Source organism: Streptosporangium sp. NBC_01469, from assembly GCF_036227305.1.
In the GTDB taxonomy this organism is placed as follows: Bacteria; Actinomycetota; Actinomycetes; order Streptosporangiales; family Streptosporangiaceae; genus Streptosporangium.
In genome coordinates, this window is record NZ_CP109465.1 from 5,916,369 (window position 1) to 6,142,364 (window position 225,996).

Consider the following 225,996-nt stretch of genomic DNA (forward strand, 5'->3'; position numbering starts at 1 on the left):
GGCTCTCGGCGAACAGGCGCCCGTAGAAGTACGCCGCGGCCTTGTCCGCGACGGGCTCGACGACGGCGAAGCTTTCCTTGACGAGACGCGGATTCAAAGACATTTAACGAACCCACCCTAATTGACCGGATCAAAGTCCGATCACACAGATCCACCTCCCTGACGGCTCCGGGTGACGAGCGACCGGGAGCCCCGGCTCACCTGGTCCCTCGAATTTGAGTCTTCCATCACCATGTAGACGTCACAACCGTTTCTCAGCAATATGGTGGGAAATCTAACTATCCGTAATTGGAAAGTTATTTTGTGTGACCAACTAATTGATGGTGATCGGGATAGGCGAATAATAATCACGTTCTCTTTGAATGGAAAATTTACTGGTCGTAAGATTTTCGGTCATGTCGGAGTCCCAGGTCGTGGGCGAGGGGAACTCCCCAGGAGGTGAGGGTTGCGGACTCCTGGCGAGACGACACTGATACCTCAGATGTGTGACATGACCGAAATGGAGTGCGTCATGATAGAGGAGCTGTTGGAGATGGGATCGGTGCTGTCCGAAACAGGTGGCGCCACCTCGCGCACGCCCCCCTGGAGAACGCATGTCCCGACCCTTGATCGGTATCACCGCCTACCTTGAGGCCGCCCGCTGGGGCGACTGGGTCAGGGAGGCCGTCCTGTCGCCCCCCTCCTACGCGCGGGCCGTCGAGAAGGCGGGCGGCGCCCCGGTGCTGCTGCCGCCGCTCAACCTCGGCGGGATCGACGACTATGTCCACGGTCTGTCCGGCGTGATCCTCGCCGGCGGGGGCGAGCTCGACCCCTCCCTGTACGGGGCCGCCCGCGAGGAGCGCGTCAGGGACCCCCAGCCGCACCGCGACCGCTTCGAGCTGGCGCTGGCCCGCGCCGCCGTCGAGGCCGACCTGCCGCTGCTCGCCTCGGGGCGGGGCATGCACGTCCTGAACGTCGCCCAGGGCGGGACCCTGATCCCCTGGCTTCCCGAGGTGGTCGACCACGACCGCCACGCCGCCTCCCAGGCGCACCGCATCCAGATCAGCGTCTCCAGCAAGCTTGGCAAGGCGTTGGGCGACACGGCCGAGGTGACCGCGCCCCATCACCAGGCCGTCAAGCGGCTGGGCACCGGCCTGCTCGCCGTGGCCTGGGCCGACGACCAGATCGTCGAGGGCGTCGAGCTGCAGGGGCATCGGTTCGGCGTCGGCGTGCAGTGGAACCCCGCGCGCGCCGGGGACAACCGGCTCGTCGAGGCCCTGGTCGAGGCCGCTCGCCGCTGACGTCCGGCACTGACGTCCGGCACTGGCACCCGGCACTGACGCCCCGCCTGCTGACATCCGGTGTTGACGTCCGGTGCCGACCCGCGTTCCCCGGTCACCGCCGTCCGCCGTTTGCCGTCCGTCTGCGGTCCGTCCGCGTCATCCGCCCGCAGTCCGTCCGCGTCATCTGGCCGCCGTCTGGCCGCCGTCTGGCCGCCGTGGCCCGCTCGCGGCCCGGCCGCGACGCCGTTGCGCGGGGGGCGTCGCACGGGGTCCCGCCGTGCCGGGGATCCGGCGGGTAAAGTGCCGATCATGTCGTTGCACCCGCAGGCCGAGGCCTACCTGAAGCTCTTCCAGACGGACCTCGGTGCCCCTCTCTCCACGCTCACACACGAGATGATCGCCGAGCTGCGGACCCTCGACGGTTTCGCCGAGCAGCGCGGTCCGCTCGTTCCCCTCCCGCTGGTCAGGGACGACGTCGCCGCGGGCGTGCCGGTCCGCGTCTACCGGCCGGAGGAGGGCGACCGCCCTCTCCCCGCGATCGTCTACTTCCACGGCGGAGGCTGGGTCTTCGGAAGCGTCGAGCGCAACGACGCCCTCGGCCGCGACCTCGCGGTGCGCAACGGGGCGGTCGTGATCTCGGTCGACTACCGGCTCGCGCCCCACCACCCCTTCCCCGCGGCGGCCGACGACGCGTGGAGCGTCGTCCAGGACCTCTTCGCCCGTCCCGGCGCCTACGGGGCCGACCCGGAGCGCATCGCGGTCTGCGGCGACAGCGCCGGGGGCAACGTCGCGGCCGTGGCCGCCTGGCGGGCCAGGGACGCCGGGCTCAGGTTGGCACACCAGCTGCTCGTCTACCCGGTGGCAGACGTGGCGATGGACACCGAGAGCTACCGCACCTACGCCACCGGCTTCGGGCTCGGTGCCGATGAGATGGCCTGGTTCGTCGCGCAGTACGGCGGTGACCCGGCCGACCCCCGGCTGGCCCCGGCCCGGCTCGCCGACAAGTCCGGCCTGGCCCCGGCGACGGTGATCGTCGCCGAGTGCGACCCGCTCTGCGACGAGGGCGAGGAGTACGCCGCCCAGCTCGCCGCGGCCGGGGTACCGGTCGAGGTGAGGAGGTACGACGGGGCCATCCACGGCTTCTTCGGACTGCCGGGCTTCTTCGACCAGGCGATCGAGGCGCGCGAGTACGCCGCGACCCGTCTCGCGGAGGCCTTCAAGTAGGGGGTCTTTCCGGCGGGGCGGGACCCGTACGGCATGGTCGTCCCGGATGGCGGCGCCCGGTCAGAAGCGCCTGTGCAGGGAGGCCAGGCCGGGCGCGAAGACCTGGCCGACGACGAACTCCTCCATCTTCGCCACGTCGTCGGCCTCGAAGGTGGCCGACCACTCGACGAACGCCCTCCCGCTGTCGGTGACGGGGGCGACGCGGTAGAAGGCCCGGTGGTCACGGACCGGCAGCGGGCTCTCCAGGATCCCGTACGTCGCCGAACGCGAGGCGTCGTCGAGGGTGAGCAGCCGCTCCCTGAAGGTTCCGCCGGGGCCCTCCAGCCTGCGCACCGCGCCCGGCCGGGAGTCCCCGCCGTCCTCGATCTCGCAGCCGGTGATCCCCGGCAGCCACTCCGCCAGGTTGCCGAAATCCCTGAGGTACTCCCACACCTCGTCGGCGGAGGCGTTGATCACCGTGCTGGCGTACGCGGACATCGGCCACTCCTCGTGCTGGTCTCGTCACCGAGGGTCTGCCCGTGCGTGCCGCGCGGCAATCCGGTCAGAAGCTCCTGGGCAGCCCGAGCACCTGGGTGGCCAGGTAGTTGAGCAGGAGTTCCTCGGTGACGGGGGCGACCTTGCCGATGCGGGCGTCGGCCAGCAGGCGGGCCACCGGGTACTCCAGCGAGTAGGCCATGCCGCCGTGCGTCTGGAAGGCGTGGTCCGCCGCCTCCCACGCGGCCTGCGAGGCGGTCAGCTTGGCGATGTTGGCCTCGGTGCCGCAGGGCTGCTGCCCGTCGAACAGCCACGCGGCCTTGTAGAGCATCAGCCTGGCCAGCTCGATCTTGGCCTTGACCTGGGCGAGGGGGAAGGCGATGGCCTGGTTGGCGCCGATCGGGCGGCCGAAGACCTCCCGCTCCTTGGCGTACTGCACGGCCACCCGCAGCGCCACCTCGGCGCCGCCGAGCGCGGAGGCGGCCAGCAGGACGCGCTCGGGGTTGAGGATGTCCCACAGCACCATCGCGCCCTGGTCGACCTCGCCGACGACGTTCCTCTCCGGGACCCGCAGGTCGTCGATGAAGACCATGTTGGACGGGGTGGTGTTGGCGCCCATCTTCGGGATCGGCTGGAAGGACAGCTGCCCGGCGGCGACCGCCTCGGGGACGTTCACCAGCAGGACGGTCAGGCCGTTGGAGCGGGGCTTGGCCTCGGCGGCCGGGATGGTCCGGGTGACCAGGAGCATCCAGGTGGCGCGCTGCACGCCGGTGATCCAGATCTTCTGGCCCTTGACGACGAACTCCGCGCCGTCGCGGCGGGCGAAGGTGGAGATGCCCAGGGCGTTGGACCCGGCGTCGGGCTCGGTCAGCGCGAAGCAGGTCTCCAGCTCGCCGGTGGCCAGCCTGGGCAGCAGTTCGTCGCGCTGCCACCGGCTGCCGTGCCTGGACAGGGTCATGGCGCCGAACCCGGGGGTGAGCACGTAGGTGAACGCCGAGCCGCCGGCCGAACCGGAGGCCGACAGGGTCTCCGTGGCCACGGCCAGCTCCAGCAGGCCCTGCCCGCCGCCCCCGTACTCCTCGGGCACGGCCAGGCCGAGCCAGCCGCCCTTGGCCAGGTCCTGCCAGACCTCCTCCGGCCAGCGTTTCTCGCTCTCGCACCGCTGCCAGTAGTCCAGGTCGTAGCGCGCGCAGATGTCGCCGATGCCGCGCTGCACGGCGAGGGCGCTCTCGGGGAGGGTGAAGTCCATGTTGATCAACTCCGTTCTAGCTGCGTGCGCAATCGTAGAACGTAATTCGGTATCTCCGGGGCCCGAGGTCAGGCTTCCCGGGCGGGATCCAGCCGGGGCCTGCGCGCGTGGTAGACGAAGGCCGGCGGCACGTTCCCCCACACCGTCCGGCCCACGACGACCTCCTCGAAGGTGTCGACCAGGCGCTTCTTGAAGCGCCGCGCGGGGGGAAGGTGCTTGGCGAAGCTGTACGCGAAGGTGGTGAAGGCCGTGTGCGGGCCCATGATCGCGGTGACCGCGTCCAGCAGGCGTCCCTGTGTCTCCGCGGAGAACGCGGCCCAGGGGAGCCCGCTCACGATCGCGTCGGCCCTGGACAGGCCGCGCTCCTGGAGCAGCTGCGGCAGCCGTGCCGCGTCGTCGACCACGACGTCCACCCCCGGGTTTCCGGCGGCGAGGAACTCGGCGAGCTTCGGGTTGATCTCGACGGCGAGGTGGTGCCCCCGGCCGCCCAGCCGGCGCTGGATCTCCGCCGTGAAAGCGCCCGTGCCGGGGCCGAGCTCGACGATCACCGGATCTCCCCGGAGAGGGACCGGCGAGGCCACCGCCTCGGCGAGCCGCCGAGAGCTCGGCGCCACCGCTCCAACGGTGCCCGGCGAGCGGATCCACTGCCCCAGGAAGAGCGCGGTGTCATTGGTCATGGTTTGAAGGGTAGAGGGTGCGAGGGGCCCGGAAGTACACCATCTGGAGGATCTCGACGGTCGTCCTGAGGCGGGATCTCCTCCCCACAGGGCTGCCCGCCCGGACCGGGTGCGGGCCCGTGGGGCGCGGGAGGACGGCGCGAAGGCGGTGCCCCCTGGCACCCCTTCGGACGACGTCCCTCCCGCGCCCCACAGGGTCTCAGATACCCTCCACGGGCAGATAGACCCGGCCGCCCTCGCGGGAGAACTCCTCCGACTTCTCCCGCATCCCGGCCTCCAGGGCCTCGACGCCGGTCAGGCCGCGTTCCTCGGCGAACCTGCGCACATCGTGGCTGATCTTCATCGAGCAGAACTTCGGGCCGCACATCGAGCAGAAGTGCGCGGTCTTGGCCGGGGCGGCGGGCAGCGTCTCGTCGTGGAAGGACCGGGCGGTCGCGGGGTCCAGGGAGAGGTCGAACTGGTCCTCCCAGCGGAACTCGAACCGCGCGTCGGACAGGGCGTCGTCCCAGGCCTGCGCGCCCGGGTGGCCCTTGGCGAGGTCGGCCGCGTGCGCCGCGATCTTGTAGGTGATCACGCCGGTCTTCACGTCGTCCCTGTCGGGCAGGCCCAGGTGTTCCTTGGGCGTGACGTAGCAGAGCATGGCCGTGCCGTACCAGCCGATCATCGCCGCGCCGATGGCCGAGGTGATGTGGTCGTAGCCGGGCGCGATGTCGGTCGTCAGCGGGCCGAGGGTGTAGAACGGGGCGTCGTCGCAGAGCTCGCGCTGCAGGTCGACGTTCTCCTTGATCTTGTGCATGGGGACGTGGCCCGGCCCCTCGATCATCACCTGGACGTCGTGCGCGTGAGCGATCCTCGTGAGCTCGCCCAGCGTTCTGAGCTCGGCGAACTGGGCCTCGTCGTTGGCGTCGGAGATCGATCCCGGACGCAGCCCGTCGCCCAGCGAGAACGCCACGTCGTACCGGGCCAGGATCTCGCAGATGTCGGCGAAGTGCTCGTAGAGGAAGCTCTCGCGGTGGTGCGCCAGGCACCAGGCCGCCATGATCGAGCCGCCCCGGGAGACGATCCCGGTCCTGCGCCGCGCGGTCAGCGGCACATGGGCCAGGCGCACTCCCGCGTGGACGGTGAAGTAGTCCACGCCCTGCTCGCACTGCTCGATCAGGGTGTCGCGGTAGATCTCCCACGACAGGCCGGCCGCGTCGCCGCCCGCCTTCTCCAGCGCCTGGTAGAGCGGGACGGTCCCGATCGGCACCGGGGAGTTGCGGATGATCCACTCGCGGGTGGTGTGGATGTTGCGCCCGGTGGACAGGTCCATCACCGTGTCGGCGCCCCACCGGATCGCCCACGTCATCTTGTCCACCTCCTCCTCGATGGTGGAGGCGACGGCCGAGTTGCCGATGTTGGCGTTGATCTTCACGAGGAAGTTGCGGCCGATGATCATCGGCTCGCTCTCCGGGTGGTTGACGTTGACCGGGATGATCGCCCGCCCGGCGGCCACCTCGGCGCGGACGAACTCCGGCGTCACGCCCTCGCGGACCGCGACGAACTCCATCTCCCGGGTGACCAGGCCGCGCCGGGCGTAGGCGAGCTGGGTCACCGGCGCCCCCACCGCGCGCAGCGGCCGGGCGGCGTGGCCGGTGAAGACCGCGTCGAGGGAGCGGAGGTCGCGGGCCCAGGCGTCGCGGTCGCGGTAGCCGTCGTCGCCGGGAGCGCCGGGGCGGCCGCCGTACCGGACCGTGTCGCCCCGGTCCAGGATCCACTCCTCGCGCATCCGTGGCAGGCCGCGGGTGATGTCGGTGGTCACGGACGGGTCCGTGTAGGGGCCCGAGGTGTCGTACAGCGTGACCGCGTTCCCGTCGGTCAGGCGCACCTCGCGCATGGGGACGCGCAGGTCGCCCTGGTAGGTCTTGAAGCTGGAAATACGCGCGTCGCTCATCGCGCAAACTCCCTTCGCCGGCATTATCCGGAGCAGGTTCTGGCGGTCGGCGGCTGTCTCAGCCGTCCTCTCAGCCCGGTTCCCCGGGCTCCCGCGTTGGTTGAGCGGAACGATAGCGCGTCTCCCCCGCGCCCACCATCCACTTGGCCGCACTGGACGCAGTAGTGTCACCATCAGGTACGGGGAGGGAGACCATCCGGTGAGTCCGGAAGCATCGGGAGCCGAAGATCGAATTTGGACGGTTCCCAACGCGCTGAGCCTGGCCAGGCTCCTGGGGGTGCCGGTTTTCCTCTGGTTGGTGCTGGGGCCGAAGGCCGACGGCTGGGCCGTCGCCCTGCTGATGCTGGCCGGGTTCTCCGACTGGCTCGACGGCAAGATCGCCCGTGCGTGGAACCAGACCAGCAGGCTCGGCCGCCTGCTCGACCCGCTGGCCGACCGGCTCTACATCCTGGCCACCCTGTTCGGCCTCGCCATGCGCGAGATCATCCCCTGGTGGCTGGCGCTGGCCATCCCGCTGCGCGACGTGATGCTGCTGGGCATCCCGATCATCCTGCGCCGCCTCGGGTACGGTCCCGCGCTGCCCGTGCACTTCCTCGGCAAGGCCGCCACCGCCAACCTGCTCTACGCCTTCCCCCTGCTCTTCCTGGCCCACCATCCCTCCTGGTACGCCGAGGCGGCCGGGATCGTCGGCTGGTCCCTGGCCATCTGGGGCACAGGCCTGTACTGGTGGTCCGGAGTGCTGTATTGGGTACAGGTGCGTCAGCTGACAAGCGAGGCCAAACGCCTTAAGAGGTGATCTGTGAAGGCCGTCGTCATGGCGGGCGGGGAGGGGACACGGCTCCGGCCGATGACCGCGAACCAGCCCAAGCCCCTCCTACCCGTGATCAATCGGCCGATCATGGAGCATGTGCTTCGCCTCCTGAAACGGCACGGCTTCACCGAGACGGTGGTCACCGTACAGTTCCTGGCCGCCCTGGTCCGCAACTACTTCGGCGACGGCGACGAGCTCGGCATGAGCCTGTACTACGCCACCGAGGACACCCCGCTCGGCACCGCGGGCAGCGTCAAGAACGCCGCCGACCGGCTCCGCGACGACCGCTTCCTGGTCATCTCCGGCGACGCGCTGACCGACATCGACCTGACCGACATGATCCGCTTCCACCGCGAGAACGGCGCGATGGTCACGATCGGGCTCAAGCGCGTCCCCAACCCGCTGGAGTTCGGCATCGTCATCGTCGACGACCAGGGCAGGGTGGAGCGTTTCCTGGAGAAGCCGACCTGGGGCCAGGTCTTCTCCGACACCGCCAACACCGGCATCTACGTGATGGAGCCCGAGGTCCTCGACGAGATCGCGGCGGGGGAGTCCGTCGACTGGTCGGGCGACGTGTTCCCGAGGCTGCTGGAGCGCGGCGCCCCGCTGTACGGCTACGTGGCCGACGGCTACTGGGAGGACGTCGGCACCCACGAGAGCTACCTCAAGGCCCAGGCCGACGTCCTGTCCGGCCGGGTCAAGGTCGACATCGACGCCTTCGAGGTCTCGCCGGGCATCTGGGTGGCGGAGGGGGCCTCGGTCGACGCCGACGCCATCCTCAAGGGCCCCCTCTACGTCGGCGACTACGCCAAGGTCGAGGCGGGGGCCGAGCTGCGCGAGTACACCGTGCTGGGCAGCAACGCGGTGGTGAGGGAGGGGGCCTTCCTGCACCGCGCGGTCGTCCACGACAACGTCTACGTCGGGCCCAGCGCCCACCTGCGCGGCTGTGTGATCGGCAAGAACACCGACCTGATGACCGCCGCCAGGGTCGAGGAGGGCGCCGTCGTCGGGGACGAGTGCATCATCGAGGCCGAGGCGTACATCTCCTCCGGGGTCAAGATCTACCCGTTCAAGACCATCGAGGCGGGGGCGGTGATCAACAACAGCGTCATCTGGGAGCCGCGCGCCCAGCGCAACCTGTTCGGCCCCCGAGGGGTCTCCGGGCTGGTCAACGTGGAGATCACCCCAGAGCTGTGCGTACGGCTGGCCAGCGCCTACGCCACCACCCTGAAGAAGGGCGCCTCGGTCATCACCTCCCGCGACTCCTCCCGCGCCGCGCGGGCGCTGAAGCGGGCCGTGATCAGCGCCCTGAACGCCAGCGCGATCAACGTGCTCGACCTGGAGGCGTCCCCGCTCCCGGTGGCCCGCTTCCACACCGCCAGGGAGAACGCCGTCGGCGGCATCGCGCTGCGCACCACCCCCGGCGACCCGCAGAGCGTCGACATCGTCTTCATGGACGAGCACGGCGCGGACCTGTCGCCGGCGGCCCAGCGCAAGCTGGACCGGGTCTTCTCCCGGCAGGAGTTCCGCCGCGCCTTCCCCGGGGAGATCGCCGAGCTGAGCTTCCCCGCCAGGGCGGTGGAGGACTACACGCACGAGCTGCTGCGCCTGGTGGACATCAGCGGGGTGCGCGACGCCGACATGAAGGTCGTGGTCGACTGCGCCGGAGGCACCTCCTCCCTGGTGCTGCCCAGCCTGCTGGGCCGGGTCGGGGTGGACGTGCTGACCGTCAACAACCGGCTGGACGACGCCTCGCCCACCGAGACCCTCGCCGAGCGACGCCGCGACCTGCAGCGCCTGTCGGAGCTCGTCAGCTCCTCCAGGGCGGCCTTCGGGGTCCGCTTCGACCCGGTGGGGGAGCGGGTCGCCCTGGTGGACGAGATGGGCCAGCTGATCAGCGAGGAGCGCGCCCTGCTGGTGGTGCTGGACCTGGTCGCCGCCGAGCGGCGCGGCGGCAGGGTGGCGCTGCCGGTCACCACCACCCGGGTGGCCGAGCAGGTCTGCCGCTTCCACGGCGTCCAGGCCGAGTGGACCTCCACCGCGATCGACGCGCTCACCGCCGCCGCCAGGGGACCAGAGATGATCTTCGCGGCCGACGGGCGCGGCGGTTTCATCGTGCCCGAGTTCGGGCCCACGGTGGACGGCCTGGCGGTGTTCCTGCGCCTGCTGGGCCTGGTCGCCAGGACCCGCCTCTCGCTCAGCCAGATCGACGCCAGGATCCCCGAGGCCAAGCTGCTGCGCCGGACCGTGCCGACCCCGTGGGCGGCCAAGGGCGCCGTGATGCGCTCGGTCATCGAGGCCGCCGAGCACTACCGCATCGACACCACCGACGGGGTCCGGGTCGTCGCCGAGGACGGCAGCTGGACCCTGGTGCTGCCCGACCCGACGGAGGCGGTCACCCACCTGTGGGCCGAGGGGTTCGACGTCGACTCCGCGCAGACCCTGATCGAGCACTGGGCGCGGGTGGTCGAGGAGGCCGCGGGTGGCTGACGGGCCGGTTGGGACCGGCTGGTCGAGGGGGCCGTGGGCGGCTGGCGGGCCGGTTGGGGCCGGGCCCGGCGGCCGGGGCCGGGAAAGGGCGTGGGCGAGGGTTCCAGGCCGCGCGGAGAGGCGCCGGGAGGGAGGTTCCGGAGGGCGCGGAGAAGCACCGGGATGAGACTCCGGGCCGGGTGGGAAGGCGCAGGGAGGGAGGCTCCGGGCCGAGCGGTTGCGACAAACACAGCGCGGCGCCATGGACCGGAGACAGTACCCCACTGTAACTTTGTCACCGACCGTACCCGCGGTTCAGCGTCAACCTTGACCTTCGCGCCTCATCACTGTATGTTGCGGCATTCGCAGTCCGAGAAAACACTTGAGAAGCGAAGAAGCGAGGCGCGCATCACTGAGCACCGTTGCCGCGTCTTCGCGGTAGGAGGCCGAGCCGATCGATGCCGAGCGTCTACTGCACGCAGTGCGGTCATGCCAATCCTGAGGATGCCCGTTTCTGTTCACGATGCGGGTCGCCGCTTACCAAAGCCGAGACCCCCGGAGACAGCACATCGACGATCTCCCTCTCCGGGATCGAGGCCTACGAGGCGGAGACAGGTGAGACGCTTCTCGCCGAACGGCAGGCCGTCGAGCAGTTGCCCCCGGGCACCGCGCTGCTGGTGGCGATGCGCGGTCCCAACGCCGGCAGCCGTTTCCTGCTCGACAGTGATCTCACCACCGTGGGCCGCCACCCCGAGAGTGACATCTTCCTCGACGACATCACGGTCTCGCGCCGTCACGTGGAGTTCTACCGGCGCGGCGGCGGGGTCTTCACCGTCCGTGACGTCGGCAGCCTGAACGGCACGTACGTGAACCGCGAGCGCATAGAGGAGGTCCCGCTGTACGGCGGGGACGAGGTGCAGATCGGCAAGTTCCGCCTCGTCTTCCTCACCCGCGGTGCCGCTGGAGGATGATGAGCTCGCAGGCCGCTCGTGCGCACATGAGCATCGGGGAGGTGCTCGCTCTCCTGCAGGGCGAGTTCCCCGACGTCAGCATCTCCAAGATTCGTTTCCTGGAGGGCGAGGGGTTGATCGAGCCGGAGCGCAGTCCCTCCGGCTATCGCAAGTTCACCTACGCCGACGTCGAGCGGCTCCGCTACATCCTCAGCGAGCAGCGTGACCGCTACCTGCCGCTGCGAGTGATCAAGGACCACCTGGAGGCGGCCGACCGCGAGGAGCGCCCGGCCGCCCGGCCGCGCGCCGTCCCCGACGACGCGCCTCCCGAGATCCGGCTCACCCGCGAGGAGCTGATCGCCGCCGCCGAGCTCGACGAGGAGACTCTCGCCGAGCTGGAGGACTACGGTCTGCTCGCCGCCGTGGCCCGCTACTACGACGCCGAGGCGCTGGCCGTGGCCCGCAGTGTCGGAGCGCTGGCCGCCTTCGGCCTGCGCGCCCGCCACCTGCGGGCGGTCAAGGCCGCGGCCGAGCGCGAGGCGGGCCTGGTGGAGCAGGCCGTCGCCCCGCTGCTGCGCCGCCGCGGGCCGGGCGCGATCGACCAGGCCGACGAGACGGCGAGGGAGATTTCCGGCCTGCTGCTGGAATTGCACGCCTCGCTGCTGCGTTCCGGCGTTCGTGGGGCCCTGGGCCGGTGAGAACCTGACCAGGCACTCGTACCCCCACGAGTGTTACGTTGAACAAACCGGTCGGAATCCAGCGAAGACGGAGCAGCCCGTGTTGCAGATGGAGGTCGTGGGCGTTCGAGTTGAGATGCCCTCCAACCAGCCGATCGTCTTGCTGAAAGAGACGCATGGGGAGCGTTACCTACCTATTTGGATCGGCATGACGGAGGCCACGGCGATCGCCATGGCCCAGGCCGAGGAACCACCACCTCGGCCGCTCACCCATGACCTGTTCCGCGACGTGCTCGAAGGGCTCGGAGTCCGGCTGAGCACGGTCAACATCGTCGCCCTGCGCGACGGCATCTTCTTCGCCGATCTCGTGTTCTCCAACGGGGTGGAGGTGAGCGCGCGTCCCTCGGACTCGATCGCCTTGGCACTTCGCACCGGCGCACGTATCTTCGCGAGTGAGGACGTGGTCAGGGAGGCGGGGGTGATCATCCCCGACGACCAGGAGGACGAGGTGGAGAAGTTCAGGGAGTTCCTTGACACGATCACGCCCGAGGACTTCGGTCGCGCGGGGTAGGAATTTCGGTGCATTTACGCTTCACGACGCGCCGGGTGGGGTCGTTGACTGGACTTGGCCCCAGTCCTACGGTGCAAGTGAAACCCGCGGTCGTGCGTAAACCCCCAGATCAGGCCGTGGGATGAGAGAAAGCCGGAGGTCCGCGTGGCGGTCAGCAGCGGCGAGGGTAGAAACGCCGATCAGGATGACCCGGAACGGCGCCAGTCGGCACGTCAGCGCGCGGGTGAAGAGGGTCTGCTGTTCGACGGGCAACCGGTGAAAGTGCCCGCCGACATCGGCTACCGGGGCCCGACGGCCTGTTCGGCGGCCGGCATCACCTACCGGCAACTCGACTACTGGGCGCGCACCGGCCTGGTCGAGCCCACCGTGCGAGCCGCTCACGGCTCCGGCTCCCAGCGGCTGTACGGTTTTCGCGACATCCTGGTCCTCAAGGTCGTCAAGCGGCTCCTCGACACCGGCGTCTCCCTCCAGCAGATCCGCATCGCCGTGCAGCACCTGCGCGACCGGGGCGTCAACGACCTGGCCGGGATCACCCTGATGAGCGACGGGGTGAGCGTCTACGAGTGCACCTCCCCCGACGAGGTCATCGACCTCCTCCAGGGCGGTCAGGGAGTCTTCGGCATAGCACTGGGACGGGTGTGGCAGGAGGTGGAGGGCTCCCTCGCGGATCTGCCCGGCGAACGTGCGGAGTCGGGCGAGGGCCCTTTAGGCGATCATCAGGCCGATGAACTGGCCCGCCGTCGCAGAGCACGACGAACCGGGTAAACTCGGACTTGCCACTGACCCTGTGCGGGAGAGACCCCGACCGCGATCGGGGCGCCGAAGGAGCAACCTCCCCGGAATCTCTCAGGCACCCGGTACCGCACGGACGAGGCAACTCTGGAAAGAAGGCGCGCTCGCCAGGCGCGACTCACCGACGGTGCAAGCCTCCCGTCAAGGGCAGGTGAAGCTCTCAGGTCACGACCCGTGAACGACGGTCGTGATGACAGAGGGGGAGACCAGGCATACGCCCGCGCCCAGCGCCGGTCTCCACCCCCGTCCCGGGAGGCTTCACCAATGACCGACCTGTCATCGCTCAGCGAGCTCAGCTCCCCGCCGTTCGCGACCCGCCACATAGGGCCGGACGACGCCGGCCAGACCCGCATGCTGGAGGCGGTCGGATTCGCCTCCGTCGCCGACCTGGTCGCGGTGGCCGTACCCGAGGCGATCCGCTCCTCGGGGCGCCTCAGCCTGCCCCCGGCGGCCGGGGAGTCCGAGGCCCTCGCGGAGCTGCGGGTCCTCGCCGGGCGCAACACCGTGCTCACCTCGATGATCGGCCTGGGCTACCACGACACGATCACCCCGGGCGTCATCCGCCGCAACCTCCTGGAGAACCCGGGCTGGTACACCGCGTACACGCCCTACCAGCCGGAGATCTCCCAGGGCCGCCTGGAGGCCCTGATCAACTTCCAGACCGTCGTCTCCGACCTGACCGCCCTCGACGTCGCCGGGGCGTCCCTGCTGGACGAGGCCACCGCCGCCGCCGAGGCGATGACCCTGGCCCGCCGCGCGGGCCGCAGCCCCTCGAAGGTGTTCGTGGTCGACGCCGACGCGCTGCCGCAGACCAAGGCGGTGCTGCGCACCCGCGCCGAGCCGCTCGGCATCGAGCTGGTCGAGAGCGACTTCACCGCCGAGCTTCCCGAGTGCTTCGGGGTGCTCGTGCAGTACCCCGGCGCCAGCGGCAGGGTCCGCGACTTCCGAGCCATCGCCGACGCCGCCCACGCGCGCGGCGCCCAGGTGGTCGCCGCCGCCGACCTGCTGGCCCTCACCCTGCTGGCCGCGCCCGGCGAGCTCGGCGCCGACATCGCGGTCGGCTCCTCGCAGCGGTTCGGCGTCCCGCTGGGCTTCGGCGGCCCCCACGCCGCCTACATGGCGGTCCGCGACGGCCTTCAGCGCCAGCTGCCGGGCCGCCTGGTGGGCGTCTCCCAGGACGCCGACAGGCGCCCCGCGTACCGGCTCGCGCTCCAGACCCGCGAGCAGCACATCCGCCGCGAGAAGGCCACCAGCAACATCTGCACCGCGCAGGTGCTGCTCGCCGTGATCGCCGGCATGTACGCCGTCTACCACGGCCCCGAGGGCCTGCGCAGGATCGGCCGGCGTACCCACCGGCACGCCGTCGTGCTCGCCGAGGGCCTGCGCCAGGGCGGCGTCGAGATCGTGCACGACACCTTCTTCGACACCGTGCTCGCCAGGGTGCCCGGCCGCGCCGCGGGGGTCGTCGCCGCGGCCCGCGAGAACGGCGTCAACCTGCGCCTGGTCGACGCCGACCACGTGGGCGTCACCTGCGACGAGAAGACCGAGCTCCTGCACCTGGAGCAGGTCCTGGCCGCCTTCGAGGTCAGCGGCACCGTGCTGGCCGACCTGGACGCCGCCGCGCACGACGCGCTGCCCGCCGCGCTGGCGCGCGTCAGCGACTACCTGACCCACCCGGTCTTCCACAGCCACCGCTCCGAGACGGCCATGCTGCGCTACCTGCGCAGGCTCCAGGACAAGGACATCGCGCTCGACCGGTCGATGATCCCGCTGGGCTCCTGCACCATGAAGCTCAACGCGACCACCGAGATGGAGCCGATCACCTGGCCGGAGTTCGCCGGGCTGCACCCCTACGCGCCCGAGGACCAGGCCGCGGGCTACATCGAGCTGATCGGGGAACTGGAGCGCTGGCTGGCCGAGGTCACCGGCTACGACGCCGTGTCGCTGCAGCCGAACGCCGGCTCCCAGGGCGAGTTCGCCGGGCTCCTGGCGATCCGCGCCTACCACACCGCGCGCGGCGAGTCGGGCCGCGACGTCTGCCTGATCCCCTCGTCCGCGCACGGCACCAACGCCGCGAGCGCCGTCATGGCGGGCATGCGCGTGGCCGTGGTCGCCTGCGACGACCAGGGCAACGTGGACCTCGACGACCTCGTCGCGAAGATCGACAAGCACCGTGAGCAGCTTGCCGCGATCATGGTGACCTACCCGTCCACGCACGGCGTGTACGAGGAGACGATCGTCCGGATCTGCGAGCTGGTGCACGAGGCAGGCGGGCAGGTCTACGTCGACGGCGCCAACCTCAACGCGCTGGTCGGCCTGGCCAGGCCGGGGGAGTTCGGGGCGGACGTCTCCCACCTCAACCTGCACAAGACCTTCTGCATCCCGCACGGCGGCGGCGGCCCCGGCGTCGGCCCGGTCGCGGTCCGCGCCCACCTGGCCGACTACCTGCCCGGCCACCCGCTGCGCGAGGGCACGGCCGTGGGCCCGGTCTCGGCCGCGCCGTACGGCTCGGCGGGCATCCTGCCCATCTCCTGGGCCTACATCCGGATGATGGGCGCCGACGGCCTGAAAGCGGCCACCGAGCAGGCCATCCTGTCGGCCAACTACCTGGCCCGCAGGCTCAGCCCCCACTACCCGGTCCTCTACACCGGCCGCGGTGGCCTCGTCGCCCACGAGTGCATCGTCGACCTGCGCCAGATCACCAAGGAGACCGGGGTGACGGTCGACGACGTGGCCAAGCGCCTCGTCGACTACGGCTTCCACGCCCCGACCATGTCCTTCCCCGTGGCGGGCACGCTGATGATCGAGCCGACCGAGAGCGAGGACCTGGCCGAGCTCGACCGGTTCTGCGAGGCGATGATCGCGATCCGTGAGGAGATCGCGAAGGTCGCCGCCGGCACGTACGACAAGACCGACAACCCGCTGCGCAACGCCCCGCACACGGCCGACAGCCTCGTCGCCGACGAGTGGGGCCACCCCTACACTCGCACCGAGGCGGCCTACCCGCTGCCGTCGGTGCGCGAGGGCAAGTACTGGTCGCCGGTCCGCCGCATCGACCAGGCCTACGGCGACCGCAACCTGGTCTGCTCCTGCCCTCCCCTGGAGGCGTACGAGGACTGATCCCCGCCAAAGCCCGGCGGGGCCGAAAGCCCGCGCGAACCGCGATATCCGAGGGGAATGCGGGAGGACGGACGGCGCCCCGAGTCGTTAGGCTCGGGGCGTCTCCGTATCCGGAAGGATCCTGCATGCCTGAGGTGGACACCCGTCCCTTGGACGCCGCGCGAAGACTGGCCGAGTCGGGCGATCTCGACGGCGCCGCCACGATCTTCGCCGAGCTGGTCGCCGACCCCGACGAGCCCGACCGGGCCCAGGCGGCGGTGGGTCTCGCGGTGGTGCTGGAGGAGAGCGGAGACGTGCCGGGCTCCCGCGCGGCCGCGCGCACCGCGCTGGCGACCGGGCACCCGGAGTTCGCCGCCCAGGCCGCCTGCCTGCTCGCCGGGAGCTTCGAACGGGAGGGCCTGGCCGACCAGGCCCGCGCCGCCTGGCAGGCCGCGCTGGGTGTCGGCCACCCCGCCTACGTCCCGCCGGCGCACATGGCCCTCGCCAGGCTCGCCACGGGCGAGGAGGAGGCCGAGCGGTCGCTGCGCGACGCGCTGGCCACCGGCGACCCGGAGATCGCTCCCCGTGCCGCCCAGCGGCTGGCGGAGGCGCTCCTCGAGGAGGGCGAGCCGGGGGAGGCCGCCCAGGTGCTCCTGGAGGCGCTCTCGGTGCCCGACGTGGCCGAGGTGCCGAGACTGCGGGTGATGCTCGGCATCGCTCATCTGGAGCTGGCCTGCGCCGAGTTCTCCGGTGCGATCGAGGAGGGCGGAGACGTCGAGACCGGCGCGCTGGCCATCGAGCTCCTGGCCCGCACACTTCCGCTCAGGGGACGTGACGAGGACGCCGAGCGCGTGTGGCGCTACGGTCTGGACAGCGCCGACGAGGATCTCGCCGGCGAGGTCCGCCTGCGCCTCGACCGGGATCTCTGAGGCCCTGGCACCTCTGCGGCCGAGGCGCGGTGCGCCGGGTGGGCCCGGCGGGTGTCAGTCGCGCTCCCGCCAGCGGCTCAGGGCGTGGGCGAAGTTGATCGCGACGATCCCGCCCCAGGCCAGCAGCAGTCCGGCGGTGCCGGAGGTCTGCGCCGCGATGGCGGTCAGCGGGATCCCGATGCCCATCGAACCGAGGGCGATCGGGATCGAGGAGTTCGTGTTCTTGCGCGGCTTGACCTTCGGTGCCCCGGCTGCGTGCATCTCGGCGCGTACCCGGTGGGCGATGGTCGCGTCGAGGCGTGACACGAACGACTCGATGAGCGCGGTCTCGTACTCCGGGCCGAGGTCGCGCCGGGCCTCGACGGTGGCGCGCATGTCCTGGCGGATATCTTGATAGTCCTGCACGCTTCGATTGTTCCTTCCACCCGCCCGCCGGGCATCAGTCGTTAGGACGATATCCGTGTCCACCTCCGAGCCCACCTCTCTCGCGCCGGCGTCCGCCCCGGGGACCGGGCCGGGGTCCCGGCACCCGGCGGGCGCGGTCCAGCCCGTGGAGATCGCGACCCCGCACGGCCCGGCCCTGGTGGAGATCGACGAGGTGGCCGCCCCGCGCTTCCTGCTGGTACTCACCCACGGCTCGGCCGGGGGAGTGGACGCCCCCGACCTGCTGGCCGTGCGGGACGCCGTGACGGCGATCGGCGGGACGGTCGCACGGGTGCTCCAGCCGTTCCGCGTGCGCGGGGCCCGCGCGCCGGGGTCGGCGGTCAAGCAGGACGAGGCGTGGGAGACGCTGGTGGCCGGGTTGCGCGGGCGCTATCCGGGGCTGCCGCTGGCGCAGGGCGGGCGGAGCAACGGGGCCAGGGTCGCGTGCCGTACGGCCGGGAGGGTCGAGGCCGTCGCGGTCGTCGCGCTGGCGTTCCCGCTGCACCCGCCGAGGAAGCCGGAGCGGTCACGCGCCGACGAGCTGCGCTCGGCGGGCGTGGACGTGCTGGTGGTGAACGGAGACCGTGACCCGTTCGGCGTGCCCGAGGCGGCGGACGCCGCGCGCCTGGTGGTGCTGCCGGGGGAGGGTCACGACCTCGGGAGAAATCCCGCCAGGGTGGGCGAGGTGGTCGCCGAGTGGCTCGGCGCGAGGATGCGGCCGGGCTCGGTGAACTCGCTCAGCGTGACCGGTCGGGGGTGACGGGCCTCAGACGACGCCGGCCAGTGGCCGGTGCGGCTCGATGACGGCACCGTCCGGGAGGAGCTCGCCGGTGTCGTCGAACAGCACCACACCGTTGCAGAGCAGGCTCCAGCCCTGCTCGGGGTGGGCCGCCATGGTGCGGGCGGCTTCGCGGTCCAGCGCGTCGGCGGACGGACAGGACGGCTCGTGCGGGCACATCGGCGTGCCTCCGGATCTCTCGTGTCGGCTCGCCCGGGTCATGCCGGGCACGGGTGGGTATCGGACATCCGGCGGCACCGTCACCGATGGGTCTCCGTTCCCACGTATGACGGGGACGAGCATCTGAATGTTGATATATGGCCATGCGACCCCCGTAACAGAACGAGGAGCGCACATCAAGCAGATCAAGTGTGCGATCAATCGCACCTCGGCGACATAGCCCGTTAGGACTGTTTAAGAACTGGTAGAGGGTCAGTCCGGCAGGGCTTTATCAGGGGATGTGACCTATAACACAGCATGCCTCATATAAGGATATTCGACCAAGTGCGACACGCCGCCCGGCGGGTAAACGATCGGTTACAAGTTTCTGACGTGCGCCGATACGGGCTTTCCCAACCCCTGGCCGCCCCTTACCGACACTGTGTGCTCACTGTGTGCTCACTGCGCGCTCACCGTGCGCCCAGGCCGGCCAGGAGCGCGTCCAGCCCGTGCTCGAAGTCGGTGTCCGCCCCCGGGCTGCCGCCGCCCCTCGACGGGGGGCGCCAGGGCTCGTCCTCGTCGCCCGGGTCGCCCTGGGGCTCTGCCCAGCCCGACTGCTGCACCTCCACCGCCACCGCGCCGAAGACGTAGGCCCGCAGGGCGCGTACCGCCCCCGCCGGGTCGGCCAGGCCCGCGTCGGCCAGCTGGTCGGTCTGCTCCCTGATCGCGATCGCCGCCCTGCCCCTGGGGGGCTTGGTCAGGGCCAGGGCCAGCACCCCGGGATGCTCCCTCAGCGCCGCCCGGCTCGCCCGGCACCAGGCCCTCGCGCTCTCCTGCCAGCTCTCGCCGGGCTCGGCGTGGACGGTGGTGACGTGCTCGGCCAGCGCGTCCATGAGGGCGTCCTTGCCGCGCGGCAGGTGGTGGTAGATGGCCATCGCCTCCACCTGGAGCGCGTCACCCAGCCGCCGCATCGTCAGGCGCCGGAGCCCCTGTCCGTCTGCGATGTGGAGGGCGGCGTCGATGATGCGCTCCCTGGAGAGCGGGACGGGCGGTCGCTTGGCAGGCATGGGAGGCATCCTGCCACCGCGCACCTTACTGCGTAAAGGACGGCGCGCCGGACGGAACGGACCTCTCCCGGCGACGCCGCCGCCCGGCGAGCCGGGCCGCTCCGGGAGAGGTCCGGTCCCTGAGTGTGTGGGGTGGGGGCGGAGCGCGTAGGCTACGAGCGGTGATCTGCCGGAGGAGACCCGGCGACCGGCGAGAGAGGGAAGAAGATGGCGTTTTTCCGACCGCGCGTGAGCCGGGAGGCGGAGGTTCGTCACCACGCTGACCAGGAGGTCGGGAAGAGCTTCCCCGAGTTCCTGGAGAAGGCGCGCCAGGCCGAGGCCGAGGTGCGCCGGGCCCAGGCCGCCGCGGCCCCCGTGCAGGAGCTGCGCGCCGCCGGGCTGGCCTTCGACGGGGCGCTCACCGAGGCCCTGCGCGCGGCCGAGGCCAACCAGCGCGCGACGTTCGGGATCAAGTCGTACGACGACCGGATCCGCCGCCGCAAGGGCAGGGCCACCCCCAAGGGCGCCGAGTGGACCGCCGAGGTCAACCGCCTGCGCACCCTTCGCGAGCAGAACCGGCTGACCGGCATCCCCCGGGTTCCGCGCCCGGTCACCGCCTCCGCCCGCTGATCCCCACCCCTGATCCTCACCCGCGGGGCCTCTCCCCGCGGGTCTTCGGGTTACGGGCTCAGCGGGTGGCGTGCGCGGCCGAGGAGGCGAGCAGCCGCCGGACGCGGGCGGCGGGCAGGACCGCCGCGCACCGCTCGGCCGCATAGGTCTGGGCCATCCGGTGGTGCTCGGCGGAGAAGTCGGCCACCCCGTCGGCCACGAAGAACACCTCCACATCGCCCATGAAGGCGTCGCAGGCCGTCATCAGGCAGCCGATGTGGGCGTAGATGCCGGTGACGATGAGCTGGTCGCGGCCCTGTTCGGCGAGCAGGGTGCGCAGCGGGGTGCGGTGGAAGGCGCTGTAGCGCCACTTGGTCAGCCGGATGTCGTCCGGGCCGGGGGTGAGCGCCGCGACGATCTCCTGGGCGCTCGGGTCGGTGCCGACCCCGGCTCCCCAGAAGTCCTCCAGCAGGCCGCGCTGGGCCGAGGTCTGTCCGCCGGGCTGGGCCGAGTACACCACCGGGACGCCGAGCTCCCAGGCCGTCTCGCGGAGATCCGTGATCGCCGAGACCAGTTCCACGATCGGCGAGGTTCCCGGCGCGAACGCGTTCACGAAGTGGTTCTGCATGTCGTGGACGAGCAGCACCGCCCGGCGGGCGTCCGGTGTCCAGGAGACGCGGTTGACGGGCATCTCGTCCTCGCGGGGCATCGGATAGGGGGTGATTGCGGGTATGGCCACGACTGCCTCTCCTTCTGCTTTCTCTCGGCGTCTCGACGTGCTGGGGGTCACACCTGTCCTCTCCCGGGCTTCTCCCCGGTGACGGCGACGGCCTCCATGCCGGAGACCGTGTCCGCGTCCAGGTCCAGGTCCACATCGAGGTCCGGGGCCAGGCCGAGGGCCTGCAGGAGGGTCCGGAACTTCGCGGAGGTCTCGGCCAGCTCCTCCTCGGGGACCGAGCCCGTGACGATCCCGCCACCGGCGAACAGCCGGATGCCGCCGCCGGTCACCTCGGCGCAGCGGATCGCCACCGCCCACTCGCCGTCCCCCGAGGCGTCGCACCAGCCGACCATGCCGGTGTAGAAGCCCCGGTCGAAGGGTTCGATGCCGGCGATCGCGGCGCGCGCCGCGAGGGTGGGCGTCCCGCAGACCGCGGGGGTCGGGTGCAGGGCGACGGCGAGGTCGAGCGCGGTGGTGCGCGGGTCGGCGAGCCGCCCGGTGATCCTGCTGGACAGGTGCCACATGGTCGAGGTGCAGATCAGCGACGGCTCGGCCGGGACGCTCAGCGCCCGGCAGTGCGGGGCGAGCGCGGCGGCCACGGCCTGGACCACGACCGCGTGCTCGTGCTGCTCCTTGGCCGAGCAGAGCAGCGCCGCCGCGCGGCGGCGGTCCTCCACGGGGTCGGCGCTGCGCGCGGCGGAGCCGGCCAGCGGGTTGGCGACGACGGCGGGCCCGTCCCTGGAGACCAGCAGTTCGGGGCTGGCGCCCACCAGGGTCCGCCCGCCGGGCAGGTCGACGGCGAAGACGTGGCCGTGCGGGTCGCGGACCGCCAGGCGCCGGACCATCGCGGCGACGTCGACCGGCTCAGGCCTCGTCAGCTCCAGTGACCTGGCCAGCACCACCTTCTCCACCGCGCCCGTGCCGAGCAGTTCCAGGACACGTCGTACGCCCTCCAGATGGCCCGAGGGGGTGGGGACGGGGGTGATCCGCCACGGCGGTCGCGCGCCCTCGCGGGGTGGCGGCTCGCCGGGGACGAAAGGGTCGGCCCAGCGGGCGCGCACCGGGGTGATCAGCCGTGCCGCGGCGGGGTCGTCGAACGGGATCGCGCCGAGGACCAGGTCGCGGTGCTCGCGCACGCGCTCGGCCAGCTCCCGCATGGTCCAGGCGGGCGCCACCACGTCGGCGACGCCCCCGGCGAGAAGGGTGTGCCGGGGAGAGGAGAAGATCGATGAGGAACCCGGCCGGTACTCATCGAGAAGTTCGGTGGCGCTGACCGCCTCGTATGCGATAGTCAAGGCTGACCTTTCGGGGGATCTCAGGCCCTGAGCGTGGCGCCGCCGTCCACGTACAGGTCTTGCATGGTGATGTGCCGGGAACGGTCCGAGGCCAGGAAGATCACGGCTTCGGCGACGTCCTGGGGGTCGGCCAGCCGGCCCAGCGGGATGCCCACGCGGTAGGAGGAGAGGTCTCCCATGAGCGCCGCGTGGGGATCGAGCCCCGCCTGCATGGCGGTGTCGGTCGATCCTGGCGAGACCACGTTGCAGCGGATGCCGTGGCGGGCGAGCTCCAGCCCGGCACACCGGGTGAACATGACCGCGGCGGCCTTGGACGCCGCGTACGCCGCCATGCCGACGCGTGGCACGCCCGCGGCGTTGGAGGCCACCGTGACGATCGTCCCGCCGCCGCGGGGGATCATGCGGCGGGCGACGGCGCGGACGGTGTGGAAGACCCCGCCGGCGTTCACCGCGAACACGTGGGCCCAGTCGTCGGTGCCCGTCTCGGTCACCGCGCCGGTGCGCAGCACGCCCGCGACGTTGACCAGGACCCCGATCGGTCCCAGCTCGTCCTCGATCCTTCCGACGACCGCGTCCACCTGTTCGGGGTCCGTGACGTCGGTGTGGTGTCGGGTCACCGGTTCCCCGTGGTCCTCCCAGGGCCCGTCGCGCACGTCGACCCCGGCCACGACCGCCCCGGCGCGGGCGAGGGTCGCCGCGACGGCGGCCCCGATGCCTCCGGCGGCGCCCGTGACGAGAGCCACCGTCCCGGAAAGCCCGGGATGGTCTTGCCTATCGATCACACGCACCTCACTGATAAATTTAGGTTAGCCTTGCCTCACTTACCCCGACTGTCGAGAGTGCGGCGGATAGGAGTCAAGGTGATCTAGCTCCTGATGATTAGGCATCTTGACATTGTCGTCAATGGGGTGGATCTTAGGTTAGGCTTCCCTAATAAGACACTCCGCCCCAGTGGCCTCTCAGGCCACTCGCCCAACGCCGTGACCAGGCACTTCACCGAGGTGCACGCAGTTATGCCATTTTCGTCTGCCTTATTCCCGCGCCCGGGGACTCCTCGCATCCGGTGGGGAAGCGGCGGTCGCCGACCCCCGGGCGCGCCGGTGGAACACCCCCGCGCCGCCCGTACGGAGGACCCGCGTTGACCGTCACCGTCGGCGCCGGGCGAATCCACCGATCCGGGTCCGCCACCCGGTACACCCATGCTGGAGGTAACCGATGACCAACCCCTTCGACGATGAGGACGCGTCCTTCCTGGTGCTGGTGAACGCCGAGGGGCAGCACTCGCTGTGGCCCGCGTTCGCCGACGTCCCCGCGGGCTGGGAGATCGCCCACGGCGAGGACTCCCGCGCCGGTTGCCTGGCCTACGTCGAGAGCTCCTGGACCGACATGCGCCCCCGAAGCCTCGTCGCCGAGATGGGTGGCTGACTCCTCTCAGACCTTCGAGGGCCGGTACGGGGACCGTCGCCCCGGTCCCGTACCCGGCCCTCGGGGAGGGGCGCTCCGCGCTCCCGCAGGTCCCTTCGGGGGGCTCTCCCCGCAGGGGCCGGACACGGCGAAGGGCGCCACCGCGGACCGGGAGGTCTCGCGGTGGCGCCCTTCGCGACGGGCCGGACGGGGCCGGGCGGCGCAGTGCCGGTCGGCTGCCGGTCGGCTGCCGGTCAGAGCTGCCGGTCAGCTGGCCCAGTCGAGCAGCGGACGGGTGTTGCTGGGGTGGCGGAGCTTGGAGAGCGACTCCTTCTCCAGCTGGCGGATGCGCTCGCGCGTCAGGCCGAGGTGCTTGCCGATCTCGTCGAGGGTGTGGGGCTTGCCGTCGACGAGGCCGAAGCGCAGGGCCATGATCTTGGCCTCCCTGGGGGAGAGGTTGCCCAGCACCCCGCGCAGCTGCTCGCCCAGCAGCTGGCGGTCGACGACCTCCGATGCCTCGGGCGAGTCGACGTCCTCGATGAGATCGCCGATGGTCGTCTCGCCGTCCTCGCCGATGGTGGCATTGAGGCTGATCGGCTGGCGGCTGGTGCGCAGCAGCTCCTCGATCTGGTCGGGGGTCTTGTCCAGCTCGACGCCCAGCTCCTCCGGCGTGGGCTCGCGGCCCAGGCGCTGGTGCATGTCGCGCTCGACGCGCGACAGCTTGGAGAGCATCTCCAGCACGTGCACCGGCAGCCTGATGGTGCGGGCCGAGTCGGCGAAGCCGCGCTGGATGGCCTGGCGGATCCACCACATCGCGTAGGTGGAGAACTTGTAGCCCTTGGTGTAGTCGAACTTCTCCACCGCGCGGATCAGGCCCAGGTTGCCCTCCTGGACCACGTCGAGCAGGGCCATGCCCCGGTCGGTGTACTTCTTCGCCACGGAGACGACCAGGCGGAGGTTCGCCTCCAGCATGTGGTCCTTGGCCCGGCGGCCGTCCTCGGCGATCCACTCCAGGTCGTCACGCGCGACCGCGGACAGGCCCGGGTCGGCCTCCAGCTTGGACTCGGCGTACAGGCCGGCCTCGATGCGCTTGGCCAGCTCGACCTCCTGCGCGGCGGTGAGCAGGGTACGACGGCCGATCGACTTCAGGTAGGTGTGCACCGAGTCGCCCATGACGGAGGACTGGTCGTCGAGGTCGAGGGTCGGCTCGGCCTCCACCTCGGTCTCCTCCGGCGGGTTCCACTCGTCGTCGAGCTCCGCCGCGGCGTCCTTCGCGGTCGCCTTGGTGGTCTTGGTGGCCCTGGGGTCGCCCGGGGGCTCCGCCCTGGTCCCGGCGGCACCCGCCGCGGGCTCGGTCTTCGCCGCGGTCTTCCTCGCGGGGGCGGCCTTCGCCTTGCGGGCGGGGGTCTTGCGGGCGCTCTTGGCGGCGGACGTGGAGAGCGCGGGCTCGTTCTCGGCCGCCAGGCTGACGCCCGCCTCGGTGAGCTCGCGCAGGATCGACCTGCCCTCGGCGGGGCTGATGCCCGCCTCGGCGAAGGCGTGGCGCAGCTCCGCGAGTGAAAGGTGGCCCTGGACTCGCCCTCGGTCAAGGAGCTGGTCGAGGGTCGTCGGGGCCTCAGATGAGGTCGCCACGGCGGTTGGGGGCATGAGGACACCTCCTCCATCACGGAGTCGTCTGAATTTACGATCTGATGGTCTTGGGGTGGGGCGGTCTGGGGGCCGCTCGGCGCACCAGTACCAATAACCCCAGTCAAGAACTTTCTGTTCCCGACTTGACTCGGAAAATATGATGGGTGGACCGCCGTCCCGGCGATCCACCCGCGTATGGGCGCCCGAGAGGGCCTATTCGAGCACTTCCACGGGGCCCTCTTCCGCCGAGCCCGAGGACCCCTCCAGCACGGGGTCGTCGACCATGGGCATCGGGAAGGGCTCCGCCTCCTCCAGCCGGTTCTCGCTCCAGTACTCGACGACCTTCCCGGGGTCGGGGTTGACGTCCCTGGAGACCACGTACTCCTCCGCGGGGGGAGCGGACGCGGTCGGCGACGGCTCCTGCGAGGATCGTCCGGGCTCGTGCGGGGCCACCGGCACCGGCTCTCCCGACGGTTTCTCCGCCCTCCCGATCCCGCCCGACGCGGCGGCGGCCGTGACGGAGATGCCGCCGGCGAGGACCAGGCTCACGATTCCAGCCGAGACCCATGTCTTCCGGGTGACGTTCATCGGGCTTGTCCCTCCTGCTTCGGCTATCTCATTGGACGTATGAGAACGCCTTCACGGTTCCCGATCACGACCATAACGGAGAGCTTCGAGATCCGGCTTGCCATTGGCCAAAAGCGGTATTTCGGTCACGACGATCAGGTCGGCGGGGGCCGCGTAGGCGGGCAGCCGCTCCTTGACGAAGGCGCGCAGCTCGGCCAGGGACGGCGGGGAGGGCGAGACGACGACGGCCACCACCCGCTCGCCCCACTCGGGGTCGGGACGGCCGACCACGGCGACGTCGACGATCGCGGGATGCTCGGCCACCGCCGCGGCCACCGCCGCGGCGACGACCTTCTCGCCCCCGGTGTTGACGACGTCGTCGGCCCGCCCGAGCACGCGCAGCCGCCCTCCCTCCAGGGCGCCCAGGTCCGAGGTGAGGAACCAGTCGCCGTCGCGGACCGCCTCGGTGAGGTCGGGGCGGAGCCGGTAGCCGGAGAACAGCACGGGCCCGCTCAGGCGGATCCGGCCGTCGTCGCCGACGGCGAGCCCCACCCCGTCGAGGGGCTCGCCGTCGTAGACGCACCCGCCGCAGGTCTCGCTCATGCCGTACGTGGTGACCACCCGGGCCCCGGCCGCGCGGGCCGCGTCGAGCAGGCCGGGGGGAGCGGCGGCGCCGCCGAGCAGGATCGTCCCGAACGTTGATAGGCGCGGCAAACGCGTCGAATTCACCTGGAGCAGCCGGCGCAGCTGGGTCGGCACCAGCGAGACGTGGTCCGCGCCGCTGGAGAGCACTGCCTCGGGGGAGAACCCGTCGTGCACGATCGGCTCGGTCCCGCCCAGCAGCGACCTCACCAGGACCTGCAGGCCGGACACGTGGGAGGGCGGCAGGCAGCACAGCCAGCGCTCGCCCGCCCCGGCGTCCAGGCGCCGCAGCGAGGCCGACGCGGAGGCGCGCAGCGCCTCGGCCGACAGCTGCGCGCCCTTCGGGACGCCGGTCGAGCCGCTGGTGGCGATGACCACCGCCACGTCGGCGGGCACGCCGACGCCGCCCTCGCGGCGTACCCCGTTCACGTGGGTCGGGCGCAGCGCGTCGAGCGTCGCCCGCAGCGCGGGGGCGGGCAGGGCGGGGGAGAGGGGCAGCACGGCGGGACCGCTGCCGTCCAGTGCCGCGCCCACGGCCCGGAACAGCTCCGGGCCCGCCGGCGACACCACGGCGTGCAATTCCCGTTGCACGGAAAGCCATACCTCGTGCACAGGAATGGTCATCACAGTCGTAAGGTTAGTGCCGGAAGCCGGACAACGGCCGGGGTGGTCCCGGCGCAGCGGAGAGGGTGAAGCCATCGTGGGCACGGAGCGGGTCGAGCCGGGCGTGGACGAGCGGGTGGCGGCGGAGACGGCCCCCGAGCGTGACGGCGCGGTCGACTGGAAGAGGTCCGGGCAGTACGAGGACATCATCTACGAGACCGGCGAGGGCATCGCCAAGATCACGATCAACCGGCCGGAGCGGCACAACGCGTTCCGCCCGACGACGCTCTTCGAGCTCAAGGACGCCTTCAACGCCGCCCAGGAGGACGCCGGGGTCGGTGTGATCATCTTCACCGGCGCGGGCGACAGGGCCTTCTGCTCCGGCGGCGACCAGAAGATCCGCGGCGACGACGGCTACGTCGACAAGTCCACCCCGCACGTCGGCCGACTCAACGTGCTCGACCTGCAGGTCCAGATCCGCCGCTGCCCCAAGCCGGTCATCGCGATGATCGCCGGTTACGCCATCGGCGGCGGCCATGTGCTGCACGTGTGCTGCGACCTGTCCATCGCCGCCGACAACGCGGTCTTCGGCCAGACCGGCCCCAAGGTCGGCTCCTTCGACGGCGGCTACGGCTCCTGGCTGCTGGCCGAGACCGTCGGCCTGAAGCGGGCCCGCGAGATCTGGTATCTCTGCCGCCAGTACGACGCGCAGACCGCCCTCGGCTGGGGCCTGGTCAACGCGGTCGTACCGCTCGCCGAGCTCGAGACCGAAACGGTCAAATGGGCCAGGGAGATGCTGGAGAAGTCGCCGCTGGCCCTGCGTATGCTCAAGGGCGCGCTGAACGCGGTGACCGACGGCGCCGCGGGGATGCAGCAGTTCGCCGGTGACGCCACCCTGCTCTACTACATGAGCGAGGAGGCGCAGGAGGGCCGCGACGCGTTCAAGGAGAAGCGCGCCCCCGACTTCGGCAGGTTCCCGCGCCGTCCCTAGGGGCGGCGGAAGGCTGGTTCCGGCGCGGCCCCGGGCGGCGAGGACGGGTTCCCCCGCCGCTCCCAGGGGCAGCGAGGATCCGAACGGGTTCGGTCCCGAGGCGCGCCGTCCCACGTAGGCGAGGTCGCTTTCGCGTGCCTCAAGACGGACTCACCCCCGGGTGCGGAGTTAAGGAGGCGGTGCGGTGAATCCCGCGACCGCGCTCGCGACGGTGCTGGTCGACGAGCTCGCCCGCTGCGGTCTCACGGACGTGGTGCTCGCACCCGGGTCGCGCTCGGCGCCGCTCGCCCTGGCCGTGCACGCCGACAGCCGCATCCGGCTGCACGTGCGGGTGGACGAGCGCTCGGCCTCCTTCCTGGCGGTGGGCCTCGCCCGCCGCAGCGGCCGTCCGGTCGTCCTGATCTGCACCTCCGGCACCGCGGCGGCCAACTTCCACCCGGCCGTCATCGAGGCGCACGAGTCGGGGGTGCCGCTGCTGGTGCTCACCGCCGACCGCCCGCCCGAGCTGCGCGACACCGGCGCGAGCCAGACCGTCGACCAGGTCAAGCTGTACGGCACGGCCGTCCGCTGGTTCAGCGAGGTCGGCGTGCCCGAGGACCGCCCCGGCCAGGTCGCCTACTGGCGGTCGACGGTCTGCCGCGCCTACCAGCGCGCGCTGGGCCCGTACGACCCGGGACCGGTCCACCTCAACGTGGCCTTCCGCGAGCCGCTGGTCCCGGACGGTGACCCGTCCTGGTGCGAGTCCCTGGAGGGTGACGCCGGAGGCCCGTGGGTCCGCGCCAGGGTGGCCTCCCCGCCGGTGGCGCTGCACCTGCCGCCGACCCGGCGGGGCGTGCTGGTCGTCGGCGACGGCGCGACCAACACGCGCAGATACGTGGCGGCGGCGGGCATGGCCGGGTGGCCGGTCCTGTCGGAGCCCAACGGCGGCGCCCGCTACGGCGACCACGCGATGTCGGCCTACCACTTCCTCCTCGGCACCCCGGAGTTCGCCGACCGGCACCGCCCCGACGTCGTGGTCACCCTGGGCCGCCCCGGCCTGTCCCGGCCGCTGCTCAACTGGCTGAGGCACGCGGACGAGCACATCGTGGTCGCCGCCGACATGACCCGCTGGCCCGACCCGACCCGCTCGGCCACCCAGGTCGCCCAGGTGGTGGAGATCCCGGTCGCGGCGGGCGACGACGCGTGGCTGCACTCCTGGCGCCGCGCCGAGACGGCGGCCAGGACCGCGATCGACGAGGTGCTGGACGGGACGACGGGGCTCAACGAGCCGCGCCTGGCCCGCGACCTGGTGGAGGCGCTGCCCAACGGGTCGCTGCTGTTCTCCGGCTCCTCGATGCCGATCCGCGACCTCGACCAGGCGATGCGTCCCCGGCGGGGCCTGCGGATCCTGGCCAACCGGGGGGCGGCGGGGATCGACGGCGTGGTGTCGTCCGCGATGGGCGCCGCCCTCGCCCACAACGGCCCCTCCTACGCCCTGATGGGCGACCTGACCTTCCTGCACGACCAGAACGGGCTGCTGCTCGGCTCCCGCGAGCCCCGCCCCGACCTCTGCCTGGTCGTGGTGAACAACGACGGCGGCGGGATCTTCTCGCTGCTCCCCCAGGCCGCGCTGCGCGACCCCTTCGAGCGGGTCTTCGGCACCTCGCACGGGGTTGACCTGGGCTACGTGGCCGCCGCCACCGGCACGCCGTACACCTTCGTGGACGAGCCGGGCCAGCTGGTCAAGGCGCTGCGCGGCGACGGGCTGCGCATGGTCGAGGTGCGGACCGACCGGGAGTCCAACGCGGTGCTGCACTCCATGATGCGCGACGCGGCCCACGCCGCCGTCCGCGACGTCATGGTGTGACGCGCCCCCCGGGCGCCCGCCGTGACGCGTGCCCCCGGGATCACGCCGCGTCGAGCCCCACGCCGCCGTCCGCGACGTCATGGCGTGACGCGCGCCCCGGGGGATCACGCCGCGCCGCGGTCCGCACCGCCGTCCGCGTGCGGTGACGCGTGCCCCGGGATCACACCGTGTCTTGCCCCGACGTGGCCCGTGCCGTCGTACGGCGAGGTCACGTGACGTCGCGGCGGAGCGTCAGCAGGCGGGCGGCGAGCACGGTCACCACGACGTAGCCGGCGAACAGCAGCCCGCCGGCCCAGACGGGCAGCAGTTCCGCGTCCTGCAGGTGCATGCCGCCCAGGGCGCGGGCCGCCCCGGTCGGCAGCCAGCGGCCCAGCCCCGGCAGGAGCATGGTGAGCAGGTAGTCGGCGTACATGAACCAGGCCAGCGCCACCGCCACCGCCGCGACCTGGTTGCGGATCAGGGCGCCGAGGCCCACCCCGAGCAGGCCGTACACGGCGACGCTGAACACCGAGCCGAGCAGGACCAGCGGCACCTGGGGAGTCCAGGCGGGATGACCGGCCAGGCCGAGCATGGCCAGGCCCGCCAGCAGCGTGACCAGCGCCGACAGGAGGCCGACGAGCAGCCCGACGATCCCGTACGCGGCCAGCTTGGCCGTGATCACCCGGCTCCGCACCGGGGTGACCAGGAACTGCCAGGTGATCGTCTGGTGGCGGTACTCCCCGGCCACGCCGAGGACGCCGAGGACCAGGGCGAAGACGTAGGACTGCTGCGCCATGTTGTAGACGTTCTCGATCTGCGGCCCCGTCGCGCCGGCCGGCTCCGCCAGGGCGACCATCAGCCCCGCCCAGAGCACGCACAGCGGGGGCGCCAGGCCGACGAGGATCCAGGTGACGCGGCTCGCGCGGATCTTGAACAACTCGGCGCGGATCAGGCGGTTCACCCGGTCACCTTCATGTAGAGCTCCTCAAGGTCGGTCTCCGAGGTGAGCGGGCCCTGCCAGGCGAGGCGCCCCGCCCCGACGATGATCACGTGGTCGGCGATCTGCTGGATCTCGGCGAGCACGTGGGTGGACACCAGGACCGTGCGGCCCTCGTGGGTGTAGGCCCGCAGGAAGCCCCGCAGCCAGCGAATGCCCGCCGGGTCCAGGCCGTTGGCGGGTTCGTCGAGGATGAGGATCTCCGGGTCTCCCAGGAGGGCGGAGGCCAGGGCGAGCCGCTGGCGCATGCCCAGGGAGAATCCCCCCACCTTGCGGCCGGCCGCGTCGGCGAGGTCGACCTGTTCCAGGACGTACGCCACGCGTGCGGGGTCGAGCCCCGCGGCGAGGCGGAGCGCCTCCAGGTGCGCGCGGGCGCTCAGCCCGGGGTGGAAGGCCGTCGCCTCCAGTACGGCGCCGACGGTGGTGACGGGCCGCTCCAGGTCGCGGTAGAGCGTGCCGTCGATCGTCGCGGTGCCCTCGCTGGGCGCGACCAGGCCGAGGATCATGCGCAGGGTGGTGGTCTTGCCCGCCCCGTTGGGGCCCAGGAAGGCCGTGAGTGTTCCCCGCTCCACCGTGAACGACAGGTCCTCGACGGCGCGTACCCCGCCGAACGACTTGCCGAGGTGGGTGACGCTGATTGCTGACATGGCCTCGACGATGGCCCCGAGGCGGGTGGGAGCGCACGGTCCCGGGGGTGGAACCCGCGAGATCCACCCGGGGGGAGAGATCGGCGGCCGGGGGTGGAGACGATCTCCACCCCCGCGACCATGGCCCGCCGCCGTGGGCGTGGATAGCTTGGCGTCGTGACATTCCTCCGCCGACCCCCGGTACGCCGGTTCCTCACCGTCGTGCTGGCGGGCTACATACTTTCCGGCCCGGTGATCGGCGCGGTCGGGACGGGCTGGCCCGGGCTGCTCGGGATGGTCCCGTTCGCTGCCGTCACCTGCGGCTGCTGCCTGTGGGTGCTGCTGGGCCGGGACACGCGGCGCGCCGCCCCGCTGCTCGCGGTCACCCTGGCCGGAGGGCTCGCCCTGCACGGGATCAGCCCCTACAGCGGCATGGGGTTCCTGTACATTGTGATCTTCGTCGCGCCGTTCAAAACCCGCCTGTGGCCGGCGGTGGTCCTGGTCACGGCGGACGTCGCCGCTACGACGGCCGTGTCCTTCCTGCTCGGGCTGCCGAGCGGGGAGGTGCTGGGCAACGCCTTCGGCCTCACCTACGTCGCCGTCTTCGCCTTCCTGATACGGCAGATGAAGGCGATCAGGGAGCAGGCCGCGGCGCTCGCCGAGGCGCGGGCGGGCGAGGCCGTGCTGGCCGAGCGGGCGCGGCTGGCCAGGGAGGTCCACGACATCCTGGCGCACTCGCAGTCGGCGCAGATCGTCCACCTGGAGGGTGCGCGGCTGCTGCTCGAACGGGGGGAGGACCCGGCGGCGGCCCTCGACCGGGTCAACCGCGCCGTGCGGCTGGCGCGCGCAGGGCTGGAGGAGACCCGCCGGGCGCTCGACGCGCTGCGCGGGGAGGAGCTTCCGCTGGCCGAGCGGCTGGAGCGGCTGGCGGTGGAGTTCCGGTCGGTGACCGGCCTGCCCTGCGCGGTCTCGGTCGAGGGGAACCTCGACTCGCTGGAGGCGGGGGCCAGGCTGGCGGTGGCCAGGACCGCCCAGGAGGCACTGACGAACGTGCGCAAGCACGCGCCGGGCGCCGCGGTGTCGGTGGCGCTGCGCCGCGTCGGCACCTGGTGCGAGCTGGAGGTGCGCGACACGGGCGGGCCGCCGGGCCCGCCGGCGTCGGGAGGGGGATACGGGCTGGTGGGGATGCGCGAGCGGGCCGAGCTGATCGGCGGTTCGCTGGCCGTGCGGCCGGGCGCGGAGGGCTTCGAGATCCTCCTGCGGGTCCCGGCGTGAGCCGCCCGCGGCGCGGCGCCGCTTCGGGGGTGGGCGCCGCGCCGCGGACGGTTCACGCCGGTGCCGTACGGTACAGCCACGCGGGAAGCGGGCGGGGGCGGGAGCGCCACCGGCGCACGCGGGCGGGTTCGAGGGACGCGGGGGGGCCGAGGTGACCGTGCGGGTGCTGGTGGTCGACGACCAGACGGTGGTGCGTGAGGGGCTGGTGCTGCTGCTGGGACTGCTGCCCGGCATCGAGGTGGTGGGGGCGGCGGCCGACGGGCGGGAGGCGGTCGGGCTCGCCGGCTCCCTTCGGCCCGACGTGGTCCTGATGGACCTGCGGATGCCCCGCATGGACGGGGTGGAGGCGACCCGCAGGATCAGGGCGGCCCACCCGGAGATCCACGTGGTGGTCCTGACAACGTACTCCGACGATGAGTCGGTCTTCGCCGCGCTGGCCGCGGGGGCGCGGGGCTACCTGACCAAGGACACCGACGCCGAGTCCCTGGCCTCGGCCATCGCCACCGTGGTCGAGGGCGAGGCCCAGTTCGACCCCGGTGTCCAGCGGCGGCTGGCCGAGGCGGTGACCGGGGGCCGCCGCGCGCCGGAGCCGCCCGACGGGCTCACCCGCCGCGAGAGCGAGGTGCTGCGGCTGATAGCGGCGGGCCGCTCCAACACGGAGATCGCCGGGGAGCTGTTCATCTCCGAGGCGACGGTCAAGACGCACATCAACAACCTCTTCGCCAAGGCGGGACTGCGCGACCGGGCCCAGGCGGTGACGTACGCCTTCCGGCACGGCCTGGTCCCCGACTGACCGGGACGGCGTGCGGCACCGGGGTGGCGGGGGCACGGCGCGGCGGGGACGACCGGGCGGCGACGACGGTGATGTGACGGTGATGACTGTCAGGTCTGGGGATGTGGGGACGCCGTCACGGGGTGAGGGTGAATCGAGTACGGATTCACCTCGCGGGTGCCCTCGAAGGGAAGTGCCATGCGACCTGACGTCAGTTTGACCGGCCACGAGACGGTGGCGGGTTTCGGCAACTACGCCGAGGCCCAGCGCGCCGTGGACCACCTGTCGGACCAGAAGTTCCCGGTCGAGCACACGATGATCGTCGGAGTCGGTCTCCGGCTCGTCGAACAGGTGCTCGGGCGGCTGACCTATCTTCGCGCCGCGGGGATGGGCGCGGCGACCGGAGCCTGGTTCGGACTGCTGATCGGCCTGTTCTTCGCGATCTTCACTCCCGGACGCTTCCCCTTCATCCTGGTCCTGTGGGGCCTGATCTGGGGCGCCATAGCCGGAGCGATCTTCGGACTGGTCGGCCACGCGCTCACCGGGGGCAAGCGTGACTTCCTCTCGTCGAGCGCGATCGTCGCCGACCGCTACGAGGTACTGGTCGCGGCCCCGCACGCCGCCGAGGCGCGCAGGCTGCTCAACGTGGGCACGTCCCAGCAGATGCACCAACAGATCTGACCGGCGCTCCCCGGGACGGAGCCCGCACTGGCGGCGGCGCGGGCGGCATCGCCCGCGCCGCCGTCCCGTATCCGCCGCCGGGCCGCCCGCCCGTCCGGGGCCGGCCGGGTCCACCGGGCCTGCTTCGGGACGCGGATCCACCGGGCCGGGGGACGCCGGGACGTCGCGGGCGGGGCGGTGCAGTGCGGCGGGTGCCGGTGTCACAGCGCATAGGAGGCCAGCATGGCTAAAGCAGTCGGAATCGACCTGGGCACCACCAACTCGGTGATCGCCACGATGGAGGGCGACAAGGCCACGGTGATCCCCAACTCCGAGGGCGCGCGGACGACGCCGTCGGTCGTGGCGTTCACCGAGAACGGTGAGCGCCTGGTCGGGCAACTGGCCCGCCGCCAGGCGATCCTGAATCCCAAGGGGACGATCTACTCGGCCAAGCGCTTCATCGGCCGCCGCCACGACGAGGTCTCCAGCGAGCTGACCGCCGTGTCGTTCGACGTCGTCCCCGGCCCCGACGGGGCCGTCCGTTTCAAGATCAACGAGAAGCTGTACGCGCCCGAGGAGATCGCCGCGGCGATCCTGCGCAAGCTCGTGGACGACGCCTCGAAGTTCCTGGGGGAGAAGGTCACCGAGGCGGTCATCACCGTGCCCGCGTACTTCAACGACTCCCAGCGCCAGGCCACCAAGGACGCCGGGAAGATCGCCGGTCTGGAGGTCCTGCGGATCATCAACGAGCCGACCGCGGCGGCCCTCGCCTACGGCCTCGACCGCGAGGAGAGCGAGACCGTGCTCGTCTTCGACCTGGGCGGCGGCACCTTCGACGTCAGCATCCTCGCCATCGGGGACGGCGTCGTGGAGGTACGGTCGACCGCGGGCGACACCCATCTGGGCGGCGACGACTTCGACCGGCGCATCGTCGACCACCTCGCCGACGAGTTCCAGCGGGACAACGGCATCGACCTGCGCCAGGACCCGCAGGCCCTGCAGCGGCTGTTCGAGGCCGCGGAGAAGGCCAAGGTCGAGCTGTCGTCGGTCACCCAGACGCAGATCAGCCTGCCCTTCATCACCGCGGACGCCTCGGGCCCCAAGCACCTGAACACCACGCTCAGGCGTTCGACCTTCGAGGAGATCACCGCCGACCTGCTCGAACGGTGCAGGGGCCCCGTCCAGCAGGCGATGGCCGACGCCAAGCTCACCGCCGACGACATCGACGAGGTGATCCTGGTGGGCGGCTCGACCAGGATGCCCGCCGTGCAGAACCTGGTACGCCGCATGACGGGTGGCAAGGAACCGAACATGACGGTCAACCCGGACGAGGTCGTGGCACTGGGCGCCGCGATCCAGGCCGCCGTCATCAAGGGCGAGCTGAAGGACGTCGTACTGCTCGACGTGACTCCGCTCTCCCTCGGCATCGAGACGCTCGGCGGGGTCATGACGAAGGTCATCGAGCGGAACACCACCATCCCGGCCCGCCGTTCGGAGACGTTCAGCACCGCCGAGGACAACCAGAGCGCCGTGGACGTCGTCGTGCTGCAGGGCGAGCGCGAGCGCGCCGCCGACAACCGTCCCCTGGGCCGGTTCCGGCTGGAGAACATCCGGCCCGCGCCGCGCGGCGTGCCGCAGGTCGACGTGACCTTCGACGTCGACGCCAACGGGATCCTGAACGTCTCGGCCAAGGACAAGGACACCGGGGCCGAGCAGCGCATCACGATCAGCGAGAGCTCGAACCTGGACAAGAGCGAGGTCGAGCGGATGGTCGCCGACTCCGAGCGGCACCGTGAGGAGGACCGGCGGATGCGGCAGGTCGTGGACGCGCGCAACGAGCTCGACTCGGTCGCCTACCAGGTGGAGCGCCGCCTGGCGGAGCTGGGCGACTCGGTACCCGTCCACGAGAAGGCGAGGGCCGAGATGCTGGTGCACGACGCCCGCGACGCGATCAAGCAGGAGGCCCCGCTCGACCGGGTCCGCTCGCTCACCCCCGAGCTCCAGCAGGTCTACCAGAGCCTCGGCGCGGCGGGCTCCGGCACGGCGGGGGCTGCGGGGGCTGCGGGGGCCACGGGCGGTCCGGGGGCCGCCGGAGCGTCCGGCTCCCCGGGCGGCCGGGACGACGACGTCATCGACGCGGAGTTCACGACCGATGAATGAGGCATCCGGGCGCGGCCGGCACGTCCCGCGCCCCGACCGGGATCCGCGCGGCGGGTACGGCCCGTCAGGTCAGGAGCGGCAGGACCGGGAGCCGTACGACCAGGGGGAGGAAGCGGGCAGGGAGGCGCGAGCCCGAAACCGGCCTCACGACCGAGCCCACGACCAACCTCACGACCGGTCCCGCGACCGAGCCGAGGACCGGCCCCGCGCCCAAGACCACGACCGGTCCCACGACCAAACCCACGGCCGAGCCGAGGACCGAGCCGAGGACCGGCCCCGCGACCGGCACGGGCCTCGGGGGGCGGAGACCCGGCGCGGTGGTCAGGGGGCGGGTGACCGGGAGCCCGAGGTCCCGGAAGGGGCCGGGCCCGCCCCGGACGGTCTCCAGGACCGCGTCGTGGAGCTCCAGGCCCTGGTGACCGATCTCCAGGACCGCTGGCGGCGCGCCCTCGCCGACCTCGACAACCTGCGCAAGCGCGTCAGCAGGGACGCCGTGCGGACACAGTCCGAGGAGCGGGCCCGTGCCGCCGCGGAGTGGCTGCCCGTGCTGGACAACCTGGACCGCGCGCTGGAGCACGCGGAGACCGATCCGGCCTCCATCGCCGACGGGATGCGGGCGATCCGCGACCAGGCGCAGGAGGTGCTCTCCCGCCTCGGCTACGCGCGCCGCGACGACACCGGGACCGTGTTCGACCCGGCCAGGCACGAGGCGGTGGGCGTGCTCTCGCGGGAGGGCGTGCCCGACGGCACGGTCGTGCGGGTCGTGCGGCCCGGCTACGGGGACGGCGAACAGCAGCTGCGGCCCGCGCTGGTCGTGGTGGCCAAGGGGGCATGATGCCCCCCGACCGGGACTTCTACGAGATCCTCGGCGTGCGGAGGGGCGCGAGCCAGGAGGACGTCCAGCGCGCCTACCGCAAGCTGGCGCGGGCCAACCACCCCGATGTCAACAAGGACCCGTCCGCCGAGGACCGCTTCAAGGAGGTCTCCGAGGCCTACAGCGTGCTGTCCGACCCCGAGACCCGGCGCCGCTACGACGCGTTCGGGCCGAACTTCCGCCAGGTGCCCGAGGACGTGGACCCCGAGACGTGGGCGCGCGCCAGGAGCCGAGGGGCGGGTGCGGGCCGGGCCGGTCCCCGTGGCGGAGGCGGAGGCGGTGGCTTCGGCGGCTTCGAGGAGGGGGTCGACCTCGACGACCTCTTCGGAGGGCTGTTCTCCGGCAGAAGGGGCCGGTCCGGCGCGAGCTGGGGGCCGATCCCCGGCGCCGACCAGGAGGCCGAGATCGTCCTCACCCTCGAGGAGGCCTACCGGGGCGGGCGCCGCTCCATCACCGTCGGTTCGCGCGGGCTGCAGGTCGACATCCCGCCGGGCGTCACCGACGGGCAGCGCGTCAGGCTGGCCGGACAGGGGGGCCGGGGCGGCGACGGGGCCCCCGCGGGCGACCTCTACCTGATCGTCAGGATCGCCCCGCACCCCCGCTACCGGGTCGAGGGGCGCGACATCCACGTCCTGCTCCCGGTCACCCCGTGGGAGGCGGCGCTCGGCGCCGCCGTCGCGGTCGACACCCCCGAGGGGGAGGCCAAGGTCAAGGTGCCGCCGGGAACGTCCAGCGGCAGGCGACTGCGGCTGCGCGGCCGGGGGATGCCCAGCCGCCGCGACAGGCCGGGCGACCTGTACGCCGAGGTGCGGATCATGGTCCCGGAGCGGCTGACGGAGGAGGAGCGGCGGCTGTTCGAGCAGCTCGCCGCGGTCTCCGCGTTCGACCCGAGGAGGCGGTGATGACCCACCCGTTCCCCGAGCGCGGGCCATCCGGCCAGGGGCCGAGTCCCGCCCGTCCTGGGGCGGAGGCGGGGCGTGCCGGGCCCGCCCCGGACGGAGGCGCGGTCTCCCGGCCGCCGGAGACGGGGAGGACCTACCAGCTGGCCAGGCCCGCGCGGCTGGATCTGGAGACGTTCGCCAGGGCGACGGGAACCCACCCCGAGCTGGTGCGGCGCCTCGTCGCGCTGGGTGTGCTCGACGCCTGGACCGACGCCGCCGGGCACCTGTGGTTCCCGCCCTCCCAGCTGCTCACCATGGCGCGCGTCCGGCGGCTGCGGGCCGGATTCTCGATCAACTACGCGGCGCTCGGCCTCGTCATGGACCTGCTGGACCGCATCGCCGACCTGGAGGCCGCCCAGCGCGGTCGTTCCCGACCCACCGGAGGCCCGCCGTGGACATGAACCAGCTGACGCAGAAGTCACAGGAGGCGTTGCACGACGCGCAGACCAAGGCCCTGCGCTTCGGGCACACCGAGGTGGACGGCGAGCACCTGCTGCTGGCGCTGCTCGACCAGCCGGAGGGGCTGATCCCTCGCCTGCTCTCGTACGCGAACGTCGACACCGACCGGCTCAGGACCGAGCTGGAGGCCGAGCTGAACCGCCGCCCCCGGGTGAGCGGCCCCGGTGCCTCGCCCGGCCAGGTCTACGTGACGCAGCGGCTCTCCCGCCTGCTGGACACGGCCAAGCGGGAGGCCGACCGGCTCAGGGACGAGTACGTGTCGGTGGAGCACCTGCTCGTCGCCCTGCTGGAGGAGGGCAGCTCGACCTCCTCCGGGCGGCTGCTGCACGAGCAGGGGCTGACCAGGGACGGCTTCCTCAAGGCGCTCACCGCGATCCGCGGCAACCAGCGGGTGACGTCCGCGATGCCCGAGGTGGCGTACGAGGCGCTGGAGAAATATGGGCGCGACCTGGTGGCGGACGCCGTGTCGGGCAGGCTCGACCCGGTCGTCGGGCGCGACGCCGAGATCCGCCGCGTCATCCAGATCCTGTCCCGCAAGACGAAGAACAACCCCGTCCTGGTCGGTGACCCCGGCGTGGGCAAGACCGCCATCGTGGAGGGACTCGCCCTGCGGATCAGCCACGGGGACGTGCCGGAGGGGCTCAAGGGCAAGACGGTCTTCAGCCTCGACATGGGCTCGCTGGTGGCCGGGGCCAAGTACCGGGGCGAGTTCGAGGAGCGGCTCAAGGCGGTGCTCAACGAGATCAAGGCCGCCGAGGGGCGCATCCTGCTCTTCGTCGACGAGATGCACACCGTGGTGGGAGCGGGAGCCGCCGAGGGCGCGATGGACGCGGGCAACATGCTCAAGCCCATGCTGGCCCGCGGCGAGCTGCACATGATCGGGGCGACGACCCTGGTCGAGTACCGCAAGCACGTCGAGAAGGACGCCGCCCTGGAGCGCCGGTTCCAGCCGGTGATGGTCGACGAGCCCTCGGTCGAGGACGCCGTGTCCATCCTGCGCGGCCTGCGCGAGCGCCTGGAGATCTTCCACGGGGTGAAGATCCAGGACAGCGCGCTGGTGGCGGCCGTCGTGCTGAGCCACCGCTACATCTCCGACCGCTTCCTGCCGGACAAGGCCATCGACCTGGTGGACGAGGCGTGCGCGATGCTGCGTACGGAGATCGACTCGATGCCCGCCGAGCTCGACGAGCTCACCCGCAGGGTGATGCGCCTGGAGATCGAGGAGGCCGCGCTCGCCAAGGAGGAGGACTCCGCGAGCGGGAGCAGGCTGGAGGAGCTGCGCAGGGAGCTCGCCGACCTGCGCGCCCAGGCCGACGCCATGCGGGCGCAGTGGGAGGCCGAGCGGCACGCCCTGCGCGCCGTCCAGGCCCTGCGCGCGGAGATCGAGCAGGTACGCGCGGAGGCCGAGCGGGCCGAGCGCGACTACGACCTCAACCGCGCCGCGGAGCTGCGGCACGGCAGGCTGCCCGACCTGCTGCGGCGGCTGGAGGCCGAGGAGGAGCGACTGTGCTCCAAGCAGGGGACGTCGCGCCTGCTGCGCGAGGTCGTCACCGATGAGGAGATCTCGATGATCGTCTCGCGGTGGACGGGCATCCCGGTGAGCCGGCTGCGCGAGGGCGAGCGCGAGAAGCTCCTGCGGCTCGACCAGATCCTGCACGAGCGGGTGATCGGCCAGGACGAGGCGGTGCGGCTGGTGGCCGACGCCGTCATCCGGGCCCGCTCCGGCATCAAGGACCCGCGCCGCCCGATCGGGTCGTTCATTTTCCTGGGGCCGACGGGCGTCGGCAAGACGGAGCTGGCCAAGGCGCTCGCGGAGGCGCTCTTCGACACCGAGGACAACATGATCCGCATCGACATGAGCGAGTACCAGGAGCGGCACACGGTCAGCCGCCTCGTCGGCGCGCCCCCCGGCTACGTCGGGTACGAGGAGGGCGGCCAGCTGACCGAGGCCGTGCGGCGCAAGCCGTACTCCGTGGTGCTCTTCGACGAGGTGGAGAAGGCGCACGCCGACGTCTTCAACACGCTGCTGCAGGTGCTCGACGACGGGCGGCTCACCGACGCGCAGGGCAGGACCGTCGACTTCCGCAACACCGTCCTGATCATGACCTCCAACCTCGGCTCCATGTATCTCCTCGAGGGCGTCACGTCGACCGGGGAGATCAAGCCCGACGCGAAGCAGCAGGTCATGGCCGAGCTGCGCTCCCACTTCCGCCCCGAGTTCCTCAACCGCGTCGACGACATCGTGATCTTCAAGCCGCTCACCCCCGAGGAGATCGAGCGCATCGTCGGCCTGATGTTCGTCGAGCTGCGAAACCGCCTCGACCAGCGGGGCATCCGGCTGGAGGTCACCGAGGCGGCGCTCGGGTACATCGCCGAGCGGGGGTACGACCCCGTGTACGGCGCCCGCCCGCTGCGCCGGTTCATCGCCAGGGAGGTCGAGACGCGCATCGGCCGCGCGCTCCTGTCGGGAGAGGCGGACGAGGGAGCGGTGGTCCGGGTGGACCTCGCCGATGACGAGCTCGCCGTCACCTATGGATGAGCCGTCATCTAAGGATGAGCCATCACCTACGGATGAGGAGAACCATTCATATCCCCAAATATCCGGCAATGCCGGAACTGCGGGTCAGCTGGAGCGCCGGTGGCCGCTCTCCTGCGCCGCGAGCCTGGCCAGCTCGACCCGCGAGTGGATGCCCAGCTTGCGGAAGACCTGCCGGAGGTGGAAGGCGACGGTGTGCTCGCTGATGAACATCTGCTCGGCGGCGTGCCTGTTCGTCAGCCCCTGGGAGACCAGGTCGCAGACGGCCTGCTCGGTGCCGGTCAGGCTGGCCCACCCCGACACGGGATGGTCGGTCCTGACCCAGTGGCGGCACCGCTCGCCCAGCAGCCGCAGCCTGCCCCGCACCCGCGCCGCGTCCCGGGCGGCCTCCACGGCCCCGTAGCAGGCCAGCGCGGTCTTCAGGCTCTCCACCGCCAGATCCCTGCGGCCGTCGCCCGCGCCGAGCAGCACGCCGAGATCCTCCGCCGCCGATCCCCTGGCCCAGGGGTCGGTGTGCCCGGCGACCGCGCGGCCCAGCGCCTCGGCGTCGCCCTCCCGCAGCCCCCGCGCGTGGTCGGCGGACACCGACGGGTCGGACAGGCGGGGATTGCGCCGGGCGACGTCCTCGGCCGCGTCGATCACGGCGTCGGCCCTGCGCCGGTCGTCCACCGCCAGCGCCACCCGCACCAGCCACGCCGCGCCGGTGGGCTCGCCGGCCAGGACCCCGATGTGCCGGGGCAGCGCGTCGTAGACCCCGCCGAGCGAGCTCATGCCGCCCGCCGCGCCGTCGCGCGCCTCGCTGATCCGCCCGGCCGCCAGCTCCGACCGCAGCCGCGCGTACGGCGGCGTGCCGGGTGCCGACCTGGCCAGGTCCCTCTCCATGTACCTGATGGCCCCCGGCAGGTCGCCCGCCCGCAGCGACGCGGTGCCGAGCACCGACAGGGCCGAGGAGGCCAGGAGCGGGGCGTCCAGGGTCCCGGCGGCGGTCAGGCCGGTCTCCGCGTGCTCGATGGCGCTGCCGAGCCGTCCCGCGGCCAGGGCCAGCCGGGCGCGCAGGACGGGGATCTCGGCGGCCCACGCGGGCTCCCCCTCGGCGTCGGCCTCCTCGGCGGCGCTCTCCGTCGACAGTTCCGCCTCGTCCAGCAGCCAGAGGTCGATGAGCATCGAGGCCAGTACCGCGCGCGGCTGCCGGTGCCGGCCGTGGGCCGGCCGCTCCACGGCCTCGCGCGCCAGGTCCAGCCCGCGCGCGAGCCCGCCCTCGTCCCACGCGAGCAGGGCCAGGTCCACGAGCCTCCCGGCCCCGTCGCCGCCCCGGGGCACGAGGGCCAGGCGGGTTCCGGCGGAGCGCTCGACCTGCTCCCGCAGTGCCCGCCGCACCGGTGCGGGCACCCCGTCGACGATCGACCGCCACACCAGTTCGTGACGGAACGTCAGCTCGTCGCCGGTGGCCACGAGCACACCGGCCGCCAGGGCCTCCTCCAGCGGGGGAAGCAGCGCGGCCGGGGTCTCGCCGAGCGTCTCGGCCACGTACGCCGGTGTGACCGAGCGTCCGAGCACCGCGATGGCCTCCAGCAGGTAGCGGGTCCTGGTGCCGAGCTCGTCCAGGCGCCGCCGGACGGCGGCGTGCAGGCGCGGGGGCAGCACCGCCCCGGCGGGTGTGAGCCCGGCCGGCCGGGCGACGCCGTCCTCGACCAGGACGGCGCCCTCCTCGCGCAACCCGGTGAGAAGCTCGGAGAGCAGGAGCGGGTTGCCGCCGGCCTGGGCGGCCAGCGCCGCCAGGTCCTCCCCGGGGACCGCGCCCAGGATGTCGGCGGAGATCTCGGCCACCGCGTCCTCGTCGAGGGGGCGCAGGACGATCCGGGTGGCCCCCTCCTCCTCCAGCAGGTCGAACAGCCGTCCCACGTCGCCGCCCGCCGGGGCGTCGCGGCAGGCCAGCAGCCACGCCACCGGACACGAGGCCAGCCGCGAGGGCATCGTCCGCAGGGCCATGAGCGTGGCGGGGTCGGCCCACTGGAGATCGTCGAGCGTCACCAGCAGCGGCCCCGAGGCCAGCCTTCTCTCCAGCGAGGTGCGGACCTGCTCGGCCAGCCACAGCAGCAGCCCAGGCGCGTCGGGGAAGGCGTTCCTGAACATGGGCATCGGGGCCGTCGACGCCGGCGACTCCTCGAGCGCGGACAGCAGCGGCCCCAGCGGGGTGAGCCGTCCCAGCTCGTCGGCCCGGCCGCTCGCCGCCGGCGTCCCTCGCGCGCTCGCCGCGCTCGCGGCCTCGGCGAGCAGCAGTGACCTGCCCGCTCCCGGTTCGCCCTCGACGAGCATGACGTTCCCGGTCGTGGACGTGACGCCGTCCAGCAGGGCGAGGACCGCCGCCCACTCATCTCTCCGGCCGCGCATAGTCCTGTCTCGGATCTGGGGTCATACGGCGGGCTTCCTCCGCGGTGATTACGCATATGACATCCCCAGGGGACGAATCATCACGCGTCGGGCACCGCCGCGCGCCGGTGGTTTGGCGCAGATTTGACCTTTTTTGACCGTACGGACCCCGTCGCCCGGTCAGCGCTCGATGAGCGTGACCTCCAGGGAGTAGTGCGAGGCCCGGTAGATGTGGGAGCCGTGCTCGACGGCCCTGCCCTGGTCGTCGTAGGTGGTGCGGGTCATCGTGAGCAGCGGCGCCCCGCGCCGCTCGCCGAGCAGCCTGGCCTCGGCCGCCGTGGCCGCTCGCGCCCCCATCCGCTGGTTCGCCACGCGCATCCGCACCCCGGAGGCGCGGAGCGTCTCGTACAGCCCGCGCTCCTGGAGGCCCTCGGCGGTCAGCGGGGCGAGACCGGAGGGCAGCCAGTTGTGCAGCAGGGCCAGCGGCTCCCCGGCGGCGTAGCGGATCCGCTCCAGGCGGAGCATCTCGGTGCCGGGCGCGACGCCGAGGACCGCGGCGACCTCCTCCTCCACCGGCGCCGGGCCCAGGAGCAGCACCCTGGTGGCCGGCTCCTGGCCGGACCTGCGAAGGTCGTCGTAGAGGCTGGTCAGCTCGACGGAGCGCTTGACCTGGCCGTGCACCACCTGGGTGCCGACGCCCCGCTTGCGCACCAGCAGGCCCTTGTCGACCAGATACTGGATCGCCTGGCGGACGGTCGGCCGTGACAGGCCCAGCCGGTCGGCGAGCAGGATCTCGTTGTCGAGCCGCGACCCCGGGGGCAGGTCGCCGCGGCGGATGGCCTCGGAGATCTGCTCGGCCACCTGGAAGTAGAGCGGGACCGGGCTGGACCGGTCGAGATCGATGGCGAACTGCGCCGTCATTCGCCCTCCCGGTTGACACGCCGCGCCGTCAGGCTAGCGGACATCAGAATGTCTTGACAAAAACCGGCCAGGGCCGACGGAGGCGCCCGGCGCGCGCGTACGGGGCCGGTGTCCTCGTACAGGATGGGGGGCGGGGCGCGCGGTGGCGGCGGGCCGGGAGAGGTGTCCCGGGAACGTTCCGGCCCGCCGCCCGGACGTCGCCGGCGACCGGCGCGGCCGGTTCGCGCCACCGGGTCGCGCCACGGGAGGAAGCATGGACCAGAGCACCGCAACAGATCTCTCCGCCGTCGCGGTCGAGGCCGCCCGCGCGGTGGGCGACCGGCTCCGCGAGGCGTTCAGGTCGCGTCCCGAGGTCGAGACCAAGAGGGACTTCCACGACCCGGTGACCGAGCACGACCGCGCCGCGGAGGAGACCATCAGGGAGGTCATCGAGAGGCGCGTCCCGGGAAGCACGATCATCGGCGAGGAGGGCGGCAGCAGGGGTTCCGGCGAGATCCGCTGGTACGTCGACCCGATCGACGGGACCGCGAACTTCGCCGCCGGGCTGCCGTTCTTCTGCGTGTCGATCGCCGCCGCCGTCGGGGACGAGGTGGTCGCCGGGGTGGTGTACGACCCGGTGCGCGACGACGAGTTCCGGGCCGACCTGGGCGGGGCCTGGTGCAATGGCGTGCGGCTGCGCAGCGCCGGTGCCGCGCGCGACCGGGAGGGGGTGCTGCTGACCAGCTATCCCACCCCCTGGGAGCTGGCCGAGGTCGGGGAGGAGGCGCTGCGCCGGTTCGGCGGGATGGTGACGGCGTTCGCCTCCACGCGCCGTCCCGGCAGCACCGCGCTCAAGCTGGCGCACGTCGCGGGAGGGTGGGCGGACGTCGCCTACGGCAGTAGGGTCAGTCCGTGGGACATGGCGGCGGGGTCGCTGCTGGTCCGTCAGGCGGGAGGCGTCTTCATCCCGCTGGACGGGTCGATCTTCGAGACCGGCGGCTACCTCGCCCACGTCGGGGGCTTCGACCTGGCGGGGTCGGTCATGAGCGACCTGCTCCCGCCCGTCCGTCCGGCCTGAGCGCCGGTGAGCCGGGCGGGATGGCGAGAAACCCGCATGGAAGACCCTCGCGCGGGGCAGGCTCCGCGTGTCGGCCATCGCATTACCTATTGATCCTGTAGGAAATACAGGTAAAATGATTGTCTCGCCGTACGAAGGAGCCGCCATGAGCCTGGAGCCGGAGGCCGAGAGCCCGCTGGCCACCGCGGTCGGGGCCGCGCGCTGGATCCGTTCCGCGGCCGTGGACGACGAGCGGGGACGGCACTGGCGGGCCAACCCCGACCCCCGGGGCCGGGCCGCCATGCCCGACCACCCCCTGTCGCTCTACTCGGGGGCGGCCGGGATCATCCTGTTCTTCCTGGAGCTCGCCGCCGCCACCGGCGACGACGGCTATCTGGACGACGCCGCGGCCGGGGCCCGCTACCTCGCCGCCACCTGGCGGGAGCAGGCCGACCTCTCCCTCCACCACGGTCTGGCCGGGGTGATGTTCGCCCTGGCCGAGACCGGTTGGGCCATCGGCGAGGGGGACTTCGAGGCCGAGGCCGGCGCCGTCGCCGACCGCATCGTGCGCAGTGCCCGCTCCATCGACGGCGGCCTGGGCTGGACCGGCGACCCCGCGCAGCGAGGCGACGGCGGGATCATCCTCGGCCTGCTGCACGCCGCGGGCATCCTGGGGGTGCCCGCCTACCAGGAGGTCGCCGTCGAGGCCGGCGCCCGCATCGCCACGCTCGTCGTCCCCGGCCACCGCTTCGGCGAGGGCGCCTGCGCCGACCTGCCGCTGGACGCGGTCACCCCGGGCTTCCTGTCCGGCACCGCGGGAACCGCCTTCCTGCTCGCCCGCCTGTACGGCGTGACCGGCGAGAGCGACTTCCTGGGCGCCTCCCGCAGGGGGGCCGACTTCGTCCGCGCGGTCAGCGCCGTGACCGAGCGGTGCGCGCTGGTGCCGCACCACATCCCGCAGGGGCGCGACCTGCACTACCTGGGCTTCTGCTCCGGCTCCGCCGGGGTGGCCCGGATGTTCTACGAGCTGCACCGGGTCTCGGGCGACGCCGGGGACCTCGACTGGGCCGAGCGGCTGGCCAGGGGGATCGTCCGCAGCGGCGCCCCCGCCAACCAGAGTGGCGGCTCCTGGAACTCGGCCTGCCAGTGCTGCGGCACCGCCGGTCTGGTGGAGCTGTTCGTCGGCCTCTGGGCGGCGACCGGCCACAGCCGGCACCTGGAGTTCGCCCGCACGCTGGGGGAGAGCCTGGCCGGCCGGGCCACCGGCCACGACGGCAGGGGCACCCGCTGGTACCAGGCCTACCGGCGGCTGCGGCCCTGGGAGGTCACCGCCGACACCGGCTACATGGTCGGCGCGGCGGGGGTCGGGGCCGCTCTCCTGCACCTGGACGCCACCGCCCGCCCTCAGGAGGCCCGGCGGCTCATCCTGCCGCCGGACAACCCGTTCCCCGCCATCCCGCTGCCGAGTGCGACGCTCCGCCGGTCCTGAACGATCGTGGAGGGCACGCCGCCGGTGAGCCGGCCGGTCATCGCGGGTGAGCGTGACGGGGGCCGCCGCCGTGAGGCGGTGCGAACGGCGCCGGAGGGCGCGACGCGAGGGTCCCCGTGGCCTGCCGCGCCCGTGCACCTCCCCCCACCCTGTACGGTCGGGCATCGAGGCCTCCACCGGGCCCGGCGCCACGGACACGTCCCTTCGGCGCCGCCCCGGCACCCCGGACCGTGTCACCCCCGCTGCGCCCGATCGTGCCGATCCGGTCCGGAGGGGCGGCCACCGGTGCCCCTCGCGCCGGAGGAAGCAAGGACGATGTGCCCTTTGGCCGTCAAGGGGTGACAAAGCTCGTGATGACGATTGGTGATTCTCCGTGAGTGCTACCCAAGGCTTGCCTAATCTCGGTGTCGTGACAATCGAGGACTTCCTTCCCGACCCCGACCGTTCCACCGTCGCGATCGAACCGGCACAGCCGGGTGCCGGCCACTGGGCCGGCGCCCCGAGCGCCGTGGCGAGCGACGGGCTGATCTACCTTGCCTACCGGCTACGCCGCCCCGTCGGCGAGGGCCGCGGCTACGCCGTCGTCGTCGCCCGCTCCACCGACGGTGAGAGGTTCGAGACCCTGCTCACCATCGGCAGGGAGGAGATGGACACCGAGTCGTTGGAGCGGCCCACCCTGGTCCGCACGCCGGAGGGGCGCTGGAGGCTCTACCTCAGCTGCGCCACCTACGACACCAAGCACTGGCGGGTCGAGGTGCTGGAGGCCGACGACCCGTCCGGCTTCCGTGCCGCGCAGCGGCAGGTCGTGCTGCCCGGCGACCCGAAGACCGGCGTCAAGGACCCGGTGATCGTGCTGCGGGACGACGTGTGGCACCTGTGGGCCTCCTGTCACCCGTTGGAGGAGGCCCACGAGGCCGACCAGATGGTGACCGACTACGCCACCAGCGCCGACGGCATCGAGTGGACCTGGCAGGGCACCGCGCTCAGCGGCCGTCCCGGCACCTGGGACGCCAGGGGGGCGCGGGTGGCGGCGGTCCGCTTCCTCGGCGAGGGGGTGGTGGCCTTCTACGACGGCAGGGCCACCGCTGCGGAGAACTACGAGGAGAAGACCGGCGTCGCGGTCGGCACCGACCCGGCGGAGCTGACCCCGCTCGGCACCGAACCCGTCGGGGTCTCGCCGTACGCGGGCGGCGGCCTGCGCTACATGGACATCGTGGACCTGCCGGGCGGCGGGCGGCGGCTCTACTACGAGTACACCCGCGCGGACGGGGCGCACGAGCTCCGCACCGAGCTGCGCTGATCACGGCACGGCCGCACCGGCACGTACGAACCGTGCCCCTCGCGTGCCGGGCGATCCCCGGCCGCGTACGGGCACGGTGACGCGCACGAACCCCGTGTCGCGCCGCCGGTATCCCAGGCGTGGTGGTGTCGACGGTTCGCCTGGCTGCTTCGATGACCACGTGTCGCACCGCCGGTGTCCCGGGCGTGGGCGCGCACGAACCGTGCCGGTCGTGTGCCGCGCGAGAATCCCGCCGCCGGTGTCCCGGGCGGACCGGCGCGCGGATCACGCGCCGGACGGCCGGTGTCCCGGGCGCGGGGCAGTGCCCGGGACCGTCCAGCCATGCTGGGGATTGGCAGGCTACGCCCTGGATCGTCCTCTATGTCTGGGGGCGACCGTTGCGCGCCTGACGCTGGCCGTCGGGGCGGATGCCGACCAGGCCGCCCGAACGCTCGCGGGGGCGGAGCCAGTCGCTGAAGTCCTCGCCGGTCACCTTCTGCAGCAGTGCCACGTCCTCGGTGAAGTAGGAGATCAGCTTCTCCCGCTGGTCCCAGGTCAGCGGCTGGCGGGAGCGGGCCCGCTCCTGCAGCCTGCGCTCCAGCGGGTCGGTCAGCGCCACGCTCACCCGCGACGGCAGGAACCGTCCCATGGACGATCCCACGCGCAGCGCCCGCGACAGCATCCGGTGTTCGAGGGTCGGCTCGGGGTGGGCGGTCACGTTCTCCCGGGGGACCTCGGTGACCACGCCGGTCTCCACCCCGAGGAAGCGGCAGATCCGGTCGAGGGTCTCGGCGGGGCGGTCGACCAGGTCGCGGTAGCGGTAGACGAGCACCTGATCGCGGGGGAACAGGGTGAACAGGTGCTCCAGCTGCTCGCCGTACTTGCCGAGCCTGAGATAGTGCCAGAACGGCGCCCAGCCCGCCCTGACCCGTCGCTCCTCCTCGGCGCAGGCCCTCACCACGTCGCCGATCGGCTCCAGCCCGGCCGACCACAGGTGGGTCCAGTTGGAGTGGGCGCGCTCCACCGGGTCGCGCAGCACCACGATGAGCCTGGCGTCGGGGACGGCTGCCCTGATGCGCCGCTGCGCCGCCAGGTCGTAGAGATAGAACGGGGTGGACTCGCCGGTGAGCGTGCCCGGTGGTGCCGCACCGAAGAGGGCCTCGTAGTCCTCACGTCGCCAGACGTGCTCGCGGTAGGTCTGGGCGTCGCCAGGTCCTCCCTTGGTCGGTGGCGGGCCGTCGCTGAGGAAGAACTTCGGTTCCTTCACCGGGGACATGAACAGTCCCGGGTGCCGGGCCAGCGCGGCGTGCAGGGCGGTGGTCCCGGCTTTGGGAGCACCGATCGTGAGGAAATTCGGCAGGGGCATCGCTATTACCCTTAATCCCTACTGTGATTATTGGTTAATATAGCCCCTTCTCGGGCGAAGGCAAGTGCCCGGCCATGCGATCGTCGCGCTCCGAGGGGCTTCCCGGGGGCCGGGATTTCGATCGTCGGCGCCTATCTCCAGGTCGTGGACGTGAAGGGTGCTGTCCCGTTCAGTGAACGCTGAGTTCTTTTCCGCTATTTCACTGCTGCGGAGGATTTTTGTCGCGTTATGAATAAACAGGATACCTGTGCCGTATTTAAGATTCGATCTCGCCGGGAGACCTGCCCCCGCCCTCCCGCGATCCGGCCCAGGTGCCCTTCCCGCCCGGATCGTTTCCAAACGGCCTCTGCGGTGCCGTGACGTGCCATCTCGTGCCCCCGTGCCGGGGCGCCGTGCCCCGCCCGTGCCGAGTGAGCGGCGTGGAGGTGCCGTCGGGCCGTACGGTCACGCCGCGCCGACGATCGGCGAAAGCCCAGGCAAAGGCGGGTGCGAATGTCATGGCGCAAAGGCGAACCTGGGCGGTAAGGGTCATCGCCGCGATTTCATAAGTCCTAATGTCACGACAAATCATTGGCATGAAGGTAATGCGTTGGCTGCAAACCAGGAATGAGGGAGATCCGGCGCGGCGACGCGCGGAGGAACCGATGAAGTGGACGACAGGGCTGGTCGCGGTGACCGTGAGGATCCCCCTTTTTTACGAGGGGGAGGAGGTCAACACCCACAACCCGCACCACGCCTACCCGATCGGCGACCGCTTCCCGCTGCTGAACCGGTGGGCGAGCCTCGGCGAGTACGCCAAGGCGGACATCACCCCCGAGGAGCTCACCTCCCTGATGGCGGGGGGTGCCGAGCTGAGCCGGGCCGGCGGCAACGCCATCTCCGTGAACCAGGTAAGTCCCCACGAGCCGGGCAAAACGAGTGAACCAGGTGAACCGCTCAGAAGTCGAACGACTCCACGTGGATACGGCGGCCGGGCACGCCCGCGCGGCGCAGGGCCTGGCGTGCCGCGACCGTCATCCCGGCGGGGCCGCACAGGTAGACGTCGTGGACGGCCAGGCCGGGGATGAGGGTCCGCAGGGCGCGTCCGGTCAGCGGCACGCTCCGCTTACCGGACGATCCGGTCAGCTCGTCCACGGTGTAGTGGATCTTGGCGCCGCGTGCGGCGGCGATGGCGTCCAGCTCGTCGCGGAGGATCAGCTCCTCGTCACGGCGTGCCATGTAGACCAGGGTCACCTCGCCGGGCAGCGTCTCGAAGAGCGCGCGCAGCGGGCTGATCCCCACGCCGCCACCGACCAGCAGCACCTGGGGCCTGCGGCGCCGCGCGGCGGTGAGGGCCCCGTAGGGACCCTCGGCCCACACGCGGGTGCCGGGCCGCAGCCCGGCCAGCGCGCCGCTGTGGTCGCCGACGTCCTTGACGGTGATCCGCAGGAAGCGGTCGTTGGCGGGGGCCGACAGCGAGTAGGGGTTGGCCGTCCACCACATGCCGGGGGCGAGGAACCGCCACCGGAAGAACTGGCCGGGCTCGGCGCCCAGCTCGTCCAGGTGCTCGCCGGTCAGGTAGACCGACACCACGGAGGACGACTCCCTGCGGACCCCGGCGACCCGCAGCCGGTGACGCAGGGCGCGGTGGACGGGGGTGAGGAAGCGGTACCAGACCAGCAGGGCGGCGACGGACACGTACAGCGCGTACCAGAACACGCTCATGACGGCGCTGCCGGCGAAGTCCGGGCCGGTGAGCTGGTGGCCGAACCCGAGGAAGACGGCCCCGTAGGTGACGAAGTGCAGGTAGTGCCAGATCTCGTACCGCATCCGGCGCCGCACCGCGCGCACCGAGACGACCGCGACGCCGGTCAGCAGCAGGAGGGCGAGCGTCGCCTCCAGCATGGCCGGGCCGTCCAGGATCAGCCCCGCGGTCCCCTCCAGCACGCCCGCGCCGGATCGCGCCACGTGGGCCGCGACGGCGAACAGCATGTGGGCCACCGACAGGACGATGGTGTGGCGGCCGCCCGTCGCGTGCCAGCGGGCCAGCCGGTCGGTTCCGACCCCGCGGTCCAGAGCGGGAACGCGGGCCATCAGCCCCAGCAGGACGGCGCAGGCGTAGCCCGCGAGCATGCCGGTGAGCCTGCCCGCCCAGGCCAGTGCCCCGGTGAACCCGGAGACCGAGGTCATGTCGGACCAGCACGTCGCGGTCGCCGCGACGGCTCCGGCGCCGATCAGGGCGAGGACCAGGGACGGCCGCGCCCGGCGCGCGGGCGGGCGGGCGGGGGTCCCGTGCCGCCGCGTACGCGCGGCGGGGTGCGGGCGCGTGCCGGAATCGGGGGCGGCGCCTCTCACGGCTCCAGCCGGGGAAGCTGGCCGCTGTAGGTTTTCTCCAGGGCGGCGGCGAACGCCTTGGTCTCCGGGTCGGCGCCGGATTTCTGCAGGCCCTTCGCGACCAGGACGGACTGCGTGAGATATTCGCGCGCGTCCTTGGTGAAGAGCCGGTCGAACGCGGCGCCGTCGGCCCGCTTCAGGGCCGCGAAGTCGTTGGGAATCACCATGCCCGGTATGTCATGCCCCTCGTGCTCGTTGCTCTCCGGCACCCCGGACCGCCGCAGCAGGTCGCGCAGTTCCCGGAGCGTCGTGCGGCGATCGGCGACGTGCTCCTCGGCGAACCGCCTGAGCTTCGGATTCGAGGTCTTGCCGGGGGCCAGTTCCAGCAGGCGTGCCGCCTGCTCGGTCATCGGGATCATCAGCTGCAACCACGCGATGTCGGTGCCGTTGAAGGGGCCCGACGCGCTTCCGGTCGGTGTGGGAAGCGCGGCGGGACCGCTTCGCGACGGTGGGTGATTCGTGGCCGAATGGGTCTGCGGCTCGGCGGCGACACATCGCGAGACCAGCAGCACGGTGAGTACGACGAGCACCGATGCACCGATCGTGGACGCCTTCATGTCGCTCCTCCACTCGCGCCGTTCCCATGGTGAGGCGAGGCCCGGTATGCCGGGCCTCGCCCCGTTCAGGTCAGACGGTACGCTTCCGCCCGAAGGCGGTCACCTGCCGTCTCAGGGGGTGCCGTCGGCGCCGCACTTGACGATCGGGCGGATGCAGTCGCGCACGCGGCGCTCCATTTCGGCCTCGGGCCAGGCGTTGAAGAAGTCACCGTGCATGGTGAATCCGGGGCCCGACGAGAGCCGGAACTTGGCCGGGTCGCCGCTGACCGGATAGCGCAGCACCTGGCGCAGCTTGGGCACGATCACCGGGTGCGAGGCCGGGCAGGCGCCGTTCACCGGGTAGGACATGTGGCTCTTGTGGTCGGGGGAGTCCAGGTCCTCGCCGTTCCAGCAGTGCGGGAAGTCCAGGTAGGACTCCAGCATCTTGCCGGCCGGGCAGTTGACGAAGTTCTTGGAGGAACCCACCTCACCGGCGTGCAGGCACGACCAGCGCGCGTTGCTGCCGGCGTCGGGCTGGGTGGCCTTGGCGTTGCCGGCCACGATCCGCAGGCCCAGCGGCAGCGGCCGGGTCTGGGCCATCAGCTCGTCCTTGATGCCCTCACCCAGGTAGTAGAACGTGGTGCCGGTCGGCTCGACGGGCTTGTCGTCGCTGTAGAGGGTCGGCACCCAGTACGAGGAGAGGTCGGTCTTCGGGCTGCAGGTGGTACCGGCCTTCAGCAGGCTCTCGACGTCGGAGTTGGCGTCCGTGGAGGTGTTGCCGAAGAAGCTGTGCATGTGCGACCCGCCGGCGAGGCCCGGCATCACGATCGGGTCGTCGGGCAGCCGGTGGGTGTAGGGGCACTCGGCGACGAACTCCGCGACCCGCACCGCGCCGGGCGGAACCGGGCCCTTGGGCAGGTTACCGCCGGGAGCCGGCGTGGTCGGTGTGGTGCTCGGCTTCGGTGTGGTGCTCGGCTTGGGAGTGGTGCTGGGGTCGGTAGGGGTGGTGCTGGGCTTCGGGGTGGTGCTCGGCTTGGGAGTGGTGCTGGGGTCGGTAGGGGTGGTGCTCGGCTTCGGGGTGGCGGTGCCCGAGCCGGTGCCGTAGACCTCGAACTCCCACAGCGAGACCCCGTACCGGGAGGAGCGCTTGGTGGCGTTGAGCCGTACGTAGCGGCCGGTGGCCGAGACGTTCAGGGTCTGCACGCCGCCCTTGCCCGCGGTCGTGGTGTGGATCGTCTTCCACTGGCCGCCACCGGCGGAGGTCTGGATCGTGAAGGCCGTGGCGTAGGCGTTCTCCCAGTTCAGCACGATCTTCTCGATCGCCTTGGACGCGCCCAGGTCGACCTGGAGCCACTGGGGGTCACTGAAGGCGCTCGACCAGCGGGTGTTCTCCTTGCCGTCGATCGCCGCCGAGGCGGACAGGTCGCCCCTCTCGGACGAGGAGGCGGTGGCCTTGCCACTCTGCGACAGCGGGACCTCGGCCGCGCTGGCCGGAAGGACGCCGTTCACCAGCGAGGCACCCAGGATGGTCGCGAGGGCGCCGGTGAGCGCGAAGCGGTGGACTCGCCTGCCCGATCTGCGACCAGGGGCCGTGGTGCGCGGAACAGTCTCACTCATGTGGATGAGGTCCTTAGGGGGATCGAGTTGCGGTGGACGTGATGTCTCGGCTGCGTCTCGGCCGGACCGGCTCGTGGCCCGGCGGGTCAGCGGACGGCGTCCTGTGGGGGAGGCGTCGGTGGCGCCGGGTGGCCGCGACCGCTCCGGCGGGGTTCAGGCGGGTGGGACCACCCCCGATCGGGGTGTGGCCGGAGGTCGCCGGGACGGCGATCCCATCGGCCGCCGCCGACGGCGACGCGGGAGACGACGAGGCAGTGCCGCTCGGACGGGGCGGGGGAGTGGGGGCGCGAACACCGCCGCCGTGCACAGCAGCACCGTACTGAACAGGACATATAGTCCTGTAACAGTGCCACCGCGCGCCTCCCGGGTGCCATCGTCACGAGCCTCCTTCGCCGTCACGCCCGGCGCCGGGCGTGTTCTGCTCCTGTACAGGAGACCCGTGGGAGGACGGGTGACAACAAAAACCTAAAAAAAGGACGAAGAAAATTTTCGTTGTCCACCTGACCTGCCGCCGGTCTCCATAGAGGGGGCTCGTCGGTCTTCCGCTATGAGGAGTTATGGAGAGAATCGTCCCTGCCCGGCGCCTGGCGTGGCGCGGGGAGGACGGACCGTGGACGACGACAGGAAGCGGAGTGCGATGCTCGGAACCGGCAGGGGCGGACCCGACACGGCGATGGTGGCCGCCGCGCGCGACGGAGACCAGCAGGCGCTGGACGCCCTGGTGGCCGACTCCCTCCCGCTCGTCTACAACATCGTCGGGCGAGCGCTGAACGGCCACACCGACGTCGACGACGTGGTCCAGGAGACGTTCCTCCGGGTCGTCCGCGCGCTGCCCGACCTGCGGGACCCGCAGGCGTACCGGTCCTGGCTGGTGGCCATCGCCGTCCGCCAGGTGCGCGACCACGAGCAGGACCGCAGGACCACCCAGCACCGCAGGGCCGACCTCGACACCGCCGAGGAGATGCCCGACCCCGCCTCCGACTTCGCCGCCGTGACCATCCTGCGGCTCGGGCTCACCGACCAGCGCCGCGAGGTCGCCGAGGCCACCCGCTGGCTGGACGGCGACGACCAGGCGCTTCTCGCCCTGTGGTGGCTGGAGGAGACCGGCGAGCTCGGCCGCGCCGACCTGGCCGGAGCCCTCGGCCTGTCGGGGCGCCACGCCGCCGTACGCGTCCAGCGGATGAAGGAGCAGGTCCAGACGGCCCGCACCATCGTGCGGGCGCTGCGCGCCGACTCCGGATGCCGCGAGCTGCACGCCCTCACCGCGAACTGGAACGGCATCCCCAGCCCGCTGTGGCGCAAGCGCTTCGCCCGGCACATCCGCGACTGCGCCGTCTGCCAGGGACGCACCGCGAACCTGCTGCCCATCGACCGGCTGCTCAGCGGGCTGCCGCTGCTGCCCCTGCCGGTCGGCTTCGCCATGCACCACCTCCAGGCCGTTCCCTCCGCCGTCGAGGCGGTGGCGCACGCCACCTCCTGGGGCGCCTCCCACGGCGCGCACGCCCTCGAGACGACGCGGCCGGGCCTGCTGGCCTCCCTGCCCCCCGCCCCGATCACGATCGGCGGCGCGGCGGCCGTGATCGTCACCGGCGTCCTGGTGTTCGGGCAGCTCACGGCCCCCGCCCCCGAGCCCGCCCCGCCGCTGGCCGTACCCGCGCAGACGGCCTCGCCGTCGCCGCCACCTCCGTCGCGGACGCCGTCGGAGCGCGCCACGCCCAAGCCCTCCCCGTCCCCCACCCCCAGCCGCAAGAAGGCCTCCCGCACGCCCACGCCGGCCCCGCCGCCCCCCGCCGTCGTCACCTCCCCCAGGAAGGGCGTCGGCGTGTGGAAGATGCCCGGCGTCGGCTCGGCCCTCGCGAAGTCCGGCGCGAGCTGGTACTACACCTGGTCCACCCGTCGAGAGGGCGTCACCGGCCCCAGGGCGGACGGATTCGTCCCGATGATCTGGGGATCGGGCAGCGTCACCCCGGAGAACCTCGCCCAGGCCAGGAGCGCCGGACCCTACCTGCTCGCCTTCAACGAGCCCGACCTGCCCCAGCAGGCCAACATGACCGTGGAGGAGGCGCTGTCGCTCTGGCCGAAACTCATGTCCGCGGGCCGCGTGCTCAGCAGCCCCTCCGTCGCGTTCGGCGCCGACACCCCGGGCGGCTGGCTGGACCGCTTCATGTCCGGAGCGGAGGAGCGGGGCTACCGCGTCGACTTCATCGCGCTGCACTGGTACGGGGCGGACTTCCGCCCCCAGCCCGCGGTGAACCAGCTCAAGTCGTACATCCAGGCCGTGTACCAGCGCTACCGCAAGCCGATCTGGCTCACCGAGTACGCCCTGATCGACTTCTCGAACGGCACCCGCTACGCCAGCGACGCCCAGCAGGCCGCGTTCGTCACCGCCTCCACCAAGATGCTCGCCTCCCTGCCGTACGTGCGGCGCTACGCCTGGTTCGGCCTGCCCTCCTCGGACACCGAGCCCAACAGCGGGCTGTTCCGCAGCGACGGGACCGTCACCCGCGCGGGCCGCGCCTTCCAGGCGGCCCGCTGACCGCTGTGCCCCGCTGTGCCCCGCCGTGGCCCGGGGCGCCGCCGGGCCCGCGCGGGTGGATAGCCTTGCCGGGTGCCCGACCCGTACCTGACTCCGCAGGAGACCACGGAACACGAGATCGAGATCAAGCGCTCCCGGTTCCTGTGCGCGGTCGGCCCGGTCTCCTCGGAGGAGGCGGCGAGGGAGTTCGTCGCCACGCGCAGGCGGCTGCACGGTGACGCCACGCACAACTGCTCGGCGTACGTGATCGGCGGCGACCGCCGGGTCCAGCGGGCCGACGACGACGGCGAGCCCGGCGGCACCGCCGGGACCCCGATGCTGGAGACCCTGCTGCGCCGGGGCGTCGCCGACGCGGTGGCGGTGGTCACCCGATACTTCGGCGGGGTGAAACTCGGCGCCGGGGGCCTGGTCCGCGCGTACGGCTCGTCGGTCGGCAAGACGCTGGACCTCACGCCCCTGGTCGGGATGGTGCCCGCCAGGGTGATGACCGTGACCGTGGATCACGTCAGGGCCGGGCGGCTGGAGAACGACCTGCACGCCTCGCCGTACGAGGTCAGGGAGGTCGTCTACGGCGCGGACGTCGGCTTCCGCGTCGGGGTGCGCGAGCGGGACCTGCCCGCCTTCCCCGGCTGGGTCGCCACGCTGACCGCGGGACGCGCCGGGGTCGAGCCGGGCGAGGCGATCCACCTCAGGGACGCCTGACCCGCGCCGGACTCCCGCGGGAAACGTAGATCTTTCCCCGGGAAGGCCCAGGACACGCGCCGTCTCCGGGGTGATAAATGTGGGATGGGTCACACTCGGCGCGGGGCGACGGCGCCGATCGACGGCCCCGGCCGCCCGTCCCCGGTGGCGAGACGGGCTCCCCTCACGCCCCCGCCATCCCCGTCCTGGCCGCTCGATGCCTTCCTGACGTGCGGGAATCCGGGGGAATCTCCGGCCCTCGCGGTCGCGTCGCGGGCGGCTGCGGTTTTCCGCAGCCGCGCTCTACGGCGCGCACCAGGCGAGGCGGGGAGCGTTCCGCATCCACACCGTACGCAGCTCTCCGTAGCCTTGTCCCTATGAGTTCACCGAATGTCGACGGGATCGCCGGATGGGCGATCAACCTTATGGAAACCCTGGGCGCGCCCGGGGCGGGGCTGGCGATCGCACTCGAGAACCTGTTCCCGCCCCTGCCCAGCGAGGTGATCCTGCCGCTGGCCGGGTTCACCGCGAGCAAGGGGAACATGGGGCTGTTCGACGCCGTGCTCTGGACGACCCTGGGATCGGTGGTCGGCGCGCTGGCGCTGTACGCGGTCGGGGCCCTGCTGGGCCGGGATCGTGTGGTGTTCATCGCCTCCAAGCTGCCGCTGGTCAGTGTCTCCGACATCGAGAAGACCGAGGCGTGGTTCGCCAGGCACGGCAGGAAGACCGTCTTCTTCGGCCGGATGATCCCCATCTTCCGCAGCCTCATCTCGATCCCGGCGGGGGTCGAGCGGATGCCGATCCTGATCTTCACCCTCCTCACCACCCTGGGCAGCCTCATCTGGAACACGGCCTTCGTGATGGCGGGGTATCTGCTCGGTGAGCAGTGGGACCTGGTCGAGCAGTACATGGGGATCGTGTCGAAGTCGGTGCTGGGCATCGTGATTCTCGCCGTGATCGTCTTCATCGTGGTCAGGCTGTCCGACAGGCGCAAGGGCAGGCACCACGCGTAGCCGGGAACGCGCCGATCAGGGCCTGCCGGGAGCCGGCGGGGCTCGCGGCCGGGTCCCTCGGCCCCGGCCGCTCCCCTCCTCTCCCGGCGGGCCCTTCCCCGCTCGCGACACGTTCGCCGGTGCTTTTCCCCGCGTTGCGGGGAATCGGGATTTCCCCGCGTTGCGAAGAACCGGGAGACAACGGTCCGGAAGCGCCCGGGAGGTGTCGGCGAGGGCCGGAAAGGGTGCGGCGGATCAGGGGGACGTCGATCCGGCGCGCCGCCGGTAGCGCGAGCGGGCCAGGTCGTGGGCCGTGCGAAGCAGCTCCCGGACCGCCTGCTCCGTCCTCGGCCCCGGGTTCACCACGGCCAGCCAGCCCAGCGTTCCGTAGACGGGGTGCGCCACCACGGAGTCGGCCTCGCTCGGATCGGCCTCGCTCGTGGCCGCGTCGCGCGGCTGCAGACCGGTCCAGCTGACGAAGGCGTCCTTTCCCGCGGAGACGTTCAGGCGGAAGGCGCCGGGACGGTTCAGCCGTGACCGCTCGTCCTCCGGGTAGTCCTTCGTCACGATCGTCGCGAAGGGCTGGGTCGTCTTCGGGACCTCGCCGTCGGGCGCGTAGTAGAAGAACGCGTCGCCCCAGGTGAGCTCGGGTGAACCGTCGCCGGGTGCCGGCCTGAGGATCAGGATCCCGTCGAGGCCGGTGAGGAATTCGATGATCTCGTCGATACTCATGTGTTGTAGCGTTTCATTCATGTGGTTGTGGAGACTTTTCCCCGAACATGCCCAGGTGGATGGGTGAGAAGTCGCAAGTCGGCCAATATGCGGACGGTCGATGTCGCGCGACACGCCGGGTGCTCCGTCCAGCAGGTGCGCAACCTGGAGCGCGACGGCGTGCTGCCTCCGGCGGCGCGCACCGACACGGGATACCGGATCTACGACGAGGCGCATCTGCGCTCCGCGCTGGCCTATCGAGCCCTCGCCGACGGCACGGGGCCGGTCGAGGCCAGGAGGATCATGCGCGCGGCGCACGCGTATCCCGCCTCGGACCTGCTCGCCCTGCTCGACGCGGCACACGCCCGGCTCGACACGGAGCGGCGGGAGCTCAGGCTGGCCAGGGAGGCCGCCGCGACGATCTCCGGGGAGTCGATCGGCGACGTACGCCCCTCGGACGTCATGGGCGTCTCAGAGCTCGCCGTCGCGCTCGGCGTGCGCCCCTCGACGTTGCGGCACTGGGACGCGGAGGGGCTCGTCGTGCCCCGGCGGGCCTCCCCGAAAGGACCGCGACGCTACTTCCCGGACGATGTCCGGGACGCGCGGATCGTCCATCAGCTGCGCATGGCCGGCTACCGCATCGCCCCGCTCCGGGCGCTGATGCCGGAGCTGCGGCGCACCCGCCGCTGGGACGAGGTGATGACCACGCTGGCCGCCCGGGACGCGAGCGTCGACGCCCGATCGAGAGCCCTTCTCGACGGTGCCGCCGCGCTCGGCGCGTTGATCCCGCCGTCGGGCTGAGGCCGACGCTGTGGTTTTCCGCACCCCGGAACGGCCATGTACCTCATTCCGGCCACGTCCCGATCGTTTGTAGTCTCGGGGCATGTCAGATGGGCTGTTCGAACTGATGGAAAGCCTCGCGGCGCCAGGCGCGGGGCCGGTGCTCCCGGCCGTCCCGGTGATCGCGGACGCCGGGTCGATCGAGCGGTGCGAGGGGCTGCGGCGGCACGCGTGCCGTCCCTCGTACCGCCGCTGAGGGGCGGCATGGGTCCCGCCGCCGAGGGGCTGCGGCTGCTGCGCGCGGTGGTCCTCGGAACGGTCACCGCCCTGCTCGACGTCGTGTTCCTGCTGCTCACGCTGCCGTTCGCCGGCCGACCGGCCGTGCGGGGGGCGGCCCGGCGGCTGGTCGCGCTCGAGGCTCGCCGCCTGCGTCTCGACCCCGCCGCCCTCGAACTCGACACAGATCGCCCGGACGGGCGGGAGCTGCGCTACCTGGCGGCCAGGGTGCCGGTGGGCGTACTCGGCGGCCTGGTATTCACCCTGCTCGTCTACGGCGCCGAGATGGCCGTCGCCCTCTCCTGGTCCTGGGGGAGGGGCCTGCCGTTCGACGGCATGACGCCGAGCCTGCCACTGCTCGCCTACGCCTTCCTGGGGGGCGTCGTCCTGCTGTTCCTGGACCTGTCGGGCCTGGTGGGGGTGCACACACTGGAACGGCGGCTGGCCGTACGCATGCTCGGCCCCGACCCCACCGACGCGCTGCGGCGCCGCATCACCGAGCTGGCCGAGAGCCGCGCGGGCGTGCTGGAGGCCGTCGACTCCGAGCGGCGCAGGATCGAGCGGGACCTGCACGACGGGCTGCAGCAGCGACTGGTGGCGCTGTCCATGCTGGTCGGCCGGGCGCGCAGAGGACGCTCAGAACTGCTCGCGCAGGCGCACGAGGAGGCGCAGCAGGCGTTGGCCGAGCTCCGTGAGGTCGCCTGGCGGGTCTACCCGTCGGGGCTGGACTCCCTCGGGCTCGCCAACGCGCTGGCCGGGGTGGCCGAGCGCTCCGGCGTCCCGGTCAAGGTCGTCTGCGAGCTGTCCGCCCGGCCGCCGATGGCGGTGCAGACGGCGTCGTACTTCGTGGTCAGCGAGGCGGTGACCAACGCCGCCAAGCACGCCCGCGCCACCGCGATCACCGTTGAGGTTCGCGAACGCGACACAATGGTCATCGTGCGTATACAGGACGATGGCGTGGGCGGGGCGAGCGCGGCGGGTGGCGGCCTGTCGGGCCTGGCCCGGCGGGTGGCCGCGCTGGACGGACGCCTCCGCGTCGACAGCCCGCCCGGCGGGCCCACCACGATCACCGCGGAGCTCCCGTGCGGGTGATCCTGGCCGAGGACTCCACGCTGCTGCGCGAGGGGCTCGTCCGGCTGCTGCTGGAGGAGGGCCACGAGGTCCCGGCCGCGGTCGGCGACGGTGAGGCGCTCGTCGCCGCGGTCGCCGAGCACCGGCCCGACGTGGTGGTCGCCGACGTGCGGATGCCGCCGACCCACACCGACGAGGGGCTGCGGGCGGTGCTGGAGATCCGGCGGCGCCACCCGGGAACGCGTGTGCTGGTCCTGTCGCAGTACGTCGAGAAGCGCTACGCCACCGAGCTGATGACCGGTGACGTGGACGGGGTGGGCTACCTGCTCAAGGACCGGGTGGCCCAGGTCGCCGACTTCCTCGACGCGCTCGACCGCGTCGGCGCCGGGGGAGCGGCCTTCGACCCCGAGGTGGTGCGCCAGCTCCTGGCCAGGACCACCCACGCCGATCCGCTGAGCCGCCTCACCTCCCGCGAGCGCGAGGTGCTCGACCACATGGCCCAGGGCCTGACCAACGCCTCCACCGCCGAGCGGCTGCACGTCTCCCAGAGCGCCGTCGAAAAACACGTCAACGCCATCTTCGACAAACTCGGCCTGCTGCACGTCACCGGCTACAGCCGCCGGGTCCTGGCCGTGCTGCGCTACCTCGGCTCCTGAGCTTGAGTCTCAACCTCCGGCAGGGCGGCGCGAGCCCGCGATGCCCGGCGACCTCGGGTTCTCCACCACCACAACAAGGTCCACGGTGCGCTCGGGCCCTCGCCGAACGTGCGAACGCCTGGCTCAAGGTGCGTCTCAAGGCGCTTCGCGACGTTGGCGAGTGCCCCTGGAAGATCGGTGGCATCGTCGACGCGGCGCTCGTATGAGCCGTCGCTCCAACACGTCGGCCAGGTCGCTATCAGGCGCCGCGACGTCGACGCGGCGCTCGTATGAGCCGTCGCTCCTTGGTCAGGCGACTCTGATGTCTATCTGCGGGGAGTGCTTCGGATCCATCCAGCGCAGCACCCGCAGCAGTTTGTCGACCGGCAGGCTGACACAGCCACTGGTGGGCGCGCCGGTGCTGACGTGGAGGAAGATCGCGCTACCCAGGTGGGGTGTGCGGTCCTCGGTGTTGTAGGCGATCACGGCGCCGTAGTTGTAGGCCGGGGGGTTCATCATGTTCTCGGGAGCGACCCCCGGGTCGGCGTGGCGGGTGTCCACCCACCTGTTGTAGAGAGGACTGGCGGAATCGTCGTTCCACTTGTCGTAGGAGAGCGCCTGCCGGTAGGGGAACTTCACCCCGGGATCGGGTTTGGCCCCGAACATGAAGTCGAACCCGTACGTGCCGGACGGGGTGCGCCCGTCGCCCTCCCGCTTCTGGCCCGGCGGGGCGATGCCGCTCTCGCCGACGTTCGCCGTCCACGGCCCGTACGTCTTCACCCAGCGGCCGTTCTTCGCGGTGTAGGCGACCAGCGTGGCAGTGCTCTTCTGGTAGGCGTCGGCCGTCACGGTGATGAGCTGCCGTCCCGGCGATGGGGGTGGCAGGGCGGCGGCCGTGGAGGCGGAGACGGCACGAGCACCGAAAAACCCGCTGAAAGCCATGACGAGTACGAACAGAGCGGCGCTCACGAGGGAGACTGTTCTCGAGTTCGCGGGCGCTCTCCGGTCAACGTTGTCCATACGTGCAGGTTAGCCAGGTGAGAGGCGTGCTCGGTGTGGCTGAGGGCCAGGTCAGAGCCTCGCCCATGTTAGATGCCTCGCTCGCGTCGGACGTTCTTGACCGCGTCGTACGGTGATGTCGGCCCCGGCTCATATCCGGCCAGAGCTCACCGGCCGGCGGCCCCACGCCGTCGAAACGGCCGCCGGTGGCTCCCACCGTGGCACGACACCGGGAGATCTCATCGCGGAGGCGTCATCGTCCGTTCTGGGAGAAGTGCTGGTAGTCCTTCGCGGTCGACCATGATCCGCCCCAGCTCCAGCCGATCTTCTTGAACGCGCGAACCACATCGTCACCGGGGTTGATGACTCCTGGCCGGTCCAGGGGTCGCCGAACGTAGCCCTTCGCGTTCGGGGGATCGACGGTGCCGCCTGGATAAGGGTGGATGTAGGGGTTCTCTCGGGTGTTGACATCGATCGCCAGGCCGTAGGCGTGTTGGGACCAGTTGCCGGTGGTCCCGACGCGCCGGCAGTTGAAGGCCGAGGTGTTGTCCGCCGCCATGGAGGCGTCGTCGCTGCCCTTGTAGGCCTCCACCGGCTGCATCTGCCGAATGGGAAAGCGCTGACCGTACAGCTCCTTGAAGACCGAGACGACCTGGTCGGCAACCGATTCGTTGATCACCATCTTTCCCGTGTGGGGCCTGCCGTCGAAACCCCAGTAGGTCATGCTGATCATCCTGAGGTCGTCGGGTTGCACCGGGCACCCCCGGTGCCAGGAATAGCGGAGCCGGCCCGGGGACACCGGCGTCACCGTGGCGGTGAACGCCTGTGATGTGCCCGGGGCAGGGGTCACCGGCGGGGACGCCGCAACCGTCACCGCGGCGATTCCCGTCACGCTGAGTAGAGCGAGTGCCGCCGCAGCCGACGTGTGGCGTGGAATGAATGCCATCTCCCCAGACTAGGACCCTCCATCTGCCTGCTCTCATCGATACCCCCGCCCTGACGAGGCGCGGAGAACCCGCATGGACGGCGCCTGCGAACCGTAAGGGGCGGAAGGCGATCCGCAGGCGGGCGAAAACGTACCGCGATCAACGAGATCAACGGGACGCAGTGATGATCTATGCGTCCGCGGTGGACAGAAGCCGCGTCGATCTGTCACCATTCTGGACATGATCTTTGGAAAGGGCGACGCCGCCTTCACCCGATGAGCGTTCTTGTGCAGCGGGAAGCTGCGCAAATTCGTGAAAAATGGCTGGGCTGGGCGTTGTCGACGCTGCCCGCCGACCGACCGGCCGCAGAGGCCGCCATCTCCGGGCTGTACCGTCTGATCGGACTTGCCCCGCCGCGTTTCCACTGGGTCCCGTCACCGGTCGCGGCCCTGACGACCGTCCCGCCGGGTTTGCGTCCACGGCCTTCGGAGACCGTCGATCGCATGTCCGAATGGCCTCTGCCACCTCGGTTCTCCTTGCTGATGAGACAGCTGTGCAGAGAGCTCGACGCCCAGGTCAGATGGGTCCATCAGCCGATGGATCATCTGATTCACCAGGAGGTTCACAGCTCGCTTTCGCGATCCGTCAACGATTCGATCTTCATGGCGCTTCGGGCGGCGCACGACTCGCGGCACGGCTGGTACGGGGCGCACTGCGTCTCCTGGGTCGCCCACTACGACGCCCTCCGCCGAGCGGCCGGAGTGGTCTTCACCCCTGAGCAGAGCCGACGGTTCGATCTGTGGGCGACAGTGGTCCGGTCATGCGGCTGGTGGTGGCCTCATGAAGACGTGTGTGTCATCTCCGAGCGGCCCGTCGCCGTACACACGGAGGTATCGGGCGACGACGGCCAAGTACGGCTGCACTGTGCGGACGGCCCCGCGCTGCGTTACGCGGACGGGTGGGACGTGCACGCCTGGCACGGGACGCGGGTGCCCTCCTGGGTGGTCACGGATCCGAGCGTCCGGCGGATCGAGCGGGAGGCCAACGTCGAGGTCAGGCGGTGCGCGATCGAGCACATCGGCTGGGCGTCCTACATCGACCAGGCCGGGCTGCGGCTGGTCGCCTCCGCGCCGGACCCCGGCAACCCCGGCTCGGAACTGCGGCTCTACGACCTGCGAAAAGAGACCAGGGTGCTCATGGTGGTCAACGGGTCCGTCGAACGCGACGGGCGCCGCCGCCGGTACGGGCTGACCGTGCCGGGCTTCCTCGAAGATCCGATCGCCGCCGCCGGCTGGACCTACGGGCTGTCCGCCGAGCAGTACTCCCTTCTCCTCCGACGAACCTGAGGTGACTTTTATGACTGTGACACTTGCTTCGCTTTCCCAGCAGACCGGACTCGCCGTGCTCGACCATCTTGAGCGGTCGGTGAGCATCCCCGTCGTCGACGGCCTCCAGGCACAGGGCGACCTCATCGTCGTCCCGCTCTCCGTCATCGCGTCGTCCGTGAGCGTCCGGCACAGCGTCCGCTGGAGGGACGTACCTTCCGAGGGAGTCGAACTGCTCCGTGGCGAGGCCGGGGGCAACCCGCACACGCTGGTCGCCGACCCGGACACCTGCCGGTGGACGGTCGACGTGTCGGACTCCGACGGGCTGGCGATCGGCGTCTTCGAGACCTCGGCCGTCGCCTACCTGCTGCATCCCGAGCACGGGGCCACGGGCTGCACGCCGGGTACGTACGTCATCCGGCGGCAGCGCGAGCACGAAGGGCACAGGGCACGCCTCGTCGCGGACTGATCTCCGGCGCGTTCGGTCAGACTTCCCCGAAGCTGAGGAAGCCTGATCGAACGCCGCCATCAATGACGACTGGTGTTCGGTGAACGATGTTCGATTCGCACGGGAATATCTGCGCGGGTCAGGCCCGGTCGAAGGGTGCGACATCGCCCATTCGAATCGAACTCGGTGGAAGCCGGACCCCCACCCTCGCGAACATGCACCCCGAGTCGGCCAGTTCCCAGCGTCGGATTCGGAGCGCGTCTTCCCGGGCGGAGGAGAGGCCGGTTACCGCAGCAGGGCAACGGTAAGCGGAAGATGCGCCGACCGGCTATTCCACGTACGGTGCCTGGTCGCTCAGGCCGATCTCGATGCGCCGCCGCAGGGCGGGATGGACGGGATGGTCGCTCAGGTCGGTGGGGGCCACCCAGCGCACCTCCCGCGCTTCGCGGGGGTCTGGCGCTATCGTGCCGCCGATCACGCGGGCCCGCAGGCAGATATTGACCGGTTGCCGTACCTCGTCGACCTTGTCCTTGTGCATGTAGACGATCACGTGGTCCGGAGAGGAGAAGACGCCGACGAGGCCGATGATCTCGACTTTCAGGCCGGTCTCCTCCTCGCACTCCCGGATGGCGCACTGCGCGACGGTCTCGCCTTTCTTGAGGCCGCCCGTGGGGATGGTCCACAGGTCGTTGTCGGTGCGCTTCAGCAGCAGCACGGCGCCTTCGTCGTTGCGGACGAACACGCTCGCCGACGGCTTGCGGCTGGTCGGCTTGGGAGCGTCCGGGTCCTGCCAATAGTCGATCCTGCGGCTGCGCTTGCTCACAGGTCATCCTCCTCGATGGGCCGTGCACCCGCCCATACCCGCTCGTAGGACTCCAAGTACGTGTTGTAGTAGGCGCCGTCGATGCGGCGAATGTGCAGCGTTGGTGTGTACGCCGCCAGAATCCCGTAGACGTGGACGTTGACCAGCATCTCGTCGTCGAATCTGTAGATCGAGTTGTACAGCGGGGTGTCGTGCAGGCGGATCTCCACCGCGGGAGGCATGTTCTGCGTGTAGTAGGCCATCACCGCCGCGACCCGCCCGGCGACGCCGCCTCCGATGCGGTGCTCGGCGTCGCGGTACCCGAGCTGCTTGCCCTTGGAGTCCCCCAGGAGCAGCCTTACACGGGCGCCCGCGTTCGCCTTGGCGGTGAGGGTGGGAATCCAGTCGGGGTGCTCCTCGGTGAGGAACAGGCCCGCGTACGCGAGCAGGTCGATCGTGCGCTCGGCGCCGCGCAGCAGCTCGGTCCACAGGTGGCGGGGGACGTCGCTGCGCCGTGGATAGGTGGCCACGAGCTCGGCACCGGCCAAGGAGGCGCCGTTGACCGCATCGGGCCAGAGGTAGCTTTCCTCTTCCCTAAGAATCGAGGCCACGCGGTAACGCGTCTTTGGGTACGGCACCGACTCGCTGCTCAACCAGCGTTCGACGGTTTTGGTCGATACCTCAGCGGCCTCGGCGAGGCTCGCGATGTCGTGTCCCGCGCGGTGAAGCGCTCGGCGAAGGCGTTCGTTGACCACACCACCATGCTGCCATCTTTCGACAACTTCTGATGTTTTCTCTGAAGGTAGTTGTCGCTAGATGTCTAGCAGTGTCGATGTGCTGTCCGGTGACCCACCGTCACCCTGAGAGAACACCGCGGAAGGGCATCCCTTGCACAGCTGAGGTATCACTCACGGAAGCCGACACATGACATCTGCACAGTTGCAAGACGCAGACGCCCCGCAGGCTCCTCCCAACCCTGCGGAGCTGATCAAGCAGCTTGTTGAAGCCGCGCAGGAGCGCGGTCTGACCGTCAAGCAGGTCGCCAACGCGATTCTGCATTTCTCCCGGCCGCCCGACTACAGCGAAGCAGACGGGCCTGAAGATCAGGCGTTGGCTCAAGCGTTTTTCACCGGACTGTCTCAGCTGGTCGTCCTCGTGAAGGACCGCCAGGCAACTCAACCCGAGGGCAAACCAACCCGCCTCGCCTGGTACTGGTGGTGGCAGGGCGATCGTCTTGCCGGCCCAGGCAGATCCGACGAAATGGAGCGTCTCGCCGACGCGGCCGACATCGACGCGGCAGCCGACCGGATCGCGTACGTCCTGAGCCTTGACGGCGAGTCGTCCACCACCTGAGTACGTCGAGTTCCCGTTACGCGACCGGGAACACGTCCGGGGCACGACGAGGAAGGCGAGGAAAGAGCGCGGTCACCATGAGGCTGCCCGGTGTGGACTACAGCGTCGTGCCCGCCCCGGATGGCCTACAGGCCGGAAGCGGTAGCTTCTCAGCGGTGCGACAACGCGTCCAGGCAGGTGCGGAACTCCTCGGCCTGGGCCTCCCCGGCAGGAAGCCGCTGGGCGAAGGCGTTGAGCTGGTCGGCGACGCGGCTAGAATCGACGTCGGTGACAAGCTCGACGGCGCGCCGCGCCGTGTCGAGGGCGCCGTCAAGGTCGTCCTGGTCGAGTTGCGCGTCGGCGATGGCGGTCAGGCCGAGCACGGTGTCACGGGTGTAGTCGACGCCTCGACCGGTCATCCCCTCCTCCAGGAGACGCACCGCGATGTCCGGGCGGCCGAGCTGTACGAAGCCCGCGCCGACCTCGACTGTATGGGACGGCTGGCGCATCCAGTAGATCCACGGCGGGTCCTCGTCCGGGTCGCGACGCCCCCAATGGTCATCAGCGCGAAACAGGACCTCGACGGCTTGGCGGGACTCGCAGACGACGGCGTGGGCGCGGACCTGCCAAGCGTCGAGCATGGCGTGCACCGTGCGCGGCGCTCCGGGGCCGATGCGTTCCCGAGCGGCGTGCAGCAGATTGATCGCGGCACGGCCGTCTCCAGCGTAGGTGTGCTGCATCGCCATGAGCGACAGGATGTAGGCGCCGGTCAGGGTGTCGCCTCCGGCTGCGGAGGTACGCAGCCCGGCGTGCCAGTACCGTGCCGCGGCGGCGTGCCGGTCGCCGTCGAACGCACACCAACCGGCGAAGCGCAGCAGCTCACCGGCCGCGCCATACAGGCGCCGCTTGACCGCTGAACGGTAGCGGCCGCCCTGCAGCAGCCGGGAGATCAGCCGCAGATCGGCCTGGGCGAGGTGTAGGCAGTAATCGCCGCCGACGAGGTCGTCCAGGTGCCACAGCTGGTGGATACGGTTCTCGACCCAGGTCGCCACCTCGGCGTCGACGGTGCCGCCGCCACTGGCGTTAATGATCTTTTCTATGGGGACGGTGGCCCAGGCACCTGCCAATTCGGCGGTTTCATCCCCCGACAGCAGGAGGAAGGATCGCCGGTCGGTGTCCGCACCCATGCACCCCACCATGATCTGTTTCGCCGTCTCAGGTGTCCACGCCTGGTCCAGCGGCTCGGTCCCGTCGGCCGTCAGCAACCACGACGGCCACCCAAGATTCAACACCGTCTGGGCGTCGACCCCCACCTCTGTGGCGATGGCGAGTTGCGCGGCGAGCTCGGGCACGACCTGGTGGTGCTCCCACCTGTAGATCTTCTGTCGGTGGGTGGCCATATTCAGACCTGACCGGCGCCGCACCAGCTCGGCGACGTCGGAGAGAGTCCACCCTCGGCGCTCCCGCAGATAGGTCAGAGGGTGGCGAATCAGAGGCTGATCGCTGCTCATGTCGTGTCCCTTGAAGGGAGGGGGATTACAGCGAGACTACGGCGAGGTCCTGTTGTGCGCCCCTGACACACGCTTGTCTGAGATCAGAACGTGACCAGATAAGTGCGAAGCGCAACAGGAGTATCCGGTGTGGCCGTTGCCTGCTCCTTGCGCCTTTCCGGGAAGGAGCCCCGCATGATCATCCTTGCGTTCGTGGTAGCCGTCGGCAGGTGCGCATGATCCCGCTGGCGCGCGCCGAGTCCACCGAACTCCAAGGCGAGTCGGCGGACATGCCGATGGTCTTCGCAGCGATCACCGAGGCGATCGGCAAGGTCACCGACGTCAGCGAAGCGACGGGCGACCGGCTGGACCGGCGGCTACAGGTCGGCGCCGGGGGACGCGTGCGGCTGCTGGCCGGCGCGCCGGTGCAGCCGAAAGCCGCCGCGGCGGGCACGCTCGTCGTGACGATGGTGCTGGAGGAGACAACCGGCCTGCTGCCCGGCCAAGTGAGGGACATCCTGGCCGCTGTGCGGCGGGTGCCGTTCACCGCGACCGAGATGACCGCGCTACGCGACCAGATGCCGCTCACGGCCGAGCTGCCGCTGTTCACGCCTCCGGGATGTTTGGCGCAGGTGGCGCCAGTCCTGACCGTGCACCACATGCGCGACTTCCTCGTGCTGGTGGAAGCGGTGCAGGCGATGGGGGTTGCGCCGGAGGCCATCACCGTCCTGGACAAGGGCTACCCCTACCGGCACACAGCCCGGGTGGACGCCCACCTGAGCAGGCAGGGCATCGCGGTGTGGCCATGGACGCGGGCCGCGGACGCGTTGGACGACCACGCCCAGCGTGCGACCCTTCTCGGCCGCAAGGGGCTGCTGGTCGACGACGGCGGCTACACGCTGCCGGTGCTGCTGAAGCACCGCCCCGACCTGCTGCCGCACTTCACCACCGGCCTGGTCGAGCAGACGATCTCCGGCATCACGCGGCTGGAGCCGTGGCGGCAGCTGCCGCTGCCGGTCTTCTCCGTCGCCCAGTCCAGGATGAAGGCCACTGTGGAGTCCTATGGCGTCGCCGACGCGGCGATCCGCAACGCCCTGCGGCTGCTGCCCGAGGAGAAACTTGAGGGGCAGGCCGCGCTGGTCATCGGGCATGGGCGCATCGGCGAGCAGATCGCCCAGGTGCTGCGGTCGCGGCGGATGCGGGTCGCCGTCCACGACCGGCAACTGGTGCGCCTCATCGCCGCCCACGAGCAGGGCTTCGTCACCGGCCGCTGCCTGAGCACGCTGCTGCGCGAGCACCGGCCGAAGCTGATCGTCGGCAGCACCGGCTGCACCAGTGTGCGCGGCGAGCACGCCGCCGCTATCGGCGGCGACTGCTACCTGGTGTCGACGACCTCCCGGGACCGGGAGTTCGCGATCGCCGAACTCGCCGAGGAGGCCGTAGAGGTCAGCGACGCCGGCGTGCTGGGCATCCGCCTGCGTCTGCCATCGGGAGCCTGGGCAACAATCGTCGGCGACGGATACCCGGTGAACTTCCACCACGCCGAGTCGCTGCCGAACGCCTACTCCGACCTGATCCTCGCCAGCCTCCTCGTGGGGGCGGCCACCCTCGCCACCCCCGGCCACGGCTTCACTCCGGGGCACAACGTCGCCGCCTCCGACCGGGTGCTGGAGTCGTGCGGCCTGCTGGAGCGCTACTACTCGCGGTTCGGCCCGAAGAGCACATGAGGACCACCGAGCAGGGGGAGCGCTACTTCACCGCCGTTGACGCGGGAGCGATGTTCGAGCCGGGCCTGGTCACCAGCAGCACGGACCGGCGCCGCGTCTGGTACGCCATCCCCGACCCGGCTGATGCGGTACGGGTGGCGCTGACTGTCGCCCGCCGCTCCTGGCTCGACGCCGTGACGGTCGTCCCCGCCGGCGCCGCTTTGGCACAGGCGGGCCTGGCCATGGCGTTCGGCGAGCACCTGCACGAGGTGCGGTACCGCCGTGGCCTGCGCGGGGCGTGCGTGACCAGCCCTCTGCCGCCGCCCCTGCCACGGTCGGGGCTGTGCCGCCTGCCGCACCTGACCACCGTCGAAGGCCCCGACGAGACGTGGCGGGACGCGGTGGTGTGGGAGGTCATGACCGCCGAACGGTTTCGTGCCTGGCTCGGCCGTGACCCGGTCAGCCTCACCACGGTCGAGGAGTGGCTGCCGAAGCTGCTGGCCCTGCGCGGCGCCGTCCGCGCCGGCACCCTGCCCGACACCCCGGCGGTTCACGCGCTGCAGCAGCTGCTACAGACCCGCTACCTGTCGATCCGCCTGGTGCTGGAGCACCCGTCGTTGTTCGCATCCCTACTGTCACCCAAGGAGACACGTTGACCAACAGCTGGCTTTCGACGTCCGGCGAGGACCTGTCGGCCGGGTACGCGCGGCACATGGCCACGCTGCGCGGCGCGGTACGGCACGCGCTGGTCGCCCGCGCCCTGCGCACCCACCTGCCCGCCGGCTCGCAGCAGGTCCTGGACGTCGGCGGCGGGGATGGCCACCAGGCCGCCCAACTCGCCCGCATCGGCCACCAGGTGACGGTGCTCGACCCCGACCCGGCGATGCTCGCCCAAGCCCGGCAACGGCTGAAGGGCGAACCCGGGCAGGTGCAGCAACGCGTCCGGCTGGTGCAAGGCAGCGGTCACGAAGCCGCGGACTTGGTCGGCGGTGGCTACGACCTGGTGCTGTGCCACGGCGTGCTGATGTACGTCGAGACCCCTGAGGCGTTCGTGGCGGACCTGGTGGCGGCGGCCCGGCCCGGAGGCCTGGTGTCGCTGCTGACGAAGAACCGGGACGCGTTGGCCATGCGGCCGGGCCTGGAAGGACGATGGGCCGATGCGCTGCAGGTGATGAACGCCCACGCCGAGACGGGCAACCTCGGCGTGACCAGCCGGGCGCACACCGCCGCCGACATCGACGCGATGCTGGCGGGCGCCGGAGCCTCCACAACGGCCTGGTACGGGGTGCGGGCCTTCACCGACCACCTGGGCGACATCCCGGTCGGCGACGACTCCGACACGCTCCTTGACGCCGAATGGGAAGCCGGGCGCCACGACCCCTACCGGCGCATCGCCCGCCTGCTGCACTTCATCGCGCAGGCAACCCCGCAGGACATCCCATGACGGCGGCTCCGCTGACCTTCGGCGACGGGTGGAGGGCCGCCCGCGGGCACTGCACCCGGAGCTGCTTCGGCTACCACTCCACGTGGCGGCTCTTCCGGCAGGCCGGGCTGAAAGGCAACCCCCGCTGGCACGAGGACTTCTACCGCAAGGCCCTCACCGGCCGGACCCCGAAACGGGCGTTGGTGTGCGGCTCCTCCGATGAGACCATGCCGCGCCTGCTCACCGAACTGCTGCCCGGCGCGCAGATCGTGGTGACCGACATCTGCCAGACGCCGCTGACGCTCGTCAACGCCTGGGCCGCCTGGTGCGGCCGGGACGTGACGACCATGTGGGCGCAGGCGCCGGAACTCGCCAACGTGCCCGGCCCCTTCGACATGATCGTCACCGATGGGTTGCTGTCCCTGCTGCCCACCCCAGACGACCGGGACGCGGCGCTCGCCCGCTTGGCCGAGTTGCTGACCGACGACGGCGTGCTGCTGTACACCACCCGCATCGCCGGGCCCGCCGGACGGCTGGAGTACGACCTGCCCGGCCGGATGGTTCAGGCGCTGGCCACCGCCGCCGGATGGCCCGGCCCGCCGGGCGAACGGCTACGGCTGGCCCGGCAACGGCTGCGTGGCTCATCGCGGCCCGCCCCGTTCACCACCTCCACCCAGCTACGCGACACCTTCTACACCGAATTCGCCCAGGTGCTCCTGTCCACCCGTGCGGCCGCACCGACACTCGCGTTGGCGCTGCACCCGGCGTTCTGGGCCGGGCGAGGCAGCGTCTGTGTCGGCGTGGCCGCCACTCACCCAAGGAGTCGGCTGTGACACTGCCGATCAGCATCTCCGTCTACCGGCCGGGAACGGCCCTGGATGAGGAACTCGCCGGCCTCGGCTACGCCGCCATGCGCGGCTGGCCGGACCAGCGGCCGGTGACCGCGGCACTGGTGCGGTCCCGGCTGCACCCCCCGGGAGGCGCCTTCCCCACGATCATGGTTGTGGCGCGCTCAGCCACCGGCGCCCTGGCCGGGGCGGCTACGCTGCGCCACCCCGCCGCGCCAGGCGCACCGGCACGACTGTGGGGGCCTGCCGTCGCCCCCGAATGGCAACGGCAAGGATTGGGCACCCTGCTGCTGAAGTACGCCGCCGATTTCCTGCCTCAGGGGATGGTCGTGCTCACCGCGGAGATCCCCGCGACCCGTGAGCACGGCTGCGCGTTCTACACCCGCGCCGGGTGGCGCCCGCACTCCACCGCAGCGCTGCTGAAAGCCCCCATCATCCGTAACCTCGCCGCACCGGGGGAGGACCACCCGGTGGTGCGGTCGGCGGGGCCTGGCGACGCCGCAGCGCTGGGCCGCCTCTACCACGCCGTTCACCCCGGTCACGGGTTCGCCATCGCACAGGACACCTACCCGCGGTGGAGTGGCGACGAGCGGTTCGTCGCCGATGGCCTGCTCGTCGTCGACGGCTCCGACCTGCAGGCCGCGGCCCTGGTCTACCCGCTCATCCACGCCGCCCCCGGCGAGCCCGCAGAAGCATTGCTGGCCGACGTGCTGATCCACCCCGGCGCCGACCGGACGGCCCTGGCCGGGCCGCTGATCGCGGCGGCGCTCGCCGCAGGCGCCCGCCACGACGCCGAAGTGGCCCGCGCCATCGTCCCCACCAGCCACACTGAGCTGCTGGCCGACTTGGGCGCGGCCGGCCTGGCCACGGTGGAGGAGATCCGCTACTACCAGGCGCCGCTGGTGCCGCACACCGAAGGAGAATTCCTGTGACGACATCGGCCCCTGTGTCTCTGCCGAAGCGCACCCTCGGCCGTTGCGGCATCACGGTGCCCGCTGTCGGCATCGGCTGCTGGGGCATCGGCGGACCGGCCGAAAACCTCGGCCTGCCGATGGGCTGGTCCACCGGCGCCTCACCGGAGACGGCCGCCGCCGGCCTGGAGACCGCGTGGCAGATGGGGGCTCGCCTGTTCGACACCGCCGACGTCTACGGGCACGGCCGCTCTGAACGCTTGCTCGGCGACCTGGTCGCGCAGGTGCCGCGCGAGGAGATCGTGCTGGTGTCCAAGGTCGGCTACTTCGCCGGCACCGCACCGCACGGCTTCGACCCCTGGCACATGCGCCACCAGCTGGAGCAGACGCTGGATAACCTGCGCTCCAGCTACCTCGACGTGTACTTCCTGCACCATTCCGACTTCGGTGAGGATGACCGGTGGCTGGAGCCCGCGGTGGAGGCGATGCACTCCTTCCAGCGCGAAGGGCTGATCCGCGCGGTTGGGATGCGTGGCCCGCACCGGTTCGCCCGAGACCGCCTCACCGTCGCCGTCGACCAGCGCGGCGACAAGATCGCCCGGTTTCAGGCGGTGTTCGACAAGGTGCGTCCGGAGGTGCTCGCGGTCCGCGACCACCTGCTGTCCCCGGCGGCCCGCTCCGAAGGCTTCTTCGCGTTCGCGAAGAAGCACCGGGTCGGCGTGCTGATCAACAAACCGCTGGCGCAGGGCCTGCTGACCGGCGCCTACGACCCTGCGGCCATGCCGCTGATCGGCGCCGGCGACCATCGCTCGCGCAAGCGGTGGTTCACCCCCGCGGCGGTCGAGGTCATCACCGAGGGGCTGAACGAGCTGCGCGGCCTGGTCGGGTGGCGCCGCGAGGACCTGATCCATATCGCCTTGTGGGCGTGCCTGGATCGCTATGATCAGGCGGCTGTGCTGGTCGGATTCACCACTCTGGAGCAGGTGGCGATGAACCTGTCCGCGGTGGGCGCGCCCCCGCACCCCGAGGTGATCGACCAAGCCCGCACGATCATGGGGCAGGTGCAGGCCCGCCTCGACGCCCAGGGGGAGGTCTTCACCGACGAGACGGTGAGGGAACGCCAATGAGCGGCGACGACCGCCGGCAGCTCAGCCTCCTGCAGCCGAGGGAACACCACGCTCGCCCCGGCCAGGTGCGCGTCCTGACGCTCAACGTGCAGCACGCCAACCTCGCCCGGTCCCGGCGGCAAGCCGACTGGCTCGCCGCCCAGGACGCCGACGTTGTCGTGCTGACCGAGGTCACGCCTGGAGCGCACGCCATCACCCAAGCGCTGGGCGAGCACGGGTTCAGTGTGCATCTGGGTGACGGCGGCGCGGACTATCTGACGGTCGTCGCCTCCCGAATCGGCAAACAGGATCCGGCTCCGCAGATTCGCCCCGGCTATCTGCCGCACCGGTGCGCCGCCATCCGTCTCCACCTCGACGACGGATCCAGCGTTGGCGTGGTCGGCCTGTACGTGCCCTCCCGCGGTCCCCAGGAGCGGCGCAACGTCGACAAACGCCTGTTCCAGGACGCGGTGGCGGAACTGCTGCCTGCCCTGGCCGATGACCTCGCGGTGACCGGCCCGGTCGTCATCGCCGGAGACCTCAACGTCGTCGAACGGGGTCATCAGCCGCATCATGCGGTGTTCGGCAAGTGGGAGTACACCTTCTACGACGCGTTCGCCGCCGCCGGATACGGCGACGCGTTCCGCCGCCACCACCCCGACCTGGTCGATCACTCCTGGTACGGGCGCCGCAGCGGCGAAGGCTACCGCTTCGATCACCTGTTCTGCTCCCCGGTCGGCGCGGTCGTCGACTGCCGCTACGTGCACGAGCCCCGCACCTCGGGGCTCAGCGACCACGCGGCGATGATCGCGACCATCACTCTGCCCACCGGCACTCTCTAACCCCTTTTTCACCGCGCAGCCCTGAGCGCCCCTGCGGCGCCACAGGGCGGGTTCGTCATGCCCTCATCCACGTATCTCACGTACGGAGGCTTCGCATGCCCCCCATCATCAGCGCCAGCCACAGCCTGCTCCTGGAGGCCATCGGCCGACTCAGGCTCACCCCACTGACCCCCGCCCAGCAGCAGGCGATCCACGACATCCCTCGCAGCCAGCCCAACGCGCTGCGCGACACCATCGTCGGCCTCCTGCCCGGCCGTAACGTCGTACTCACCGGCACGCTGGAGCGGCGGCTGCTCGCCGTCAGCACCGGCCGGCCCGGCGCGTGGCTGCTGGCCGACCTGTCCGGGCAGCCGCACGAAACGCGCGTCTGGCCCGAGTGGGCCACCCAGCACGTGCATCTGGACACCCCCGGCGCGTGGATCAGCCATGCCCTCCTGGCCCCGGCCGCCGTGACCCGGCTGACCCGGCCCCGCATCCTGCTCGCCGCCCTCTACCGCCCCGAGTACTTCCCGCTGCCACGCTTTCCCCTGGCCATCTCCGACCTGGCCCGGGCAGCCCGCTCCACCCTGTCAGGGCGCGTTGACCTGATGGACATGCAGCTCAGCGTCACCCTGGACGACATCATCGACGCGGTCGGCACCAAGCAGCCCGACATCCTCGGCATCAGCGCGACGTTCGGCCAGCACGATCTGATGATCCGCCTGCTGGACGCCGTCCAGGGCAAGGTGCCGCTGATCCTCGTCGGCGGCAGCCTGACCGTCCGCAACGAGGCGCTGCTGCTGGAGAAGTACCCGGAGCTGCTCGTCGCCCGCGCAGCCGGAGAGCCGACCATCCGCGACGTCATCGCGCACTGGCACGGCGACCTTGAGCGCGACCAGGTTCACGGCATCGGCTACGTCGGCGCGGCGCGCGGCGGCGCGATGGCCGTCGGCCGGCGCCGCACCGCGGCGGTGCCCAACCGTGACGCCGACGACTTCTTCCCCGAGCTGGACCTGCTGCAGGACACCTTCGCCCACCAGGGGGTGATGCAGCTGGAGACGACCCGCGGCTGCACCAGCCAGTGCTCGTTCTGCCCGCGCGGCCACAAAGGGATGTGGGCGGGCGGCGCACTCGAGCAGCTGCCGTGGATGCTGGACGCGCTGAAGGAGGAGTTCGCCCGCCACCCCGACATCTCCCGCACCCTGTATCTGGTGGACGAGGAGGCCATCGGACGCGGCGACGACGCCGTCCCGCGGGCCTTGGCCGTCGCCGCCGAGATCACCAAAGCAGGTTTCAAGTGGGAGACGTCATGCCGCATCGACCAGGTCGTCCACCCCGACCACGACCGGGCCTGGCACATCGAGCGGGCCGAGATGTGGCGGGCCCTCGTCCGAGACGGGCTGCGCCGCATGCTGTTCGGGGTGGAGTCCGGTGTCACCTCCATCCTGCGGAGGTTCAACAAGGAAACCACCGGTGAGCAGAACGCGGTGGCGATCCGCACCCTGTCGGCGCTCGGAGTGCCGACCAGGTTCACCTACATCACGTTCGACCAGCTGATGAACCTGGAAGAGCTGCGCGCCACGCACGCCTTCCAGGAGCGGAAAGATCTGCTGCTGCGGCCGCTGCCGCACCTGAGCGCCGAGGAGATCGTCGACGGGGTCCGCGACCCGGCGTTCGTCGCCGAGCACAGCACCGGACGGCCGTTCTACACCGGCATCTCCTACATGCTGGTGTCGATGGAGCCGCTGGTCGGCGCCGCCTACACCCGCATGGTCCAGACCGCCGGCCTGGCCGGGACGGTGCGCCCGGCGATGGGACGCCTCGACGCTCGTTTCGCCGACCCACGTATCGGCGTCTGCTCCGAGCGGGCACAGCTGTGGGTCGACCGGCACTTCGCCCTGGACTACACCCTCAAAAGCCTGGAGAAGGTGCTGGACGGCGAGCCGCGCCGTGAGGTCCGCGCGGCCCGCGTCGTCATCAAGGACGCCGCGTTCGCCGTCTTCACCGCCATGATCAACCTCATCGACGAGCACGCCGACCCGTCGCAGCTGAGGCAGCTCATCACCCGGCTGGACGCCATGCTGGACGAGCAGGTCGAGGTGCTGCGCAGCCGCATGGCCGCCACCGTGCCCAGGGTCGTCGCGGCGCTGCCGCCGCAGGCCGCCGACCGGCTCGTCCACGAGCACAGCCGGTGGGCGGCCACGGCAGGCTGGACATTGATCAACGCGGCTGATCCGTGTGGCACCTGACCCGCTGCAGGTCAGGCAGGCTCGGAGATCGGCACCCAGTTGAACTCCGGGCAGTAGCGGGAGTACGTGGCCAGCTTCCAGACCGCGTACTCCTGCGTCCGGCCGGTGGCGCGCAGCAGATGTTTGACCCAGGTGTGGGCGATCCGCTCCTGTCGGCTCATGCCGGTGTCGATCTCGTCGAGCATGCGGCACGCGACCACGAAGTCCTCCTCGGTCAGCGCCGACAGGTCGATCTCGACGCCGTCTACCTCGAAGGAGAACACCAGCCGGGTGGTGGTGAACCGGGTGTGGCGCTCGCCCTTGAACGCCGCGTGCGGGGCGAGTGCCGCCATCAGCTTCTCGCGATCGGCGACCGGGTAACCGATCCCCAGGTCCAGATCGCTGGTCTCCAGGTTGAGCTGGATCCCGAAGGAGCCGACGTCACGCGGCGGGTGCCCCGTCCAGGACTCGACAAGGTGGGCCGCCGCGGCGCGGACCCGCAGGAGCCGCTCATCCTCAGCGCGCCGTGCCTGCCAGAACGCTTCGGCTCGGCGGAACTCCTCAGCGGTGAAGGACTCGGGGACGGCCCACCCCGCAGCCATGATGGCCTCAAGGTCGAGGGTCGTCACCGGCCCATCCGCGGAGATCGCTTGATCGGTCATCGCGCCAGCGTAGTAACACCGGCATCGTGAACCACGGGAGTTTCCGGATTCCCGACACGAGACAGCGTTGCCAGGGCGCGGCCAAAGAGCCTGGCGGGTCACGCAACGGCATTGAACCAGGCTCGACGCTGCCGGTTCCCGAGGAGAAGGGCCGATTACCAGCTACCGGGTCGCTGACGGTCGCAGGCATCGGCTGCGGTGTCACGGCCCGGTTGAGACGATGCCGGAGGCCGAGGTCACCATGCTGAGCATGGTGAGAACCCTTCTCTGGACCGACGAAGGGACGCTTCAGCGCGGCGCGCGTTCTTGTCGGTGCCGGGTGCCATGATCGGCTGATGCCGAAAAACAGTGCTTCGATCGCGTCCTTCTGGGATGCTTTCGCCGCTTCCTTCGACGAGGAGGCCGACCACGGCCTTCGTGATGCAGAAGTCCGGACCGCATGGGCAGAGCGCTTGCGGTCGTGGATGCCTGACTCGCCCGCCGACGTCTTGGACCTGGGGTGTGGCACCGGCTCGTTGTCCCTGGTGCTCGCCGAGCAGGGCCACCGACCGGTCGGGGTGGATCTGGCGCCGCTGATGGTCGAGCAGGCTCGGCGCAAGCTCACGGAGGCCGGCTTCGACGCCGTGATGATGGTGGGAGACGCGAGCAACCCGCCCGCGCGGGCGGGGGCGTCCTTCGACGTGATCCTCTCCCGTCACCTGCTGTGGACCCTGCCTGATCCGCAGGAGGCGTTGCGCCGATGGATCGGCCTACTGCGCCCCGGAGGGCGTCTGGTGCTCGTCGAGGGGCGCTGGGCGAGTGCCGAGCCGAGCGAGGATCAGCCCTATGAGGTGGAATCGGAGGCGATGCCGTGGATGGGTGGGGTCGAGGCCGAGCGGCTTGTGCGGGTGCTACGCCCGCTGGTCAGGACGTTGCGCGTCGAGCCACTCCTTGACCCCATTTTGTGGGGGCGGCCCATCCAGGACGAGCGATATGCCGTCGTTGCCTTCGCGTAGCGGTTCGCGGTCCGATTCTCCCCGAAGGCCGGAGCGTGTCCCTCTGACATGGGAGGCCCGTGAAGGTATCCGTGTTTGGGGCAGGCGGAGGCCGGCGATTGGCGCGACGATGGGGTGGTGATCACCACCGGAGCGAACGATCTCGGCGGATTCCTGCGCAGCCGGCGTGAACGCCTGACGCCGGCCGCGGCGGGCATCGAGCCCGGCGTCACTCATCGGCGAGTCCCGGGGCTGCGCAGAGAGGAACTGGCCGAGCTCGCCGGGGTCAGTGTCGGCTACTACACGCGGCTTGAGCAGGGCGCCGACGACAGCGCTTCCGCCGCGGTCATCGACGCGCTGGCCACGGCGTTGCGGCTCGATCCCGCCGAGCACGAACACCTGCGGATCCTCGCCGCTCCGAGACGGCCGAGACAGTCGGCCCGGCCTCGTGCCCGACGGACCACGCTGCGGCCGTCGGTGCGTGAGCTGCTCGCCGCGATGCCCGGGACACCGGCGATCGTTGTCGATCACCGCGCTGACGTCCTCGCGTGGAACCGCCTCGGTCACGCTCTGCTGGCCGGCCACGTCGACTTCGACGCCCCGGACACGCGAGTTCGGCCGAACATCGCGCGAATGCTGTTCCTCGACCCGCACCACCGTGCGTTGTATCGCGACTGGAACGCCAAGGCGCAGGTCACCGTCGCGGCCCTGCATCAGGCGGGCGCACGGTACCCGGCCGACCCGGTGCTCGAACAGCTCGTTGGCCGGCTCGCGGCCGGCAGTCCGGAGTTCGCGCGAATGTGGGCGCGACGCCCCGTCCGAACCTGCTCGTACTACCTGCGTGAGCTCGACCATCCTGTCGTCGGGCGAGTGACCCTGGCGAACGAGACGGTCACCCTGCCCGACGACGACCAGCAGATGGGGCTGTTCTACGCGCCTCCCGGCACACCTGACGCCGACGCGCTCACATTGCTGGCACGGACCCTCGATCGGCACCTCACGCCGGAAACCCCGTCTCGGAAGGAGAACGCACGATGAGGATCATCGTCGTCGGCGGCGCCGGCACCATCGGGCGGCGACTGGTGCCCGCACTGCGATCCAACGGCCACGACGTTGTCGTGGCCGGACGCACCTCGGGCGACGTCCACGTCGACCTGGTCTCGCCCGCGACCATCGAGGCCATGTACCGCGAGGTCGGGACGGTCGACGGTGTCGTGAGCATCGCGGCGCACGGTGCGCTCGACGAGTTCAGGACACTGACATCGGACGCGCTGTACGAGAACATGCGAGCCAAGTTCTTCGGGCAGGTCGATCTGGTTCTCATCGGCCGGCACCGCTGCGCCGACGGCGCGTCCTTCACCCTGACATCTGGAGTCTTCGCCGACCAGGCATGGCCGCACGTCACCGGCGGCGGCGTCATCAGCGGCGCACTGCACAGCTTCGTCCTGTCGGCCGCGATCGAACTACCACGGGGTATGCGGATCAACGTGGTCAGCCCCACGATGGTCGGCGATTCTGTCGCCACCTTCGGCGAGCACTTCCCCGGCATGCGTCCGGTAGCGATGGACGAGCTCGTCGGCCACTATCTGCACTGCGTCGAAGGCGACGACACCGGCGGCGTCATCCGCGCGTATGGATGACCGCGCTCCTCGCGCCTGTCGGGCACGCCACGCGACGCACACCTTTGAACGGGCACTTCGGATCCCGCGGACACGTCGTACACCGCCACGGGAACAGCGCCGCGGACATCGCCCGCGCGGCGCGCGGGCAGCTTACGACGGTCGCCTTCGATCGAAGGTCGGCGGTGGGTGATGATGGTGGTTATGGCGTTGTCGACGGCGTTCACGGAGTTGTTCGGTGTCCAGCACCCGATCGCACTGGCGCCGATGGGCGGGTCGGCCGGTGGCGCGCTGGCGGCGGCCGTCTCTCGCGGCGGAGGGCTCGGGTTGCTGGGCTCGGGCGACGGGGATCGCGACTGGCTGGCTCGCGAGGTGCCGATCGTCGCGGGGAGTACCGGCAAGCCGTGGGGCGTTGGTTTCCTGACCTGGGCGATAGACGTCGGCGCGGTCGAGTACGCGCTGGAGTACGACCCCGCTGCGGTGATGTTGTCCTTCGGTGACCCGAGCCCGTTCGCCGACCGCGTCCGCGAGGCGGGTGCGGCGCTGATCATTCAGGTCACCACCTTGGACGAGGCCAGGCAGGCGGTGGACCTGGGCGCCGATGTCATCGTGGCGCAAGGCACGGAAAGCGGTGGGCATGGGGCCCGGTACGGGCGATCCACCTTGCCGTTCGTGCCCGTGGTGGTGGATCTGGCGGCGCCGGTGCCGGTGTTGGCGGCCGGTGGGATCGCCGATGGCCGCGGCGTGGCCGCCGCCCTGGCTCTCGGCGCCGCCGGGGCACTCATCGGCACCCGTTTCCATGTCACGACCGAGGCTCTCGCGGATCCCTCGATCATCAAGACGATCATCGAGGGCGGTGGGGAGGACACCGAGCGCAGCAGCGTGCTGGATGTCGTCCGAGGCTCCCGGTGGCCGTCGGAATACACCGCTCGCACCCTCGGCCACCCCTACCTTGATCGATGGCGGGGCCGGGAAGCCGAGCTCGCCGCCGACCCCCAGGCCCGGCGGGCCTATCGCGATGCCGTGGCGGGAGGCGAGGTGCCCCCGCTGCCGGTATGGGCCGGCGAGGCCATCGACCTCATCAACGACCTGCCCTCCGCGGCCGATCTTGTCGCTGCCCTGGCCGCGCAGGCCGAGGACGCGCTGGCGCGGGCGGGAAGACGCTGAACGGATCTGACCCACCCATCAGTTCACCGTCGAGACCGTCCGCGCCTACAAACCCGCTCAGCAGGTCTACCACCTGGTGGCCCAGGAACTGGACGTGCCGCCGTCCACCTGCCTCATGGTCGCCGCCCACGTCTGGGACACAATGGGCGCCCAGAGCGCCGGCTACACCGCGGGCCTCGTCACCCGGCCGGGCAACGCGCCCTTGCCGGTGGCCTCCCTGCCACAGCCCAACCTCGTCGCGCCCGACCTCCCGGCCCTGGCCGGGCAACTGATCCAGCGCCGGCGCCCATAAGCCGCACGTCACCGGCTACAGCCGCCGCGCGCTATCTCGGGGAGCCCTGTAAGAGCCGAGGTCAGGGCCGGAGCGGGTCCTTGTCGGCGGGGGAGAGGTCGCTGGGCCAGAGGCGGTAGACGTTCAGGCGCGTCTCGTAGTACTTGTCCGTCTCCCCGACCCACTGCATGCCGATGCGTTTGGCCGTTCCCGCGCCGCGGTCGTTGTTCACCCGGACGACCGCGACGAGCTCGTGGGCGCCGATGGAGAACGCCCACGCGGCCAGGGCGCGGCCGGCCTCGGTGGCGTAGCCCTTCCCCCAGGCGTCGGGGGAGAGCTGCCAGCCGATCTCGATGTCCTCCTCGTCGGGCGGCAGGTATCGCAGGGAGAGGCCGCCGACGACCCGCTGGTCGGAGTTGCGGATGATCGCCCACCGGCCCAGCGGGGGTGTCAGGGCGCCGCGGCTGCGGGCCCACGACTCCAGCGTGGCCCGCATCGCCTGCTCGCCGTCGAGTTGCGTCATCGCCGGGGACAGCCACCGGGTGACCTCCGGGGCGCCGTAGATACCGAGGGCCTCACCGGCGTCGTCGGGACTCCAGTCACGCACCGTGAGGCGGGCGGTGGTCAGTAGGGCCATGTTTTCCTCTCCCTGACGAGTTGACCGGCCGTACGGCGACGAGAGGACGCCGAGCTGGAGAAAATATCGTTTTCTTGCCGGAAATGTCCGATGTATTGCACTTGTGAGGGTACGCCTATTCGCCGGGCGGCGACCAGGCCGGGCGGGAATCACCCGGCCTCGACGCCCGGAGGGTCACCCGTGACCGCCCGACCTCTCCCAGAGGCGGGTCGGCGGTGCCGGAGCCCACCAGGCCCATCTGCCCGGCAACCGCATGCCGGCCCCTCCTGAGCGCGGGGACGCCCGGGAGGGATGACCGGCGTCAGCCCTCCAGGGCGTACCGCATCACGCGGAGCTTGGCCTCGGCCTCGGCGAGCTCGGAGGCGGGATCGGAGTCGCCCATGATGCCGCAGCCGGCGAACAGCCGGGCCGTGGAACCCTCGATCTGGGCGCAGCGCAGCGCGATGCCCCACTCGCCGTCGCCCCGCGCGTCGATCCAGCCCACCGGCCCGGCGTACCTGGCGCGGTCCATGCCCTCCAGTTCGCGGATGACGCCGAGCGCCGCCCCGGTCGGGGTGCCGCCGACGGCGGCGGTCGGGTGCATCGCCGCCACCACGTCCAGGACCGAGGCCCCGTCCGACAGCCGCCCGCTCACCGGGCTGGCCAGGTGCTGGACGTTGGAGAGCACCAGGAGCTCGGGCTCCTCGGGGATCTTCAGCTCGGCGCAGAGCGGGTCGAGCGCCTCGCGCACCGAGGCGACCGCGCAGGCGTGCTCGTGGCGGTTCTTCTCCGAGGTGAACAGGGCCGCGCCGCGCGCCACGTCGTCGGCCTGGTCGGCGCCCCTCGGGGTCGTGCCGGCCAGCACCAGGGACTCGATGGTCCCCCCGGTGCGCCGGACCAGCAGCTCGGGCGTGGCGCCGACCAGCCCCGCGCAGGAGAAGGTGTAGCACTCCGGGTAGCGGCCGGCCAGGCGGGTGAGCAGCAGCCGGACGTCGATCGGCCGCTCCGCGACGGCGGTCAGGTCGCGGGCCAGCACGGTCTTCTCCAGCAGGCCCGACCTGATCCGCCGGACGGCCCTGGCCACGGCGTGCTCCCACTCGGGCGCGGTCAGGCTGCCGTCGCCGTAGCGGATCCTGCCCGGGGCGCGGAGCGGGGTGACCGCGTCGAGCTGCCGCTCGCCGACGGTGGTCAGCCAGGCGCGGCCGTCGCGGCGGGCGAGGATGGTCTGGGGGACGACGAGGACCGAGCCGGGCGCCTCCGGGTCGAAGGTGAACGAGCCGAAGGCGACGGGACCCGAACCGGGCGCCGTCACGTCGTCGTCGACGTGCGCCTCGCCGAAGAGGTCCGACAGCCGGTCGCGGGCCCAGTCGAAACGCCGGGGGCCGGGCGGCACGGCCAGGCGGATGGCCTCGCCCCAGGCGACGAGACCCTCCCCGTGCCTGACCCAGGCGTAGGGGGCGGTCTCCGGCAGTCGTGCGAACAGGTCCCCGGGGTCGTCGACGGGGGTGGTCGTCACCACGAGAGGACGGGTTGATCCGAGCGCTACACTCACCCCCGCCACTCTATGCGGGAAACTGAACGTGTTCGACGGCGGTTCTCCCATCAGCACACCCGCCACGCGGTGTCAAGAAAACCAAGGCACTCGGTCAATGGACCCTACCGTCCTGGCCTGCGGTGATACATCCGAAGCAGACGCGATCTCTCAGCGGAGGTGCCATGCTTCGCACGACTGTGACAGCACTCACAGGGCTGACCGCCCTCACGACCGCCTGGGCGATCCCGGCCGGAGCCACCCGGACGGCGGAACCCTGGCGGCCGGTGATCATGGCCGCGCTCGGTGACTCCATCAGCGCGGGGTTCAACGCCTGCGGCTGGTATCTCCCCTGCACCTCGCGCTCCTGGTCCACCGGTGACCACCAGAGCGTCCGGAGCCAGTACGTGAGGCTGCGGGCCGTGGGCGTGGCCGTCGCCGGGAACAACGTGAACCTCGCCGTCCCCGGCTCCACCAGCGCCGACCTCGCCGGGCAGGTGACCCGGGCGGTCGGCCGGCGTGCCGACTACGTGACGGTGCTGATCGGCGCCCAGGACGCCTGCGTGTCGGAGGAGCGGCTGATGACCCCCGTGGCCGTCTACGAGAGGCGGGTGGCCGAGGCCCTCGCGCTGTTCCGGGCCGGGCGGCCCGGCGGCCGGGTGTTCGTGGCGAGCATCCCCGACGTCAAGCGGCTGTGGCAGATCGGCAGGAAGAACCCGGTGGCGCGCGGGTTCTGGGCGGTGGGCCGGATCTGCCCCACCATGCTGGCGCGGCCCACCTCGACCTCGGCGGCCGACCGGGCGCGCCGCGACCGGGTGCGCGCCCGGGTGGCCGATTACAACGCCGCGCTCGCCAGGGTCTGCGCGGCGTACGGCCCCGCCTGCCGGTTCGACGGCGACGAGGTGTTCAGGCAGCGGTTCACGATCGGCCACCTGAGCAAGTGGGACTTCTTCCACCCCAACGCCGCGGGCCAGAAGCTGATCGCGGAGAAGACCTACGCGATGATGCGCGACTGGCTCACCGAGGAGGACACCGAGCCCGCTCCCGTTCTCGTTCCCTGACGCCGCCGTGGCCGGTTCCTCCTCGCGGGCGGTCGTCCCGCGAGGGGGTGCCGCCGGGCTCCCACGGGGTTACGGGCCCGGCGGTTCAGAGCCAGCCGTTGTGCCGGGCGGTGCGGGCGGCCTCGATGCGGTTGCGGGTGCCGGTCTTGCCGATCGCGGCGGACAGGTAGTTGCGCACCGTGCTCTCCGACAGGTGCAGCCGCCGTGAGATGTCGGAGATCGCCGCGCCGTCGGCCGCCGCGGCCAGCACGTCCCGCTCGCGATCGGTCAGCGGGCTGGCACCGGTGCTCAGCGCGGCGGCGGCCAGTGCGGGGTCGATCACCTTCTCGCCCGCCAGGATCCGGCGGATCGCCGCGGCGAGCTCCTCGACGGGACCGTCCTTGACCAGGAACCCCGCGGCGCCCGCCTCCATCGCCCGCCGCAGGTAGCCGGGCCTGCCGAACGTGGTCAGGATCAGCACCCGGCAGCCCGGCAGCCCGTCCCGCAGCCCGGCCGCGGCCTCCAGGCCACTGGCCCCCGGCATCTCGATGTCCAGCAGGGCGACGTCGGGGCGCGCGGCGAGCGCGGCCGGCACGACCTCGTCGCCCCTGGTGACCGTGGCGACGACCTCGATATCGTCCTCCAGGTCGAGAAGCAGGGCCAGCGCGCTGCGCATCATGCCCTGGTCCTCCGCCAGCAGCACTCTGATCATGGAAGCGTCACCCTCAGCAGGAAACCGTCGCGGTCGTGGGTCTCCAGCGTCCCGCCGAGCGCGACGGCCCGCTCGGTCAGACCGCGCAGGCCGTTGCCCAGAGGGCTCCCGCCGCGCCCCCGGCCGTCGTCACGGATCTCCAGCATCGTTCCCTCCAGGATGATCTCGCAGCTGTCGGCGGCGCTGTGGCGGACCACGTTGGTCACCCCCTCCCGCACGGCCCAGCCCAGCAGGGCGTCGGCCTCCGGTGCCGGCCGTTCCCCGGTGACGGTGACGGTGACGGCGATGCCCGCGTCGACCAGGGCCGTGCGCGCCGAGGCCAGCTCGGCGGCGAGCCCCCGGCCCCGGTAGCCGGTGACCGCGGCCCTCACCTCGGTCAGCGCCTCCCTGCCGACGGCCTCGATGTCGGCCGCCTGCCGCGCCGCCGCCTCGGCGTCGCGGGGGGCGAGCCGCCGTACGGCCTCCGCCTTGACCACCATCACCGACAGGGTGTGCCCGAGCAGGTCGTGCAGGTCGCGGGAGAACCGCAGCCGCTCTTCGGCCACCGCGACGCGGGCCAGCTCCTCGCGGGTCTCCTGGAGTTCGGTGATCACGGAGAACAGCTTCAGGACGATGCTGACCACCAGGCCGCCGGCGGTCGTCCCCCAGGTGGCCAGGGAGATGTTCGCCCAGCTCGCCCCCGCGCGCCACATCACCGCCACCAGCGCGAGCGTCAGCACCGTGAGGAGGAGGTAGACGGACCTGCCGCGCAGTACGACCCCGCAGGCGATGGTCATCAGCGGCGCGAGATAGAACCAGTTGTGCGCGAAGCCCGCCAGCAGCAGGAAGGACACCGCCAGCAGCCCGGCCAGCGCCACGGCCGCCGCACGCCGCCGGTCGCGGAAGGACAGCCGGATGCACAGCACGTACAGGATCGCGAAGGTGGCGACGCCCAGCGCGGCCGGCAGCACCGGCCGCACCTGCCCCGCCGCGAGGTTGCTGATCGGGGGGTAGACGATCAGCAGCCACGGGTAGAAGGCGAGCTCTCCCTGTTCCCTCCCGCCTCTCCCGGGGCCTCGCCGCCTCGCCGCCATCCGTCGTCCCTCCCGGTCCTCTGTCCGGTCCGCCACCCTGGGCGCCTCAAGGGGCCCCGCCGCCTTTCCGCTCACCCGGCCACTCCTATCACGCGGCTCACCTCACGCGCCCGGCCCGCCGGTAGCCGTACACCGCCAGGATCCCGAAGGCGACCAGCCAGCCGGTCATCATCAGCGCCGTGCCCACCTCGGGGGCCTCCCCGAAGGCGACCTTCCGCGACAGGTCGGCGTAACCGAAGCTCGGCGTCCACTCCGCGATGGCCCGCAACCAGGAGGGGAAGCCCTCCGTGGGCAGCCACAGCCCTCCGACGATCGCCATCGTCATGTTGGCCGAGATGTTGAGCACGGCGGCGGTCTGGCCGCTGAAAAGGTAGCCGAAGGCGAGGCCGAGCAGGGTGAAGGGCAGGGAGCCCACCCAGAGCAGGAGCAGGATCGAGATCCACTGCCAGGCCTCCATCCGTACCCCGTTGAGCAGCGCCGCCGCCAGGCACACCCCGGCGATCACGGGCAGCACCATGAGCATGCCGGTCGCGGCCTTGCCCGCGATCACCCGTACCGGGGCCAGGGGAGTGATCCGCAGCTGCCGCAGCCAGCCCGCCGCCCTGTCCTCGGCGATGCCGCTGCCGTTGTTGAAGGCCGAGCCGATCGCGCCGAAGGCGGCCATGCTGACCATCACGTAGAGGGCGGCCCAGACGCGGTCGTCGCCCGCCACTCCGAGGTTGGTGAAGATGAGATACATCGTCACGGGCATCGCGAAACCTATGATCACATATCCCGGGTCGCGGCGGGCCCTGGTGACCTCCAGGCGGATGTAACCGAGCATCAGGCGTCCACCTCCGTCAGCCCCGACGCCTGCTCTGCCGGCCCTGCCTGCCCTGTCAGCGAGAGGAAGGCGTCTTCGAGCGCGGTGGGGACGACTTCGAGGTCCCGTACGGCTCCCGCCGCCGCCAGCGCCACGACGGTGGCGTCGGCGTCGCGGGTACGCAGGTGGGCCCGCTCGCCCCGGATCTCGACCGAGACGACCCCGGGCAGGCGTTCCAGCGGGGCGGTGTCCCCGGTGGCGGTGACGCTGACCGTGGACAGCGCGACCAGGCGCTTGATCTCCCTGCTGGTGCCGTCGGCCGCGATCCGGCCTCTGTCGATCACCACCACCCGGTCGGCGTACTCGTCGGCCTCCTCCAGGTAGTGGGTGGAGAACAGGACCGTCCTGCCGCGCGCGGCGAAGGCGCGCATGCTCTCCCAGAACTCCCGCCTGGCCCGCACGTCCAGCGCCGCGGTCGGCTCGTCCAGCAGGATCAGCTCGGGGTCTCCGGCCAGCGCGAGCGCGAAGCGGACACGCTGCGCCTGGCCGCCCGACAGCCGTTCCATCCTGCGATCGGCCAGTTCTTCCAGCCCGGCGGTCGCCAGCACCTCCTCCAGGGGGAGCGGCGCCGGGTAGGTCCCGGAGACGAAACCGACCAGCTCGCGGACCGTGCTCCGGGAAACGAGACCGCCCTCCTGGGGCATCGCCGCCAGCCGCCCGTTCCGGACCGCGGTCTCAGGGGTGTCCCCGAGGACGCGCACCGTCCCGGAGTCGGGGGCCAGCAGCCCGAGCAGCAGCCCGATCGTGGTCGATTTTCCCGCGCCGTTGGGACCGAGCAGGGCGACGGTCTGCCCGGCGGGGATGTCGAGGCTGAGGCCGTTCACGGCGCGTACCGCCCCGAAACGTTTGGTCACGCCCCTGAGGGACACCGCGTCGTTCGCGTGATCTGTCATGCGGATGACGCTACGGAGAAGCGCGTTACCCCAGGCAGATCAATCGATCCAGAACCACCCGTGACAAATGTCCTACCGGTGTCCCGTGATGTCCGGCTTTCCCGGTCCTCGGGGACTCCGCGGCGCCTTGCCTTCCCGGTCCTCGGGGACTTCGCGGTGTCCCGCGGTGCCTCGCCTTCCCGGTCTCCAGGGACTCCGTGGTGCCTCGCGGTGTCCCGCCTTCTCGGTCCTCCGGTCCCGGTCTTCCGGGGCTTCGTCTTCCGGGGCCTCGCGGAGCCCCGGCACCTCGGTGTCCAGGGCCCCGCGATGCCCGTCCCCTCAGCCCGCCAGCGCGGCCAGCGCGGCGGCCGTCTCCTCCGGCCTGGAGAACATCGGCCAGTGCCCGGTCGGCACCGCGGCGAAGCTCCACTCGGGCCCGGCGAGCGCCGCGAAGAAGGGGTGACCGGAGGCGATCATGGCGTGCACCTGCTCCAGCGGGAACGAGCACGCGACGAGCGTCTTGGGCAGCGCGTCCGCGCCGCCCTTGAGCACCAGCGGCCGGGTCATCGTCCCGTACGGCTGCGGGGTCGCGCGGGAGGCGAGCCACTCGCGCTCGGCCTCGCCCAGTCCCTCCAGGCTGGCCCCGGCCCGCTCCTGCTCCTCCCAGGACGGGAGCGGGTAGCCCACCCCGCCGCCCTCCTCGGCGACCCGCGTCTCGATGAACGCCCGCCACTCGGGCTCGTTGAGGTCCAGCTGGGTCATGCCGTCGGCCGGCGGGCCGCTGTCGACGTAGACGATCCGGGCGACGCGCTCGGGGATCCGGTCGGCCGCGCCGGTGACCGGGGCGCCGGCCCCGCTGTGGGCGACGAGGATCACCTCGGTCAGGTCCGCGAAGACGACGGTGTTCACGATGTCCTGGATGTGGGTCTCCAGATCGACCTCGGGGCCCGCCAGGTGGGCCCTGTCTCCGAGGCCGGTGAGCGTGACCGGGTGGACGTCGTGCCCGGCCTCGCGCAGCGGCCCAGTGACCTTCTCCCAGGCCCACGCGCCGAGCCAGAAACCGGGGACCAGGACGTACGTGCTCATTTTTGTCTCCTCTGTTCGCCTGGTTTCACCCTAGAATCGAATCCGGACAGTTTCAGTCCTGATTTTCGAGGGGAATTCCGATGACCGCCGCCCGGGTGCTCGCGCTGCTGGAGTTGCTGCAGGCCGCCCCCGGCCTGACCGGCCCCGACCTCGCCGCGAGGCTGGAGGTGGACGAGCGCACGGTCCGCCGCTACGCGGTGCGGCTGTCGGAGCTCGGGGTGCCGGTCCAGGCCGAGCGGGGCCGCCACGGCGGTTACCGGCTGCTGCCCGGCTACAAGCTGCCGCCGCTCATGCTCACCGACGACGAGGCCACCGCCGTGGTGCTGGGGCTGCTGGCCGGGCGGCGGACCGGGCTGGCGGTGGGGGAGGCCGCGACCGAGAGCGCGCTGGCCAAGATCCAGCGGGTGCTCCCGCGCCCGCTGCGCGAGCGCGTCGACGCGGTGTCGGAGACGCTGGGCCACACCGCGAACGCGGCGCCGAAGGTGAGCACCCCGAGGGCGGGACCGCTGCTCGCCCTCGCCGACGCCGCCCGGCGCCGGGTCACCGTCCGGCTGGCCTACCGCTCCTGGCGAGGCGACGCCTCCGAGCGCGATCTGGACCCGTACGGCATCGTCTTCCACTCCGGCCGCTGGTACGTCGCCGGGCTCGACCACCACAGCGGGGAGATCAGGACCTTCCGGGTGGACCGGGTGGCGGGCGCCGCGCGCACCGAGCGGGGCTTCCGGGTGCCCGACGGCTTCGACCCGGTGGCCCACGTGGTCGGATCGCTGTCGGCGGTGCCGTACCGGCACGAGGTCAGGGTGCTGCTGGAGACCACCCTGGAGGAGGCCGCCGCGCGGATCCCGGCCGCCACGGCGACCCTCGCCGAGACCCCCGGCGGGGTGCTGCTGGCCGTCAGGGCCGAGCGGCTGGATGGGATGGCCCAGATGCTCGCCGGACTCGGCTGGCCGTTCACCGTCATCGCCCCCGCCGAGCTGCGCGACGAGGTCAGAGCCCTGGCCGCCCGTCTCCTCGCCTCCGCCGACGCCTCCCCGCCCTGACCCCGGCCCGTCCCGGCATCCAGGCGAGGGCATCTTGCGCTACCCCGCCCTACCCCGATTGAGATCGACGGGTTCAATCACCTTGCATGGGGTTCACTGGACAAGTCGGTTGCTTGGTGTTTCCAAGCAGGCACGGATCACGGCCTCCCGGTGCTCGGACTTCGTTTCTCGGATGGACAGTTCCAGCCTTCGGGTCCGGGAGTCCTCTCGATACGCGTTGGTGCGGAACCGCAGCCACCCGACGAGGACACAGACGATGCCGATGAACAGCACGCCTTCGGGGGCGGTGGCCAGGGCTTCCAGAGTCTTCATTCGTCGCTCCTCACAACAACGGCTGGGACGAACAAAACAGTGACCGATGGCTCGGATTTCCTTCTAGTGTGAGGAAATTGTCGGGAAACCCGGGAGGGATGCCGTGCCGCCAGGCAGGCCGCGCAAGCACGATCGCGAAAGGCACGCGGAGCTCCAGGAGCTGGTCTGTTGGTTCGAGCGGCATGCCGAGTTCTCGAACCCCCGATCCCTCCTGTCCGCTTCGGCTCGGCGTGGATTTCCGCTGCCGAAGAACGGTGTGTACGAGTTCTTCCGGCGAGAGAGGCTGCTCGACTGGCAGACGACCGCCTTGATGGCCGACGCCCTGGGGCAGGAGGCCGGTGCGGTTCAGGAGCTGTGGCAGCGGGCTAAGCAGTCCATGCGCACCAAGCAGCCGCCTTGGCAGGCGGGCGCTGCCTCGTGGGATGACCTGCCCATGCCCGAAGGCTGGTTGCGGGAACTGCTGATCGGGCAGCGAGACGCGCCCGACCGATTCCCATACCGGCTGCTCGACGTTTCTCCCCCTCTGCTGTCCGAGGTTTATGTCGAGCAGGATGTGCAGCCCGCGGTGACCCGTGGGTCTCACGACGGATCGGCTGAGAAGCATCCTCGGGCCGCCCCTCCTGCGGTGGGGAAGTCTCTGCGCCGGGTCCTCAGCGAACACGATCACCTCTTCATCACCGGGGGGCCCGGCACGGGCAAGACCACTCTGGGGAGGCACCTGATCTGGCAGATCGCCCAGGCGTGGCTCTCCGAGCTTGGCGACGAGGTCGCGTGGTGCGCTGAACCGGTCGTCGGGGTCCGTATCACCGCCGCTGACGTGCTCGCGGCCCGCAGTTGGGCCGAAGCGCTGGTCAGCGCCTCCTGGGCGAGTGCGCTGACCGAGCCGATCGATCCGAGGATCTTCGGAGGGCGGACGCACGGTACGCGCTGGCTCGTGGTTGTGGACGGGCTCGACGAGGTCGCCTCGCCCGAGAACCGTGAGATCGTGCTACACGCTCTGGCGGCCCGGGTGGAGCACGGCTCGGCCTATCGGCTGGTCATCACCTCGCGGCCGCTTCCGCAGGAGGAGTTGAAACCGTTTCAGGCGCGAAGCGTTGGTTTCTATACACTGAGCGGGTTCGACGGCGCTCAGCAGCGGGCTTTCGCCGAGCGCTGGTTCGCGGCGCAGAAGATAAAGGATCCGGCCAAGGCCGTGACGGCGTTCCTCGAAGAGGTCGAGATCGCGGGACTCGTCGAACTGATCAAGGTTCCGCTTTTCGCCACGATCGCGGCCACGTTCTACACCAGGAAGCCTGGACGCTCGCTGCCCCGGGGACGGATCGAGCTCTACGAGAAGTTCCTTGAGGAGCTTTCCGACGTGCGCTCGCACCGGGCGGACATTCACGGGCGACTCCGAGTCCGGTGGGAGGAGCTGGGCTGCGCCGGAACCATGAACTGGATTCTCGCCAACCAGGAACGCCTGCGGCTTCACCTGGCGCAGGTGGAGACCGGGCGGCAGCCGTTGACACTGGATTCGGCGGTCGGCTGGCTGCGCGCGAACCTGCCAGAGGGGCTGCGGCTACGCGACGGGATGGAGGGCGACCTGGGCCGACTGCTCGCGGAGACCGGGGTGCTGGTGTTCGACGGAACGGAGCTGTCATTTCTGCACCGGTCGTTCGCCGAGTTCATAGCGGCCAGACAGGAGGCGGCCGGGATTTCCGCCGAGTTCCCGGGGCTCGTCGCGTGGATGGAGCGAGTCCAGGCTGAGACCTCGCGGAACTATGTGTTCTTCACCCTCGCCCATTGGGTTCGCCAGCAGGGGAATGACGCGTCCACGGTAGTGCGGTTGCTGCTGGCGGAGAACCTGCAATACAGGGTCATGGCGCTGCGTCTGGTCACGGCGGGAGTCCCGATGGGGGCCGAGCTGGAAGGGGCCGTGATCGACCGGGTGCTGAGCGAGCCGTTCGAGTCGCGTAGGCGCGGGTATTCGCGACCCGATCACGAACTCTTCACCGAACTGACCGAGCTCCGAGGCAACGAACGACTGGCGGAGCTTCTGCGGCGTCTCTCGCGAACCCATGGGCTGCCGATTGCGTTCCGGTCCTCCGCGGCGGCCGCGTACGCACGGGTGGCTGATCTTCCGGGTGGAGTGCGCCTGTTGCATGAGCTGGCGGACCGGGTGGACGACCCCGAGGGGTTGATCGGGATCGTGCGCCATCTTGCCGTGCTTGACGCGCCTGCGACCGAAGCCAGGATCCAGCTGCTGAGACGTGCGGTCGACGGCGATGAAGCATGGTGGCGGGTGAAGGCCATGTGGGAGCTGATTGAGCTCGGTGAGAACGAGGGGGCGGTGGAGCTCGCCTGTTTCATTCTGGGAGGTGGCGAGCAGAACGGTTCCTTGCTCGAGTCCGCAGGAGACATATGGCTGGCTGTCGAAGGTGAATCCGCTGCCCCCGAGATTGTTCGGGTTACAGCGGGCCGGAAGTGGAACAACGAGTGGGCGCACGCTGGCCTCGCCAAGCTGTTGTTCTACGCCGGTGACGCTGTGGCGGCGGAGCCGCATGCGCGTGAAGTCCTGCTGAAAAGTGCGACGGACGATGACATCCAGGAAGTCGTCGAGGCGTGGATTGAGACGGAAGGAGCCGGTGGAGCGGGAAAAATCGTCACTGTGTTTGACGATTTTATCAATTGGAATATCGATGAGCGGTCCCACGTCGCCCGTCAGCTTCTCGAACTGGGGCACCCTGAGGCAGCGGTCGAGTTGGCTCGCCGGATTCTTGGGGGACCAGAGAAACCATCTTCGCATGATGCTTCGTGGGCTGTGGAGGTGCTACTGTCCGCGCTGGGTGAATCCGTTATCGACGAAGCGCTGCACTGGTTGGACGAGTACAGTGTCGAACCAGGGAAACTCCACATGCTCACGCAGCAGACGAGCGACGAGGGTTTCGCGGCGGCGGCGTGTGTCCTTGCTCGGCGGAGCATGAATTTCGCCGGAGCAACCGAGGAAACCTTCACCTGGGCCGCCGACATTCTCCTCATTCACGTCGGTTCCAAGGCTGGCGAGGAGATCACTCAGGCGCTTCGTGCTCGTCCGATGGGTTCCACGACGCTGACGGCGGCGCTGCTTCCCGTCCTATCGAAACACCAGCAGAAGGAGGCCACTGTCGCGCTGTGCCGGGAGGTCTTCTTCGACCCCGGGCGGACGGTGGACGAACTTCTCAAGGCTGTGCGCGCCTGGATTCTGGTGGCCGGGCCGGAGTCGGTTCCGCCAATTATGTTACTGATCGAGGCGGTGTGCGGGCTCTCCGGTGACGAGCGCGCCAAGCTGGCCGGACTCCTGAGAGCCGAAGGCGAGGTTGGCGCCGCCATCTCGCTTTGGTGCGCGGTGAGCGTGCAGCCCACCCTCTCGTCGGAACTCCGCTGGCGGGCGGTCGAACAGCTTCTGGACGTGGGCGCTGCCGAGAAGGCGGCCACCACATTGAAGGCGGCACTCGCGACCACGTCCGACGAGGTTGAAAGTGTGCGCCTCCGCCAACTTCTCGGTTGGGTCGAGCCCGCTTTGTCCTGAATGGCGGTGCGGCATGACGATCTTGGCACATGGCGGGGACCGGCCGTGGCCAGAACTGATGTACCCCGGCTTTCGTGGAGACGCTTTGGTTGACTTACATGCCTCCGCCCCCTTCAGGAGAGGTCGGCATGAGAGTCAACCAAGCCGACTCCACCGAACTCGGGGTACATCAAAGCCTCCAGCAATCCCGGCGCGGTTCAGGCCGTCCAGCGCCGCGAATGCGTCCGCATCCGCAGCGAACGACAGCAACGCGGGGGCAGACCCAAGCCGCGAGCGGCGTGATCCAATCCGGCCAACGTTCACGGCCGGCACACTCTAGCGAGGGAAGTGCTCAAGGAGGCCGAATCGCTGGGCGAACGCCGACAGCTCCTCGCGTTGCTGGTCCGGTTCAGTGGCGGCGGTATTCACGACGATGCGGGTCACTCCTTGCGCGGCGAGTTTCTCGACCCGTTCAACGGGCATGTCGATCGACCCGAAGCGGGTGTACTCCAGCGCCTCCGGGTCGCGGCCGGCCTCGGCAGCGCTCGACCGGACGAGCTCCCACTGAACGGCCCGCTCGCCCGGGTCGAGTGCACCGCCGGGGAAGTAGCCGTCGCCGCGCCGCCCGGCCCGGCGCGCGGCCGCCCGGCTCGATCCCCCGATGTGGATCGGCAGCTGCGTGACCTCGTAGGGCTTGGGGAAACTGCACAGGTTGTCGAAGGCGAAGAACTCCCCGGCGAAGCTGACGCCGTCCTCGCCGCCGGCCCAGAGCAATCGGAGCACGTCAATCGCCTCGTCGGCGCGGCGGCCGCGAGTGGCGAAGTCGACCCCCACCGCCAGGGCCTCGCCCGGCAGGGTTCCGAGCCCTGCGGTCAGTAGCCGCATCCTGCCCTTGGACAGCACGTCGATGGTGGCCAGGCGCTTGGCAAGGATCACCGGATGGTGGTACGGCAGCAGCAACACACCGGTGCCGAGCAGAATCCGCTCCGTAGCCGCGGCGACGAAACTCAGGCAGTCGAGCGGATCGACGTACGGCAGTGACGGCGGCATCTCGTAAGGCCCCACCATGGCGCCCGGATACAGCACGATGTGCTCAGGCAGGTACAGCGACTCGAAGCCGCACTCCTCCGCAAGCCGGGCAAAGGCCATGATCCGGTCAGGTGCGACCCCGTAATAGGGCGTGCTGTAGCTGATTCCGAACTTCATCGCCATTCCTTCAGTCCGCTCGTGCCGTGGACCCACGGTGTGTGGGTGTTGTACCGGAGGACTCGGCCTAACTGTCCGATCGGCTACCGGTCCACCCGGCACCGCGATGCTAGAACCTTGTCACTGGCGTCAAGGCAACACGCGCTCGATCTCACCGGCAGGGCCCAAAGTAGGACGCACCCACCATGCGGACTAGCTAGTGCGGTGTTCACCCACGTTCACCGGGTTCGACGATGCGTCGCTTCAGAGATGAACACGCGATTGGGACCGGCCCCGGAAGTCCGGCCAACGTTCATGGTCAGCGCACTAGGCGCCGCCGCCGACACGGCCCCCCGAGTCCACTGCCACTGCATGTCGGCACGGGCTGGGGCGCGAGCTGGCCTTTCTAGGATCGGCCCTCTTTCGGGAAGGGTTCCCCGATCGGCCACGGGTCCGTAAGGCCGAACCACTCCGTCGGCGTGCGCGCAGGATCGACGAAATGCACTGCGCCGTGGGCGTCGACCGTCGATCGCCGCCACATCAGGAGCGGGGGCACGGACCACTCAGGGGCGGGGTGCTCCCAGATGGTGTGCTGCTGGGTGCCCACGAAGGCGGGGTGCAGTTGCTTGACGACGAGCACCGCCGACACGTGGCGGTGGTCTCAATGGTCGCCCTTGTAGCAGTAACCGTCGGGATTGCGGACGAGGGCGTCCGAGTGGGTCTCGCCACCAGGGCCAGTGCCTCTGGCAGGCCAGCGGTAACCGTCCCGACTACGCGGCAGCCGGAATCCCGCTGCTCGATGCCGCCGGAGCACGGACGGTCGTGGATTTCGGATGTGGTGTCGGGAACGACACCCTGCCGCTCCTCGACGCCGGATTCGACGTGACCTCCTGCGACTACGACTCGCCCTCGACGGCCTTCCTACGGTGGAGGCTCCACCGCCGTGGCCAGGACGAGGTTCCGGTGGTCGAACCCGCCCAGACGTACGGTATGCCCTGTCCCGACGCGCTCTGGATCATCGACACCCTCGATCATCTGCCTGATATCGAAGCGACTCTTGGCCACCTGCTGGAGGGCGTTCGGGTCGTCGTTTGCGAAGACCTGGCTGTACGCCGTGGCGTCACTCGCAAGGGATTCCACCAGTCACTGGACCTCGACGAAGTGGTCAGGATCTTCGAGCGCCATGGCCTGTTACCGGCACCCCGGGATCCCGCCTCCCCGGTGATGGGCTGGCTGCGCTGAGCCGGGAGGGCGATACGTCACCCACTGCGGGGCGAGGATACGTCGCTGATCTCGTCGATCACCTCGAACAACTCCTTGACCTGTATCCGGGAGTCCTCCGCCATATGCTCCACGACGGCCACTTCGTCGGCATCGAACCAGGTGAACGGATGCACCGGTTCTGATCGCGGCTCGGCCGACGGCGCTGTGCCGACATACAGATGGTCGACGTGGACGTGTGGCGCGGTGGTGTGCCGGTCGGCCGCCACGCTGAGCTCGGCCACCCGCCAGGGGGCGGGGACGGCCGGATGGGGAAACGCGGCCGGTAGCGGCACCGAAGGTCCTTGCACGAGTGTGACGACCAGGCCGGTCTCCTCGATGACCTCCCGGACCGCGGCCTCGGCGGGATTCTCATCGGGCTCGACATGCCCGCCCGGGAGCATCCACGACTCCAGGCGAGGATGCCAGATCAAGCCGATCTTCCAGCCTCCGGCGAAGCGGTGGAAGACGAACACGCTGGCGGTGGCCTCTTTCACGGACATCTCTGACGATCACTCTCACGGCTGTCTGCTGGATCTACGGGGAACGAGATCCGAGCTTGGCACAGAGGCGGGGTGACCGAAACGGTGAAGATCCGCTTGTCGCTGTGACTGCGGCTTGGCTGAGACGAAGGAGGCCGGCGTCCAGGACGAGGATGGGATCAGGTCCACGGACGCCGGCCTTCCGGAAGGCCCGCGCTTGGCACGGGGGAGCCAGGCGCGGGCCGGCTTCGGAGGTCAGGCGGTCAACCGCTACGTGTCGGCAGGGCGACGGCCTTACCGGCCTGATTGGTGCTGAAAATTCTGGTCGGATAGGTACGACAGCGACCTTGGGAGAGCAGGTACGCCAGAGGCAGACCCCGTCCGGTCTCCGCATCCGGAGACTTCTCGATGGTGAATTCCTGTCCCGATCCGCATTCGCGGGGTGGTCCTTCTTCGCGCGGCTGTGATATATCGATCGCAGACAGTAATCGGATGGGCGCAGAACTCGCCCGGTGGAATCAAGAAACCCCTTCAGCCCCACCGTGGACAGGAAAATCGTGTTGTCTCGCTGTTGTCTCCTTCCGGCGGAGGGCCATTACGGCCGGTCTGGCTGAACCGGCCAGGTTTACAGTCACGGGAAAGGAGGAGATGCGAATGCCCCGACGAGTGCTGGCACAGGCTGACGGAGTCCTCGTGCACCCCTTGAGCTACATCCGCGCCGAACGCGGGTGGAGCTACCAGGACCTGGTGGACGTGATCGCCAGGCGAGCCGGAAACATGGCGCGGCGGAGGGAGAAGGCATGGCGCTGGGAGCACGGGGGGGTCGTTCCCGATCGTGAGACACAGATCGCCCTGGCGGCCGAGCTCGGCATCCGCCAAGAACTCATCGACATGCTGCCATGGCAACCCGCGATTCCCACCACGGCATGGATCAACGACCCGGGCAAACGAGAGAAACAGGCACAGATCAGCTAAAGCATCCGTGTCTCACCAAGCTTGACAAGTTCCGCTCGGCTCCATGGTGCCTCGTGGCGCACCCACCCACTACGACAAGGCCGCCGCGTCCTACCAAGCCGCGATGTGGCTGTGCCACTTCGACGACATGCCCCTGGGACGCAACCTGGGAGCGGCCTTCGGGATAGAGGGATGGTCAGCACCTTGGACACGGAGGAAGCACCCATGAAGGGACACACCACCCCATGGCTACGGCGAGAGTGGTGAGTCAACCCACGGAGAAGCTCGACGATTCGGGAATCGTCGCCGCCTCCCTGGAAGACCCTGAGGCATTTGGTGAATTGTTTCGCCGCCACTCGCCACGACTCCACGCCTACATCAAGCGGCGCCTCGGGCTCACTCTCGCCGATGACGTCGTGGCGGAGGCGTTCGCCACCGCGTTCCGGCAGCGGGAGCGATTCGACGGGCGAGCGGAGTTCGGCGCGTGGCTGTGGGGCATCGCCAGCAATCTGATCGCCAGGCACCATCGGCAGGAAACCCGTATGTACAGGGCGTTCGCCCGAACGGGTGTGGATCCCGCCGAGGACGGCGTCGCCGAGCTGGTCAGCGATCGTGTGGCCGCCGCGGCGCACGGCCCTCAGCTGGCGAAGGCCCTCGCCTCACTGAGCTCCCAGGACCGCAGCGCCGTTTTGTTGCTCGCCTGGGGCGAGCTGTCGTACGCCGAGATCGCAGCGACTTTGGATCTACCTCTTGGCACCGTCAAGGCCAAAATTCACCGGGCTCGGATAAAGCTCCGCAAGGCACTTCCCGGGGAGAAGAACGATGGATGAACTCGACGCGCTGCGGCAGGTACGGACGACACTGGCCCGTGAGGAGAACCCGGACCGGCTCGCCCTGCGTATCAACTGGCGGTCCGCCCCCCCACCACGCCCCCGTCGCAGCTTCAGGATTCTGACGGTGAGCATGATGGCGACGGCCACCCTGGTCGCGGGGACCCTGGCAGCCATCTCTCTGACCTCGGATGAAGACCGGCCTGTCCGTTTGGAGAAGGACGGGGGCCCTCACGCGCCGGGCAACGCACTGCTGGTGGCCGCCACCAACGTACAGAAGGGGCCGACCGGCAAGTACTGGCACACCACACGCATCACCGGGAAGGTCTATGCGGTCGGCGAGAGCGCGACGGACCACTACAAGGTCGAGGCGAGGACGCGGTACGAAGGCTGGACCGACCGGAGCGGCACGTCGTGCTTCACCCACGAAGACCTGGCCGCCCGCCCGTGGACCGTCCGCGACAAGCAGAAATGGCAGAAGGCGGGGGCCCCCATGAAAGTGCGGGTCCCGACGGTGGAGGGGCAGGGCACCCTGTTCCTGGAAACCGGGAAAGGGGAGCGAACCTGCCGCAGGGTCAGTGACCAAAGATTCTTCGGCATGACACCGGAACAGGTGGCCGCGCTGCCGACCCAGCCCAAGCAGTTGGAGAACGTCCTGCTGGACCTCAAGGGCGACTGGGAGGCGTACGCCCCGAAGGTCACGAGGCAGCCGATGCGGGCCCTGCGGGGCGAGAAACGCGTCCGGGCGCTGAGTGATGTGGCCGGCGCCCTGCTGGCCAGGGCGCTCGTCCCTCCGGAGGTACGGGCGGCCGCGTTCCGGATGCTCGCCACCCTGCCGGGCGTCAAGGCCGAGGGCGAGACGACCGACCTCCTGGGCCGCCCCGGAGTGATGATCTCCCTGCCGGTGGAGACGACCATTCCCCTCGGCCTCTCCACCGCACCCAGGCAGCTCGGCACCTACCGGCGTCAGTGGATCATCGACCCCGGCAACGGAACGCTGCTGGCCATGCGGGATCTCGTGGCGACGCCGCCACGTGGCTCCCGGAAGCTCCCCCCGGGAGACGACGGCAAGCCTCGCCGCCTGACGGTCGGCAGTCAGCCTGACCGGTTCCACAAGCCTGGCGAAGTGTCCGAGTACGAGGTGTACGAGGCCGCGGAGTGGACCGACACGGCGCCGAACTGACATATCCGGACCCCGGTCAGCCTGGGCTCGACCTCTCTTGAGGCCGGTTGGGTCGTCACGCGGCCCAACCGGCCGGTGTTCTCAGCGGGTGGTCATCGTGTCGAGCACCGCCGATGTGGGCTACGACGCCTTGACGACACGCCAGGCGCTCGTTGATCCCGTCGAACAAGCGCTGGAGACCTTGTCTATCCTGTCCACATGCCGATCACGGACGAGGAAGTGGCCCTCGCGGCGGTGCGATCGGGAGCCGCCGTCGTGAGAGCCATGTACGGTGCGTCGCTGACGCGCTTCGAGAAATCCGCGGGTGACTTCGCCACGACCGCCGACATCGAGGCGGAGAACGCCATCCTTGATGTCATTCGCGCCGCCCGGCCGGACGACGCCGTGACGGGCGAGGAGAGCGGACGCGCCGGCTCGGCCGAGGCGGAGCGCATGTGGCTGGTCGACCCCCTGTGCGGCACGCTGAACTACGCCGCGCGCACCACGCTGGTCGCGGTGAACGTCGCCCTGCGCGTCGGCCAGGACATCACGGTGGCCGCCTCCGCCGACCCTTTCACCGAAGAGGTGTTCTGGACGAACGGCGATCGCGCCCACGTCCGTCGCGACGGCGTGGACGAGGAACTCGTGCCGTCGCCCGAGTCGCGACTGGTGGACGTCAACCTCGACCCGCCGTTCCCGAACGAGCCGGGCTTCCGGGCGGTCCGGCTGCTCGCCGACCCCGGGTTCGCCGAGCGGTTCCAGCCACGCGTCGTCTCCACCACCCTGGCGGTGGCCTGGGTCGCCGCCGGCCGACGAGCCGCGTACGTCACCGACGGCCATATGCGTGACAATGTGCACTTCGCCAGCGGGATCGCGTTGTGCCGGGCCGCCGGGTGCGTGGTGACGGGCATCCACGGTCAGCCACCGCACACCGGCGCGGGCGGGCTCGTCGTGGCGGCCGACCATGAGACGCACGCCGCGTTGCTTGAACTCATCGGCAATCAGTTCCCCGCGGCTCCGTGAGGACTGGATCGTGAAGGTCGCGGATTGACGCCTTGGCAGATCGGATGTCTGTGACCATCGGATTAGAAGTCGCAGTTTTCAATGCCGCCCACTATCGAATCGTGTCTCATTGTGTCGCGGTGTCACGCGTTGCCCGCTCTTGAAATGTCCAAGAATGCCGCCCGGTGTTAGGTCGTATCCGGTGCCGAAGAGCATCCAACGAGCAACCGTGGGGCGGGTGGGATCCCTTGAACGTTCCTACTTTGCATCCGATTTGCGGGCTGACGTCCCGGATGGTTTGTGGTCCGGGAAGGGTCTGGTGTGGTCCCCAGCGGACCTGTGATGATCGTTTCGGAAACGAGTGAATCCGAGATGGGGCCGCCGCGCACAGCTCGACGACCACGTCACGGTGCTTGACCGGCAGATCGGCCAGGCACCGCTGGTAGAGCCATACAAGCCGGATGACCTGTGTGGATGGCATTATCGGCAGGCGCAGGGTCCACGGTGAGCTCACCACGCTCGGTATCAAGGTCGCACCGTCCACCGTGTGGGAGATCCTCAAGCAGGAAGGTTTTGATCCGGTGCCCGAGCGGGCGTCCACTACCTGGGCCGACTTTCTGCGCTCGCAAGCCGGCGCTCTACTGGCCTGCGATTTCTTCGAGACCGTCACCCCGAACGGGCAACGCCAGTACATCTTGGCCGTCATCGAGCACGCCACCGGACGCGTCCGCGTTCTGGGCACCACCGCTCACCCGGCCGCCGACTGGGTCATTCAGGCGATGAAGAACCTGGTGATGGACCTGGACGATGCGGGATGCCGAGCGCGTTTCCTGCTCCGGGACAGGGACGGGAAGTTCCCCGCCCTCATGGAGGAGATCCTCACCGAGGCTGGCATCAAGACAGTACTCACAGGCATTCGGATGCCGCGGATGAACGCGATCATGGAGCGGTGGGTGCAGTCATGCCGCCACGAACTCCTCGACCGCTGCCTCGTATGGAACGAACGCCATCTTCGGCACGCCCTGCGCGAGTACGAACGCTTCTACAACCAGCACCGAGCCCACCAAGCCCTGAACCAAGCAGCCCCGCTGCGTCCCGCCCCGGGCCCGATCATCGATCCCGGGCGAATCATCGACCTGCACATACGCCGACGAGACCGGCTCGGCGGCGTCCTTCACGAATACTCACGTGCTGCTTGACCTGCATGGATGGAATTATCGGCAGGCGCAGTGCTCTCGCCCGCGTTCTCGGCCAGCGACCAGCCGTTCTTACGCTCCAGCCCGATAACAGGCCCTCAAGGCAAGCCCGGGCCCGCCGCCGCACTTCAAGGCGTTTGAAACATCCGGCCACCAGTGCGAACGCGGCATCGAGACCGGCTTGCAGGCAGACAGCGTCGAGATGTTCTACTCTGGCCAACGCGGCCACCGCATGATCTTCACCATAAGCACGTCAGTTGAGAGCCATTGCTCACTACGTACCAGTCGCTCTGCCCGTGCCCGACCCTCAGAACGGCGCAACCCCCAGTGCTTGGCTTCGTATTCCACTTGCATTCCACCCACGTTCCGGTGCCAGAGCTGTTCGTGAAGTTGTTGCGGCAGCGCCATGTATTGCCGGCGGATGCGTGTTGTCCGAGCTTGAAATAGCCGCTGGCCCTTTTGCTCTGTACGTATGTTGCGTTCCGGTTCGCCCGGTAGCACACTTCGGCGTCTTCGACGCCCAATGCGGGGCCAAAACAGACCATGCGGTCGCTGCCGATGTTAGCGAACACATAGCTGTGGCTGACGTGTGTACCGATCTTCGAGTACAAGGCTGCAGCGCCCGCTGTCGATTCGAGACCGATCGAGAGTCCGGCGGCAAGCACTATCGCTGCCGAGCATGACATGATGCGTTTCCTCGTGAGTCGCACTTCGGTTTCCCTTTTATCGGAGATGTGTGTGGCTTCATCTGAGGGAGTGGCTGAGCTAGGCGGATATGGGCGGGCTGCTGGGAAGGACGGTCGGCGTAAACGCCCACGGCATTGACGCCCTGAAGCTTCGGGACTCGTGACCGCGAAGGCGGCCGCTTCGCCGCCGTTACCTGATCCCAGCGCTCGACCGATCCGCCGAACGCGATCACATGCTCATCATCGAAGATCGCGTCGTGGCCGCGTCGTGGGAATCAATCGTGAGCGCGGCGGCGGGCGATCACCGGGGCCAGGACTTGTAATCGCCACACGAGCCATTTTCCTCGCAGACCCGATACCTGACCGGCACGCCCGGCAGCCCCTGACTTGTGGGTGTGCTGTTAAGTGTGTAGTCGTATGCCGTTGTCATCCGCTCAGAGGCGCTCCGGCTATCATAATACCAGACCTGGGCGAAAACATAGTTTCCATCGTCTTCCACGTCTTTCACTTGTACCCCATGGAAAGTATCTGGAAAGAGGAAATCGTCATAACGCACGCCTACAGCCCAGTCGCTCCCGTGGTATGCCGTTGGGCCACCGGCTGCTTGTGCTGTATTCGCCATGAGTAGAAGTGCCGTCACGCTACCGGCAACGGAGGCGAGCGTTTTACGCAGGATCTTTCCCATGATGCCTACCTTCTCTAATCCGAACTCGCAATGAACGAGCAGTCGCGAATAAAATTTCCTGTGGCGAGCCTTCTCGCCAAGCCCTAGTAGAGTTTTGGAGTGATCCTTTTTCGACTTGCCGCTTGGATCAGGTCAGAGGCCGGTCCACCGGCTGCACCCAATCCGGCGTCATGGCAGGACACCTGGTTCAGGTGAGAGACGCAACTCGCGGACCAGCTCTCTGATCAGAGAGTCTGAGGTTGGAAAGGTGCGATGTAGAAGCTTCGCCATCTTGCCCTGTGGGTGGTGATGCCGGCGATCATTAGCAGTATGTCGCCGCATGTCCGGGTTACGGGACCACTCAAAGAGTTAGTTTGACGTGGGGTCGACGAGGTTCGCGCTCGCGGTCGTATCTGCGCGCCTGGTGCCCGCCATGCTGGGACAGCGATATTCGTACAAGCAAGCGGTTCTGTCGAGAGGCAGTCGCACATTAACGAGTCCCCTCATTCGGCAAGGCGGTCTTCACTCTAACACGGCAAGAGAACTCCCACAAATAATGCATCAGGCCGGTCCAACTTATCGTTCAAACCCAAAAGCTCGTGGCTTGCACCGAACTTGCTGCCACTAAGGGCACAAGCGCGGTGCACCTGAGCGGTCTCGGCACTTGCAGCGCACATCGAATGCCAACCGTCACGATCTTTTTGTGTTGCTAAACGGCTCGGACAAGGTCAGAATGCGCAGGATCTCGTCCGTTCGAAGGAGTGGAGAACCTGTACGAAGTCAGAATATATAGAATCCAGGAAATGTCGTTAGCTAGAGCTCCACGGCTTCTTGACGGTGTGTCTACTACATCGCCCCGCGTGGTTGTACCGCTTCAAAACTCGTACACGCGGACCTCGCCGCGGTCATCCGCAGCCGGCTCAAGCAGATGCAGTACCGTCCCGACCTGTTGAACGCCTTCCTGGCGCACACCGGCCTGGTCATGGACCCGAGATCGACATGACACCCCGAACTTTCATCCTCTTGTAGAGTGGTCGTTGGCCGGTACCCGAGCCGCGAACCAACCGGCTCTTGACCTGGTCCACTTGGTCACGCGTGTGACACGTGACGAACCCGCGTACGCCGTCGCATGAACATTAATCCTCTTCCGTCACCAACCATCTCCCTTGTCCGGTCAGGTGAGCAGCTTGTCGGGGGTGATGGGCAGAGTCCTGATGCGCTTACCAGTGGCGTTGTAGACGGCGTTGGCGAAGGCAGCGGCGGCTCCGACCGTGCCGAGTTCGCCGATCCCGCGCGCGCCCGTCGGGCTGAGCCTGGTGTCGGGATAATCGAGGAAATGTACGTCGATCGGCACCGTGTCGGCGTTGACCGGCAGCACGTAGTCGGCGAAATTTGCGTTCGAGATCCGGCCGGTGGCGCCCTCGACCTTGCCCTCTTCGAACATCGCCGCCGCGAGCCCGAACAGCACGCCGCCTGTGATCTGATTGCGCGCGGTCTTGGCGTTGAGGATGGCGCCCGCGTCCACTACGGTCGTGAAGCGGTACAGGCGCGGCTCCCCGGTCCACCTGTTGACCTTGACTTCGCAGAAGTGCGCGGCGTACGAGGCGTAGGCGTGGCTGTCGTCCGCTGCCGCGGTGGTTCCCTGGGCGCCGACCTCGGAGGTTCTGGTCCGGGTGAGCAACTCGCCGAAGTCCACCGATGTTCCCGCCCCGACGAGGTGGCCCCCGTCATACCGGACACCGGCTGCACCGAACAGTGGTGAGCCCTCGGCCGTGGTGGCGTGTTGGACCAACTCGTCGACAGCCTCCTGCGCGGCCACCAGGATCGCGGGTGTAACGGTCGAGGTGGCGGCGGAGCCGACGGCGCCGTACATGTCGTTGCTGCCCACGAGAGGCAGCCTGGAGTCGCCCAACGCGGGCTTGATCCGGTTGACCGGTATGTTCAGGGCACCAGCCCCGATTAGGGCCATGATCGTCCACATTCCGGTGCCCGCGTCGGAGGTGGCGCAAGCTACGGTGGCGGTGCCGTTCGGGCGGAAGGTTACTCGCACCGCGGTGGGTGCCCGTCCCGAGTCCAGGATGGCGGTCGACATCCCCATGCCGATCCGCCAGTCGCCGTCGATGACCGTGCCCGGCTGGGCACGGCGGCGCGACCAGCCGAACCGCTCGGCGCCGACCTGGTAGCACTCGTCGAGGTGCTTGCTGGAGTACGGCTTGCCCTCGATCAGGGTTCCTTGGAGGTAGTTCGTCATGCGCAGCTCGATGGGGTCCATGCCGAGCGCGACGGCCAGCTCGTCCATGGCGCTCTCCAGGGCGAAAGAGCCGGCCTCGTCGCCGGGGGCGCGCATGATCGTGGCGGCGGGCAGGTTCATATCGGGAGTGATCGACAGCTTGATATGGACGTTCGGCGTGGCGTAGAACTTCGCAGTGGTGCGGTAGCCCGGGTCCTCCACGAGGCTCTGGCTGGTCGTGTGGTGCTTGATCGCCTTCAGGCGCCCGTCCCGGTCCGCGCCGAGCCCGAACGTCTGCGACGACGCCGCCCGGTGGCCCGTCACGGTGAAGAGCTGCTCGCGGCTGGTCACGACCTTGACGGGGCGGCCGAGCGCGCGGCTGGCCGCCGCGGCCAGCAGGGTAGGCGCCCAGGTGAACGCCTTGCCACCGAAGGCGCCGCCCACGTAGGGGCTGACGACGTGTACGTCGGCGGGCTGTACGCCCAGCACTGTGGCCACTTCCAGCGCGTGTGCCGCCGGCCCTTGGGTTCCGCTGAAGATCGTCAGCTTGCCGGCCTGCCAGGCCGCCACGGCCGCGTGTGGCTCCATCATCATGTGGTGCCTGGGCGGGACGTCATACGTCTCCTCCACTCTGATCTCGCTGGCGGCCAGCGCGGCCTCGATGTCGACGCCCACCGGCTTTTCGATCACTTCCCCGAGCGGTAGCCCGGGGATGGAAGGCGGGTCCGCTGGGTTCTGCTTGGCGTCCTCGAAGGAGGATTTCGGGGGCTGCGCCACGTACGTCACTTTGATCAGCGCCGCGGCGTCCCGGGCCTGTTCGATGGTCTCGCCCACGACCAGCGCCACGACCTGGCCGTAGTAGTGGACCTCGCGGTCGGCGAACGGGTGGCGGGTCTCCGCGAAAACGCCTCCGAGCGCGGGCATCGTGCCGGGGAAGGACAGCCGGTTGTCGGGGGTGTAGATCTCGATCACTCCCCCGGCGGCGCGGGCCATGCTCAGGTCCATCGAGGTGATCTGGCCCTTGCCGATCGTGCTGGTCACCATATACCCGTAGGCCATTTCGGGCAGATTGTGGTCGGAGGAGTACTTGGCTGTCCCGGTGACCTTGGCGCGCGCGTCGATCCGGTCCATCGAGGGTTCTGCCACATCAGCCTGCCAGGTGGACGAGTGCGCGGATGATGGTGCGGCGCAGCAGCGCCGGTTTGAAGGCGTTGTGCGACAGTGGGCGTGCGCCGTCGGCGGCGTGCGCCACCGCGGCCTCGAAGGTTTGCAGCCGCATCGGCCTGCCCTTCAGCGCCCTCTCGACGCCGGGCAGCCGCCAGGGTTTGGTGCCCACGCCGCCGGCCGCGACGCGGGCCTCGCCGATCACGCCGTTCGTCACGTTCACCGCGACGGCCGCGGAGCAGAGCGCGAACTCGTACGACTGCCGGTCGCGCACCTTCAGATACACGGACGTGCGCGCCCAGGGCAGCGCGGGCACGGTCACGCCGGTGATCAGCTCGCTGGGCCGTAATTCGTTCTCTAGGTGCGGTGTGCTGCCCGGGAGCCGGTAGAAGTCGGCTAACCGCAGCGTCCGCTCACCGTCGGTGCCGCGCAGCGACAGCCGGGCGTCGAGCGCGATGAGGGCCACGGCCATGTCGCTGGGGTGCGTGGCGACGCAGGCGTCGCTGGTGCCCAGGATGGCGTGTGAGCGGTTGTGCCCGCCGACGGCCGGGCAGCCGGAGCCGGGTGAGCGCTTGTTGCATGCGGTGGCGGGGTCGCGGAAGTAGCCGCAGCGGGTGCGCTGCAATAGGTTGCCGCCGATGGTGGCCATGTTTCTGATCTGTGGGGAGGCGCTCTGCCGCAGCGCCTCGGCCAGCATCGGGTACGGGCCCGCGACCAGGTCGTGCCCGGCCACGTCGGCCATGCGCTCCGTCGCCCCGATGAACAGGCCCGTGGCGTCGGCCCGGATGCCGCGCAGCGGCACGGCCGTGATGTCCACGACATGCGCGGGGGTGACGACCTCCAGCTTCATCAAGTCGACCAGCGTCGTCCCGCCTGCCAGGTACGCCGATCCGTCGCGTGCCTGTCCTAGTGCCTCGCCTACGCTGCGCACTGACGCAAAGGTGTACGGACGCATTACGCCGCCTCCTTCGCCGTCCGCACTGCCTGCACGATCTGTTGATAAGCGCCGCAACGACAGATATTTCCAGACATGTGCTCGCGGATCTCCGCCTCCGATCCCGCGTGCCCCTCCTCGATCAGCGCGACGGCGGACATCACCTGCCCTGGTGTGCAGAACCCGCACTGCAACCCGTCACACTCCACGAACGCCCGCTGGACCGGATGCAGTCGGTCCCCGTTGGCCAGCCCCTCGACAGTGGTCACGGCCTTGCCGCTGACGCCTGCCGCGAGCGTGAGGCACGACAGCACCCGGCGCCCGTCCACGTGCACGGTGCACGCGCCGCACTGGCCACGGTCGCAGCCCTTCTTGGTTCCGGTGAGGTCCAGCCGCTCGCGCAGCGCGTCCAGCAGCGTGACCCGCGGGTCGAGGCTGAGCGTGCGCGTCTTCCCGTTCACCTCCAACGCGACCTTCACAACGCCCGGCGCGCTCGCGGCCATGGCCGGCCGAGGGCGCTCCGCGGTGGCGGCGAGCGCCGCCACCGCGGTCGAGGTCAGCAAGAAGCCGCGGCGCGACACCCCGTCGTCCTGTGATTGCTCTTTCACGTGTCAACCTCCATTGCCTCGGGGCGGCAACCCGGCCGCCCGGTAGATGTCGTCGAGCAGGCCCATCGTGACGACGGCGTCCTGGGCGTCCGTGAGCACGGGAGCACCTGCGGTGATCGCCGCATAGAAGTTCCGTAGCTGGCTCGTGTAGGCGGCTTCGCCGGCGACTCGCTCGACGCGGGTGCCGCCTGGGCCGCGTACCGTCAGCCAGTGGAAGACGTGCGGGGCGAGGAAGTTGATGACGCTCAGTTCGCCATGCTCTCCTGCCACCCTGGCGCCGACCGACAACGGAGGCCAGCCCCACAGCGATACGCGTATCTCGCCGCTTGCTCCGCCGGGTAACGCCAGTTCTGTCCGCATCGCCCGGTCGACGAGGGGCCTGGACCGCAAGGTCCGCGCCTGCGCCGAGAGGACCCGCGGCCGTTCGCCGCAAACCGATCCTTAGCACATGCCCTCCGAACTCGATACCGTTTGGTACTCAGTACCATAACGTATCGAGTTCCGTATAGATAGACTGCAAGGCATGTCGGCCGAGTCACTCCAAGAACGCAAGCGGCAGAAGGCGCGGAACGCGATCATCACGGCTGCCTACGAACTGTTCAGCGAGCGCGGGTTTGACGGCGTCACGGTGACGGAGATCGCAGAGCGGGCGGAAGTCGGGCGCACGACCTTCTTCCGCTATTTCGGCGACAAGCAGGAGGTCGTGTTCGCCGACGATGAACGAACCCTTGCAGTCCTCATCGGCACGCTACGCCGGGAAGCCGAGCGCCGCCGACCGATCGGCGACTCGCTGGCCACCGCACTTAGGGTGATCAGGGCCGCCACTCAGGAGGGCCTGACCGGATGGACGACCACGCCGGAACGGTCTGCAGTTCACGCCAGGCTGCTGCGTCGCCATCCCGAATTGATGGCGCGGCTGCTGCTGAAGCAGCAGCAGCAGGCCGCCATGATCGTTGCCGTACTGACCGAACACGGCGCCACTCCCACGGTGGCGACGCTGGCCACGCAGGTGTCGCTGGCCTGCCTCTACACGGCCATGCACCTCGCCGAGGATCCCGCACGGCTGCCGCAAATCGTCGAGGAGGCCTTCACCAGACTCGACGGTCTCGGCGGATGAGGGACGTTCTTACACTTGCGGGTGCCGATTATTCATCCGGCCAGGTCAAGCCGCATGGTGGTACTCCCTGATGACACCGCCCAGTCGGTCGCGTCGGCGAATGTCGAGCGGCGCGATCGGGGCAGAGTCTGTGCTTGGATCAGGAAGCGCTCGGAGCGGAGCTGCCTGCTGGAGCGCTCGATGTGGCCGATGTTCGTTGTAGAACGTCTCGAATTCACGCAGCGCCTGGAGAAGGTGCTTCTGGTTCCAGATCAAGGTCCGATCCAGCAGCTCACAACGACAGGTCTGAATCCACCGCTCCATAAGCGAATTCATCCGCGGTACCCGGACACCGCTCCTGACGACGCGGATTCCAGCATCGACCAGCACGGCGTCGAAGGCCGCGGTGAACTTGGCATCCCGGTCACGTATCAGGAACCTGGCCATGCCGCCGACCTCCTGCAGGTCCATGACGAGATTGCGACCGAGTTGGGTGACCCACTGCCCTGTAGGACGGGCGGTCACGCCGAGGATCCGAACACGGCGGGTGGCGTGCTCAATGACCGCCAGCACATAGAGCCGTGCCCCGGTCAGCGTGCGCACCTCGAAGAAGTCACACGCCAGCAGCGCGCCAGCCTGGCTCCGCAGGAACGCGGCCCACGTGGTGGCCGCCCGCTCGGGAGACGGATCGATCCCCTGGTCCTTAAGAATCTCCCAGACCGTGGAGGCAGCGACCTTGATACCGAGCACGGCCAACTCGCCGTGAATACGCCGGTAACCCCAAGAGGAGTTCTCCCGCGCCAGGCGCAACACCAGGACGCGGATGGAGCGCAGGGACGATCAGCCGCCGAAGAGCTGGGTGAGCTTCTGGAACAGCTCGTAGACGCCGTAGGCGAAGGGGAGGCCGACCCAGGACCAGGCCAGGATCATCAAGGGGGTGTTCCCTACCGGGGCGCGGTCGTCCGCCGTCACGCGTCGCCTCCTCTTTCGTGCCGAATTTCGTGGTGTACGGGATTCTCGTGGTGGACGGGTTTTTCGTGGTGGATGGGATGCACCGGGCGGATCAGCTCGTTGGCCAGGAAGCCGACCACCAGCAGCCCGATCATGATGTAGAGGGATGTCGTGTAGAGCGCCGGCCCCGACCGGCCAGCGGCCTTCTGCGAGTCGGCGATGGCGTTGACGATCAGCGGCCCGAGGACGCCGGCGGTGGACCAGGCCGTCAGCAGCCGGCCGTGGATGGCCCCCACCTGGTACGTCCCGAACAGATCCTTCAGGTAGGCCGGCACGGTGGCGAATCCTCCCCCGTAGAAGGACAGGATGCCGAGCGCGCAGAGGATGAACAGGAATTTGTGGGAGTCCCCGGCCAGGGCGATCGCCAGGTAGAAGAGGGCGCCCACGCCGAGGTAGACGCGGTACATGTTCTTGCGGCCGATCAGGTCCGAGGTCGAGGACCACACGAAGCGCCCCGCCATGTTCGCCAGGGACAGCAGGGCCACGAAGCCCGCCGCGGCGGCGGTCGTGACCGGCATGGTGGTGTTCGCGAAGAAATCCTTGATCATCGGCGCGGCCTTCTCCAGGATGCCGATGCCCGCGGTGACGTTGAAGCACAGCACGACCCACAGGAGCCAGAACTGCGGCGTGCGGATCGCGTTGCGCGCGGAGACGTCGGCGGCGGTGACCAGCGAGCGGGCGGCGGCCTTCGCCGGTTGCCGGCCTCGTGGCCGCCAGCCCTCCGGCGGAACCCTGATCAGGAGCACGCCCATCGACATGAAGGCGGCGTAGACCAGACCGTGCACCAGGAAGGTCGTGGCTATCCCGCCCGTGCCGGTGCCGAACGTGTCGAGCATCTGGGTGGACCACGGTGAGGCGATGAGGGCCCCTCCGCCGAATCCCATGATGGCGATGCCCGTGGCCATGCCCGGCCGGTCGGGGAACCACTTGATCAGTGTGGAAACCGGTGAGATTTGACATCCACTCCGCCTTAAAGGACGGAGATTCCGGTCTGCCGCGCGTGCGGCTCCTGGCGGGTTACCGCTTCTTCGCGCGGTGCCGGGATCGCTCCCGGTCCTACCCGCGCTCCACAGTCGTTTAGTCTCTCCGCCTGCCCGGCGGCGAGAATGTTGATCGCCGCGTTGACGTCCCGGTCGTGGCCGGCCCCGCAGGGGCAGGTCCACGACCGGACGTTCAACGGCATCGAATCGGTGATGGTCCCGCAGGCCGAGCACAGCTTCGACGACGGAAACCAGCGGTTGATCTTGGCGAAGTGGCGGCCATACCTGACGGCTTTGTACTCCAGCATGGCGATGAACTGCGACCAGCCCGCATCATGCACGCTCTTGGCCAGCCTCGTGCGCGCGAGACCGGACACGGCGAGATCCTCCACATACACCGCTTGGTTGTCGCGGATCAACGTGGTGGAGAGCTTGTGGGCGAAGTCGCGGCGCGTGTCGGTCACCTTGGCGTGAGCCTTGGCGACCTTCAGCTTGGCCTTGGCCCGGTTCGCCGATCCCTTCTTCGTTCGGCTCAACGCCTTCTGTGCCTTGCGGAGCTGCTTGGCCGCCCGCCGCAGAAAGCGCGGGTTGGCGATCTTCCGGCCATCGGAGGTGATCGCAAAATGGGTGAGACCCAGGTCGAGGCCGATCTCGGGACCCGTCTCGGGCAACGGCTCGTTTGAGGTCTCGACGACGAACGACGCGAAGTACCGGCCCGCCGAGTCCTTGACCACCGTCACCGATGACGGGTCCGACGGCAGGGTCCGCGACCAGCGCACCTCCACCTCACCGATCTTCGGCAGCCGGAGTCTCCCACCCGCCGTGACCGCGAATCGGGCGTTCCTCGTGAACCGGATCGCCTGGCGGGAATCCTTTCGCGACCGGAACCGAGGGGCGGCGACCTTGCGCCCCTTCCGCTTCCCGGTGACCGAGGAGAAGAAGTTACGGTAAGCCACGTTCAGATCCGCGAGCGCCTGCTGCAAGAGCACGGCCGACACCTCGCCCAGCCATGCCCGCTGCGGCGTCGCCTTGGCCCGCGTGATGACGTGTTTGGACAACTCCCCGTCGGAGATGTACGGCAGGCCCCGCATCCGGGCGTCCTGCCTCAGGCGCAGCCCGTCGTTGAACACCGTCCGCGCGCACCCGAACGCCCGCGCCAGCGCGTGACGCTGACCCGGCGACGGGTAAAGGCGGAAGTTGTACCTGAGCTGCACGGGTCAATTGTGCGTCCACGTGCTACGGCGTGCAGGGAATCCGCAGAGATGAGCGTCGCCGAAACGCGCAGCCGGTTCACCGAGGTGCTCGAGGTGCTCAACGACGCAGCGGCGCGGGGGCGCATCACCCGCGTCACCAACCGTGGGCGAAAGATCGCCGCCGTGGCGTCCATGCACGTCGCCGGGCACAAGACGAACACTGATCGTTAAAGCACGCTCGGACTTTGGCGGCCCTCCCGCGTGGGCCTTCGCCCCCGGCCTGAAGGCCGGAACACTGGCCCGCATTTCGGTAGCCGATGCCGAGACCGATCCCGCCCACGAAGCCGTACCCCAGCACGACCAGCCAGTACTGCCCGGTGGCCACGCCGAGCGCGGAGATCAGGAAGCCCAGGGAGAAGCAGATCGTGGAGACGGACATCGCCCAGCGCGGGCCGTTGCGCTCGACCAGTGTTCCCCCGAACGCGGCCGACAGGCCGAGCATGACGATGCCCACCTGGAAGGGCAGGGCGCTGGCCGTGCCGGAAAGGTGAAGCGCCGACTCCAGGGGTGGCTTGAAGACGCTCCACGCGTAGGCCTGGCCGATGGCGAGGTGCACCGAGAGCGCCGCCGGGGGGATCAGCCAGCGGCTCCAGGTTGGAGGCGCCACCGTACGCGCACGGCTGAAGAAACCAGAAGAGACGGTAAATATGGGGGTTTTTACCTTTTCGTCCGGCATGCAGATAACCGTATTCCGCAGCCGGCGCTTCGTCGAGAGTGGCCGATGCGGCAATTGAAACGATTTTCTGAGGATGTCGCCCGGTGTTCCGATCGTCGCGATCCGGGTCGCTCAGGGTTCGGCGGGACCGCGTGCCGCTGATCGGGTGAAGTTGTTGCTCAGCTCTCTCGCAGGACCTCGCGCAGCCGGGGGACGAATCCCTCGGGGTCGTCGACGAAGGCGATGTGACCGCCGGGGAAGTAGGTCGGCTCCGTGCCGAGCGCCGCGGCGAGCGCGGTCGACGCGCGGTCGCAGAGCTGGCCGGCCGACTCCTTTCCGATGCCGACCACGACGAGGGCCGGTCCGGTGCGCAGGGCGTCGATGTCGGGCTGCCAGCGGGTGGTCCCGCGCATCTCGTGCAGGAACCAGAAGCGCTCGTCCGCCACCTGCTGCGGATCGGGCTCGGCCGGCGCCTCCGCGGGACCGCCGGCGGACTCCCCGAACTCGGGCAGCGGGATGTTGGCGTTGATCATGAACTTGACCCAGGCGCCCGCGACGTCGCCGGAGACGTAGGTGGCGATGATGTCCTCGACCGCGGCGTCGTGCGCCTCGGGGTCGTCGAGCAGGCGGTTCAGCGGGGGTTCGTGCGCGATCACGGTGCGCACCTGCTCGGGGTGGGCGACGGCGAGCGCCAGCGCGGTGACGGCACCGCCGCTGGAGCCGAAGACCGCGGCCGGGGCGGCGTCGAGGTGGGTCAGGAGCCGGGAGAGATCGTCGGCGCGCATCTGCGGGGTCGAGTCCTGGCCGGGGTCGTCGAGGGAACTGCGGTTGACGCCCCTGGGGTCGGTGGTGAGCACGGTGTGATCGGCGGCGAGCAGATCGGCCAGCGGCGCGAAGTGCGCGGCGTGCATCGGGGCTCCGACGAGCACCACGAGGGGCCCCTGTCCCCGTACCTCGTAGTGGAGCGTGGCGTCGGGGACCTTGAGAGACCCGGCGGTGACGGCCTTCGCGTGGTTCATCGCAACCTCCTGGAACGGTCTGGAACGGTGCTGTGGTGCCCCGTCGAAGGGGGGACTGCCGACGTGGGGCAGAATCGTCGCTTGTGAAGGAGATTTCTTCGCGGTCCGCGAGTACGGCGGCGGAAGATGCCGGGGACACCGACCTGGTCCGGGCACGTAACGCCAGCGTAGACCAGGTCCGGGCAGGTGGCGCCGGAGAAGACCTCGCCCGCCCTCAGGCCGGGGGGACAGGATCGGCGCGGGCGCGCGACGGGGCGGACGACCAGGTCCGGGCGCGGGCTGGGGACACGGATCCGGTTCGGGCGGGCGACGGGGACGCCGACCTGGCTCGGGCGCGGGCAGGGGAGACAGATCCGGCGCGTGACGGGGACGACGATCTGGCTCGGGCGCGTGACGGGGAGACAGATCAGGCGGGCGACGGGGACGACGATCTGGCTCGGGCGCGGGCCGGGGACGACGCCGCGTTCACCCGCCTCGTGGAGCCGTTGCGTCGCGAACTGCACGCCCACTGCTACCGCATGCTCGGCTCCACCCACGACGCCGACGACGCCCTGCAGGACGCCCTGCTGCGGGCCTGGCGCGCACTCGCGCGCTTCGAGGGCCGCAGCTCGCTGCGCTCGTGGCTCTACACCGTGGCCACCCGCACCTGCCTGGACATCGCCGCGGCCCGCGGCAGGCGGGCACTGCCCGTCGACCTCGGCCCCTCCAGCGAGCGCGTCGTGCTCGGCGACCCGCCGCTGACCGACGTCGCCTGGTTGAGCCCCTACCCCGACGCGGGCCTCACCGACGCCCCGGCCGGTCCGGACACACGCTACGAGCAGCGCGAGGCCGTCGAGCTCGCCTTCGTCGCGGCCCTGCAGCACCTGCCGGGCAACCAGCGGGCGGCGCTGCTGCTGTTCGAGGTCCTCGGTTTCTCCGCCGCCGAGATCGCCACCACGATGGACACCACCACCACGTCGGTGAACAGCGCCCTGGCGCGAGCGCGCAAGGTCGTCGCGGACAAGGTCTTCCCCCGTACCCAGCAGCTGACGCTGCGAAAGATCGGCGACGCCCGCGTACGGGAGATCGTCGCCGGCTACTCCTCCGCGCTGGAACGCGGCGACGCCGACGCCCTGGTCGCGCTGCTGACCGAGGACGTCACCTGGTCGATGCCGCCGATGGCGCACTGGTACCGCGGTCTGGAGGCCGTCACCGACTTCGCCGTACGGGTCCCGCTGACCAGCTGCGGAAGCTGGCGGCACCTCCCGACCAGCGCGAACGGCCAGCCCGCCGTGGGCGGCTACCGTTGGGACGCCGCCGCCGCCGTTCACCGCGCTTGGGCGATCAACGTGTTCACCCTGCGCGGCGAGCGGATCGCCGAGGTCACCTCGTTCGTCGGCCCCGACCACTTCGTTTTCTTCGGATTGCCCGCCTCGCTGCCCTGACCCGGGAGCGCGCCGAGGCCCGGGTACAGCCAGGCGGCCGGCCGCCTGGACGATGGCCACGTGGCGGGCGACCGCCTGGACGGTGGCCGTGCGGCGGGCCGACCGCCTGACGACGGTTGCCCGGCCGATGCCGCGCGACCTCGGCTGGACCCGCCGCCGACGCGTCACGGGGAACCACCCGGCCCCGGAGGCCGGGGCCACGCTGCCGCTCCTCCCGGCCGCCGCCGGCTCACCGGTCCGCCCGGGGGCTCAGCTGAGCCGCTGATCGAGGTGGAACGTCACCTCGGTGCCGGCCTGGTCCTTGCCGATGAGCTTGCACAGCGCGGCTCTGATGGGAAGCCAGTGCGGGCCGCTGCCCGACGGCATGAGGGTGGCGTTGAACGGGTGGCCGTCGATCGTCCCGCTGACCTTCACGGCCCGCCTCGTGCCGAGGAGCTCGGCGGAATCCGGCACGGTCACGAAGGTGGCGAAGGCCCCGTCTTTCTCGATCGGCGCGGTGAAGGTGTGGTCGAGCGGTCGCGCGGGCTGCTGTGCGGGCATCTTCGTCTCCTGAAGTCGTCCGAAGGTATTGGAAGTCGTCTGCCGGTGGCGTGTCGCCGCCGGGCCGGAAGGTCTGGCACCGGTCGTTCCGCCGCTCAGCGCGCTCGATCGCTCGTTCCGCCTCGCGCGCTCGCGACGTCGTCTCGAAGAGGTGACTCCCGCGACGGGACGGAATCGTCGCTCCCGAGCGGGAATCATCCGCGAACCTTTGACAGGGCGGCGGATCACCACCGGCCCGCCGCGCTATTCCGCGCCCGGCGTGCCGGTGTCCGTCCGTTCCCCGGCCTCGGCGACGCGTTCCTCGCTCCACAGCCGCCGCATCTCCGGGCAGTTCTCCAGCAGCTCGCCGAGCGGGCCGTGGCCGGCGACTCGGCCGCGGTCCAGGACGACGATCTGGTCGGCCCGCTCCAGCGCCGCCCGCCGGTGGGAGACCACCAGCAGCGTTCCCGGGCCGCGCCCGTCGCGGGCGGCATCGGCGATCCGGTCCCACAGCAGCCTCTCGGTCTCCACGTCCAGGGCCGAGGACAGGTCGTCGACGACCAGCAGGTCGGGTGCCCGCACCAGCGCCCGCGCCGCGGTCGCCCGCTGCGCCTGGCCGCCGGACAGCCGCACGCCACGGGGGCCGACGATCGTGTCCATGCCCTCCGGCATCCCGGCCAGGTCCTCCTCGAACGCCGCCAGCTCCAGTGCCAGGCCGAGCCGGTCGCCGTCCGCGGGCCGGCCCAGGAGCAGGTTCTCCCGCAGCGACTCCGAGAACAACCGGGGGACCTGGCTCGCGTACGCCGCGCGGCCGGGGACCAGGAACGTCCCGGGATCGTCGACGGGCCGGCCGTTCCAGGTGATCGTCCCGGCGTCCAGCGGCACCAGGCCGAGCAGGGCGCGTACCAGGGTCGTCTTGCCCGAGCCGACGGCGCCGGTGATCACCGTGAACGACCCCCGAGCCACCCGCAGGTCGACCGCCCGCACGCCGCGGTCGCCGCCGTCGTGGCGCACGGTCAGCCCGCGCGCCTCGACGACCTGGAGCGCGTCGCCGCGATCCGGTGGCGACGTCGTGACGGGAGGCGGTTCCCGGTCGAGCCAGACGTCGTCGCCGTGCGACAGGTCGCCGGCGTCCTCGTGCGGCGCCATCAGCCGGGTGAGCCGTTCGGTGGCGACCGCGCCCCGGGGCAGGCGGTAGAGAATCCCGCCGATGGTGCGCGGCAGCGCCGTCAACCAGCCGACATAGGTGGTGAACAGCGCGAGATCGCCTACCGTGAAGTCACCGCGGCGCATCGCCGACGCGCACAGGAGCAGTACGAGACCGATGCTGATCTCGACGGTCGCGCCCGTCGCGGTGTCCAGCACATCGGTCGCCAGCCGGTCCTTGACGGCGGCGTCGCGCCGCCCGCGGTTGTGCTCGCGCAGGCGCTCCAGCACCGCGTCCTCGGCCCCGGCGGTCTTGATCGCCAGCACGCCGCCGAAGGTCTCGCCGATGTGGGCCGTGACGGCCGCGCCGAGCACCCGGGCACGGTGGTGCAGCCGCCGGATCACCTCGTTCAGCAGTCGGCTCAGCACGCCGACCGCGATCATCGGCACCGCCAGCACCAGGGTGACGACGGGATCGATCGAGGCCATGATCACCAGGGCGGCGGCGCCGAAGAGAGTCGAACCGGCCAGCGGGACGCTCTCGTCGGTGAGGTCGACCAGGTCGCTCACGTCGTCGCGGAAGCGGGCGACCGCCTCACCCGGCGAGTGCGGCAGCCGGGTCGCGGCGGGCCCGCGCGCAGTGAGGATCGAGCGCAACGCGTTGGCCCGCAGGAGGGTCGCGGCGGCGCCCCACCAGTAGACCCCGTAGGACCAGGCGACGACGAGCACCAGGCCGCGGACCACCTCCACGCCCACGAACGCCGCGCACAGCCACAGCGACTGCTCCAGGGTCGCGGCGCGGTGCCCGCTGATCTGGTCGAAGAGCCGCTGCAGCACCAGCCCGCCGGCGAGCGGGATGACGCTGACCGGCATCCACAGGAGGGCGCCGATCAGGTAGCGGCGCAGGTCGAAGCGGGCGAGGCGGGTGGCCACCAGCATCACGGGCCTCATCGGCGCACCCCCGCCGTATCCGGTGTCGCGGGCCCTATCGGCACCTTCGCGGCATCCGGCGTCGTGGGCCTCATCGGCACCTTCGCGGCATCCGGTGTTGTGGGCCTCATCGGCACCTTCGCGGTGTCCGGTGTCGGGGGCCTCATCGGTGCACCCCCGCGGCATCCAGCATCCGGGCGAACCGGCTCCGCGGATCCGCGACGAGATCCTCGCGGTAGCCGTACTCGACGACCCTGCCGCGGTCGATGACAGCGATCTTGTCCACCCGGGACAGGGAGGAGAGCCGGTGCGCGATGAGCACGCCGGTCCGGCCGGCGAGCAGCCGGTCGACGCTCTCCTCGATGTGCCGCTCGGTGGCCGGATCGAGCCGGCTGGACGCCTCGTCCAGAACGACGAGCCCCGGATCGGTGAGGAACGCCCGCGCGAATGCGAGCAGCTGCGCCTCCCCGGCCGAGACGCCGCTCCTCGAGGCGTCGCCCAGCTCGGTGTCGAGCCCGTCGGGCAGGGCGGCGAGCCAGTCGCCGAGGCCGACGCCGGCCAGGACGGCGCGCAGCCGGTCGTCGCCGGCCAGTGGCCTGAAGAGGGTGAGGTTGTCCCTGACGCTGGCGGCGAAGAGCTGCACGTCCTGGGTGACCACGCACATCCGCTCGCGTACCGACGCGGGATCGACGTCCCGCAGGTCCAGCCCGCCGACCCGGACGGTGCCCTCGGTCGGGTCGTACAGGCGCAGCACCATCCGGGCGACGGTCGTCTTGCCGCTGCCCGTGCGGCCCACCAGGCCGAGTGTCTCGCCCGGCGCCAGTGTGATCGTGACGTCGGACAGCACCGGCTCGTCGTCGTCGGCGTACGCGAAACCCACGCCCTCGAGGCGCAGGCCGAGCGGCCCGGACGCGGGCAGTGGCAGCGGGTCGGCGGGTTCGGGGAGCGTGCGCCGCTCGGCCAGCAGGTCGCCGATGCGCGCGAGGCCGGCCAGCGCCGCCTGGTATCGCCTCAGCTGGTCGATCAGCCGCTCGAACGGCACTCGCACCATCTGCGTGTACTGGAAGAGCAGCACGGCGGTGCCGACCGTGAGCGTCCCGGACTCCCGGGTCCATGCGGCGAGGCCGAGCACGATCGCCGTACCGGCCGCGAACGCCACCGTCGTGCCCGCCAGGACACCGGTCCCGACCCGCGCGGCCCGGAACTCCGCGCGGTACCAGGCGGCGCAGGCCCGGTGGAAGCGGTTCACGGCGTGCTCTCCGGCGCTGTTGGCCCGGATGTCCTCCACACCGGCCAGCCGTTCCTCGAGGTTGCCGAAGAGCGCCGCGCTCTCCGCCCGCGAGCGGGTGGCCGACGGCACGGCCAGCCTCTGCGCGCGGGCCATGCCGAACCCGATCAGCACGCAGTACGCCAGCAGCACGCCGCCGAGGCGCGCGTCGACGGTGAACACGACGACGAGCACCCCGGCGAGGAGCAGGAGGCCGGCCACGATGTCCAGCAGGAAGGCGACGACGAACTCGGCGACGGCGACCACGTCACCGTCCACCCGCTCGATCATCTCGCCCGGTGTTCGCCGGCCGTGGTAGGCCATGTCGAGGCCGAGCGCGTGTTCGGCGAGCCTTTCTCGCAGCCGGTTCGTGCCGTCCCAGGCGAGACGGCTCGCGAACCAGGCGGTGACCACGCGGGCGGCCTGCCCGGCGAGGGCGAGCGCGAGGTAGCCGGCGGCGATCAGCGTGAGGTGGCGGGTGCTCGCCCCGCCGATCGCGTCGTCCACGAAACGGCGGGTGATCTGGGGTGCCGCCAGCGGCAGCGCCGTCGCGACGGCGATGGCGGCGGCGAGGGCCACGGCGGAGCGGAGTCCCGGGCGAAGGTGGCGCAGGACGGCGCGCCGGGTGGAGGCGCCGGTGGCGGGGCGCGGGGCGGAGGCGTCGGAAGATCCGGAAGCGGGAGCGGGAGCGGCCATCGGTTAGACCCGCCCCCTGACGTGCGGCAGGTATTCCTTCCGCTTCGGCGCGCTCATCAGCACCGGCGGTGTCAGAAGGCGGAAGTCCCTCGCGGTGCTCGCGGGAGGTATGCGACCGGACCATGTCATGGTGACCGTGCGGTCGGTGACCCCGGCGGTGTGGAGCAGCCGCTCGGTCGGGCTTGTCTTACCGGCGTCTACATGCGCCGGAATCCCCAGGTTGAGTGTTCTCACTAAGCGTCATGTCCTCTAGATAGGTGGAATTTCCTTTCTGGGAAAACATGGACGCTTCGCGCATTTCCTTCTCCTTGATCGATCGGCCGTCGCCAGAAGTCCAGCAGACGGCCACCCGCGAGGGCAACCGATTTTTTGCCCGGCCAGGTGACGAAAGGCATCCGGCGGGGTTGCGGGTACGGCATCGCCTGGAGCCAGGGCCTGTGACCTCACGGCTGCCTCGGCCCCATCTAACCATTTAAGGAGACTGGCTGCGTCGCCAGGCAGTCACGACGTATCTGTTATTGTTGCGGATCACGATTGTCTTGCCCTTCGTGTACTTCCAGTTTCCGTTCGACTGCTTTACCGCTCGGCTGCAGGTGATATAAACAATGTCCTCGACCTGGTCACCGGTGATCGAGTCCTTGAGCATTTCCTCCGCTGCATGGAGTGAGTAACCGGTGACGATGCACGGCGCTCCGGCCTTGATCTGCACCTCGGTTCCGGCCCTCGAAGTCCCTCGAAGTCCCTCGAAGTCCCTCGAAGTCCCTCGAAGTCCCTCGAAGTCCCTCGAAGTAATGACAGGGGCGGCGGTTGCCGCCGGAGTCGCCACCAGCAAGACACCGACGGACAACAGGCTGGCAGCGATCTGCAACGCCGCTGCTGACACCGGAAGGTCGCTCTACATCAGAAGCGTTTAGCTGGTTTTCTCGCGAGAGGCAGGTATGCCGGCTCTTCGATCTTGAGGGGGAAGTGCCCGGGCGTGGCCTGGCGGGCAAGGGCGGCGCGGTCCAGAGCTGGAGCGAAAAGATGACGACACCTGCCGCTCCTCCGATTCCACGACTCGCTGTAGTCGGTCAGAACGACTCCGTCGATGCCGAGGTGGAGAATCACTTCGAAGCCGGCACGGCTCACGTGTGCGCCTGACGAAGAATCATCGCGGCGTTCGCGTGTGCAAGTGCCGAGAATCGGCACTTGCACACGCGAACGTAATCCAGCATGGGATCTCTGCCTTTCAAAACGGACATCCTGTGACTTGGGCCATGTTGGGGTACAGGGGGAATCTCGTCGAACCCGATGAGGGCTGACAGGTCCGCCGGCTCTTGTTAGGCTTATTCATGTGAGGTGAAAAATATGGACATTCCTTGAGGTGGATTGCCGGCCTCTTCCCGTCTTTGGCCGGCTGACATCCATCGCCCTCTGCCGGTTCAAATCAGCTTCTTCAGCTTAAAGCGGCTCTTCGAGCTTGAGGGGAAATGCCCGGGCGTGGCCTGGCGGGCGAGAGCCCGTGGTCCCACGACACCGGCTGTTGATCAGAGACGGTTGGTGACGGGGGTCACAAGCCGTGAATGACAGTACTTCGATCTTGTTCGGCATGTCGGAAACAGCGCTGGTGAGGATCGAGCGTGTCGCCGATGACGGCGGACAACCGGGGCGGCTGGTGCATATCGAACGCCCGGAAGACTGGGGCCTGCCGGGACTGCGAGGTCATCTCCGCCCGGGTCGTGCGCCAACGGCGCACGACCCGGCATCGCGACCTGCCCTGCGGCCAGGAACCGCCGGCGGTGCGCCTTCCGCCTGCCACGCGGAAGTGCCGGACGGCGACCGTTCACCGAACATGAACCGGGTATGGTCGGAGTGCCGGGAGTGATCGCCTCGCCAGACGATGCAGAACCATCTTGACATAGGTTAAGGGAGTCGGCCGTGATCGACGGCAGCGCCTTCGGTGAGTCTGGATACGCGATCACTCGCGACATGCGGAGGCTGCATTACGTCACCGCGGGAAGCGGTCGTCCTCTTGTCATATTCGAGGCGGGCGGGAACGGCTCCCGGACGACATGGGGTCTGGTCCAGGGAAAGCTGGCATCGGAGACCGGAACCCTTGCGTACGATCGTGCGGGTTTCGGGCGCAGTGAGCCGGACGCCGCTCCCCGCAAACTGGACCGGATCGTCGATGATCTGGAAGACCTTGTCGACTCCGTCGACGCGAAACGCTGTGTCCTTGTCGGGCACAGCCTGGGAGGGCCGATCTGCCGCTCCTTCGCGTACCGCCGTCCCGAGCTTGTGGCGGGACTTGTCCTGGTGGACCAGGCAGCCGAAGACTGCGACTTCTATTACAGCCAGGCCTTTGACAAGCTCGGCGCCCTGTCTCATACGCTCTTCACCGTTCCCATGGCCAAACTCGGAATATTGGGCATGCTGACCACGCGCAGCCTGTACAAGGATTTTTCGGTGAATATGATCAAGGAAATCCGGGCGGAAGAGTTCTCCGCCGCCGCCCTTCGCGCCCATCGGTCGGAAACGCGGCACCTGGCGGAGAGCTTTCGTTCCCTGCGTTCGGCCGGAGATAAGAATTCTCTGCCGGACGTGCCGGTCACTCTTATCTCCGGCATCACCGGGCGAGGGCGTTCCAGTGGCATGTGGGCGGAAACCTCGGCAAGTCACCAGCGGCTGGCGCGATCACTTCCCCAGGGTAGACACGTATGGGCTGAAGGAAGTGGGCACATGGTTCCCATGGAGGCGCCCGATGTCGTGGTGAAAGAAGTAAGGAACGTCTTGAAATCTTTGTGATCGAATTTTTCGTGTATCTGTCAGGTTGAAAGACGAAGCCCGGCATGGTGACCGATCAAGCTGCTCGTAATCGGTCTTGCCCTGCTCCTTCGGAAATCCACCCTCCGGCCGGCCGACACTGGCCGGACCGCTCACCCGGACGCGCTCACCCGGATCCTCGCCGTGATCGCGGGCCATCGCCCCGGTCACCCGAAGCGCCGGTGCGCCCCATGTCAAAAAGGACGCTGGCGGGGCGGCAGGCGCGGCACCACGAGCCGGGGCCTGGCCGCCGGGTTGGGGGTGTGGGGTGGCTGGAGGACCAGGCGCTCCTTGGCCGCCTCGATCGCCCGGTCCAGCTGGGTGTCCACCCCCGCCGCGTAGTCCTGCGGGGTGATGTCGACCTCGATGTCGGGGTCGGTGCCGTAGTTCTCCACCCGCCAGCCCACGTCGTCGAAGGCGAAGGAGAACTCCGGCTGGGTGGTGACCGTGCCGTCGGCCAGGTGGTGCCGGGGCCAGATGCCGATCACCCCGCCCCAGGTGCGCTTGCCGATCAGGGGACCCAGACCCAGCAGCTTGAAGGTGTGGCTGAAGATGTCGCCGTCGGATCCGGCCCACTCGTTGGTGATGGCCACCATCGGGCCGCGCGGCGACTCGTCGGGGTAGGGCTCGGGCACGCCCCAGCGGGGGAAGTCGTAGCCCAGGCGGCGCCGGGCCAGCTTCTCCAGCAGCAGCGCCGACACGTGGCCGCCGCCGTTGAAGCGGACGTCCACCACGAGGGCCTCGCGGTCGTACTCGGCGAGGAAGCCCCGGTGGAACTCGGCGTAGCCCTCCGGGCCCATGTCCGGGATGTGCAGGTAGCCGATCCGACCGCCGCCGAGCTCGTGGCAGTGGGTCCGGTTGGCCTCCACCCAGTCGCGGTATCGGCCCGGCTGCTCGTCGCCGATGGCCCGCACGGTGACGGTCCGCCTGTCGTCCCCGCGCCGGATCGTCAGCTGGACCTCCTGGTCGGCCTGGTTGACCAGCAGCTCGTCCGGGCTCGCGTCCACGCCGACGGGCTGGCCGTTGACGGCCAGCACCGCGTCACCCGGCCGTACGTCCACCCCGAGGCGGTTGAGCGGTGAGGTCGCCTCGGGATTCCACCGGTCGCCGCCGACGATCCTCGCGATCCGGTGGACGCCGTCCGCGAAGGCCCAGTCGACGCCCAGCTTGCCCTGCCGGTAGTGCGGCCGGGACCGGTAGGCGCCGCCGCTCTCGTAGGCGTGGGAGGTGCCCAGCTCGCCGAGCAGCTCCCACAGCAGGTCGGAGAACTCGCCCCGGGTGGTGACCCTGTCTACCAGCGGCAGGTAGCGCCGGTAGACGTCGTCCCAGTCGAGCCCCGCCATGTCCTCGGTCCAGAAGTTCTCCCGCTGCAGCCGCCAGGCCTCCCTGAACATCTGCCGCCACTCCGCCTCGGGCCGGATGGACACCTTCACCCTGGACAGGTCCACCCACCCGCTCGTACGGCCGGGCGCGTCGTCGTCCTCGGGCTCCTCGCCCGCCTTGACCATCCGCAGCCGCCTGCCCGAATGGTAGAGCAGCGTGCTCCCGTCGCGGCCGAGCCGGAACTCCGACACGTCCCCGACCAGGGTCTCCTGCTTCTGCTTGGCGAAGTCGTAGACGTGCAGGGTGCCGTCGGAGGAGTCGGCGTAGTCGTCGCCCAGGCTGCCCTCGACGGGGAAGGTCAGGTAGACGGCCTTGCCCTTGATCCCGGCGATGGCGTCGTAGCGCCCCTCGGGAACGGGGAAGACGACGACCCGGTTCTCGATGCCGTCCAGGTCGATGACCACCTCGGGCGGCCCCTCGTTCTCGTCGTGGCCGTCGTCATTGTCATCGTCATCGTCGTCGTCCCCGAGCGGCCGGGGCTCGGGGACGAAGGGCGAGGTGACGTCGGCGCGGAGCGCGATCGCGTAGGGGCGGGAGCCCAGGGGGAAGCTCAGGTCGAAGTGGAGCTCGTCGTAGACCGGGTTGAAGACGCGCTGGCCGATGAAGTAGAGGTAGTCGCCGCCCGGGTCGAAGGCGGGGCGGGCGTCCCACAGCACCGGCCGGGTCGCGAAGGACGTCTCGCCCGTCTCGACCCGGCACAGCTTCACCGCCGTCGTCTGCGCGGTGTCGCGGCAGGCGTACGCCAGCCAGCGGCCGTCGGGGGACCAGGCCAGGTCCTCGATCGCGCCGAACCTGCTGGAGTCGATCACCCTGCCCCGAGCCGGGCCTTCCCCGCCCGCACGACCGGGAACCTCACCGGCCGGGAGGCCGGACACCGAGCCGAATACCGAGCCGGGGGCCGGGCTGGACGCCGAGTCGGACGCCGAGCCGGGCGTGAGGTCGACCAGGATCAGCTCGTTGCGGTGGTTGGCCACCGCGACCAGGTCGGACGTGGGGGAGACCTCCAGCTCGATGGCCCGGCCGGTGTCGAGGTGGTCGAGCCTGACGGGCTCGGTGACGCCGTCGGCGGTGAGCACCGTCAGCACCTCGCGGTCGCCCTCGTCACTGGCCGCCGCCACCAGCCGCTCGCCGTCGTTGAGCCAGTTCAGCAGCCGGTACCGCACCCCGTACAGCGCCCCGTGCTGGCGCACCGGACCCTCCCAGGCGGCGAAGGAGAACGCCTTGCCCCGGGTGGTGACGGCCAGGCCGACGCCGTCGGGGCTGAGGGTCGCGCTGTCCAGGAAGTCCTCGGCCGGGGCGAAACGGCGGTTGCGCTGGGTGCGCGAGCTGCGCAGCCGGACCTCGATGGGGCGCGACTCCCCGTCCTCCACCAGGTAGAGCTCGCCCCCGGCGTGGTAGACCAGCCTGCGGCCGTCGCCCGACAGGTTGCGGGCGTAGTAGTCGGTGTGGTCGGAGTGCCTGCGCAGGCCGCCGCCGTCCGCGTCGCAGGAGTAGACGTTGCCGACCCCCTCGTGGTCGGAGATGAAGTAGACCCGGTCACCGGCCCAGCAGGGCGAGGCGAGGTTGCCGGGCAGCGCGGTGAGCCGCCGGAACCGCCCGTCCTCGCCGGTCTCGACCCACAGGTCACCCATGGTGCCGCCCCGGTAGCGCTTCCACCGGGCGGGGTCGGCGGTGTTGCGGCCGAGCACGATCCGCGGGCCGTACGAGATGGTGTTGGCCGGGCCGTACGGCAGGCGCTCGGGCACCCCGCCCGGCTCCACCCGGTGCAGCCAGGTACGGCCGTCGAAGGGCTGGCCCTGGTCGCTGGCGTAGACGATGCCGCCGCCGGGATCCCAGCCGGTGACGCTGGAACGGGCCCCGTGGTAGGTCACCCGCCGGGCCGCGCCGCCGTCGGCGGGCATCACGTAGACCTCCTCGGGCCCCTCCTCGCGGCCGACGAAGGCGAGCCGGTCGCCGCCGGGGGAGAAGCGCGGATATCCCGCCTCGGCCACCCCGGCGGTCAGCCGGAAGGCCCGCCCGCCGTTGGCGGTGACCATCCACAGGTCGTCCTCGGCGGCGAAGACGACCATGTCACCGAAGATCGTCGGAAATCGCAGATAGGCGGGCATCGTGTCACTCCATGATCGGGTGACCGGGTTTCACCCCGGTCACCCGATCATGATTTCACGCCCTCGGCGGCTGGACGTCCCGCCCGCCCAGGTGGGCGGACCCCGTCTCCGGCACCCTGACCTCGGGCTGCCCGGCCTGCCTCTTCGCTTCCTTCGCCGAGCGTGTCGCCTTGATCGCGGCCTTCTTGCTCTTCCCCGAGCCCTTCGCGGCCTTGTTCTTGGAATCCTTGGCGTCCTTGGAGTCCGTCATCGTTTCCCCCGTTGTGCTTGATGGACGATGCCGTTGATTAGGCATTCAAAGAGGTTTAATACCCTTTGCGGACATCAATCATCCACGATGCGTGGTCGATTGGACGCGGAGTGTGACGGAGTGGCGCGGCGGGTCCGGCGGGTGTCGGTCGGCACGTCGAAGTCCTGTGCTCCCCGATTGGCGGTCCCGGCCGGGGCGTACCGGGCCGGCGCAGGTTCGGGTGGGCTGTGCCGGGCCGGGCGAGTCGGATCGTGCTCGGGCGAGACGGGCGAGACGGACGCGAATGAGGGGCGGGCAGGGACGATACGGGGGGCGATCCAGGGCGGGCCGGAAATTCGGTTGCGGTTCCGTCCGGCCGTACCCGACCATGAACGCATGTTCCGGCACGCCACCCTCGCGACGCCCGCCACCGCGGGCGCGCCGGGGCGTGCCCCGATGTCCGCCGCACCGCGGCTCGACGGCGCGGAGCGCTGACCCCTTCCCGTGAGTCCCGGGTGACCCGGCGGGGAGGGGTCGGCCGAGCACGGGTCGCCGCCACAGGCGAGCATCGAGGGAAAGAACAGTCATGGCCAAGCAGGCCTACGTGCGGAACAAGCCGCACCTCAACATCGGCACGATGGGACACGTCGACCACGGCAAGACCACGCTCACCGCGGCCATCACCAAGGTGCTCAGCGACCGGGGCGGCGCGAGGTACGTGCCGTTCGACCGGATCGACCGGGCCCCCGAGGAGGCGACGCGGGGCATCACCATCAACATCTCCCACGTCGAGTACGAGACGGCCACGCGGCACTACTCGCACGTGGACATGCCCGGCCACGCCGACTACGTGAAGAACATGATCACGGGGGCGGCGCAGCTCGACGGGGCGATCCTGGTGGTGTCCGCGCTGGACGGGATCATGCCGCAGACCCGCGAGCACGTGCTGCTCGCGCGGCGGGTGGGCGTCGAGCACATCGTGGTCGCGCTCAACAAGTCCGACGGGGCCGACCCGGAGCTGGCCGACCTCGTCGAGCTGGAACTGCGGGACCTGCTCGCCGAGCACGGCTACCTGGACGTGCCCGTCGTCAGGGTCTCCGGGCTGCGGGCGCTGGAGGGCGACCCGGAGTGGGTGGCGTCGGTCGAGGCGCTGCTCCAGGCGGTCGACGACCACGTCCCGGTGCCGGTCCGCTACACCGGTGCCCCGTTCCTGCTCCCGGTGGAGAACGTGCTCACCGTCACCGGGCGGGGCACGGTCGTCACCGGGGCGATCGAGCGCGGCACGGTCAAGGTCGGTGACACCGTCCAGGCCGTCGGGCTCGGCGAGGGCTTCACCGCCGTCGTCACCGGGGTCGAGACCTTCGGCAAGACCATGGAGCGGGGCGAGGCCGGTGACAACGCGGCGCTGCTGCTGCGCGGGATCCGGCGCGAGCAGGTACGACGCGGCCAGGTGCTGGCCGCCCCCGGCACCCAGACCGCCCACCGCTCCTTCACCGCCCGCGTCTACCTCCTGACCGGGCGGGAGGGCGGGCGGAGCGGTGCCGTCGCGACGGGTTACCGCCCGCAGTTCTACCTGCGGACGACCGACGTGCCGGGCCGGATGGACCTGGGCAGCACCGGCCTCGCGCTGCCCGGCGAGACGGTCGAGGTGACCGTCGAGCTCGGCAGGCCGGTGGCGCTGGAGGCCGGTCTCGGCTTCGCGATCCGTGAGGGCGGCAGGACGGTCGGCGCGGGCACGGTGACGGCCCCGCTCGGCTGAGGCGGGCTCCGCGCGATCCGGTGCGGGCCGTGCCGGTGACGTCCCCGCCCCGTACGGCGAGCCGCCGTACGGGGCGGGTGACGTCACCGGTGCGAAGCCCGTCACGCTCGTGAGGACGGACGGCGGATCGGTCCGGGGTTTTCGCTCATGGGTCGTCCTCGTGGTCCGGGGCTTTTGCTCATGGGTCGCTCTCGCGGTCCGGGGCTCTCGCTCATGGGTCGTCCTCGCAGTCTGGAGCTTTCGCCTATGCGCCGCTCTCGCGGTCTGGGGTTTTCGCCCATGGGTCGCTCTCTCCGTCCGGAGCTTTCGCTCACGCCCCGCCCTCGCCGTCGGGGGCTCCGGCGAGGGCTCGCGCGGCCGCCGCGTCGCGCGCGCTCATCCCCTCATAACCGCTGCGCCGGTGCTGCTCGGCCTGGTCGTCGATCCACCGGCCGTGCGCCTCCCACGCGGCCTGCTTGCTCGTGCCCAGGGCCGCGCCGATCTGCGACCACGACGCGCCCACGGCCCGCGCGGAGCGTACGGCGAGCTGGCGCCCGTAGCCCGCCTTGCGGGCGACCACCTCCCCGAGCGCGAGGAGCTCCAGCACCTCGTCGCGGGTGAGGGGCGGCGTCTCTGGATCGGCGGGATCGTTGGGGTCGTCGGGGTGCTCTCCGCCGGTGGCGTCACCCGCCGCCGGAGCCAGGGCGTCGCGCACGCGGAGCTCGTCGTAGCGGGCGGCGGCGGTCAGGAGCGTGAAGTCACCTTCGAGGCTGTCTGGTGTGAACATGCCCCAAGCATTTCGTCAAGCCTCCCTGACGTCAAAAAGGCTTGACGTCTCATTGCCGCCGGACGTGGGAGCGCCAGTGCGGAAAGTGGTTCCGACCTGCCGGGCGGCATGACGGGGAAGGTCGGGGGCGGTGGAATGTCGAGATCGCGGAGAAGGCTGGGAATCGCCCGACACTCCGGCCGGTGCCGTAGTGGCTCCGTGCGAGGGCATGATCGCGTGCTCGGATTGCGCCCGTGAAAAGAAGAGGTAAATCGAAGCCCTATGAAAGGATAATGATCTTCACGATTGGGCAGAACGTCCGCACACGGCTTGCGTTCCGGGGAGGTGATGCATGGCCTGGTCACAAGACGAGGAGCGCATGCTGCTGCAGATCGAGCGCCACCTCATCGATGAGGATCCACGGCTCGCCGCGCGGCTGGAGTCGTTCAACGAGCGCGTCCAGCGCAAAGAGGGCGGCGGCCGCAGGCGTGGCACCAAGAAGGGGCGGGGGCGGTCCTCCAGGCGTCTTCGCCGCTCGACGGTCATCATCATGTTCAGCTGGTTGCTGATCGCGACGTTGATCGCCACGCTTCTCATCATGGTCCTGCGGCACGAGGCGGTCGCGGCGCTCCCGTTGTGATCGCGACCGCCGGGGGCGGGTGGCTCGGTGCGGGTGCCGGTCGCCCCGGCTGTACGGGGCGACGGCGGGCCGGTCAGTGCTCGGGATTGAGCGCGGTGCCGATGAACATCGCGGTCAGCAGCGTGAACAGGAACGCCTGCAGGAACTGGACGAACATCTCCAGGGCCGTGATGGCGATCGCCATCAGCACGCCGGCCACCCCGACCGGCACGCCCAGCGGGGTGGGATGCTCGAACAGGAACCAGAAGCCGACCATGCTGAAGAACGCCAGGATGAGATGGCCCGCGAACATGTTGGCGGCCAGCCGCAGCATGTGCGCGAACAGTGAGGTCACGAGGGTGTAGAGCAGCTCCAGCGGGATGACCAGCACGTATGCCCCGAGGGGCAGCCCGCGTGGGAACAGCCCGCGGACGTACCCGGCGACGCCGTGCCGCGTGACGCCGAGATAGATTTTCAGGACGTAGACGCTCACGGCGATCACCGCGGGGAAGGCCAGGAACGAGGAGACGGGGATCTGGACGAGCGGGACCACGCCCATCAGGTTCCAGATCCAGACCAGGAAGAAGACGCTGAGCAGCAGGCCCATCCAGCGGTCGGCGTCCTTGCCGAGAAACGGGCGGGCCGCCTGGTCGCGGACGAACACGTAGCCCAGCTCGACCACGTTCTGCAGGCCGCGCGGCACCACCTTGGGGTTGGCGAACGCCGCCCAGCAGACGCCGCAGACCAGGGCCGCGGCCAGGATGGCCATCAGGATCGGTTTGGTCAGCCAGTACGGCGCACCCGCCCACAGCGGGGGGAAGTCGAACAACTCCAGGCCGGGTGCCTGAAACCCGGGTGATCCAGGCGACGCGGGCGATGTGAGTGATGTGAGTGATGTGAGTGATGTGAGTGATGTGAGTGATGTGAGTGATGAGGTGATCAGGATCGTCATGAGGCGGTCCCAACGGCAGGGGGATACTTTGTGAAGACTTTCACATGACCCCGCGAGCGCGGAAATACCTCGGAGGTAAAACCGGCTTCGATATCTCGGAGGTGGAACCGGCTCCGAGGTGAAGGGACGGACCACGGCCGCACGGGGGATCCCGCCCACCGCTCCGTGGCGGGCGCGGACTTCCCGGACCGGCCCGGGAGGGTCCCGCCACCGGCGGATTCACCCGGGAGAAACCCCCGCCCGCCCGGGGGTCGCTGTCAGCCGAGAGCGCGCAGGAAGTCGGCGCCCACCGGGGCGGCGACCGCGCCACCGCCCGAGCCCTCCTCGACGATCACCGCGAAGGCCACCTCGCCGCGGAAGCCGATGAACCAGGCGTGCGTCTTCAGGTCGCCCTGCTCGCCGTACTCGGCGGTCCCGGTCTTGCCCCGGGTGCCCTGGGGCAGGCCCGCGTCCTTGGCGGTGCCCTTGGTGACGACCGCGGACATCATCCGGTGCATGTTCGACATGACGGCCTCGGGAAGGGCCTGCGGCTGCGTCTCCTGCTTGATCGAGGGGACCAGGGTCGGCGGGCGCCAGGTGCCGTCGGCCAGCGCGGCGGCGACCGAGGCCATCATCAGCGGGCTGGCGGTGATCCGGCCCTGGCCGAACGACTCCGCGGCCAGCTCCGCGTCGCTCTCGGCCTTGGGGAAGCTGCCCTTGGCGGCCACGACGCCGATGTTGAGCGGCTTGTTGAAACCGAACAGCTCCGCGGTGCTCAGCAGCTTGTCGGAGCTCAGCCGTTCCTTGGTCAGCGGGGCGAAGGTGGTGTTGCAGGAGTAGGCGAAGGAGTCGGACAGCGACACCGAGCCGTAGGCGGCGTGGTGGGAGTTACGGATCGGCAGGCCGCCCACCGTGACGTCCTTGGGGCAGGTGACCCGATCGCCGGGGCTCATCCCCTCGGCCAGCAGTCCCACGGCGGTGACCGCCTTGAAGGTCGAGCCGGGAGGATAGTTGCCGTCCAGGGCCCGGTTGAAGCCGCCCTGGTTGTTCACCACCGCGAGGATCTCGCCGGAAGAGGGTCTGATCGCGACCAGGGCGGCGGTCTTCTTCAGGTCGCGGACGGCCTCGACCGCGGCCCGCTGGACCCGCATGTCCAGGGTGGTCTCCAGGGCCTCACCGGTCTTGCCCTCGACCGTGCCGAGCGTCTTGACCGTCTTCTTGTCCGCGCCGACGAGTTCGATCTCGGTGTCCGGGGTGCCCGCCAGGCGCTCTTGGAAGGTGTGCTGCAGCCCGCTCGCGCCGACCGCGTCACCCACCTTGTAGGGCACGCCCAGCTTCGCGACGCTCTTCGCCGTGGCCTTCTCCAGATAGCCGACGATCTGCTGCACCGATCCGCCCACGTCGGCGCCGTCGATGCGGTCGCCGTTCGCCGAGGTGATCGCGGCCCGTTCCGGCCACTTCGTCTTCAGTGCGAAGGCGGTGGTCGCGGTCAGGTCGGGGTGGACGGCCCTGGGCGACCACTTGACCCGCCAGTGCCGGTCGACGACCGCCAGGTCGACGCTGCCGGAGTAACTCCACTCGCCGACGTCCTTGAGCCTCAGCGTGGTGGTGTAGGAGGCCTGTCCCGTGCCGTCGCCGGTCTCGCGCACCCCGTCGAGCCGCACCGCGGTGCTCTCCACCGCCAGGGCCTTGCGCATGTTGTCGTACGCCGCGGCGAACGCCGGGTCCGGCGCTCCCAGCTCGGCGCGCATGCCCGCCAGGTTGCCGCTCTGCCAGGCGCTGATGAACCGCTCAGCGGTCTCCTGGGGGGTTCCCCTGGTGTGCAGGTACCACCAGGCGCCGCCCCCGGCGGCCCCCGCCACCAGCACGACGGCTGCCGATGTGATCGCGATCGTCTTGCCCCGTGCCACTTGATCCCCCAGTTTCTCTGCCCCAGGGCCGCAGCCTAGCGTGCACTAACGCGACATATGTCCATAAATGATCATTTGCTCTGTGTGCGGCTGGGTGCGTAGCTCGTCACGTACTCCTGGCCGGAAAGCTCCTGAATCGCGAACATGATCTCGTCGGTCACCCTGCGCCGGTCGCCTGCGCTGCTCTCCGAGCCGGTGAAGGTCATCGGCTTGCCGATGCGTACGTTCACCCGGCCCAACCTGGGTCTCGCGGCCCCGATCGGCAGCACCTCGTCGGTGCCCTCCATCGCCACCGGGACCACCGGCGCGCCGGTGGCCAGGGCGAGCCAGGCGACGCCGACCTTGCCCCGGTAGAGGCGCCCGTCGGGGGAGCGGGTGCCCTCGGGGTAGATGCCGAACAGCTCGCCGTTCTTGAGCACCTTCGACGCCGCGTCGAGCATGTCCTGGGCCGAGGTGGGGCTCTGCCGGTCGATGCTGATCTGGCCGGTGGCGCGCATCCACGTCGCGGTGACGGGATTGCCGGTGAAGTACTCGGACTTGGCGACGAAGCGCACCTGGCGCTTGAGCACCAGCGGCAGGAAGGTCGAGTCGAGGATCGACAGGTGGTTGGAGGCCATGATGGCCGGACCCGTGACGGGGACGTGCTCGTGCCCGGTGACCGTGGTCGGCCAGAGCAGATGCAGGATCGGAGTGCCGACGATCTTGGTCAGGCGATAGAGCACGGGCTCTCCTCATGAGACGGGTTACCCAACACTAGGTGGTCACCCGACGGCCGATGGTTGTACGCACCCGCACAAGCGGAGCTCCCAGGTTTGTAGCCCTCCTCCAACACCGTCGCGCTTTTCCGGGGCGAATCCCATGAAACCCCCCCCACCGGGCACGGAAGGAGTGGGGGAAAGAGAAACGCCCCGCGGGCCGGGAGGGCCCGCGGGGCGTGACGTTTGGTGCCGATGTGGCGGTCGCCTCCTCGGCGAGAGGCACAACACGGCTCCAGCCGAACGGTATTCCGTGAAGGCGGTAATTTGCGGCCCGGGGGACACAAACCACATCGGCACGATCACTCTAACCGACGTCTGCCGCTGGTTATTCCGCTTTGAGGTCATCGGCGTGTCCGGAGCGGCCGAGAGCCCCGGTGATCCGCAGGTCACAGCCCTCCGACGCCCTCCCGGAGAACCGGCGGCCGATGTCGTGACCGGTGGTCCGGCGGGTCCGCCGTGCGGGTTCCGGGATCGCGCCCGAAGTGCTCGCCAGGCGCGGGAGGCAGGCGCGGGAGGGCGGGGGCGTTCGTTCCGCTCATTCTACTAAAACGTTTTTAGGCCATGGAAGAGGTGTGGCGCGGTGACCGTACCGGACAGGGGAGAGGCGCCGCTCGGGCCGCCCTCCGGCGAGCCCCCTCCGGTCCTGGCGCCGGCCGGGGTGAGCAAGGCGTTCGGCACCGTGGTGTCGCGGCGCGGGCATGCCCGCGCCGTCCGGGACGTGTCATCGCAGCAGGCTGACACCTCGTGAGATGACGAGCACCGAGAGGATGAGCGCCGACACCGACTCCGCGGCCATCAGGAGCTTCGCCCGCACCGACAGCGGCATGGTGTCGGTGGGGCTGAACGCGGAGGAGTTCGTCACCGACACGTAGAGGTAGTCGACGAAGCCGGGGGTCCACCCCGACCTCGCCGACGACCGGGCGGCCACCTCGGCGACGGCGTCGTGGTCCTCGTCCTGGGGGAAGCGGAAGTCGGCCACCGGCAGGTCGCCCTTCGCCTGGGTGCGCCGCACGGGTCCTCCCCGGTCGAGTTCCCAGAAGGCCAGCCCGAAGATGATGATGTTGGTCACCCACACCTGGCCGGCGGCGAGCAGCAGCTGCCTGCCCTCTCTGGCCTGACCGGACACCAGCTCGATGATGAGCAGGACCAGCGACACCCCGTTGGCCACCGCGATGACCAGGACGAGAGCGATGGACAGCCGCCTCATCAGCCAGTTCTCCCGGACCATGCGCCGGGGATTGATCGCTATCAGGGGCACCAGCAACAGCAGTTCCAACGCGGGGATGACGAACCGCGGCCCGATGACGAGCTTGCCCGGCAGCGCCGCGTACAGCGCCGCGGCGACCACCACCGCGTACGCGGCGGGGAGCCGGGGCTCGCCCGGGTGCCCGCTCCGCTCCGCCCGCTGCCTCGCGTTCACGCCGTCAGGCGCCGGTGGCCACCGTGGCCACCTCGCGCTCGACGACGGTGAAGAGCGCCGGCTCCCTGTCCGTGGTGGGCTTTTCGCGCCGGTCGAGCGCCTCGGCGACGGAACCGGACGAGACGCGGGTGACGGTGTTCAACATGACGGTGTTCAACATGACGGTGTTCAACGATGCCTCCGGTGCGGGAGCCCCGGACTCCGCCCCCCGGGAGAAGGGTGGGAACGGGCGGGAACGGTGAGAACTCTCAAAACAGGCCGAAACAGGTCAGAGCGGATCAGAACAGGAAGGTCAGCGGGAGGCAGCACCCGAGGACGGCGACCGCGGCGCCCGCGCCGGCCGCGATGCGCGTGGTCAGCGGATCGTTGACCAGGGGGCCCATGACCGACCGGTCGCGGCAGAAGTGGACGAGCAGGAACAGCGCGACGGGCACGCCGAGCGAGATGACCACCTGGCTCACGATCAGCAGGCTGGTCAGCGGCACGCCGAGCACCAGGGCGAGGACGGCCGGTGTCATCGTCACGACGCGCCGCAGCTGGATCGGTATCCGGAGATCCAGGAAGCCCCGCATCACCACGTCCCCCGCCAGAGTGCCCACCCCGCAGGACGAGACTCCCGACGACAGGAGCATGACGGCGAACGCGAGGGCGGCGCCGCCGCCGACCCGGTTCAGCAACTCCGCGTGGGCGGCGAACAGGTCGCCGGTCCAGGTTCCGCCCGTCGCCGCCCCGAGCCCGGCGCCGAGGGCGATCATCGACACGTTGACGATCGTGGCGGTGCCCAGGCCGAGCAGGCAGTCGATCCGAAGTGCCCGCCGGACGAGCGCGGGCCGCCGCCACGCCGCGTCGGCCGGCCATCCCCGTCCCTGCACCAGCGCGGAGTGCAGGTAGATGGCGTGCGGCATGACGGTGGCGCCGACGATCCCCATGGCGAGGACCAGCGAGCCGCCGCCGTCCAGGTGAGGTATCAGCCCACCGGCCAGCCCGGTGACGGACTGTTCGCCCACCTCGGCGACGTCGTAGACGACACCCGCCCCGACGAGCAGGAGACTCGCGGCGCTGACGAGCTCGAACCGCCGCGTCCGGCCGTGCCGCCGCAGCTGCAGCATGAGCAGCGCCACCACGGCGGTGACCACCGCCGACATCGCGGGCGGCATCCCGAAGAGCAGCTGCATCCCGATGGCCGCGCCGACGAACTCGGCCAGATCCGTGGCCAGGACGACCACCTCGGCCTGGAACCACAGCAGGAGGCCGCCGCGGCGGGAGAAACGCTCGCGGCACAGCCGGGGCAGGCTCATGCCGGTCGCCATGCCGAGCTTCGCCGCCTGGAACTGCACGAGGAGCGCCACGAGGCTGGCCAGCACGACCACCCACACGAGCAGGTAGCCCGACGTCGCCCCGGCCGTCAGGTTGGTGGCCACGTTGCCGGGATCCACGTAGGCGATCGCCGCGACGAACGCCGGTCCCAGGATCGGGGCCGCCCGCGAACCGACCGGCCGCGAGGGAGGGCGGGGTGTCGAGGCGGGCGGAGGCAGCGTGAGCGTACCGTCGTCGTTCATTCGTGCCTCCCGGCGTGCCGTGCCCGCCGTCACCTGTGTTCGGCGGGCGTTCACCGGCGGGCGGGCGTCGAGCTCCGTCGCGGCAGTGCGAAACCGCGCGACGTCCCGTGCTCGCGAGTGAATAACCGGAAAGTGCGAATTAGCGGTATATCGCAGCCTCAGTGCCGCAAGCCAAGGATTGCTCAGCCAAAGAATGAAGACAAGCAGGTGAGGGCTGGCGGGAGCAAATAAATGGCATGCCTCGGGAATCCGCCTCTTGTATTCCTAAAAGGCGGCAAGCCGTATAAATGGCGATGCTCTCAGGTGGGCCGCGCCGGTCTCCCTCTGGAGCGCCCGGCGCCGTCAGCCCAGCGGCTTGACCCAGCGGGACCACTGGGGCTGCGGCGCGTAGCCCGCGGCGCCCCAGGCGTGATGGGCCTGCTCGTTGTCGTGCAGCACCATCGCGTCGGCCCGGAACGCGCCGAACGCCGCGAAGCGCTCCTCGGCCGCCCGGATCAGCGCGGTGCCGACTCCCCGCCTCCGGCGGGCGGGATCCACGGCCAGCCGGTAGAGGTGGGCTCGCCAGCCGTCCCAGCCCGCGAGCAGCGTGCCGGCCATCTCCCCGTCGATCTCGGCGATGAGGACGGCCTCGGGATCTCGCTCGATCAGCGCGACCACCTTGGCCGGATCGTCGTGCCTGTCGGTCCCCTCGGCGGCCACCAGCCAGAAGGCCAGCAGCGCCTCGACATCCTCGATGCGCCCGTACCGGATCGTCACGTCCACGGACGGGAAGCTACCAGCCCGCCGGGGCGGCGGCGGGGAGGACCTCGTGCCGGGCGGCGCTCAGGCGGAGGCGCCCAGGGACGGGACCTTCTCGGGCAGGGGGCCCGCGGTCGTCTCCAACCCCACCGGGATGGCCGAACGAGGGGTGCGCTCGCGCACGTCCTCGCCGCGGATCGCCATCACGGCGGGCGGGCTGCCCAGGTCGCCGTACCGGGCGGCGACGGCGGCGGTGATCGCCCGGCCCGCGTCGGCGACAGTCTCCCGCGCCGAACCCGGTGGGTGGGCGGCCGACAGGTGGCCCAGCAGCGCCGCGAACCGCAACTCCTCGGCTGCCGCGCGGGGGAGCCCGTTGTCGTCGGACGGCGGCAGCGGCCGGTCCAGCCAGAACACCCCGCCGCGCAGGAGCGCGGGATATGTCACCTCGTCCCGCTGGAGCGTGAGCACGGAGTCGACCAGTAACCGCCCGAACTCCTTCAGGTCGGTATCGGGCGGCAGATCGGTCGTGACCAGCAGCGAAACCCTCAGCGCGTCCACCATGAGCGGCTATCCCTCCTCGAGGTGGCTCATAGTAGGGGTCGCCACCGACAGTTACGGCGCGCCCGGTGAAACGTGTCGGGATCAGACCCCGGTCCCGGTGCGGGGGAGTGGTGCGGGGAGTGTCGCCCGCCGGTGTCCGTACCTGCTTCGCGCCGGCCCTGAGAGGCCCCGATCCGGTCCCGTACCGGCCCTGATCCGAGGCCGGTACGGGACCGGATCGGGGCCGGACGGCGGGGCCCGTCCTCAGGGAGCGGTCACCGCCGGTGGTCAGAGCGGCTTGGAGGCGGGGAGGGTGATCCTGTCGACGGCCTCGCGGCGACGCCGTTCCGGGCGGCGGTCGTAGCGGGCCGTGGTGGCGGGGGAGGAGTGGCCGACGAGGGCCTGCGCGGTGGCCAGGTCCACCCCGGCGTCGAGCAGCTCGCCGATGAAGGTGCGCCGGAAGTCGTGCGGGGTGCGCGTCGTGGCCCCCGCCTCGGCCAGGCGCCTGGCCAGGATGTCGGCGACGGCCTGCCCCGTCATGGGGGCGGGCCCGCCGTCCCTGGTCCGCAGCCGGCCCAGCCTGCTGATGGGGCAGAACAGGGCGCCGGCGGGGCGGCCCCGCACGGCCAGCCAGCGTTCCATCCTGGAAAGGGCCTCGGTGGTCAGGTAGACCATCCGCTCCTTGTCGCGCTTGCCGCGTACCCGCAGCGAGCGCGACCCGGGGTCGTAGTCGTCCAGCGAGAGCCCGGCGATCTCGGCGCGGCGGCAGCCGGTGGAGTAGAGCGCCGCCAGCAGGGCGGCGTCGCGGACCCCGGCCGGTGAGTCGTCCCGGTCGCACGCGGCGAGCGCGGCGCCCACCACCTCGGGCGGCACATGCTGGCCCGCGGGCAGGCGGGTGTGCTCGACCGTCGGCAGGTCGGCGGCGCGCTGGTACTCCTCGGCGGTCATCAGGCCGAGCCGCCAGGCCTCGCGCAACACCCTGCGCAGCGCGACCAGGTGCTTGTTGACGTACGAGGGGGACCAGCCGCGCTCGGTCATCAGGGCGCGGATGCGCACGGTGTGCTCGTAGCGCAGCAGGTGCCAGGGCTGGCCCGCACCGGAGGAGACCGTGTCGCCCGAGACGAGCGCGGCGAGCCTGTCGAGACAGCCGCGCATGGTGCGGCGGGACTCCGCGCTGGTCAGGGAGTCGAGATACACCCGGTAGGGATCTCGCGCGGGCTCGATGGAGGGGCCGGGCGGGGCGGGGACGGCTGGCACGCTCACCGTGCAGACCCTACCGGCCGCCCGCGGGAATCTACGCTGTAAAGGCGCCATGGTGGGACGGGAAACCTCCGGGCCGTGTCCAGGCGCTCGACCGGAGCGGCGGGGCGGCCGGGCGGATGCGGGACGGGAACCTCCGGACCGTGTCTAGGTCCATAACGCCATGTCGGGGGCGATGAGTGTGTGGTTGGCTGTTCGCAATGGACATCTCATCACGGGCTTCCGCCTACCTCAGGGCATATGACGAGCAGCTCCGGGCCAGGCCGATGCCGGGCCGCACCGCCGAGCGGGTCGGGCCGCTGCTGAGGACCGTGTCGAACGGCCACGGCCAGGGCTTCCTGACATATCGGGACCTGGGGGGCCTGGAGGGCGCCGAGCTGGATGCCTTCATCGCGGACCAGCGAGACTTCTTCACCCGGGTCGGGCGCGAGGTCGAGTGGAAGTACCACGGCTACGACCTGCCCGCCGACCTGCCCGATCGGCTCGCGGCGGCCGGGTTCGAGCCGGGGGAGCGGGAGACGGTGTTCGTCGGCGAGGCCGGTGAGCTGGCCGGCGCCAAGGCGGCACCCGCCGGGGTACGGCTGCGCGAGGCGGCCGGGCGAGACGACCTGGAGCGCATCCGCGAACTGGAGGAGACGGTCTGGGACGCGGACCACGGCTGGCTGCCCGGCATGCTGGAGCGCGACCTCGCCGGCCCCGGTGACCCGTGCGCGGTGGTGATCGCCGAGGCGGGCGGGCAGGTGGTGTGCGCGGCGTGGACGCGCTTCCACGAGGGCACCGACTTCGCCTCGCTCTGGGGCGGCTCGACCCTGAAGGAGTGGCGGGGCAGGGGCGTCTACCGGGCGATGGTGTCGTACCGGGCGGAGCTGGCGGTGGCGCGGGGTTTCCATCTGGTGCAGGTGGACGCCTCCGACGCCAGCCGCCCGATCCTCGCCAGACTGGGCCTGGAGGCGATCACGACGACGACGCCGTACGTGTGGGTGCCGCCGACCCTCTGATCACGCGGGGGTGCCGCCGAAGGGGCGAGGGTGCGACGTGACGCGCCCGTTGAGCCGGCCGCGGAGACGGGTCAGCCCGCCGACGTGGCCGTCGAGGGCCGCGAGATCTCCCGCCGGGCCGTTCCGGGTGGCTGGACGCCGACCTTCACGTGGAGGCCGAGCGCCGAGCGGAAAAATATGGAACGAATCATTCCGTTCTGATATTCTGGCGCGGATCCGAAGGCGGACTCACGGTGCCGCCACGCCACGCCCCGGCGTCGGGACTCGCCACGAGAGGACAAGCATGCCCGAGGTGCTCAGCCGGCGCGCGCTCAACCGGGCCACCCTGGAGCGGCAACTGCTGCTGGCCCGCGCGGAGCTGCCCGCGCTGGAGGCGGTCCGGCACCTGTACGGCATGCAGGCCCAGGCACAGAATCCTCCCTACATCGGGCTGTGGAGTCGCCTGTCCGGGTTCGCCCACGACGATCTCGCCCGGCTGATCAACGAGCGTCTGGTGGTGCGGCTGTCGCTGATGCGCTCCACCATCCACCTGGTCACCGCCGACGACTGCCTGGCGCTGCGACCGCTGCTCGGCCCCATGCTGGCGCGGGGGGCGCACAGCAGGGGCCTGGCGGAGGTGGACCTGGACGAGCTCGCCGCCGTGGGGCGAAAGCTGGTGGAGGAGCGCCCCCTGACCTTCCGCGAGCTCGGCGCGCTGCTGCGGGAGCGGTGGCCGGAGGCTCCCGCCGCCGACCTGGTCGCCGGGGTACGCAACATGCTGGCGCTGGTCCAGGTCCCGCCGAGGGGGATCTGGGGGGCGGGCGGGCAGGCCGCCCACACCACGGCGGAGTCATGGCTGGGCCGTTCCCAGGACGAGCGTCCCTCCGCCGAGGAGGCGATCCGCCGCTATCTCGCCGCCTACGGTCCTGCCACGGTGATGGACGTCCAGCAGTGGTCGGGCATGACCCGCCTGGGAGAGACCGTCCGCGGGATGGGCCTGCGGGCCTTCGTGGCCGAGGACGGCGCGGAGCTGTTCGACCTGCCGGAGGCGTCGCGCCCCGATCCCGGGACTCCCGCCCCGGTGCGCTACCTGTCGGAGTTCGACAACATGCTGCTGTCGTTCGCCCAGCGGACCAGGACCCGGATCACGGAGGAGGAGTACCGGGGACGGGTCTTCACCATCAACGGCATCATCAAGGCGACGGTGCTGGTCGACGGCTTCGTGCGGGGCATGTGGAAGGTGACGGAGAAACGGGGCGAGGCGATCCTGGAGGTCGAGCTCTTCGCGCCGGTGAGCGAGGGGGAGCGGGCGGACCTGGAGGTCGAGGGGGCGCGCATGCTCGACTTCGTCGCTCCGACGGCGACATCCCGCGACATCCGCTTCCTGGAAGCCTGAGCGCGTCGTTTCGGCGAGGCCGAGGCTGGAGTCCGTCGTTCCCGCGAGGCCGAAGCCGGATCCCGTCGTTCCCGTGAAGTCGAAGCTTGAGCGTGTCGTTCCCGCGAGGCTGAAGCAGTGCCCTGTCGCTTTCGCGAGGCCATGTCGTTTCATTGCCTGTTTTATCGTCCGCTTTATCGTCCGCTTTGTCGTCCGTGCGGCTGACGTGCCCATCGTCCGCGGGACCGGTTCCGCGTCGCTCGGCGTGCCGGCCGCTCTCGTCGCTCGCTCAGGGCGCGGGTGACCGGGGCAGGCCCGAGACGACCATGGCGATCAGCATCTCGTAGCTGGTGTTCAGGTCCTCCCCCAGGCCGAACCCGCCGGCCGCCTCCAGGGAGGCGAAGCCGTGCACGGCCGCGCGGACGCAGCGGGTGGCGTGGATCGCCTCCGCCCCCTCCAGGCCGTAGCCGCGCAGCACGGCGAGGATCACCTCCAGCAGGCGGGTCGCCGTGTCGACCAGGTCGGGATCGATCAGCGGGTTGTCGGGGAAGACCGCGTAGCGGTGCGGGAAGTCGACCACGTAACTCCGCCAGGCGCGCATCAGGGCCGCCGTCGCCTCGTCGCGGCTCTGCCCCATGGCCGCCGTGCCGAGCCTCGCCGCCATGTCGTCCATCACCCGCAGGCCGACGAGCTTGCGCAGCTCGGGCAGGCCCCGGACGTGCTTGTAGAGCGAGGGGGCGGCCACCCCCGTGCGGGCGGCCACCGCGGCCAGCGTCAGCGCGGCGGGCCCCTCCTCGTCGATCAGGGCCAGCGCCGCGTCCACCACCGTCCCGGAGGTCAGGCCGGCCCTAGGCACGGACCGCTCCGGCCAGGAAACCCCGCAGGGCGGCGAAGGTGGCCTCGGGCATCTCGGCGTGCGGGTAGTGGCCGGCGCCCTCGATCATCCCGACCTCGGCCGTGGCGGCGTACGGCCTCAGCAGCTCCTCCGCCAGGTGCGCCTCCGCGGCGGGGTCGGGGAAGTCGGGATCCTTCGACCCCATGACGATCAGCGCGGGGCAGGTCATGCGGGGGGCGCAGTCGGTCCAGTGGCCCTCGGAGGGGGCGACCACCCCCGAGACGGCGGCCATCCTGCCGGGCTCGCGCAGCGTGGCCTTCAACTCGCGCAGGTAGCCGGAGAAGTCGGCGGGCCTGGCCGTGGGATAGAGCGAGCGGTAGTACATCCCCCACAGGAGCGGGCTGGCCATGACGAGGTTCTGCACCAGCCGCAGCATCAGGCCGAGCTGTGGCCGCCCGACGAAGGGCGCCAGCATGACCACGGCGCTCACCTCGCCCTCGGCGGCGGTCGCCGTGGTCCACGCCACCGCCCCCGCGCTGGAGGAGCTGCCGATCAGGACGGCGGGGCCGCCCAGGTGGCGGAGCAGGGCCAGCAGGTCGGCGCCGACCGACCGGGGGCTGTGGTCGGGCCAGCCCGTGCTGGACTCACCGTGGCCGCGCACGTCGACCGTGGCGACCCGGTAGCCCGCCTCCGCCAGCAGCGGCGTCAGGAACCGGAACACCCTGCGGGTGTCGCCCATGCCGTGCGCGCACACCACCAACGGCCCGTCCTGCGGCCCGCTGACCTCGTACGCCAGCCGCCCGCCGGCCACCTCCAGGAACTCCGTACCCGTCACACGCACTCCTTGGCTATTGCTAATAGCCTTAAAGCTATTGTCAGTAGCTTTCTCTGTCAAGGTCCGCTCGCGACGGCCGGAGGATCTCGACGGCGGCCACCTGACGAGGGAGTTCTCCCGTCGGGAGCGAGATCAGGAGCCGGCGAGGTTCAGCAGGACCGGGCGCCCGGCCGAGGCCGGGGGCCTTCTTTGCGTTGAGGCCCGGCAGGGCGAGCCGACGGGGAGGCAGGCCCACCCCGCCGGGGGTCTCAATTGAGGACGAGGTGAGGTGCCGGTGTGGCTCGCGTGGTTACCGCTGGATGAGTACTCCCCTCCTCCAACGGGACGGCGAGAGGGAGGAGGGGGCCGGTGGTCTCGCGATTCGGGCCCTGGCGGTATCGGCTTCATGCCAATTTCCGAAATTGGCCGTTCTTTCGGCGGAGAGGATGCTCGATGATGTGCCCATGATCTCTGTCAGTGCTCTCGCGGGCATCGCCGCGGTCGCCCTCGGCCTGGTGCTCACCCCCGGACCCAACATGATCTACCTGGTGTCGAGGTCGGTGACGCAGGGCCGCCTGGCCGGCATGATCTCGCTGGCGGGCGTCGCGGCGGGCTTCCTGATCTACCTGCTGGCGGCGGTGGCCGGGATCGCCGCGATCTTCGCGATGGTGCCCGCCGTCTACGTCGCGATCAAGCTCGCGGGCGCCGCGTACCTGCTGTGGCTGGCCTGGAAGACGATCCGGCCCGGCACCCAGCCGATCTTCGCGCCCGGTGCCCTTCCCGCGGACCGGCCGCGGCGGCTGTTCTCCATGGGGCTGGTCACCAACCTGCTCAACCCCAAGATCGCCATCCTGTACGTGTCGCTGCTGCCGCAGTTCGTCGATCCGGCGCGTGGTGACGTCGGCACGCAGAGCCTGCTGCTGGGCGCCACCCAGATCGTCATCGCGCTGTCGGTCAACGCGCTGATCGTGCTGACCGCGGGCTCGGTCGCGACCTTCCTCGGCGGGCGGCCCACCTGGATGCGCGTGCAGCGCTATCTGATGGGCGCCGTACTCGGGGTGCTCGCCCTCCGCATCGCCACCGACCGCTCGCCCGCCGTGGCCGCGTAGGGCTCGCTGCTTTCCGCTTCCGGGGCTCAGTCGTGGCTGAGGTCGATGACGCAGAAGAGGTTGCCCTCGGGATCGGCGAGGACCACGAAGTCGGGGTCGTCCGGGTAGAGGTCCCAGGCGACCCGTTCGGCGCCCAGTGACACCAGCCGCTCCACCTCGGCCGCCTGCCCGGCGGCGTCGGGGGCGAACAGGTCAAGGTGCATCCGGGGGTGCTTCTGGACCGGTGTCCGCGTCATGTCGAGCGCCAGCGGGACGCCGTTCCCCTCCACGGGCTCGATCACGGTCCAGTCGTCCCCGGCCTGGCCCTCGCGGGGCGCGTAGTCCAGCGCCCGCGTCCAGAACCCGACGGCGCGCCTCATGTCGGTGACGCCCAGCACCACCTGCCCGATCCTCACCATGTCCCAATCCTGGCAGGAAGCCTCCGATCCGGCGTCCCCGTACGTCTCCGCCCTCCCTCCATCCCGTGCCTCCATGGGACCGTGTTCGCGCGGTACGCGGTCCCGGTCTCATCGAGTCCGCCGGGGGGAGGGAGGCCGGTTCCCGCGCCGGCCTCCCTCCCCCCGGGTCCTCCCGGTCCTCTCCCGTCAGAAGTCGTCGGCGGTGCGGATCCGGTCACGGATCCAGACGCCGGCCTCCTTCAGCGGCGCGGTACCGGTCCAGGGGCCGCCGGCGGCGCACGTGCCGGTCTTGAAGACCGCGCCGGAGCGGTTGTCGTCGGAGAAGTTCCAGTTCACCCAGCTGATCTTCTTGCTCGCCATGAGGTCGAGATAACGCTGGGACATGGTGAAGTCGTTGGCGTCCTCCCCGGCGTAGTTCTGCGTGCCGAACTCGGTGACGAACATGGGGATGCGGTCGGCCGCGCGGGACAGCGTGTCGAGGTACTCGGTGCCGTGCGAGGCCGCGTAGAAGTGGAAGGTGTACATGATGTTCGAGGCGTTGACCGGGTTGCCCGTGACCTCGGTCTCCGAGGCGCCCTCCGACACCCCGAGCGAGGACCAGGCGCGGGTGCCGACCAGGACGATCCCGTCGGGGTCCTGCGCCCGGATCACCGGGATGATCTGCTCGGCGTAGCCCTTGATGGTGCTCCAGCTCACGCCGCTCGGCTCGTTGGCGATCTCGTAGAGGATGTTCGGCCTGGCGGCGTGCCGCTGGGCGATCTCGGTGAAGAAGGTCCTGGCTCGGGCGAGGTTGTAGTTGGGGTCGCCGGGGGTGAGCATGTGCCAGTCCACGATGACGTACATGCCCTGCGCGCTGACCTGCTCGATGAGCGTGTGCGCGAGGTCGGTGAACGCCCGCGGGTTCGTCTCGTAGCCGCCCTCCTGGACGTACGTGGACAGGCGCACGACGTCGGCCTTCCAGTCGGTCGCCAGCGCGGTCAGCGAGCCGTTCGTGACGCACTGCCGGTACCACTGCAGGCCGTGGGTGCTCATACCGCGTAGCTGGATCTGCTTGCCGTTCTTGTTGCACAGCTTGGTGCCGCAGACCCGCAGCTGCCCGTTGGCCGCGACCGGCGTGCCGCCGCCGCTGCCCGCCTGGGTCGTCGCCGTGACGGACGCGCTCTTCGCCGACTCGTTGTTCGCGGCGTCGCGGGCGGTGACGGTGTAGGTGTGCGTCGTCGAGGCGGCCAGTCCCGAGATCGTGGCGGTCGTGCCGGTCACGGTGGCGACCACGGCGGAACCCTCGTAGACCCGGTAGTCCTTGACCGTGCCGCTGTTGTCGGTCGAGGCGTTCCAGGCCAGGCCGATGGAGGCGGACGTCGTGCCGGTGCTGCGCGGGGAGGACGGCACGCTCGGCGGCGTGGTGTCGCCGGGGTTCTGCCCGCCGCCGCAGGGGGCGCCGTTGAGCGTGCAGTTGACCGGCGAGCCCGAACCGGAGGCGGTGAAGCCGAAGGTGGTGCTCGCCCCGGGGGCCAGGGTGCCGTTGTACTCGCGGTTCCTGAAGGTGTACCGGCTGCCGCTGCTGGTCATCAGGGAGTCCCAGTACGTGCCGAGGCTCGTGCCCGACGGGAGGTCGAAGGAGACCGTCCAGCCGTTCAGCGTGGCGGTCCCGGTGTTCTTGACCGTGTACTGGCCGCTGTAGCCGCTGCCCCAATCCTGCGCCTTGGTGAACGTCGCGGTGTCCGCGTGGGCGGCGGACGGGACGAGCAGGGTGAACAGTAACGTCAGCAGCCCGGTCAGCACCAGGGCTGGGGTGGTGCGCCGCATCATCGCTCCTTGCGTGGGGGGTGGTGGACACGTCATGGCGCTTTATTAGGAAAGTTTCCTAACGTGAGACGTGACGTTAGGTGGAGCGGGCGTGTCATGCAAGACCCCGAAGCCCTTGCCCGCCCAAGAAAATTTAATCGTTAGGAACCTTTCCTAACGCTCTCCGTCGGGGCAGGATGGCGTCACTCCCACACGCCGCGACTCGGAGGTGGCCGCCGTGAAACGTCCGCGCACGGCTCCGCGGATCCTCACGACCCCGCCGCTCTCGACCTTCGCCCCGCCCGTCTCGGCGGCGGGAGCCGCTCCCGCCCGGCAGCTCCGCCGGGCGCCCGAGGACGCCCACGCCGACCCCCGCCCGACCCCCGCGCGGCACCGCCCGACCCCCGCGCGGTCCGGCGCGGCGGGCGGTCCGGGAGGGGTGGCCGGGGGGAAACGCCCCTTCCGGGCCGAATGCCGGTCAGCCGACCGGGCCGGGACCCCGCCCGATCATCCGGTCTCCGAGCCTGGCGACGAGCTGGGCGCGTACGTGGGAGGGAAGGGCGCAGCCGTGCGCGATGAGGGTGTCGAGCGCGGGCAGGTCGAGGAGCACGGCCCAGTCCTGGACGTCGTCGCAGTAGGAGACGTCGAGATGGCGGAGATCCTTCAGTGCCTGGAGCGGGGCCAGCGACCGCACGGGCGTGTTCCTGATCGACAGGTGTTCCAGGGTACGGAGGCCCTCGATGCCGTCCAGGCCGGTCAGCGGCGTGTGCTCCAGATCCAGCCGGGTCAGCGAGGTGAGGGCCGAGATGTCCTCGGGGACGCGGTGCAGGCGGCTGCCGGACAGATCGAGCTCCTCCACCCCGGAGGGCGAGGCCAGGGCCGAGAGCAGGAGCGCCGGGGGCGGGAGGATCACCGGCCGGGGCTGGGCGAGCACCGGTGATCGTCCGGCGGCGGCCTCCTGCAGCACACGCCACCTGTCCACCGGCGCGCCCTGCCCGCCGAGCCGGACGTAGCCCGAGGGCAGCCACGGCGCCAGCCGCTCGGCCACGATGTCGGCGCGGTCACCGGCACCGATGACCCCGGCCCGCAGCAGGCCGTAGTGCTCGTACGCGTGCTCGGCGGGCACGAACAGGTCCGCCACGATGTCCCCGCCCGCGACGAGGACCCCGTCGTTGCCCGAACAGAAGATCACTCCCGCGGCGACGGTACCGAGCACCAGATGGTCCGCCGTGCTGTGGATCGCGCGGGCCCGCAGGTCACCGGCGACCGCGAGGTAGCTCTCCGAGACGTCGCCGTCGTCGAGCAGCCCCTCCACAGCCAGCCCGCCGATCACGATCAGCGGAGCCTTCACGTCGAGCCCGCCGGGGACGTACGTGTCGCCGAACCAGATCGTGGCCCGGTGCACGATCCACCCCGACTCCGTCCGCTCCGCACCGTCGGGGAAGACCGAGGGCGTCTCGCCGGGAAACGCCAGCGACCACGCCTGCGCGAACAGCAAACCGTAGACGGGGGGCATGATGTGGTGCGGCCACTCCCCGGCCTGGGCCGGTCGACGTAACCAGGATCCGATCGGGTGCAACTCCTCCGTGATGTCACCAAAATAGTCCAGCGCCTCCGCGCCGGCCCCGGCCTGCTGCCGGAGCACCGTCAACGCGTCACCGAGACGCTCCGACGCCCCGGAGAAATGCTCATCCGTCAGATCCATGTCACATACCGTACTCATCGCGACGAATTCCGAAAGCCGTTCGGATGACGCTCCCGGATGGTGGGCGTGTCGGGAACCACCGGGTGCGACCACGCGGCGACGAAGGGCAAAGTGGATCTTCCCCGGGACCTCGGGTACCGTGCCCGGGGCCCCTGAGCACTCCGGCGCGGCCCGCGAACACGGACCGAGTGTGAACATGAACACAAAACGCGCGGCCCCGGGTACGGGCCGAGTGTGAACCTGGGCGCGGGCCCGAACGCGGACCCGAACATGGACTTGAACATGGGCCGGGCGGCGATCGAGGACGGGCCCGAGAGGGTGCCTGGCAGGGGCCGAGCACGGACCAGCGTGATATTGGAAGGATGGAGACATATGGAGGCCGGAAATCGCCGGACCCTGCGGTTGCTCGTCACCGGAGGCGGGACCGGTGGTCACACCTACCCCGCGCTGACCACCGTCGCGGCCCTGCGCGACCACGCCGCCGCGCGGGGGCTCGACCTGGACGTGCTCTGGGTCGGTACGGCGGCCGGCCTGGAGGCCCGCGTCGCGGCTGAGCACGGCATCCCGTTCCGCGCCATTACGGCGGGGAAGCTCAGGCGCTCGCCCAACCCGCGAGAGCTGGCGACCAACCTCGCGGACATGTTCCGGATCCCGGTCGGCGTGTTCCAGGCCTTCGGCATCGCCGCCCGCTACCGCCCCGACGTGGTGCTGTCGACCGGCGGGTACGTGTGCGTGCCGCTGGGCGTCGCCTCGCGGGTGCTGGGCCGGCCGCTGGTCATGCACGAGCAGATCACCTCGCTCGGCCTGGCCAACCGCATCCTGTCGCGGTTCGCCCGGCGGATCGCGCTGACCCACCCCTCCTCGATCGAGCACCTGCCCGCGGGCGTGCGCGACCGGGCCGTCGTCACCGGCAACCCGGTCCGCCCCCACCTGCTGCGCGGCAACGTCGACGCGGGGCGGCGCCACTTCGGGCTCTCGTCCGACCTGCCGTTGGTCTACGTGACCGGCGGGGCTCAGGGGAGCCGCCAGATCAACACCATGGTCGAGGCGATCCTGCCCGAGCTGCTCTCCCGCGCGCAGGTGATCCACCAGTGCGGCCCCGGCTGGATCGCCCAGCTCACCCGTACCGCCGCGGGGCTTCCCGTGGGGTTGCGCGACCGCTATCACCCGGTGCCGTACGTCGGCGCCGAGCTGGCCGACGTGCTCGCCGCCGCCGACGTCGTGGTCTCCCGCAGCGGGGCGGGCACGGTCGCCGAGCTGACCGCGGTGGGCAAGCCGTCCGTCCTCATCCCCCTGGTGCCCTCCGCCGCCGACGAGCAGCGCCAGAACGCCCGCTACCTCGCCGAGGCGGGCGCGGCCAGCGCCCTCCTGGAGAACGGCCCCACCGCCGACCGGCTCCTGGCCGAGCTCGACGCCCTCCTGCGGGACCCGCGGGCCCGCGCCGTCATGGCCGGTGCCGCCGGTGCCCTCGGCCGAGTCGACGCCGCCGACAGCCTGGCCCTGGTGCTCCTGGAGGAGGCGAGGATGGAGGACAAGGCCGGCTGATCCCGATGCCCGGTGGGCCGGTGTCGGGTGTCTCGGGGAAAGCCGTCCGGCAGGACGGGACCGTGACTTCCCGGCGGGCGCGGCGCCGACCGCGAGGAGAACCGGTCCGGATCGCGGCGGACCCGAGGTCCGGCGGAGCCGTCGCCACGGTCCGCGGGGCCGCTCCGGTGTCCGCGCGAGGGACGTGTCTCATGGCCGAAGGTTTACCGAACAGGCGGTGCCGGCCCGGCACCTGCCGGGGCGTGGCCTGAGTAATCTGGCGACCGCACGCGGTGAAGTGCGGTGGAGCCGAGAACACCGCACCGCGAGCGTTCGTCCCGGGATTTCCAGGAAATGTCGCGGGTGGGTGACCGTGCGGTCTCACCCGGCCGCATGCTCCCAGGCAGGCGCGTCTTTCATGGGGCTTTCCCGCCACGGGGTTCCACGCAGACCGCCCCTGAGAGACAGGTTGGTTATGGCCCGTCAGGAAAAGCTCTCGCCCGAGGTGATCGGCGAGATGTACAACCAGCTCACCGATTCCTGCGCCGACGCGTTCGGCGGCAACCTGCACGTCGGCTACTGGACGGACGACCACGACGAGGCGCCCGCCGCCCAGGCGACGGACCACCTCACCGACCTGGTGGCCGAGCGCCTGGAGGTCGTTCCCGGGGAGCGTGTCCTGGACGTGGGCTCGGGCACCGGCAGACCCGCCGTGCGCATCGCCGTGGCGCGTGACGTCCACGTCACCGGGGTCACCCTGAGCGAGTACCGGGTGCGGCTGGCCGAGGCCCGCCCCGAGGCGGGCCGGGGGCAGGGACACGCCGACTTCCAGCTCGCCGACGCGATGTGGCTCCCCTTCGACGACGACTCCTTCGACGCCGCGTACGCCATCGAGTCCCTCGCCCACATGGAGAACCCGGCGGCGGCCCTCGGCGAGATCGCCCGGGTGCTGCGTCCCGGCGGGCGGTTCGTGGTGGGGGAGTGGTATCTGCTCGGTCCCCTCGCCGGTGACGACGCCGCGGACGTGGAGCACTTCTCCCGGAGCTTCGACGTCCACTTCCTGCCCACCGTCGACGAGTTCTACGAGGAGATGGACCGCGCCGGATTGAAGATCGAGATATTCCACGACATATGGGCAAATATCAGCCGGTCCTTTCAGCTTGTGGGTGAGATCCTCCCGGCCTCCGCCGTCCGGCTGGGAGGCGAGCTCGCCGAGCAGCTCACCGCGTGCGGGGAGATATACCGGCGCTTCGGGGAGATCCCGCAGATCAGCTACGCCCTGTTCACCGCGGTCCGCCGCTGAGAGCCCCCCCGAGGTTCGGGACGGGCGCCGAGTCGGCGCGAGGTGCACCACCCCGCGGTCCTTCCGGTTCCGCGGCCCGGAACCGTGCCGGGTTTCCCCGGACGTGAGCGTCGACCCACTTTCGAACACGTTCAACTCGCTGCGCTAGGCTCGTCCCACCTACCTAGGGGAAGCCTTATGAAGCTAGTGATACCCGGGGGAACCGGGCAGGTGGGCACGATCCTGAATCGCGCGCTGACCGTCGCGGGCCACGAGGTCGTGGTCCTGACCAGGCGGCCGGTGCGCGACCGTGAGGTCCGCTGGGACGGCGAGACCCTGGGGCCGTGGGCGGAGGAGATCGACGGCAGCGACATCGTGGTCAACCTGGCCGGACGCAGCGTCAGCTGTCGCTACACCGCGGCCAATCTGCGGGCCATGATGGATTCGCGGGTGCGCTCCACCCGGGTTGTGGGTGAGGCGATCGCGGCCGCCGCGCGGCCTCCCCGGGTCTGGTTGCAGATGAGCACCGCCACCGTCTACTCCCACCGCTTCGACGCGCCCAACGACGAGGCGACCGGCGTGCTCGGCGGCACCGAGCCCGGCGTCCCCGGCTACTGGGCCTCCAGCGTTGAGATCGCGAAGGCGTGGGAGCGGGCGCAGGAGCGAGCCGAGACCCCGCACACGCGCAAGGTCGCCCTGCGCTCCGCCATGGTGATGAGTCCCGATCGTGGCGGCGTCCTCGACGTCCTGCTGCGACTGGCGCGGCTCGGCCTCGGCGGCCCGGTCGCGGGCGGCGCGCAGTACGTGTCCTGGATCCACGACCGCGATTTTGTCCGCGCCGTCGAGTTCCTGGCCGGCCGGGACGACCTCGCCGGGCCGGTGAACCTCGCCGCCCCCGACCCCCTGCCGCAGCGTACGTTCATGCGCGTGCTACGCGCCGCGTGGGGTGTTCCGGTGGGTCTGCCCGCGACGAGGTGGATGGCCGAGCTTGGCGCGTTCGCGCTGCGCTCGGACACCGAACTCCTGCTGAAGAGCCGCCGGGTCGTCCCCGGCCGTCTGCTCGAGGCGGGTTTCGCCTTCGACCACGCCCGATGGCCGGAGGCCGCCGGCGACCTCGTGCGGCGCGTGCGCGGCGGGCCCGGCCTCACCGGGTGAGTCTCCGGCTCCCGCCGACCGCCGACCGCCGACCGCCGACCGCCGACCGCCGACCGCCGACCGCCGACCGTCAACGGTCTCGCCGTTTCGCACCCGGCCCGTACGAGCAGGCTCGTCCTCCGCCGCCACGCGACCGGGCCGGCCCGCGCCCTGTGGTCATCGCCGCGGGGTGTCTTGTGACCTCAGCAGCTCGAACACGCTGGAGAAGCTGTCTTGGCCGTGACCGTCGGCCGACCGCTTGTCGAGCAGGGTCTTCAGCGGTTCGTGGACGTCGGTGGCGATACCGTTGGCCCTGCTGAGGTCGATGAGACCGTCGATCCCGGCCCGGTTCAGGTCGACCGTGGAGACCCCTTCCGCGTACGCCGCAGACCCGGCCTCGCGCGCCAGCTCGGGCAGGAACCCGGCCATCCCGTGCAGCCATCGGGCCGCCAGCGGGGCGAACACCTCGGGGGTGGTGCCCACCGAGTCGAGCAGCGCCGCGGCGTGCAGGAATCCGGCGAGGGCCGCGTATCCGGTGCCCAGCAGGGCCAGGTCATGGACCTCCGCGGCCCCGGGGTCCGCACCGAAATAGTGTGCCGGGGCCATCACCTCCAGCTCGCGCCGGTAGGCGGTGAAGGCGTCCTGGGAGCCGCTGTAGAGGAAGAAGCCCTCCGGGGTGGCGACGGTCTGGGGGAGGGCCATCATGGCGCCGTCGAGATAGTCGGCGCCGTGCCCCCCGGCCCAGGAGGCCAGCTCCCGGGCGTGGTCGGGGGTGCTGTTGGCGAGGTTGACCAGGGTACGGCCCCGCAGTGCGGCGGTGGCGGGCCCGAGGGTCTGCCGTACGGCGTCGTGATCGAGCAGCGGGGCGATCACCAGCGGGCCGGCCGCCACCGCCTCGGTGACGGTCGCCGCACGGACGGCGCCCTGTGCGACGAGCGCGTCGGCCTTGCCGGCGGTGCGGTTCCATACGGTGGTCGGGTAACCGGCGTCGAGGAACGCGGTCGCGATCGGCGTGCCCATCCGGCCAAGACCGAGGACCGTCACGGGCGGCTTCGCTCGCTCAGACATTCCGCTCGCCCTTCGTGATCGTCTCGACGACGCTGGCGATGCCGCTGACGCCGTGCCCGATGGCCGCCGTCCGCTTCAGCAGGGTCTCGATCAGGTCCGGCACGTCGGTGCCGATGCCCTGGGCCCTGCTGGTGTGCACGAGGTGCTCCATCGCCGCCGCGTGCACCTCCACGGTGCCGTCGTCGTTCGGGAAGCGGCCGTCCTGGATCTGGCGGGCGTGGTCGGTCATCAACGAGGTGACGAACGGCATGTGCCCCGCCGCCACCGTCGCGAAGACGGTCGGGTCGACGCCCGATGCGCCCACCAGGGCGACGGCGTGGTAGAAGCCCGCCAGCGCGCCCCAGGCCAGGCCGAACAGCGCGGTGTCGTACACCGGGGCCAGTGCCGGGTCGGCGCCGAGGTGTACGGAGTTGCCCAGGCTCGCCAGCACCGCCCGGTGCGTGGCGAAGGCCTCCGGGGAGCCGCTGAAGACGAACAGCGCCTCGGGGCGCCCGACCAGCCGGGTGCCGCTCATGGCGGCGCCGTCGAGGTAGCCGGCGCCGTGTCCGGCCGCCCAGTCGGCTGTCCGGGCGGCTTCCTCCGGGGTTCCGGAGGTCAGGTTCACCAGCACCCGGCCGCGCAGGCTCTCCGCCACCGGCCCGAGCAGGTCGTCCACGGTCGTGTAGTCCGGCAGGCAGACCACGACCAGAGGGCTTGCGGCGACCGCCGCCTCCGCGGTCGCCGCACGGACGGCGCCCTGTGCGACGAGTGCGTCGGCCTTCGCGGCGCTGCGGTTCCACACGGTCGTGGTGTAGCCGGCCGCGAGGAACGCCTGGGCGAGCCGGGCCCCCATCTGCCCCAGGCCGATCACCGACACCGCGGACCGCTCGTGGTTCTCGTTCTTCGACATGCGATGACTCCTTGTTTCCCTAGGCTGCCTTCACCGAGCCGGTTCGTTCGGTATGACTTCACTGTGCCGACCGGCGCTGTCGGAACCCTGTCGAGCCGCTGTCGGTCCTCGGGCGGCCGGTTACCGTACAGCCATGTACTTCTCCGTGCTCGGTCCCCTCACCGCCTGGACGACCGCCGGACACGCGGTCGACGTCCCCGAGGCGAAGGTGCGCGCACTGCTGGCCGCCCTGCTCGTCCACGCGGGACGCGCGGTTTCGGCGGACCGGCTGGTGGACGACCTGTGGGGCGACCGGCTGCCCGGCAACCCGGCCGGCGCGCTGCAGACGAAGGTCTCCCGGCTGCGCCGTGCCCTGGCGCTGGCCGAGCCCGGGGCCGAGACGCTGGTGGAGTCGAGGCCCCCGGGATATCTGCTGCGTGTCGGCTCAGGAGACGTGGACTCCCACCGGTTCGCCGACATGACCGCCGCCGCGTACGACACCGAGGACTCCCGCACCAGGGCGGACCTGTTGACGGAGGCCCTGGCGCTGTGGAAGGGGGAGGCCTTCGCCGACCTGGGCGACATGCCGTTCCTGCGAAGCGCGGCCGGGCGGCTGGAGGAACAGCGGCTGACCGCCTTGGAAGCGCTCGCCGAGACCCGGCTGGAACTGGGCGAACACCACGCGCTGATCGGCGAGCTGGGTGAGCTGGCGGTCCGCCACCCGCTGCGCGAGCGGCTGCGCGCCGTACAACTCCGGGCGCTGTACCAGGCCGGACGGCAGTCGGAGGCGCTGGCCGCCTATACCGGGCTACGGAGACAGCTGGCCGACGAACTGGGCGTGGACCCGGGACCGGAGCTGGCCGCCCTGCACCAGGCGATCCTCGAGCACGACGCGGCGCTGGAGGCGGCCCCGGTCTCCCGGAGACGGACGTCCGCGGACCTGGCGGCCCCGCTCACCGAGCTGGTCGGCAGGAGGGAGGCGGTTCACGCGGTACGTGAACTGCTCACCGCCCACCGGCTGGTGACGCTGACCGGCCCCGGTGGAGTCGGCAAGACCCGGCTGGCGGAGGAGGCGGCCGGTCAGGCGGCCGGCGCCTACCCCGAGGGGGTCCGGATGGTCGGCCTCGCCGGATCCACCGAGGTGGCCGAGCAACTGGGCGCCGCTCTGGGCATACGCGAGGAGGGGACGGCGGGACTGGAGGACGCGCTGCGTTCGAGGCGCTTCCTGCTGCTGCTGGACAACTGCGAGCACGTCATCGACGCGGCGGCCGATGTCGTACGCCGGATCCTGGCCGCCGTACCCGGGTTGAGCGTCCTGGCCACCAGCAGGGAACCCCTCGGTCTGGCCGGAGAGGCGGTGTGGACGGTGCCGCCGCTGCCGCAGGCCGACGCCGAGCGCCTGTTCGCCGTACGCGCCGCGGCCGCCGCGCCCGGATTCGTGGTCACCGAGCACAATGCCGAGGCCGTCGCGACGATCTGCCGCCGCCTCGACCGCATCCCCCTCGCGCTGGAACTGGCCGCCACCCGGGTCCGTGCGCTCGGCGTACACGAACTGTCCGCTCGACTGGACGACAGGTTCCGGCTGCTGGCCGGCGGCCAACGCGGCGTGCCACCGCGCCAGCGGACCCTCCGGGCGGTGATCGACTGGAGCTGGGAGCTGCTCGGCGACGACGAGCGAACGGTCCTGCGCCGTCTGGCGGTCTTCGCCGACGGTTGCACCCTCGAGGCGGCCGAGGTGGTGTGCGGCGGTGACCAGGACGTCCTCGACCCGCTGATCCGGCTGGTGGACCGCTCACTCGTCACCGTGGTCGACGGCCCCCGGTACCGGCTGCCGGAGTCGATAGCGGCGTACGCGCTGGAACGCCTGACGGAGGCGGGCGAGCTCGAAGCCCTCCAATCGCGCCACCACGCCCACTACACCGAACTGGCCGAACAGGCCGCGGCCCAACTCCACGGCCCCGACCAGCAACGCCGGCTGACACTCCTTGATCAGGAAAGCGCCAACCTGCGCGTCGCCCTGGAGCGCGCCGTGCGGCGGAAGGACGCCGCCGGGGCGATGAGCATGGCCCTCGCCTTGACCTGGTACTGGTTCCTGCGCGGCCGTCTGAGCGAGGCCCGGCGGTCGCTGGACGAGACCCTGCGCGTCACCGGCGACGTCCAGGCCGCGCTCCGTACCCAGGCCGTCCTCTGGCACGCCGGGTTCACCCTGCTGGCCGGGGAGGTACGCAACGGTCCGATCCGTCCGTCCGAGGTGTCGGCCGACGGCCAAGCCGGTTGCGCGCGTGCCGAGTGGTTCCTCGGCTACGCCTCGCTCAGCGCGGGTGAGGACCTGGCCCGCAGCGAGACCCTGGTGAACCGCGCCCTGACCGGCTTTCGCGCGGCCGGTGACCGCTGGGGAATCGCCGCGGCCCAGAGCACCCGGGCCACGCAGGCCCTGCTGCGGGGCGACCTCGCCGCGCTGAGCCGCGACGCCGAGGAGGGCCACGCGCTCTTCGAGGAACTCGGCGACCGCTGGGGACAGCTGCAGACCACCTATCCGCTGGCGGCGCTGGCCGCGATCACCGGCGACTACGCGCGCGCCGCGCGACTGCACCAGGTGGGTCTGCAGCTGGCCGAGGAACTGGGCTTCTGGACGGACGCCGCCGACCGGATCACCGGGCTCGGCAGGGTCGCTCTCCTGACCGGTGACTTCCGGCAGGCCACGGAGTTTCACCGGAAGGCGATGGCCCTGGCCGCCGAGCACGGCTACGCGGCGGGCGAGGTCCACGCCGAGATCGGCCTCGCCCTCGGAGCCCGGCGCGCGGGTGACTTCGCCCTCGCCGAGAAGCATCTCCGCAACACCCTCTCCTGGCACCGCGAAGTCGACTTCGGCCCCGGCCCCGCCCTCCTCCTCGCCGAACTCGGCTTCCTCGCCGAACAGCGCGGCGACGCCTCCGAGGCACTCGCCCTGCACCGCCAAAGCCTCGCCGTCGCCCGCGACGGCGGCGACCCCCGGGCCCTCGCCCTCGCCCAGGAGGGCCTGGCCGGCGCGTACGCCCTCGCGGGTCAACCGGTGCGGGCCGCCCGCCTCCTGGGCGCGGCCACCCGGGCCCGCGAGTCCTCCGGAGCCCCGCTGCCGGAGAACGAACGCGGCGACGTGGATCGCATCACCGCCAGGGTTCTGGCGGCTCTGGGCAGGGAGAGGTTCGCCACAGAGTTCTCCGCCGAGTTCGCCACCGGTGTTGACGACGGTTCTGACGTGTGACGGGACCGGCGGCGGGCGCGAGTCGCGGTCACACCTCGCCGTCGTCGAGCTCGCGGTGCAGTTGCCCGCGCTTCCCGCGGGTAATGCCGGTCAGCCATTCTCAGTACGTGAACCGACGCACCGTTTCGTATCGGCTGAAATAAGCCCTGTCTGGTCTGGTGTTGTCGATCAACCGCCTATGAGCAATATGTCGCCCGTGTTCAAGAACACGATTCCAATCGCGGCTGACGACAGCGCGGTTGCGGCGATCACGATCCAGTGGGTGGCCGGCCGGTGAGGCAGCGGAGACTCAGCGACGTGGGTCCGGACCCTCGGTGACGCCCCAGGTCTCCGCGAGCCGGCCGTTGTCGATGCGGAAGATCTCGATGAGCATGGGCCGGACGTCGCTGCCCTGGGCTGCCATCCCCTCGACGGACGAGCGTACGGCGACCTTGTCGCCGTCGATCAGGATGTCGTCGGCGAGAACGCGCATGGCCGGGAACCGGGCGACGACCTGGCGCCAGGCCTCCTTGCCCGCTTCGAACCCGGTGGCACCGAGCGGGTGGTTGAGGAAGCCGGGGGTGAACAGGTCGGCTGCCTGGTCGAACTGCCGGGTGTTGAAGCATTCCTGCATCCGCAGCACCAGGGCGCTGGCTTCCTCGCGTGTGGTCATCGGAGTGACCTCCTCGTGTTCGGTCGGGCCTGGTCATGGTGAGACGGCGCGCTCACATAAACGGGGCAGCGCCCCGCTTATGTGAGGCAGCATACGGGGTGTCGCCCCGGTTAAGGTAGGGGTGAGATGTCCAGCCGAACGCCTGAACGCACTTCAGCCGAGCCGCCGACGGCTCCCGGGAACGACCGGGAGCTACGGGCCGACGCACGCCGCAATCGTGAGCAGGTACTGCGGACCGCGCAGCACCTGTTCGCCTCACAGGGCCTCGGTATCTCGCTCGACGAGATCGCCCGCCGCGCGGGTGTCGGTCCCGGCACCGTCCACCGGCACTTCCCCACCAAGGAAGCGCTGTACCTTGCCGTCTCGATCGACCAGATCAGACAGCTGGTAACGAAGGGAGAGGCACTCACCGGCACCGACGATCCGGCCGCCCTGTTCACGCTGCTGTCGGCGATGATGGCCTCGGGTGCGGAGAACGCAGCGGTGAAGAGCGCACTCACGGCCGCCGAGTTCGACCTGCGAAACGCCGCTCCGGACGCCGCGGCAGACCTCACGCACCAGGTCGCACGCCTGCTCGATCGCGCCCATCGCGCCGGCGTCGTACGCCACGACGTAACAGTCGACGAGGTGATGGCAATCGTCGCCGGCGCCTTCGCCGCGATCCGCCACGCCGACGCGAACACCAGCCGCGAACGCTCCGCACACCTCGCCCAGATCATCCTCGACGGGCTACTGCCCCGGCCCCGATAGCAAGGCCCCGAGACATCCAGCGGACCCTCGCCCCGACCACCGCTCCACCCGTCACCAGGCCAAGGACCTCCACCCCGACGACGTCGCCGACACCAGATCCGCGCTGCCCGACGCCGCCGCGACCGCTGCGGCGGTGTCGTGCCGTTCGTGTGGCGCGACACTGACCAGCACGTCACTCCGCAAAGCGGAGCCGTCCCTCACGGGGTGAGGACGACGCGGCCGTTGGCCGTGTGGTTCTCCAGCCGCTCGTGGGCGGTCGAGGCATCCGCCAGGGGAAGGACCTCGATCGCGGTGTCGGCCAGGCCCGCGGCGACCGCTGTCAGCGCGGCCTCGGCCGCGGGCCGGATGGCGTCGGGGTGGGCCGGCAGGTAGGCGCCGGCGTTGAACCCGGCGACGACGACGTTGCCGTACCAGATCTGGTTGCCGTCGACGCGGTGGGTCCAGTCGCCGCCGGCGTTGCCGACCAGCAGGAGACGGCCGGACGGCGCGAGCAGATCCAGGCTCTGCGCGCGGAGCGTGCCGCCGACGGGGTCGATGATGACGTCGAACCTCTCGCCGCCGAGGGCGTCGGGCAGCTGGGCGGAGTCGACGATGGTGTCGTAGGGCAGCTTGGTGACGGCCGCCGCGCCCATTCTCTCGGCGCGGACCGTGCCGACCACGCGTGAGGCGCCCAGCTGCCGGGCGATGCCGGGGAAGGCGGCGGCGAGCGCGCCCAGCGCGCCGTGGACGAGGACGCTCTCGCCCGCGGACATGGTGATGGCGCGGGTGAGGGCGACGTGGGCCATGATCGCGTTGGGGACGACGGCGACCGCGAGGGCGGGATCGATGTCGTAACCCTGTGTCGACACGACCCACGTCTGGTCGCTGAGGTGCACCGACGCGTATCCGCCCGTCGCGGTGGCGGAGAGCGTCACCACCTTCTCGCCGACGGTGAAGCCGGTGACCCCCTCGCCGAGCGCTCGCACGGTGCCGGCGACCTCGAGGCCGGGAACGTACGGCGGTCGCGGCAGTCCTTCGCGGTCTTTGTACAGCCCCTGCCGGATGTAGACGTCGATGAGCCCGACGGCGGCGTGGGTGACGTCGATCGCGACCTGACCGGGTCCGGGCGTCGGATCCGGCAGGTCGGCGACGGCGAGCACATCCGGTTCGCCGAACCGGGTGACCTGAACGGCCTTCATGGCGATCCCCCTTCAGTAACGCACCCCATGATGCGTTAAGTCGACCGTACCATGGGTGTACGAAATAGCGCATCTTGGGGTGCGTTATGTGTGTGGGGTGCCACACCGCCGCGGAATAGCGCATCGTGAAGCGCGTTATTCTGGCGGGATGCGTCAGAGGGCCCGATCGGCCGAGGACAAGGCGCGTCGCGCCGAGGATCTGCTGGCGGCGGCGGAGGCGGTCGCGCTGGAGCTCGGCGGCGTCCGGTACGTCACCCTGGCCGCGGTCACCGAACGGGCCGGTCTTCACCGCACCGGTGTGCGGCGGTATTACTCCAGCAAGGAGGAGTTGCTCCTGGAGCTGGCCGAGCGGGGATGGGGCCAGTGGCGTGACGCGATCAGGGGTGAGGTCGGTGATCGCACCGGACTCGGGCCGGCGCGGACCGCGGCGGTGGTCAGCGGGACCCTCGTCTCACTGCCGGTGTTCTGCGACCTGCTGACCCACGTCGCGCTGCACCTCGAGGGCGACGTCGACGTCGAACGGGCCCGCCGGTACAAGACCAACGCCACCGCCGCCCACGACGAGATCGCGGCCACGCTGGATCACGCGAGCGGCATGACGCTCGAGCAGATCGGCAGCCTGCTGGCGGTGGCGGTCGTGCTGGCCGCCGGCTTCTGGCAGGTGTCCCATCCGACTCCGACCCTCGCGGCGTTGTACGAGGAGGTGCCGGCCTGGGGCCACGCCGCGCTCGACTTCGCCCCGCGGCTCGACCGCCTGCTCGAGGCGTTCGCGATCGGACTCACCGCGGCGATCACCCCGGCCGGCGCGAGCTAGCGCTCCGGCCACCGGGGTGGACGATCGACGTATCCCAGGGCGCCGGTCCGGAAGGCGGCCGGTCGCGGAGCGTTCGCGCGGTCCAGGGCCACCTCGACGACGACGTTCGTCGCGCTCGCTCACCGTGCCCGGAGAAACGTCAACGTTCGCCGCAGCAGCAGCCCGGCCGCTTCCGGGTCGTAGGACGGCAGCGAGCTGTCGGCGAAATAGTGCTGGTCGCCGGAGTACAGGTACAGCTCGGCGTCGGGAGCCTCCCCGATGAGCGCGTAGGCGGCCTCGGCGTCACCCTCGCCGTGGAACACGGGGTCCTCGTCCATGGAGTGGATCCGCACCGGGACCTCGGCGGGCCACGGCCCGAAGTAGGCGGCCGGGACGCAGGAGGAGACGAGTATGGCGCCGCGGGCGCCCGGCCGCGTCTGGGCCAGCTTCTGCGCGTTCAGCACGCCGAGGGAGAACCCGAGGAAGGTGACGGCGGCCGGCAGGTCCGCCACGGCGCGCGCGCCGCGATCGAGGATCTCCTCGACACCGGCCTGTTCCGAGTACGCCAGGCCGGCCTCCATCGTGTCGAAGGTCCGCCCCTCGTACAGGTCGGGCGTGTGCACGGTATGTCCCTCGGCCCTGAGGTCCTCGGCGAAGCCGATGACGCCCGGGGTGAGGCCCTGGGCGTGATGGAAGACGACCATTTCGGCCACTGTGGCCACCTCCGTGATGTCGGCGCAAAACCGGCGTTTCGGGGAGATCCCGCAGATCAGCTACGCCCTGTTCACCGCGGTCCGCCGCTGAAGTCCCGTGGACCCTCCGGGGCCCGGAAAGACACCGCGATCCCGTCCGGCCACTCCGGCCCGGGCGGGATCGCGTTACTTCGCGATTGGGAACAGCCCGATTCTCATTCTGATTGCTTTGGATGGGATTGTCACCAAGCAAGTGTCCACATCAGTAGCGGGGGCTGCGACGATGTCCGATCCTGACGGCCTGGACCAGGCACGACGAAACCTTCTGGCGGACAGCGGCAGACGGCACTGCCGGCCACGCTCTTCGGCTCACACAAGATCAAAACATCGTCGGTCTGCACCAGCTGGTGCGCGACCGTGAGCTCACGCCGCTCCAGGTCGACGTCCAGCCAGCGCAGTCCGGCCGCTTCTCCTCGCCGCAGGCCGTGCGGCGCCACCAGCCACCACAGCATGACAACCAGTCCTCGGGCACGTGCGTAGGACCCGGCCTAGGGACGGAGATCAACCGATATGGTGACCCGCCTCGCACACGGTCACTGAACGTCGGCATCCTCGCGATAGCCCCTGGCCTGCACCTCGAACAGCTGGGAGTACCCTCCGCCTGCGGCCATGAGGTCGTCGTGCGTTCCCCGCTCGACGATCCGGCCGTCGCCGAGTACGACGATCAGGTCCGCGTCGCGGACAGAGCCGAGCCGGTGCGACACGAGCAGGCTGGTGCGCCCCATGCGATGCTTGCGCAACCGCCGGTGCATCTCGTACTCGGCCTGCGCGTCCAGGCCCGAGCTGGGCTCATCGAGGATGAGCAGGTCGCGCTGCTCGCGCACCATCGTGCGGGCCAGGGCCAGACGCTGCCACTGGCCTCCGGAGAGCAGCACCCCGGTCTGGGCGTCATCCTCCTCCTCGTCCCCGAAGAAGATCCGGCTCAGTAGCGTGTCGTAACCTCGGGGCAGCGCCTCGACGATTTCGTGGACATCCGCCATCCCGGCGGCGGTCTGGATCCTGACGCGGTCGGACAGAGCCTCGATCTCCCCCACCCCGATGTTCTCCGCCGCGGTCAGGTCGTAGCTCATGTAGTCCTGGAAGAGCACGCCCATCCTGGCGCGCAGCTCGGCAGGCGGTACGGCGCGCAGGTCCACGCCGTCCCAGAGGATCGCCCCCCGGGACGGATCATAGAACCGGCAGAGCAGCTTGATCAAAGTGCTCTTGCCGGCCCCGTTGAGCCCCACCAGTGCGACCGACGCGCCGTACGGGATCGTCAGGTCGACTCCCCTCAGCACCCATGGATGGCTCTCGTCGTATCGGAACCACACATCGCGCAGCTCGATGCCCCGCCGCAGCGCAGGCAGCGTGGCGGACGGTCCCTCCGTGGAGCGACGCGGCGGCGGCAGGTCGTCGGGCAGCGATGTCACCTGCTCGTGGTGACCGAACAGGGACAGCGCCTGACGGGCGTTGGCCGCGTTCTCCACCAGCGCGATCAGCGCACCCTGCGTTCCGGCCACGGCGGCGGCGAACGCGGTCACGTCGCCGAGGGTCAACCGGCCGTCCGCCGCGGCGTACACCGCCCAGATCAACCCCACGCCGCTGACCGCGGCGGAGAGCACCGCGAGCAGCGATTGGGTGAGCGCCTCCTGCCGGTCCAGCCGCCGTTCACCGGCCTGGACGGTGGACAGCTCCCCGAACATCCGGTCCTTGAGGAAGCCGCCCAGCCCGAAGAGCCGGACCTCTTTCGCGGCCTGCACATCGGTGATCAGGGAAGAGTAGAAGATTTGCCGCCGGATCGACGTGGACTGCCCGGCGATCATTATCATCCGTCGCTTCTCCAGCGACAGCCGGGCGATCAGGGCCGGAATCGCCGCCAGCGCCACCAGTCCCGCCATGAGCGGGCTCAGCACGGCCAGGGCGGCCAAGAGGCTGACCAGCATGATGGCATTGCGCCCGATATCGAACAGACCCGAGGTGATGGGCGCCAACGTGCTTCCCGAAGCCTGGGTGGCCAGGCGCAGCCCGTCCAGGAACGCCGGATTCTCGAACCTTGACAGGCCCTGGAATCCGTTCACCGCCGTGTACAGGCGGTCCTGCATCAGACGATCCAGCCTACGCTCCGACTCAGCCCGCAGGTACGCGGTGAGCTGCGGCAGCACCCCGGAGACCAGCCCGATGGCGGTGAGGCCGCTGACCGGCAGCAGTACGAGATCGGGGCGACCGGCCGCCAGCCCGTCGATGAGAAGCTTCGTCATCCACACGGTCCCCGCGGGCAGCAGGCCGCCGACGACGGTGACCGCCAGCTGGGACGCCGCCAGACCGGGGCCGGCCCGCCAGCACAGTGACGCCACCGTGCCGACATCTCGCAGCCGCAGCCGACCTCCACCTGGCTTCGCGGCCAAGGCCGGAGATGTCGTCACCTCGCCGACGTCATCTCGGCGAGGGCCGAGAGCTCCGTCTGCGCCTCCACGATCGTGCCGTCCGGGCCGACGCGCAGGAATGTCGGGAAGGCTTCGACGCCGATCGCCTTCACCAGACTGTCGGCGCGTTCGGCCGTGATGACGCTCGCCACGCCGCCGACCGCCTTGAGGAGGTCGTCGATCTTCGGACCGTCACCGGAGACGACCGCCATGGCGGTGTGGGTGCGGGCCGCGACGGCGAACTGTGGCGCGTGCTCGTGGCACGCATCGCAGTTGACGTCGAAGAACGCCACGAGCTGCGGCCGGTCGACACCATCCGTGTCGGTCTGGGGCAGGGTGCGCCCGACCAGGGCTCCCGGGTTGTAAGGAGCGAATCGCGGCTGTCCGGCGAGGCGTGCCAACTCGGCGGAGTGCTCGCGAAGGCGGCGCAGTACCGCGAAGGTGAGCAGCAGGTCGAAGGCGCAGAGCACGCCGACCAGCACGACGGCGGTGATCAGGAAAGTCATCGGACAACCTCGTTCAAGGACATCGGGCTTAGGGACATCAGGCCGGCACGCCTCGCACGTCAGCGCGGCGAGACGGAAGTGGTGAACAGGCCCACCAGGTCATCGAGGCGCACCACGATCAGGGCGCCCACGGCGGCGGTGGCCAACGCGAGGGCGACACCGGCCGGGTGCGCCGCGGATCCGGCGTCGCCGGCACCGGCCGCGAACCCGATACAGCCGACCGCCACCAGAACAAGATTGCGCACCACGTGTGTCCGGCCCAGCGGGGTGACGGAAGCGCCGAAGCACCGGCACGGCGTGTGCCGTCCCCGTCGCAGGGCGGCCGAGATACCAGCGGTCAGGACGATGAGCAACGCCGTCGCAGCCGCGAAGCCCAAAAGCAGGGTGTACGGCAGCACGAGTGCGAGGATCACCACGGCCTCCGCCCCCAGCACGGCGTACGCCGCCGCCACGGACCTCGCGCGCGGGAACATCCCGAGGGCCACGATCGAGGCCACGAACTCGTCGAGCGCCGCCCGCCCGCGAACCTTGCCCACCAGCGCGATCACGAAGACGCCGGCCAGCAACGCCTGGCATGCGATCATCAGGTAGAGCATCTTCACCGTCTCATGGGTCGTACTGTCCGGCGTGTTTCGCGGATCCCCGTGTGGTGAGGACCCGCGAAACACGCTCGGAGCCCGGACTACGGGGTCGGCCCGGTCAGCAGCGTCCGTGCTTCTCGCAGCCCGACACGCAGCCGGTCGTACCGCCGACGACGTGGCAGAGCTTGGCGTATCTGGTCGTCCCCTGGCAGTAGCAGGTCAGCCAGTAGGAGGAGTCGGCCTTCGCGGTCGCCTTCGGTACCAGCTTCTCAAGGAGGTGGTCGCCGAGCTTTCCCAGAACGTTCATGTTGGTTCAGTCCTTCATCGAGCGATGCGGGCAGCCGAAACATTATTTTGGGGACATACAGCCGCCGATACAGCCGCGCTACAACCGGGCGGTGAGCAGCATCTCCAGCACCGGATCGCGCCGCATTCCGGGCATCGCGAAGAGGTCCTCGGCCCTGCGGGCATCCTCCGCCGCCGCATGCGAGTCGCCCAGCGCGGCACGCGCCCTGGCGAACTGGCGAGCGGCGGCGGCCTGGCCGTAGGTGTCACCGACCTGAGCGGTCAGCTCCAGCGTCCGGGCCAGGTCGGCCACAGCCGCGGCGGGATCACCGTGCCGTAGCCAGATCTCGGACCTGCTGAGCAGCACTTCCCACTCGTCCTCCCGGTTGCCGGTCTCCCGGCAGCGGCTCAGCGCGACCTCGAACGTGGCCAGTGCCTCGCCGCGACGATCGAGCAGGCAGTAGGCACGTCCGAGCGCGGCCAGGGTGATGCTCTCCCCGAACAGGTCACGGTCCGCCCGTCGGACGGACAGGCACCGTTCGAAGCAATCGGCTGCCTCTGGCAAGCGGCCGAGCTGGAGCAGGACTTCGCCCAGGTTGTGCCTGACCATGCCGGCCCGGTTCGATCCATGTGCCTCGATCAGCCGCAGCCCCGCGGTGATGTGGTCGAGGGCGTCATCGAGATCACCGGTGCGCATGCTCAGCCAGCCAAGGTTGTGCAACGCCAGCCCTTCGGCCTCCTGGTCGCCCAGGTCGCGCCGGAGTTCGAGGGCGCGGTGCAGGCAGTCGCGAGCGGCGTCGATCCGGCCGGTGCGCCATTCCACCACCCCCAGCGTCGTCAGTGTGAACGCCTCACCGGTCCTGTCACCAAGCCGCCGCGCCACCTTGATGGCGAGCCGGGCCATGGTCTCAAGCTCCCGCCAATGACCGCGGTTTGTCGCCCGAGCTTTGACCAGCGGCATCAGATCGGTGACGAAGCGAGCGACCTCGGGTTCCCCCGTCGCAGCCTGGGTGACGGCCGCGACCAGGCACGGCACCTCGATTTCGAACCACCGCACCGCCTCCGTGGTGCTCCAGAAGGCCACGCCTGTGTCCCGTCCGTCCGGCAGGCCCCCTTTTGGCCGCAAGTGCGGTTCCATCAGGTCTCTCACCTGCCGGCACAGCTCGAGGTACCAGTCCAGCGCGCGCCGGACGGCCCGTACCCGATCAGCCTGCGGATCCTCGGCCACGGCCAGCTCGGAGGCGAACAGCCTGAGGAGGTCGTGCATGCGAAATCGCCCGTCGCCGACCGGCTCCAGCAGGCGAACCTCCGTCAGCTCGTCGAGCGCCGCCTCGGCCACCTTCAGCTCGACGTCGAGCAGCGCGGCGGCGAGCTCAAGGCTGACCTCCGGCACATCGAGCACTCCGAACAGCCGGAAGGCGCGCGCCGCCGCGCTCACGCTGCTCCTCAGCGTTTCGTAGCTGACCTCAAAGCAGGATCGGATGGCCAGGTCAGCGGCCTGCAACTCGTCCAGGCGATGCTGTCGGCTCAGCAGCCGCTCGCCGAACCGCTCGAGCGACCAATCGGGGCGGGCGGCCAGACGGGCGCCGGCGATGCGCAACGCGAGTGGGTGATAACCGCACCGGCGGGTGATGCCGGCCGCCGCCTCGGCCTCGGCGGTCACTCGCGACTGACCCGCCAGTTGCGCGAGCATCCGCACGGAGTCCGCCTCGTCGAGCACCTCGACGGCGACCTGCACGGCCTCCATGGTGGTCAGCGCCGCCCGGCTGGTGACCAGCGCCGCGCAGCCGCCGCTCGCCGGCACCAACGGCGCGACCTGGGCGGCGTCGACGGCGTTGTCGAGAACGATCAGGACTCGCCGGTCGGCCAGCAGAGACTGGTAATGAGTGGCCGCTTCCGCCGGCGCCGCGGGGATGTCGCCGTGCGGCACTCCCAGGGCCCGTAGGAAGCGGCCGAGCACCTCGGCGGCCTGCAATGGCGGCAGGCCTGGACTCGATCCCTGCAGGTCGACGTAGAGCTGGCCGTCGGTGTAGCGATCGGCCATGGCGTACGCCGCCCGCAGCGCCAGCGTCGACTTGCCGACCCCGCCGGGGCCGTGCAGCGCCAGGACCGGCGGTTCGGCACCCGCCTCCGGATGACCACGCAGCACTGTGAGCATCCGGGTGAGTTCGGTCGACCGGCCGACGAACACCGTCGGCTCCCGTGGCAGTTGACGTGGCCGGAGGCGCCCGTCCGAGGCTCCCTCGATCACGGTGTTCCCGCCGGTCGGTGGCCTGTCCGGCGACATCAGATCCGCGTCCCGGTGCAGGACCGCCTGTTGTAGCCGCCGCAGGTCCGGTCCGGGGTCGAGCCCGAGTTCCTCGGCCAGGACCCGGCGAGCCATCCCGAATACGTCCAGCGCGCCGACCACGTCGCCGCACCGGTATAACGCCACCATCAGCTGGCCGTACAGCCGCTCCCGCAGCGGATGCTGCCCGATCAGCTCGCGCAGCCGCCTGACCGCCTTCGTGTGCCCGCCCAGCATGAGCTGGATCTCCGTGTGCTCCTCCACCGCGCTGAGATACTGGTCGGTGAGACGGGCGACCACCTCCCGCAGGGCCGGCCCCAGCGGCACGTCCTCGGCGGCCGTCCCTCGCCACAGTGCGAGAGCTCGGGTGTACGCGTCCTGTGCGGTGCCGAGGTCCCGGCGGGCCAGCGCCTGGCGACCGTACGCGAACAGCGCCTCGAACTGGGAGAGATCGAACTCGGTCGGTTCGACCCGCAGCAGGTAGCCGGCCTCCGTGGTGACCAGCCGCTCGTCGGCCGGATCATCGGCGGAGGGCATCAGCCTGCGCAGCTGCATGAGGTAGGTGCGCAGGTTCGCCACCGCCGAGCGGGGCGGTCGTTCGTCCCACACCTCGGCCACCAGTGAACGGACCGGGACGACGTGCCCGGCACGTGCGAGCAGCATGGCGAGGACGGTGCGTTGTTTCGGTGCCGTGATCTGTACGGGTGAGCCGTCGACCTCGATCCGCATCGGCCCAAGGAGGCAAAACCTCAAGGTCATCCCTTCCTCGCCGGCCCTGGCGCCGGCTACCAGAATGCGGGTCAGTGCTCCGGCCTTCAGGCCGGGGGTGAAGGCCCGCGCGGGAAGGCCCTCTGAGGGCCTGAGCGTGCCCTAAGCCGGGCGGTTTTGCCGCTCGATGCACCGGCGCAGGACGCTGATCGGTACGCCGCCCACCGACCCGGCGAAGTATGAGCCCGACCACAGCCTGTTCGCCCGGTAACAGTGACGGGCCGGCTCGGGAAACTCGGTGCGCATCCTGCGTGAGGATACGCCCTTCAACGAGTTGACGAGTTTGGACAGGGCGATCTTGGGCGGGAAGTTCACCAGTAGGTGGACGTGATTGTTCTCGCCGTTGAACTCGGCAAGCTCGGTCTCGAAGTCGGCGCACACGTCCCGCATGATCTCCTCCATCCTGCTCAGGTGGGGGTCGGTGAACACCCGGTGCCGAAACCTGGTCACGAAGACCAAATGCGCATGCAGGGCAAAAACGCAGTGCCTGCCGGTCCTGATGTCTTCGTGTTCGGCCATAAACCAACGATAGAATTAACGGGTGCGGCTTCGTTACAACTACCGGGTGTATCCCGACGGCGACCAGCGTGCCGCGCTGGCACGGGCGTTCGGGTGCGCCCGCGTGGTGTTCAACGACGGGCTGCGTATGCGGGCCGATGCCCGCGCGGCGAATTTGCCATACATCTCGGACGGGGATCTGTCCAAGCGGATCATCACTCAGGCCAAGCAGACCCCGCAGCGGGCGTGGCTGGGCGAAGTCTCAGCCGTGATCCTTCAGCAGGCGCTCGCCGATCTGAACACCGCCTACCGCACCTTCTTCGCTTCCCTGGCAGGCAAGCGCAAGGGCCGCAAAGTCGGCCCGCCCTGGTTTCGGTCGCGCAAGGACTCCCGCCAAGCGATCCGGTTCACCAAGAACGCCCGGTTCACGGTCACCGAGTCGGGCCGCCTGCGGTTGCCGAAGATCGGGGATGTGCCGGTTCGCTGGTCGCGGTCGCTGCCGTCGGACCCATCCTCGGTGACGGTGATCAAGGACTCGGCGGGCCGGTACTTCGCGTCGTTCGTGGTCGAGACCTCCGACGAGCCGTTGCCCGAGACGAGCCCCGAGATTGGTATCGATCTGGGTCTGACGCACTTCGCGGTGATGTCGGACGGCGAGAAGGTGGACAACCCGCGCATCCTGCGGCGCGCGGCCAAGAAACTCCGCAGGGCGCAGAAGGCGCTGAGCCGCACGCAGAAGGGCTCGGCGAACCGGGGCAAGGCCAAGCTCAAGGTTGCCAAGGCGTACGCCAAGGTGACCGACACACGCCGAGACTGGGCACACAAGCTCTCCACCACGTTGATCCGCGACAACCAAGCGGTGTACGTGGAAGACCTTGCGGTGTCGGCTCTGGCGCGCACCAAGCTGGCCAAGAGCGTGCACGACGCGGGCTGGTCACAGTTCGTCGCCATGCTGGAGTACAAGGCCGTCAGGTACGGCCGCCACTTCGCCAAGATCAACCGCTGGTTCCCGTCGTCGAAGCTGTGCTCGGCGTGCGGCACCATCGCCACCTCGATGCCGCTCGACATCCGGTCGTGGACGTGCGGATGTGGTGCCACCCACGACCGGGACGTCAACGCCGCGATCAACATCCTCGCCGCCGGGCAGACGGAGAGGCTAAACGACTGTGGAGCGCAGGTAAGACCGGGACGTGTTCCGGCACCGCGCGAAGAAGCAGTAACCCACCCGCAGCCGCACGCGCGGCAGACGGGAATCTCCGTCCTTTAGGGCGGAGTGGATGTCAAAGGGCCGACCCGCCCAACCGGCGCAGTGCGACGCCGAGCACCTGGTCCGCGGGAAAGAACCCTCGCTGTCGGGAGTCGACACTGTCCGCCGGGTTGTCACCGAGGACCACCACCGCCCCGGAAGGCACCAGAGCCATGGCGGCACCGGCCGTGATCCCCGCCGGCACCGGATCACCGGGCAACGCGGCGACCCGCTTGATGTTCCAGCGTCGGCCGTCCGGACCGGACGGCCCGGGCATGTACCGACCGGAAGGATCCAGCGGAGGCTCGAGCACGACGACATTGCCCCGGCTCACCTGATCGAGCCGTCGCCGCCGCACCAGGACGCGGTCGCCGTCGGTCAGCGTCGGCGTCATGCTCGTTCCGTCAACGATGATCACCATATAGCTTCGGCGAGCCCAGGAAGCGCCCGCGGCCAAAAGGAGAACACCGAAGAGTAGCCCACCGATGATCAACGTCGCCGTACCTTTCCGATGCCGGTCCAAGGAAGGGCCGATCTGTTCCGGGGTAACGGTCTCCGCCGGCCGTGGGGCCTGTCAACCCGCGGCTCCCGCGCGGGAAAAAAGAGGGATTCCTTCCTGCTCGACCAGACCTCGGCATCGCGTTCGGTCGCGAAGGTCTCCGGAGCCCCGCGCTCCACGTCATCAGGCCCGGTATGGCGAGCCTGGAAACGACCGGACGGCAGCTCGTCCTGAGAGGCGCGTGGTCAGGTAACGGCCGCACGCCCCGACGATCCGGTCCGGCGAGCGGAAGGCGTTACGTGCCAGCCCGACCACGCCCGGCCTGTCGGGCGTCGCGTGCGCGCGCAGCAGAGCGGGGAAACCTCGCCTGCGCGGAAACCACTTGATCAACAACTCCTGCCGGCATCAACCCCGAATCCCGGCCGGATGGTCCCAGAACCTCGTACTCGCGAATACGACGTCCGGGTGATGACGGCGCCGTATCGGCAGGAGAGCGTGTGACGTATCGACGAACGCCCGACGAAAGGAACGTCTCATGCGTTCACGTAGACACCGTCTCCTGTTGATCACATCAGCGATGATTGGAGTTGGCCCGGTTTGGTGGACACCTGACCTCTGGGGAACCCTGGTTCCCGAAAGAAGGAGTTCACTGTGCCGAACAACTATCCGCCGGAGTTTCGCCGGCAGATGGTGGAGCTGGTGCGCGCGGGACGGTCGCCGGAGGAACTCGCCAAGGAGTTCGAGCCCTCCGCGCAGTCGATCCGTACCTGGGTGCGCCAGGTCGACCTCGATGATGGCCGCCGCCAAGACGGCCTGACCAGCGCTGAGAAGGACGAGCTGGTCCGGCTGCGCCGTGAGAACAAGATCCTCCGCGAGGAGAAGGAGATCTTGCGTAAGGCCGCGGTTTTCTTCGCGCGGGAGACGGATCGGCCGAGATGAAGTACCGGCTGATCGATGCGGAGAAAGACCACCACGATGTCTCCCTGCTGGCCCGGGTGCTGGGTGTGTCGCGCCAGGGCTACTACGCCTGGGCCAAGCGCGGCCCGTCCACTCGCGCCTGTCGTGATGCCGAGCTGACTGAGAAGATCCACCGGCACCATACGGCCTCTGATGAGGTGTATGGGGCGCCGCGCATCCACGCCGACCTGCGTGAGATCGACGGGGAGAAGGTGGGCCGCAAGCGAGTGGCCCGGCTGATGCGTGCGGCCGGGCTGGCCGGTGTCTCCCGGCGTAAGGGCTGCCGCACGACGATCGCGGATCGGCGGGCTGCAGCCGCGTCGGACCTGGTGAAGCGGAAGTTCGAAGCGGACGAGCCGAACCGGATCTGGACGGCCGACATCACGTATGTGCCGACCTGGCAGGGTTTCGTTTATCTCGCTGTGGTCTTGGACGTGTTCTCCAGGCGGATCGTCGGCTGGGCGATGGCCGACCATATGCGGACTGAGCTGGTGACCGACGCGCTGGCGATGGCGATCCATCAGCGCCGCCCCAGCGCCGGGGTGATCCATCACAGCGACAAGGGCAGCCAGTACACCTCGATCGCCTTCGGCCAGCGATGCGAGCAGGCAGGAGTTCGCCCCTCGACGGGTAGGACCGGGACGTGCTTCGACAATGCGATCACGGAGAGTTTCTTCGCCTCGCTGGAGTGTGAGCTGATCGACCGGCGGACCTTCCGTACCAGGTCAGAAGCCGAACGGGCCGTGTTCGCCTACATCGAGGGCTTCTACAACCCACGCCGCCGCCACTCCGCGAACGGCCAGCTCAGCCCCACCGAGTACGAACGCCGACACGCCCTTAAGAGCATTCAAGAAGACGGCTATGCTGCCGCGTAGCCGAAAGCCCTGACGTGTCTACTGAACCGGGGCAACTCCACCCGGCACCCTGGAGTTTCCAGAGCCAGACGAAGGCTCGGGCAACTACCAAGAGTAAGTATAGAGTGACCCATAGGGATGGACGACGGCTCCGGCGAGGAGGATTCTGATGCATTTGCACAGCTCAGGTGGGTGACTGACAGCTGGTGGGCACGTGACCTCGCTACGAAGCCAGCGACTGTCCGTGCGGGAATTCATGGTCATCCGACCTGGTTAATAGATTTATGATCATAGGTGTTGCTCTATCGGCGCCGGCGGACGCGGGGAATGCCGTTGACGCCGTCGTGGACCAGGCGCGTGCGGCGGAGTCGGCGGGAATCGACTCGGTCTGGCTCGGACAGCGATTCGACTACGACTCCGTCGCACTGGCCGGGATCGTTGGCAGGGAGGTCCCGGGGCTGAACGTGGGGACATCCGCGGTGCCCATCTTCGGACGCCACCCGCTGCTGGTCGGCGCCCAGGCGCAGACGACGTAGGCGGCCACGCACGGCCGGTACACCCTCGGGTTGGGACTTGGCGCCAAGGCATTCGTCGAGCCGGTGTTCGGCATCCCGCACGAGCGGCCGATCGCCCGGCTGCGGGACTTCCTCTCCGCGTTGCGAACTCTGCTGGCCGAGGGGACGGTCGACTTCCACGGCGAGACGCTCACGGCGGTGAGCCCGATGCCCACCGGGCTCGCGGGCGCTACCCCGGCCGTGCCGGTCCTGGTGGCGGCCATGGGACCGCAGGCGCTGCGCCTCACGGGTGAGCTGGCCGATGGGACGCTGCCGTTCCTGGCCGGCCCGAAGGCGCTCGCGGAGCACATGGTGCCCCGGCTGCTGTCGGCGGCCGAAGCGGCGGGACGGCCCGCTCCGCGCGTCGTCGCGCTCGTCGCCGGGGTCGTCACCGACGACGTGGAGGCCGCGCGGGAGGAGGCGGTCCGTCAGACCGCCTTCTACGACCGGGTCCCCTCCTACCAGAAGGCGATCGAACTGTCGGGGGCGTCGCGCGCCGCCGACCTCGTCGAGATCGGCGACGAGGAGGTGATCGCCGCAGCGGTGCGCCGCTACTTCGACGCGGGCGCGACCGAGGTGGTGTTCACCCAGACCAGCCTGGCCGGGCCGCGGGACCACGAGCGCACCTGGCGGTTGCTCGGTGAGCTGGCCGGAAAGAAGCCGGCGTGAAGACAGTGGTGATCACCGGCGGCACCGACGGGATCGGCCGGGCGCCGGCCTCCGAGCTGCTCGGTGAGGGAGCGACCGTCCTCTTCATGGGCCGGAATCCGGCCAAGGGCCGGGAGTTCCTCACTGCGGCGGACAAGGCGGGCGCCGCCGGCCGGGCCCGGTTCGTCACGGCCGACCTCAGCCTGCTCGCCGAGAGCGGCAGGGCCGTCGCGGAGATCCGCGCGGAGTTCCCCGTCGTCGACGCGCTGGTGCTGTGCGCCCGGCACTATCGGTCCCGGCGGACCGTGACGTCAGAGGGGCTGGAGGAGAACTTCGCGCTGTTCTACCTGGGCCGGCGCCTGTTCGGCCAAGGGCCGGCCGATGCGCCGGCGGCGGCTCAGGCGCCGGTCGTGGTGAACGTCGCCGGGCCGGGGGCGCCGCTGGACACTGTGCGCTGGGAGGACCTGGAATTGCGGCACGGCTACGTCTCCCCGGCCCTCCACGCCGGGGGAACTCTTTTCATGTCCTTCTCGTATTGAGAATTTCTCATAATGAGGATAACTTGTGCCCGGGAAACCGGGAGGTAAAGATGACGCAAGCACGCCGGGCGCTCGCCGCTCAGACCGTGGAGATCCTGGAGCGCGGCTGGTACGACCACCCCACGGAGGGGCGGGTGTCCATCGCGGGAGAGCTCGCCGAGGCCGTCGCGGGCACGCGGTCGTGGGGGCCCGACGAGCCGGCCGGCCCGCTCGCCGCGTCTCCGGCCGTCGCGACCTCGGTGGAGGTCGTCAACGAGACCTCCCTGTCGGCCGCCCGCCGCCTGGTCGAGGACGGCAGGGGTGACAGGGCCGGTGAAGACGGCGGTGACCGCGGGGGTGGCGGAGCGGCCGGGGCCGTCGGCTGCCTGAACTTCGCCTCGGCGAAGAATCCCGGGGGCGGTTTCCTGAGGGGAACCCAGGCGCAGGAGGAGAGCCTGGCGTACGCGTCGGGGCTCTATCGCTGCCTGGTCGAGGTGCCGGATTTCTATGCCTCCCACCGGAGGCGGGGTGACCCGCTCTACAGCGATCGCGCGATCTTCTCGCCCGCGGTCCCGGTGTTCAGGGACGACCGGGGTGGCCTGCTCGCCCGTCCGTACCCCGTCTCGTTCCTGACCGTGGCCGCGCCGAACGCGGGTGCCATGGACGAGAGCGACGAGCGGCGCGCCCGCCTGCCGGAGGTGCTGTTCGAGCGCTCGGGGCGGGTTCTGAGCCTCTTCGCCGCCTTGGGGCTGCGCGGGCTCGTGCTGGGCGCGTGGGGGTGCGGGGTGTTCCGCAACTCGCCCGCGCTCGTGGCGGCCTGCTTCGCCACGCACCTCGGTCCCTCGGGAGCCTTCCGCGGGCGCTTCGAACGGGTGGTCTTCGCCGTGCTCGACGACGCCCCCGGAACACCCACCCACGACGCGTTCGCGCGGGCGCTCACCGGCGAGCCCGGATCCGGTTAGGGCACCGGGTCCGGCGCCTTGGACGCCGGACCCGGTGCCACCCCCCCCGGGATGGTCTGGTCAGGTCAGGTTCGGATGGGTGCGAGGAACGCCCGGGGCCGATGGTGCCCCTCCCGGCGCCCGTGTCACGGAGGGGCGGGGCCACGGGGGTTCAGTACGCGACGCCGACCACCTGCCCCACCGTCGCGGGGTTGTCCAGCAGGGCGAGGATCGCGTGGGCCAGGTCGGAGCGGGCGATCGTGCGCCCGCGGGGGACGTTGCCGCCGATGGCCAGCCGGTATCTCCCGGTGAGGGGCCTGTCCAGCAGGCGGGGCGGTCGCATGACCGTCCAGTCGGTGCTGCTGCCGCAGATGATCTTCTCCATCGCCCTCAGATCGGTGTAGACGTCACGTAGTGCCCTTTGCACCAGCGGGGTCACGATCCTGCGGTCGAGGAAGGAGTCGCCCTGCGGCGACGGGCCGACCGGGGCCGCGCTCACCGCGACGAAGCGGCGCACCCCGCAGACCTCCATGACGGACAGGACACTCCGCGTCGCCGGCGCGACGACGCCGTCCCGGGCGAGTTTCCTGCTGCGCGGGCCGATGCCCGAGATCACGACGTCCCGTCCCTCCATCGCGGAGCGTAACGACTCGGGGTCGGCCAGGTCGGCGGTCACCACCCGCACGTCGGCGAGGCCCTGCGGCAGCCGCGCGGAATCGCGCACCACCGCCGTCACCTCGTGCCCCGCTTCCAGCGCCTGCCGCACGACCTCCCGCCCCGTGCCGCCCGTCGCTCCGCAGACGGTCAGCTTCATGGCGTCTCTCCCGCCTGTAAGTTGGTGAATGCTTACTAACTACTATAGTGAGTATTCACCCACCATTCGTCAACCCCGAGGAGCGCCCAGTATGAAGCCGACGCGGGTCCGGATCCTGGACGCCGCCGACGAGTTGATGCGGACCATCGGCCTGGCCCATACCACCACCAAGGCGATCGCCCGCGCGGCGGGATGTTCGGAGGCCGCGCTCTACAAGCACTTCGAGAGCAAGTCGGAGCTGTTCGTGTTCGTCCTCAAGGAGCGGATGCCCCGGTTTGCCCCCCTCCTCGTCGAGCTGGAGACCGGGGGGCCGAGAGACGAGGACGACATCGAGGAGACCCTGGTCGAGATCGCCCGGCAGACCGCGACGTTCTACGCGTCGAGTTTCCCGATCGGCGCCTCCCTGTTCTCCGATCCGGTGCTGCTGCGGCGGCACGGTGAGGAGCTGGCCAGGCTCGACCTGGGCCCGCACAAGCCGCTCGACGCGCTCACCGCCTACCTGGGCCGGCAACGCGCCGCCGGGCGGGTCCGCGCCGACGCCGACCCCGCAGCGGCGGCTGTCCTGTTCCTCGGGGCGTGCTTCCATCGCGCCTTCATGAGATCCTTCGCCGGGGATCAGCCGCTCTTTGGCCCGGCCGCCCAGCCGCTCGACGAGTTCGCCGCCGCTCTGACCAGGACACTCCTGGAGGGCGTCCGGGATCCCGGGCCACCCGCCCAGCCGGCCCGTGTACGTGACGACGGGTAGCCGGTCGTCACGTACACGGGTGCTCGGCTCAGGAAGCGCCTCGCCGCGTGCCCGGCGTGCCGCGGCGTGATCGGGCGCCCGGGCCGCGCCGGTGTCACGGCGAGACCGGACGGCTCACCTCCGGCGATACGCCGCCAGCCGGTCGGCGAGTTCCCCGGGACGGCTGAGAGCGACGTTGTGGCCCCCGCCGATCTCCTCGGGGACCATGCCCAGGCGTTCCCTGACGAGGCGGCGCATGAACTCGGCGGGGAGATAGCGGTCGTCGCGGCACAGGAGGAACGCCGTCGGCACGGACGGCCAGGCGGCGAGCGGCCACGGGTCGGTGAAGGGGGTGGACGACTGGTCGCGGCCCCTCCTCACGGCCTCGGCGGCCAGCTCGGGCGGGACGTCGTGAAAGAACAGGGCGGTGTCGTCGTCCGGTGCCCGGCCGTCGTGCTCGTCCCGCTCCCGCCTCGCCCGCTCCCAGCCGGTGTTGGCCCACCAGTCACCCGGAGGCTCACCCGGTGCCGGGATCATGGCCGTCACCAGCACGAGGAGTTCGACCGGCACCCGCCGGCACACCAGTGGCGCGGTGAACCCGCCGAAGGAGTGGGCGACCACGACGAGGCCGGTACGGTCGCCGACGGCGTCGACCACCGCGTCGGCGTACTCGGAGAGCCCGGCCGAGTCGTCGTCGCAGGGCAGGTCGGGCGTGACCACGTCATGGCCGCGCGCACGCAGCTCGGCGGCCGTCAGGTGCCAGTACCACGAGTCGGCCGCGGCACCGGGTATCAACACGTAGGTGGTCAAGTCGTGTGGTCCTTCCGAGGGTCGTGCCGCGGGCTCACGATCGGCCCCGGCGCTCGAAATCCTTCGTACTGGCGCCTCCGGGCAGCCGGGTCTGGAAGTCGAGGACCCCGACCCAGGTGGGGCGGACGGCGATGCGGGCCATCCTCGTACCGGGGTGATCCACCGCCGCCACGTTGGCGGCGCCCTGCTCCGCCCCGGCGTACCGGTGCTGGGCCAGCGCGTACTCCGGCACGATCCCCGCGACGTCGGTGACCGAGGCCCGGCCGCGAAGGAGGAGCACCGCCGGTGGTGTCGAGGCGGCGTCGACGGTGATGGCGACGTCGGGCCTGGCCCGCAGCGCGGCTATCTTGGCCGCTCCCTCGAACGTGGACATGACGAGGTCGGTGCCCGTCCAGTGGAACAGCATCGGGAACACGCGCGGAGTGCCGTCCGCCGCCACGTACGCCAGCCGTGCCAGCTCCGTCGAGGCGAGCAGGCGCCGCGCCACGTCACTGCCCAGCAGGCGGATGTCGCCCTGCGGCAGCGTCATCACATCTTCGTGATCGTCGATCGTCATCGTGGGTGCTCCTCAACATCGGTCGACCCCGCTCGTCGAGGTCGTCCACCGTTGAGACGGGCGAGGCTCAGAAAAGGGGTCACCGTCCGAGGGGGCTGTCCGGCGGCAGCGTCGGTGGCAGTCCGAACGCGGCCAGCAGGTGCGGTTCGAAGACGGTGATCTCGACGATCCCGCCGTCCTCGATCCTCAGCACATTGAGCGCCTGGGCCCGGTAGACGGACTCGCCCGGCAGCCGGATGTAGCCCGCCACCGCGGGCTGCCGGTTCGCCCGCGTGGGCACGTTCCGCCACCGTCCCCGGTACAGCGGTGAGCCGGGGCCGAAGGCGTGCGCGGCGAAGGCCACGATCGCGTCGCGACCGGAGCACCAGAACGGAAGCGGAGGCATCGTCATCCGCACGTCCTCGCTCAGCAGCTCCGCCAGGGCGGCGGGGTCGGCCCTGTCGTGGGCGTCCATGAAGCGACGCAGCAGCTCCCGCTCCCGGGCGGTCGGCGCCGTCGACGGCGCCCATTCGAGACGTCGTTCGGGAAGGTGGGTCCTCAGGGTCGAGCGTGCTCGTTTCAGGGCGCTCTTGACCGAGTCGACACTGATCTCCAGCTGCGCGGCGGTCTCCTTGGCGGACCAGCCGAGCACGTCGCGCAGAATCAGCGCGGCCCGCTGCCTGGGCGGCAGATGCTGGATGGCGGTGAGGAACGCCAGCTCGATGGTCTCCTTGCCCACCACGGCCACGTCCGGCTCCATACCGTCGGACGCGATCGGCTCCAGCAGCTGGTCCGGGTAGGGCTGCAGCCATGGCACGTCCGCCGGCGGCGAGCCCGGCCACGGGCGCTGTGCCGGTTCCGCGTCGCGAGGTCGCGGGCGGCGGGGGTGCCGGTCGAGGAAGTCCAGGCACGCGTTCGTCGCGATCCGGTAGAGCCACGCGCGGACGGTGGAACGGCCCTGGAAGGTCCCGCGCCCGCGCCACGCCCGCAGGAACGTCTCCTGCACCAGGTCCTCGGACTCCTCGAAGGAGCCGAGCATCCGGTAGCAGTGCACCCGCAGTTCCCGCCGGTGACGCTCGACAAGCCCGGTGAACGCCCGATCGTCGCCCGCGAGGACAGCCGCGACCAGCGCGCCCTCCTCGGCTCCCGCCTCATCCATGATCCGACACGTTAGCCTCACCTGGCGGCGAGGTCTTGTCGCCCGTCGCGCTCCTGGGGCTCGCGGTAACGTGGGACTCGGGTTTCTCCGAGCGGCAACGTTGCTTTCGGTCCTGATTTGTCGTGATATGTCGTTCGTGAAGTCGGAGGTGATCACGGTGCGTGCGGTCTTGTGACAGCCCCAGCCCGGGGTGTCACGGAGCCGAAAGGTGACCGTATGAGCAAGACCGACAAGACCCGGCCCTGGTGGGTGCGGATGGCCGACGCGCCGATGGTGACCTGCCTGCCCGTGCATGATCACCGGTTCGGGCCGTGCGCGCTGCCGGACGAGATCACCGCCGACAGCGGCTCCCTGAGCCACCGCACGGGCGGCTGTCACTGGAGCGCCACCGCCTACGCCTACCACCTGTTCGGTTACGGCGACGGGGGCCGGGAGTGGCGCCACTTCCGACGCGAAGAGCGCCGCCGCGGCCGTCGTCGGGCGCGCCGTGAGCTGCGTGCCTATCACGGCGAAGACTGAGGGCCTGACCACGAGACCCGAGCGGCGACCGAACGGCCGGCCCCGCACCGGGACGGCCGCCCGGACACGCAGGACGACAGGAGCCCCCGCCGACATGTCGGCGGGGGCTCGACGGGTTAGCAGGTGCCCCGGTTGTAGACCCGGAACGTGTTACCCCAGGACCCGACGTAGGCCGTCGAGCCGGGGGTCACGCAGTAGTACCGGTTGCCGCCCAGGAAGTAGGTCACGAAGATCCTCTCGTTGGCCGTGGTGCAGTTCTTGTACATCGCGGCGCTCCCGTCCCGGTACATGCCGCAGGGGTTGGCCGCCATGGAGGTTCGTGCCCCGTCGGACGAGGTCTCCGTGGCGTGGGCCGGCTGGCCGATCAGCAGCACCGTGCCGGCGGTCATGACCGTGGCGGCGAGGGCTGCGGCGAGTCGGCGTGCGTTCATGGTGGTCTCCGTTGTTCAGGTCGGCCGAATATGCCGACTTTTCGGGAAATTTGGTAGGAGAAGTCCGTTGGGCTCCGGGCCGGATTCCTGCTCCCTCACTCGATGAGGTGGGTCAGGGCCTCCGGTCCGGACGGGCCCGGGGGGACCGTCCGGCGGCTGCTCCTCGTCGTGGACCCGGTCGTGTCTGACCAGGTCACCGCCTTGGACGTCAGCTAAGCCGCCTCGCCGGGGTGTCCAACAGGGCTGCGGACGGACCCGGACGGACTCGTCCGGACTCACCCGGAACCGATCCACCCGGCAGCCAAGTCCGGACACGTTGGGTAATGACTCGTACACTGTCGGACATGATGGGGTCAGGTGGGGCTGAAGGGCCCGGTTCGGAAGAGGGCGGGGCCTGAGGGCGATGAGCGCGGATCTGGAAGGCGAGCGGGAGTCTCGGGCCGCCGAGGAGGCGGGTGGGCCCGCGGTGGACGCGGTGAGCTGCCACGAGGACGCGGTGAGCTGCCACGAGGACCTGGTGAAGCTTCTGGCCGAGCAGTTCGCGCGGGCCGATGTGTCGCTGCGGGAGTTGCAGGCCAGGGCGGACAGGGCGGGCGGCACCCGGCTGCCGCGGGCCACCTGCGCGGACATGCTGGCCGGTCGGCGCTTCCCCAAGAAGGCGGTGATGACGGCGTTCCTGCGGGCGTGCCAGGTGTCCGAGCATCGGCTTCCGGCGTGGGAGCGGGCCTGGGAACGGGCACGAATCGCGCGGATGCCCGCCGCGCCCGAGCCGGGGCGAGTGATCGAGCCCGCCGGTGGTACCGAGTCCGGCGCACGGCCGGTGGGGCCGGGCCGGTGGGGAGCGATCCGGGTCCCCGGCCGGGGCCGGCGTCGAGCGGCCCTGCCGGTGCTGGCCGTGCTGGCCCTGCCGGCCGCCGCGGTGACCCTGATCGTCATCGCCGGTTTACGGGAGGCGCCGCGAAGCGTCACCGACGACGGTCGTGCGTTCGGCCGTGGCGGGTCGAGCCGGTTCACCGTGAACGTCGATCCGGCCCACGCCGGGGTGAGGCTGATCCGCCGCCTGGATGCCAACGTCCCCCTGCAACGTGCCGCCATCAGCGTGAACGGAGCCCCGGCCGGGGAGTGGAAGCCGCTGCTCGGTGGCACCTACGGGTGGGTGGACCAAAGTGTCGACATCCCGTCGGCCCTGACCGCGGGCCGAAGCTCGCTCACCGTCGTCAACACGTTCGTGTCATCCGTCTGGGACTTCAACGAGTTCCGCTACGTCGTCGAGCAGAAGGTCGACGGTGTCTGGTCGACCGCCGACACCATCGATGTCGGCCACGCCGGCAGCGAGGCCGCGCACGGCTATCGCATCGCCGGCGAGACCTTCCATGGCGTCCGGACATTCGACTATCCGCGCTCGGCGGAACGCGCCCGGTGAGCCGATCCCCCCCGGCCAACTCCTGCCGGGACCGGCCGCCCTCGTGCGTCCGGCCGGAACGGCCGGCCGAGCTCTTCCCCTGCGACCTCTCCGACGGAAGCGGTTCACTTTATGTGACTTTCTCATGGCTAAGAGTGATGTGTCGTCGATATCCTCATCCCTCCACGGCATGGGGTCCCCTTCGACACGCGACTCGCCACATGACCGTTCGTGCGCGCTGAGAGGAGAGCGAGATGCGATCGTCTCGCCGTCGTGTCCCACTGGTCGCCATGCTGATGGTCATGGCGTGCGCCGGCCCTGTTTCCGCGGCGGCCACGGTGCGCCCCGTGGCCGTCATCGCCGCCGATTTCCCCGACCCGGCCGTGATCCGGGCGGGGTCCGCCTTCTACGCCTACTCCACCAGCAGCTCGGCGGGGACGATTCCCGTCGCCGGCGCGCCGTCGGCCTCCGGGGCGTGGACCATGCGCGGGGACGCTCTGCCCGCCAAGCCGTCCTGGGCGGGCGAAGGCGGTTTCTGGGCACCCGATGTCTCCCGGCGCGCGGACGGCCGGTACCTCATGTACTTCGCCGCCCCGAGCGCCACGGCCCAGCGGAGATGCGTCGGCGCGGCCCTCTCGACCGGACCGCTCGGCCCCTTCCGGCCCGTGGGCGACGGCCCTCTCGTCTGCGACGCGAGCGAGGGCGGCGACATCGATCCGGCGAGTTTCGTCGACACCGACGGAAGGAGATACCTGCTCTACAAGAACGACGGGAACGCGCTGGACCCTCCCAGGCCCTCGATCATCTGGCTGCAGGAGGTGCGCGCCGACGGGATCACCTTCGTCGGTCCCCGCAGAGAGCTGATACGCAACGACCACCCTGATGAGAACGGCGTGATCGAAGCACCCGCACTGGTCAAACGCTCTACCCGGTACGTGCTCTTCTACGCGGGCGGCTCGTACACCGGCGACCGTTACTTCACCGGCTACGCCGTGTCCCCGTCGCTCACGGGTCCCTTCACCAAGGCCCACCGGCCGTTGATGACGACCGAAAGCCTCGGCGGAGCGGTGCGGGGACCCGGCGGTGCCCACCCCCTCGGCGAGCGTGTCTTCTTTCACGGCTGGGTGGGAAGAGCACGTTGGACGTACGCCGCGAACCTGAGATGGGCGAACGACCTTCCCGTCGTGGTCGAGAACATCGGCCCGACCTCTCGTGAGGCTCGGGCCTCGTTCCCCCAGGGGTAGGTGAGGATCGATCAGGGACCATTCGGTCCCCGCCCGGGACCGGCGACCCCCGCATGCGAGCATGTCCGGGTGACGGCACAACCCGCACCACCACGTCCCCAGGTCATGACCGGTGGCCTGACCTTCCTCTTCGCCGTCGCCGGTGGCGCGGCGGTCGGCAACCTCTACTGGGCTCAGCCCCTCCTCGACTTCATCGCAGGCGACCTGCACGCCCCCACCGCCGTTGCCGGATGGCTCGTTACGGTCACCCAGGTCGGTTACGCGATCGGCATCCTGCTGTTCGTCCCGCTGGGCGACGTCCTGGATCGGCGGCGGCTCATTCCCCTGATGCTGCTCGTGTCAGCCGTGATGCTGGTGTTGTGCGCCCTGGCGCCGTCCTTCGGGTTGCTGCTGGCGGCGATCTCGCTGCTGGGCGTCACGACCGTGGCCGGGCAGTTGCTGACACCGCTGGCCGGAGACCTGGCCGTGGAAGCCCAGCGCGGCCAGGTGGTCGGGACCGTGACGTCGGGCATCCTGACGGGCATCCTGATCTCGCGTACGATCAGCGGCCTGGTCGCCGAGTTCGCGGGCTGGCGGACTGTTTTCGTGGCCGCCGCCGTCGTGGCCGTTCTGCTGGCGGCCCTGCTCCACCGGAAGATCCCCGCGCTGGAGCCGAAGACACGGCTGCCCTATTTCCAGCTGATCGCGTCGGTGTTCTCGGTGGTGCGGCGGGAGCGGGTGGTGCGGTGGACGCTGCTGCTGGGTGGGACGGGCTTCGCGACCTTCACCATGTTCTGGACGTCGCTGACCTTTCTGTTGAGTTCGCCGCCCTTCGAGTATCCCGTCTCGGTGATCGGCCTCTTCGGCCTGGCCGGGCTGGCCGGGGCGTCGGCGGCGCAGCGGGCCGGGCGGCTGCACGACCGTGGCTGGTCCCTTCCCGCCACGGGCATCGGGTGGCTGCTGGCGCTCGCGTCGTTCACCGTGGCGATGTTCGCGGGGCGGTCCGTGGTGCTCGTTCTCGTCGTGGTGGTGCTGATCGACGTGGCGATCCAGGGGCTGAACATTCTCAACCAGACGCGGATCTTCGCGGTGTCCAATGAGGCGCGGAGCCGGTTGAACACCGCCTTCGTGACGGGGAACTTCATCGGTGGGGCGATCGGATCGGCCGCTGCCGTGGTGTTGTGGTCGGTGGGGGAGTGGCTCGCGGTGAGCATCGCGGGCATGGTGCTGTCGGGACTCGCCCTGACGATCTGGGGGATCGGACGACGAGGAGCGCTGGTGGCGTCATGACCGACCTCACCCTGGCCGTTCAGCTGCGCGCCGCGGTGACCGCCAGCGTGGTGCGGGGCATGGTGAAGCCGCCCCCGATCGCGTCGATGGCGGCCCCGACGCCCTCCAGCACCTCGGCCAGCCTGTCCGGCGGAAGTCGCGTGAGGGCGCCGGTGGTGGGCGCCAGGTCCAGCCACTCGTCGCGGGTGTAGGACTGTTCCCCGTCGAATCGCCACTGCTCCGGGTCGCCGAATCCGCCCGCCTCCCGGATCCCGTCGGCGAACTTGGGGAACATCGCCTGGTAGAGGGCGAGGGCCTGCTTCGGAGGTCGGTCGTCGCCTGGCGGTTGGACGGCGAGCGGAGAGTCGGGCGCCACCCGCCGGTAGACCGCGGCGAAGGCCTCCGCGACGGTGGGCGGGAGGTCGAACACGTGCGAGAACGCCACCAGCCGGCCGCCTGGCCGCAGCACCCGCGCCGCCTTGACCGCGCCGGCGATCGGGTCCACCCAGTGCCAGGCCTGGCCCGCGACGACCGCGTCGAATGTCCGGCCGGCGCTTTCCCAGGTCTCGAAGGTCGCCACCTCGACCTCGACCCCGGTGCGCCGGGCGAACTCGGCCATCCGCGCGTCGGGATCGACCCCGAGCACCCGGCAGCCGGCCGCCTGGAGCTGCCGGGCCGCGATGCCGGTGCCGCAGCCGACGTCGAGGACGTCGGGTCCGGGACTGGCGGCGACGATCCGCTCCACCAGGGCGTCGGGGTAGCTGGGCCGGGCCCGGTCATAGCGTTCGGCGTCCACCCCGAACGACTCCGCCATCTGCCTGGCCCTGTGGGACTCGTTCTCGGAGGGGCGTGATCGCCCCTGCGGTATAGTGGGCATGCGCCCACCGTAGTGGGCGCATGCCCACTCGTCAATCGGGTGAGGACCACCGAAGGACGGAGGGACGCGCTGTGCCGACCGGGGTGCACATCCGCGACGCGCGAAGGCAACTGTTCGACGCCGCCGAGCGCGTCCTGCTCAGGGACGGGTCGAACGCGCTGACCAGCCGCGCGGTCACCACCGAGGCGGACGTCGCCAAGGGCGTCCTGCACCGGCACTTCGCCGACTTCGACGACTTCCTCGCCGAGCTCGTGCGGGACCGCGTCGTCCGGATCGGCGCCCAGGCCGCCGCCCTGGGCGGCTCCGCCGGGACCGGCACCGTGGCCGGCAACCTCACCGGCGCGCTGATGGACCTGTTCGACCCGGTCGCCGTGGCGATCGTCGGTCTCGTCATCTTCCGGGATGAGTTGCGCGCCCGGCTGCGCCAAACCGGGCCGGCCCGTGGTGTCCCGGTCCTGACGGAGGCCGCGGCCATGATCGCCTCCTATCTCACCGACGAGTGCGAGCTGGGCCGCATCGCGGTCGACGCGGACGTCGACTCGCTCGCGCTCTCACTGATCGGCGCCGGGCACCTGCTGTTCGCCGGGCGGGCGGGCGCCCCGCCGGAGGCCGGAGCCGTCGGCAAGGTCGTGACCACGGTCATCGCCGATGTCGTGCAGAGACGGCTGCTCTGAACCGCCCGGCGCGAGGCGTTGGGGAGGTTCTAGCGAACGCCCCCGGGCCGCTTCGCCGCGTGGGTGATCCGGGCGGCGGTCATCGCTTCGTGGTGGGGGAGCCGGGCAGTGGTCCCGGGCCGCCGCGCGGTGATCCGGGCGGCGGGCGCGGGGGCGTCAGCGGGAGACCGTCTCGATCCTCCGCCTCCTGGCCATGACCACCACCACGATCGCGTAGAGGCCGAGCTGCACCACCGTCCCCGCCAGGGTCTGCCAGGGCACCGACCCCTGCTTCAGCGCCTCCGAGAGGCTCCCGTCCGCCCCGCTGACCCCGAACGCCAGCACGTTGTTGACCACGTGCAGGGCGATGGCCGCCTCCAGGCCGCCGGTCCGCACCGCCAGCCAGCCCATCAGCAACCCGAAGGCGAAAACATCGAGGATGCCCCAGTCGATGTAGGCGTGCACCGCGGTGAAACCGACGGTGCTCAGCAGGATGCCCGGCCACGGATTGGAGAGGAAGGCGCCGAACGCCTGGATCAGCCACCCCCGGAAGACGTACTCCTCAGCGGCGGCCTGGAAGGGCACCAGGAGCAGGGTGACGATCAGGGCGGGCAGGAAGCGCTCCCAGCCGACCCAGCCGAACAGGTCGCCGAGGTCCTCCCCGCCGGCGACGTAGGTGACGGCGACCGCGGCCTGGCCCAGCACCGCGGCGCCGGTCGCCACCGCCGCGCACCGCGCCAACCATCGCCATCGCAGGCGGCCCGTGACCGAGGAGAGGGTGCCGGGCGGGCGCCGCTGGATCCACGCCACCACGCCGTACACGACCGGCAGGACGGCCGCGATCGACAGCAGGTTGATCGCCAGGTCGAGCACCGGATCGGTGAAGATCTGCCCGTCGGATCCGCCCATCTCGGCGCCCACGATCACGCCGAGCGTCGCACCGCCGAGGATGACGGCGAGTCCGGCCAGCATGAGGCCCGCGAGGCCCGCGACCGTGCCCAGCACCGGCCGCCACCAGGCGTGCAGGCGGGTGCGCGCCAGCCGGTCGTAGCGGCTGCCGGGCGGTGCCGGCACCAGCCAGGGGTCGTGCCGCGGCGGGGGCGGGAAGTGCTCCACGGGCACGCCGAAGGCGTCGGGCGTACCGGGAACGCCGGTCCGGTGGGGCGGGGGGCCGGGAGGCCGGAGAGGCGTCGCCGCGGGCCGGGGGTCCTGGGGGACGTGCATGGCTTCATTCCGTTTCGATGGATTCACGGAGTTCGTGAGGTCGGAAGGTGGGACGCGCCTCGTCGCGCTTGATGCTCCACCCGCGCTCTCGGTACCCCTCCTCGCACAACGACACCCGGCGTCGTCCGGTTCCCCCGGCCCCGTGCCGCCTGTCCCGAGGGCCTCACCGGCCGGGCGCTCGATCCTCGTCCGGCACGACCGTACGCCGGACCGGTTCAGTCCCGGCGGGCCGGCAGGCAGGCCCGGCGCGTCTCGACCTCGTCGGCGTGGCTCCGGCGGACGGAGGCGTGATCTCCGTGATCACCCGTGGCGGGCTGCCGTCTCTCCCCGGCGGGGCCGGGAACGGTGCGAGGCGGCGGCCGCGCGCAGGCGGAGCCGGGTCAGCTCGGACGCTGCCTGGGCGGGGGTGGTGCCGTTGCGTTCGGCGGTGGCCAGCAGGGTGTCGACGGTGTCCTCGATGTTCTGGACGCGGGTGAGTGCCTCGTCCGCGGTGCCGTCGTTGAGCTCGACGGTGAGGGCGTGGATCACTCCGCCCGCGCCGGCGACGTAGTCCGGCACCCAGATGATGCCGCGGCGGTGCAGCAGGCCGGCGACGGCCTGGACGCTGAGCTGGTTGTTCGCGGGCCCCGCGATGGCGGCGCACCGCAGGTCGGGCACGATCTCCTCGGTGAGGACGCCGCCGAGGGCCGCGGGTACCAGGATGTCGACGTCCGCGGTGACGACCCGCGCGGGGTCGCCCCAGGTGGCGCCGACCTCGTCGGCCAGTGCCCGTTTGCCGGGGTCGATGTCGCCGACCAGGAGTTCGGCTCCCTCGGCGGCGAGCAGGCGGACGAGTTTCTCACCGACGTTGCCCAGGCCGACCACGGCGACGCGACGGCCGGTGAGGCTGGGGGTGCCGTGGATCCGCCGGCTGACGGCGCGCAGCGCGGCGAGAGTCCCGGTCGCGGTGTGCGGCGAGGAGTCGCCGCTACCGGCCTGTCGCGCCGGCCTGCAGAACACGTGGGGGGTGCGCTCGCCGATGATCGCCATGTCGGCCGGTGTGGTTCCGACGTCCGGGCCGGTCGCGTACCGGCCGTCCAGGGAGGCGATGACGTCCGCGACGTCGTACAGCGCGTGACGGCGGCGGACCGGGTCGAGGTCGACCCCCTCGGGTACGGCGACGACGGTCTTGCCGCCGCCGTTGGCCAGTCCGGCCACCGCGCACTTGGCGGTCATGCCGGCCGACAGGCGCAACGCGTCGGTGAGGCCGTCCCGCCAGTCGGGGTAGTGCCAGATCCGGCATCCACCGACCGCCTGGCCGAGCGCCGTCGAATGGACGGCGACGATGACGGGCAGGCCGGAGCGTGGCCCCGTGTGAACCGCGACCTGTTCGTGGTCGAACCCGGACATGTGGCAACCCCTTCATGTGAGCGACATCAGGGTCCAAGAATCAAGCATTTGGCCGCCGCTCAGGGGCCTGATCGAACGCATGGCCGGAATGACCGGCAAAATGCTGGCCATGGACGAACTTGATTCGGAGATCATCCGGCTTCTCCAAACGGATGCGCGGCAGTCCAATCGTGAGCTGGCCCGCAAACTCGGTGTCGCGCCCTCGACCTGCCTGGAACGCGTGAGGGCGCTCACCCGCCGCGGGGTCATCCGCGGCTATCACGCCGACATCGACCCCGCGGCTCTCAATCGCGGCGTCCAGGCCCTGGTCTCCGTGCAGGTGCGCCCGCTCAGCCGCGCCGTCATCGACACCTTCAAGGAGTCCGCGAACGCCCTGCCCGAGGTTCTCAGCGTCTTCGTGCTGGCCGGCGGTGACGACTTCCTCCTCCACGTGGCGGTCCAGGACCTCGACCACCTGCACGCCTTCCTCCTGGACCAGCTCAGCAAACGCCGCGAGATCGCCGGATTCCGCACTTCGGTGATCTTCCAGCAGGCTCACGACACCGCCCCGGCCAGGCTTCCCGACGTACCGTCCACCGCCGCGAACTGAGGGCGGGGTCTCCGCCGGGGGAGGCAGGCCATACGGCTGCGCGCGTGCCCCCATCCGTGTCGCGGTCACCGAGGAGCGCACCGCGGGAGGGGGCACCCGGCTACGAGCACGCCCTCACCGCGCGAACGGGGCGGTTCGCGGGAGGCGGTCATGCCGTCCCGGACCCGCCCCGGGGAGGATCACGCTCCGCGGACGTTGGTCATGATCGCGTAGACCGAGGTGGAGGCCGTCATGAACAGCCAGTTGCGCTTGAGGCCGCCGAAGACCAGGTTGGAGGTCTTCTCGGGAAGTTTGAGCTTGCCGATCAACGTACCGTCCGGGTCGAAGCAGTGCACTCCCTCGTGCGTCGCCGCCCAGATCCGGCCGGTGGTGTCGAGCCTGATCCCGTCGAAGCTGCCCACTGAGCATTCCGCGAGCACCCTGCCGTTCTCCAACGCGTCGCCGCGTACGTCGAAGACCCGCAGATGCTTGTGGCGGGTGTCGGCGATGTAGAGCCGGGATTCGTCCGGAGAGAAGGCCAGGCCGTTGGGACGGGCGAAGTCGTCGGCCACCACCGTGACCTCTCCGGTGCCGGGATCGAGACGGTAAACCTGGTCGCCGCCGATCTCGCTCTCGGCGCGGTGCCCCTCGTAGTCGCTGGTGATGCCGTAACTGGGGTCGGTGAACCAGATCGAGTCGTCCGACCTGACCACCACGTCGTTGGGGCTGTTGAGACGCTTGCCCTGCCATCTGTCGGCGACGACGGTGATGGAGCCGTCGTGCTCGGTACGGGTCACCCGCCGGTTGCCCTGCTCGCAGGAGATCAGCCGGCCCTGACGGTCGAGGGTGTGACCGTTGCTGTAGCCCGCGGGGGCGCGGAAGGGGCCCACGTTCCCGGTCATCTCATCCCATCGGAGCATCCTGTCGTTGGGGATGTCGCTCCACAGCAGATAGCGGCCCGCCGCGACGTAGGTGGGACCTTCGGCCCATCGGCAACCGTGATAGATCCGCTCGATCCGCTCGTCGCCGCCGACGCCGACGAATCGCTCATCGAGCACCTCGAACTCCGCCGGAATGGATTCCATCATGTAATTCTCCTTGATCACAGAATATGATACGTCTATGGATGATATAGACAAGATGCTGATTGGTCTTCTCCAGGCCGACGCCGGTCAGCCCTACGCCGCACTCGGCGCCGCGGTGGGGTTGTCGGGCGGCGCCGCGCACGAGCGGGTGCGCAAGCTGCGCGAGCGGGGGCTGATCCGGCGGACGACCATCGAGGTCGACCCCATCGCCGTGGGCAGGGGGGTGTTGTCGTTCGTCCTGGTGGAGGGAAAAGCGTGGATGGGCGCGACGGGCGAGGCGCTGCTGGCGATTCCCGAGATCGAGGAGGCGCACGTCATCGCGGGCCCGGCGTCACTGCTGGCCAAGGTGCGCACGGCGAGCACGCGGGAACTGCAGGATGTGCTGCGCAGGATCTTCGAGATCGAGGGCGTGGTCGGAACGCGGACCATCATGGTGCTGGAGAGCTTCTTCGAGCGTGGCCTGCATGTCCCTCACCGGACGGACAACCCCTGACGCGGTTGAAGGGCGGGTCGAGCCGACGGCGGTGCTCACCTTCGTCTCCAGGCCCTTCGAGAAGGACCTCGCCGAACGGGAATTAAATCTGAGGCGGCCGGTGCGCCCTCGCCGGTACGCTCCCCGGGCATCTCCCCGTCGTCGCCGGCGGGCCGTCCGCGCCGGACCGGCGCGAAACCCGGCGGGGAGCTCGCGGGAGACCCGCGGGAAGGCGCGGAAGAGAAGCCGGTAAGCCACGCAAGGGAAGAGGAAACGCCGTTGACCAGGATCGCTGTGACCGGTGTCACGGGCAATCTCGGACGCCTCGTCATCGAGGACCTGCTCACCAGGGTCCCTCCCCGCGATCTCGTCGCGCTCGCCCGCACCCCGGAGAAGGCGGGGGACCTGCCGGGCCGTGGCGTCGAGGTGCGGCACTGCGATCATGACGACGCCGCGTCCGTCGACGCCGCGCTCGCCGGGGTCGGCGTGCTGCTCCTGGTGTCCGGGTCGGACATGACGCCCGGGATCCGCGTGCGGCAGCACCGCACGGTCGTCGACGCCGCCGTCCGGGCCGGGGTACGCCGTGTCGTCTACACCAGCGGCGCGGGCGCGGAGGACGGCCGGGGCCCCGTCGCCGACCACACGGCGACGGAGAGGGCGCTCTGCGAGGCGGGACAGGTCTACACCGTGTTGCGCAACGCCCTCTACTCCGAGGCGTTCCTGGGCGCCGCGCTGGCCCAGGCCGGGAAGGAGGGTGAGATCACCTCCTCCACCGGCGGGCAGCCGCTCAACACCGCGAGGTTCCGTGACCTGGCGCTGGCGGCGAGTGCCGCCCTGACCGGTTCCGGGCACGAGAACGCGACCTACGAGTTGCGCGGTCCGCTCTGGACCTATCCCGAGCTCGCCGAGGTCCTCACCCGCGTCCTGGGCAGGCCCGTCGAGCATCGGGAGGTCACCGACGCGGAGGCCGGCTGGCTGGGGGGCGTGTTCCCGGCGGTGCGCGCCGGCGCCCTCGCCGAGACCGGCCCCGACCTCGCGCGCCTGCTGGACCGGCCGCCATCCGGCCTGGAGGAGACGGTCACCGCCCTCGTCGCCCGTACGGCCGGCTGAGCGTCACCGGCCGGTCGGCCCGAGGGCGGACCGGCCTGGGAACCGGTCAGGGCAGGCCGGGTGCCGGCGGGGCCGGGAACGGATCAGGCCGGGTGCAGGCAGGGCTGGAAGTGGATCAGGTCGGCTCCCATCGGGGCAGGGAGCCGGATCAGGTCAGATAGTCGCGCAGGGCCCGCGAGCGCGAGGGATGGCGCAGCTTCGTCATGGTCTTGGACTCGATCTGCCGGATGCGCTCGCGGGTCACCCCGTAGGCACGCCCGATCTCCTCCAGGGTCTTGGGCCGCCCGTCACCGAGCCCGAACCGCATCGCCACCACCCCGGCCTCACGCTCGGACAGCGCCTCCAGGATCGTGTGCAGCTGCTCCTGCAGCAGCGCGGAGGCCACCGCGTCCTCGGGGGTGATCGCCTCGGAGTCCTCGATGAGGTCGCCGAACTCGCTGTCACCCTCGGTGCCCAGCGGGCTGTGCAGGGAGATCGGCTCCCGCCCGTACCCCTGGACCTCGACGACCCGCTCCGGGGTCATCTCCAGCTCCACGGCCAGCTCCTCCGGGGTGGGCTCGCGGCCCAGGTCGGTCGTCATCTGCCGGTGCACGCGCGCCAGCTTGTTGATCACTTCGACCATGTGCACGGGGATGCGGATGGTGCGGGCCTGGTCGGCGAGCGCCCGGGTGATCGCCTGCTTGATCCACCAGGTGGCGTACGTGGAGAACTTGAATCCCTTGGTGTAGTCGAACTTCTCCACGGCGCGGATCAGCCCCAGGTTGCCCTCCTGGATCAGGTCCAGGAACAGCATGCCCCGGCCGGTGTGACGCTTGGCCAGCGACACCACCAGGCGCAGGTTGGCCTCCAGCAGGTGGTTCTTGGCCCGGTGGCCGTCTTCGGCGAGCCATTCGAGCTCCGCGCGCACGTCGGGCTGGAGCCGGTCGGCCTCGTTGAGCCGCTCGGTGGCGAACAGCCCGGCCTCGATGCGCCGGGCGAGCTCGACCTCCTGCTCGGCGTTGAGCAGGGGGATCCTGCCGATCTGCTTGAGATAGTCCTTGACCGGGTCGGTGCTCGCTCCGACGCTCGCCTCCAGGGCTGCGGGCGTCTCGTCGTCGTCGGTCAGGACGAGCTCTTCTTCCTCGGCCTCGACAACCTCAACGGTGCCTTCCACGGTGGCGGCTTCCATGGCGTTCACACCTTCCCCAGGTCTGGTCAGATACAACAACCCGTGCAGTTCAAGGTACGTCCCGCGACGGTGTGCTGTGGCGCCTGGCTCGCCGTCGCGTCCTTCGCTGGGAGCGGAGAGCCTCCGCCGCCGGAGGCGCTCGCGAAGGGCGCGGCCGTCCCGTTCCGCCGCCGAACGGGCGCCGGGCCGCCTTCCCGGCTGGGAAGGACGGCTCGGCGGCTCTTTCGGCGACGCTGCGGGCGTTGCCGTGACGGTGGGCGTACGGAGTGGGGGAGCAGGGTCCGGATCTCGCCGGATCTCGCCGGATCAGGCCGGATCAGGCCGGGAAGTCGTTCGGGTTGACGCCGGTCGTCCGGGCGTTGCCACCCCTGACGGGGTTGAGGGTCAGGGTCGCGATGGACCAGCTGGTCGAGGTCGAGGTGAACCTCAGCCGGCGGTCGAAGCGCTGGTAGGAGGGGGTACGGGTGAACCTGCCCCGGGAGACGTTGAAGTTGTGGCCTGAGGTGAAGAAGATGGTGTAGGTGCCGTCCCTGACATCGGTGACGGAGGCGGTGGACCGGGCGCGGACGTAGATGCTGATCGCCTTGGACCTGCCCCGGACCAGGGTGACGACGGCGTCCCTGCTGGTGCCGTTCTTGACCTTCAGCTTGCCCCGCCCACCGCTGATGCGGTCGTAGAGGATCTTTCCGTTACCCGGTCGCGCGGCCGCCTCGGTCGAGGAGACGGCGACGGTTTCCCTGGTCGAGGCGGAGGCGGGGGCGGCGAGGGATCCGGTCAGCAGAACGGACGCGAGGATCACTCCCGCGAGGGGGCGTAGATGAATCATTGCGCAAATATGACCAATCCCCGGTGGCCGGTCAACGTGAATTCATGCCCGGGGCAGTCTTTCGGTGGTTTTGCGCAGGTATTAGGCCCGTTGGTGATCGCCCGAATGGTGTACAGGCTCAGGAGGTTCCGGGGGCTCCGCTCCGAAGGTTCAGCGGTTCCGTAAGGCTTTGGTCCGGTGGTCCGGTGGTCCGGTGGTCCGGTGGTCCGGGGTCGAGGGTTCCGAAGGTCCGGAGGGCTCCAGGGACTCCGGAGGGTCTCGGCCTCTGGAGGGCTTCCGGTGGTCCTTCGGTTTCCGGGGGGTGGGCTCCTTCGGAGATGGCCGGGCGGGTGCCGCACCTCGCCGCTCTCCCCGGCTGGGTTTCTCCAGCCTCCGAACCGCGGGGTCTCGCCTGGTTTCGATGGTGAATGCCGTTTCTTGGTGTTCTTCGGGGGCGAAGAAAGGTCAATACAATTTGTCCGATGTCGATGTCGCCGAGGACGAACGCCATGCCGCGACCGGTGCCCCGGCCCGCCGTCCGGGCCGGGGCACCGGTCGCGTCGGCAACCCGGCGCGTCGCCGGTCTGGCCGCGGGGGCCGTGACGGGCGTCGCCGAGTTCGGCTTCCTGTGCGTCGTGGGCGTCCTGTTCGCGGTCCTGGCGGCATGGCCCGCGGGCCGGCGCGCCGCCCGGCGGTTCGCGGCGGCGGGGACGGCGCGGCTGGTCGCGCTGGAACGGGCCCGGCTGGCGACGTGGTTCGGCCACGACACCGGCGGGGTGCCGGTGGGGAGCGGTTACGGCTACCTTGCGCTGCGGGCGACGTTCGGCACGTTCGCGAGCTATCTGACCTTCGCCGGTCTCTTCGTCGGCCTGCTCTTCCTGTTCGGCGGCGTCGGGGAACTGCTCTCCGGCGCGTCGTACCCGGTCCCGCTGAGATATCCCGGTGTGCGCCTGACGGTCGACAGCGGGCCGCTGGGCACCGCCTACGGGCTGGTCCTGCTGGGGCTGTCCGCGCTGTGGGGCTCGGCGACGGTGGCGGCGGAGCGGAGGCTGGCCGCGTACTTCGCCGGTCCCGGGGAGCGGGAGACGATGCGCCGCCGCATCGCGGAGCTGACCGCCACCCGCAGCGGCATCGTGCGGGCCGTCGACGACGAGCGGCGGCGCATCGAACGCGACCTGCACGACGGCGTCCAGCAGAGGGGGGTGGCCCTGGGGATGCTGCTGGGCCGGGCGCGGCACGGCGCCGACCCGGCCGCGGTCGCCGCCCTCGTGGACCAGGCGTACGCGGAGTCGCGCCGCCTCCTCGACGAACTGCGCGACGTGGCCTGGCGGGTCTACCCGGCCGCGCTGGACGAGCTGGGCCTGCGCGCGGCCCTGGCCGGGGTGGCGGAGCGGGCGGGCGTGCCGGTGACCGTCCGCTACGGTCTCACGGAACGCCCGGTCTCCGAGATCGAGACGGCCGTCTACTTCGTGGTCCGCGAGGCCATCGCCAACGCCGCGAAGCACGCGGACGCCCGGGGCGTCCTGGTGGTCCTGAGCGAGGACGGGCACGCGGTGACCGCGGAGATCACCGACGACGGCCGGGGCGGGGCGGATCCCGCCGGTGGCGGGCTGTCCGGGCTGGAGCGGCGGGTTCTGGCGCTGGACGGGGCCTTCGAGGTGGACAGTCCCCCCGGTGGCCCGACCAGGGTCACGGCGACCCTGCCCCGCTGCGGGTCCGAACGCCCGGAGCCGTCATGCGCCTGATCCTGGCCGATGACTCCGTGCTGTTCCGCGAGGGCCTGGTCCGCCTCCTGGAGGAGGCGGGGCACGAGGTGGTGGCGGCGGTGGGCGACTCCGCGGGGCTGCTCGGGGCCGTGGACGAGCACCGCCCCGACGTGGCGATCGTGGACGTGCGCATGCCGCCGGGCCAGGCCGGTGAGGGGCTGCGGGCCTCGCTGACGATCCGGGAGCGCTGGCCGGACGTCGGCGTGCTCGTGCTGTCGCAGTACGTCGAGACGGCCTACGCCGCCCGGCTGCTCGCCGGAGCCCCCGAAGGGCTGGGATACCTGCTCAAGGACCGGGTGACCGAGGTGGGCGAGTTCCTGGAGTCCCTGGAGCGGGTCCGCGCGGGCGGGGCGGTCTTCGATCCGGAGGTGGTCAGGCGGCTGCTCGCCCGTACCACCCGGGCCGACCCGCTGAGCAGGCTCACCCGGCGGGAGACCCAGGTGCTGGAGCAGCTGGCCCAGGGCCTGGTCAACGCCGCGATCGCCGAGCGTCTGCACGTGTCGCAGAGCACGGTGGAGAAGCACGTCAACGCGATCTTCGACAAGTTCGGGTTGTCCCGCACCCCCGGCTACAGCCGGCGCGTCCTGGCGATCCTGCGCTATCTGGACGGCTGAGCGAGGCCGTGGTCGCCTTTCCCCGGAGCCCGGAGCCCGGAGCCCGGAGCCCGGAGCCCGGAGCCCGGAGCCCGGAGCCCGGTCGTCTGTCGCGCGCCCGCGTCAGGGATCCGCCGGACCTCTCACCCGGAGCCGTGCGCCCTCACCCGGAGCCGGGCGAGGGCGCACGGCGCGTCCGTACCAGGTGGCCGATCCGTACGAGGATCAAAGCCAGGCAGGCCCCGGTGGCGAGGACGAGCCAGATCATGAAGGACGGGTAGAGGTAGGCCACATGCCTCCAGGTGGTGTCCTTTCCTCTGGCCAGTACCGCGAAGACATCGGTGATCGTCAGGCACAGCACCCCCGGCGCCGCGTACGGCAGCAGCCTCGCCGCCGCGCGCCACGCCGGGCGATCGGCACGCCGCGCCGCCCACCGGCGGGAACGGGCCAGCCCGCGGCCCGCCAGGAGGAGCGTCGCGGCGGCGGCCAGTGCCATGGCGAGATCGATGATCAGGGACGGGGAGACCGAGGGGGGCGGCTCGGGCTCCTCTCCCTCGGCCATGGCGACCAGCGCGTCCGCGATGGCGTCGCTGTCGGCGTACGCCGTGCCGGTGTTGGCCATGACCACGATGCCGTACCCCGACCGGGGCAGGAGCGTCTGCTGGGCCGTCGCGGTGAGCAGGTCGCCACCGTGCTCGACGACCGGTGAGCCCTTTCTGGTCGTGCCGATCGACCAGCCCAGGGCGTAGGAGTCGTTGATCCTGGACGGGGTGCGCATCTCCGCGACACTCGCGGCGGAGACGACGCGGACGCCGCCGGGACCGATCCCCCCGCCGTTCTGCATGATCATCCACTGGGCCATGTCCCTCGCGCTGCTGATCACCCCGCCGGAGCCGTTGCCGAACCCCGGGGGCTCGGGGAGGGCGAGCGCGGCGCCGAGCAGACGGAGATGGCCCCGCGCGCTCGCGGGGAGGTCACGCTCGGTGTCGATCGTGGTGCTGTTCCGCATGCCGAGCGGGCCGAACACGTGCTTCCCGAGGTAGCCGGCGAAGGGCATGCCGCTCGCCACCTCGACCAGTCGCGCGGCGACCTGGGAGTTGGTGTTGTGATAGCTCCACCGCATGCCGGGGTCGGCGGCCAGCCTCGCCCCCCTCAGTCGCGCGACGGCCTCGCGGAGCGAGCGGGGCTGGGGCAGGCTCCTCTCGGGAAAGGCCTCGTCGGCCATGCCCGAGGTCTGGTCCAGCAGCTGGCGGACGGTGATGCGAGCCGCCCGCGGATCGGCCATCACGAACTCGGGGAGCCGGACGCGCACCGGCTCGTCGAGCCTGACCGCTCCCTTCTCCACCAGCTGCATGACGGCCAGGGAGGTGAAGGACTTGCTGAGCGACGCGATCGCCATGGGGGTGTCCGCAGTGACGGGATCGCCGGAGGAGGTGCGGCCGTAGCCGGCGACGTGGACGACCTCGTTTCCCCTGGTGACGGCGACCGCGGCCCCCGGCAGGCCGGTCGCCTCCCGGTAGGCGTTCACGAAACGGTCGACGGACGCGGGACCGATCTCCCCGGCGGCGGGACTCGTCCCCGTGAGGGCCGCCGATGCGGACGACGTCGGCGCCGTGGGCGAACCCGTCCCAGTGAGGGCCGTCGATGTGAACGACGCCGGCGCCATGGGCGAACCCGTCCCCGCGAGGGCCGCCGCTGTGAGCGACATCGGCGCCACGGGCGGCGGACCCGTCCCCGCGAAGGCCGTTACCGCTGTCAGGAGGGTCGCCGCGAGCGTGACGGCGCCGGTCGCCGGGAGGCGGCTCGCGAGGCGCCGGGGGAGCGGACCATTTGTGATCTTGAATTTGGGCACCGGTCGACGCTACAAACGCGGCCCCGCCCGGACCATTGCGAGATCCCTCCGCGTCCACCTGCGAAAAACCACAGGTTGTCGTGGCCCAGCAGCCTCGAAGACGAGCACCGGCGCCTGCCGGACGACCTCCTGGGCTGACGCTCCGTCACCACCGCAAGTGAGCCAGAGCCGAAAGAGAGACAGGCCCGGCAGAGGGGCGGAGCGTCCAGAGTCGGCCGGCCCGGTTGCGGCACATCGCAGGCGCGCTTTGGTCAGGAACCGGACAGCGAATGGCCTGGGAACCGGTCAGGCGAAGAGCCGACACTCGGCAGCCCGGTTCTGCGACGGCGAACACCGTGCCGCTGGCGGTGCCGTCTCCGTACCACTGAGGAAGGCTGATCGATCGTGACCGAACGCGTACGCGTGGCTGTGCTGGCGGGTGGGCCGTCCGCCGAGCATGAGGTGTCGCTACAGTCGGCGCAGGCTGTGCTCAATGCGCTGCCGAGGGATCTGTACGAGCCCGTCCCCGTCATCATCGACCGGCAGGGCAGATGGCCGGTGGAGCTGCGACGCGGTCTGGTGGACGTGGTCTTCCCCGTGCTGCACGGGCCGTTCGGCGAGGACGGCGTCGTCCAGGGTCACCTGGAGACGCTGGGCATCCCGTACGTGGGCTGCGGCGTCATGGCCTCTGCCGTGGCCATGAACAAGGTCGCGATGCGGCGCATGTTCCTGGCGGAGGACATTCCGGTCACCCCGCAGGTGTGGTTCACCGAGCACGAATGGAGCACCACCACCGACCACTGGGGTCTGGTGAAGTCGCTCGACTGGCCGATGTACGTCAAACCGGCCGGCATGGGCTCCTCCATCGGCATCTCACGTGTCACCTCCATGGAGGAGCTGCGCGCGGGCGTGGATCTGGCGCTGGCCTACGACCGGGTGGTCGTCGTCGAGCAGGGCGTGACCGCGCGCGAGGTCATCTGCGGCGTGCTCGGCGGCTATGACACTCCGGACGCCTCGGTGCCCGGCGAGCTCATCGTGCCCGGCGACTGGCTCGACTATGAGGCCAAGTACCTCAGCCAGGCCGAGATCGCCGTCATCCCCGCCGTGCTGCCGGAACGGGTGGCCGAGGACGTGCGCGAGCTGGCCCTGCGCGCCTTCCGGGCGATCGGTGGCTACGGCCTGTCCCGTGTCGACTTCCTCTATGAGGAGGACACGGGACGCCTGTACGTGCTGGAGATCAACACCATGCCCGGCTTCACCCCCCGGTCCGTCTACGCCAGGGCCTGGGCCGCAAGCGGTGTCCCGTACCCGGACCTGCTGCGCCGCCTTATCGACCTCGCGTTCGCCAGGAGCGGCTCATGATCCCCATGACGCTGAGCAGGATCGCGCAGGTCGTCGGCGCGAGCCTGTATGACGTGCGCGACCCGCGGGTGCCGGTGACGGCGCCCTCGGCGGTCGACTCCCGCGAGGTGGTGCCCGGCGGCCTGTTCGCCGCGACGGTCGGCACCCGCGTCGACGGTCACGACTACGCGGCCGGTGCCATCGCGGACGGCGCCGTCGCCGTGCTGGCCTCAAGGCCCGTCGGCGTGCCCGCCCTCGTGGTCGAGGACGTCCAGCTCGCGATCGGCCTGCTGGCCAGGCACCTGCTCGAACACATCAGCCCGACCGTGATCGGCCTGACCGGCTCCGTGGGCAAGACCACGACCAAGGACCTGCTGGCCCAGGTGCTCGAACGGCACGCCGCGACGGTCGCCACCGACAGGTCGTTCAACAACGAGCTCGGGCTGCCGCTCACCGTGCTGCGTGCCGACGCCACCACCCGATACCTGGTGCTGGAAATGGGTGCGGGCCGGAAGGGCGACCTGACGTACCTGACCGGGCTCGCACCGCCCCAGGTCGGGCTGGTGCTCAATGTCGGCACCGCACACGTGGAGCGTATGGGAGCCGGGCCGGCCGACGTGGCCGAGGCCAAGGGCGAGCTGGTCGAGGCGCTTCCGGCGGACGGGTTCGCACTGCTCAACGCCGACGACCCGTACGTCATGGGCATGGCCGGCCGCACCAGGGCCCAGATCCTGTTGTACGGCGGGTCGGCGGAGGCGCAGGTGCGAGCCGAAGACGTGCGGATGGCCGACCGTGCGCGAACCGCGTTCGAGTTGGTGACGCCCTCCGGCCGCGCCCCGGTCGAGCTCGACCTCATAGGCGAGCACCAGGTGAGCAACGCCCTGGCCGCCGCCGCCGTCGCCACCGTACTCGGCCTGGGCGTCGCCGAGATCGCCGATGGGCTGAACGCCGCACGGCGGCGCTCCGCGGGCCGGCTGGAGATCGTCGAACGACCTGACGGCATCACCGTCGTCAACGACGCCTACAACGCCAACCCCGAATCCATGCGGGCCGGGCTGCGGGCGGTGACGGCCCTGGCCGGCACCCGTCGTACCGTCGCCGTGCTCGGTGCGATGGGGCAGCAGGCGGACGCCTCCCGCGCCCGGCACGCGGAGATGGGCCGGCTCGTCGCCGACCTCCGCTTCGACGTGCTGATCGCGGTCGGAGCAGGGGATCCGCTCGCGATGGCGGAGGCGGCGAAGTCCTCGAACCAGGGCGTGGCCGTCCACACCGCCGCGGACGTGGCCGAGGCCCTCAGGCTGGCCACCGCGCTTCTCGAACCGGGAGACGTGGTGTTCGTCAAGGCCTCCAGCGAGATCGGTCTCGGTGCCTGCGCCCGTGCGCTGGCCGGCGCCTGACCGTTGGCGCATCGCCGAAGACCTGACAGCCCTGCCGGACATTCTCGATCGCACGACAGAGGACCTGATCGAGCCGGTCCAGGGCACGGACGGCCCGGACGGCTGAACAGCTTTTGGCCTTTCAAATGAGCAGGCACTCCGCCTAGCCTGCCGGCACAAACTGGCGAAACGGAGTTCCATGCGCACTATCGGTCTCATCGGCGGGTTGAGCTGGGAATCGACGGTGATCTACTACCAGATCATCAACCAGCGGGTACGCGAGCGACTCGGCGGCAGCCATTCCGCCGACAGCCTCATCTGGTCGGTCGACTACACGACCGTCGAGGACCTCATCTTCGCCGACCGCTGGGACGAGGTGAGTACGTTGCTGACCGGTGCGGGCAGGAAACTGGAGGATCTCGGCGCCGGCCTCCTGCTCGTCTGCAGCAACACCTTCAGCCGGGTGAGCGACGACGTGGAGCGGGCCGTGAGCGTGCCCGTGCTGCACATCGCCGACGCCGTGGGCGCCGAGATCCGCGCCAGGGGTATGCGCAAGGTCGGCCTGCTGGGCACTCACTTCACCATGGAGCAGCCCTTCTACCGGGATCGGCTGGCCGCCCACGGCTTCGACGTGGTCGTCCCGCGGCGTGAGCAGCGGGAACTGGTCCATCGCGTGATCTTCGACGAACTGGTGCGCGGGGTGCTCAGGGAATCGTCCAGGGACGCGTACGCCCAGATCATCGATGATTTCGCAGACGACGGCGCTGAAGGCGTCATCCTCGGCTGCACGGAGATCGAGCTGCTGATCAGTGAGAAGGACAGCGCCATCCCGGTGCTGCCGAGCGCTCGACTGCACGCGGAGGCGGCGGCCGGCTTCGCGCTCGCCGACTGACGCGCCCTCGGTGGCGTTCGTTCACGGCGGGAGGGCCCGCGCACCCGGGGTGGGGCCGACGGCCAGGTCCTCGCCAGGTTCGCGGCGGCGCGGCGGGTGTTCGCCCAGGTCCACGTACCGCGTGGGCACCCTGCGGGGCCGCCGCTCCGGCACGATGCGGCGGCTCAGGTGGATCGGTACGCCGGCGCGTCGGTGCCGTACAGCTCCCGGTGCCACAGGTCGGCGCAGACACGTTCGACGCCGGCCGTCAGATGGCGGCGGTAGGTGGTGAAAGGGAGGCCGAGTCGTTCCGCGGCCAGCTCCTGGGTGGGTGTGCCGCGGAGGAACGTGACGGACAGCGCCCGGTGGAACTTGACCGAGCGCGGATCCTCACGCAGGTCGTCGATCGCCTGGCGGAGCAGGTCACCCAGTGCCGTGGCCGGGCTCTGCCCGGTCCGCTCGGCGATCAGCCTGGTGCGCGTCAGCGGGGAAGCGGCCAGCGCGTCCGGCCGTGACAGCCGGCGCAACGCCTTGCGAACCGCCTCGGCGAACTCCGCCTGGGACAGCACCGCCAGTTTCGCCGTCGCGGCACCCGGGCCGTCGGCAGGCCCCGCGACGAGCAGCTGGTTCATCCGCTCCAGCCACGCCCGCGCCGGCACCGCGCGCCAGTCGTGAACGAACAGGGTGTACGTGTCATCCCCCGGCCGTGGCCGCTCGGAGAGGTCACGCATCCCGTAATGCCGTAAACGCTTCACCCATGCGTGATTCGGACGCGGTACCGCGTTGTAGGACCATGCCATTTGCTCGGCCCGCAGACAATTGCTGATCATTCGCCACTGGATCAAATCCATCACCGGCGAGTTTCCGCGATACGGCGGCAGCACCCATGCCCGGCCGACCGCCAGGTGTTCACCGGTGCGCAACGGCGTGGTGGCCCGGGCATGCGCCCACGCCATGGCCACGATGGGATCGGCCGTCAGCTCCTCCTCATCGAGTTCCGACAAACGCAACCACGCGGAAAAGGCGACGGGTTCGCCGGTTTCGGTTTGTCGATACAGCCGGAACGCCTCCGGCTGACGTTCCGCCCAGAAGGCGGCGCAGCCCGCGGACGCCGCATCTCCCGCTGCCGTCGCCACCCGGAGCAACGTGCCGAGGTCCTCCCTCCGCGACACCTCTTCCTGGAACCCGCCCTCGTCGTGGCGGCCGTGAAAGTCGGCCGGCGCTCCGTGATCTCGATGCAGGTGGAGCAGTGCCGCCACCGCGCCGGGCACATCCGGATCGGTCGCCGTGCGGACCTTCTTCGCCAGATGCGCATGAACGCGGTCGTGCATCACCGCGTACCTCTGGGGATCTCGCCATCGTAGGTCCGCCTCCAGCACCTCCCGCACCACGTCATGCGGAAACAGCCCGAGACTGCTCGACTCCACGAACGGCAACCGCCGCAACCACCGGAACAACGTCCCGGCGTCCTTGGGCAAGGCCGCCCGCAACAGGTCCTCCGTCGTCGTGTACGCGTGCGCGCAGATCTCCAGAGCATGCCGATGCGCCTCCGAAGGCAACTCGCCCACCAGCTGATCCAGCAACGTGGCCACCAGGTCCTGATGCGGCGTCCACCGCCTGCCGGCCCCGCCGTCCTTCACCGCCACGGACGCTCCCAGCAGCAGCGCCAGCGGATGACCACCGGTGAAGGCCAGCAGTGGCTCGCGGAGCTCGGCCGGCACCCCGCAGGAGTCCAACAGGGCCTGTGCGTCTCCGGCCCGCAGGTCGCGCAGTGGCAACACCTCCAGCACCCCCGCCCACCCCGGGTCCGCTCGCCACCGCATGTCCGGCGGGTTTCGCCCCGCGATCACCACCAGCGCCCCCACGGGCACCCGCGGCAGGAACCGCTCGCGCAGCCATCCCTCCAAGCCCTGAATCCGTTCGAAGTTGTCGACCAGCAGCACCGCGTCCGCATCGCGAAGCACCGGCTCGGCCTCAGCCTCGTACGCCGCCGGCGACGGCTCCGACATGTGCCCGTCCACCATGGACACCGGCCGCCCCGCCACCGCGGCCTCGTGGGCGAACCGCCGCAACAAGGCCGACTTCCCGATGCCGCCGGGACCGTGCACGTACAGAACGCCGCAGCCGCCGCCGTACAACGCCGCGTTGAAAACCGCGAGCTCTTCCTCCCGCCCCACGAACGTCATCTCGCGCGCTGCCTGCAGACGCCGTCCCAGCAATCCGGACTTGTCGGTACTCCCCGATGACATACCCCTGACCTCTCTCAGAACGTCCGGCCGATACCGCTTCGGTGCGGTTCTCGGGCGCGAACCCGTCAGCACACATGGGTGGACCCACCCGGGCTACGTCTGGTCCCCGTTCTCGCTCACGCGGCCCCACGCCGGGTGGGGGCGTCGTCGCGGTGGCGTGCCGCCGCTGTCCGGGCGGTGCTCGAAGTGCCACCACTCGTTGTCGTAGATGCGGTAGAGGTCGTAGCGGGCGCCGTGTTCCTCGAGCCAGCGCGCGCCCTCGTGGGGGCGCACGTCCAGCGCGATGCCCTTGACGTGGTTGGATTCCGCCGGTGGTAGCACGAGCATTCGCGCCGAGGCAGGGGAGCCGGAGCGGCGCACCTCCTCGTCGAACATCCGTTGCTGGACACGGGGATCGCGGTATCCCGAGGTGAGGCCGATGAGCTGGCCGTGACGCCAGAGCGCCTCGGTACGTGCCGCGGCGAACGCCGCCATGGCGCCGTCGGTGAGCCCGGTGAGGTCCTCGGCGGGGAATCTCATCCGCAGCGCCCAGCGGCAGGCCAGCTCGCGGGCGCGGCCGGGACGGCGGACGAGCGCCGCGGGCAGCAGGAGCACGGCGAGCACCAGCGTGACCGCGGCGTACAGCCGATCTCGGGGCCGAGGTGGGACGGTGCGTGGTTGGTTCATGACGAACCACGATTGGTGCCGAATGTGCGTGCGCTGTCCGCCGAATGTCATGGTTTATCGACGGCGGCCACCGTCGGCGCGACCGTGACACAACCATGACACGACGCGGACGAGGCGGGGACACGGCCGACCGACAGTGGATGCCGACGGTGGATACGGTTGACCGGCGGGTGAGCTACGGAGCGTGCTGTGAAACTCGGCGGTGTGTCGCGAGTGTTGTTGATCGAGGATGACCCGGCCGTGCGGGAGGGGCTTGAACTGGCCCTGACCCGGCATGGGTACCGGGTGGGCGCGGTGGAGTCCGGCGAGCAGGGGCTGGACCGGCTGCGTACGGATCTTCCCGACGTCGTCGTGCTCGACCTGATGTTGCCCGGCATGGACGGGTTCGAGGTCTGCCGCCGCATCCGGGCCGCCGGCCAGGTGCCGATCATCATGCTGACCGCGCGCGGCGACGACATGGACGTGGTGGCCGGGTTGGAGGCGGGCGCCGACGACTACGTGGTCAAGCCGGTGCAGCCCAGGGTGCTGGAGGCACGCATTCGCGCGGTGCTCCGGCGGATCGGCCGGGACCAGGCGGAGCTGGAGCGGCACGGGGACCTGACCATCGATCGGGCCGGGATCGTGGTCGCCAAACGCGGCGTGCCGGTGGACCTCGCCCCGACCGAGCTGCGCCTGCTGCTCGAGCTCTCCGGCACGCCGGGCCGGGTGCACAGCCGCCAGCAGCTGCTGGAGTCGGTGTGGGAACACGGGTACTTCGGCGACTCGCGTCTGGTGGACGCGTGCGTTCAGCGGTTGCGCGCGAAGATCGAGGACGATTCGGCGGCGCCCGTCTACGTGCAGACGGTGCGTGGGTTCGGGTACCGGTTCGGGCCGGTGTGAGCCGCCGGTGACACCTCGGCCGAGCCTGGGGCTGCGTGCCCGGCTGATGTTCGCCTTCGCACTGCTGTGCGTGGTCACCGCGGCGGCGGTGGCCGGAGGGATCTACGTCCAGGCCCGCACCGCCATCCTGCAGAGGACCCAGGACGCCGCGGTCCAGGCGATGACCAGCCGCCTGGAGGCGCTCTACCCGTTGCGGAGCGCAACACCGGGCCCGGACGAGCTCGGCGAGATCGCCGCGGCCGCGGCCGACCAGAACGGCTTCGCGATCGCCGTCTACGGCGAGACGCACTCGCCGCTCCCCCCGCCCCCGCCCCCGTCACCGGGGCGCTGGAGGCCGATCGGGAGGGCCCAGATCTTGGATCTCGGGATGATTCCATCGGCGCTGCGGCGGGCGGTGGCCGACGGTGACATCGCGTGGCAACGCGTGGCGTGGCAGGACGCGCCCTTCCTGATCATCGGCACGCCGTTGCTGATCGTCGAGCGGGACCGGACGACGCGGGTGTCCGGCATCGAGGTCTACACCGCGCGCAGCCTGCTTCCCGAACAGCGCAGCATCGACGAGCTCGCCGCACGCGCCTGGCTCATCGGCGGAGCGGCCCTGGCGTTCGCGGTCGTCCTGGCGTTGCTGGCCACCCGTGGCGTGCTGCGCCCGGTGCGCGAGCTCGGCCGGGCGGCACGCCTGCTGGGCGAGGGTGAGATGCGGACCAGGATCGAGGTACGCGGCTCCGACGAGCTGGCCGACGTGGCACGCACGTTCAACAACACCGCCGCGGAGCTGGAACGGCACGTCAGGCAACTACGCGAGATGGAGGCCGACGCCCGCCGGTTCGTGGCCGACGTGTCCCACGAGCTGCGCACCCCGCTGGCCGCGCTCACCGCGGTCGCCGACATCCTCGACGAGGAGGCGGCCCGGCTGCCCGAGCCCGCCGGCAGGGCCGCCAAGCTGGTCAGCCAGGAGACGCTCAACCTCACCGCCCTGGTGAACGACCTCATCGAGATCAGCAGGTTCGACTCCGGCGTCGCGGCCCTCGTGTTGAACGAGGTCGACGTGGCCGAACTGGTGCGATCGACCCTGCGTGCCCGGGGCTGGTCGGAGCCGGTCCAGACCGAGCTTCCACCCGCGGTGACGGCGCGGCTGGACCCGCGCCGGGTGGACGTCATCCTCGCGAACCTGGTCGGCAACGCCCTGCGGCACGGCCGGCCACCGGTGTCGATGCGGCTTTCCGCAGACCCGCACTGGATCACCGTCGAGGTACGCGACCACGGGCCGGGACTGGACGAGGCGGCGCTGCCCCACGTGTTCGACCGGTTCTACAAGGCCAGCGCGGCCAGGGCCAGGTCCGAGGGCAGCGGCCTCGGCCTCGCCATCGCGCGGGAGAACGCGCGACTGCACCGAGGCGACCTCACCGTCACCAACGCCCCGGACGGCGGCGCCGTCTTCACGCTTCGCCTGCCACGCCGGGCACCCGATCCGGACGGAGGCCCCGAGTGAGGACCCGGCTCGCCCGCCGCGTGCTCGCCGCGGGCCTCGTATCGCTCGTCGCCGTGGCCGGCTGCGGCGTACGACCCAGCGGCGTCATCACCGGCGACAACCCGCCGAGCGGACCCGTCGCACGAACCACGACGATCACCCTCTACCTGGTGAAGAACGGCCGGCCCAGCGCGGTGACGCGGCCCGGTGATCTACTGTCCCAAGCGGACACGCTCGCGCTGCTGGCGGCCGGGCCCACCGCGAGGGAACAGACGCACGGGCTCAGCACCGATGTCCCGCCCGAGGCCGGCCCGTTCTCGGTGACCACCAGGTCGGCCGGCCACCTGGTGGTGACCCTGTCCACTCCGGCCGGCGAACTGTCCACACTGGCCGTCGAGCAGATCGTGTGCACGGCCGCCGCCAGGGCGCAGGAAAGCCCTGTTCAGGTCACCGTCGTCGGTGCCGGGCAGGCCGTCGGCCCCCGGGGCTGCCTGGGGTGACGCGTCCAGTCGGATGTGCACCTCGCCGGAGACCTTCAGCGGACCGCTCACGTGCTTCCCCCCGAGCAGCCCCGGTGACGGCGGTAGCCTCTCCGCCCCCCACCCGGCTGGATCGCGGTGACCGTATGCCCCGCCGACCGCGGCGATCCGGCCCCGCGTGACGAAGGGTCAGCCGATGAAGACATCCGACCAATCTGTCAGCCGCTTACGCCATACCGGGCGGCGCGTCCAGATCGTCCTCGCGCTCCTGCTGGCCGCCCTGTGCTGGGCCGGAGCCCAGGCGCCGCTCCCGGCACGCGGCGCGGCCGTCCCCGAGCAGTCTTCCAACGTCCGCCTGTTCTACTACTCCTGGTACGGCAACCGTTACCTTAAATGTGATCGAGTGTGAGCACACGTCAGGCAGCTTCCGGCTTGCGCCGGAGCGTTCCCCGTTTCCGGGGTTCCCGTTTCGCCGGTGCGTGCCCGGCACGGGTGCCGGGTCTTACCGCTCCTCCACGGGCGTTTTGCGTCTCCCCGCAACTCTGGGCGACGTCAGCCGCGAGCGCGGCCAGGTTGAGCGCGGCATTGTGGTCCCGGTCCAGGACCAGACCACACTCGGCGCAGGTGTAGGTGCGTTCGGACAGGGCGAGCTTGGCTTTCACCACGCCGCATCCCGAACAGGTCTTACTGGAGGCAAACCAGCGGTCGGCGACGATGAGATGGCCGCTGTTCCACCTGGTTTTGTAGGAGAGTTGCCGCCGTACTTCGGCCATGGCGGCGTCGCTGACGGCGCGGGCCAGGCGATGGTTACCGACCAGTCCGGACACGTTCAGGTCTTCGACCACGACCGTGCCGTAGGTGGCCGCCAGGCGGCTGGTGAACCGGTGGAGGCCCTCGCGCCGCTGGTTGGCGACGCGGGCGTGTGCTGCGCCAAGCGCCGCTTTCGTCTTGGCCCAGCGGGCGGAGGCCTCGCGCTTGCCGCCGTCGGGGGTGCGTGGCCCGGTCCGGCGGGCGAGCTGCTTGTTCAGCTTGCGCAGCCGTCTGAGCGCCGAGCGGTGATGTCTGGGGTTGGCGACGACCTCACCGGTGGACAGCACCGCGAGTTCCTTCACGCCCAGGTCCACCCCGACCACGGCCTCCGGTTCAGCCGGGGCGCGGTCGGCACGGTCGATCTCGCAGGTGAACGCCACGAACCATCGGCCCCCCTCAAGGCGGACGGTGGCCGACAGGATCCGGCCGCTGCCGCGTTCCACATGGCGGGCGAGTTTGCGGGTGGATTCATGGGTACGGATGGCCCCGAGCCGGGGCAGCGTCACATGATGGCGGTCGGCCTCCACGCGGATCGTGCCGGTGGTGAACCGGCACGAGGCTCTGGCGCGGTGCTTGGACTTGAACCGGGGAAACCCGACCTTCGGCCCCTTACGGGCGCCTTTACGGGACGCCGACCAGTTCTTCAGCGCCCGCGCCAGGTTGTCCAGGCCGGCGTTGTAGGCCTCTTTGGAGTTCTCCGCCCACCACGGCGCGGCAGCGTTCTTAGTGGCGTTCCACGCCCGGCGCAGACCATACAGCGACCACACCACCTTGGTCAGCTGTTCATCGGGCACGCCATAGGACTTCTCCGCCTCCCGCTGGGACAAGGTGGCCTTGACCAGATTGAGCCCCCAGTTGAACGCGAACCGGGCCGCACCGCAGTGCGAGGCGAGTGCGGCCATCTGGCCAGGAGTGGGGTCAAGGGCATAGCGATAGGCTTGGACGACCTTCATGAGGTCTCGCCATCAGAGGCTTTGGTCGCGGTGAGCGCCCGCAGTGCCCGGTTGCGCGCCCCGCGCCGCCCGTACAGGCGCGCGCACATCGACGTCAACACCTCGATCATGTCACGCACCAGGTCGTCGGTGGTCTCACCAGGGTCGGCCACGATCAGGCGGCGGCCTTGGGCCGACAGGGCGGCCTCTAGGTACTCGACACCGAACCTGGCCAGCCGGTCGCGGTGCTCCACGACGATGACCGGGGTGGACGCGTCCGCCAGCAGCCGCAGTAGTTTGGGGCGCCGCCCGTTCAGCCCGGAGCCGATCTCGGTCACCGACGCCGTCACCGACAGTCCGGCATCGGTGGCGAAGGAGGTCAGACGGGCGATCTGCCGGTCCAGGTCAGCGCGCTGATCATGGGAGGACACCCGTGCGTACAGCGCGGCCCCACCCGAGATCTCGGTGGCCGGGCCGTCCACGATGATCGTGCCGGTGGGCAGACGGCGGGCCGGGACAGGCATTTTGCCTTCCCGGAACCACCGGTAGGCGGTCTGCGGGTGGATGCCCTGCGACCGCGCCCACTCAGCAAGCTTCACCCGCTCATTGAAACATATGTTCGCTCACATTCGCTCACATTCTTGCGAATAGTTCACAACCCCTCGTACGCGGCCGTACCGGCACCCGAGCGGTGCCGGTACGGCCGGAGCGTGTCCTGGCCGTGTCGGGATCAGGCCGCGTCGAGGCGGGACAGCTCCTCGGCCGACAGCTTCACGTCGACCGCGCCGACCGAGTCGCGGATGGTCTCCGGACGCGAGGAGCCCGGAATCGGGATCACCACCGGCGCCTTGGCGAGCATCCACGCCAGGCACACCCGCTGCGGGCTCACCCCGTGGACCTGGGCGACGTCCGAGAACACGGCGAACCGCGAGCCCAGCTCGCCGGCCTGCTGAATTCCGCCCAGCGGGCTCCACGGCAGGAACGCGATACCCAGCTCCGCGCACAGCTCCAGCTCGGGCTCGCTGGAGCGGAACGACGGCGAGAACTGGTTCTGCACGCTCACCAGCCGCCCGCCGAGTATCTCGTTGGCCAGCCGGATCTGGTCCGGGTCGGCGTTCGAGACGCCCGCGAAGCGGATCTTGCCCGCGTCCAGCAGGTCGCGGATCGCCCCGACGGACTCCGCGTACGGAACCCTCGGGTCCGGCCGGTGGAACTGGTAGAGCCCGATGGCCTCGACGCCGAGGCGTTCGAGCGACGCGTCGCAGGCCTTTTTCAGGTGGTCGGGCGAGCCGTCCAGGGTCCACGAGCCGTCGCCGGGGCGCACATGGCCGCCCTTCGTGGCGATCAGCACGTCGGACGTGTCGCCACCGTAGGAGGCCACCGCGCGGGCGATCAGGGACTCGTTGTGGCCGACCTCGTCCGCGCCCACGTGATAGGCGTCCGCGGTGTCGATCAGCGTCACGCCCGCCTCCAGCGCGGCGTGGATCGTCGAGACCGAACGCTGCTCGTCGGGGCGCCCCTCGATCGACATCGGCATTCCGCCGAGACCGATCGCACTGACCTGGACGTCGCCGATACGGCGAGTCTGCATGGGAGTTCCTCCTCGGAGATCGGTTGTACACCTCCACCCTCTCCTGCCCCGATTAAGCTGTCCAATAGAAGAAACTGATGTCTTTAAGCGGTCCGGGTGATGAATCATGGAACTACGGCAGCTGGAGTACTTCGTCGCCGTCGCCGAGGAGTGCCACTTCACACGGGCGGCGAACCGTCTGCGCGTGGCCCAGTCCGGCCTGTCGGCCTCGATCCGCTCGCTGGAGCGCGAGCTGGGCGCCTCGCTGTTCCTGCGCAGCACCCGGCAGGTCGAGCTCACCCCCGCGGGGAGGGCGCTGCTGGTCGAGGCGAGGCGGGCGCTGTCGGCGACCGACGCGGCCAGGGACGCCGTCGCCGCGGTACGGGGCCTGCTGCGCGGCAGCCTGGCCATCGGCTCGCTGCAGTGCCTGCACGCGGTGCACCTGCCGGCCGTGCTCGCCCGCTTCCTGACCGCGTACCCCGGCCTGGAGATCCGGTTGCGCCAGGGGGGATCCGGCGAGCTGATCGAGCAGGTGCGCGCGGGACGGCTGGACCTGGCGTTCGTCTCCCGCCCGTCCCGGTGCCCCGACGACGTCGTGGTCGGGCCGCTCGCCGACGAGCCGCTCGTGCTCGCCTGCGCGCCCGGTCACCCGCTCGCGGCCCGGGAGAAGGTCGAGCTGCCGGAGCTGCGGGCGGAGCGGTTCGTGGACTTCCAGCCGGACTGGGGCACCCGGGACCTGGTCGACGACGTGTTCGCCGCCGCGGACGTCGAACGCCATGTCTCGCTGGAGGTGAACGACGTGCACTCGCTGCTCGACCTGGTCACCTTCGGGCTCGGCGTGGCCCTCGTGCCGCAGTCCTTCGCGGTCAAGACCAACCGGGTGCGCTTCGTCGGGCTCGCCGGGGCCGTGCCGTCCTGGGAGATCGTCACGGTGACGGGCGACCCGACGAGCGCGGCGGCGACCGCGCTGCTGCGCGAGGTCCACGAGGCGAGGAGCGGCCGGCCGGCGGCGGAGCCCGTCACCTGAGCGTGTAGTAGAGGCTGATCTCCTTCAGCTCCGCGGCGGGGCCGTCCGCGAGGACGCGCACGACCTCTCCGCGCAGGTCCAGCATGACGACCTTCGTGGTCTTGCCCTCGGTCACGGTGCCGAGGAAGTGGCGGTCGCCCAGCCAGCCGTTGAAGATCATCCCCTTTTTGATCGGGACGACGGCCCTGCGCGTCGCCGTGGCGGCGTCCCACAGGCAGACGTCGCGGGGCATCTCCTGGCAGCGGGTCGTGAAGACCGTGCCGAGCGAGGTGGTCCTGACGTCGTCCAGCACCAGCGCGCCCACCTTCGGGACCGTCCGCAGCGGCGTGCCGTCCGGGCGGTAGAAGCGGACCGACCCGTCCGGCCCGGAGTGGAGGACCGAGGCCGAGTCGGCGCCCCAGACGTAGTCGGAGCGGTGGTCGTCGTCCGGCACCCGGAAGACGCGGGCCGTGCGCGAGGCCACGTCCACGATCACGAAGCCCCGGGAGCGCTGCTCCTTCCCCAGCCCCTCGTAGATCGTCAGCAGGATCCTCGTCCCGTTCCGGTCCCAGTGGGGATTGAAGGTCGTCAAGGGAGTGTCGACGGTCCTGATCTGGGTCTCCGGCCCTCCCGCCGGATCCACCAGCCGGATCAGGTCGAACTCCCCCAGCTCGAACTTGTTGTCCGGGTTGGCGGCGACGCGCGCTCCTCCCGGGGCGGCCACGGCGGTCATGAACGTCCCCAGGAACCTGAACTCCGCGGTGTCGCCCCGCCGGAGGTAGACGGGGTCGCCGCTGGCCCTCCCACGCGAGTCCCGGTAGCTGGTGACCCGCTCCGGGTCCGCGGGGTTCTCCCGCAGGGTGACCTTCGTTCCCGGGATCCGCAGGTCGGTCGTCGAGGTGGTGGGCATCGTCCCGATCGCCGGTCTCGCGGCCGGTACGGAGGGGGTGCCGTCCGTACCGCCCGTGACCACCTTCACGGGCTCCTCCGTCCCCGCCGCCCGGACCGCGAGGACCGCGACGCCGGAGGCCGCCGCGAGCGCCAGCGCGGCGAGGGCGGCGATCACCGGGCGCGAGGCGCGCCGCCGTGCCGGCGGGGGAGCGGCCTGCTTGCGGCCCTCGCCGAGCACCTCGTGACCCGTCCCGTACGACGGCCGCTCCGCCGGATGGCCCAGCAGCCTCAGCAGCGCCGGCATGGCCGCCGGGCGCGCCCGGGGGTCCTTGGCCAGGCACTCGCCCACCAGTTCGCGCAGCTCGTCGTCCAGGGAACCGAGTACGGGCTCGGCGTTCAGGATCCGGTGGATCACCGCGGGCACCGGGCCGGTCCCGAAGGGCGGTTCCCCCGTCGCCGCGCACACCACCGTCGACGCCCACGCGAACAGGTCGGCCGACGGCCCCGTCTCGCGCCCGTCGAACTGCTCGGGCGCCATGTACGGAGGGGTGCCGACCAGGTGGTCGGAGGCCGTCACCGTGGCGTCCAGCGCGCGGGAGATGCCGAAGTCGATCACCCGGGGGCCGTCGCGGGCGAGCAGCACGTTCGCGGGCTTGAAGTCGCGGTGCACGACGCCCGCCCGGTGGATGGCGGCCAGCGCGGTGACGGTCCCGACCGCGAGCCTGCGCAGCTCGGCCCCGCGCAGCGGTCCCCGCTCGTCGATCACCTGGGCGAGGCTGGGCCCGTCGACGTACTCGCTCACGATGTACGGCATGCCGCCGGTCTCGCCGTGCTCCAGCACCTGCGCGGTGCAGAAGGCCTCCACCCGGCGGGCCAGCTCGATCTCGCGGTGGAAGCGCGCCAGGGTCTGCTCGCCGCCGCCCTTGCCGAGCACCTTCACCGCGACCCGCGCCCCGGCGGGGGACTCCGCCAGGTACACCGTCCCCTGCCCGCCGCGGCCGATCCTGCCGGTGACCCGGTGCGGCCCGATCCGGTCGGGATCGCCGGGAGCCGGTGGCAGGACCCTGGTCATCCGGCCGCCGGGGTGAAACTCAGGAAGGCGGTGTCGCCCTTCTTGAGGTCGGCGAGGACCCGGATGGACTTGCCGTACAGATCGACTATCTCGATCTTGGAACCCTTCTTGACGGGGTTCTGGAGGAGCAGGTGATTGTTGTTGAACCAGCCCACGAAACGGGTCTTCTCGCCGATCTCGATCGTGTAGCGCCGGTTGCCGCTCACCGTGTCCCACACGCACATGGTGTCCCCCTTGGGGCACACCGTGGCGAAGAGGGCGCCCGAGGGGGAGAACCAGCCGGTGTTGCGCGGCTGGCCGACCCAGTGCATCGTCCGGATGGCCTGCCCGTTCGGGCCGTAGAAGTCGACCCCGTAGCCCTTGCCGTCGTAGTATCCCCGCGCGACCGAGCCGTCCGGCGCGAACGTGGAGGGAAACGTGTCGGCGCCGACGGACTCGGTGCGCACGTGGGTGGCCCTGCGCGCCGCCACGTCCACCACCACGAACCCGTCTGACTGTTCCTTGTTCGGGTCCCGTACCGACAGCAGGACCTTGGAGCCGTCGTTCGACCACACGGGATTGTGTCCCTCCAGCGGGCGCTCGACGGTCTGCACGTTGAACTGGGCGCCGTTCCTCAGGTCGAGGATCCTCAGGTAGTCGAAGGACGACTCGGTGAACTTCCCGAACGGGTTGAGCGCCACCATGTCACCCTGTGGCGACAGCACCGGCTGCAGGGCGTTGGCCACCTGCTTGAAGGTCTCCTTGCCCTTCTCCCTGGCGAACGAGGCGAAGGGCGGCTTGACGTTCAGGTACCCGCCCAGCTTGGTCGCGTCCTTCGGGCTCTCGTGCAGGGTGATGCCCGTCCCCGGCAGTTCGACGTCCTCGGTGGTCTTCTCCACCCGTTCCCAGGGCGCCTCGGTGACGTTCGGGCTGAGCTGGGGCTGGGGGGTGAAGGCCGGGGCGAGCGCGCCCTGCGCGGTGCTCCGGGCCGGGCGCGGGGCGGCCACGGGCGCGGGGTCGTCCGACACCGCCAGGTAGACCACGCCACCGGAGACGAGGGCGACGGCCAGCGCGCCCGCGGCCAGCAACGCGGGGCGGGCACGCCGCAGCGGCCGGGTGGAGGGAGTGCCGGGGGCGGAGGACGCCGAGAGCGCCGAGGGATCGAGGGGCGCCTGGTCGGAGGTGAGGAACCCCCCGACCAGGCGGAGCAGGACGTCGCTCGCGGTCGGCCGCAGCGCGGGGTCCTTGGCGAGGCAGGCCGTGACCGGCCCGCGCAGGTCGTCGGGGAGCGCGCCGAGGTCGGGCTCGTCGTTGACGATGCGGTTGACCGTGCCCGACATCGTCTCCGCCTCGAAGGGGGAGCGGCCCGAGGCGGCGAAGACCATCGTCGCCCCCCACGAGAACAGGTCCCCCTCGGGCCCGGGGGAGGTGCCCATGAGCCTCTCCGGCGAGCTGTAGGCGGGGACGTCGACCTTGCGGGTCGTGCTGGACGCGGTCGCCTCCAGCGCCCGCGCCATGCCGAGGTCGATCACCCGTGGTCCGTCGGGGCCGAACACCACGCCGCCGGGACGCAGGTCGCCGTGGACCGTACCCGCCTGGTGGAGGGCGACCAGGGCGGTCATCGTCCCGACGGCGATCCGGTGCAGCGAGGCCGCCCTCAGGACGCCCTCGGAGGCCACCGCCTCCTCCAGGGTGGGACCGTCGACGTACTCGCTCACGATGTACGGCCTGTCGCCGTCCACCCCGCCGTCCAGTCCGCTGTCCAGCACCTGGGCCGTGCAGAAGGCGGGTATCTCCCGCAGCGGTTCCATCGCCTCCCGGAACCGCTCGGGACTCACGTCCGCGGGGAGCAGGCGCACGACCACCCGGTCCCCCGATGGGGCTGTGGCGAGGTAGACGTCCTCCCCCAGTCGTCCCACGATCTGGTACTCGTCCACGCGTTCGGGATCCCCCGCCCGTACGGGGCCGATATCGGGCATGGTCTGGCTTCCTCTCCGAGGAGTCCATTTGAGATCACTAATTATGAGTATTCGGCATCGTAAAGTGGAGAAGTCAGGAGAAGAGATGAGAACTTCTCCGGAATGTCGCGCGCGGTTTCCGGCGTGCCCGCCCGGTGTCACCCCTCGTGAGGGCCCGGCGGCGGACCGCTTGGCACCGAGGCGCCGCGCCGGGGTGACGGACGCGAACCCGGCCGTCGGTCGAGACGACGTACGGGCGGTCCGGCGTCTCATCGGCCCGGCGCGCGACGCGGGGTCCGGCATGAGGTTCGGTGTGCGGCGTGGGCCGGTGTTCCGGTGTGTGATGCGGCGCGCGGTGCGGTGTGAGGTTCGGTGTGCCGTGGTGCGGTGTGAGGTTCGGTGTGCCGTGGTGCGGCGCGCGGTTCGGTGTGCGGCGCGCGGCGCGGTGTTCCGGTGTGGGGTGGTGGCGGCCGGTGACCTGCTCGGCGGGATCCTCCGGAGTTCCTGTCGGAGTTTCCGGCGGAGTTCCCGTTCGGGCTTCCGCGATCCCGCCGTTCCGCGGGGACGGCGGTAATTCACCGCACGGAGTCCGTGTCTCACTGCGGGGAACGACCCGGACGTGAAAAGCTTGAATACTCACAGGCTGGCCAGTCGCGGTTAAAGGGAGCGAACTTGCGCATTGTTCGGGCGATGAGCGAACAAGCCGATGGTCAGAATCCGGATCACCGGCAGGCCGGGCCCACCGTGGTCCGCATGCTGGTGGGGGCGCAGCTCCGGCGGCTGCGCGAGGACGGCCACATCACGCGCGAGGAGGCGGGGGAGGCGATCCGCGCGTCGCACTCCAAGATCAGCCGTCTGGAGCTGGGGCGGACCGGCTTCAAGCAGCGCGACGTGGCCGACCTTCTCACCCTCTACGGGGTCGTCGACGACGACGAGCGCGCCCCGCTGCTCGCCCTGGCCGCGCAGGCCAACAGGCCCGGCTGGTGGCACGCCTACGCCGACGTGGTCCCCTCCTGGTTCGACGCCTACCTCGGGCTGGAGCAGGCCGCCTCTCTCATCCGCGGCTACGAGGTCCAGTTCGTCCCCGAGTTGCTGCAGACCGAGGATTACGCCCGAGCCCTCATCCGGCCCGCCTGCGCGGGCGCCCCCGAGTTCGAGATCGAGCGCCGCGTCGCCCTGCGGATGGAGCGCCAGCGGCTCCTCACCGGGCGGGAGCCCGCCACGCTCTGGCTCGTCATCGACGAGGCGGTGCTGCATCGCCCCGTCGGAGGCCCCACGGTGCTGCGCGACCAGATCCGGCGCCTCACGGAGATCGTCGAGCTCGGCCATGTCACTCTCCAGATCATGCCGTTCAGCGCCGGAGCGGCCGCCGCGGCGACGGGCTCCGCCACCATCCTCCGCTTCCCCGAGGGGGAGTTGCCCGACGTGGTCTACCTCGAGCAGCTCACCGGAGCCCTCTACCTGGACAAGCTCGCCGACGTCGAGCGCTACTGGCACGTCATGAACCGCCTGGGGATCGAGGCCGAACAGCCGGCCGCGACGACGGCCCTCCTGCACCGCATCCTCAAGGAGACCTGAGGTCTCCTGGGCTCCTCGGTCCGGGGTCGTCGGCCCGGGGTTCTCGCGGTGCGGCGGGTGATCTCCGGGGCGCGGTTCGCGTGCGGCCGGTTCGCGGGGTTCGCTCCGCCGGAATGATTGTGAAGGCTGGCGGTCTTCTTCGTGATCTCGTACGTCGGCATGGGGCTGCCCGCCATCCTGTTCGGTCTCGCCCTCCGGTCCTTCACGCCGCAGGCGACGATGGTCGTTTTCGGCGCCGCCCTCTCGGCCGCCGCGGTCACCGCCCTGCTCCTGGCCCGGCCCTCCCGGCGCCGGTAAAGATGGTCATCAATGAAGCACGGGACGACTGGACAGGGCAGGGGTATGGCCGAACCAACCATTCAAAACGGTATTTAAGTAGGTGGAAGCGTTTGTTCTGAACCGGTTGACCCGCTTCCCCGGTCCCGGCATGATCAGTTTCCGACCCTCGTCCGGCCGATGGTGGCACCAGTCCCGAAGGGCCCTTGTCAACGTGGTTGTCAGCGACGATTCAAAGTCCTCACCCGATCCCGAGCAGGCGGGGACGTGGCCGGAGTTCACCGAGAAGCTCCGGGAGCTGCACGTCTGGTGCGGCAAGCCGAAATACGCGACGTTGTCGAAGACGTCGGGGCTGGCTCCGTCGGCGATCTCCAACCTGATCGGGAAAAATCCGCTCGGCCGCCCCCCGCAGGCCGCCGCCCTCCGCCTGGTCGAGGCCTGCCTGATCCACGGCGGAAGCACTCCTGCGGCGGTTCAGGAGCAGTCCCGCCGCTGGCAGGACGCCTGGAAGGCCCTGGCCGCCGAGGAGCAGGAGCAGGAGCCGGGCACGGCTCCCGCGGTCGCCGAGACGAGGAGAAGGCGACCCTGGATCGCGATCACCGTCGCGGTGGTCGTCGTGGCCGGTGTCGGCGCCGGCGCCTGGGCGCTGTCGCGATCCTCGGACGAACCTCCCCCCGCGCCGACGCCGACCGCCGCCCAAGACGCGGAGGGCTGCGTGGACAAGGATCTGTCGATCAAGGACGACCGTACGAAGCAGACCTGGCAGGGCCTCTTCGAATGCTCCAACACCCCGGGGTCGGACGTGTACGAGCGGGCCGGGGCGGGAGAGGCGATCGGTCGTCTTGAGTCGAATCCCAGCTGGTTCGTCTGCTGGACGCGGGGCGAGCGGCATCGCGGCGGCAACGACGTCTGGTACTACACGCAGGGCGACTACGCGCTGGCCAAGAAGGAACTCAAGGCGTGGGGCTTCATTCCCGCCGTGAACGTGCACACCGAGACCGACCCCGACCCGAACATCACCCGCGAGTGCGCCTTCGACTGAGCTCCCGCCAGGGGTCCTCACGCCGATCCTCACGCCGTACGGGGACGGAGGCGCGGGTCAGGGTGGGGAGAGCGTCAGGACGGCGGCGCCCTCGACGCGGTCCGCCGCCAGGTCGGCGAGGGCCCGGTCGGCCTCGGCCAGGGGGTAGGGCGCCGTCGTCACCCGGGGTGGGTGGAGTGTGGCCAGCTCCAGGTAGGCGCGGCCGTCGGCGCGGGTGTTGGCGGTGACGCTGCGCAGCGTGCGTTCCTGGAACAGGTGGCGCTGGTAGGTCAGAGCCGGGATGTCGCTGAGGTGGATGCCCGCCACCGCCAGGGTGCCGCCCCGGTCCAGGGCGGCCAGCGCGACCGGCACCAGCTCGCCCACCGGGGCGAACAGGATCGCCGAGTCCAGCGGTTCGGGCGGGGCGTCCGCGGCGTCGCCCGCCGAGGTCGCGCCCAGGGCCAGGGCCAGCTCCCTGGCCCCGGCCGAGCGGGTCAGCACGTGCACGGTCACGCCCTGGGCGATGGCGATCTGCGCGGTCAGGTGCGCCGAGGCGCCGAAGCCGTAGATGCCCAGGCGCCCGCCGGGCGGCAGGTCGCTGCGGAGCAGGGCCCGGTAGCCGATGATCCCCGCGCACAGCAGCGGCGCCAGCTTCTCCGCCGGGGTGTCGCCGGGGAGCGGGTAGGCGAAGTCTTCGGGAACGGTCAGGTATTCGGCGTAGCCGCCGTCGGCGTCCCAGCCGGTGTAGGTCGAGTCGGGGCAGAGGTTCTCCGCGCCCCGCAGGCAGTAGCGGCAGTGCCCGCAGGTCGAGCGGAGCCAGGCCGCGCCCACCCGGGTGCCCGGCGCCAGCCGCCCGGCGCCGGGGCCGGCGGCCACCACCCAGCCCACCGCCTCGTGGCCGGGCGTGGTCCTCGGGCGTCGCGGCCGGAGATCGCCCTCGGCGAGGTGCAGGTCGGTACGGCAGACCGCGCAGGCCTCGACACGGACCAGCACCTCACCGGGCCCGGGGGAGGGAACCGGGACGCGGACCGGCTGCAGGGGGCGCGAGGAGATCGGCCCGGGACGGGTGACGACCCAGGCGTCCATCTCCGTGGGGATCACGGGCGGCTCCTGAACTCTTCGGGGATCATGGGCGGCTCCCGAGTCCTGCGGGGATCATGGGCGGCTCCTGAACTCTGCGGGGATCACGGGTCGCGCCGGATGCGACGGCCGGTGACCTCGGTGGCGGCGATCCTCACGTACGGCTCCCGCTCACCTCCCGCCCATGGCCGGACGCCCAGCGCCGCCAGGGCGGCACGGTCCTCCTCCGAGGAGACGTGGTGGACCCCGCCGCGCACCAGCACGCTCCAGCCCTCGCGGCCGGCGTCGTCGATCCGGTCGACCTCGAAGGCGACCTTGGACTCGACCCCCTGGACCCCGGTGCGCAGGGTGTCGTCGAGCGGGCCGCCGAAGGCGGTGCGAAAGATCACCGAGCTGCCGTGCAGGGCGTAGTCGACCGGCAGGATGACCGGCCCGCCGATCTCCTCGAAGGCGATCCGCCCCACCCCGCCGGGGGTGATGAGCCGCAGGCACTCGTCCCGGTCCAGTGTCTCCGGAGCCGCGGACCGGAGAGCCGGCCGCCCCCGTCCGGGGGGCAGGCCGGCGTTCCCGCCGAGCAGTTCCTCGGGCCTGGTGTCCAGGGCGGTGGCCACGCGGTTCACGGTGCCGGTGTTCGGCGAGGCCACGGCGTCCTCCAGGTAGGCGAGATAGCCCGGATCGATCCCGGCCCGCCTCGCCAGCTCGTCCCGGGTGAGGCCGAGATTCTCGCGTCGCCTGGCGATCCGGCGGCCGAGGTCGCCCGGGGCCGATACGCGTCCAGTCATGGGATTCTCCAGCTGAGAAGATCGATGTCGCTGCGAGTCCGGGGCTCCTCCGGCTCCGCGCCCCCCGATCGGCATCACTTGGGGCCTCCCCTCACTCGCGCGCCGCTAATCCGGTGCGGCGGATGACCCGCCCGGGGCCTCGCCTGACGGAGGTCCTCGCCGCTCCTGCCGCCCCCCGGCGCGCACGAGGTGGCGTGCGTCTACGATGGAGTCGCTTGGGAAGCGCTTTCCGATAAGTGGTGGGAGGGAGTCAGGGTGAGATTGGCCTTCAGCACGCTCGGCATGCCGGGGCAGGGCCTGAGCGAGGCCGTCGCGGTGGCCGTGGAGTACGGGTGCGCCGGGCTCGAACTCCGCCTCCACCCCGACACCGGGGTCCACGCCGGGCTCTCTCCGGCGGCGCGCGCGACGGTCCGCGCGGCCTTCGCGGGACCGTCGGCTGGTCGTCCCGCAGGCGCGGGAACGTCAAACGGTCGCCCGGCAGGCGCGGGGGCGCCGGGCGACGGTCCGGAAGGCGAGGGGGACACCGCCGCGGGCCCGTCGGGAATCCCGTCCGGGACCGCCGGGCTGCAGGTCTCCGCTCTCGCCGGATACGTCAGGATCGCCGTGGCGGGACCGGACGAACCCGTGGTGCGGGCGCTGCGGGACGACCTGGCGCTCGCCGCCGACCTGGGTGCCCCCGCCGTACGGGTGTTTCCCGGGGGAGAGGATGTCGAGGTGGGGGCGCGGCGGCTGCGCGCGGTCGCGGACCTGTGCGTGGAGTCAGGGGTACGGGTGCTGGTGGAGACCCATGACGCGATGCCGACCGGCGCCGCGGTCGGGCGGCTGCTGGACGCGGCGGGCGTTCCCGAGGCGGCGGGCGCGCTGTGGGACGTGCTGCATCCGTGGCGTCACGGTGAGGAGCCCGCGGAGACCCTGGCGGCGCTGGCCGGACATCTGGCGTACGTGCAGATCAAGGACGCGGTCTCGGCCACCGACACGACCCCGGTGCCGATGTGGGCGGGCGGGGTTCCCCTCGACGAGTGCGGCGAGTTGCTGCGCGGTTTCGGGGGCTGGGTCTCCCTGGAGTGGGAGCGCACCTGGTACCCGCACGTGGCGCCGGTGGAGGAGATCCTCCCCGGGGCCCGCGAGTGGGTCGCCCGCTTCTCGGCGTGACCGCCCGCCGCGCGGTCCTTCTCCGGCCCCGGCCGGGACGTCGGCACCGACCGGATCCGTTCTGCCGTGTTCGCGAGGTTCGCGGTGGAGGCGGGGCGCCGGTGTCCGTCGGTGTCGCGGTGGTCGTGGTCGTGCAGCTCGGGGTGGCGGAACACGAAGATCGCCGTGGCCCGGTCGAGGTGGCTGTAGACGCCTGCCATCCTGCCCGGCTCGTTGTACATCACCACCTTGTCGTCCAGGCGGCACATCGCCCCGTGCTCGGCCGTACGCGAACCCGTCAGCCCGCGCGGGGGAAGGGCGGCCAGTCCGGGTAGAGGAGGGCGTTGATACCGAGCGCCGCCGCGGCGCGGACGTTGACGGCCCGGTCGTCCAGGAAGGTGACGTCGCCGGGGGTGGCGTCGAGGTGGCGCAGGACCTCCTCGAAGATGGCGGGATCCGGCTTGGCCAGCGTCAGGCGGCAGCTGTAGAAGCGATGGGTGAACGCCGCGGCCCAGGGGGCGGCGTCGATGGCCGCCGCCAGCGGCTCGGGGGCGTTGGACAGCAGGGCGAGCCCGTGGTGTCCCGCGAGGTCCTCGATGGCGCGCAGGGTCTCCGGGTTGAGGTGGAACCAGCTCGCGACGTCGGCCGCGTTGAGCGTGGCGACGAGCGGATCGTCGTCGGCGAGCGTCCTGCCGGCCACCCCGCTCCAGTAGGAGTGGGAGGCCTGGCCGCGGTCGTAGGCCTCGCGGTGGTGCCAGTAGCGGTCACGGAAGGTCGCGTGGTCCTGGCCGATGAGCTCCGCCATGGCGGCCGTCGCGTCGGACGGCTGCGGCATGGAGATGACCTCGCCGTAGTCCAGCAGCATCCACGTGGTCACGGGCTCTCCTCGGAATGAGTCTGCGCCGGTGGTTCCGGTGGCACTCCCGATGCGACGGGTGAGGCCCCGCACATCCGGCGCCGCCGCGTCTCGCGCCCGGCCGGACGCGGATGATCAATGATCGTTCGGTGTCGTTCCGGAACTCTTTCGTGTTCATTCGATCGTACTTCGTGTTCGATCGCAAGATGTGAACCTCGGTTGCCGGTGGCGGTCCCCGGTCGCCGCCCGGTCTCGTCGCGGGTCAGTCGTCGCCGTCCCGGTTCGCCGCGCGCCGGTGGTGGCGCCGTGCCTTGAGGCGGTTGCCGCAGGCGGCCATCGAGCACCAGCGACGGGTGTTGGCCCGGCTGTGGTCGACGAGGAACAGGCGGCAGTCGTCGTTGGCGCACGGGCGCAGGCGGCCGGGCAGGGTCTCCTGGAGATACGCCCAGGCCAGCACGCATCGGAGGCCGAACGGGTCGGCGGAGCCGGTGCTCAGCTCCCAGCGCACGCCGTCGTCGCCGACCGACGGGGTCCGCGACACCCCTTCGAGAAAGGGCTCCAGCGTCCGGGTGGGCTGCTCGCCCCTGACGACGCGGGCGACCGCGTCCCTGACGCGGCGGGCCGAGGCGGCGGCGGCCGGTGAGCGGGGCAGGTCGCGCTCGCCCAGCCACCGGGCGGCGTCGCGCGGGTCGTCCAGCGCGTCCGTGGGGACGCCGTCGACCACGGGTGTGGTGTTGAGCAGGTCCAAGAGGAGGTCAACGTCCTCTATAACCACCTTGGGCATATTGACAGGTTAGCAGTAATGGTGTTTCGCTGGCCATGTATAACTTCATCAACGACTCAAAGGGGTTAGGCATGGATGAGCGAACCCACTACCGCACCGCCGTCGTGCGCGGGCAGGAGATCTTCTACCGGGAGGCCGGGGACCCGGACGCGCCGGTCCTGCTCCTGCTGCACGGCTACCCGACGAGCTCCCACATGTTCCGCGACCTCACCCCGAGGCTGGCGACCCGCTACCGGCTCGTCGCACCCGACCACCTCGGCTTCGGCCACTCCGCGACGCCGTCCGTGGACGACTTCGACTACACCTTCGCGAACCTGGCCGAGATCACCGCCGCCTTCACCGAGCGGCTTGGCCTGTCGCGCTTCGCCATGTACGTGCAGGACTACGGCGCGCCCATCGGCTGGCGGCTCGCCACCGCCCACCCCGAGCGCGTCACCGCGATCGTCACCCAGAACGGCAACGCCTACCTCGACGGGCTGGACGAGGATTTCTGGGCCCCGATCCGGGCCTACGGCACCGATCCGTCCCCGGCCACCGAGGCTCCCATCCGTCAGTCTCTGACCCTCGACGCGATCCGCTGGCAGTACACCCACGGCGTGCCCGACGAGAGCCTTGTCAGCCCCGACACCTGGCGCCACGACTTCGCACTGCTGCGACGTCCGGGCAACGCCGAGATCCAGCTCCGGCTCACCCGCGACTACATCACCAACATCGATCTCTACCCGGCCTTCCAGGAGTACTTCCGCGCGAGCCGGGTCCCGCTGCTCGCCGCCTGGGGAGCCCACGACGAGATCTTCAGGCCGGGCGGTGCCACGGCCTTCCAGCGCGACCTTCCCGACGCGGAGATCCACCTGCTTCCCACCGGTCACTTCGCACTGGAGAGCCACGGAGCCCAGATCGCCCGGCTCGTCGACGACTTCCTGGGGCGGGTGCTTCCCCGCTGACCGCCGGCACTGAGGGGGAAGGGAAAATGGGGCGCGTCACGTGACGCGCGACGCCGTACGACAAGGAGAACCGATGATCCGCCGCTGGAATCCCTCGGCCCTCAGGTGGTGGTGATCGTCAGGTCCGCGCGGGCGCGGACGTCGTCGCGGGCGTGGAAACGCTCCTCCTGGGCCGCCCAGCGGTTCCAGTGCGGGGCGTAGAGGTCGCCGTCGCGCTCCAGCGCGCGGGCCTTGCGCACCTCGTCGGCCGCCTCCAGCCACAGCAGGCCGCTCAGGTACGGCGCGGCGGCGAGGGCGCCGGAGCCGGTACCGTCGAGGACCAGGACTCCGGTGACCGGGACCTCGTGCCACTCGGCGTAGCCGCCGTCGGCCCAGTCGTAGCGCCGCCACCGCGCGGGCCGGTCCAGGCTCAGTGGCCGCAGGATCCACCCGACCAGCGCGTCCACTCCTCCCAGCAGGCCGTCCCACCCCGGATAGAGATCGTCCATCCGTACGACGGGCGCGGCCAGTTCCGCGGCCACGGCGGCGGCGAGGGTGGACTTGCCCGAGCCCGAGCGCCCCTCGACCGCCAGGACGCGGGTACGGCCCGCTCGGGCGGGGCGGGCGCGCAGCCAGAGTGAGATCCGCGGCACGTGGTCGTTCACGCCGGCGTCACGGGGCGGCGCCGTAGACCGGTTCGCACGCGGGGCGCGGGAGGTACGTGGATCACGAGTCAAGCATCTCAGGGGCGCATGCGCACCGGTCCGCCCGGCACCCGAGGCGTCGTCCGCGCGGGGGCGGGTTTCCCCGATCACCGCCCCTCACCGGGGGCGGTGACGCGCCGGAGGAAGGCGCGAGACTCCCGGACCGGCCGCACGCCGGTGGAGCCTCATCTGGTGAGACGTAGTGGACGCGAGAAAGGTTCACATGGGAGCGGGGCCGGATCCGGGCGGGGGGTTCCGCGACGGGATCCGGGACGGGTCCAGGATCGGGGGAGGAGCGGCGGGAGCGCACGTGTCACGGGTGACCGGAGGACGAGGTCACGCGCTCCGGCGGGTGCGCCAGCGGGTCAGGATCTCACGGTCGGAGTCGCGCTCCTCGACGTCGCGGCGGCGCTGCTCGTCCTCGTCCTGCGCCAGGGCCAGCCACTCGGAGTATTCGGGGTCGTCGCGGCCGATGTCGCG

At 70.6% G+C, this 225,996-nt stretch carries 209 protein-coding genes, 5 pseudogenes and 2 riboswitches (2 of these 216 running past the window's edge); of the genes and pseudogenes, 104 read left to right on the forward strand and 110 right to left on the reverse strand.

The genetic code is table 11. From position 1 onward, the window contains the following. On the reverse strand, nt 1-103 hold the beginning of the coding sequence (locus OG587_RS25960) for a globin domain-containing protein (RefSeq protein WP_329079662.1). 1,013 nt of this gene lie to the left of the window's left edge; only the first 103 of its 1,116 coding nucleotides appear in the window; its start codon is at nt 101-103; its stop codon lies beyond the left edge, outside the window. A 490-nt stretch (nt 104-593) separates the two neighbouring features. Here OG587_RS25960 and OG587_RS25965 point away from each other — a divergent pair, with 490 nt between their 5' ends. Beyond that, nucleotides 594-1,280 carry a gamma-glutamyl-gamma-aminobutyrate hydrolase family protein gene (locus OG587_RS25965; RefSeq protein WP_329079664.1) on the forward strand — a complete coding sequence of 229 codons (687 nt, stop codon included), beginning with the start codon at nt 594-596 and terminating at the stop codon, nt 1,278-1,280. Between the two features lie 291 nt (nt 1,281-1,571). Further along, nucleotides 1,572-2,486 (forward strand): alpha/beta hydrolase, encoded by a 915-nt coding sequence (locus OG587_RS25970; protein WP_329079666.1) that lies wholly within the window; start codon nt 1,572-1,574, stop codon nt 2,484-2,486. Nucleotides 2,487-2,546: 60 nt separating this feature from the next. Here the strand turns inward: OG587_RS25970 and OG587_RS25975 are convergent, their stop codons facing one another. From OG587_RS25975 to thiC, 4 genes are all read right to left on the reverse strand, one after another. After that, the gene (locus OG587_RS25975; RefSeq protein WP_329079668.1) at nt 2,547-2,963 is read right to left on the reverse strand and encodes an SRPBCC family protein; all 417 of its coding nucleotides are present in this window, start codon (nt 2,961-2,963) and stop codon (nt 2,547-2,549) included. A 64-nt stretch (nt 2,964-3,027) separates the two neighbouring features. After that, on the reverse strand, nt 3,028-4,209 hold the full coding sequence (locus OG587_RS25980; RefSeq protein ID WP_329079670.1) for an acyl-CoA dehydrogenase family protein: 1,182 nt from the start codon (nt 4,207-4,209) through the stop codon (nt 3,028-3,030). 68 nt (nt 4,210-4,277) lie between these two features. Then, nucleotides 4,278-4,886, reverse strand: coding sequence for a class I SAM-dependent methyltransferase (locus OG587_RS25985; RefSeq protein ID WP_329079672.1), 609 nt, complete (start codon nt 4,884-4,886; stop codon nt 4,278-4,280). A 199-nt stretch (nt 4,887-5,085) separates the two neighbouring features. After that, nucleotides 5,086-6,819, reverse strand: a complete 1,734-nt coding sequence (gene thiC, locus OG587_RS25990) for a phosphomethylpyrimidine synthase ThiC (protein ID WP_329079674.1) — start codon at nt 6,817-6,819, stop codon at nt 5,086-5,088. After that, nucleotides 6,812-6,924, reverse strand: a riboswitch (TPP riboswitch). Its footprint overlaps the gene before it by 8 nt. A gap of 94 nt (nt 6,925-7,018) precedes the next feature. On the opposite strand from thiC, the gene OG587_RS25995 reads away from it, so the two are divergent. From OG587_RS25995 to OG587_RS26030, 8 genes are all read left to right on the forward strand, one after another. Continuing rightward, a complete protein-coding gene (locus OG587_RS25995) occupies nt 7,019-7,615 on the forward strand; it encodes a CDP-alcohol phosphatidyltransferase family protein (protein ID WP_329079676.1) in 597 nt (198 codons plus the stop codon). Nucleotides 7,616-7,618: 3 nt separating this feature from the next. Continuing rightward, a complete protein-coding gene (locus OG587_RS26000) occupies nt 7,619-10,120 on the forward strand; it encodes a mannose-1-phosphate guanyltransferase (RefSeq protein WP_329079679.1) in 2,502 nt (833 codons plus the stop codon). A gap of 437 nt (nt 10,121-10,557) precedes the next feature. Continuing rightward, a complete protein-coding gene (locus OG587_RS26005) occupies nt 10,558-11,070 on the forward strand; it encodes an FHA domain-containing protein (RefSeq protein ID WP_329079681.1) in 513 nt (170 codons plus the stop codon). Nucleotides 11,071-11,096: 26 nt separating this feature from the next. Continuing rightward, nucleotides 11,097-11,747: a transcriptional regulator FtsR gene (gene ftsR, locus OG587_RS26010; protein ID WP_443075230.1), complete on the forward strand. Its 651-nt coding sequence runs from the start codon at nt 11,097-11,099 to the stop codon at nt 11,745-11,747. A 79-nt stretch (nt 11,748-11,826) separates the two neighbouring features. Further along, nucleotides 11,827-12,297 (forward strand): bifunctional nuclease family protein, encoded by a 471-nt coding sequence (locus tag OG587_RS26015; RefSeq protein ID WP_326639501.1) that lies wholly within the window; start codon nt 11,827-11,829, stop codon nt 12,295-12,297. A gap of 144 nt (nt 12,298-12,441) precedes the next feature. Continuing rightward, nucleotides 12,442-13,062 carry a MerR family transcriptional regulator gene (locus tag OG587_RS26020; RefSeq protein WP_329079685.1) on the forward strand — a complete coding sequence of 207 codons (621 nt, stop codon included), beginning with the start codon at nt 12,442-12,444 and terminating at the stop codon, nt 13,060-13,062. Nucleotides 13,063-13,077: 15 nt separating this feature from the next. Next, nucleotides 13,078-13,170: riboswitch (glycine riboswitch) on the forward strand. Between the two features lie 183 nt (nt 13,171-13,353). Next, the gene (gcvP, locus tag OG587_RS26025; RefSeq protein WP_329079687.1) at nt 13,354-16,209 is read left to right on the forward strand and encodes an aminomethyl-transferring glycine dehydrogenase; all 2,856 of its coding nucleotides are present in this window, start codon (nt 13,354-13,356) and stop codon (nt 16,207-16,209) included. A 125-nt stretch (nt 16,210-16,334) separates the two neighbouring features. Continuing rightward, on the forward strand, nt 16,335-17,117 hold the full coding sequence (locus OG587_RS26030; protein WP_329079689.1) for a tetratricopeptide repeat protein: 783 nt from the start codon (nt 16,335-16,337) through the stop codon (nt 17,115-17,117). A 54-nt stretch (nt 17,118-17,171) separates the two neighbouring features. Here OG587_RS26030 and OG587_RS26035 read toward each other — a convergent pair whose 3' ends face one another. Further along, nucleotides 17,172-17,522, reverse strand: coding sequence for a hypothetical protein (locus OG587_RS26035; RefSeq protein WP_329079691.1), 351 nt, complete (start codon nt 17,520-17,522; stop codon nt 17,172-17,174). Nucleotides 17,523-17,667: 145 nt separating this feature from the next. Here OG587_RS26035 and OG587_RS26040 point away from each other — a divergent pair, with 145 nt between their 5' ends. Further along, the gene (locus OG587_RS26040) at nt 17,668-18,300 is read left to right on the forward strand and encodes an alpha/beta hydrolase family protein (protein ID WP_329094019.1); all 633 of its coding nucleotides are present in this window, start codon (nt 17,668-17,670) and stop codon (nt 18,298-18,300) included. 6 nt (nt 18,301-18,306) lie between these two features. Here the strand turns inward: OG587_RS26040 and OG587_RS26045 are convergent, their stop codons facing one another. After that, a complete protein-coding gene (locus OG587_RS26045; protein WP_329094021.1) occupies nt 18,307-18,498 on the reverse strand; it encodes a DUF5999 family protein in 192 nt (63 codons plus the stop codon). Nucleotides 18,499-18,947: 449 nt separating this feature from the next. Continuing rightward, a complete protein-coding gene (locus OG587_RS26050) occupies nt 18,948-19,544 on the reverse strand; it encodes a TetR/AcrR family transcriptional regulator C-terminal domain-containing protein (RefSeq protein ID WP_329079694.1) in 597 nt (198 codons plus the stop codon). A 207-nt stretch (nt 19,545-19,751) separates the two neighbouring features. On the opposite strand from OG587_RS26050, the gene OG587_RS26055 reads away from it, so the two are divergent. Then, the gene (locus OG587_RS26055) at nt 19,752-20,153 is read left to right on the forward strand and encodes a hypothetical protein (protein WP_329079696.1); all 402 of its coding nucleotides are present in this window, start codon (nt 19,752-19,754) and stop codon (nt 20,151-20,153) included. A 58-nt stretch (nt 20,154-20,211) separates the two neighbouring features. Here OG587_RS26055 and OG587_RS26060 read toward each other — a convergent pair whose 3' ends face one another. The 3 genes from OG587_RS26060 to OG587_RS26070 are packed head-to-tail and all read right to left on the reverse strand — an operon-like array spanning nt 20,212 to nt 22,927. Then, entirely contained in the window at nt 20,212-20,871 is a 660-nt protein-coding gene (locus tag OG587_RS26060; RefSeq protein WP_329079697.1) for an isochorismatase family protein, read from the reverse strand. Between the two features lie 47 nt (nt 20,872-20,918). Then, a complete protein-coding gene (locus OG587_RS26065; protein WP_329079699.1) occupies nt 20,919-22,145 on the reverse strand; it encodes an isochorismate synthase in 1,227 nt (408 codons plus the stop codon). Nucleotides 22,146-22,165: 20 nt separating this feature from the next. After that, entirely contained in the window at nt 22,166-22,927 is a 762-nt protein-coding gene (locus tag OG587_RS26070; RefSeq protein ID WP_329079701.1) for a 2,3-dihydro-2,3-dihydroxybenzoate dehydrogenase, read from the reverse strand. 433 nt (nt 22,928-23,360) lie between these two features. Here OG587_RS26070 and OG587_RS26075 point away from each other — a divergent pair, with 433 nt between their 5' ends. Further along, nucleotides 23,361-23,570: an MbtH family protein gene (locus OG587_RS26075; RefSeq protein ID WP_329079703.1), complete on the forward strand. Its 210-nt coding sequence runs from the start codon at nt 23,361-23,363 to the stop codon at nt 23,568-23,570. Between the two features lie 246 nt (nt 23,571-23,816). On the opposite strand, the gene OG587_RS26080 is transcribed toward OG587_RS26075, so the two are convergent. The 3 genes from OG587_RS26080 to OG587_RS26090 all read right to left on the reverse strand — a co-directional run bounded on the left by OG587_RS26080 (nt 23,817) and on the right by OG587_RS26090 (nt 27,011). Continuing rightward, complete coding sequence (locus OG587_RS26080) at nt 23,817-25,196, reverse strand: RNA polymerase sigma factor (RefSeq protein ID WP_329079705.1); 1,380 nt, start codon at nt 25,194-25,196, stop codon at nt 23,817-23,819. A gap of 195 nt (nt 25,197-25,391) precedes the next feature. Beyond that, nucleotides 25,392-25,766 (reverse strand): hypothetical protein, encoded by a 375-nt coding sequence (locus OG587_RS26085; protein ID WP_329079707.1) that lies wholly within the window; start codon nt 25,764-25,766, stop codon nt 25,392-25,394. Nucleotides 25,767-25,817: 51 nt separating this feature from the next. Beyond that, nucleotides 25,818-27,011 (reverse strand): AMP-binding protein, encoded by a 1,194-nt coding sequence (locus tag OG587_RS26090; protein WP_329079708.1) that lies wholly within the window; start codon nt 27,009-27,011, stop codon nt 25,818-25,820. 115 nt (nt 27,012-27,126) lie between these two features. On the opposite strand from OG587_RS26090, the gene menB reads away from it, so the two are divergent. Both menB and menD read left to right on the forward strand, forming a co-directional pair. Beyond that, nucleotides 27,127-27,981: a 1,4-dihydroxy-2-naphthoyl-CoA synthase gene (gene menB / locus OG587_RS26095; protein WP_329094023.1), complete on the forward strand. Its 855-nt coding sequence runs from the start codon at nt 27,127-27,129 to the stop codon at nt 27,979-27,981. A gap of 184 nt (nt 27,982-28,165) precedes the next feature. Next, nucleotides 28,166-29,827, forward strand: a complete 1,662-nt coding sequence (gene menD / locus OG587_RS26100) for a 2-succinyl-5-enolpyruvyl-6-hydroxy-3-cyclohexene-1-carboxylic-acid synthase (RefSeq protein WP_329079710.1) — start codon at nt 28,166-28,168, stop codon at nt 29,825-29,827. A 208-nt stretch (nt 29,828-30,035) separates the two neighbouring features. On the opposite strand, the gene OG587_RS26105 is transcribed toward menD, so the two are convergent. Together OG587_RS26105 and OG587_RS26110 are read right to left on the reverse strand one after the other, a co-directional pair. Next, on the reverse strand, nt 30,036-30,767 hold the full coding sequence (locus OG587_RS26105) for an ABC transporter permease (RefSeq protein WP_329079712.1): 732 nt from the start codon (nt 30,765-30,767) through the stop codon (nt 30,036-30,038). Then, nucleotides 30,764-31,450 (reverse strand): ABC transporter ATP-binding protein, encoded by a 687-nt coding sequence (locus tag OG587_RS26110; RefSeq protein ID WP_329079714.1) that lies wholly within the window; start codon nt 31,448-31,450, stop codon nt 30,764-30,766. The genes OG587_RS26105 and OG587_RS26110 overlap by 4 nt, the downstream gene beginning before the upstream one ends. A gap of 156 nt (nt 31,451-31,606) precedes the next feature. Here OG587_RS26110 and OG587_RS26115 point away from each other — a divergent pair, with 156 nt between their 5' ends. The 8 genes from OG587_RS26115 to clpB all read left to right on the forward strand — a co-directional run bounded on the left by OG587_RS26115 (nt 31,607) and on the right by clpB (nt 41,109). Next, on the forward strand, nt 31,607-32,704 hold the full coding sequence (locus tag OG587_RS26115) for a sensor histidine kinase (protein ID WP_329079716.1): 1,098 nt from the start codon (nt 31,607-31,609) through the stop codon (nt 32,702-32,704). A 151-nt stretch (nt 32,705-32,855) separates the two neighbouring features. After that, complete coding sequence (locus OG587_RS26120) at nt 32,856-33,497, forward strand: response regulator transcription factor (RefSeq protein ID WP_329079718.1); 642 nt, start codon at nt 32,856-32,858, stop codon at nt 33,495-33,497. Between the two features lie 177 nt (nt 33,498-33,674). Beyond that, nucleotides 33,675-34,157, forward strand: a complete 483-nt coding sequence (locus tag OG587_RS26125) for a general stress protein (RefSeq protein WP_329079720.1) — start codon at nt 33,675-33,677, stop codon at nt 34,155-34,157. A 222-nt stretch (nt 34,158-34,379) separates the two neighbouring features. Further along, on the forward strand, nt 34,380-36,296 hold the full coding sequence (gene dnaK, locus OG587_RS26130) for a molecular chaperone DnaK (RefSeq protein WP_329079722.1): 1,917 nt from the start codon (nt 34,380-34,382) through the stop codon (nt 36,294-36,296). Next, nucleotides 36,289-37,131, forward strand: coding sequence for a nucleotide exchange factor GrpE (gene grpE / locus OG587_RS26135; protein ID WP_329079724.1), 843 nt, complete (start codon nt 36,289-36,291; stop codon nt 37,129-37,131). The genes dnaK and grpE overlap by 8 nt, the downstream gene beginning before the upstream one ends. Then, nucleotides 37,128-38,072, forward strand: coding sequence for a DnaJ C-terminal domain-containing protein (locus tag OG587_RS26140; protein ID WP_329079725.1), 945 nt, complete (start codon nt 37,128-37,130; stop codon nt 38,070-38,072). The genes grpE and OG587_RS26140 overlap by 4 nt, the downstream gene beginning before the upstream one ends. Then, entirely contained in the window at nt 38,072-38,512 is a 441-nt protein-coding gene (locus tag OG587_RS26145) for a chaperone modulator CbpM (protein WP_329079726.1), read from the forward strand. Before OG587_RS26140 ends, OG587_RS26145 begins: the two co-directional genes overlap by 1 nt. After that, nucleotides 38,509-41,109, forward strand: a complete 2,601-nt coding sequence (clpB, locus tag OG587_RS26150; protein WP_329079728.1) for an ATP-dependent chaperone ClpB — start codon at nt 38,509-38,511, stop codon at nt 41,107-41,109. Before OG587_RS26145 ends, clpB begins: the two co-directional genes overlap by 4 nt. An 84-nt stretch (nt 41,110-41,193) precedes the next feature. Here clpB and OG587_RS26155 read toward each other — a convergent pair whose 3' ends face one another. Beyond that, on the reverse strand, nt 41,194-43,497 hold the full coding sequence (locus OG587_RS26155; RefSeq protein ID WP_329079730.1) for a helix-turn-helix transcriptional regulator: 2,304 nt from the start codon (nt 43,495-43,497) through the stop codon (nt 41,194-41,196). Nucleotides 43,498-43,656: 159 nt separating this feature from the next. Further along, a complete protein-coding gene (locus OG587_RS26160) occupies nt 43,657-44,397 on the reverse strand; it encodes a GntR family transcriptional regulator (RefSeq protein WP_329079732.1) in 741 nt (246 codons plus the stop codon). Between the two features lie 253 nt (nt 44,398-44,650). Here OG587_RS26160 and OG587_RS26165 point away from each other — a divergent pair, with 253 nt between their 5' ends. The 3 genes from OG587_RS26165 (at nt 44,651) to OG587_RS26175 (ending at nt 48,222) form a co-directional block, all read left to right on the forward strand. Further along, entirely contained in the window at nt 44,651-45,454 is an 804-nt protein-coding gene (locus OG587_RS26165) for an inositol monophosphatase family protein (protein ID WP_329079735.1), read from the forward strand. A gap of 145 nt (nt 45,455-45,599) precedes the next feature. After that, nucleotides 45,600-46,922: a lanthionine synthetase LanC family protein gene (locus OG587_RS26170; protein WP_329079736.1), complete on the forward strand. Its 1,323-nt coding sequence runs from the start codon at nt 45,600-45,602 to the stop codon at nt 46,920-46,922. Nucleotides 46,923-47,331: 409 nt separating this feature from the next. Then, on the forward strand, nt 47,332-48,222 hold the full coding sequence (locus OG587_RS26175; protein ID WP_329079737.1) for a hypothetical protein: 891 nt from the start codon (nt 47,332-47,334) through the stop codon (nt 48,220-48,222). A gap of 358 nt (nt 48,223-48,580) precedes the next feature. Here OG587_RS26175 and OG587_RS26180 read toward each other — a convergent pair whose 3' ends face one another. The 4 genes from OG587_RS26180 to OG587_RS26195 form a co-directional block, all read right to left on the reverse strand. After that, complete coding sequence (locus tag OG587_RS26180) at nt 48,581-49,567, reverse strand: sulfotransferase family protein (RefSeq protein WP_329079739.1); 987 nt, start codon at nt 49,565-49,567, stop codon at nt 48,581-48,583. Between the two features lie 936 nt (nt 49,568-50,503). Next, entirely contained in the window at nt 50,504-51,901 is a 1,398-nt protein-coding gene (locus OG587_RS26185; protein WP_329079741.1) for a ferredoxin reductase family protein, read from the reverse strand. Then, the gene (locus OG587_RS26190; RefSeq protein ID WP_329079743.1) at nt 51,898-52,497 is read right to left on the reverse strand and encodes a DUF305 domain-containing protein; all 600 of its coding nucleotides are present in this window, start codon (nt 52,495-52,497) and stop codon (nt 51,898-51,900) included. Before OG587_RS26190 ends, OG587_RS26185 begins: the two co-directional genes overlap by 4 nt. Before the next feature lie 111 nt (nt 52,498-52,608). Next, nucleotides 52,609-54,093 carry a DUF1996 domain-containing protein gene (locus OG587_RS26195; RefSeq protein WP_329079744.1) on the reverse strand — a complete coding sequence of 495 codons (1,485 nt, stop codon included), beginning with the start codon at nt 54,091-54,093 and terminating at the stop codon, nt 52,609-52,611. 610 nt (nt 54,094-54,703) lie between these two features. Between OG587_RS26195 and OG587_RS26200 the strand changes: the two genes are divergently transcribed. The 3 genes from OG587_RS26200 (at nt 54,704) to OG587_RS26210 (ending at nt 58,323) form a co-directional block, all read left to right on the forward strand. Next, a complete protein-coding gene (locus OG587_RS26200) occupies nt 54,704-56,629 on the forward strand; it encodes a sigma-70 family RNA polymerase sigma factor (protein ID WP_329079746.1) in 1,926 nt (641 codons plus the stop codon). A 72-nt stretch (nt 56,630-56,701) separates the two neighbouring features. Further along, a complete protein-coding gene (locus OG587_RS26205) occupies nt 56,702-57,331 on the forward strand; it encodes a YigZ family protein (RefSeq protein WP_329079747.1) in 630 nt (209 codons plus the stop codon). Nucleotides 57,332-57,687: 356 nt separating this feature from the next. Then, entirely contained in the window at nt 57,688-58,323 is a 636-nt protein-coding gene (locus tag OG587_RS26210) for a DedA family protein (protein WP_329079748.1), read from the forward strand. A gap of 234 nt (nt 58,324-58,557) precedes the next feature. On the opposite strand, the gene OG587_RS26215 is transcribed toward OG587_RS26210, so the two are convergent. Continuing rightward, complete coding sequence (locus tag OG587_RS26215) at nt 58,558-59,034, reverse strand: DUF6194 family protein (RefSeq protein ID WP_329079749.1); 477 nt, start codon at nt 59,032-59,034, stop codon at nt 58,558-58,560. A 63-nt stretch (nt 59,035-59,097) separates the two neighbouring features. Here OG587_RS26215 and OG587_RS26220 point away from each other — a divergent pair, with 63 nt between their 5' ends. The 4 genes from OG587_RS26220 (at nt 59,098) to OG587_RS26235 (ending at nt 61,796) form a co-directional block, all read left to right on the forward strand. Further along, nucleotides 59,098-59,814 carry a MerR family transcriptional regulator gene (locus OG587_RS26220; RefSeq protein WP_329079751.1) on the forward strand — a complete coding sequence of 239 codons (717 nt, stop codon included), beginning with the start codon at nt 59,098-59,100 and terminating at the stop codon, nt 59,812-59,814. An 82-nt stretch (nt 59,815-59,896) separates the two neighbouring features. Then, nucleotides 59,897-60,049, forward strand: a complete 153-nt coding sequence (locus OG587_RS26225; RefSeq protein ID WP_329079754.1) for a hypothetical protein — start codon at nt 59,897-59,899, stop codon at nt 60,047-60,049. Further along, the gene (locus tag OG587_RS26230; protein WP_329079756.1) at nt 60,025-61,161 is read left to right on the forward strand and encodes a sensor histidine kinase; all 1,137 of its coding nucleotides are present in this window, start codon (nt 60,025-60,027) and stop codon (nt 61,159-61,161) included. The genes OG587_RS26225 and OG587_RS26230 overlap by 25 nt, the downstream gene beginning before the upstream one ends. Further along, entirely contained in the window at nt 61,152-61,796 is a 645-nt protein-coding gene (locus tag OG587_RS26235; protein ID WP_329079758.1) for a response regulator transcription factor, read from the forward strand. Before OG587_RS26230 ends, OG587_RS26235 begins: the two co-directional genes overlap by 10 nt. A 288-nt stretch (nt 61,797-62,084) precedes the next feature. Here the strand turns inward: OG587_RS26235 and OG587_RS26245 are convergent, their stop codons facing one another. Together OG587_RS26245 and OG587_RS26250 are read right to left on the reverse strand one after the other, a co-directional pair. Then, nucleotides 62,085-62,744 (reverse strand): L,D-transpeptidase family protein, encoded by a 660-nt coding sequence (locus OG587_RS26245; protein WP_329079759.1) that lies wholly within the window; start codon nt 62,742-62,744, stop codon nt 62,085-62,087. A 283-nt stretch (nt 62,745-63,027) separates the two neighbouring features. Further along, complete coding sequence (locus tag OG587_RS26250) at nt 63,028-63,720, reverse strand: M15 family metallopeptidase (protein ID WP_329079762.1); 693 nt, start codon at nt 63,718-63,720, stop codon at nt 63,028-63,030. 642 nt (nt 63,721-64,362) lie between these two features. Here OG587_RS26250 and OG587_RS26255 point away from each other — a divergent pair. Together OG587_RS26255 and OG587_RS26260 are read left to right on the forward strand one after the other, a co-directional pair. After that, nucleotides 64,363-65,046 (forward strand): DUF6745 domain-containing protein, encoded by a 684-nt coding sequence (locus OG587_RS26255; RefSeq protein WP_329079763.1) that lies wholly within the window; start codon nt 64,363-64,365, stop codon nt 65,044-65,046. 10 nt (nt 65,047-65,056) lie between these two features. Beyond that, a complete protein-coding gene (locus tag OG587_RS26260; RefSeq protein ID WP_329079765.1) occupies nt 65,057-65,494 on the forward strand; it encodes a hypothetical protein in 438 nt (145 codons plus the stop codon). Nucleotides 65,495-65,801: 307 nt separating this feature from the next. On the opposite strand, the gene OG587_RS26265 is transcribed toward OG587_RS26260, so the two are convergent. Both OG587_RS26265 and OG587_RS26270 read right to left on the reverse strand, forming a co-directional pair. Further along, a complete protein-coding gene (locus tag OG587_RS26265; protein WP_329079766.1) occupies nt 65,802-66,296 on the reverse strand; it encodes an NUDIX domain-containing protein in 495 nt (164 codons plus the stop codon). Next, on the reverse strand, nt 66,293-66,886 hold the full coding sequence (locus tag OG587_RS26270) for an XRE family transcriptional regulator (RefSeq protein WP_329079768.1): 594 nt from the start codon (nt 66,884-66,886) through the stop codon (nt 66,293-66,295). Before OG587_RS26270 ends, OG587_RS26265 begins: the two co-directional genes overlap by 4 nt. Nucleotides 66,887-67,199: 313 nt before the next feature. Between OG587_RS26270 and OG587_RS26275 the strand changes: the two genes are divergently transcribed. Beyond that, nucleotides 67,200-67,628, forward strand: coding sequence for a hypothetical protein (locus OG587_RS26275; RefSeq protein WP_329079770.1), 429 nt, complete (start codon nt 67,200-67,202; stop codon nt 67,626-67,628). A gap of 149 nt (nt 67,629-67,777) precedes the next feature. Here OG587_RS26275 and OG587_RS26280 read toward each other — a convergent pair whose 3' ends face one another. Beyond that, nucleotides 67,778-69,118 (reverse strand): helix-turn-helix domain-containing protein, encoded by a 1,341-nt coding sequence (locus OG587_RS26280; RefSeq protein WP_329079771.1) that lies wholly within the window; start codon nt 69,116-69,118, stop codon nt 67,778-67,780. Nucleotides 69,119-69,327: 209 nt separating this feature from the next. On the opposite strand from OG587_RS26280, the gene OG587_RS26285 reads away from it, so the two are divergent. The 8 genes from OG587_RS26285 to OG587_RS26320 all read left to right on the forward strand — a co-directional run bounded on the left by OG587_RS26285 (nt 69,328) and on the right by OG587_RS26320 (nt 78,161). After that, nucleotides 69,328-70,824 (forward strand): hypothetical protein, encoded by a 1,497-nt coding sequence (locus OG587_RS26285; RefSeq protein ID WP_329079773.1) that lies wholly within the window; start codon nt 69,328-69,330, stop codon nt 70,822-70,824. After that, nucleotides 70,821-71,459, forward strand: coding sequence for a hypothetical protein (locus OG587_RS26290; protein ID WP_329079775.1), 639 nt, complete (start codon nt 70,821-70,823; stop codon nt 71,457-71,459). Before OG587_RS26285 ends, OG587_RS26290 begins: the two co-directional genes overlap by 4 nt. Next, nucleotides 71,456-72,247, forward strand: coding sequence for a methyltransferase (locus OG587_RS26295; RefSeq protein WP_329079778.1), 792 nt, complete (start codon nt 71,456-71,458; stop codon nt 72,245-72,247). The genes OG587_RS26290 and OG587_RS26295 overlap by 4 nt, the downstream gene beginning before the upstream one ends. Further along, nucleotides 72,244-73,059 carry a class I SAM-dependent methyltransferase gene (locus OG587_RS26300; RefSeq protein ID WP_329079779.1) on the forward strand — a complete coding sequence of 272 codons (816 nt, stop codon included), beginning with the start codon at nt 72,244-72,246 and terminating at the stop codon, nt 73,057-73,059. The genes OG587_RS26295 and OG587_RS26300 overlap by 4 nt, the downstream gene beginning before the upstream one ends. After that, nucleotides 73,056-74,006 (forward strand): GNAT family N-acetyltransferase, encoded by a 951-nt coding sequence (locus tag OG587_RS26305; protein WP_329079781.1) that lies wholly within the window; start codon nt 73,056-73,058, stop codon nt 74,004-74,006. Before OG587_RS26300 ends, OG587_RS26305 begins: the two co-directional genes overlap by 4 nt. Continuing rightward, the gene (locus tag OG587_RS26310) at nt 74,003-75,112 is read left to right on the forward strand and encodes an aldo/keto reductase (protein WP_329079783.1); all 1,110 of its coding nucleotides are present in this window, start codon (nt 74,003-74,005) and stop codon (nt 75,110-75,112) included. The genes OG587_RS26305 and OG587_RS26310 overlap by 4 nt, the downstream gene beginning before the upstream one ends. After that, nucleotides 75,109-75,933 carry an endonuclease/exonuclease/phosphatase family protein gene (locus tag OG587_RS26315; protein WP_329079785.1) on the forward strand — a complete coding sequence of 275 codons (825 nt, stop codon included), beginning with the start codon at nt 75,109-75,111 and terminating at the stop codon, nt 75,931-75,933. Before OG587_RS26310 ends, OG587_RS26315 begins: the two co-directional genes overlap by 4 nt. A gap of 95 nt (nt 75,934-76,028) precedes the next feature. Then, the gene (locus OG587_RS26320) at nt 76,029-78,161 is read left to right on the forward strand and encodes a B12-binding domain-containing radical SAM protein (protein WP_329079787.1); all 2,133 of its coding nucleotides are present in this window, start codon (nt 76,029-76,031) and stop codon (nt 78,159-78,161) included. A gap of 11 nt (nt 78,162-78,172) precedes the next feature. Here the strand turns inward: OG587_RS26320 and OG587_RS26325 are convergent, their stop codons facing one another. Next, entirely contained in the window at nt 78,173-78,802 is a 630-nt protein-coding gene (locus OG587_RS26325; RefSeq protein WP_329079789.1) for a hypothetical protein, read from the reverse strand. 335 nt (nt 78,803-79,137) lie between these two features. Here OG587_RS26325 and OG587_RS26330 point away from each other — a divergent pair, with 335 nt between their 5' ends. From OG587_RS26330 to OG587_RS26350, 5 genes and pseudogenes are all read left to right on the forward strand, one after another. Further along, nucleotides 79,138-79,797 carry a class I SAM-dependent methyltransferase gene (locus tag OG587_RS26330; protein ID WP_329079790.1) on the forward strand — a complete coding sequence of 220 codons (660 nt, stop codon included), beginning with the start codon at nt 79,138-79,140 and terminating at the stop codon, nt 79,795-79,797. A gap of 117 nt (nt 79,798-79,914) precedes the next feature. Beyond that, nucleotides 79,915-80,814, forward strand: a complete 900-nt coding sequence (locus tag OG587_RS26335; RefSeq protein ID WP_329079791.1) for a helix-turn-helix transcriptional regulator — start codon at nt 79,915-79,917, stop codon at nt 80,812-80,814. Further along, nucleotides 80,811-81,416: a short chain dehydrogenase gene (locus OG587_RS26340; RefSeq protein ID WP_329079793.1), complete on the forward strand. Its 606-nt coding sequence runs from the start codon at nt 80,811-80,813 to the stop codon at nt 81,414-81,416. Before OG587_RS26335 ends, OG587_RS26340 begins: the two co-directional genes overlap by 4 nt. Before the next feature lie 183 nt (nt 81,417-81,599). Next, entirely contained in the window at nt 81,600-82,562 is a 963-nt protein-coding gene (locus OG587_RS26345; RefSeq protein ID WP_329079795.1) for a nitronate monooxygenase, read from the forward strand. 31 nt (nt 82,563-82,593) lie between these two features. Further along, nucleotides 82,594-82,854, forward strand: a pseudogene (locus OG587_RS26350) (HAD hydrolase-like protein); the annotation flags it as partial. Between the two features lie 61 nt (nt 82,855-82,915). On the opposite strand, the gene OG587_RS26355 reads toward OG587_RS26350, so the two are convergent. Together OG587_RS26355 and OG587_RS26360 are read right to left on the reverse strand one after the other, a co-directional pair. Continuing rightward, nucleotides 82,916-83,470 (reverse strand): GNAT family N-acetyltransferase, encoded by a 555-nt coding sequence (locus tag OG587_RS26355; RefSeq protein WP_329079797.1) that lies wholly within the window; start codon nt 83,468-83,470, stop codon nt 82,916-82,918. 301 nt (nt 83,471-83,771) lie between these two features. Then, nucleotides 83,772-85,001: an isochorismate synthase gene (locus tag OG587_RS26360; protein WP_329079799.1), complete on the reverse strand. Its 1,230-nt coding sequence runs from the start codon at nt 84,999-85,001 to the stop codon at nt 83,772-83,774. A gap of 179 nt (nt 85,002-85,180) precedes the next feature. Between OG587_RS26360 and OG587_RS26365 the strand changes: the two genes are divergently transcribed. Continuing rightward, on the forward strand, nt 85,181-86,041 hold the full coding sequence (locus OG587_RS26365) for a GDSL-type esterase/lipase family protein (protein WP_329079800.1): 861 nt from the start codon (nt 85,181-85,183) through the stop codon (nt 86,039-86,041). A gap of 85 nt (nt 86,042-86,126) precedes the next feature. Here the strand turns inward: OG587_RS26365 and OG587_RS26370 are convergent, their stop codons facing one another. The 5 genes from OG587_RS26370 to OG587_RS26390 all read right to left on the reverse strand — a co-directional run bounded on the left by OG587_RS26370 (nt 86,127) and on the right by OG587_RS26390 (nt 90,625). After that, on the reverse strand, nt 86,127-86,732 hold the full coding sequence (locus tag OG587_RS26370) for a response regulator transcription factor (protein ID WP_329079801.1): 606 nt from the start codon (nt 86,730-86,732) through the stop codon (nt 86,127-86,129). Continuing rightward, on the reverse strand, nt 86,729-87,880 hold the full coding sequence (locus tag OG587_RS26375) for a sensor histidine kinase (protein WP_329079803.1): 1,152 nt from the start codon (nt 87,878-87,880) through the stop codon (nt 86,729-86,731). Before OG587_RS26375 ends, OG587_RS26370 begins: the two co-directional genes overlap by 4 nt. A 22-nt stretch (nt 87,881-87,902) precedes the next feature. Continuing rightward, complete coding sequence (locus tag OG587_RS26380; RefSeq protein WP_329079805.1) at nt 87,903-88,628, reverse strand: ABC transporter permease; 726 nt, start codon at nt 88,626-88,628, stop codon at nt 87,903-87,905. Continuing rightward, the gene (locus OG587_RS26385; protein WP_329079807.1) at nt 88,628-89,560 is read right to left on the reverse strand and encodes an ABC transporter ATP-binding protein; all 933 of its coding nucleotides are present in this window, start codon (nt 89,558-89,560) and stop codon (nt 88,628-88,630) included. The genes OG587_RS26380 and OG587_RS26385 overlap by 1 nt, the downstream gene beginning before the upstream one ends. 318 nt (nt 89,561-89,878) lie before the next feature. Next, entirely contained in the window at nt 89,879-90,625 is a 747-nt protein-coding gene (locus OG587_RS26390; protein WP_329079809.1) for an alpha/beta fold hydrolase, read from the reverse strand. 80 nt (nt 90,626-90,705) lie between these two features. Between OG587_RS26390 and OG587_RS26395 the strand changes: the two genes are divergently transcribed. Beyond that, a complete protein-coding gene (locus tag OG587_RS26395) occupies nt 90,706-91,665 on the forward strand; it encodes a helix-turn-helix transcriptional regulator (protein WP_329079810.1) in 960 nt (319 codons plus the stop codon). Between the two features lie 93 nt (nt 91,666-91,758). On the opposite strand, the gene OG587_RS26400 is transcribed toward OG587_RS26395, so the two are convergent. Further along, complete coding sequence (locus OG587_RS26400; RefSeq protein ID WP_329079812.1) at nt 91,759-91,977, reverse strand: hypothetical protein; 219 nt, start codon at nt 91,975-91,977, stop codon at nt 91,759-91,761. Between the two features lie 256 nt (nt 91,978-92,233). Between OG587_RS26400 and OG587_RS26405 the strand changes: the two genes are divergently transcribed. Further along, nucleotides 92,234-95,524: an NACHT domain-containing protein gene (locus OG587_RS26405; protein ID WP_329079814.1), complete on the forward strand. Its 3,291-nt coding sequence runs from the start codon at nt 92,234-92,236 to the stop codon at nt 95,522-95,524. Between the two features lie 315 nt (nt 95,525-95,839). Here OG587_RS26405 and OG587_RS26410 read toward each other — a convergent pair whose 3' ends face one another. Next, the gene (locus OG587_RS26410) at nt 95,840-96,709 is read right to left on the reverse strand and encodes a TIGR03619 family F420-dependent LLM class oxidoreductase (protein ID WP_329079816.1); all 870 of its coding nucleotides are present in this window, start codon (nt 96,707-96,709) and stop codon (nt 95,840-95,842) included. A 771-nt stretch (nt 96,710-97,480) separates the two neighbouring features. On the opposite strand from OG587_RS26410, the gene OG587_RS26415 reads away from it, so the two are divergent. Further along, nucleotides 97,481-97,930: a class I SAM-dependent methyltransferase gene (locus OG587_RS26415; protein ID WP_443075631.1), complete on the forward strand. Its 450-nt coding sequence runs from the start codon at nt 97,481-97,483 to the stop codon at nt 97,928-97,930. Nucleotides 97,931-97,947: 17 nt separating this feature from the next. Here the strand turns inward: OG587_RS26415 and OG587_RS26420 are convergent, their stop codons facing one another. Continuing rightward, entirely contained in the window at nt 97,948-98,451 is a 504-nt protein-coding gene (locus OG587_RS26420) for an NUDIX hydrolase (RefSeq protein ID WP_329079820.1), read from the reverse strand. 633 nt (nt 98,452-99,084) lie between these two features. Between OG587_RS26420 and OG587_RS26425 the strand changes: the two genes are divergently transcribed. The 5 genes from OG587_RS26425 (at nt 99,085) to OG587_RS26445 (ending at nt 103,577) form a co-directional block, all read left to right on the forward strand. Further along, nucleotides 99,085-99,405, forward strand: a complete 321-nt coding sequence (locus tag OG587_RS26425; protein WP_329079821.1) for a hypothetical protein — start codon at nt 99,085-99,087, stop codon at nt 99,403-99,405. A gap of 242 nt (nt 99,406-99,647) precedes the next feature. After that, a complete protein-coding gene (locus OG587_RS26430) occupies nt 99,648-100,214 on the forward strand; it encodes an RNA polymerase sigma factor (protein ID WP_329079823.1) in 567 nt (188 codons plus the stop codon). Next, a complete protein-coding gene (locus OG587_RS26435; protein WP_329079825.1) occupies nt 100,207-101,397 on the forward strand; it encodes a CU044_5270 family protein in 1,191 nt (396 codons plus the stop codon). Before OG587_RS26430 ends, OG587_RS26435 begins: the two co-directional genes overlap by 8 nt. A gap of 198 nt (nt 101,398-101,595) precedes the next feature. Further along, nucleotides 101,596-102,399: an inositol monophosphatase family protein gene (locus tag OG587_RS26440; protein ID WP_329079827.1), complete on the forward strand. Its 804-nt coding sequence runs from the start codon at nt 101,596-101,598 to the stop codon at nt 102,397-102,399. A gap of 440 nt (nt 102,400-102,839) precedes the next feature. Further along, a complete protein-coding gene (locus tag OG587_RS26445; RefSeq protein WP_329079829.1) occupies nt 102,840-103,577 on the forward strand; it encodes an integrase core domain-containing protein in 738 nt (245 codons plus the stop codon). A 35-nt stretch (nt 103,578-103,612) separates the two neighbouring features. On the opposite strand, the pseudogene OG587_RS47260 reads toward OG587_RS26445, so the two are convergent. The 6 genes and pseudogenes from OG587_RS47260 to OG587_RS26470 all read right to left on the reverse strand — a co-directional run. After that, nucleotides 103,613-103,794 (reverse strand): annotated as a pseudogene (locus OG587_RS47260) (IS701 family transposase); the annotation flags it as partial. A 767-nt stretch (nt 103,795-104,561) separates the two neighbouring features. Further along, nucleotides 104,562-104,945: a hypothetical protein gene (locus OG587_RS26450; RefSeq protein ID WP_329079831.1), complete on the reverse strand. Its 384-nt coding sequence runs from the start codon at nt 104,943-104,945 to the stop codon at nt 104,562-104,564. 1,153 nt (nt 104,946-106,098) lie between these two features. Beyond that, nucleotides 106,099-108,285: a xanthine dehydrogenase family protein molybdopterin-binding subunit gene (locus OG587_RS26455; protein WP_329079833.1), complete on the reverse strand. Its 2,187-nt coding sequence runs from the start codon at nt 108,283-108,285 to the stop codon at nt 106,099-106,101. A gap of 16 nt (nt 108,286-108,301) precedes the next feature. Further along, nucleotides 108,302-109,249, reverse strand: coding sequence for an FAD binding domain-containing protein (locus OG587_RS26460; protein ID WP_329079834.1), 948 nt, complete (start codon nt 109,247-109,249; stop codon nt 108,302-108,304). A gap of 23 nt (nt 109,250-109,272) precedes the next feature. Continuing rightward, entirely contained in the window at nt 109,273-109,755 is a 483-nt protein-coding gene (locus OG587_RS26465) for a (2Fe-2S)-binding protein (RefSeq protein ID WP_329094025.1), read from the reverse strand. 108 nt (nt 109,756-109,863) lie between these two features. Then, nucleotides 109,864-110,130, reverse strand: coding sequence for a hypothetical protein (locus tag OG587_RS26470; RefSeq protein WP_329079836.1), 267 nt, complete (start codon nt 110,128-110,130; stop codon nt 109,864-109,866). Between the two features lie 253 nt (nt 110,131-110,383). On the opposite strand from OG587_RS26470, the gene OG587_RS26475 reads away from it, so the two are divergent. Then, on the forward strand, nt 110,384-110,977 hold the full coding sequence (locus OG587_RS26475; protein WP_329079838.1) for a TetR/AcrR family transcriptional regulator: 594 nt from the start codon (nt 110,384-110,386) through the stop codon (nt 110,975-110,977). A gap of 45 nt (nt 110,978-111,022) precedes the next feature. On the opposite strand, the gene OG587_RS26480 is transcribed toward OG587_RS26475, so the two are convergent. The 4 genes from OG587_RS26480 to OG587_RS26495 are packed head-to-tail and all read right to left on the reverse strand — an operon-like array spanning nt 111,023 to nt 114,161. Then, on the reverse strand, nt 111,023-111,769 hold the full coding sequence (locus OG587_RS26480) for an integrase core domain-containing protein (RefSeq protein ID WP_329079840.1): 747 nt from the start codon (nt 111,767-111,769) through the stop codon (nt 111,023-111,025). A 27-nt stretch (nt 111,770-111,796) separates the two neighbouring features. Further along, nucleotides 111,797-111,928 carry an MFS transporter small subunit gene (locus OG587_RS26485; RefSeq protein ID WP_329079842.1) on the reverse strand — a complete coding sequence of 44 codons (132 nt, stop codon included), beginning with the start codon at nt 111,926-111,928 and terminating at the stop codon, nt 111,797-111,799. Next, complete coding sequence (locus OG587_RS26490; RefSeq protein ID WP_443075632.1) at nt 111,925-113,040, reverse strand: OFA family MFS transporter; 1,116 nt, start codon at nt 113,038-113,040, stop codon at nt 111,925-111,927. The genes OG587_RS26485 and OG587_RS26490 overlap by 4 nt, the downstream gene beginning before the upstream one ends. After that, a complete protein-coding gene (locus OG587_RS26495; RefSeq protein ID WP_329079844.1) occupies nt 112,938-114,161 on the reverse strand; it encodes an RNA-guided endonuclease InsQ/TnpB family protein in 1,224 nt (407 codons plus the stop codon). The genes OG587_RS26490 and OG587_RS26495 overlap by 103 nt, the downstream gene beginning before the upstream one ends. 48 nt (nt 114,162-114,209) lie before the next feature. On the opposite strand from OG587_RS26495, the gene OG587_RS26500 reads away from it, so the two are divergent. After that, nucleotides 114,210-114,371: a hypothetical protein gene (locus OG587_RS26500; protein WP_329094238.1), complete on the forward strand. Its 162-nt coding sequence runs from the start codon at nt 114,210-114,212 to the stop codon at nt 114,369-114,371. A gap of 86 nt (nt 114,372-114,457) precedes the next feature. Then, on the forward strand, nt 114,458-114,691 hold the full coding sequence (locus OG587_RS47265) for a hypothetical protein (protein WP_443075236.1): 234 nt from the start codon (nt 114,458-114,460) through the stop codon (nt 114,689-114,691). A 343-nt stretch (nt 114,692-115,034) separates the two neighbouring features. On the opposite strand, the gene OG587_RS26510 is transcribed toward OG587_RS47265, so the two are convergent. After that, a complete protein-coding gene (locus OG587_RS26510; RefSeq protein WP_329079846.1) occupies nt 115,035-115,874 on the reverse strand; it encodes an alpha/beta fold hydrolase in 840 nt (279 codons plus the stop codon). Nucleotides 115,875-115,957: 83 nt separating this feature from the next. Here OG587_RS26510 and OG587_RS26515 point away from each other — a divergent pair, with 83 nt between their 5' ends. Continuing rightward, on the forward strand, nt 115,958-117,298 hold the full coding sequence (locus OG587_RS26515) for a sigma-70 family RNA polymerase sigma factor (protein ID WP_329079848.1): 1,341 nt from the start codon (nt 115,958-115,960) through the stop codon (nt 117,296-117,298). Between the two features lie 249 nt (nt 117,299-117,547). On the opposite strand, the gene OG587_RS26520 is transcribed toward OG587_RS26515, so the two are convergent. The 4 genes from OG587_RS26520 to OG587_RS26535 all read right to left on the reverse strand — a co-directional run bounded on the left by OG587_RS26520 (nt 117,548) and on the right by OG587_RS26535 (nt 122,565). Further along, nucleotides 117,548-117,838: a DUF1905 domain-containing protein gene (locus OG587_RS26520; protein ID WP_329079850.1), complete on the reverse strand. Its 291-nt coding sequence runs from the start codon at nt 117,836-117,838 to the stop codon at nt 117,548-117,550. A gap of 243 nt (nt 117,839-118,081) precedes the next feature. Beyond that, entirely contained in the window at nt 118,082-119,914 is a 1,833-nt protein-coding gene (locus tag OG587_RS26525) for an ABC transporter ATP-binding protein (RefSeq protein ID WP_329079852.1), read from the reverse strand. A 142-nt stretch (nt 119,915-120,056) separates the two neighbouring features. Beyond that, a complete protein-coding gene (locus OG587_RS26530) occupies nt 120,057-121,856 on the reverse strand; it encodes an ABC transporter ATP-binding protein (RefSeq protein ID WP_329079854.1) in 1,800 nt (599 codons plus the stop codon). Nucleotides 121,857-122,328: 472 nt separating this feature from the next. Then, nucleotides 122,329-122,565 (reverse strand): hypothetical protein, encoded by a 237-nt coding sequence (locus OG587_RS26535; protein WP_329079855.1) that lies wholly within the window; start codon nt 122,563-122,565, stop codon nt 122,329-122,331. A gap of 1,208 nt (nt 122,566-123,773) precedes the next feature. Here OG587_RS26535 and OG587_RS26540 point away from each other — a divergent pair. Continuing rightward, nucleotides 123,774-124,640, forward strand: a complete 867-nt coding sequence (locus OG587_RS26540; RefSeq protein WP_329079857.1) for an alpha/beta fold hydrolase — start codon at nt 123,774-123,776, stop codon at nt 124,638-124,640. Between the two features lie 212 nt (nt 124,641-124,852). On the opposite strand, the gene OG587_RS26545 is transcribed toward OG587_RS26540, so the two are convergent. Next, nucleotides 124,853-128,149 (reverse strand): S41 family peptidase, encoded by a 3,297-nt coding sequence (locus tag OG587_RS26545; protein ID WP_329079859.1) that lies wholly within the window; start codon nt 128,147-128,149, stop codon nt 124,853-124,855. Nucleotides 128,150-128,204: 55 nt separating this feature from the next. Beyond that, complete coding sequence (locus OG587_RS26550; RefSeq protein ID WP_329079861.1) at nt 128,205-128,399, reverse strand: hypothetical protein; 195 nt, start codon at nt 128,397-128,399, stop codon at nt 128,205-128,207. A gap of 565 nt (nt 128,400-128,964) precedes the next feature. On the opposite strand from OG587_RS26550, the gene tuf reads away from it, so the two are divergent. Then, nucleotides 128,965-130,137: an elongation factor Tu gene (gene tuf, locus OG587_RS26555; RefSeq protein ID WP_329079863.1), complete on the forward strand. Its 1,173-nt coding sequence runs from the start codon at nt 128,965-128,967 to the stop codon at nt 130,135-130,137. A gap of 310 nt (nt 130,138-130,447) precedes the next feature. Here the strand turns inward: tuf and OG587_RS26560 are convergent, their stop codons facing one another. Then, a complete protein-coding gene (locus OG587_RS26560) occupies nt 130,448-130,903 on the reverse strand; it encodes a hypothetical protein (protein WP_329079864.1) in 456 nt (151 codons plus the stop codon). A gap of 331 nt (nt 130,904-131,234) precedes the next feature. Between OG587_RS26560 and OG587_RS26565 the strand changes: the two genes are divergently transcribed. Then, complete coding sequence (locus OG587_RS26565; protein ID WP_329079866.1) at nt 131,235-131,522, forward strand: DUF3040 domain-containing protein; 288 nt, start codon at nt 131,235-131,237, stop codon at nt 131,520-131,522. Nucleotides 131,523-131,595: 73 nt separating this feature from the next. On the opposite strand, the gene OG587_RS26570 is transcribed toward OG587_RS26565, so the two are convergent. The 3 genes from OG587_RS26570 to OG587_RS26580 form a co-directional block, all read right to left on the reverse strand. After that, nucleotides 131,596-132,330, reverse strand: coding sequence for a F0F1 ATP synthase subunit A (locus tag OG587_RS26570; RefSeq protein WP_329079868.1), 735 nt, complete (start codon nt 132,328-132,330; stop codon nt 131,596-131,598). A 380-nt stretch (nt 132,331-132,710) separates the two neighbouring features. Continuing rightward, a complete protein-coding gene (locus OG587_RS26575) occupies nt 132,711-134,342 on the reverse strand; it encodes a penicillin-binding transpeptidase domain-containing protein (protein WP_329079870.1) in 1,632 nt (543 codons plus the stop codon). 71 nt (nt 134,343-134,413) lie between these two features. After that, complete coding sequence (locus OG587_RS26580; RefSeq protein WP_329079871.1) at nt 134,414-135,064, reverse strand: lysophospholipid acyltransferase family protein; 651 nt, start codon at nt 135,062-135,064, stop codon at nt 134,414-134,416. Between the two features lie 616 nt (nt 135,065-135,680). Here OG587_RS26580 and OG587_RS26585 point away from each other — a divergent pair. After that, on the forward strand, nt 135,681-135,848 hold the full coding sequence (locus tag OG587_RS26585) for a hypothetical protein (protein ID WP_329079874.1): 168 nt from the start codon (nt 135,681-135,683) through the stop codon (nt 135,846-135,848). On the opposite strand, the gene OG587_RS26590 is transcribed toward OG587_RS26585, so the two are convergent. The 6 genes from OG587_RS26590 to OG587_RS26615 all read right to left on the reverse strand — a co-directional run bounded on the left by OG587_RS26590 (nt 135,822) and on the right by OG587_RS26615 (nt 140,620). Continuing rightward, nucleotides 135,822-136,520: a hypothetical protein gene (locus OG587_RS26590; protein ID WP_329079876.1), complete on the reverse strand. Its 699-nt coding sequence runs from the start codon at nt 136,518-136,520 to the stop codon at nt 135,822-135,824. The two genes, OG587_RS26585 and OG587_RS26590, sit on opposite strands and share 27 nt — an antisense overlap. 4 nt (nt 136,521-136,524) lie before the next feature. Beyond that, nucleotides 136,525-136,680, reverse strand: coding sequence for a hypothetical protein (locus tag OG587_RS26595; protein ID WP_329079878.1), 156 nt, complete (start codon nt 136,678-136,680; stop codon nt 136,525-136,527). Between the two features lie 118 nt (nt 136,681-136,798). Then, nucleotides 136,799-138,079, reverse strand: coding sequence for an Nramp family divalent metal transporter (locus OG587_RS26600; protein WP_329079880.1), 1,281 nt, complete (start codon nt 138,077-138,079; stop codon nt 136,799-136,801). A 342-nt stretch (nt 138,080-138,421) separates the two neighbouring features. Further along, entirely contained in the window at nt 138,422-138,841 is a 420-nt protein-coding gene (locus tag OG587_RS26605; protein WP_329079881.1) for a GNAT family N-acetyltransferase, read from the reverse strand. Between the two features lie 60 nt (nt 138,842-138,901). After that, nucleotides 138,902-139,378, reverse strand: coding sequence for a hypothetical protein (locus tag OG587_RS26610; protein ID WP_329079883.1), 477 nt, complete (start codon nt 139,376-139,378; stop codon nt 138,902-138,904). Between the two features lie 267 nt (nt 139,379-139,645). Continuing rightward, entirely contained in the window at nt 139,646-140,620 is a 975-nt protein-coding gene (locus tag OG587_RS26615; RefSeq protein ID WP_329079885.1) for a tyrosine-type recombinase/integrase, read from the reverse strand. Between the two features lie 197 nt (nt 140,621-140,817). Here OG587_RS26615 and OG587_RS26620 point away from each other — a divergent pair, with 197 nt between their 5' ends. After that, entirely contained in the window at nt 140,818-141,615 is a 798-nt protein-coding gene (locus OG587_RS26620) for a GNAT family N-acetyltransferase (RefSeq protein ID WP_329079887.1), read from the forward strand. Between the two features lie 283 nt (nt 141,616-141,898). Beyond that, complete coding sequence (locus OG587_RS26625; RefSeq protein ID WP_329079888.1) at nt 141,899-142,990, forward strand: winged helix DNA-binding domain-containing protein; 1,092 nt, start codon at nt 141,899-141,901, stop codon at nt 142,988-142,990. A 268-nt stretch (nt 142,991-143,258) separates the two neighbouring features. Here OG587_RS26625 and OG587_RS26630 read toward each other — a convergent pair whose 3' ends face one another. Both OG587_RS26630 and OG587_RS26635 read right to left on the reverse strand, forming a co-directional pair. Then, nucleotides 143,259-143,825, reverse strand: a complete 567-nt coding sequence (locus tag OG587_RS26630; protein WP_329079889.1) for a TetR/AcrR family transcriptional regulator — start codon at nt 143,823-143,825, stop codon at nt 143,259-143,261. Further along, nucleotides 143,818-144,639: an alpha/beta fold hydrolase gene (locus OG587_RS26635; protein WP_329079890.1), complete on the reverse strand. Its 822-nt coding sequence runs from the start codon at nt 144,637-144,639 to the stop codon at nt 143,818-143,820. Before OG587_RS26635 ends, OG587_RS26630 begins: the two co-directional genes overlap by 8 nt. A 443-nt stretch (nt 144,640-145,082) precedes the next feature. On the opposite strand from OG587_RS26635, the gene OG587_RS26640 reads away from it, so the two are divergent. After that, on the forward strand, nt 145,083-145,727 hold the full coding sequence (locus OG587_RS26640; protein ID WP_329079892.1) for a LysE family translocator: 645 nt from the start codon (nt 145,083-145,085) through the stop codon (nt 145,725-145,727). 26 nt (nt 145,728-145,753) lie between these two features. Here the strand turns inward: OG587_RS26640 and OG587_RS26645 are convergent, their stop codons facing one another. The 4 genes and pseudogenes from OG587_RS26645 to OG587_RS26660 all read right to left on the reverse strand — a co-directional run bounded on the left by OG587_RS26645 (nt 145,754) and on the right by OG587_RS26660 (nt 149,615). Further along, nucleotides 145,754-146,125, reverse strand: a complete 372-nt coding sequence (locus OG587_RS26645; RefSeq protein WP_329079894.1) for a VOC family protein — start codon at nt 146,123-146,125, stop codon at nt 145,754-145,756. Between the two features lie 186 nt (nt 146,126-146,311). Next, nucleotides 146,312-147,514 (reverse strand): cellulase family glycosylhydrolase, encoded by a 1,203-nt coding sequence (locus tag OG587_RS26650; RefSeq protein WP_443075633.1) that lies wholly within the window; start codon nt 147,512-147,514, stop codon nt 146,312-146,314. 51 nt (nt 147,515-147,565) lie between these two features. Continuing rightward, nucleotides 147,566-147,967, reverse strand: a pseudogene (locus tag OG587_RS26655) (cellulose binding domain-containing protein); the annotation flags it as partial. Between the two features lie 421 nt (nt 147,968-148,388). Continuing rightward, on the reverse strand, nt 148,389-149,615 hold the full coding sequence (locus tag OG587_RS26660; protein WP_329079895.1) for a leucine-rich repeat domain-containing protein: 1,227 nt from the start codon (nt 149,613-149,615) through the stop codon (nt 148,389-148,391). A 372-nt stretch (nt 149,616-149,987) separates the two neighbouring features. Between OG587_RS26660 and OG587_RS26665 the strand changes: the two genes are divergently transcribed. From OG587_RS26665 to OG587_RS26675, 3 genes are all read left to right on the forward strand, one after another. After that, complete coding sequence (locus OG587_RS26665; protein ID WP_329079896.1) at nt 149,988-151,160, forward strand: UDP-N-acetylglucosamine--N-acetylmuramyl-(pentapeptide) pyrophosphoryl-undecaprenol N-acetylglucosamine transferase; 1,173 nt, start codon at nt 149,988-149,990, stop codon at nt 151,158-151,160. 454 nt (nt 151,161-151,614) lie between these two features. Next, entirely contained in the window at nt 151,615-152,442 is an 828-nt protein-coding gene (locus OG587_RS26670) for a methyltransferase domain-containing protein (RefSeq protein ID WP_329079898.1), read from the forward strand. A gap of 177 nt (nt 152,443-152,619) precedes the next feature. Further along, nucleotides 152,620-153,576 carry a DUF1731 domain-containing protein gene (locus OG587_RS26675; RefSeq protein ID WP_329079900.1) on the forward strand — a complete coding sequence of 319 codons (957 nt, stop codon included), beginning with the start codon at nt 152,620-152,622 and terminating at the stop codon, nt 153,574-153,576. A 156-nt stretch (nt 153,577-153,732) separates the two neighbouring features. On the opposite strand, the gene OG587_RS26680 is transcribed toward OG587_RS26675, so the two are convergent. Both OG587_RS26680 and OG587_RS26685 read right to left on the reverse strand, forming a co-directional pair. Continuing rightward, nucleotides 153,733-154,623: an NAD(P)-dependent oxidoreductase gene (locus OG587_RS26680; RefSeq protein WP_329079901.1), complete on the reverse strand. Its 891-nt coding sequence runs from the start codon at nt 154,621-154,623 to the stop codon at nt 153,733-153,735. Continuing rightward, nucleotides 154,616-155,512 carry an NAD(P)-dependent oxidoreductase gene (locus tag OG587_RS26685; protein ID WP_329079903.1) on the reverse strand — a complete coding sequence of 299 codons (897 nt, stop codon included), beginning with the start codon at nt 155,510-155,512 and terminating at the stop codon, nt 154,616-154,618. Before OG587_RS26685 ends, OG587_RS26680 begins: the two co-directional genes overlap by 8 nt. A gap of 133 nt (nt 155,513-155,645) precedes the next feature. Here OG587_RS26685 and OG587_RS26690 point away from each other — a divergent pair, with 133 nt between their 5' ends. Continuing rightward, nucleotides 155,646-158,735, forward strand: coding sequence for a BTAD domain-containing putative transcriptional regulator (locus tag OG587_RS26690; protein ID WP_329079906.1), 3,090 nt, complete (start codon nt 155,646-155,648; stop codon nt 158,733-158,735). A 289-nt stretch (nt 158,736-159,024) separates the two neighbouring features. Here OG587_RS26690 and OG587_RS26695 read toward each other — a convergent pair whose 3' ends face one another. After that, entirely contained in the window at nt 159,025-159,387 is a 363-nt protein-coding gene (locus OG587_RS26695) for an ester cyclase (protein ID WP_329079908.1), read from the reverse strand. Between the two features lie 126 nt (nt 159,388-159,513). Between OG587_RS26695 and OG587_RS26700 the strand changes: the two genes are divergently transcribed. Next, nucleotides 159,514-160,137, forward strand: a complete 624-nt coding sequence (locus OG587_RS26700; protein ID WP_329079909.1) for a TetR/AcrR family transcriptional regulator — start codon at nt 159,514-159,516, stop codon at nt 160,135-160,137. A gap of 197 nt (nt 160,138-160,334) precedes the next feature. Here OG587_RS26700 and OG587_RS26705 read toward each other — a convergent pair whose 3' ends face one another. Continuing rightward, nucleotides 160,335-161,315 carry a quinone oxidoreductase family protein gene (locus OG587_RS26705; RefSeq protein ID WP_329079911.1) on the reverse strand — a complete coding sequence of 327 codons (981 nt, stop codon included), beginning with the start codon at nt 161,313-161,315 and terminating at the stop codon, nt 160,335-160,337. Between the two features lie 148 nt (nt 161,316-161,463). Between OG587_RS26705 and OG587_RS26710 the strand changes: the two genes are divergently transcribed. After that, complete coding sequence (locus OG587_RS26710; RefSeq protein ID WP_329079913.1) at nt 161,464-162,129, forward strand: TetR family transcriptional regulator; 666 nt, start codon at nt 161,464-161,466, stop codon at nt 162,127-162,129. Nucleotides 162,130-162,248: 119 nt separating this feature from the next. Here the strand turns inward: OG587_RS26710 and OG587_RS26715 are convergent, their stop codons facing one another. From OG587_RS26715 to tnpA, 8 genes are all read right to left on the reverse strand, one after another. After that, nucleotides 162,249-162,812: a dienelactone hydrolase family protein gene (locus OG587_RS26715; protein WP_329094029.1), complete on the reverse strand. Its 564-nt coding sequence runs from the start codon at nt 162,810-162,812 to the stop codon at nt 162,249-162,251. Nucleotides 162,813-163,042: 230 nt separating this feature from the next. Beyond that, nucleotides 163,043-163,312: a hypothetical protein gene (locus tag OG587_RS26720; protein ID WP_329079915.1), complete on the reverse strand. Its 270-nt coding sequence runs from the start codon at nt 163,310-163,312 to the stop codon at nt 163,043-163,045. An 81-nt stretch (nt 163,313-163,393) separates the two neighbouring features. Next, nucleotides 163,394-165,262 (reverse strand): ABC transporter ATP-binding protein, encoded by a 1,869-nt coding sequence (locus tag OG587_RS26725; protein ID WP_329079917.1) that lies wholly within the window; start codon nt 165,260-165,262, stop codon nt 163,394-163,396. After that, on the reverse strand, nt 165,259-165,768 hold the full coding sequence (locus OG587_RS26730) for a hypothetical protein (protein WP_329079918.1): 510 nt from the start codon (nt 165,766-165,768) through the stop codon (nt 165,259-165,261). The genes OG587_RS26725 and OG587_RS26730 overlap by 4 nt, the downstream gene beginning before the upstream one ends. A gap of 59 nt (nt 165,769-165,827) precedes the next feature. Continuing rightward, nucleotides 165,828-166,364: a MauE/DoxX family redox-associated membrane protein gene (locus OG587_RS26735; RefSeq protein ID WP_329094031.1), complete on the reverse strand. Its 537-nt coding sequence runs from the start codon at nt 166,362-166,364 to the stop codon at nt 165,828-165,830. A gap of 103 nt (nt 166,365-166,467) precedes the next feature. After that, the gene (locus OG587_RS26740; RefSeq protein WP_329079920.1) at nt 166,468-166,656 is read right to left on the reverse strand and encodes a hypothetical protein; all 189 of its coding nucleotides are present in this window, start codon (nt 166,654-166,656) and stop codon (nt 166,468-166,470) included. 78 nt (nt 166,657-166,734) lie between these two features. Further along, entirely contained in the window at nt 166,735-169,650 is a 2,916-nt protein-coding gene (locus tag OG587_RS26745; RefSeq protein ID WP_329079922.1) for an AfsR/SARP family transcriptional regulator, read from the reverse strand. Between the two features lie 141 nt (nt 169,651-169,791). After that, nucleotides 169,792-170,208 carry an IS200/IS605 family transposase gene (gene tnpA / locus OG587_RS26750; protein ID WP_329079923.1) on the reverse strand — a complete coding sequence of 139 codons (417 nt, stop codon included), beginning with the start codon at nt 170,206-170,208 and terminating at the stop codon, nt 169,792-169,794. 22 nt (nt 170,209-170,230) lie between these two features. Here tnpA and OG587_RS26755 point away from each other — a divergent pair, with 22 nt between their 5' ends. Then, nucleotides 170,231-171,454: an RNA-guided endonuclease InsQ/TnpB family protein gene (locus OG587_RS26755; RefSeq protein WP_329079925.1), complete on the forward strand. Its 1,224-nt coding sequence runs from the start codon at nt 170,231-170,233 to the stop codon at nt 171,452-171,454. Between the two features lie 13 nt (nt 171,455-171,467). On the opposite strand, the gene OG587_RS26760 is transcribed toward OG587_RS26755, so the two are convergent. Further along, nucleotides 171,468-171,926: a S26 family signal peptidase gene (locus tag OG587_RS26760; RefSeq protein WP_329079927.1), complete on the reverse strand. Its 459-nt coding sequence runs from the start codon at nt 171,924-171,926 to the stop codon at nt 171,468-171,470. A 693-nt stretch (nt 171,927-172,619) separates the two neighbouring features. Between OG587_RS26760 and OG587_RS26765 the strand changes: the two genes are divergently transcribed. The 4 genes and pseudogenes from OG587_RS26765 to OG587_RS26780 all read left to right on the forward strand — a co-directional run bounded on the left by OG587_RS26765 (nt 172,620) and on the right by OG587_RS26780 (nt 176,425). Beyond that, nucleotides 172,620-173,764, forward strand: a protein-coding gene (locus OG587_RS26765; protein WP_329083762.1) for an IS3 family transposase whose coding sequence is annotated in 2 segments (ribosomal slippage) — nt 172,620-172,833 and nt 172,833-173,764 — 1,146 coding nt in all. Because the reading frame shifts where the segments join, the coding sequence is not laid out codon by codon here. 263 nt (nt 173,765-174,027) lie between these two features. Then, nucleotides 174,028-174,966, forward strand: a pseudogene (locus OG587_RS26770) (TIGR03564 family F420-dependent LLM class oxidoreductase). Further along, nucleotides 174,963-175,484 carry an SDR family NAD(P)-dependent oxidoreductase gene (locus tag OG587_RS26775; RefSeq protein ID WP_329079929.1) on the forward strand — a complete coding sequence of 174 codons (522 nt, stop codon included), beginning with the start codon at nt 174,963-174,965 and terminating at the stop codon, nt 175,482-175,484. Before OG587_RS26770 ends, OG587_RS26775 begins: the two are co-directional and overlap by 4 nt. 50 nt (nt 175,485-175,534) lie before the next feature. Next, nucleotides 175,535-176,425 (forward strand): TIGR02452 family protein, encoded by an 891-nt coding sequence (locus OG587_RS26780; protein ID WP_329079931.1) that lies wholly within the window; start codon nt 175,535-175,537, stop codon nt 176,423-176,425. Between the two features lie 151 nt (nt 176,426-176,576). Here the strand turns inward: OG587_RS26780 and OG587_RS26785 are convergent, their stop codons facing one another. Beyond that, a complete protein-coding gene (locus tag OG587_RS26785) occupies nt 176,577-177,218 on the reverse strand; it encodes an NAD(P)-dependent oxidoreductase (RefSeq protein WP_329079933.1) in 642 nt (213 codons plus the stop codon). 91 nt (nt 177,219-177,309) lie between these two features. Between OG587_RS26785 and OG587_RS26790 the strand changes: the two genes are divergently transcribed. Next, entirely contained in the window at nt 177,310-177,963 is a 654-nt protein-coding gene (locus OG587_RS26790; RefSeq protein WP_329079935.1) for a TetR/AcrR family transcriptional regulator, read from the forward strand. A 114-nt stretch (nt 177,964-178,077) separates the two neighbouring features. Here the strand turns inward: OG587_RS26790 and OG587_RS26795 are convergent, their stop codons facing one another. The 3 genes from OG587_RS26795 to OG587_RS26805 form a co-directional block, all read right to left on the reverse strand. Further along, the gene (locus OG587_RS26795; RefSeq protein ID WP_329079936.1) at nt 178,078-178,752 is read right to left on the reverse strand and encodes an alpha/beta hydrolase; all 675 of its coding nucleotides are present in this window, start codon (nt 178,750-178,752) and stop codon (nt 178,078-178,080) included. Nucleotides 178,753-178,786: 34 nt separating this feature from the next. Then, nucleotides 178,787-179,308 (reverse strand): pyridoxamine 5'-phosphate oxidase family protein, encoded by a 522-nt coding sequence (locus OG587_RS26800; RefSeq protein ID WP_329079937.1) that lies wholly within the window; start codon nt 179,306-179,308, stop codon nt 178,787-178,789. A gap of 79 nt (nt 179,309-179,387) precedes the next feature. Continuing rightward, the gene (locus OG587_RS26805; protein WP_329079939.1) at nt 179,388-180,446 is read right to left on the reverse strand and encodes a sigma-70 family RNA polymerase sigma factor; all 1,059 of its coding nucleotides are present in this window, start codon (nt 180,444-180,446) and stop codon (nt 179,388-179,390) included. A gap of 216 nt (nt 180,447-180,662) precedes the next feature. Here OG587_RS26805 and OG587_RS26810 point away from each other — a divergent pair, with 216 nt between their 5' ends. Continuing rightward, nucleotides 180,663-180,965 carry a hypothetical protein gene (locus tag OG587_RS26810; RefSeq protein ID WP_329079940.1) on the forward strand — a complete coding sequence of 101 codons (303 nt, stop codon included), beginning with the start codon at nt 180,663-180,665 and terminating at the stop codon, nt 180,963-180,965. Nucleotides 180,966-181,081: 116 nt separating this feature from the next. On the opposite strand, the gene OG587_RS26815 is transcribed toward OG587_RS26810, so the two are convergent. Further along, entirely contained in the window at nt 181,082-181,396 is a 315-nt protein-coding gene (locus OG587_RS26815; protein ID WP_329079942.1) for a DUF6355 family natural product biosynthesis protein, read from the reverse strand. 403 nt (nt 181,397-181,799) lie between these two features. Between OG587_RS26815 and OG587_RS26820 the strand changes: the two genes are divergently transcribed. The 3 genes from OG587_RS26820 (at nt 181,800) to OG587_RS26830 (ending at nt 185,311) form a co-directional block, all read left to right on the forward strand. Beyond that, complete coding sequence (locus OG587_RS26820) at nt 181,800-182,819, forward strand: hypothetical protein (protein ID WP_329079944.1); 1,020 nt, start codon at nt 181,800-181,802, stop codon at nt 182,817-182,819. Between the two features lie 233 nt (nt 182,820-183,052). Next, on the forward strand, nt 183,053-184,042 hold the full coding sequence (locus tag OG587_RS26825) for a glycoside hydrolase family 43 protein (RefSeq protein ID WP_329079946.1): 990 nt from the start codon (nt 183,053-183,055) through the stop codon (nt 184,040-184,042). A 69-nt stretch (nt 184,043-184,111) separates the two neighbouring features. Continuing rightward, a complete protein-coding gene (locus OG587_RS26830; protein WP_329079948.1) occupies nt 184,112-185,311 on the forward strand; it encodes an MFS transporter in 1,200 nt (399 codons plus the stop codon). Between the two features lie 19 nt (nt 185,312-185,330). On the opposite strand, the gene OG587_RS26835 is transcribed toward OG587_RS26830, so the two are convergent. Continuing rightward, nucleotides 185,331-186,167, reverse strand: coding sequence for a class I SAM-dependent methyltransferase (locus OG587_RS26835; protein ID WP_329079950.1), 837 nt, complete (start codon nt 186,165-186,167; stop codon nt 185,331-185,333). A gap of 71 nt (nt 186,168-186,238) precedes the next feature. Here OG587_RS26835 and OG587_RS26840 point away from each other — a divergent pair, with 71 nt between their 5' ends. Further along, complete coding sequence (locus OG587_RS26840; protein WP_329079952.1) at nt 186,239-186,841, forward strand: TetR/AcrR family transcriptional regulator; 603 nt, start codon at nt 186,239-186,241, stop codon at nt 186,839-186,841. A gap of 156 nt (nt 186,842-186,997) precedes the next feature. Here OG587_RS26840 and OG587_RS26845 read toward each other — a convergent pair whose 3' ends face one another. Then, a complete protein-coding gene (locus OG587_RS26845; protein ID WP_329079954.1) occupies nt 186,998-188,044 on the reverse strand; it encodes a CPBP family intramembrane glutamic endopeptidase in 1,047 nt (348 codons plus the stop codon). A gap of 300 nt (nt 188,045-188,344) precedes the next feature. Further along, complete coding sequence (locus tag OG587_RS26850; protein ID WP_329079956.1) at nt 188,345-189,433, reverse strand: Glu/Leu/Phe/Val dehydrogenase dimerization domain-containing protein; 1,089 nt, start codon at nt 189,431-189,433, stop codon at nt 188,345-188,347. 109 nt (nt 189,434-189,542) lie between these two features. Here OG587_RS26850 and OG587_RS26855 point away from each other — a divergent pair, with 109 nt between their 5' ends. Further along, nucleotides 189,543-190,022 carry an Lrp/AsnC family transcriptional regulator gene (locus OG587_RS26855; protein WP_329079957.1) on the forward strand — a complete coding sequence of 160 codons (480 nt, stop codon included), beginning with the start codon at nt 189,543-189,545 and terminating at the stop codon, nt 190,020-190,022. Nucleotides 190,023-190,201: 179 nt separating this feature from the next. Here the strand turns inward: OG587_RS26855 and OG587_RS26860 are convergent, their stop codons facing one another. Further along, entirely contained in the window at nt 190,202-191,089 is an 888-nt protein-coding gene (locus OG587_RS26860) for an SMP-30/gluconolactonase/LRE family protein (RefSeq protein WP_329079959.1), read from the reverse strand. A 34-nt stretch (nt 191,090-191,123) separates the two neighbouring features. On the opposite strand from OG587_RS26860, the gene OG587_RS26865 reads away from it, so the two are divergent. Both OG587_RS26865 and OG587_RS26870 read left to right on the forward strand, forming a co-directional pair. After that, nucleotides 191,124-191,579, forward strand: coding sequence for an Lrp/AsnC family transcriptional regulator (locus tag OG587_RS26865; protein WP_329079961.1), 456 nt, complete (start codon nt 191,124-191,126; stop codon nt 191,577-191,579). 258 nt (nt 191,580-191,837) lie between these two features. Then, nucleotides 191,838-192,668: an NAD(P)H-binding protein gene (locus OG587_RS26870; RefSeq protein ID WP_329079962.1), complete on the forward strand. Its 831-nt coding sequence runs from the start codon at nt 191,838-191,840 to the stop codon at nt 192,666-192,668. 148 nt (nt 192,669-192,816) lie between these two features. Here the strand turns inward: OG587_RS26870 and OG587_RS26875 are convergent. Beyond that, nucleotides 192,817-193,791: pseudogene (locus OG587_RS26875) on the reverse strand (RNA polymerase sigma factor); the annotation flags it as partial. 361 nt (nt 193,792-194,152) lie between these two features. Further along, entirely contained in the window at nt 194,153-194,662 is a 510-nt protein-coding gene (locus OG587_RS26880) for a hypothetical protein (protein WP_329079963.1), read from the reverse strand. Nucleotides 194,663-195,123: 461 nt separating this feature from the next. Between OG587_RS26880 and OG587_RS26885 the strand changes: the two genes are divergently transcribed. Both OG587_RS26885 and OG587_RS26890 read left to right on the forward strand, forming a co-directional pair. After that, on the forward strand, nt 195,124-196,386 hold the full coding sequence (locus tag OG587_RS26885; protein WP_329079965.1) for a sensor histidine kinase: 1,263 nt from the start codon (nt 195,124-195,126) through the stop codon (nt 196,384-196,386). After that, complete coding sequence (locus OG587_RS26890; protein ID WP_329079967.1) at nt 196,377-197,021, forward strand: response regulator transcription factor; 645 nt, start codon at nt 196,377-196,379, stop codon at nt 197,019-197,021. Before OG587_RS26885 ends, OG587_RS26890 begins: the two co-directional genes overlap by 10 nt. A gap of 142 nt (nt 197,022-197,163) precedes the next feature. Here OG587_RS26890 and OG587_RS26895 read toward each other — a convergent pair whose 3' ends face one another. Next, nucleotides 197,164-198,852 carry a serine hydrolase domain-containing protein gene (locus tag OG587_RS26895; protein WP_329079968.1) on the reverse strand — a complete coding sequence of 563 codons (1,689 nt, stop codon included), beginning with the start codon at nt 198,850-198,852 and terminating at the stop codon, nt 197,164-197,166. A gap of 384 nt (nt 198,853-199,236) precedes the next feature. Here OG587_RS26895 and OG587_RS26900 point away from each other — a divergent pair, with 384 nt between their 5' ends. The 3 genes from OG587_RS26900 to OG587_RS26910 all read left to right on the forward strand — a co-directional run bounded on the left by OG587_RS26900 (nt 199,237) and on the right by OG587_RS26910 (nt 202,440). Continuing rightward, nucleotides 199,237-200,193 (forward strand): D-alanine--D-alanine ligase family protein, encoded by a 957-nt coding sequence (locus OG587_RS26900; RefSeq protein WP_329079970.1) that lies wholly within the window; start codon nt 199,237-199,239, stop codon nt 200,191-200,193. Continuing rightward, complete coding sequence (locus tag OG587_RS26905) at nt 200,190-201,569, forward strand: UDP-N-acetylmuramoyl-tripeptide--D-alanyl-D-alanine ligase (protein ID WP_329079973.1); 1,380 nt, start codon at nt 200,190-200,192, stop codon at nt 201,567-201,569. The genes OG587_RS26900 and OG587_RS26905 overlap by 4 nt, the downstream gene beginning before the upstream one ends. A 178-nt stretch (nt 201,570-201,747) precedes the next feature. Continuing rightward, the gene (locus OG587_RS26910; RefSeq protein WP_329079975.1) at nt 201,748-202,440 is read left to right on the forward strand and encodes an aspartate/glutamate racemase family protein; all 693 of its coding nucleotides are present in this window, start codon (nt 201,748-201,750) and stop codon (nt 202,438-202,440) included. 164 nt (nt 202,441-202,604) lie between these two features. Here the strand turns inward: OG587_RS26910 and OG587_RS26915 are convergent, their stop codons facing one another. Further along, nucleotides 202,605-204,668, reverse strand: a complete 2,064-nt coding sequence (locus OG587_RS26915; RefSeq protein WP_329079977.1) for an AAA family ATPase — start codon at nt 204,666-204,668, stop codon at nt 202,605-202,607. A gap of 93 nt (nt 204,669-204,761) precedes the next feature. Further along, complete coding sequence (gene vanY-N / locus OG587_RS26920; protein WP_329079978.1) at nt 204,762-205,334, reverse strand: D,D-peptidase/D,D-carboxypeptidase VanY-N; 573 nt, start codon at nt 205,332-205,334, stop codon at nt 204,762-204,764. A gap of 204 nt (nt 205,335-205,538) precedes the next feature. Between vanY-N and OG587_RS26925 the strand changes: the two genes are divergently transcribed. The 4 genes from OG587_RS26925 to OG587_RS26940 all read left to right on the forward strand — a co-directional run bounded on the left by OG587_RS26925 (nt 205,539) and on the right by OG587_RS26940 (nt 208,572). Continuing rightward, nucleotides 205,539-206,213 (forward strand): response regulator transcription factor, encoded by a 675-nt coding sequence (locus tag OG587_RS26925; RefSeq protein WP_329079980.1) that lies wholly within the window; start codon nt 205,539-205,541, stop codon nt 206,211-206,213. Between the two features lie 7 nt (nt 206,214-206,220). Further along, on the forward strand, nt 206,221-207,705 hold the full coding sequence (locus OG587_RS26930) for a HAMP domain-containing sensor histidine kinase (RefSeq protein WP_329079981.1): 1,485 nt from the start codon (nt 206,221-206,223) through the stop codon (nt 207,703-207,705). Next, on the forward strand, nt 207,702-208,184 hold the full coding sequence (locus tag OG587_RS26935) for a GerMN domain-containing protein (protein WP_329079983.1): 483 nt from the start codon (nt 207,702-207,704) through the stop codon (nt 208,182-208,184). Before OG587_RS26930 ends, OG587_RS26935 begins: the two co-directional genes overlap by 4 nt. A gap of 175 nt (nt 208,185-208,359) precedes the next feature. Continuing rightward, complete coding sequence (locus OG587_RS26940; protein ID WP_329079984.1) at nt 208,360-208,572, forward strand: hypothetical protein; 213 nt, start codon at nt 208,360-208,362, stop codon at nt 208,570-208,572. Nucleotides 208,573-208,579: 7 nt separating this feature from the next. On the opposite strand, the gene tnpB is transcribed toward OG587_RS26940, so the two are convergent. The 3 genes from tnpB to OG587_RS26955 all read right to left on the reverse strand — a co-directional run bounded on the left by tnpB (nt 208,580) and on the right by OG587_RS26955 (nt 211,496). Continuing rightward, nucleotides 208,580-209,926 carry an IS607 family element RNA-guided endonuclease TnpB gene (tnpB, locus tag OG587_RS26945; RefSeq protein ID WP_329079986.1) on the reverse strand — a complete coding sequence of 449 codons (1,347 nt, stop codon included), beginning with the start codon at nt 209,924-209,926 and terminating at the stop codon, nt 208,580-208,582. After that, nucleotides 209,923-210,504 carry an IS607 family transposase gene (locus OG587_RS26950; RefSeq protein ID WP_329079988.1) on the reverse strand — a complete coding sequence of 194 codons (582 nt, stop codon included), beginning with the start codon at nt 210,502-210,504 and terminating at the stop codon, nt 209,923-209,925. Before OG587_RS26950 ends, tnpB begins: the two co-directional genes overlap by 4 nt. Before the next feature lie 131 nt (nt 210,505-210,635). Further along, the gene (locus tag OG587_RS26955) at nt 210,636-211,496 is read right to left on the reverse strand and encodes an aldo/keto reductase (RefSeq protein ID WP_329079989.1); all 861 of its coding nucleotides are present in this window, start codon (nt 211,494-211,496) and stop codon (nt 210,636-210,638) included. A 106-nt stretch (nt 211,497-211,602) separates the two neighbouring features. Here OG587_RS26955 and OG587_RS26960 point away from each other — a divergent pair, with 106 nt between their 5' ends. Continuing rightward, the gene (locus tag OG587_RS26960; protein WP_329079992.1) at nt 211,603-212,502 is read left to right on the forward strand and encodes a LysR family transcriptional regulator; all 900 of its coding nucleotides are present in this window, start codon (nt 211,603-211,605) and stop codon (nt 212,500-212,502) included. Here the strand turns inward: OG587_RS26960 and OG587_RS26965 are convergent. Further along, nucleotides 212,495-214,444: a serine/threonine protein kinase gene (locus tag OG587_RS26965; protein ID WP_329079993.1), complete on the reverse strand. Its 1,950-nt coding sequence runs from the start codon at nt 214,442-214,444 to the stop codon at nt 212,495-212,497. The genes OG587_RS26960 and OG587_RS26965 overlap by 8 nt on opposite strands. After that, entirely contained in the window at nt 214,441-216,402 is a 1,962-nt protein-coding gene (locus tag OG587_RS26970) for a serine/threonine protein kinase (protein WP_329079995.1), read from the reverse strand. The genes OG587_RS26965 and OG587_RS26970 overlap by 4 nt, the downstream gene beginning before the upstream one ends. A gap of 669 nt (nt 216,403-217,071) precedes the next feature. Here OG587_RS26970 and OG587_RS26975 point away from each other — a divergent pair. From OG587_RS26975 to OG587_RS26985, 3 genes are all read left to right on the forward strand, one after another. Continuing rightward, a complete protein-coding gene (locus tag OG587_RS26975) occupies nt 217,072-217,959 on the forward strand; it encodes a helix-turn-helix domain-containing protein (protein ID WP_329079996.1) in 888 nt (295 codons plus the stop codon). 141 nt (nt 217,960-218,100) lie between these two features. Beyond that, entirely contained in the window at nt 218,101-218,256 is a 156-nt protein-coding gene (locus tag OG587_RS26980; protein ID WP_329079998.1) for a hypothetical protein, read from the forward strand. Between the two features lie 193 nt (nt 218,257-218,449). Beyond that, on the forward strand, nt 218,450-219,277 hold the full coding sequence (locus OG587_RS26985; protein WP_329080000.1) for a hypothetical protein: 828 nt from the start codon (nt 218,450-218,452) through the stop codon (nt 219,275-219,277). A 57-nt stretch (nt 219,278-219,334) separates the two neighbouring features. Here the strand turns inward: OG587_RS26985 and OG587_RS26990 are convergent, their stop codons facing one another. Together OG587_RS26990 and OG587_RS26995 are read right to left on the reverse strand one after the other, a co-directional pair. Continuing rightward, on the reverse strand, nt 219,335-220,357 hold the full coding sequence (locus tag OG587_RS26990; protein ID WP_443075240.1) for a zinc-dependent alcohol dehydrogenase family protein: 1,023 nt from the start codon (nt 220,355-220,357) through the stop codon (nt 219,335-219,337). Nucleotides 220,358-220,440: 83 nt separating this feature from the next. After that, the gene (locus tag OG587_RS26995) at nt 220,441-221,118 is read right to left on the reverse strand and encodes a pyridoxamine 5'-phosphate oxidase family protein (protein ID WP_329080002.1); all 678 of its coding nucleotides are present in this window, start codon (nt 221,116-221,118) and stop codon (nt 220,441-220,443) included. 255 nt (nt 221,119-221,373) lie between these two features. Between OG587_RS26995 and OG587_RS27000 the strand changes: the two genes are divergently transcribed. Then, entirely contained in the window at nt 221,374-222,270 is an 897-nt protein-coding gene (locus OG587_RS27000) for a sugar phosphate isomerase/epimerase family protein (RefSeq protein ID WP_329080004.1), read from the forward strand. Nucleotides 222,271-222,547: 277 nt separating this feature from the next. On the opposite strand, the gene OG587_RS27005 is transcribed toward OG587_RS27000, so the two are convergent. Together OG587_RS27005 and OG587_RS27010 are read right to left on the reverse strand one after the other, a co-directional pair. Beyond that, nucleotides 222,548-223,126 (reverse strand): HAD-IA family hydrolase, encoded by a 579-nt coding sequence (locus tag OG587_RS27005; RefSeq protein WP_329080006.1) that lies wholly within the window; start codon nt 223,124-223,126, stop codon nt 222,548-222,550. A gap of 241 nt (nt 223,127-223,367) precedes the next feature. Continuing rightward, complete coding sequence (locus OG587_RS27010) at nt 223,368-223,889, reverse strand: CGNR zinc finger domain-containing protein (protein WP_329080008.1); 522 nt, start codon at nt 223,887-223,889, stop codon at nt 223,368-223,370. Between the two features lie 71 nt (nt 223,890-223,960). Here OG587_RS27010 and OG587_RS27015 point away from each other — a divergent pair, with 71 nt between their 5' ends. Further along, nucleotides 223,961-224,833 (forward strand): alpha/beta fold hydrolase, encoded by an 873-nt coding sequence (locus OG587_RS27015; RefSeq protein WP_329080010.1) that lies wholly within the window; start codon nt 223,961-223,963, stop codon nt 224,831-224,833. Between the two features lie 101 nt (nt 224,834-224,934). On the opposite strand, the gene OG587_RS27020 is transcribed toward OG587_RS27015, so the two are convergent. Beyond that, nucleotides 224,935-225,477, reverse strand: a complete 543-nt coding sequence (locus OG587_RS27020; RefSeq protein WP_329080012.1) for a hypothetical protein — start codon at nt 225,475-225,477, stop codon at nt 224,935-224,937. Between the two features lie 375 nt (nt 225,478-225,852). Further along, a protein-coding gene (locus tag OG587_RS27025; RefSeq protein WP_329080014.1) for a hypothetical protein crosses the window boundary here: on the reverse strand, nt 225,853-225,996 show its 3' portion. 84 nt of this gene lie beyond the right edge of the window; 144 of the gene's 228 nt are visible here — the last part of the coding sequence; its start codon lies off the right edge, out of view — the gene reads right to left on this strand; the stop codon is at nt 225,853-225,855.

Bases quoted from the DNA above. Each gene is read 5' to 3' on its own strand.
- OG587_RS26140 (WP_329079725.1), top strand. From the start codon at position 37,128: ATGATGCCCCCCGACCGGGACTTCTACGAGATCCTCGGCGTGCGGAGG.
- OG587_RS25985 (WP_329079672.1), bottom strand. From the start codon at position 4,886: ATGACCAATGACACCGCGCTCTTCCTGGGGCAGTGGATCCGCTCGCCG.
- OG587_RS26675 (WP_329079900.1), top strand. From the start codon at position 152,620: ATGAAGCTAGTGATACCCGGGGGAACCGGGCAGGTGGGCACGATCCTG.
- OG587_RS26595 (WP_329079878.1), bottom strand. From the start codon at position 136,680: ATGTTGAACACCGTCATGTTGAACACCGTCACCCGCGTCTCGTCCGGT.
- OG587_RS26455 (WP_329079833.1), bottom strand. From the start codon at position 108,285: ATGGACCGGATCGACGCGCGCGCCAAGGTCACCGGGACAGCCAAGTAC.
- OG587_RS26700 (WP_329079909.1), top strand. From the start codon at position 159,514: ATGTCCAGCCGAACGCCTGAACGCACTTCAGCCGAGCCGCCGACGGCT.
- OG587_RS25965 (WP_329079664.1), top strand. From the start codon at position 594: ATGTCCCGACCCTTGATCGGTATCACCGCCTACCTTGAGGCCGCCCGC.
- ftsR (WP_443075230.1), top strand. From the start codon at position 11,097: ATGAGCATCGGGGAGGTGCTCGCTCTCCTGCAGGGCGAGTTCCCCGAC.
- OG587_RS26280 (WP_329079771.1), bottom strand. From the start codon at position 69,118: ATGAGCAGCGATCAGCCTCTGATTCGCCACCCTCTGACCTATCTGCGG.
- OG587_RS26440 (WP_329079827.1), top strand. From the start codon at position 101,596: ATGCCGATCACGGACGAGGAAGTGGCCCTCGCGGCGGTGCGATCGGGA.
- OG587_RS26090 (WP_329079708.1), bottom strand. From the start codon at position 27,011: ATGACCATTCCTGTGCACGAGGTATGGCTTTCCGTGCAACGGGAATTG.
- OG587_RS26735 (WP_329094031.1), bottom strand. From the start codon at position 166,364: ATGCTCTACCTGATGATCGCATGCCAGGCGTTGCTGGCCGGCGTCTTC.
- tnpA (WP_329079923.1), bottom strand. From the start codon at position 170,208: ATGGCCGAACACGAAGACATCAGGACCGGCAGGCACTGCGTTTTTGCC.
- clpB (WP_329079728.1), top strand. From the start codon at position 38,509: ATGAACCAGCTGACGCAGAAGTCACAGGAGGCGTTGCACGACGCGCAG.
- OG587_RS26780 (WP_329079931.1), top strand. From the start codon at position 175,535: ATGACGCAAGCACGCCGGGCGCTCGCCGCTCAGACCGTGGAGATCCTG.
- OG587_RS26400 (WP_329079812.1), bottom strand. From the start codon at position 91,977: ATGAAGACTCTGGAAGCCCTGGCCACCGCCCCCGAAGGCGTGCTGTTC.
- OG587_RS26865 (WP_329079961.1), top strand. From the start codon at position 191,124: ATGGATGATATAGACAAGATGCTGATTGGTCTTCTCCAGGCCGACGCC.
- OG587_RS26435 (WP_329079825.1), top strand. From the start codon at position 100,207: ATGGATGAACTCGACGCGCTGCGGCAGGTACGGACGACACTGGCCCGT.
- OG587_RS26960 (WP_329079992.1), top strand. From the start codon at position 211,603: ATGGAACTACGGCAGCTGGAGTACTTCGTCGCCGTCGCCGAGGAGTGC.
- OG587_RS26805 (WP_329079939.1), bottom strand. From the start codon at position 180,446: ATGGATGAGGCGGGAGCCGAGGAGGGCGCGCTGGTCGCGGCTGTCCTC.
- OG587_RS26260 (WP_329079765.1), top strand. From the start codon at position 65,057: ATGACTGTGACACTTGCTTCGCTTTCCCAGCAGACCGGACTCGCCGTG.
- OG587_RS26835 (WP_329079950.1), bottom strand. From the start codon at position 186,167: ATGCCCACTATACCGCAGGGGCGATCACGCCCCTCCGAGAACGAGTCC.
- OG587_RS26600 (WP_329079880.1), bottom strand. From the start codon at position 138,079: ATGAACGACGACGGTACGCTCACGCTGCCTCCGCCCGCCTCGACACCC.
- OG587_RS26800 (WP_329079937.1), bottom strand. From the start codon at position 179,308: ATGACGATCGACGATCACGAAGATGTGATGACGCTGCCGCAGGGCGAC.
- OG587_RS26155 (WP_329079730.1), bottom strand. From the start codon at position 43,497: ATGCGCGGCCGGAGAGATGAGTGGGCGGCGGTCCTCGCCCTGCTGGAC.
- OG587_RS26465 (WP_329094025.1), bottom strand. From the start codon at position 109,755: ATGGCCGCGAGCGCGCCGGGCGTTGTGAAGGTCGCGTTGGAGGTGAAC.
- OG587_RS26210 (WP_329079748.1), top strand. From the start codon at position 57,688: ATGAGTTCACCGAATGTCGACGGGATCGCCGGATGGGCGATCAACCTT.
- OG587_RS26645 (WP_329079894.1), bottom strand. From the start codon at position 146,125: ATGGTGAGGATCGGGCAGGTGGTGCTGGGCGTCACCGACATGAGGCGC.
- OG587_RS26225 (WP_329079754.1), top strand. From the start codon at position 59,897: ATGTCAGATGGGCTGTTCGAACTGATGGAAAGCCTCGCGGCGCCAGGC.
- OG587_RS26055 (WP_329079696.1), top strand. From the start codon at position 19,752: ATGGCGTTTTTCCGACCGCGCGTGAGCCGGGAGGCGGAGGTTCGTCAC.
- OG587_RS26075 (WP_329079703.1), top strand. From the start codon at position 23,361: ATGACCAACCCCTTCGACGATGAGGACGCGTCCTTCCTGGTGCTGGTG.
- OG587_RS26730 (WP_329079918.1), bottom strand. From the start codon at position 165,768: ATGACTTTCCTGATCACCGCCGTCGTGCTGGTCGGCGTGCTCTGCGCC.
- OG587_RS26290 (WP_329079775.1), top strand. From the start codon at position 70,821: ATGAGGACCACCGAGCAGGGGGAGCGCTACTTCACCGCCGTTGACGCG.
- OG587_RS26255 (WP_329079763.1), top strand. From the start codon at position 64,363: ATGGCGCTTCGGGCGGCGCACGACTCGCGGCACGGCTGGTACGGGGCG.
- OG587_RS26045 (WP_329094021.1), bottom strand. From the start codon at position 18,498: ATGTGCCCGCACGAGCCGTCCTGTCCGTCCGCCGACGCGCTGGACCGC.
- OG587_RS26660 (WP_329079895.1), bottom strand. From the start codon at position 149,615: ATGGATCTGACGGATGAGCATTTCTCCGGGGCGTCGGAGCGTCTCGGT.
- grpE (WP_329079724.1), top strand. From the start codon at position 36,289: ATGAATGAGGCATCCGGGCGCGGCCGGCACGTCCCGCGCCCCGACCGG.
- OG587_RS26340 (WP_329079793.1), top strand. From the start codon at position 80,811: ATGAGGATCATCGTCGTCGGCGGCGCCGGCACCATCGGGCGGCGACTG.
- OG587_RS26745 (WP_329079922.1), bottom strand. From the start codon at position 169,650: ATGCGGATCGAGGTCGACGGCTCACCCGTACAGATCACGGCACCGAAA.
- OG587_RS26560 (WP_329079864.1), bottom strand. From the start codon at position 130,903: ATGTTCACACCAGACAGCCTCGAAGGTGACTTCACGCTCCTGACCGCC.
- OG587_RS26545 (WP_329079859.1), bottom strand. From the start codon at position 128,149: ATGCCCGCCTATCTGCGATTTCCGACGATCTTCGGTGACATGGTCGTC.
- OG587_RS26910 (WP_329079975.1), top strand. From the start codon at position 201,748: ATGCGCACTATCGGTCTCATCGGCGGGTTGAGCTGGGAATCGACGGTG.
- OG587_RS26565 (WP_329079866.1), top strand. From the start codon at position 131,235: ATGGCCTGGTCACAAGACGAGGAGCGCATGCTGCTGCAGATCGAGCGC.
- OG587_RS26445 (WP_329079829.1), top strand. From the start codon at position 102,840: ATGACCTGTGTGGATGGCATTATCGGCAGGCGCAGGGTCCACGGTGAG.
- OG587_RS26510 (WP_329079846.1), bottom strand. From the start codon at position 115,874: ATGAACCACGCGAAGGCCGTCACCGCCGGGTCTCTCAAGGTCCCCGAC.
- OG587_RS26815 (WP_329079942.1), bottom strand. From the start codon at position 181,396: ATGAACGCACGCCGACTCGCCGCAGCCCTCGCCGCCACGGTCATGACC.
- OG587_RS26785 (WP_329079933.1), bottom strand. From the start codon at position 177,218: ATGAAGCTGACCGTCTGCGGAGCGACGGGCGGCACGGGGCGGGAGGTC.
- OG587_RS26450 (WP_329079831.1), bottom strand. From the start codon at position 104,945: ATGGGAAAGATCCTGCGTAAAACGCTCGCCTCCGTTGCCGGTAGCGTG.
- OG587_RS26190 (WP_329079743.1), bottom strand. From the start codon at position 52,497: ATGAAGGCGTCCACGATCGGTGCATCGGTGCTCGTCGTACTCACCGTG.
- OG587_RS26860 (WP_329079959.1), bottom strand. From the start codon at position 191,089: ATGATGGAATCCATTCCGGCGGAGTTCGAGGTGCTCGATGAGCGATTC.
- OG587_RS26845 (WP_329079954.1), bottom strand. From the start codon at position 188,044: ATGCACGTCCCCCAGGACCCCCGGCCCGCGGCGACGCCTCTCCGGCCT.
- OG587_RS26855 (WP_329079957.1), top strand. From the start codon at position 189,543: ATGGACGAACTTGATTCGGAGATCATCCGGCTTCTCCAAACGGATGCG.
- OG587_RS26330 (WP_329079790.1), top strand. From the start codon at position 79,138: ATGCCGAAAAACAGTGCTTCGATCGCGTCCTTCTGGGATGCTTTCGCC.
- vanY-N (WP_329079978.1), bottom strand. From the start codon at position 205,334: ATGAACCAACCACGCACCGTCCCACCTCGGCCCCGAGATCGGCTGTAC.
- OG587_RS26275 (WP_329079770.1), top strand. From the start codon at position 67,200: ATGACATCTGCACAGTTGCAAGACGCAGACGCCCCGCAGGCTCCTCCC.
- OG587_RS26965 (WP_329079993.1), bottom strand. From the start codon at position 214,444: ATGACCAGGGTCCTGCCACCGGCTCCCGGCGATCCCGACCGGATCGGG.
- OG587_RS27015 (WP_329080010.1), top strand. From the start codon at position 223,961: ATGGATGAGCGAACCCACTACCGCACCGCCGTCGTGCGCGGGCAGGAG.
- OG587_RS26970 (WP_329079995.1), bottom strand. From the start codon at position 216,402: ATGCCCGATATCGGCCCCGTACGGGCGGGGGATCCCGAACGCGTGGAC.
- OG587_RS26080 (WP_329079705.1), bottom strand. From the start codon at position 25,196: ATGCCCCCAACCGCCGTGGCGACCTCATCTGAGGCCCCGACGACCCTC.
- OG587_RS26955 (WP_329079989.1), bottom strand. From the start codon at position 211,496: ATGCAGACTCGCCGTATCGGCGACGTCCAGGTCAGTGCGATCGGTCTC.
- OG587_RS26170 (WP_329079736.1), top strand. From the start codon at position 45,600: ATGAGCCTGGAGCCGGAGGCCGAGAGCCCGCTGGCCACCGCGGTCGGG.
- OG587_RS26695 (WP_329079908.1), bottom strand. From the start codon at position 159,387: ATGACCACACGCGAGGAAGCCAGCGCCCTGGTGCTGCGGATGCAGGAA.
- OG587_RS26085 (WP_329079707.1), bottom strand. From the start codon at position 25,766: ATGAACGTCACCCGGAAGACATGGGTCTCGGCTGGAATCGTGAGCCTG.
- OG587_RS26550 (WP_329079861.1), bottom strand. From the start codon at position 128,399: ATGACGGACTCCAAGGACGCCAAGGATTCCAAGAACAAGGCCGCGAAG.
- OG587_RS26975 (WP_329079996.1), top strand. From the start codon at position 217,072: ATGAGCGAACAAGCCGATGGTCAGAATCCGGATCACCGGCAGGCCGGG.
- OG587_RS26005 (WP_329079681.1), top strand. From the start codon at position 10,558: ATGCCGAGCGTCTACTGCACGCAGTGCGGTCATGCCAATCCTGAGGAT.
- OG587_RS26705 (WP_329079911.1), bottom strand. From the start codon at position 161,315: ATGAAGGCCGTTCAGGTCACCCGGTTCGGCGAACCGGATGTGCTCGCC.
- OG587_RS26810 (WP_329079940.1), top strand. From the start codon at position 180,663: ATGAGCAAGACCGACAAGACCCGGCCCTGGTGGGTGCGGATGGCCGAC.
- OG587_RS26320 (WP_329079787.1), top strand. From the start codon at position 76,029: ATGCCCCCCATCATCAGCGCCAGCCACAGCCTGCTCCTGGAGGCCATC.
- tnpB (WP_329079986.1), bottom strand. From the start codon at position 209,926: ATGAAGGTCGTCCAAGCCTATCGCTATGCCCTTGACCCCACTCCTGGC.
- OG587_RS26905 (WP_329079973.1), top strand. From the start codon at position 200,190: ATGATCCCCATGACGCTGAGCAGGATCGCGCAGGTCGTCGGCGCGAGC.
- OG587_RS26640 (WP_329079892.1), top strand. From the start codon at position 145,083: ATGATCTCTGTCAGTGCTCTCGCGGGCATCGCCGCGGTCGCCCTCGGC.
- OG587_RS26520 (WP_329079850.1), bottom strand. From the start codon at position 117,838: ATGCCCGCACAGCAGCCCGCGCGACCGCTCGACCACACCTTCACCGCG.
- OG587_RS26215 (WP_329079749.1), bottom strand. From the start codon at position 59,034: ATGAGTATCGACGAGATCATCGAATTCCTCACCGGCCTCGACGGGATC.
- OG587_RS26530 (WP_329079854.1), bottom strand. From the start codon at position 121,856: ATGGCCGCTCCCGCTCCCGCTTCCGGATCTTCCGACGCCTCCGCCCCG.
- OG587_RS47265 (WP_443075236.1), top strand. From the start codon at position 114,458: ATGCCGAGACCGATCCCGCCCACGAAGCCGTACCCCAGCACGACCAGC.
- OG587_RS26850 (WP_329079956.1), bottom strand. From the start codon at position 189,433: ATGTCCGGGTTCGACCACGAACAGGTCGCGGTTCACACGGGGCCACGC.
- OG587_RS26500 (WP_329094238.1), top strand. From the start codon at position 114,210: ATGAGCGTCGCCGAAACGCGCAGCCGGTTCACCGAGGTGCTCGAGGTG.
- OG587_RS26030 (WP_329079689.1), top strand. From the start codon at position 16,335: ATGCCTGAGGTGGACACCCGTCCCTTGGACGCCGCGCGAAGACTGGCC.
- OG587_RS26620 (WP_329079887.1), top strand. From the start codon at position 140,818: ATGGACATCTCATCACGGGCTTCCGCCTACCTCAGGGCATATGACGAG.
- OG587_RS25970 (WP_329079666.1), top strand. From the start codon at position 1,572: ATGTCGTTGCACCCGCAGGCCGAGGCCTACCTGAAGCTCTTCCAGACG.
- OG587_RS26345 (WP_329079795.1), top strand. From the start codon at position 81,600: ATGGCGTTGTCGACGGCGTTCACGGAGTTGTTCGGTGTCCAGCACCCG.
- OG587_RS26165 (WP_329079735.1), top strand. From the start codon at position 44,651: ATGGACCAGAGCACCGCAACAGATCTCTCCGCCGTCGCGGTCGAGGCC.
- tuf (WP_329079863.1), top strand. From the start codon at position 128,965: ATGGCCAAGCAGGCCTACGTGCGGAACAAGCCGCACCTCAACATCGGC.
- OG587_RS26685 (WP_329079903.1), bottom strand. From the start codon at position 155,512: ATGTCGAAGAACGAGAACCACGAGCGGTCCGCGGTGTCGGTGATCGGC.
- gcvP (WP_329079687.1), top strand. From the start codon at position 13,354: ATGACCGACCTGTCATCGCTCAGCGAGCTCAGCTCCCCGCCGTTCGCG.
- OG587_RS26525 (WP_329079852.1), bottom strand. From the start codon at position 119,914: ATGAGGCCCGTGATGCTGGTGGCCACCCGCCTCGCCCGCTTCGACCTG.
- OG587_RS26160 (WP_329079732.1), bottom strand. From the start codon at position 44,397: ATGACGGCGCAGTTCGCCATCGATCTCGACCGGTCCAGCCCGGTCCCG.
- OG587_RS26380 (WP_329079805.1), bottom strand. From the start codon at position 88,628: ATGCTCGGTTACATCCGCCTGGAGGTCACCAGGGCCCGCCGCGACCCG.
- dnaK (WP_329079722.1), top strand. From the start codon at position 34,380: ATGGCTAAAGCAGTCGGAATCGACCTGGGCACCACCAACTCGGTGATC.
- OG587_RS26250 (WP_329079762.1), bottom strand. From the start codon at position 63,720: ATGGCATTCATTCCACGCCACACGTCGGCTGCGGCGGCACTCGCTCTA.
- OG587_RS26610 (WP_329079883.1), bottom strand. From the start codon at position 139,378: ATGGTGGACGCGCTGAGGGTTTCGCTGCTGGTCACGACCGATCTGCCG.
- OG587_RS26195 (WP_329079744.1), bottom strand. From the start codon at position 54,093: ATGAGTGAGACTGTTCCGCGCACCACGGCCCCTGGTCGCAGATCGGGC.
- OG587_RS25980 (WP_329079670.1), bottom strand. From the start codon at position 4,209: ATGGACTTCACCCTCCCCGAGAGCGCCCTCGCCGTGCAGCGCGGCATC.
- OG587_RS26880 (WP_329079963.1), bottom strand. From the start codon at position 194,662: ATGATTCATCTACGCCCCCTCGCGGGAGTGATCCTCGCGTCCGTTCTG.
- OG587_RS26125 (WP_329079720.1), top strand. From the start codon at position 33,675: ATGCGACCTGACGTCAGTTTGACCGGCCACGAGACGGTGGCGGGTTTC.
- OG587_RS26410 (WP_329079816.1), bottom strand. From the start codon at position 96,709: ATGAAGTTCGGAATCAGCTACAGCACGCCCTATTACGGGGTCGCACCT.
- OG587_RS26390 (WP_329079809.1), bottom strand. From the start codon at position 90,625: ATGAGCACGTACGTCCTGGTCCCCGGTTTCTGGCTCGGCGCGTGGGCC.
- OG587_RS26715 (WP_329094029.1), bottom strand. From the start codon at position 162,812: ATGGTCGTCTTCCATCACGCCCAGGGCCTCACCCCGGGCGTCATCGGC.
- OG587_RS26740 (WP_329079920.1), bottom strand. From the start codon at position 166,656: ATGAACGTTCTGGGAAAGCTCGGCGACCACCTCCTTGAGAAGCTGGTA.
- OG587_RS26625 (WP_329079888.1), top strand. From the start codon at position 141,899: ATGCCCGAGGTGCTCAGCCGGCGCGCGCTCAACCGGGCCACCCTGGAG.
- OG587_RS26885 (WP_329079965.1), top strand. From the start codon at position 195,124: ATGTCGATGTCGCCGAGGACGAACGCCATGCCGCGACCGGTGCCCCGG.
- OG587_RS26355 (WP_329079797.1), bottom strand. From the start codon at position 83,470: ATGGCCCTACTGACCACCGCCCGCCTCACGGTGCGTGACTGGAGTCCC.
- OG587_RS26670 (WP_329079898.1), top strand. From the start codon at position 151,615: ATGGCCCGTCAGGAAAAGCTCTCGCCCGAGGTGATCGGCGAGATGTAC.
- OG587_RS26995 (WP_329080002.1), bottom strand. From the start codon at position 221,118: ATGACTGGACGCGTATCGGCCCCGGGCGACCTCGGCCGCCGGATCGCC.
- thiC (WP_329079674.1), bottom strand. From the start codon at position 6,819: ATGAGCGACGCGCGTATTTCCAGCTTCAAGACCTACCAGGGCGACCTG.
- OG587_RS26915 (WP_329079977.1), bottom strand. From the start codon at position 204,668: ATGTCATCGGGGAGTACCGACAAGTCCGGATTGCTGGGACGGCGTCTG.
- OG587_RS25975 (WP_329079668.1), bottom strand. From the start codon at position 2,963: ATGTCCGCGTACGCCAGCACGGTGATCAACGCCTCCGCCGACGAGGTG.
- OG587_RS26720 (WP_329079915.1), bottom strand. From the start codon at position 163,312: ATGCTGTGGTGGCTGGTGGCGCCGCACGGCCTGCGGCGAGGAGAAGCG.
- OG587_RS26425 (WP_329079821.1), top strand. From the start codon at position 99,085: ATGCCCCGACGAGTGCTGGCACAGGCTGACGGAGTCCTCGTGCACCCC.
- OG587_RS26790 (WP_329079935.1), top strand. From the start codon at position 177,310: ATGAAGCCGACGCGGGTCCGGATCCTGGACGCCGCCGACGAGTTGATG.
- OG587_RS26690 (WP_329079906.1), top strand. From the start codon at position 155,646: ATGTACTTCTCCGTGCTCGGTCCCCTCACCGCCTGGACGACCGCCGGA.
- OG587_RS26890 (WP_329079967.1), top strand. From the start codon at position 196,377: ATGCGCCTGATCCTGGCCGATGACTCCGTGCTGTTCCGCGAGGGCCTG.
- OG587_RS27010 (WP_329080008.1), bottom strand. From the start codon at position 223,889: ATGCCCAAGGTGGTTATAGAGGACGTTGACCTCCTCTTGGACCTGCTC.
- OG587_RS26475 (WP_329079838.1), top strand. From the start codon at position 110,384: ATGTCGGCCGAGTCACTCCAAGAACGCAAGCGGCAGAAGGCGCGGAAC.
- OG587_RS26680 (WP_329079901.1), bottom strand. From the start codon at position 154,623: ATGTCTGAGCGAGCGAAGCCGCCCGTGACGGTCCTCGGTCTTGGCCGG.
- OG587_RS26820 (WP_329079944.1), top strand. From the start codon at position 181,800: ATGAGCGCGGATCTGGAAGGCGAGCGGGAGTCTCGGGCCGCCGAGGAG.
- OG587_RS26665 (WP_329079896.1), top strand. From the start codon at position 149,988: ATGGAGGCCGGAAATCGCCGGACCCTGCGGTTGCTCGTCACCGGAGGC.
- OG587_RS26300 (WP_329079779.1), top strand. From the start codon at position 72,244: ATGACGGCGGCTCCGCTGACCTTCGGCGACGGGTGGAGGGCCGCCCGC.
- OG587_RS26385 (WP_329079807.1), bottom strand. From the start codon at position 89,560: ATGACAGATCACGCGAACGACGCGGTGTCCCTCAGGGGCGTGACCAAA.
- OG587_RS26050 (WP_329079694.1), bottom strand. From the start codon at position 19,544: ATGCCTGCCAAGCGACCGCCCGTCCCGCTCTCCAGGGAGCGCATCATC.
- OG587_RS26180 (WP_329079739.1), bottom strand. From the start codon at position 49,567: ATGCCCCTGCCGAATTTCCTCACGATCGGTGCTCCCAAAGCCGGGACC.
- OG587_RS26710 (WP_329079913.1), top strand. From the start codon at position 161,464: ATGCGTCAGAGGGCCCGATCGGCCGAGGACAAGGCGCGTCGCGCCGAG.
- OG587_RS26825 (WP_329079946.1), top strand. From the start codon at position 183,053: ATGCGATCGTCTCGCCGTCGTGTCCCACTGGTCGCCATGCTGATGGTC.
- OG587_RS26395 (WP_329079810.1), top strand. From the start codon at position 90,706: ATGACCGCCGCCCGGGTGCTCGCGCTGCTGGAGTTGCTGCAGGCCGCC.
- OG587_RS26110 (WP_329079714.1), bottom strand. From the start codon at position 31,450: ATGTCAGCAATCAGCGTCACCCACCTCGGCAAGTCGTTCGGCGGGGTA.
- OG587_RS26325 (WP_329079789.1), bottom strand. From the start codon at position 78,802: ATGACCGATCAAGCGATCTCCGCGGATGGGCCGGTGACGACCCTCGAC.
- OG587_RS26370 (WP_329079801.1), bottom strand. From the start codon at position 86,732: ATGATCAGAGTGCTGCTGGCGGAGGACCAGGGCATGATGCGCAGCGCG.
- OG587_RS26145 (WP_329079726.1), top strand. From the start codon at position 38,072: ATGACCCACCCGTTCCCCGAGCGCGGGCCATCCGGCCAGGGGCCGAGT.
- OG587_RS26940 (WP_329079984.1), top strand. From the start codon at position 208,360: ATGAAGACATCCGACCAATCTGTCAGCCGCTTACGCCATACCGGGCGG.
- OG587_RS26420 (WP_329079820.1), bottom strand. From the start codon at position 98,451: ATGTCCGTGAAAGAGGCCACCGCCAGCGTGTTCGTCTTCCACCGCTTC.
- OG587_RS26315 (WP_329079785.1), top strand. From the start codon at position 75,109: ATGAGCGGCGACGACCGCCGGCAGCTCAGCCTCCTGCAGCCGAGGGAA.